The sequence below is a fragment of the Klebsiella sp. BIGb0132 genome (genome assembly GCF_024810075.1).
Lineage (GTDB): Bacteria > Pseudomonadota > Gammaproteobacteria > Enterobacterales > Enterobacteriaceae > Klebsiella > Klebsiella terrigena.
This window is the reverse complement of record NZ_JANUDW010000007.1, coordinates 1-225,386: the sequence shown is the minus strand read 5'-3', so window position 1 is coordinate 225,386 and position 225,386 is coordinate 1. Positions and strand designations below refer to the sequence as shown.

The 225,386-nt window shown below is 57.5% G+C and carries 215 protein-coding genes, 3 tRNA genes, 1 other RNA gene, 3 pseudogenes and 1 riboswitch (1 of these 223 running past the window's edge); of the genes and pseudogenes, 107 read left to right on the top strand and 115 right to left on the bottom strand.

The genetic code is table 11. The features are described from left to right. The 6 genes in view from lptB to M2416_RS19325 are tightly spaced (at most 14 nt apart) and all read right to left on the bottom strand, a layout consistent with a single transcriptional unit that may run on beyond the window. On the bottom strand, window positions 1-699 hold the 5' portion of the coding sequence (lptB, locus tag M2416_RS19350) for an LPS export ABC transporter ATP-binding protein (protein WP_004206203.1). It extends 27 nt beyond the left edge of the window; the window shows 699 of its 726 coding nt (coding positions 1-699); the start codon lies at window positions 697-699; its stop codon lies off the left edge, out of view. A gap of 6 nt (window positions 700-705) precedes the next feature. Beyond that, window positions 706-1,251, bottom strand: coding sequence for a lipopolysaccharide ABC transporter substrate-binding protein LptA (gene lptA / locus M2416_RS19345; RefSeq protein WP_041147419.1), 546 nt, complete (start codon window positions 1,249-1,251; stop codon window positions 706-708). Further along, complete coding sequence (gene lptC / locus M2416_RS19340; RefSeq protein WP_041147418.1) at window positions 1,220-1,795, bottom strand: LPS export ABC transporter periplasmic protein LptC; 576 nt, start codon at window positions 1,793-1,795, stop codon at window positions 1,220-1,222. Before lptC ends, lptA begins: the two co-directional genes overlap by 32 nt. After that, on the bottom strand, window positions 1,792-2,358 hold the full coding sequence (gene kdsC, locus M2416_RS19335) for a 3-deoxy-manno-octulosonate-8-phosphatase KdsC (protein WP_041147417.1): 567 nt from the start codon (window positions 2,356-2,358) through the stop codon (window positions 1,792-1,794). Before kdsC ends, lptC begins: the two co-directional genes overlap by 4 nt. A 14-nt stretch (window positions 2,359-2,372) precedes the next feature. Further along, window positions 2,373-3,377: an arabinose-5-phosphate isomerase KdsD gene (gene kdsD / locus M2416_RS19330; protein WP_161795687.1), complete on the bottom strand. Its 1,005-nt coding sequence runs from the start codon at window positions 3,375-3,377 to the stop codon at window positions 2,373-2,375. Continuing rightward, window positions 3,374-4,351, bottom strand: a complete 978-nt coding sequence (locus tag M2416_RS19325; protein ID WP_259226338.1) for a calcium/sodium antiporter — start codon at window positions 4,349-4,351, stop codon at window positions 3,374-3,376. The genes kdsD and M2416_RS19325 overlap by 4 nt, the downstream gene beginning before the upstream one ends. 209 nt (window positions 4,352-4,560) lie before the next feature. On the opposite strand from M2416_RS19325, the gene mlaF reads away from it, so the two are divergent. The 7 genes from mlaF (at window position 4,561) to murA (ending at window position 9,367) form a co-directional block, all read left to right on the top strand. Next, on the top strand, window positions 4,561-5,373 hold the full coding sequence (gene mlaF / locus M2416_RS19320) for a phospholipid ABC transporter ATP-binding protein MlaF (protein WP_041147415.1): 813 nt from the start codon (window positions 4,561-4,563) through the stop codon (window positions 5,371-5,373). A 7-nt stretch (window positions 5,374-5,380) separates the two neighbouring features. Next, a complete protein-coding gene (gene mlaE, locus M2416_RS19315) occupies window positions 5,381-6,163 on the top strand; it encodes a lipid asymmetry maintenance ABC transporter permease subunit MlaE (RefSeq protein WP_041147414.1) in 783 nt (260 codons plus the stop codon). A gap of 4 nt (window positions 6,164-6,167) precedes the next feature. Continuing rightward, window positions 6,168-6,719, top strand: a complete 552-nt coding sequence (mlaD, locus tag M2416_RS19310) for an outer membrane lipid asymmetry maintenance protein MlaD (RefSeq protein ID WP_076946688.1) — start codon at window positions 6,168-6,170, stop codon at window positions 6,717-6,719. 17 nt (window positions 6,720-6,736) lie between these two features. Beyond that, window positions 6,737-7,372 (top strand): phospholipid-binding protein MlaC, encoded by a 636-nt coding sequence (gene mlaC / locus M2416_RS19305; RefSeq protein ID WP_045856587.1) that lies wholly within the window; start codon window positions 6,737-6,739, stop codon window positions 7,370-7,372. Continuing rightward, window positions 7,372-7,662, top strand: coding sequence for a lipid asymmetry maintenance protein MlaB (gene mlaB / locus M2416_RS19300; protein WP_045856589.1), 291 nt, complete (start codon window positions 7,372-7,374; stop codon window positions 7,660-7,662). Before mlaC ends, mlaB begins: the two co-directional genes overlap by 1 nt. A 136-nt stretch (window positions 7,663-7,798) precedes the next feature. Continuing rightward, the gene (gene ibaG, locus M2416_RS19295; RefSeq protein ID WP_041147411.1) at window positions 7,799-8,053 is read left to right on the top strand and encodes a BolA family iron metabolism protein IbaG; all 255 of its coding nucleotides are present in this window, start codon (window positions 7,799-7,801) and stop codon (window positions 8,051-8,053) included. Between the two features lie 54 nt (window positions 8,054-8,107). Continuing rightward, window positions 8,108-9,367, top strand: a complete 1,260-nt coding sequence (murA, locus tag M2416_RS19290; RefSeq protein WP_041147410.1) for a UDP-N-acetylglucosamine 1-carboxyvinyltransferase — start codon at window positions 8,108-8,110, stop codon at window positions 9,365-9,367. Window positions 9,368-9,425: 58 nt separating this feature from the next. Here the strand turns inward: murA and sfsB are convergent, their stop codons facing one another. Further along, window positions 9,426-9,698, bottom strand: a complete 273-nt coding sequence (gene sfsB / locus M2416_RS19285; RefSeq protein WP_041147409.1) for a DNA-binding transcriptional regulator SfsB — start codon at window positions 9,696-9,698, stop codon at window positions 9,426-9,428. 198 nt (window positions 9,699-9,896) lie between these two features. Next, window positions 9,897-10,868 carry an octaprenyl diphosphate synthase gene (gene ispB, locus M2416_RS19280; protein ID WP_041147408.1) on the bottom strand — a complete coding sequence of 324 codons (972 nt, stop codon included), beginning with the start codon at window positions 10,866-10,868 and terminating at the stop codon, window positions 9,897-9,899. 260 nt (window positions 10,869-11,128) lie between these two features. On the opposite strand from ispB, the gene rplU reads away from it, so the two are divergent. From rplU to cgtA, 4 genes are all read left to right on the top strand, one after another. Then, the gene (gene rplU / locus M2416_RS19275; RefSeq protein WP_041147407.1) at window positions 11,129-11,440 is read left to right on the top strand and encodes a 50S ribosomal protein L21; all 312 of its coding nucleotides are present in this window, start codon (window positions 11,129-11,131) and stop codon (window positions 11,438-11,440) included. A 19-nt stretch (window positions 11,441-11,459) separates the two neighbouring features. Then, entirely contained in the window at window positions 11,460-11,717 is a 258-nt protein-coding gene (rpmA, locus tag M2416_RS19270; RefSeq protein ID WP_041147406.1) for a 50S ribosomal protein L27, read from the top strand. A gap of 95 nt (window positions 11,718-11,812) precedes the next feature. After that, window positions 11,813-12,778, top strand: coding sequence for a DMT family transporter (locus M2416_RS19265; RefSeq protein WP_041147405.1), 966 nt, complete (start codon window positions 11,813-11,815; stop codon window positions 12,776-12,778). 15 nt (window positions 12,779-12,793) lie between these two features. Beyond that, a complete protein-coding gene (gene cgtA, locus M2416_RS19260; RefSeq protein ID WP_041147404.1) occupies window positions 12,794-13,972 on the top strand; it encodes an Obg family GTPase CgtA in 1,179 nt (392 codons plus the stop codon). Between the two features lie 93 nt (window positions 13,973-14,065). Here the strand turns inward: cgtA and dacB are convergent, their stop codons facing one another. Further along, on the bottom strand, window positions 14,066-15,499 hold the full coding sequence (gene dacB, locus M2416_RS19255; RefSeq protein WP_041147403.1) for a serine-type D-Ala-D-Ala carboxypeptidase: 1,434 nt from the start codon (window positions 15,497-15,499) through the stop codon (window positions 14,066-14,068). A 234-nt stretch (window positions 15,500-15,733) separates the two neighbouring features. Here dacB and greA point away from each other — a divergent pair, with 234 nt between their 5' ends. Then, window positions 15,734-16,210 (top strand): transcription elongation factor GreA, encoded by a 477-nt coding sequence (gene greA, locus M2416_RS19250; protein WP_041147402.1) that lies wholly within the window; start codon window positions 15,734-15,736, stop codon window positions 16,208-16,210. A gap of 152 nt (window positions 16,211-16,362) precedes the next feature. Here the strand turns inward: greA and yhbY are convergent, their stop codons facing one another. After that, window positions 16,363-16,656: a ribosome assembly RNA-binding protein YhbY gene (gene yhbY, locus M2416_RS19245; RefSeq protein WP_041147757.1), complete on the bottom strand. Its 294-nt coding sequence runs from the start codon at window positions 16,654-16,656 to the stop codon at window positions 16,363-16,365. A gap of 124 nt (window positions 16,657-16,780) precedes the next feature. Here yhbY and rlmE point away from each other — a divergent pair, with 124 nt between their 5' ends. The 7 genes from rlmE (at window position 16,781) to M2416_RS19210 (ending at window position 22,925) form a co-directional block, all read left to right on the top strand. Further along, window positions 16,781-17,410: a 23S rRNA (uridine(2552)-2'-O)-methyltransferase RlmE gene (rlmE, locus tag M2416_RS19240; RefSeq protein ID WP_041147401.1), complete on the top strand. Its 630-nt coding sequence runs from the start codon at window positions 16,781-16,783 to the stop codon at window positions 17,408-17,410. A 99-nt stretch (window positions 17,411-17,509) separates the two neighbouring features. Further along, the gene (ftsH, locus tag M2416_RS19235; RefSeq protein ID WP_041147400.1) at window positions 17,510-19,441 is read left to right on the top strand and encodes an ATP-dependent zinc metalloprotease FtsH; all 1,932 of its coding nucleotides are present in this window, start codon (window positions 17,510-17,512) and stop codon (window positions 19,439-19,441) included. 98 nt (window positions 19,442-19,539) lie between these two features. Further along, window positions 19,540-20,388, top strand: a complete 849-nt coding sequence (gene folP / locus M2416_RS19230) for a dihydropteroate synthase (protein WP_076946556.1) — start codon at window positions 19,540-19,542, stop codon at window positions 20,386-20,388. Continuing rightward, window positions 20,381-21,718, top strand: a complete 1,338-nt coding sequence (gene glmM, locus M2416_RS19225; protein ID WP_041147398.1) for a phosphoglucosamine mutase — start codon at window positions 20,381-20,383, stop codon at window positions 21,716-21,718. Before folP ends, glmM begins: the two co-directional genes overlap by 8 nt. Window positions 21,719-21,947: 229 nt before the next feature. Continuing rightward, window positions 21,948-22,277 carry a preprotein translocase subunit SecG gene (gene secG, locus M2416_RS19220; RefSeq protein ID WP_041147397.1) on the top strand — a complete coding sequence of 110 codons (330 nt, stop codon included), beginning with the start codon at window positions 21,948-21,950 and terminating at the stop codon, window positions 22,275-22,277. Between the two features lie 14 nt (window positions 22,278-22,291). Then, a tRNA-Leu gene (locus tag M2416_RS19215) sits at window positions 22,292-22,378 on the top strand. Between the two features lie 145 nt (window positions 22,379-22,523). Further along, window positions 22,524-22,925: a hypothetical protein gene (locus M2416_RS19210; RefSeq protein WP_076946557.1), complete on the top strand. Its 402-nt coding sequence runs from the start codon at window positions 22,524-22,526 to the stop codon at window positions 22,923-22,925. Between the two features lie 38 nt (window positions 22,926-22,963). Here the strand turns inward: M2416_RS19210 and M2416_RS19205 are convergent, their stop codons facing one another. From M2416_RS19205 to argG, 3 genes are all read right to left on the bottom strand, one after another. Next, complete coding sequence (locus tag M2416_RS19205) at window positions 22,964-23,515, bottom strand: YfaZ family outer membrane protein (protein ID WP_076946558.1); 552 nt, start codon at window positions 23,513-23,515, stop codon at window positions 22,964-22,966. 451 nt (window positions 23,516-23,966) lie between these two features. Further along, window positions 23,967-24,596 (bottom strand): winged helix-turn-helix transcriptional regulator, encoded by a 630-nt coding sequence (locus M2416_RS19200; protein ID WP_076946559.1) that lies wholly within the window; start codon window positions 24,594-24,596, stop codon window positions 23,967-23,969. A 166-nt stretch (window positions 24,597-24,762) separates the two neighbouring features. Continuing rightward, entirely contained in the window at window positions 24,763-26,106 is a 1,344-nt protein-coding gene (gene argG, locus M2416_RS19195; RefSeq protein WP_076946560.1) for an argininosuccinate synthase, read from the bottom strand. A 451-nt stretch (window positions 26,107-26,557) separates the two neighbouring features. On the opposite strand from argG, the gene M2416_RS19190 reads away from it, so the two are divergent. The 12 genes from M2416_RS19190 to mtr all read left to right on the top strand — a co-directional run bounded on the left by M2416_RS19190 (window position 26,558) and on the right by mtr (window position 40,381). Further along, a tRNA-Met gene (locus M2416_RS19190) sits at window positions 26,558-26,634 on the top strand. Window positions 26,635-26,839: 205 nt separating this feature from the next. Then, window positions 26,840-27,292 carry a ribosome maturation factor RimP gene (gene rimP / locus M2416_RS19185; RefSeq protein ID WP_071844987.1) on the top strand — a complete coding sequence of 151 codons (453 nt, stop codon included), beginning with the start codon at window positions 26,840-26,842 and terminating at the stop codon, window positions 27,290-27,292. Window positions 27,293-27,319: 27 nt separating this feature from the next. Beyond that, complete coding sequence (nusA, locus tag M2416_RS19180) at window positions 27,320-28,807, top strand: transcription termination factor NusA (RefSeq protein WP_041147391.1); 1,488 nt, start codon at window positions 27,320-27,322, stop codon at window positions 28,805-28,807. 24 nt (window positions 28,808-28,831) lie between these two features. Further along, window positions 28,832-31,522, top strand: a complete 2,691-nt coding sequence (gene infB / locus M2416_RS19175) for a translation initiation factor IF-2 (RefSeq protein ID WP_041147390.1) — start codon at window positions 28,832-28,834, stop codon at window positions 31,520-31,522. A 154-nt stretch (window positions 31,523-31,676) separates the two neighbouring features. Then, window positions 31,677-32,078 (top strand): 30S ribosome-binding factor RbfA, encoded by a 402-nt coding sequence (rbfA, locus tag M2416_RS19170; protein WP_041147389.1) that lies wholly within the window; start codon window positions 31,677-31,679, stop codon window positions 32,076-32,078. Then, complete coding sequence (gene truB, locus M2416_RS19165) at window positions 32,078-33,022, top strand: tRNA pseudouridine(55) synthase TruB (RefSeq protein ID WP_076946562.1); 945 nt, start codon at window positions 32,078-32,080, stop codon at window positions 33,020-33,022. Before rbfA ends, truB begins: the two co-directional genes overlap by 1 nt. Before the next feature lie 147 nt (window positions 33,023-33,169). Further along, window positions 33,170-33,439, top strand: coding sequence for a 30S ribosomal protein S15 (rpsO, locus tag M2416_RS19160; protein WP_004868066.1), 270 nt, complete (start codon window positions 33,170-33,172; stop codon window positions 33,437-33,439). 241 nt (window positions 33,440-33,680) lie between these two features. Continuing rightward, window positions 33,681-35,816 carry a polyribonucleotide nucleotidyltransferase gene (gene pnp / locus M2416_RS19155; protein ID WP_076946563.1) on the top strand — a complete coding sequence of 712 codons (2,136 nt, stop codon included), beginning with the start codon at window positions 33,681-33,683 and terminating at the stop codon, window positions 35,814-35,816. 108 nt (window positions 35,817-35,924) lie between these two features. Beyond that, window positions 35,925-36,809, top strand: a complete 885-nt coding sequence (nlpI, locus tag M2416_RS19150; protein ID WP_041147386.1) for a lipoprotein NlpI — start codon at window positions 35,925-35,927, stop codon at window positions 36,807-36,809. 103 nt (window positions 36,810-36,912) lie between these two features. Further along, window positions 36,913-36,993, top strand: coding sequence for a protein YrbN (gene yrbN, locus M2416_RS19145; protein WP_115191791.1), 81 nt, complete (start codon window positions 36,913-36,915; stop codon window positions 36,991-36,993). Then, window positions 36,986-38,995: a DEAD/DEAH family ATP-dependent RNA helicase gene (locus tag M2416_RS19140; RefSeq protein WP_259226336.1), complete on the top strand. Its 2,010-nt coding sequence runs from the start codon at window positions 36,986-36,988 to the stop codon at window positions 38,993-38,995. The genes yrbN and M2416_RS19140 overlap by 8 nt, the downstream gene beginning before the upstream one ends. Before the next feature lie 141 nt (window positions 38,996-39,136). Then, window positions 39,137-40,381, top strand: coding sequence for a tryptophan permease (gene mtr, locus M2416_RS19135; protein ID WP_041147384.1), 1,245 nt, complete (start codon window positions 39,137-39,139; stop codon window positions 40,379-40,381). Window positions 40,382-40,432: 51 nt separating this feature from the next. On the opposite strand, the gene M2416_RS19130 is transcribed toward mtr, so the two are convergent. The 3 genes from M2416_RS19130 to ubiU all read right to left on the bottom strand — a co-directional run bounded on the left by M2416_RS19130 (window position 40,433) and on the right by ubiU (window position 43,466). Then, entirely contained in the window at window positions 40,433-41,440 is a 1,008-nt protein-coding gene (locus M2416_RS19130; protein WP_041147383.1) for a luciferase-like monooxygenase, read from the bottom strand. Between the two features lie 143 nt (window positions 41,441-41,583). Beyond that, window positions 41,584-42,462, bottom strand: a complete 879-nt coding sequence (locus M2416_RS19125; RefSeq protein ID WP_076946565.1) for a U32 family peptidase — start codon at window positions 42,460-42,462, stop codon at window positions 41,584-41,586. Between the two features lie 8 nt (window positions 42,463-42,470). Then, on the bottom strand, window positions 42,471-43,466 hold the full coding sequence (gene ubiU / locus M2416_RS19120; RefSeq protein WP_041147381.1) for a ubiquinone anaerobic biosynthesis protein UbiU: 996 nt from the start codon (window positions 43,464-43,466) through the stop codon (window positions 42,471-42,473). A gap of 221 nt (window positions 43,467-43,687) precedes the next feature. Here ubiU and ubiT point away from each other — a divergent pair, with 221 nt between their 5' ends. Then, window positions 43,688-44,212 (top strand): ubiquinone anaerobic biosynthesis accessory factor UbiT, encoded by a 525-nt coding sequence (gene ubiT, locus M2416_RS19115; protein ID WP_041147380.1) that lies wholly within the window; start codon window positions 43,688-43,690, stop codon window positions 44,210-44,212. Continuing rightward, window positions 44,206-44,709 (top strand): GNAT family N-acetyltransferase, encoded by a 504-nt coding sequence (locus M2416_RS19110; protein ID WP_045856636.1) that lies wholly within the window; start codon window positions 44,206-44,208, stop codon window positions 44,707-44,709. The genes ubiT and M2416_RS19110 overlap by 7 nt, the downstream gene beginning before the upstream one ends. Here the strand turns inward: M2416_RS19110 and M2416_RS19105 are convergent. Further along, complete coding sequence (locus tag M2416_RS19105; protein WP_076946566.1) at window positions 44,696-44,980, bottom strand: GIY-YIG nuclease family protein; 285 nt, start codon at window positions 44,978-44,980, stop codon at window positions 44,696-44,698. The two genes, M2416_RS19110 and M2416_RS19105, sit on opposite strands and share 14 nt — an antisense overlap. Before the next feature lie 55 nt (window positions 44,981-45,035). On the opposite strand from M2416_RS19105, the gene M2416_RS19100 reads away from it, so the two are divergent. From M2416_RS19100 to M2416_RS19090, 3 genes are all read left to right on the top strand, one after another. Further along, on the top strand, window positions 45,036-45,473 hold the full coding sequence (locus tag M2416_RS19100) for a YhbP family protein (RefSeq protein ID WP_259226335.1): 438 nt from the start codon (window positions 45,036-45,038) through the stop codon (window positions 45,471-45,473). A 91-nt stretch (window positions 45,474-45,564) separates the two neighbouring features. After that, window positions 45,565-46,209, top strand: a complete 645-nt coding sequence (locus M2416_RS19095) for an NAD(P)H-binding protein (RefSeq protein WP_259226334.1) — start codon at window positions 45,565-45,567, stop codon at window positions 46,207-46,209. 46 nt (window positions 46,210-46,255) lie between these two features. Continuing rightward, a complete protein-coding gene (locus tag M2416_RS19090; RefSeq protein WP_259226333.1) occupies window positions 46,256-47,299 on the top strand; it encodes a permease in 1,044 nt (347 codons plus the stop codon). A gap of 46 nt (window positions 47,300-47,345) precedes the next feature. Here the strand turns inward: M2416_RS19090 and dolP are convergent, their stop codons facing one another. The 4 genes from dolP to M2416_RS19070 are packed head-to-tail and all read right to left on the bottom strand — an operon-like array spanning window position 47,346 to window position 51,024. Continuing rightward, window positions 47,346-47,921 (bottom strand): division/outer membrane stress-associated lipid-binding lipoprotein, encoded by a 576-nt coding sequence (dolP, locus tag M2416_RS19085; protein ID WP_041147374.1) that lies wholly within the window; start codon window positions 47,919-47,921, stop codon window positions 47,346-47,348. Between the two features lie 9 nt (window positions 47,922-47,930). Continuing rightward, the gene (gene diaA / locus M2416_RS19080; protein WP_041147373.1) at window positions 47,931-48,521 is read right to left on the bottom strand and encodes a DnaA initiator-associating protein DiaA; all 591 of its coding nucleotides are present in this window, start codon (window positions 48,519-48,521) and stop codon (window positions 47,931-47,933) included. A gap of 23 nt (window positions 48,522-48,544) precedes the next feature. Next, window positions 48,545-48,931, bottom strand: a complete 387-nt coding sequence (locus M2416_RS19075) for a YraN family protein (RefSeq protein WP_128877092.1) — start codon at window positions 48,929-48,931, stop codon at window positions 48,545-48,547. Next, the gene (locus M2416_RS19070) at window positions 48,889-51,024 is read right to left on the bottom strand and encodes a penicillin-binding protein activator (RefSeq protein ID WP_259226332.1); all 2,136 of its coding nucleotides are present in this window, start codon (window positions 51,022-51,024) and stop codon (window positions 48,889-48,891) included. Before M2416_RS19070 ends, M2416_RS19075 begins: the two co-directional genes overlap by 43 nt. Window positions 51,025-51,087: 63 nt before the next feature. On the opposite strand from M2416_RS19070, the gene rsmI reads away from it, so the two are divergent. After that, window positions 51,088-51,951: a 16S rRNA (cytidine(1402)-2'-O)-methyltransferase gene (gene rsmI, locus M2416_RS19065; RefSeq protein ID WP_045856650.1), complete on the top strand. Its 864-nt coding sequence runs from the start codon at window positions 51,088-51,090 to the stop codon at window positions 51,949-51,951. Between the two features lie 57 nt (window positions 51,952-52,008). On the opposite strand, the gene M2416_RS19060 is transcribed toward rsmI, so the two are convergent. The 10 genes from M2416_RS19060 to M2416_RS19015 form a co-directional block, all read right to left on the bottom strand. Next, a complete protein-coding gene (locus M2416_RS19060; RefSeq protein ID WP_259226331.1) occupies window positions 52,009-52,782 on the bottom strand; it encodes a DeoR/GlpR family DNA-binding transcription regulator in 774 nt (257 codons plus the stop codon). 110 nt (window positions 52,783-52,892) lie between these two features. Then, window positions 52,893-53,936 carry a galactitol-1-phosphate 5-dehydrogenase gene (gatD, locus tag M2416_RS19055; protein ID WP_259226330.1) on the bottom strand — a complete coding sequence of 348 codons (1,044 nt, stop codon included), beginning with the start codon at window positions 53,934-53,936 and terminating at the stop codon, window positions 52,893-52,895. 45 nt (window positions 53,937-53,981) lie between these two features. Next, window positions 53,982-55,355 (bottom strand): galactitol-specific PTS transporter subunit IIC, encoded by a 1,374-nt coding sequence (locus M2416_RS19050; RefSeq protein WP_132513587.1) that lies wholly within the window; start codon window positions 55,353-55,355, stop codon window positions 53,982-53,984. 5 nt (window positions 55,356-55,360) lie between these two features. Then, window positions 55,361-55,645: a PTS galactitol transporter subunit IIB gene (gene gatB / locus M2416_RS19045; RefSeq protein WP_259226329.1), complete on the bottom strand. Its 285-nt coding sequence runs from the start codon at window positions 55,643-55,645 to the stop codon at window positions 55,361-55,363. Between the two features lie 26 nt (window positions 55,646-55,671). Then, complete coding sequence (gene gatA / locus M2416_RS19040) at window positions 55,672-56,139, bottom strand: PTS galactitol transporter subunit IIA (RefSeq protein WP_259226327.1); 468 nt, start codon at window positions 56,137-56,139, stop codon at window positions 55,672-55,674. Window positions 56,140-56,153: 14 nt separating this feature from the next. Continuing rightward, window positions 56,154-57,425: a tagatose-bisphosphate aldolase subunit GatZ gene (gene gatZ / locus M2416_RS19035; RefSeq protein WP_259226326.1), complete on the bottom strand. Its 1,272-nt coding sequence runs from the start codon at window positions 57,423-57,425 to the stop codon at window positions 56,154-56,156. 176 nt (window positions 57,426-57,601) lie between these two features. Next, a complete protein-coding gene (locus M2416_RS19030; RefSeq protein ID WP_259226325.1) occupies window positions 57,602-58,417 on the bottom strand; it encodes an HPr family phosphocarrier protein in 816 nt (271 codons plus the stop codon). 10 nt (window positions 58,418-58,427) lie between these two features. Further along, window positions 58,428-59,840 carry a PTS fructose transporter subunit IIC gene (locus tag M2416_RS19025; RefSeq protein WP_259226324.1) on the bottom strand — a complete coding sequence of 471 codons (1,413 nt, stop codon included), beginning with the start codon at window positions 59,838-59,840 and terminating at the stop codon, window positions 58,428-58,430. Window positions 59,841-59,850: 10 nt separating this feature from the next. Next, a complete protein-coding gene (gene pfkB, locus M2416_RS19020) occupies window positions 59,851-60,765 on the bottom strand; it encodes a 1-phosphofructokinase (RefSeq protein WP_259226323.1) in 915 nt (304 codons plus the stop codon). A gap of 24 nt (window positions 60,766-60,789) precedes the next feature. Then, window positions 60,790-61,644, bottom strand: a complete 855-nt coding sequence (locus M2416_RS19015) for a tagatose bisphosphate family class II aldolase (RefSeq protein ID WP_259226322.1) — start codon at window positions 61,642-61,644, stop codon at window positions 60,790-60,792. 315 nt (window positions 61,645-61,959) lie between these two features. Between M2416_RS19015 and M2416_RS19010 the strand changes: the two genes are divergently transcribed. Beyond that, a complete protein-coding gene (locus M2416_RS19010) occupies window positions 61,960-62,790 on the top strand; it encodes a DeoR/GlpR family DNA-binding transcription regulator (RefSeq protein ID WP_259226321.1) in 831 nt (276 codons plus the stop codon). A gap of 10 nt (window positions 62,791-62,800) precedes the next feature. Beyond that, window positions 62,801-63,757, top strand: coding sequence for a sugar kinase (locus tag M2416_RS19005; RefSeq protein ID WP_259226320.1), 957 nt, complete (start codon window positions 62,801-62,803; stop codon window positions 63,755-63,757). Window positions 63,758-63,814: 57 nt separating this feature from the next. On the opposite strand, the gene garD is transcribed toward M2416_RS19005, so the two are convergent. Continuing rightward, entirely contained in the window at window positions 63,815-65,386 is a 1,572-nt protein-coding gene (gene garD / locus M2416_RS19000; RefSeq protein WP_259226319.1) for a galactarate dehydratase, read from the bottom strand. A 402-nt stretch (window positions 65,387-65,788) separates the two neighbouring features. On the opposite strand from garD, the gene garP reads away from it, so the two are divergent. The 6 genes from garP to M2416_RS18970 all read left to right on the top strand — a co-directional run bounded on the left by garP (window position 65,789) and on the right by M2416_RS18970 (window position 71,874). After that, window positions 65,789-67,123, top strand: a complete 1,335-nt coding sequence (gene garP / locus M2416_RS18995; RefSeq protein ID WP_076946582.1) for a galactarate/glucarate/glycerate transporter GarP — start codon at window positions 65,789-65,791, stop codon at window positions 67,121-67,123. A 28-nt stretch (window positions 67,124-67,151) separates the two neighbouring features. After that, window positions 67,152-67,922, top strand: coding sequence for a 2-dehydro-3-deoxyglucarate aldolase (gene garL, locus M2416_RS18990; protein ID WP_259226318.1), 771 nt, complete (start codon window positions 67,152-67,154; stop codon window positions 67,920-67,922). Between the two features lie 28 nt (window positions 67,923-67,950). Next, entirely contained in the window at window positions 67,951-68,841 is an 891-nt protein-coding gene (garR, locus tag M2416_RS18985; RefSeq protein ID WP_259226317.1) for a 2-hydroxy-3-oxopropionate reductase, read from the top strand. Window positions 68,842-68,905: 64 nt separating this feature from the next. Continuing rightward, window positions 68,906-70,051, top strand: coding sequence for a glycerate 2-kinase (garK, locus tag M2416_RS18980; RefSeq protein WP_076946583.1), 1,146 nt, complete (start codon window positions 68,906-68,908; stop codon window positions 70,049-70,051). A 32-nt stretch (window positions 70,052-70,083) separates the two neighbouring features. After that, an RNA gene (gene rnpB / locus M2416_RS18975) (RNase P RNA component class A) lies at window positions 70,084-70,462 on the top strand. Window positions 70,463-71,001: 539 nt separating this feature from the next. Further along, window positions 71,002-71,874 carry a mechanosensitive ion channel domain-containing protein gene (locus M2416_RS18970; RefSeq protein WP_076946584.1) on the top strand — a complete coding sequence of 291 codons (873 nt, stop codon included), beginning with the start codon at window positions 71,002-71,004 and terminating at the stop codon, window positions 71,872-71,874. Window positions 71,875-71,936: 62 nt separating this feature from the next. Here M2416_RS18970 and M2416_RS18965 read toward each other — a convergent pair whose 3' ends face one another. Together M2416_RS18965 and M2416_RS18960 are read right to left on the bottom strand one after the other, a co-directional pair. Beyond that, window positions 71,937-72,098 (bottom strand): hypothetical protein, encoded by a 162-nt coding sequence (locus tag M2416_RS18965; protein WP_166793755.1) that lies wholly within the window; start codon window positions 72,096-72,098, stop codon window positions 71,937-71,939. A gap of 24 nt (window positions 72,099-72,122) precedes the next feature. Then, the gene (locus M2416_RS18960) at window positions 72,123-72,824 is read right to left on the bottom strand and encodes a pirin family protein (RefSeq protein WP_041147353.1); all 702 of its coding nucleotides are present in this window, start codon (window positions 72,822-72,824) and stop codon (window positions 72,123-72,125) included. 104 nt (window positions 72,825-72,928) lie between these two features. On the opposite strand from M2416_RS18960, the gene M2416_RS18955 reads away from it, so the two are divergent. Then, the gene (locus M2416_RS18955; RefSeq protein WP_041147352.1) at window positions 72,929-73,825 is read left to right on the top strand and encodes a LysR family transcriptional regulator; all 897 of its coding nucleotides are present in this window, start codon (window positions 72,929-72,931) and stop codon (window positions 73,823-73,825) included. A 41-nt stretch (window positions 73,826-73,866) separates the two neighbouring features. Here M2416_RS18955 and M2416_RS18950 read toward each other — a convergent pair whose 3' ends face one another. From M2416_RS18950 to M2416_RS18900, 11 genes are all read right to left on the bottom strand, one after another. Further along, window positions 73,867-74,232 (bottom strand): DUF805 domain-containing protein, encoded by a 366-nt coding sequence (locus tag M2416_RS18950; protein ID WP_076946585.1) that lies wholly within the window; start codon window positions 74,230-74,232, stop codon window positions 73,867-73,869. A gap of 125 nt (window positions 74,233-74,357) precedes the next feature. Next, complete coding sequence (locus M2416_RS18945) at window positions 74,358-75,344, bottom strand: glutathione S-transferase family protein (RefSeq protein ID WP_041147350.1); 987 nt, start codon at window positions 75,342-75,344, stop codon at window positions 74,358-74,360. Between the two features lie 73 nt (window positions 75,345-75,417). Continuing rightward, window positions 75,418-75,810 carry a DoxX family protein gene (locus tag M2416_RS18940; protein ID WP_004867955.1) on the bottom strand — a complete coding sequence of 131 codons (393 nt, stop codon included), beginning with the start codon at window positions 75,808-75,810 and terminating at the stop codon, window positions 75,418-75,420. Window positions 75,811-76,046: 236 nt separating this feature from the next. After that, window positions 76,047-76,343, bottom strand: a complete 297-nt coding sequence (locus M2416_RS18935; RefSeq protein WP_045856702.1) for a YqjK-like family protein — start codon at window positions 76,341-76,343, stop codon at window positions 76,047-76,049. A gap of 2 nt (window positions 76,344-76,345) precedes the next feature. Next, window positions 76,346-76,738, bottom strand: coding sequence for a phage holin family protein (locus M2416_RS18930; RefSeq protein WP_076946587.1), 393 nt, complete (start codon window positions 76,736-76,738; stop codon window positions 76,346-76,348). 2 nt (window positions 76,739-76,740) lie between these two features. After that, the gene (locus tag M2416_RS18925; RefSeq protein WP_041147347.1) at window positions 76,741-77,046 is read right to left on the bottom strand and encodes an ElaB/YgaM/YqjD family protein; all 306 of its coding nucleotides are present in this window, start codon (window positions 77,044-77,046) and stop codon (window positions 76,741-76,743) included. Between the two features lie 32 nt (window positions 77,047-77,078). Next, the gene (locus tag M2416_RS18920) at window positions 77,079-77,447 is read right to left on the bottom strand and encodes a DUF1090 domain-containing protein (protein WP_041147346.1); all 369 of its coding nucleotides are present in this window, start codon (window positions 77,445-77,447) and stop codon (window positions 77,079-77,081) included. A gap of 149 nt (window positions 77,448-77,596) precedes the next feature. Next, a complete protein-coding gene (gene mzrA / locus M2416_RS18915; protein ID WP_172620402.1) occupies window positions 77,597-77,983 on the bottom strand; it encodes an EnvZ/OmpR regulon moderator MzrA in 387 nt (128 codons plus the stop codon). Then, window positions 77,983-78,645 carry a DedA family general envelope maintenance protein YqjA gene (yqjA, locus tag M2416_RS18910; protein ID WP_041147345.1) on the bottom strand — a complete coding sequence of 221 codons (663 nt, stop codon included), beginning with the start codon at window positions 78,643-78,645 and terminating at the stop codon, window positions 77,983-77,985. Before yqjA ends, mzrA begins: the two co-directional genes overlap by 1 nt. A gap of 465 nt (window positions 78,646-79,110) precedes the next feature. Beyond that, the gene (exuR, locus tag M2416_RS18905; RefSeq protein WP_041147344.1) at window positions 79,111-79,887 is read right to left on the bottom strand and encodes a transcriptional regulator ExuR; all 777 of its coding nucleotides are present in this window, start codon (window positions 79,885-79,887) and stop codon (window positions 79,111-79,113) included. Between the two features lie 130 nt (window positions 79,888-80,017). Then, entirely contained in the window at window positions 80,018-81,319 is a 1,302-nt protein-coding gene (locus M2416_RS18900) for an MFS transporter (RefSeq protein ID WP_041147343.1), read from the bottom strand. 480 nt (window positions 81,320-81,799) lie between these two features. Between M2416_RS18900 and uxaC the strand changes: the two genes are divergently transcribed. Beyond that, window positions 81,800-83,212, top strand: a complete 1,413-nt coding sequence (gene uxaC, locus M2416_RS18895) for a glucuronate isomerase (protein ID WP_259226316.1) — start codon at window positions 81,800-81,802, stop codon at window positions 83,210-83,212. Window positions 83,213-83,230: 18 nt separating this feature from the next. Further along, window positions 83,231-84,718, top strand: a complete 1,488-nt coding sequence (locus M2416_RS18890) for a UxaA family hydrolase (protein WP_259226314.1) — start codon at window positions 83,231-83,233, stop codon at window positions 84,716-84,718. Between the two features lie 156 nt (window positions 84,719-84,874). Here M2416_RS18890 and sstT read toward each other — a convergent pair whose 3' ends face one another. The 4 genes from sstT to M2416_RS18870 all read right to left on the bottom strand — a co-directional run bounded on the left by sstT (window position 84,875) and on the right by M2416_RS18870 (window position 89,186). Next, window positions 84,875-86,122 (bottom strand): serine/threonine transporter SstT, encoded by a 1,248-nt coding sequence (gene sstT, locus M2416_RS18885; protein WP_041147340.1) that lies wholly within the window; start codon window positions 86,120-86,122, stop codon window positions 84,875-84,877. 253 nt (window positions 86,123-86,375) lie between these two features. Continuing rightward, the gene (locus tag M2416_RS18880) at window positions 86,376-87,344 is read right to left on the bottom strand and encodes a TerC family protein (RefSeq protein WP_041147339.1); all 969 of its coding nucleotides are present in this window, start codon (window positions 87,342-87,344) and stop codon (window positions 86,376-86,378) included. Between the two features lie 278 nt (window positions 87,345-87,622). After that, window positions 87,623-88,612, bottom strand: coding sequence for a Gfo/Idh/MocA family protein (locus M2416_RS18875; protein WP_259226313.1), 990 nt, complete (start codon window positions 88,610-88,612; stop codon window positions 87,623-87,625). A 70-nt stretch (window positions 88,613-88,682) separates the two neighbouring features. After that, a complete protein-coding gene (locus M2416_RS18870; RefSeq protein WP_041147337.1) occupies window positions 88,683-89,186 on the bottom strand; it encodes a M48 metallopeptidase family protein in 504 nt (167 codons plus the stop codon). Window positions 89,187-89,271: 85 nt separating this feature from the next. Between M2416_RS18870 and rlmG the strand changes: the two genes are divergently transcribed. Continuing rightward, window positions 89,272-90,408 carry a 23S rRNA (guanine(1835)-N(2))-methyltransferase RlmG gene (gene rlmG / locus M2416_RS18865; protein WP_041147336.1) on the top strand — a complete coding sequence of 379 codons (1,137 nt, stop codon included), beginning with the start codon at window positions 89,272-89,274 and terminating at the stop codon, window positions 90,406-90,408. Window positions 90,409-90,467: 59 nt separating this feature from the next. Here rlmG and M2416_RS18860 read toward each other — a convergent pair whose 3' ends face one another. From M2416_RS18860 to lsrR, 3 genes are all read right to left on the bottom strand, one after another. Then, window positions 90,468-92,489: an NADPH-dependent 2,4-dienoyl-CoA reductase gene (locus M2416_RS18860; RefSeq protein ID WP_259226312.1), complete on the bottom strand. Its 2,022-nt coding sequence runs from the start codon at window positions 92,487-92,489 to the stop codon at window positions 90,468-90,470. Between the two features lie 173 nt (window positions 92,490-92,662). Beyond that, the gene (gene lsrK, locus M2416_RS18855) at window positions 92,663-94,252 is read right to left on the bottom strand and encodes an autoinducer-2 kinase (RefSeq protein ID WP_259226311.1); all 1,590 of its coding nucleotides are present in this window, start codon (window positions 94,250-94,252) and stop codon (window positions 92,663-92,665) included. A 37-nt stretch (window positions 94,253-94,289) separates the two neighbouring features. Beyond that, window positions 94,290-95,261, bottom strand: coding sequence for a transcriptional regulator LsrR (lsrR, locus tag M2416_RS18850; RefSeq protein WP_045856735.1), 972 nt, complete (start codon window positions 95,259-95,261; stop codon window positions 94,290-94,292). 219 nt (window positions 95,262-95,480) lie between these two features. Here lsrR and lsrA point away from each other — a divergent pair, with 219 nt between their 5' ends. From lsrA to lsrG, 6 genes and pseudogenes are all read left to right on the top strand, one after another. After that, the gene (lsrA, locus tag M2416_RS18845; protein WP_259226310.1) at window positions 95,481-96,968 is read left to right on the top strand and encodes an autoinducer 2 ABC transporter ATP-binding protein LsrA; all 1,488 of its coding nucleotides are present in this window, start codon (window positions 95,481-95,483) and stop codon (window positions 96,966-96,968) included. After that, window positions 96,965-97,999 (top strand): autoinducer 2 ABC transporter permease LsrC, encoded by a 1,035-nt coding sequence (gene lsrC / locus M2416_RS18840; protein WP_041147331.1) that lies wholly within the window; start codon window positions 96,965-96,967, stop codon window positions 97,997-97,999. Before lsrA ends, lsrC begins: the two co-directional genes overlap by 4 nt. Then, a pseudogene (lsrD, locus tag M2416_RS18835) lies at window positions 97,999-98,992 on the top strand (autoinducer 2 ABC transporter permease LsrD). The gene lsrC and the pseudogene lsrD overlap by 1 nt, the downstream one beginning before the upstream one ends. A gap of 7 nt (window positions 98,993-98,999) precedes the next feature. Continuing rightward, window positions 99,000-100,013: an autoinducer 2 ABC transporter substrate-binding protein LsrB gene (gene lsrB, locus M2416_RS18830; protein WP_041147329.1), complete on the top strand. Its 1,014-nt coding sequence runs from the start codon at window positions 99,000-99,002 to the stop codon at window positions 100,011-100,013. A gap of 11 nt (window positions 100,014-100,024) precedes the next feature. Next, window positions 100,025-100,912 carry a 3-hydroxy-5-phosphonooxypentane-2,4-dione thiolase gene (lsrF, locus tag M2416_RS18825; protein WP_259226309.1) on the top strand — a complete coding sequence of 296 codons (888 nt, stop codon included), beginning with the start codon at window positions 100,025-100,027 and terminating at the stop codon, window positions 100,910-100,912. Then, complete coding sequence (gene lsrG / locus M2416_RS18820) at window positions 100,909-101,202, top strand: (4S)-4-hydroxy-5-phosphonooxypentane-2,3-dione isomerase (RefSeq protein ID WP_041147327.1); 294 nt, start codon at window positions 100,909-100,911, stop codon at window positions 101,200-101,202. The genes lsrF and lsrG overlap by 4 nt, the downstream gene beginning before the upstream one ends. A 991-nt stretch (window positions 101,203-102,193) precedes the next feature. Here lsrG and ygjG read toward each other — a convergent pair. Together ygjG and M2416_RS18810 are read right to left on the bottom strand one after the other, a co-directional pair. After that, window positions 102,194-103,573, bottom strand: a complete 1,380-nt coding sequence (gene ygjG, locus M2416_RS18815; RefSeq protein ID WP_045856750.1) for a putrescine aminotransferase — start codon at window positions 103,571-103,573, stop codon at window positions 102,194-102,196. 266 nt (window positions 103,574-103,839) lie between these two features. Further along, entirely contained in the window at window positions 103,840-104,379 is a 540-nt protein-coding gene (locus M2416_RS18810; protein ID WP_259226308.1) for a PadR family transcriptional regulator, read from the bottom strand. Window positions 104,380-104,618: 239 nt separating this feature from the next. On the opposite strand from M2416_RS18810, the gene M2416_RS18805 reads away from it, so the two are divergent. After that, window positions 104,619-105,392, top strand: coding sequence for a siderophore-interacting protein (locus M2416_RS18805; RefSeq protein ID WP_374761799.1), 774 nt, complete (start codon window positions 104,619-104,621; stop codon window positions 105,390-105,392). Between the two features lie 164 nt (window positions 105,393-105,556). On the opposite strand, the gene M2416_RS18800 is transcribed toward M2416_RS18805, so the two are convergent. The 4 genes from M2416_RS18800 to dhaK all read right to left on the bottom strand — a co-directional run bounded on the left by M2416_RS18800 (window position 105,557) and on the right by dhaK (window position 110,434). Next, on the bottom strand, window positions 105,557-107,206 hold the full coding sequence (locus M2416_RS18800; protein WP_259226306.1) for a glycerone kinase: 1,650 nt from the start codon (window positions 107,204-107,206) through the stop codon (window positions 105,557-105,559). Between the two features lie 82 nt (window positions 107,207-107,288). After that, a complete protein-coding gene (gene dhaM, locus M2416_RS18795; RefSeq protein WP_259226305.1) occupies window positions 107,289-108,710 on the bottom strand; it encodes a dihydroxyacetone kinase phosphoryl donor subunit DhaM in 1,422 nt (473 codons plus the stop codon). Window positions 108,711-108,720: 10 nt separating this feature from the next. Next, the gene (gene dhaL, locus M2416_RS18790; RefSeq protein ID WP_115191817.1) at window positions 108,721-109,353 is read right to left on the bottom strand and encodes a dihydroxyacetone kinase subunit DhaL; all 633 of its coding nucleotides are present in this window, start codon (window positions 109,351-109,353) and stop codon (window positions 108,721-108,723) included. Window positions 109,354-109,363: 10 nt separating this feature from the next. After that, a complete protein-coding gene (gene dhaK, locus M2416_RS18785) occupies window positions 109,364-110,434 on the bottom strand; it encodes a dihydroxyacetone kinase subunit DhaK (protein WP_076946601.1) in 1,071 nt (356 codons plus the stop codon). A 595-nt stretch (window positions 110,435-111,029) separates the two neighbouring features. Between dhaK and M2416_RS18780 the strand changes: the two genes are divergently transcribed. The 5 genes from M2416_RS18780 (at window position 111,030) to M2416_RS18760 (ending at window position 118,762) form a co-directional block, all read left to right on the top strand. Then, window positions 111,030-112,127 carry a glycerol dehydrogenase gene (locus M2416_RS18780; RefSeq protein WP_115191819.1) on the top strand — a complete coding sequence of 366 codons (1,098 nt, stop codon included), beginning with the start codon at window positions 111,030-111,032 and terminating at the stop codon, window positions 112,125-112,127. A 118-nt stretch (window positions 112,128-112,245) separates the two neighbouring features. After that, window positions 112,246-114,159: a dihydroxyacetone kinase operon transcriptional regulator DhaR gene (dhaR, locus tag M2416_RS18775; RefSeq protein WP_076946603.1), complete on the top strand. Its 1,914-nt coding sequence runs from the start codon at window positions 112,246-112,248 to the stop codon at window positions 114,157-114,159. A gap of 534 nt (window positions 114,160-114,693) precedes the next feature. Beyond that, a complete protein-coding gene (locus M2416_RS18770; RefSeq protein ID WP_167691110.1) occupies window positions 114,694-116,382 on the top strand; it encodes an arylsulfatase in 1,689 nt (562 codons plus the stop codon). 71 nt (window positions 116,383-116,453) lie between these two features. After that, entirely contained in the window at window positions 116,454-117,716 is a 1,263-nt protein-coding gene (locus tag M2416_RS18765) for an anaerobic sulfatase maturase (protein ID WP_076946604.1), read from the top strand. A gap of 50 nt (window positions 117,717-117,766) precedes the next feature. Then, entirely contained in the window at window positions 117,767-118,762 is a 996-nt protein-coding gene (locus tag M2416_RS18760) for an HAD family hydrolase (RefSeq protein WP_041147314.1), read from the top strand. Window positions 118,763-118,812: 50 nt separating this feature from the next. On the opposite strand, the gene M2416_RS18755 is transcribed toward M2416_RS18760, so the two are convergent. From M2416_RS18755 to M2416_RS18720, 8 genes are all read right to left on the bottom strand, one after another. Beyond that, window positions 118,813-119,829 (bottom strand): oxygen tolerance domain protein, encoded by a 1,017-nt coding sequence (locus M2416_RS18755; RefSeq protein WP_259226304.1) that lies wholly within the window; start codon window positions 119,827-119,829, stop codon window positions 118,813-118,815. Beyond that, window positions 119,826-121,349, bottom strand: coding sequence for a vWA domain-containing protein (locus tag M2416_RS18750; RefSeq protein WP_259226303.1), 1,524 nt, complete (start codon window positions 121,347-121,349; stop codon window positions 119,826-119,828). The genes M2416_RS18755 and M2416_RS18750 overlap by 4 nt, the downstream gene beginning before the upstream one ends. After that, window positions 121,346-122,323, bottom strand: coding sequence for a VWA domain-containing protein (locus M2416_RS18745; protein WP_259226302.1), 978 nt, complete (start codon window positions 122,321-122,323; stop codon window positions 121,346-121,348). The genes M2416_RS18750 and M2416_RS18745 overlap by 4 nt, the downstream gene beginning before the upstream one ends. Next, window positions 122,316-122,756: a DUF4381 family protein gene (locus tag M2416_RS18740; RefSeq protein ID WP_259226301.1), complete on the bottom strand. Its 441-nt coding sequence runs from the start codon at window positions 122,754-122,756 to the stop codon at window positions 122,316-122,318. Before M2416_RS18740 ends, M2416_RS18745 begins: the two co-directional genes overlap by 8 nt. After that, a complete protein-coding gene (locus tag M2416_RS18735) occupies window positions 122,757-123,662 on the bottom strand; it encodes a DUF58 domain-containing protein (RefSeq protein WP_076946609.1) in 906 nt (301 codons plus the stop codon). Beyond that, window positions 123,662-124,660 (bottom strand): AAA family ATPase, encoded by a 999-nt coding sequence (locus M2416_RS18730; protein ID WP_115191824.1) that lies wholly within the window; start codon window positions 124,658-124,660, stop codon window positions 123,662-123,664. The genes M2416_RS18735 and M2416_RS18730 overlap by 1 nt, the downstream gene beginning before the upstream one ends. Beyond that, complete coding sequence (locus M2416_RS18725; RefSeq protein WP_115191825.1) at window positions 124,657-125,952, bottom strand: anaerobic sulfatase maturase; 1,296 nt, start codon at window positions 125,950-125,952, stop codon at window positions 124,657-124,659. Before M2416_RS18725 ends, M2416_RS18730 begins: the two co-directional genes overlap by 4 nt. Before the next feature lie 89 nt (window positions 125,953-126,041). Beyond that, window positions 126,042-127,619: an arylsulfatase gene (locus M2416_RS18720; protein ID WP_041147306.1), complete on the bottom strand. Its 1,578-nt coding sequence runs from the start codon at window positions 127,617-127,619 to the stop codon at window positions 126,042-126,044. A 342-nt stretch (window positions 127,620-127,961) separates the two neighbouring features. Between M2416_RS18720 and M2416_RS18715 the strand changes: the two genes are divergently transcribed. Then, the gene (locus tag M2416_RS18715; protein ID WP_259226300.1) at window positions 127,962-128,654 is read left to right on the top strand and encodes a helix-turn-helix domain-containing protein; all 693 of its coding nucleotides are present in this window, start codon (window positions 127,962-127,964) and stop codon (window positions 128,652-128,654) included. Window positions 128,655-128,892: 238 nt separating this feature from the next. Here the strand turns inward: M2416_RS18715 and M2416_RS18710 are convergent. Continuing rightward, window positions 128,893-128,968: transfer RNA gene (locus M2416_RS18710), tRNA-Ile, on the bottom strand. Window positions 128,969-129,092: 124 nt separating this feature from the next. Between M2416_RS18710 and mug the strand changes: the two genes are divergently transcribed. After that, window positions 129,093-129,599 (top strand): G/U mismatch-specific DNA glycosylase, encoded by a 507-nt coding sequence (gene mug / locus M2416_RS18705; RefSeq protein ID WP_041147304.1) that lies wholly within the window; start codon window positions 129,093-129,095, stop codon window positions 129,597-129,599. 75 nt (window positions 129,600-129,674) lie between these two features. Here mug and rpoD read toward each other — a convergent pair whose 3' ends face one another. The 3 genes from rpoD to rpsU form a co-directional block, all read right to left on the bottom strand. Continuing rightward, window positions 129,675-131,519: an RNA polymerase sigma factor RpoD gene (rpoD, locus tag M2416_RS18700; protein WP_041147303.1), complete on the bottom strand. Its 1,845-nt coding sequence runs from the start codon at window positions 131,517-131,519 to the stop codon at window positions 129,675-129,677. A 150-nt stretch (window positions 131,520-131,669) separates the two neighbouring features. Continuing rightward, window positions 131,670-133,415, bottom strand: coding sequence for a DNA primase (gene dnaG / locus M2416_RS18695; RefSeq protein WP_041147302.1), 1,746 nt, complete (start codon window positions 133,413-133,415; stop codon window positions 131,670-131,672). Window positions 133,416-133,643: 228 nt separating this feature from the next. Next, window positions 133,644-133,859, bottom strand: a complete 216-nt coding sequence (gene rpsU, locus M2416_RS18690; RefSeq protein WP_001144069.1) for a 30S ribosomal protein S21 — start codon at window positions 133,857-133,859, stop codon at window positions 133,644-133,646. Between the two features lie 349 nt (window positions 133,860-134,208). On the opposite strand from rpsU, the gene tsaD reads away from it, so the two are divergent. Further along, the gene (tsaD, locus tag M2416_RS18685; protein ID WP_259226299.1) at window positions 134,209-135,222 is read left to right on the top strand and encodes a tRNA (adenosine(37)-N6)-threonylcarbamoyltransferase complex transferase subunit TsaD; all 1,014 of its coding nucleotides are present in this window, start codon (window positions 134,209-134,211) and stop codon (window positions 135,220-135,222) included. 57 nt (window positions 135,223-135,279) lie between these two features. Here the strand turns inward: tsaD and M2416_RS18680 are convergent, their stop codons facing one another. The 8 genes from M2416_RS18680 to M2416_RS18645 all read right to left on the bottom strand — a co-directional run bounded on the left by M2416_RS18680 (window position 135,280) and on the right by M2416_RS18645 (window position 142,006). Beyond that, window positions 135,280-136,887 carry a purine-cytosine permease family protein gene (locus M2416_RS18680; RefSeq protein WP_041147300.1) on the bottom strand — a complete coding sequence of 536 codons (1,608 nt, stop codon included), beginning with the start codon at window positions 136,885-136,887 and terminating at the stop codon, window positions 135,280-135,282. 151 nt (window positions 136,888-137,038) lie between these two features. Further along, window positions 137,039-137,656, bottom strand: a complete 618-nt coding sequence (gene ureG / locus M2416_RS18675; RefSeq protein WP_041147299.1) for an urease accessory protein UreG — start codon at window positions 137,654-137,656, stop codon at window positions 137,039-137,041. A gap of 8 nt (window positions 137,657-137,664) precedes the next feature. Next, window positions 137,665-138,339 (bottom strand): urease accessory protein UreF, encoded by a 675-nt coding sequence (locus tag M2416_RS18670; protein ID WP_076946613.1) that lies wholly within the window; start codon window positions 138,337-138,339, stop codon window positions 137,665-137,667. Continuing rightward, window positions 138,340-138,834, bottom strand: coding sequence for an urease accessory protein UreE (gene ureE, locus M2416_RS18665; RefSeq protein ID WP_041147297.1), 495 nt, complete (start codon window positions 138,832-138,834; stop codon window positions 138,340-138,342). 9 nt (window positions 138,835-138,843) lie between these two features. Continuing rightward, entirely contained in the window at window positions 138,844-140,547 is a 1,704-nt protein-coding gene (ureC, locus tag M2416_RS18660; RefSeq protein ID WP_041147296.1) for an urease subunit alpha, read from the bottom strand. Then, window positions 140,540-140,860, bottom strand: a complete 321-nt coding sequence (locus tag M2416_RS18655; RefSeq protein ID WP_041147295.1) for an urease subunit beta — start codon at window positions 140,858-140,860, stop codon at window positions 140,540-140,542. The genes ureC and M2416_RS18655 overlap by 8 nt, the downstream gene beginning before the upstream one ends. A gap of 9 nt (window positions 140,861-140,869) precedes the next feature. Continuing rightward, window positions 140,870-141,172 carry an urease subunit gamma gene (locus tag M2416_RS18650; RefSeq protein ID WP_041147294.1) on the bottom strand — a complete coding sequence of 101 codons (303 nt, stop codon included), beginning with the start codon at window positions 141,170-141,172 and terminating at the stop codon, window positions 140,870-140,872. A 9-nt stretch (window positions 141,173-141,181) separates the two neighbouring features. After that, entirely contained in the window at window positions 141,182-142,006 is an 825-nt protein-coding gene (locus tag M2416_RS18645; RefSeq protein WP_135183947.1) for an urease accessory protein UreD, read from the bottom strand. Here M2416_RS18645 and M2416_RS18640 point away from each other — a divergent pair. Then, window positions 141,996-142,079: pseudogene (locus M2416_RS18640) on the top strand (short-chain dehydrogenase); the annotation flags it as partial. The gene M2416_RS18645 and the pseudogene M2416_RS18640 sit on opposite strands and share 11 nt — an antisense overlap. A gap of 151 nt (window positions 142,080-142,230) precedes the next feature. On the opposite strand, the gene M2416_RS18635 reads toward M2416_RS18640, so the two are convergent. After that, complete coding sequence (locus M2416_RS18635; RefSeq protein WP_259226298.1) at window positions 142,231-143,700, bottom strand: MFS transporter; 1,470 nt, start codon at window positions 143,698-143,700, stop codon at window positions 142,231-142,233. A gap of 210 nt (window positions 143,701-143,910) precedes the next feature. Then, a complete protein-coding gene (gene plsY, locus M2416_RS18630; protein ID WP_041147754.1) occupies window positions 143,911-144,531 on the bottom strand; it encodes a glycerol-3-phosphate 1-O-acyltransferase PlsY in 621 nt (206 codons plus the stop codon). A gap of 230 nt (window positions 144,532-144,761) precedes the next feature. On the opposite strand from plsY, the gene folB reads away from it, so the two are divergent. Both folB and bacA read left to right on the top strand, forming a co-directional pair. Beyond that, the gene (folB, locus tag M2416_RS18625; protein WP_076946616.1) at window positions 144,762-145,145 is read left to right on the top strand and encodes a bifunctional dihydroneopterin aldolase/7,8-dihydroneopterin epimerase; all 384 of its coding nucleotides are present in this window, start codon (window positions 144,762-144,764) and stop codon (window positions 145,143-145,145) included. A gap of 209 nt (window positions 145,146-145,354) precedes the next feature. After that, window positions 145,355-146,176, top strand: coding sequence for an undecaprenyl-diphosphate phosphatase (gene bacA / locus M2416_RS18620; RefSeq protein ID WP_045856829.1), 822 nt, complete (start codon window positions 145,355-145,357; stop codon window positions 146,174-146,176). Between the two features lie 11 nt (window positions 146,177-146,187). Here the strand turns inward: bacA and M2416_RS18615 are convergent, their stop codons facing one another. Further along, the gene (locus M2416_RS18615) at window positions 146,188-147,429 is read right to left on the bottom strand and encodes a multifunctional CCA addition/repair protein (RefSeq protein WP_259226296.1); all 1,242 of its coding nucleotides are present in this window, start codon (window positions 147,427-147,429) and stop codon (window positions 146,188-146,190) included. Between the two features lie 61 nt (window positions 147,430-147,490). Beyond that, window positions 147,491-148,111: a TIGR04211 family SH3 domain-containing protein gene (locus M2416_RS18610; protein WP_041147288.1), complete on the bottom strand. Its 621-nt coding sequence runs from the start codon at window positions 148,109-148,111 to the stop codon at window positions 147,491-147,493. A gap of 214 nt (window positions 148,112-148,325) precedes the next feature. On the opposite strand from M2416_RS18610, the gene M2416_RS18605 reads away from it, so the two are divergent. The 4 genes from M2416_RS18605 to glgS all read left to right on the top strand — a co-directional run bounded on the left by M2416_RS18605 (window position 148,326) and on the right by glgS (window position 154,448). Next, on the top strand, window positions 148,326-149,624 hold the full coding sequence (locus tag M2416_RS18605; RefSeq protein ID WP_259226295.1) for a CYTH domain-containing protein: 1,299 nt from the start codon (window positions 148,326-148,328) through the stop codon (window positions 149,622-149,624). Window positions 149,625-149,645: 21 nt separating this feature from the next. Beyond that, window positions 149,646-152,483, top strand: coding sequence for a bifunctional [glutamate--ammonia ligase]-adenylyl-L-tyrosine phosphorylase/[glutamate--ammonia-ligase] adenylyltransferase (gene glnE, locus M2416_RS18600; RefSeq protein ID WP_259226356.1), 2,838 nt, complete (start codon window positions 149,646-149,648; stop codon window positions 152,481-152,483). Between the two features lie 58 nt (window positions 152,484-152,541). After that, the gene (gene hldE, locus M2416_RS18595; RefSeq protein WP_076946620.1) at window positions 152,542-153,975 is read left to right on the top strand and encodes a bifunctional D-glycero-beta-D-manno-heptose-7-phosphate kinase/D-glycero-beta-D-manno-heptose 1-phosphate adenylyltransferase HldE; all 1,434 of its coding nucleotides are present in this window, start codon (window positions 152,542-152,544) and stop codon (window positions 153,973-153,975) included. Window positions 153,976-154,238: 263 nt separating this feature from the next. Further along, complete coding sequence (glgS, locus tag M2416_RS18590) at window positions 154,239-154,448, top strand: cell surface composition regulator GlgS (RefSeq protein WP_115191857.1); 210 nt, start codon at window positions 154,239-154,241, stop codon at window positions 154,446-154,448. Between the two features lie 29 nt (window positions 154,449-154,477). Here glgS and ubiK read toward each other — a convergent pair whose 3' ends face one another. Further along, window positions 154,478-154,747 carry a ubiquinone biosynthesis accessory factor UbiK gene (gene ubiK / locus M2416_RS18585; protein WP_041147283.1) on the bottom strand — a complete coding sequence of 90 codons (270 nt, stop codon included), beginning with the start codon at window positions 154,745-154,747 and terminating at the stop codon, window positions 154,478-154,480. 120 nt (window positions 154,748-154,867) lie between these two features. Next, window positions 154,868-155,019: riboswitch (FMN riboswitch) on the top strand. A 107-nt stretch (window positions 155,020-155,126) separates the two neighbouring features. On the opposite strand from ubiK, the gene ribB reads away from it, so the two are divergent. Further along, on the top strand, window positions 155,127-155,780 hold the full coding sequence (ribB, locus tag M2416_RS18580) for a 3,4-dihydroxy-2-butanone-4-phosphate synthase (RefSeq protein ID WP_045856843.1): 654 nt from the start codon (window positions 155,127-155,129) through the stop codon (window positions 155,778-155,780). Between the two features lie 56 nt (window positions 155,781-155,836). Here the strand turns inward: ribB and zupT are convergent, their stop codons facing one another. Beyond that, window positions 155,837-156,607 carry a zinc transporter ZupT gene (gene zupT, locus M2416_RS18575; protein WP_041147281.1) on the bottom strand — a complete coding sequence of 257 codons (771 nt, stop codon included), beginning with the start codon at window positions 156,605-156,607 and terminating at the stop codon, window positions 155,837-155,839. Window positions 156,608-156,800: 193 nt separating this feature from the next. Here zupT and ygiD point away from each other — a divergent pair, with 193 nt between their 5' ends. Continuing rightward, window positions 156,801-157,592 (top strand): 4,5-DOPA-extradiol-dioxygenase, encoded by a 792-nt coding sequence (gene ygiD / locus M2416_RS18570; RefSeq protein WP_259226293.1) that lies wholly within the window; start codon window positions 156,801-156,803, stop codon window positions 157,590-157,592. Window positions 157,593-157,641: 49 nt separating this feature from the next. Here the strand turns inward: ygiD and M2416_RS18565 are convergent, their stop codons facing one another. The 3 genes from M2416_RS18565 to tolC form a co-directional block, all read right to left on the bottom strand. After that, entirely contained in the window at window positions 157,642-158,802 is a 1,161-nt protein-coding gene (locus tag M2416_RS18565) for a glutathionylspermidine synthase family protein (RefSeq protein ID WP_076946623.1), read from the bottom strand. Window positions 158,803-158,807: 5 nt separating this feature from the next. Continuing rightward, the gene (locus M2416_RS18560; RefSeq protein WP_041147278.1) at window positions 158,808-159,479 is read right to left on the bottom strand and encodes a DUF1190 family protein; all 672 of its coding nucleotides are present in this window, start codon (window positions 159,477-159,479) and stop codon (window positions 158,808-158,810) included. A 167-nt stretch (window positions 159,480-159,646) separates the two neighbouring features. Continuing rightward, the gene (gene tolC, locus M2416_RS18555) at window positions 159,647-161,107 is read right to left on the bottom strand and encodes an outer membrane channel protein TolC (RefSeq protein WP_259226292.1); all 1,461 of its coding nucleotides are present in this window, start codon (window positions 161,105-161,107) and stop codon (window positions 159,647-159,649) included. Window positions 161,108-161,302: 195 nt separating this feature from the next. On the opposite strand from tolC, the gene nudF reads away from it, so the two are divergent. From nudF to parE, 5 genes are read left to right on the top strand one after another with little or no spacing between them, the layout of a single operon-like run. Next, a complete protein-coding gene (gene nudF, locus M2416_RS18550; protein ID WP_041147276.1) occupies window positions 161,303-161,935 on the top strand; it encodes an ADP-ribose diphosphatase in 633 nt (210 codons plus the stop codon). Beyond that, the gene (locus M2416_RS18545; RefSeq protein WP_041147275.1) at window positions 161,932-162,354 is read left to right on the top strand and encodes a DUF1249 family protein; all 423 of its coding nucleotides are present in this window, start codon (window positions 161,932-161,934) and stop codon (window positions 162,352-162,354) included. Before nudF ends, M2416_RS18545 begins: the two co-directional genes overlap by 4 nt. 24 nt (window positions 162,355-162,378) lie before the next feature. Further along, a complete protein-coding gene (gene cpdA, locus M2416_RS18540; protein ID WP_123708859.1) occupies window positions 162,379-163,206 on the top strand; it encodes a 3',5'-cyclic-AMP phosphodiesterase in 828 nt (275 codons plus the stop codon). After that, window positions 163,206-163,781 carry an esterase YqiA gene (yqiA, locus tag M2416_RS18535; RefSeq protein WP_045856855.1) on the top strand — a complete coding sequence of 192 codons (576 nt, stop codon included), beginning with the start codon at window positions 163,206-163,208 and terminating at the stop codon, window positions 163,779-163,781. Before cpdA ends, yqiA begins: the two co-directional genes overlap by 1 nt. A gap of 30 nt (window positions 163,782-163,811) precedes the next feature. After that, complete coding sequence (gene parE / locus M2416_RS18530; RefSeq protein WP_041147272.1) at window positions 163,812-165,707, top strand: DNA topoisomerase IV subunit B; 1,896 nt, start codon at window positions 163,812-163,814, stop codon at window positions 165,705-165,707. A gap of 93 nt (window positions 165,708-165,800) precedes the next feature. Here parE and M2416_RS18525 read toward each other — a convergent pair whose 3' ends face one another. From M2416_RS18525 to qseB, 4 genes are all read right to left on the bottom strand, one after another. Continuing rightward, a complete protein-coding gene (locus tag M2416_RS18525) occupies window positions 165,801-166,115 on the bottom strand; it encodes a putative quinol monooxygenase (protein ID WP_041147271.1) in 315 nt (104 codons plus the stop codon). Window positions 166,116-166,150: 35 nt separating this feature from the next. Continuing rightward, entirely contained in the window at window positions 166,151-166,732 is a 582-nt protein-coding gene (locus tag M2416_RS18520) for an NAD(P)H-dependent oxidoreductase (protein WP_041147270.1), read from the bottom strand. Between the two features lie 106 nt (window positions 166,733-166,838). Continuing rightward, window positions 166,839-168,188: a quorum sensing histidine kinase QseC gene (gene qseC, locus M2416_RS18515; protein WP_259226291.1), complete on the bottom strand. Its 1,350-nt coding sequence runs from the start codon at window positions 168,186-168,188 to the stop codon at window positions 166,839-166,841. Further along, window positions 168,185-168,844 carry a quorum sensing response regulator transcription factor QseB gene (qseB, locus tag M2416_RS18510; RefSeq protein WP_259226290.1) on the bottom strand — a complete coding sequence of 220 codons (660 nt, stop codon included), beginning with the start codon at window positions 168,842-168,844 and terminating at the stop codon, window positions 168,185-168,187. Before qseB ends, qseC begins: the two co-directional genes overlap by 4 nt. Before the next feature lie 151 nt (window positions 168,845-168,995). Between qseB and M2416_RS18505 the strand changes: the two genes are divergently transcribed. From M2416_RS18505 to M2416_RS18485, 5 genes and pseudogenes are all read left to right on the top strand, one after another. Then, window positions 168,996-169,403 (top strand): YgiW/YdeI family stress tolerance OB fold protein, encoded by a 408-nt coding sequence (locus tag M2416_RS18505; RefSeq protein WP_041147267.1) that lies wholly within the window; start codon window positions 168,996-168,998, stop codon window positions 169,401-169,403. A gap of 147 nt (window positions 169,404-169,550) precedes the next feature. Next, complete coding sequence (parC, locus tag M2416_RS18500) at window positions 169,551-171,809, top strand: DNA topoisomerase IV subunit A (RefSeq protein ID WP_076946630.1); 2,259 nt, start codon at window positions 169,551-169,553, stop codon at window positions 171,807-171,809. 270 nt (window positions 171,810-172,079) lie between these two features. Further along, the gene (gene plsC, locus M2416_RS18495; protein ID WP_041147265.1) at window positions 172,080-172,817 is read left to right on the top strand and encodes a 1-acylglycerol-3-phosphate O-acyltransferase; all 738 of its coding nucleotides are present in this window, start codon (window positions 172,080-172,082) and stop codon (window positions 172,815-172,817) included. An 83-nt stretch (window positions 172,818-172,900) separates the two neighbouring features. Then, a complete protein-coding gene (gene ftsP / locus M2416_RS18490) occupies window positions 172,901-174,313 on the top strand; it encodes a cell division protein FtsP (protein WP_041147264.1) in 1,413 nt (470 codons plus the stop codon). A 33-nt stretch (window positions 174,314-174,346) separates the two neighbouring features. Further along, window positions 174,347-176,659, top strand: a pseudogene (locus M2416_RS18485) (YgiQ family radical SAM protein). A gap of 81 nt (window positions 176,660-176,740) precedes the next feature. On the opposite strand, the gene dkgA reads toward M2416_RS18485, so the two are convergent. Together dkgA and yqhD are read right to left on the bottom strand one after the other, a co-directional pair. Beyond that, window positions 176,741-177,568 (bottom strand): 2,5-didehydrogluconate reductase DkgA, encoded by an 828-nt coding sequence (dkgA, locus tag M2416_RS18480; RefSeq protein ID WP_041147262.1) that lies wholly within the window; start codon window positions 177,566-177,568, stop codon window positions 176,741-176,743. 145 nt (window positions 177,569-177,713) lie between these two features. Next, window positions 177,714-178,877: an alcohol dehydrogenase gene (gene yqhD, locus M2416_RS18475; RefSeq protein ID WP_159864902.1), complete on the bottom strand. Its 1,164-nt coding sequence runs from the start codon at window positions 178,875-178,877 to the stop codon at window positions 177,714-177,716. Between the two features lie 196 nt (window positions 178,878-179,073). Between yqhD and M2416_RS18470 the strand changes: the two genes are divergently transcribed. Further along, the gene (locus tag M2416_RS18470) at window positions 179,074-179,973 is read left to right on the top strand and encodes an AraC family transcriptional regulator (protein ID WP_041147260.1); all 900 of its coding nucleotides are present in this window, start codon (window positions 179,074-179,076) and stop codon (window positions 179,971-179,973) included. Between the two features lie 52 nt (window positions 179,974-180,025). On the opposite strand, the gene yghB is transcribed toward M2416_RS18470, so the two are convergent. Beyond that, complete coding sequence (gene yghB, locus M2416_RS18465; protein ID WP_041147259.1) at window positions 180,026-180,685, bottom strand: DedA family general envelope maintenance protein YghB; 660 nt, start codon at window positions 180,683-180,685, stop codon at window positions 180,026-180,028. A 130-nt stretch (window positions 180,686-180,815) separates the two neighbouring features. Then, window positions 180,816-182,003 carry a cystathionine beta-lyase gene (gene metC / locus M2416_RS18460; protein WP_259226289.1) on the bottom strand — a complete coding sequence of 396 codons (1,188 nt, stop codon included), beginning with the start codon at window positions 182,001-182,003 and terminating at the stop codon, window positions 180,816-180,818. A gap of 249 nt (window positions 182,004-182,252) precedes the next feature. On the opposite strand from metC, the gene exbB reads away from it, so the two are divergent. From exbB to M2416_RS18435, 5 genes are all read left to right on the top strand, one after another. Next, entirely contained in the window at window positions 182,253-182,984 is a 732-nt protein-coding gene (gene exbB / locus M2416_RS18455; RefSeq protein ID WP_076946634.1) for a tol-pal system-associated acyl-CoA thioesterase, read from the top strand. Window positions 182,985-182,990: 6 nt separating this feature from the next. Then, window positions 182,991-183,416 (top strand): TonB system transport protein ExbD, encoded by a 426-nt coding sequence (gene exbD, locus M2416_RS18450; RefSeq protein WP_041147256.1) that lies wholly within the window; start codon window positions 182,991-182,993, stop codon window positions 183,414-183,416. A gap of 141 nt (window positions 183,417-183,557) precedes the next feature. Next, window positions 183,558-184,052 carry a TIGR00645 family protein gene (locus M2416_RS18445; protein WP_041147753.1) on the top strand — a complete coding sequence of 165 codons (495 nt, stop codon included), beginning with the start codon at window positions 183,558-183,560 and terminating at the stop codon, window positions 184,050-184,052. A gap of 243 nt (window positions 184,053-184,295) precedes the next feature. Next, a complete protein-coding gene (gene yghX / locus M2416_RS18440; RefSeq protein ID WP_259226288.1) occupies window positions 184,296-185,183 on the top strand; it encodes a YghX family hydrolase in 888 nt (295 codons plus the stop codon). A gap of 79 nt (window positions 185,184-185,262) precedes the next feature. After that, window positions 185,263-185,550: a DUF2623 family protein gene (locus tag M2416_RS18435; RefSeq protein ID WP_076946636.1), complete on the top strand. Its 288-nt coding sequence runs from the start codon at window positions 185,263-185,265 to the stop codon at window positions 185,548-185,550. 31 nt (window positions 185,551-185,581) lie between these two features. Here the strand turns inward: M2416_RS18435 and yghU are convergent, their stop codons facing one another. Next, window positions 185,582-186,448: a glutathione-dependent disulfide-bond oxidoreductase gene (yghU, locus tag M2416_RS18430; RefSeq protein ID WP_076946637.1), complete on the bottom strand. Its 867-nt coding sequence runs from the start codon at window positions 186,446-186,448 to the stop codon at window positions 185,582-185,584. A 145-nt stretch (window positions 186,449-186,593) separates the two neighbouring features. Continuing rightward, window positions 186,594-187,154 (bottom strand): DsbA family protein, encoded by a 561-nt coding sequence (locus M2416_RS18425; RefSeq protein ID WP_076946638.1) that lies wholly within the window; start codon window positions 187,152-187,154, stop codon window positions 186,594-186,596. A 221-nt stretch (window positions 187,155-187,375) separates the two neighbouring features. On the opposite strand from M2416_RS18425, the gene gss reads away from it, so the two are divergent. Then, entirely contained in the window at window positions 187,376-189,247 is a 1,872-nt protein-coding gene (gss, locus tag M2416_RS18420) for a bifunctional glutathionylspermidine amidase/synthase (protein ID WP_259226287.1), read from the top strand. Window positions 189,248-189,378: 131 nt separating this feature from the next. Then, complete coding sequence (locus tag M2416_RS18415; RefSeq protein ID WP_259226286.1) at window positions 189,379-190,560, top strand: aminotransferase-like domain-containing protein; 1,182 nt, start codon at window positions 189,379-189,381, stop codon at window positions 190,558-190,560. 294 nt (window positions 190,561-190,854) lie between these two features. Here M2416_RS18415 and M2416_RS18410 read toward each other — a convergent pair whose 3' ends face one another. From M2416_RS18410 to M2416_RS18380, 7 genes are all read right to left on the bottom strand, one after another. Further along, on the bottom strand, window positions 190,855-191,043 hold the full coding sequence (locus M2416_RS18410; RefSeq protein WP_045856893.1) for a hypothetical protein: 189 nt from the start codon (window positions 191,041-191,043) through the stop codon (window positions 190,855-190,857). 208 nt (window positions 191,044-191,251) lie between these two features. Then, complete coding sequence (locus M2416_RS18405) at window positions 191,252-191,587, bottom strand: hypothetical protein (protein ID WP_076946641.1); 336 nt, start codon at window positions 191,585-191,587, stop codon at window positions 191,252-191,254. A 94-nt stretch (window positions 191,588-191,681) separates the two neighbouring features. Continuing rightward, window positions 191,682-192,482 carry a hypothetical protein gene (locus M2416_RS18400; protein ID WP_083708728.1) on the bottom strand — a complete coding sequence of 267 codons (801 nt, stop codon included), beginning with the start codon at window positions 192,480-192,482 and terminating at the stop codon, window positions 191,682-191,684. 122 nt (window positions 192,483-192,604) lie between these two features. Beyond that, a complete protein-coding gene (locus M2416_RS18395; RefSeq protein WP_134527775.1) occupies window positions 192,605-194,137 on the bottom strand; it encodes a DHA2 family efflux MFS transporter permease subunit in 1,533 nt (510 codons plus the stop codon). Between the two features lie 10 nt (window positions 194,138-194,147). Beyond that, entirely contained in the window at window positions 194,148-195,164 is a 1,017-nt protein-coding gene (locus M2416_RS18390) for an HlyD family secretion protein (protein WP_259226285.1), read from the bottom strand. Between the two features lie 366 nt (window positions 195,165-195,530). Further along, window positions 195,531-196,913, bottom strand: coding sequence for an aspartate aminotransferase family protein (locus M2416_RS18385; RefSeq protein WP_041147248.1), 1,383 nt, complete (start codon window positions 196,911-196,913; stop codon window positions 195,531-195,533). A gap of 48 nt (window positions 196,914-196,961) precedes the next feature. Further along, on the bottom strand, window positions 196,962-198,452 hold the full coding sequence (locus M2416_RS18380; protein ID WP_076946644.1) for an aldehyde dehydrogenase: 1,491 nt from the start codon (window positions 198,450-198,452) through the stop codon (window positions 196,962-196,964). A gap of 530 nt (window positions 198,453-198,982) precedes the next feature. Here M2416_RS18380 and M2416_RS18375 point away from each other — a divergent pair. The 5 genes from M2416_RS18375 to argE all read left to right on the top strand — a co-directional run bounded on the left by M2416_RS18375 (window position 198,983) and on the right by argE (window position 203,801). Then, the gene (locus tag M2416_RS18375; RefSeq protein WP_041147246.1) at window positions 198,983-199,912 is read left to right on the top strand and encodes a LysR family transcriptional regulator; all 930 of its coding nucleotides are present in this window, start codon (window positions 198,983-198,985) and stop codon (window positions 199,910-199,912) included. Between the two features lie 344 nt (window positions 199,913-200,256). Then, window positions 200,257-201,522 (top strand): flavin-containing monooxygenase, encoded by a 1,266-nt coding sequence (locus M2416_RS18370; protein ID WP_259226283.1) that lies wholly within the window; start codon window positions 200,257-200,259, stop codon window positions 201,520-201,522. 28 nt (window positions 201,523-201,550) lie between these two features. Continuing rightward, window positions 201,551-201,973, top strand: coding sequence for a RidA family protein (locus M2416_RS18365; protein ID WP_041147244.1), 423 nt, complete (start codon window positions 201,551-201,553; stop codon window positions 201,971-201,973). A gap of 9 nt (window positions 201,974-201,982) precedes the next feature. After that, window positions 201,983-202,657 carry a DUF1028 domain-containing protein gene (locus M2416_RS18360; RefSeq protein WP_076946646.1) on the top strand — a complete coding sequence of 225 codons (675 nt, stop codon included), beginning with the start codon at window positions 201,983-201,985 and terminating at the stop codon, window positions 202,655-202,657. After that, complete coding sequence (argE, locus tag M2416_RS18355; protein ID WP_076946647.1) at window positions 202,650-203,801, top strand: acetylornithine deacetylase; 1,152 nt, start codon at window positions 202,650-202,652, stop codon at window positions 203,799-203,801. The genes M2416_RS18360 and argE overlap by 8 nt, the downstream gene beginning before the upstream one ends. Window positions 203,802-204,055: 254 nt before the next feature. Here argE and M2416_RS18350 read toward each other — a convergent pair whose 3' ends face one another. Next, a complete protein-coding gene (locus M2416_RS18350) occupies window positions 204,056-205,459 on the bottom strand; it encodes a purine-cytosine permease family protein (RefSeq protein ID WP_076946648.1) in 1,404 nt (467 codons plus the stop codon). 737 nt (window positions 205,460-206,196) lie between these two features. Then, complete coding sequence (locus M2416_RS18345; protein WP_259226282.1) at window positions 206,197-206,799, bottom strand: short chain dehydrogenase; 603 nt, start codon at window positions 206,797-206,799, stop codon at window positions 206,197-206,199. Window positions 206,800-206,898: 99 nt separating this feature from the next. On the opposite strand from M2416_RS18345, the gene M2416_RS18340 reads away from it, so the two are divergent. The 3 genes from M2416_RS18340 to M2416_RS18330 all read left to right on the top strand — a co-directional run bounded on the left by M2416_RS18340 (window position 206,899) and on the right by M2416_RS18330 (window position 208,749). After that, window positions 206,899-207,789, top strand: coding sequence for a LysR family transcriptional regulator (locus M2416_RS18340; protein ID WP_076946649.1), 891 nt, complete (start codon window positions 206,899-206,901; stop codon window positions 207,787-207,789). A 67-nt stretch (window positions 207,790-207,856) separates the two neighbouring features. Continuing rightward, window positions 207,857-208,306 (top strand): peptidoglycan-binding protein LysM, encoded by a 450-nt coding sequence (gene lysM, locus M2416_RS18335; protein WP_041147238.1) that lies wholly within the window; start codon window positions 207,857-207,859, stop codon window positions 208,304-208,306. 47 nt (window positions 208,307-208,353) lie between these two features. Beyond that, complete coding sequence (locus M2416_RS18330) at window positions 208,354-208,749, top strand: YidB family protein (protein WP_076946650.1); 396 nt, start codon at window positions 208,354-208,356, stop codon at window positions 208,747-208,749. Between the two features lie 60 nt (window positions 208,750-208,809). Here the strand turns inward: M2416_RS18330 and M2416_RS18325 are convergent, their stop codons facing one another. Together M2416_RS18325 and M2416_RS18320 are read right to left on the bottom strand one after the other, a co-directional pair. After that, a complete protein-coding gene (locus tag M2416_RS18325; protein WP_076946651.1) occupies window positions 208,810-209,955 on the bottom strand; it encodes a trans-sulfuration enzyme family protein in 1,146 nt (381 codons plus the stop codon). Between the two features lie 9 nt (window positions 209,956-209,964). After that, window positions 209,965-211,341: a pyridoxal-phosphate dependent enzyme gene (locus tag M2416_RS18320; protein ID WP_166793791.1), complete on the bottom strand. Its 1,377-nt coding sequence runs from the start codon at window positions 211,339-211,341 to the stop codon at window positions 209,965-209,967. A 489-nt stretch (window positions 211,342-211,830) separates the two neighbouring features. Between M2416_RS18320 and M2416_RS18315 the strand changes: the two genes are divergently transcribed. From M2416_RS18315 to M2416_RS18305, 3 genes are read left to right on the top strand one after another with little or no spacing between them, the layout of a single operon-like run. Further along, a complete protein-coding gene (locus M2416_RS18315) occupies window positions 211,831-212,487 on the top strand; it encodes an amino acid ABC transporter permease (protein WP_052474600.1) in 657 nt (218 codons plus the stop codon). Continuing rightward, a complete protein-coding gene (locus M2416_RS18310) occupies window positions 212,465-213,232 on the top strand; it encodes an amino acid ABC transporter ATP-binding protein (protein WP_259226281.1) in 768 nt (255 codons plus the stop codon). The genes M2416_RS18315 and M2416_RS18310 overlap by 23 nt, the downstream gene beginning before the upstream one ends. A 36-nt stretch (window positions 213,233-213,268) precedes the next feature. Beyond that, the gene (locus M2416_RS18305; protein ID WP_076946653.1) at window positions 213,269-214,042 is read left to right on the top strand and encodes an amino acid ABC transporter substrate-binding protein; all 774 of its coding nucleotides are present in this window, start codon (window positions 213,269-213,271) and stop codon (window positions 214,040-214,042) included. A gap of 15 nt (window positions 214,043-214,057) precedes the next feature. On the opposite strand, the gene M2416_RS18300 is transcribed toward M2416_RS18305, so the two are convergent. From M2416_RS18300 to M2416_RS18275, 6 genes are read right to left on the bottom strand one after another with little or no spacing between them, the layout of a single operon-like run. Further along, entirely contained in the window at window positions 214,058-215,068 is a 1,011-nt protein-coding gene (locus tag M2416_RS18300) for a fimbrial protein (RefSeq protein WP_076946654.1), read from the bottom strand. Then, window positions 215,068-215,586: a fimbrial protein gene (locus tag M2416_RS18295; protein ID WP_259226280.1), complete on the bottom strand. Its 519-nt coding sequence runs from the start codon at window positions 215,584-215,586 to the stop codon at window positions 215,068-215,070. The genes M2416_RS18300 and M2416_RS18295 overlap by 1 nt, the downstream gene beginning before the upstream one ends. Then, the gene (locus M2416_RS18290; RefSeq protein ID WP_259226279.1) at window positions 215,577-218,105 is read right to left on the bottom strand and encodes a fimbria/pilus outer membrane usher protein; all 2,529 of its coding nucleotides are present in this window, start codon (window positions 218,103-218,105) and stop codon (window positions 215,577-215,579) included. The genes M2416_RS18295 and M2416_RS18290 overlap by 10 nt, the downstream gene beginning before the upstream one ends. Before the next feature lie 20 nt (window positions 218,106-218,125). Continuing rightward, on the bottom strand, window positions 218,126-218,806 hold the full coding sequence (locus M2416_RS18285) for a fimbrial biogenesis chaperone (protein WP_259226278.1): 681 nt from the start codon (window positions 218,804-218,806) through the stop codon (window positions 218,126-218,128). A 55-nt stretch (window positions 218,807-218,861) separates the two neighbouring features. Further along, complete coding sequence (locus M2416_RS18280; protein ID WP_041147227.1) at window positions 218,862-219,446, bottom strand: fimbrial protein; 585 nt, start codon at window positions 219,444-219,446, stop codon at window positions 218,862-218,864. A gap of 53 nt (window positions 219,447-219,499) precedes the next feature. Beyond that, window positions 219,500-220,102: a helix-turn-helix domain-containing protein gene (locus M2416_RS18275; protein ID WP_076946692.1), complete on the bottom strand. Its 603-nt coding sequence runs from the start codon at window positions 220,100-220,102 to the stop codon at window positions 219,500-219,502. A 726-nt stretch (window positions 220,103-220,828) separates the two neighbouring features. On the opposite strand from M2416_RS18275, the gene M2416_RS18270 reads away from it, so the two are divergent. From M2416_RS18270 to M2416_RS18260, 3 genes are all read left to right on the top strand, one after another. Continuing rightward, a complete protein-coding gene (locus M2416_RS18270) occupies window positions 220,829-221,626 on the top strand; it encodes a winged helix-turn-helix domain-containing protein (RefSeq protein ID WP_041147226.1) in 798 nt (265 codons plus the stop codon). Window position 221,627: 1 nt separating this feature from the next. Beyond that, window positions 221,628-222,119, top strand: coding sequence for a hypothetical protein (locus M2416_RS18265; protein WP_076946658.1), 492 nt, complete (start codon window positions 221,628-221,630; stop codon window positions 222,117-222,119). A gap of 280 nt (window positions 222,120-222,399) precedes the next feature. Further along, window positions 222,400-222,699: a hypothetical protein gene (locus M2416_RS18260; protein WP_041147224.1), complete on the top strand. Its 300-nt coding sequence runs from the start codon at window positions 222,400-222,402 to the stop codon at window positions 222,697-222,699. 168 nt (window positions 222,700-222,867) lie between these two features. On the opposite strand, the gene M2416_RS18255 is transcribed toward M2416_RS18260, so the two are convergent. Beyond that, window positions 222,868-223,593 carry a response regulator transcription factor gene (locus M2416_RS18255; protein ID WP_259226277.1) on the bottom strand — a complete coding sequence of 242 codons (726 nt, stop codon included), beginning with the start codon at window positions 223,591-223,593 and terminating at the stop codon, window positions 222,868-222,870. A 165-nt stretch (window positions 223,594-223,758) separates the two neighbouring features. On the opposite strand from M2416_RS18255, the gene M2416_RS18250 reads away from it, so the two are divergent. Together M2416_RS18250 and M2416_RS18245 are read left to right on the top strand one after the other, a co-directional pair. Then, entirely contained in the window at window positions 223,759-223,995 is a 237-nt protein-coding gene (locus tag M2416_RS18250; protein ID WP_259226276.1) for a hypothetical protein, read from the top strand. A 155-nt stretch (window positions 223,996-224,150) separates the two neighbouring features. After that, window positions 224,151-224,924, top strand: a complete 774-nt coding sequence (locus M2416_RS18245) for a DUF3750 domain-containing protein (protein ID WP_259226275.1) — start codon at window positions 224,151-224,153, stop codon at window positions 224,922-224,924. Window positions 224,925-225,386: the final 462 nt, after the last annotated feature.

The following is a 225,386-nucleotide window of genomic DNA, read 5'->3' as shown; positions in this document are numbered from 1 at the left end:
CACGCGCTTAACCTGCTCGTCTTCCAGGATTTGCTGTGGGGTGCCGTGAGCAATCAGATGCCCCTGGCTGACGATATAGGCACGTTCGCAGACCGCCAGAGTTTCCCTGACGTTATGGTCGGTGATTAGGACGCCAAGGCCGCTGTCGCGCAGGTGCTCGATGATGCGTTTGATATCGATAACGGAGATGGGGTCAACGCCAGCAAACGGTTCATCCAGAAGGATAAATTTAGGGTTGGCGGCCAGCGCGCGGGCAATTTCAACGCGGCGACGTTCGCCGCCGGAAAGCGCCTGACCGAGGCTATCGCGCAGATGCTCGATATGAAACTCTTCCATCAGCTCTTTCGCGCGATCTTCACGCTGTTCGCTGCTCAGATCGTCACGAATCTGCAGTACCGCCATCAGGTTATCGTAGACGCTCAGGCGACGGAAAATCGAGGCCTCCTGCGGCAGATAGCCAATGCCACGGCGCGCGCGCGCGTGAAGCGGCAGCAGGCTGATATCTTCATCGTCGATGATAATATTGCCGGCGTCGCGCGGCACGATCCCGACCACCATGTAGAAGGTGGTGGTTTTGCCGGCGCCGTTCGGGCCGAGCAGGCCGACAATCTCACCGGAGTTGACGGTCAGACTGACATCTTCCACCACGCGGCGGCCTTTATAAGCTTTGGCGAGATTCTTTGCAGTTAATGTTGCCATAACGAATTACTTACCTTTCTTTGGCTGATCGGTGCCTTTGTCCTGCAGCTGCGAAGGAACCAGAACCGTAGTCACGCGCCCGCCTTTGTTGCTGAACGCCTGCATTTTCTGCTCTTTCACCAGATAGGTGATCTTGTCACCCTGGATATTGCTATCGATCTGTTCCAGATGCGCATTGCCGGTCAGTACGACGAAATCATTTTGCAGCTCATAGCGCATTTTCGACGCGCGGCCTTTCACCGGCTTGCCGTTATCCTGCATCTGGAAGAAGGTTGCCGGATTGCCGTATCCGTCGATCACCTCTTTGCCCCTCTCGCCGCCTGGACGAGTGACCACGACCTTATCGGCATTGATCTTGATGGTGCCCTGGGTCACGACGACATTACCGGTAAAGGTGACAACATTGCCCTGCATATCCAGCGACTGCTGATCGGATTCGATATGAATCGGCTGATCGGTGTCGCCAGTCTTTGCCAGTGCCGGCAGGCTGGCGGCCAGTATGGCGCTGGCGAGCGCAATCTTAAGGCTGAGTTTGTTTGTTCTGAATTTCATAAGAGGTTCTAACCTTTTCAATCAGCTCGGCATTTTTGCTGCGCAGGTTACCGCGCATTCTTAGGCCACTGGAAGTAAATGTTGTCCCGTACAACGTCACCATGTCATCGGAGGTAACATCCTGCGTCACCAGATTTATCCGGGCGTTATCCGTCGTAATTTTGCGCAGTTGAGAGTCGGGGCTTAGCGCGTTCACCTCAACGTGCCCATAAAGATACAGCATACGATCGTTGGTCAGCTTGGCTTTATCCGCTTTGATTGACCAGGTTGGGGCTTTGTTGGTATCAAAGGTGGTCATCACCGGCTGAGTGAACCACGACAACTCTTGCGCAGAAAAATACGCCACGTGCTCGGCGATAAGGCGATAGTTAAGCGCCCCTTCCGGACTGTAAACGACGGTATCGGTATGCTCGCTGGTATAGGTTGGGTCATCAGGATTGACCTCCGGCTGAGCGCTATCGTCCGTACCCGCCAGGTTAAGGCCGATCAGGATCAGCGCGACCAGCGACAGTAAAATGATAACCCAACGTCTGGTTTTACTCATATTGATTGCCCTTTGGCCTCATCCAGCTTGCCCTGCGCCAATAGTAACAAATCGCAGACTTCGCGTACCGCTCCGCGCCCGCCGTTGATGCGGGTAACATAGTCTGCGCGTGGAAGCAGCAGCGGGTGCGCATCCGCCACGGCAACGCTTAAGCCTGTTTCTGCCATTACCGGCCAGTCGATCAGGTCATCGCCAATATAGGCCACTTCGTCCGCACGGACGGCCAGCTTGCTTAGTAAGTCACGGAAGGCCAGCAGCTTATCGGACTGCCCTTGATAGAGATGCGTAATGCCTAACGTCTGACAGCGATCTTCTACTAGTTTAGCGTTTCGCCCGGTAATAATCGCCACTTCAATACCTGAAGTCAGCGCGCAGCGGATCCCGTAGCCATCGCGTACGTTGAACGCCTTCAGCTCTTCGCCGTTGTTGCCCATATAGATAAGACCGTCGGAAAGCACGCCGTCGACGTCGAGGATCAGTAAACGGATCTTCGCCGCGCGTTCGAGAAATTCAGGGCTTACCGGTCCGTAGCAGGTCGCCAGCAGAGCATCAGCATTATTCATTATTTTATCCTTACTTACACTACGCCTGCGCGCAGGAGATCGTGCATATGTACCACACCCAACAGACGGTCGCCATCGGCAACTAATACGCAGGTGATATGACGGGCTTGCATCAGGTTTAGCGCATCGACGGCCAGAATGCCGGGACGGATGCGAATCCCACCCGGCGTCATGACCTCGGCAATGCCGGCATTACGCATATCGACCCCGGAATCGAACACCCGGCGCAGGTCGCCATCGGTGAAAATACCGATGATGTTCATCTCATCGTCGCAGATAGCGGTCATGCCTAAATTTTTGCGCGTGATTTCCAGCAGCGCATCGCGCAGCGTGGCCTGCAGCGTCACGTGCGGGATTTCATCACCCGTGTGCATGATATCATTGACCCGCAGCAGCAGCTTGCGGCCCAGCGCGCCGCCGGGGTGCGACAGCGCGAAATCTTCGGCGGTAAAGCCGCGAGCTTCCAGCAGCGCGACCGCCAGAGCATCGCCCATCACCAGCGCCGCGGTGGTGCTTGACGTCGGGGCAAGGCCAAGCGGACAGGCTTCTTTCAGCACCTTGACGCACAGGTGGATATCCGCCGCGCGCGCCATGCTGCTTTCCGGGCGGCTGGTCATGCAGATCAGCGGCACCCGCTGGCGCTTAAGCACCGGGATCAGCGCGAGCATTTCGTTCGACTCGCCGGAGTTCGACAGGGCGATAATAACGTCCTGCGGCGTGACCATGCCTAAATCGCCGTGGGCCGCCTCGCCGGGATGAACGAAGAACGACGGCGTACCGGTGCTGGCGAAGGTGGCGGCCATTTTGCGCCCGATATGGCCGGACTTACCCATTCCCATGACCACCACTTTGCCCGTGCAGCGGAAAATCGTTTCGCAGGCGCGGGTAAAATCTTCATTAATGTATTGATCGAGCTGAGCCAGACCTTCACGTTCAATTTCCAGGACCTCGCGGCCTGCCCGTTGAAAGTCAAAATCCGTTGGCAAATCTGTTTGCGACATAATGGTATCCCGATTCATTCACCAAAGAGCGGTGCTGCCCAGTACAGCATCGCCAACCAAACCACAAAACCGCCGACCAGCAGCGCCCCGGCAAGTCGGCTCGGCTGCCGTTTGCGGCGCCAGCACAGCAGGGCGAAAATTACGCTGACCAGCATCATGACGGCATAGTCGCGCGTAAACGCTTCGGGGGCGAAAGATCCCGGTGCGATCAGCGCCGGCAGCCCGAGAACCAGGACAATATTCAGGATATTGGCGCCAATGATATTCCCGATGGCGATATCATCTTCCCCTTTACGTGCGCCAGCAATCGCCGTTGCCAGTTCCGGCAGGCTGGTGCCGATGGCGACCACCGTGAGGCCAACGGTCAGCTCGCTGATGGCGAAGTAGTTCGCCAGCACGGTGGCATTATCCACCACCATGCGGGTCGCCATCGGCATAACAATCATCGCCACCCCGAGCCACAGCAGGGCGACGGGGAGCGAACCTTCTCGCGGCAGCTCTGCTATCTGCTCCCGGGTCAGGCTGTCGTTACCCTGGCGCTCGGCGATGCGCGCTATTTTTACCGTGAACAGTAGCCATAGTATGGCTAACGCCAGTAAAAAAAGGCCGTCCATGCGCGAGAGCCGGCCGTCATAGAGGACAAAGCTCGCGAGCAGGCTGACCAGCAACATTAGCGGCAGTTCGCGGCGCAGGATATCAGAATGTACGGTAAAAGGATGAAGTAAGGCGGCGAGGCCAAGAATTAACAGGATATTGGTGATGTTGGATCCGATCGCCGTCCCGATGGCCAGATCGGTCTGCCCGTGCAGGGAGGCGGCCGCAGAGACGATGATCTCGGGCAGGCTGGTGCCGATACTCACCACCGTCATGCCGATGATAAGCGGCGGGATCCCTATCATGCGGCACAGTATTGAAGCGGCGTAGACCAGACGATCGGCGCTGTAGACCACCAGCAGTAAACCAATTATTAACAGAGCCGTCGCTAAGAGCATCTAAAGTCCTTTCTTCAGGTATAATCGTCGCCTCGCTGATCGTCCGTACGCAGCGTAACGAATTCTTAATTTTGACTTTATGTTTGTCAAAAGTAAAACAAATGCCAGCTTTCGCTAACCCAGGCAGGTAAGATTCTGTAAAAATGTTGGGTTTATGGTGGAAGAAAGCACCATGCTTAGCCTGAGGGATGTTTTGTAAGGATGATTTTATGAGCCAAACTCTGGCGAATTTAGTCGAAGTACGCGGGATCAGCTTCTCTCGAGGCGATCGCGCGATCTTTGATGATATCTCGCTGTCGGTGCCGCGCGGTAAGATCACGGCGATCATGGGGCCATCGGGAATCGGTAAAACGACCCTGCTGCGCCTGATCGGCGGCCAGATCCCGCCGGACAGCGGCGAGATCCTGTTTGATGGCGAAAACGTGCCGCAGATGTCGCGTTCGCGCCTGTATACCGTACGTAAGCGCATGAGCATGCTGTTTCAGTCCGGCGCGCTGTTCACCGATATGAACGTCTTTAATAACGTGGCCTATCCGCTGCGTGAGCACACTCAGCTGCCCGAAGCGCTGCTGCATACTACCGTGATGATGAAGCTTGAGGCCGTTGGCCTGCGCGGGGCGGCAATGCTGATGCCTTCTGAGCTATCCGGCGGCATGGCGCGCCGTGCCGCGCTGGCAAGAGCTATCGCGCTCGAACCGGATCTCATCATGTTCGACGAACCGTTCGTCGGCCAGGATCCCATCACCATGGGCGTGCTGGTTAAGCTGATTTCTGAACTCAACAGCACCCTGGGCGTCACCTGTATCGTGGTATCGCACGACGTACCGGAAGTGCTCAGTATTGCGGATTACGCCTATATTGTGGCCGATAAGAAAATCGTCGCCCACGGCAGCGCCCGGTCGCTGCGGGAAAATGCCGACCCTCGGGTTCGCCAGTTTATTGATGGTATCGCCGACGGCCCGGTGCCGTTCCGCTATCCGGCAGGCGACTATCAGCATGATTTATTAGGCATAGGGAGTTAAACGACTGATGCTGCTAAATATGCTGGCATCGCTCGGCCATCGGGGGATTAAAACCACCGCGGCTTTTGGGCGTGCCGGATTAATGCTTTTCAACGCCGTAGTGGGCAAGCCGGAGTTTCGCAAGCACGCGCCGCTGCTGGTGCGCCAGCTGTACAACGTTGGCGTGCTGTCGATGCTGATCATCATCGTGTCGGGGCTGTTCATCGGCATGGTGCTCGGCCTGCAGGGGTATCTGGTGTTAACCACCTACAGCGCAGAAACCAGTCTTGGTATGCTGGTGGCGCTGTCCCTGCTGCGCGAGCTGGGACCGGTGGTTGCCGCGCTGCTGTTTGCCGGGCGTGCCGGTTCGGCGCTGACCGCCGAAATAGGGCTGATGCGTGCGACTGAACAGCTCTCGAGCATGGAGATGATGGCCGTTGATCCGCTGCGTCGCGTAATATCACCGCGCTTCTGGGCCGGCGTCATCTCACTGCCGCTACTGACGGTTATTTTTGTCGCGGTGGGGATCTGGGGCGGTTCGCTGGTTGGCGTTAACTGGAAAGGTATCGACAGCGGCTTCTTCTGGACCGCGATGCAAAATGCCGTCGACTGGCGAATGGATCTGGTTAACTGCCTGATTAAGAGTCTGGTTTTCGCCATTACGGTGACATGGGTAGCGTTATTTAACGGTTATGACGCTATCCCCACTTCCGCAGGGATTAGCCGGGCAACGACGCGCACCGTGGTGCATTCGTCGCTGGCGGTTCTGGGGCTGGATTTTGTGCTGACTGCGCTGATGTTTGGGAATTGAGTTCATGCAAACGAAAAAAAGTGAAATCTGGGTAGGCGTATTTTTACTGGTGGCGCTGCTGGCGGCGCTGTTTGTATGCCTGAAGGCTGCGAACGTGACCTCGCTGCGGACCGAGCCGACGTATCGTCTTTACGCGACGTTTGACAATATCGGTGGCCTGAAGGCGCGGTCGCCGGTGCGCATTGGCGGCGTGGTCGTTGGCCGGGTGGCGGACATTACGCTCGATCCAAAAACCTACCTGCCGCGGGTGGCGCTCGATATCGATGAGAGCTACAACCATATTCCTGACTCCAGCTCGCTGGCCATTCGTACTTCCGGCCTGCTGGGCGAGCAGTACCTGGCTCTGAACATGGGGTTTGAAGACCCGGAGCTGGGAACATCTATCCTTAAAGATGGTGGGACGATTCAGGACACTAAATCTGCCATGGTTCTGGAAGATCTGATTGGTCAGTTCCTTTACAACAGTAAAGGCAGCGACAATAAGAATTCTGGCGATGATCCAACAGCCCAGGAAAGTCATACTGACGCAGCGCAGCCTGCCGCCACGACGCACTAACTCAGGAGAGACCCGATATGTTTAAACGCTTACTGATGATCGCCATGCTGGCGATTGCGCCATTGACCGCAGCGACCGCAGCGGATCAGTCCAATCCGTACAAGCTGATGGATGAAGCCGCGCAGAAAACCTTCGACCGCCTGAAAAACGAGCAGCCGAAGATTCAGGCTAACCCCAACTATCTGCGTGAAATCGTCGACCAGGAGCTGATGCCGTACGTGCAGGTGAAGTACGCCGGCGCGCTGGTGCTGGGCCGCTATTACAAAGATGCAACCCCGGCGCAGCGTGAAGCCTACTTTACCGCCTTCCGCGAATATCTGAAGCAGGCGTATGGCCAGGCGCTGGCGATGTATCACGGTCAGACCTATCAAATCGCGCCGGAACAGCCGCTGGGCGATGCGACTATCGTTCCTATCCGCGTGACGATCCTCGATCCTAACGGTCGTCCGCCGGTGCGCCTGGACTTCCAGTGGCGTAAAAACACCCAGACCGGCAACTGGCAGGCCTACGATATGATTGCTGAAGGGGTGAGCATGATCACCACCAAGCAGAACGAGTGGAGCGATCTGCTGCGTACTAAAGGCGTCGACGGCCTGACCGCGCAGCTGAAATCGATCTCCGCCCAGCCGATTACCCTGGAACAGAAAAAATAATGAGCGGTCAGCTGAGCTGGACCCGCAGCGGCGAGCGCCTGGCACTGCAGGGTGAGCTGGACCAGGATCTGCTGGTCCCGCTCTGGGACGACCGCGCGCAGGCGACTGAAGGCGTATCGACTATCGACCTGAGCGCGGTAACCCGGGTCGATACCGCGGGCCTGGCGCTGCTGGTGCATTTTGTGGCGCTGATTCGTCGCCAGGGCAGGGAGGCACAGCTGATCGGTAAGAGCGATAATTTGCAAACGCTGATCGGTCTTTACAACCTTCCTGCTGATATGATCCCATAATTTTTCAGAGTGTTACCACTGGCGCTATCCGCAAAGCCCCATCAATATTTTCGATGGGGCTTTTTGCTTGTTTAAGACCGCGCCACTTTCCTCTAAGATGTTGGGCTATTTTCACTACCAGATAAAATTTGAACCCATGGAAAATCATGAAATTCAGACCGTGCTGATGAACGCACTCTCCCTCCAGGAAGTCCACGTCTCTGGCGATGGCAGTCACTTTCAGGTTATTGCTGTGGGCGAGCTGTTCGACGGCATGAGCCGCGTGAAGAAGCAGCAGACTATCTACGCCCCGCTGATGGAATATATTGCCGACAACCGCATCCATGCTCTGTCGATCAAGGCGTATACCCCGCAGGAGTGGGCCCGCGATCGCAAGCTAAATGGCTTTTAAGCTGTAGGGATGCTCCCTGCAGCGTATATGAATTCTTAACAGAGAACAGAATCAATGGATAAATTCCGTGTTCAGGGTCCGACTCGTCTCCAGGGCGAAGTCACCATCTCCGGTGCGAAAAACGCAGCCCTGCCGATCCTCTTTGCCGCACTGCTGGCAGACGAGCCGATTGAGATCCAGAATGTACCGAAGCTGAAAGACATCGATACCACGATGAAACTGCTGAGCCAGCTCGGCGCCAAAGTTGAGCGTAACGGTTCGGTATGGATTGATGCGGGCCCGGTTGACGTCTTCTGTGCTCCGTACGATTTAGTCAAAACCATGCGTGCCTCTATCTGGGCGCTGGGGCCGCTGGTGGCGCGTTTTGGCCAGGGCCAGGTTTCACTGCCGGGCGGCTGTGCGATCGGCGCCCGTCCGGTTGACCTGCATATTACCGGCCTGGAGCAGCTGGGTGCCGAGATCAAGCTGGAAGAGGGCTACGTCAAGGCATCGGTCAATGGACGTCTCAAAGGCGCGCATATCGTTATGGATAAGGTCAGCGTTGGCGCGACCGTTACCATCATGAGCGCCGCGACGCTGGCAGAAGGCACCACCGTTATCGAAAACGCCGCGCGTGAGCCGGAAATCGTCGATACGGCCAACTTCCTCGTTGCGCTGGGCGCGAAAATTAAAGGCCAGGGCTCTGACCGCATTACCATTGAAGGCGTAGAGCGTCTGGGCGGCGGCGTCTATCGCGTTCTGCCGGACCGCATCGAAACCGGGACCTTCCTGGTCGCGGCGGCAATCTCCGGCGGTAAAATAGTCTGCCGCAATGCGCAGCCTGATACCCTCGACGCCGTGCTGGCGAAGCTGCGTGACGCGGGTGCCGATATTGAGACCGGTGAAGACTGGATTAGCCTTGATATGCACGGCAATCGTCCTAAAGCCGTCAACGTACGTACCGCACCGCACCCGGGATTCCCGACCGACATGCAGGCGCAGTTTACGCTGCTAAACCTGGTAGCTGAAGGCACCGGCGTGATTACCGAGACCATTTTCGAAAACCGCTTTATGCACATTCCGGAACTGATCCGTATGGGCGCACACGCGGAAATCGAAAGCAATACGGCGATCTGCCACGGCGTGGCCCAGCTGTCCGGTGCCCAGGTAATGGCAACCGACCTGCGCGCATCGGCAAGCCTGGTACTGGCGGGCTGTATTGCGGAAGGCACCACGATTGTCGATCGTATCTATCACATCGACCGCGGATACGAGCGGATTGAAGATAAGCTGCAGGCGCTGGGCGCGAATATCGAACGCGTCAAAGGCGAGTAAAGCTGCTATCGCAGCCCTCTGACGTTGGTCCGGGGGCTGCATCCTGAATTACCTCGACTCACTTCTCACTTTTCTTCTGGCGTATCATCTGCGTCCTGTCGATAAACCGATGGGTAATCGGGTCATGGTAGCGTGACGGCCAAATAGCCCAGGGTGTGGTTTCCAGCGCGTTCGCAATAATCAGCTCGCCTTTGGGCCACGGCCGGGTTAGGGCATTGGCCAGGGTTGAGGAACTCAGACCGTTGCGTCGTGATTCCGCTGCCAGCGACGTGCCCTTTTTGCGTAATCCGGCGATAATATCGGCCGGGTGCCAATCGATGAACTTATCCATAAATTCTCCTGGTGATAAGGTTCCAGATCGCCCCAAGCGGACGACAGAGTCACTATACCCCTGGTTTATTAAAGTTCTAACAAGTTCCAGTAAATCGATTGAATATTCAGAATTCATCAAGGTTCAGGGCTGGGGGTTACGGCGGGGGATTTTTTTGGAACTTTCCCGCGCGATGCGCGGGAAGGGTCGAAAGGGCGATTAGCGATCGCGCTGAACGGCGATGTGCGCCAGGCCGATGAGCGCTTCGCGCCACGGCGAGTCGGGTAAAACCTGAAGCGCGACAATCGCCTTATCGGCCTCTTCTTCCGCGCGCTTTTGGGTCCACTCCAGCGAGCCGCAGGCGGCCATGGCCTCCAGAACGGCTGCCAGCAGGTGACGTCCGTTACCCTGTTCGATTGCGCCGCGGATCATGGCGGACTGCTCCGGAGTGCCGTGGCGCATCGCATGCAGCAGCGGCAGAGTAGGTTTACCCTCGTTCAGGTCATCGCCCACGTTTTTACCCAGACGCTCGCCGTCGGAGCTGTAGTCCAGCAAATCATCGATCAGCTGGAAAGCGGTGCCCAAATAGCGGCCGTAGTCCTGTAATGCCCGCTCCTGTTCCTCGGTGCAGCCAGCCAGAATCCCGGAACATTGTGCGGCGGCCTCGAACAGCCGGGCCGTTTTGCTGTAAATCACCCGCATGTAGTTTTCTTCGGTGATGTCCGGGTCGTTAACGTTCATCAGCTGCAGGACTTCGCCTTCGGCAATCACGTTAACGGCTTTCGACATGACCTCCAGCACCTTCAGCGAGCCGAGGCTGGTCATCATCTGGAAAGAGCGGGTATAGATAAAATCACCAACCAGCACGCTGGCTGCATTGCCGAAGGCCGCATTGGCCGTGGCTTTGCCACGACGCATATCCGACTCGTCAACGACATCATCATGAAGCAGGGTCGCGGTATGAATAAATTCGATCAGCGCGGCAATGGTGACGTGCGCATTCCCCTGATAACCGACGGCACGCGCCGCGAGGACCGCAATCATCGGACGAATACGTTTACCGCCTCCGCTGACGATGTAATAGCCTAACTGATTGATAAGCTGAACATCTGAGTCGAGTTGCTCAAGGATTGTCGCATTGACACCCGCCATATCTTGCGCGGTTAACTCATTGATTTTTTCTAAATTCATCGCAAAAGCCGGGCCACATGTCCTGTTACCGCGAATCCAGGTGGGTTCACAGCAGGATTAAGATAGAATTAAAAGAAGATATGATTGTACTGAAAAAATGGCATAGATAAACGTTAGCGTGAAAGTTGTGTTTTTTTTCTGCGTTGAGCGACGATCGCTCTTGTCAAAGGCTCGCCTTTTGCGTAATATTCGCGCCCTATTGTGAATATTTATAGCGCACTCTAAATCACATTAAGAGGTGCGCGGAAGCGGAGTTTTATATGTACGCGGTTTTCCAAAGTGGTGGTAAACAACACCGAGTAAGCGAAGGTCAGACCATTCGCCTGGAAAAGCTGGACATCGCAACTGGCGAAGCTGTTGAGTTCGCTGAAGTGCTGATGGTCGCAAACGGTGAAGAAATCAAGATCGGCGTTCCTTTCGTTGAGGGCGGCGTAATCAAAGCTGAAGTTGTTGCTCACGGTCGTGGCGAGAAAGTTAAAATCGTTAAGTTTCGTCGTCGTAAACACTACCGTAAGCAGCAGGGCCATCGTCAGTGGTTCACTGATGTGAAAATTACTGGCATCAGCGCCTAAGACCTGAGGAGAGATTTAAATGGCACATAAAAAGGCTGGCGGCTCAACTCGTAACGGTCGCGACTCAGAAGCTAAACGCCTGGGCGTTAAGCGTTTCGGTGGCGAAACCGTTCTGGCGGGTAGCATCATCGTTCGTCAGCGTGGCACCAAATTCCACGCTGGTAGCAACGTAGGTTGCGGTCGTGACCACACTCTGTTTGCTAAAGCAGACGGTAAAGTGAAATTTGAAGTTAAAGGCCCGAACAACCGTAAATATATCAGCATCGTTGCTGAGTAAGGTTTTCGAGGTCCGGTAACGGATTAAAGCCCCGCAACGTGTTGCGGGGCTTTTTACATTAGAAGTCCGGAAAATTTTCCGCAGGTAAAACGGGCATGAAGCAGCAGGCCGGCATAGGTATTGTTTTGGCGCTCACCACCGCAATGTGCTGGGGTGCGCTGCCCATCGCAATGAAGCAGGTTCTGGAAGTGATGGAACCGCCAACGGTGGTGTTCTATCGCTTTTTAATGGCGAGTATTGGCCTCGGGTCGATCCTGGCGATTAAAGGCAAGCTGCCGCCGCTGCATCTTTTCCGCAAGCCTCGCTGGCTAATTTTACTGGCTATCGCAACGGGCGGCCTGTTCGGTAACTTCATTCTGTTCAGCTCGTCCTTGCAATATTTAAGCCCGACGGCCTCGCAGGTGATTGGTCAGCTGTCCCCGGTTGGCATGATGGTCGCCAGCGTCTTTATCCTCAAAGAGAAGATGCGCGGGACCCAGGTTATCGGTGCGATAATGCTGCTCTGCGGGCTGGTGATGTTCTTCAACACCAGCCTGATAGAGATTTTTACCCGCCTGACGGATTACACCTGGGGTGTGATTTTTGGCGTGGCTGCGGCGACGGTGTGGGTAAGCTACGGCGTCGCGCAAAAGGTGTTATTGCGTCGTCTGGCGTCACAGCAAATCCTGTTTTTGCTGTACACTTTATGTACGATTGCACTATTGCCGCTGGCAAAGCCGGGTGTGATATCCCAGCTAAGCGACTGGCAGCTGGCGTGCCTGATCTTTTGTGGTTTGAACACGCTGGTAGGTTATGGCGCACTCGCGGAAGCGATGGCGCGTTGGCAGGCAGCACAGGTGAGCGCATTAATTACGCTAACCCCGCTGTTTACGCTGTTATTTTCAGATTTATTATCAATTGCCTGGCCCGATTTCTTCGTCAAACCGATGTTAAACCTGTTGGGTTATCTCGGTGCGTTTGTCGTGGTTGCGGGCGCGATGTTTTCCGCCATTGGTCATCGTCTTTGGGGACGCTGGCGTAAAAATGAAGCGGTTGTAGTAGTCCCCCGCTCAGGCGAATGATTTACGGAGAGTAAAATGAAGTTTGTTGATGAAGCAACGATCCTGGTCGTAGCAGGTGATGGCGGCAATGGTTGCGTGAGCTTCCGCCGTGAAAAATATATCCCAAGAGGCGGCCCTGACGGCGGCGACGGCGGTGATGGCGGCGACGTTTGGCTGGAAGCGGACGAGAACCTGAACACCCTGATTGACTACCGTTTTGAGAAAGCTTTCCGCGCTGAACGTGGACAGAACGGACAAAGCCGTGACTGTACCGGTAAGCGTGGTAAAGACGTCTCGGTGAAGGTGCCCGTAGGGACCCGTGTTATCGATCAGGGGACCGGCGAGACCATGGGCGATATGACCAAGCACGGTCAGCGTCTGATGGTCGCCAAAGGCGGCTGGCACGGCCTGGGTAACACCCGCTTCAAATCGTCCGTCAACCGTACCCCGCGTCAGAAAACGATGGGTACGCCGGGCGACAAGCGCGACCTGCAGCTTGAACTGATGCTGCTGGCAGACGTTGGGATGCTGGGGATGCCGAACGCCGGTAAATCCACCTTCATTCGCGCCGTTTCTGCAGCGAAGCCGAAAGTTGCCGATTATCCGTTCACCACGCTGGTTCCTAGCCTCGGCGTTGTACGTATGGATAACGAGAAGAGCTTCGTCGTGGCGGATATTCCAGGGCTGATTGAAGGCGCCGCCGAAGGCGCAGGCCTCGGTATTCGCTTCCTCAAGCACCTTGAGCGCTGCCGCGTGCTGCTGCACCTCATCGATATTGAGCCAATCGACGGTTCCGATCCGGTCGAGAATGCGCGCATTATCATCGGTGAGCTGGAAAAATACAGCGAGAATCTGGCGTCGAAACCACGCTGGCTGGTCTTCAACAAGATCGACCTGATGGATAAAGCGGAAGCCGAAGCGAAGGCGAAAACCATTGCCGAAGCGCTGGGCTGGGAAGATAAGTTCTACCTGATTTCTGCGGCAAGCCAGCAGGGCGTGAAAGACCTGTGCTGGGACGTGATGACCTTTATCATCGAAAACCCAATCGTGCATGCGCAGGAAGATAAGCCGGCTGAGAAAGTCGAGTTTATGTGGGATGACTATCACCGCGAGCAGCTTGAAAGCGCTGAGATCGAAGTGGAAGACGACGAAGACTGGGATGACGACTGGGACGAAGACGACGAAGAAGGCGTTGAGTTCATCTACAAGCGTTAATTCTGGTTTGCACCGGTCCCCGCTGTGTAATGCTAAGCGGGGAATATCACCGGGTAGCACGAAAGGGCCGCATCTGATGCGGCCCTTTTGTATTTAGTTGTTCTGGTACAAATCCTTATACAGCCGGCTTTCGAAGCGCACCAGCGGAATTCGACGGTTGCGCTGATCGGCTGGCGGTACCGCATAGCCTGACAGATACTGCACGAAAGCGATTTTCTGCCCGCTGGCGCCGGTGATAAAGCCCGCCAGATTATAGACCCCCTGCAGGGAGCCGGTTTTCGCGGAAACCTTACCATCCACGCCCGCCTGATGCAGACCCGCACGGTACTGCAGCGACCCGTCATGACCGGCGAGCGGCAGCATCGAGATGAAGTTAAGCTCATTATCGTGCTGGGCAATATATTGCAGCACCTGCATCATCGTGGCGGGTGCGATCAGGTTGTGGCGCGACAGGCCGGAACCGTCGGCAATAATCGTATTGCCCAGGTCGACGCCAGCCTGCTGACGCAGGATTTGGCGCACCGCATCGGAACCCGCACGCCAGGTGCCCGGCACGCCGAGGCGCGCGTGACCAATGGTGCGGAATACGGTATCGGCAATCATGTTGTCTGATTTTTTCAGCATGATGCGCAGGAGATCGTGCAGCGGCGCGGACTGAGTGCTCGCCAGCACGGTCCCCGGATCGTTGGCCAGCGTCTGGCGCAGCAGAGTCCCACTGTAGGTGATGCCGGCCTGGGTCAATTCAGACTTCAGGATCACCCCGGCATAGCTGGCGCCGTCCTGAATGGCAAAGGCCAGCGGCAGCGGCTCGCTGCGCTGCGGCAGACAGCCGGTCAGGGTGTAGCGGTTAAGATCGCCCGGCACCACGTCGAGCTCGCAGTACTGAGCCTCCGCAGAGCCGCGGGCCAGCGTGCGGACCTGGCTGAACATGGTGACCGGGTAATACGAGGCGACGCGAATAAATGCCAGGTCTCCGGGCTTCTGCGCGCTGTACAGCGAGATCGAGAAACAGTTGCGATCGACGATCGCCGCCGCCGGCGGGGCGCTAAAGCACTGGGTCATATCGTTCCACGGCCAGCCCGGCGCTTTGTCATGGCTGGCGAAGACCGAGGTATCGATCAGGACGTTCCCCTCGATCCGCTGGACGCCGGCCTTTTTGAGCGTGGCCACCATATTGCGAATATCCTGCCGCCTGAGCGTAGGATCGCCACCAAAACGGGCAATCAGGTCACCTTTCAGCACGCCACCGTCGAGGGTACCTTTGGTTTCCAGGGTGGTGGTGAAACGGAAGTCTGGCCCCAGCTGGAGCAGGGCTGCCAGCGCGGTGATCACCTTCTGAGTACTGGCCGGTAGCGCCATTTGCTGGCTGTGAAAGTCTATCTCCGGCGTAGGGGAGCCGACCTTTTGCGCCATAAAGGCGAGGTTAGCACCCGCAGGAAGCTGGTTGATGTACTCGTCAATGTTCGCCGCCTGAGCGCTAAACGCAATGCCGGCAGTCAATCCGATGATAAATCTGGAAAATCGCATAATCTCGCGCTAACAACCTGAAACCGAGCCGTCATACTACGGTGCAACACCCTGTAAAGTAAACGATGACCCATGGTGAACTTCAGGGTAAAATACGTATCAAATTGAAAATTGCTGCTGACCTGGGGAATGTTTCCCGGGTTGGTTTTCTTTTTGCTCCTGCCCTGCTTTTTGCCAGGCAGGTTGCGGAACGGGATATCCGTTCCATGAAGGAATGATAAAGAGGTATAACAAATGCAAGCTATTCCGATGACCTTACGTGGCGCTGAAAAACTACGCGAAGAGCTGGATTTTCTGAAATCCGTTCGTCGCCCTGAAATCATTGCAGCCATCGCCGACGCCCGTGAACATGGCGATCTCAAAGAGAACGCTGAGTACCATGCGGCCCGCGAACAGCAGGGTTTCTGTGAAGGTCGTATCAAAGATATTGAGGCCAAGCTGTCCAATGCGCAGGTTATCGATATCACCAAAATGCCGAATAACGGCCGCGTGATTTTTGGTTCGACGGTGAACGTTCTTAACGTTGATACCGACGAAGAGCAGATTTATCGCATCGTGGGCGACGACGAAGCGGATTTTAAGCAGAATCTTATCTCCGTGAACTCGCCGATCGCTCGCGGGCTGATCGGTAAAGAGCAGGATGATGTGGTGACAATCCGCACGCCTGGTGGCGAGGTCGAATACGAAATTATCAAGGTTGAGTACCTTTAATTCGTATTTCCCGCTACGCTGTTGATGGATTGTAAAGAAAGGAAAAAGGCCGCATAGCGGCCTTTTATCAACGTCCAGAGCATGGCATTTTGCTCGTCTACCCGCAGAAATCCCTCGTTTTACACAAAGTTGTGTCGAGATTCAGGATATTCTTAGCGTGGCAGCGAGATTTTACGCTCTTTAGATGGGCGGTACAGGACCAGCGTTTTACCGATGACCTGTACGTTACAGGCGCCGGTTTCGCGTACGATAGCTTCCACGATCAGGGTTTTAGTCTCGCGGTCTTCCGAGGCGATTTTCACCTTGATGAGCTCATGGTGCGCTAGCGCTTGTTCGATCTCGGCCAGTACCCCTTCGGTCAAACCATTATTGCCAAGCATAACTACCGGCTTGAGCGGATGTGCCAGACCTTTCAGGTGCTGTTTTTGTTTAGTACTCAGATTCATCGTATTTTTTTGCTTACGTTGGGATTGAAAACGGTTCATTCTACCGCCATCTCCCATATATCGCCAAACTACAGTGTCGATTTTTACGTCGCAAAGTATGATGAACCCGAAATGGGAATGTTAAATGACAGGTAAAAAGCGTTCTGCCAGTTCCAGCCGCTGGCTTCAGGAACACTTTAGCGATAAATATGTTCTCCAGGCACAGAAAAAGGGGTTACGTTCCCGAGCCTGGTTTAAACTTGATGAAATACAGCAAAGTGACAAAATTTTTAAGCCGGGGATGACGGTTGTTGACCTCGGTGCTGCACCCGGAGGCTGGTCGCAATATGCGGTCACGCAGATCGGAAACAGCGGCCGCATCATCGCTTGCGATCTTTTACCGATGGATCCAATCGTTGGTGTGGACTTCCTTCAGGGCGACTTTCGTGATGAATTAGTCCTGAAAGCGTTACTTGAGCGCGTAGGTGACAGTAAAGTACAAGTTGTCATGTCCGATATGGCGCCAAACATGTGCGGAACACCGGCGGTGGACATCCCCCGGGCCATGTATTTGGTGGAACTGGCGCTTGGAATGGCTCGTGATGTATTAGCGCCAGGTGGTAGTTTTGTAGTTAAGGTGTTCCAGGGCGAAGGCTTCGATGAGTATCTAAGAGAAATTCGCTCCCTGTTTACGAAGGTCAAAGTTCGTAAGCCGGACTCTTCCCGTGCTCGTTCGCGTGAAGTGTACATTGTAGCGACCGGGCGAAAACCATAACCGGTAGATTTCAAACGAAAGTTTGAAAGACACTGGATATAGAGTATCCTGACGCTGTTTTTAACACAGTTGTAATAAGAGGTTAATCCCTTGAGTGACATGGCGAAAAACCTAATACTCTGGCTGGTCATTGCCGTCGTGCTGATGTCAGTATTCCAGAGCTTTGGGCCCAGCGAGTCTAATGGCCGTAAGGTGGATTATTCAACCTTCCTGCAAGAGGTCAACCAGGACCAGGTTCGCGAAGCGCGTATCAACGGACGTGAGATCAACGTTACCAAGAAAGATAGTAACCGTTACACGACTTACATTCCGGTTAACGATCCGAAGCTGCTCGATAACCTGTTGACGAAAAACGTCAAAGTGGTTGGCGAACCGCCGGAAGAGCCGAGCCTGCTGGCTTCCATCTTCATTTCCTGGTTCCCGATGCTGTTGCTGATCGGCGTCTGGATCTTCTTTATGCGGCAAATGCAGGGCGGCGGCGGAAAGGGCGCGATGTCCTTCGGCAAAAGCAAAGCCCGTATGCTGACGGAAGACCAGATCAAAACCACTTTTGCTGATGTCGCGGGTTGCGATGAAGCGAAAGATGAAGTGGCCGAACTGGTGGAATATCTGCGTGAGCCGAGCCGTTTCCAGAAGTTGGGCGGTAAAATCCCGAAAGGCGTCCTGATGGTCGGCCCTCCGGGTACCGGTAAAACGCTGCTGGCGAAAGCGATCGCCGGCGAAGCGAAAGTGCCGTTCTTCACAATTTCCGGTTCTGACTTCGTAGAAATGTTCGTGGGTGTCGGCGCATCTCGCGTGCGTGACATGTTCGAACAGGCTAAGAAAGCGGCTCCGTGCATTATCTTCATCGATGAAATCGACGCCGTCGGTCGCCAGCGTGGCGCTGGTCTGGGCGGTGGTCACGATGAGCGTGAGCAGACGCTGAACCAGATGCTGGTTGAGATGGATGGTTTCGAAGGTAACGAAGGTATTATCGTTATCGCCGCAACAAACCGTCCGGACGTTCTGGACCCCGCGCTGCTGCGTCCGGGCCGCTTCGACCGTCAGGTTGTCGTTGGTCTGCCGGATGTTCGCGGTCGTGAGCAGATCCTGAAAGTTCACATGCGTCGCGTTCCGCTGTCGCCTGATATCGACGCGGCAATCATCGCGCGCGGTACCCCGGGCTTCTCCGGTGCTGACCTGGCGAACCTGGTGAACGAAGCCGCTCTGTTTGCTGCCCGTGGCAACAAACGCGTGGTATCGATGGTTGAGTTCGAAAAGGCTAAAGACAAAATCATGATGGGTGCGGAACGTCGCTCCATGGTGATGACGGAAGCGCAGAAAGAGTCGACCGCTTATCACGAAGCAGGGCATGCGATTATCGGTCGCCTGGTGCCGGAACACGATCCGGTGCATAAGGTGACGATTATTCCGCGCGGCCGCGCTCTGGGCGTCACGTTCTTCCTGCCGGAAGGCGATGCAATCAGCGCCAGCCGTCAGAAGCTGGAAAGCCAGATTTCGACCCTCTACGGCGGTCGTCTTGCAGAAGAGATTATCTACGGCGTAGAGCATGTTTCTACCGGCGCGTCGAACGACATTAAAGTCGCGACCAACCTGGCACGTAACATGGTGACTCAGTGGGGCTTCTCCGACAAACTCGGTCCGCTGCTGTATGCGGAAGAAGAGGGCGAAGTATTCCTCGGACGCAGCGTCGCGAAAGCGAAGCATATGTCCGATGAGACCGCACGCATCATTGACCAGGAAGTGAAATCACTGGTTGAGCGTAACTACAACCGCGCCCGTCAGATCCTTAACGACAATCTGGATATTCTGCACTCGATGAAAGATGCGCTCATGAAATATGAGACCATCGATGCACCGCAGATTGATGACCTGATGGCACGTCGTGACGTTCGCCCACCGGCTGGCTGGGAAGACCCAGGCACCAACAATTCTGGCAACAACGGCACCCCGAGTGCGCCGCGTCCGGTCGATGAACCGCGTACGCCAAACCCGGGTAACACGATGTCAGAGCAGTTAGGCGACAAATAAGTTAGCCGCTGTTGATGTGGTTGTGCATATCTAAACCCTGGGGCATCCGCTCTGGGGTTTTTCTTTTTATTTATCTCTCCTGATTCAGGGATCTCGTGATGAAACTTGTAGCCCAGGGCTCAACCCTCGATCTCACCCACCCGCACGTGATGGGTATCCTTAACGTTACGCCGGACTCCTTCTCCGACGGCGGGGCGCACAATTCGCTGGTAGAGGCGGTTAAGCACGCCAATCTGATGATTAATGCCGGGGCGACGATCGTTGACATCGGCGGCGAATCGACGCGTCCTGGTGCGCTGGATGTTAGCGTTGAGGAAGAGCTGGCGCGCGTGATCCCGGTTGTGGAAGCCATTGCTCAGCGTTTTGAAGTGTGGATCTCGGTCGATACGTCAAAGCCTGAAGTGATCCGTGAAGCCGCTCGGGTAGGGGCACATATCATCAACGATATCCGCTCGCTAACGGAGCCCGGCGCGCTGGAAGCGGCGGCAGAGACCGGTCTGCCGGTATGTCTGATGCATATGCAGGGGCAGCCGAAAACCATGCAGGCTGCGCCGAAGTACGAAGACGTCTTCACCGATGTGACGCGCTTTTTCACAGAGCATATTGTGCGCTGCGAACGGGCTGGGATCGCAAAAGATAAATTGTTGCTCGACCCAGGATTCGGTTTCGGTAAAAATCTTTCCCATAATTATGAGCTGCTTGCTCGACTCGGCGAGTTCCACCATTTTGGTCTCCCGCTGTTGGTAGGTATGTCGCGTAAGTCGATGGTCGGTCAGTTGCTGAACGTTGGGCCGGCAGAGCGCCTCAGCGGTAGCCTGGCTTGCGCAGTAATTGCGGCGATGCAGGGCGCGCAGATAGTGCGCGTCCATGACGTCAAAGAAACGGTAGAAGCGCTGCGCGTGGTGGAAGCCACTCTGGCTACAAAGGAAAATAAACGTTATGAGTAACCGTAAATATTTTGGCACCGATGGTATCCGTGGCCGCGTTGGCGATGCGCCAATTACGCCGGAATTTGTGCTTAAGCTGGGCTGGGCTGCAGGAAAAGTTCTCGCGCGTCACGGTTCGCGTAAAATTATCATTGGTAAAGATACCCGTATCTCGGGCTATATGCTGGAGTCGGCCCTCGAAGCGGGCCTGGCGGCAGCCGGTCTCTCCGCCTCATTCACTGGCCCAATGCCTACGCCGGCGGTGGCTTATCTGACCCGCGCTTTCCGCGCAGAGGCCGGTATCGTCATTTCAGCGTCGCATAACCCTTTCTACGACAACGGAATCAAGTTCTTCTCTATTGAGGGAACCAAGCTGCCGGATAACGTCGAAGAGGCGATTGAAGCCGAGATGGAGAAAGAGCTGACCTGCGTCGACTCTGCGGAATTAGGCAAAGCCAGCCGGATTGTCGATGCGGCCGGGCGCTACATCGAGTTCTGCAAAGGCACCTTCCCGAATGAGCTGAGCCTGAACGAGCTGAAAGTGGTTGTTGACTGCGCTCACGGCGCGACCTACCACATCGCGCCTAGCGTCTTCCGCGAGCTCGGCGCACAGGTTATTGCGATGGGCTGTGAGCCCAATGGCCTTAATATCAACGAAGAGGTCGGGGCCACCGACGTGCGTGCCTTACAGGCTCGCGTGCTGGCGGAAAAGGCCGATCTGGGCATTGCCTACGACGGCGATGGTGACCGCGTCATTATGGTCGACCATGAAGGCAATAAAGTTGATGGTGACCAGATCCTCTACATTATTGCCCGCGAAGGCCTGCGTCAGGGCCAGCTGCGCGGCGGTGCCGTGGGCACGCTAATGAGCAATATGGGACTCGAGCTGGCGCTCAAACAGCTGGGTATCCCGTTTGCTCGCGCAAAAGTGGGCGACCGCTATGTGCTGGAGAAGATGCAGGAGAAAGGCTGGCGTATTGGCGCCGAAAACTCCGGTCACGTTATCCTGCTCGATAAGACGACCACCGGAGACGGCATTGTTGCAAGCCTGCAGGTCGTGGCCGCGATGGTACGTAACCATATGAGCCTGCACGATCTGTGCAGCGGCATGAAGATGTTCCCGCAGATTCTGGTCAACGTGCGCTTTACCGATAACAGCAGCAACCCGCTCGAGCATGAGAGCGTAAAAGCGGTTGCCGCCGAGGTTGAGGCCGCATTGGGTAAACGTGGCCGGGTGCTGTTACGTAAATCCGGCACCGAGCCGCTGATTCGCGTGATGGTTGAAGGCGAGCACGAAGAGCAGGTGCACGAATTCGCTCACCGCATTGCTGATGCGGTTAAAAACGCATAGCTTGTGGCGCTAAGTGATTAAAAAGGCGGCGCTTGCCGCTTTTTTAATTGCCAACAAACGGTTTTTTGCTGTTTTTTTCTGCAGTTGATACAATGCGTCGAAATTGCCCTTGCGAAGGTCATTCGCTTTGGTTAGTATTCACACCCGCTTCAGTGGGAAACGTTAATGCGTCCCGCTTTATTGGTCGAAGCAATTGGTATGCGGCGAATCCGCAAGGAACAGGTTGATTATGCAAGAAGCTCTTTTAGTTGTTTTCCTTATTGTGGCGATTGGCCTTGTTGGTCTGATCATGCTGCAGCAAGGTAAAGGCGCTGATATGGGAGCCTCGTTCGGAGCAGGCGCTTCCGGCACGTTGTTCGGTTCCAGCGGTTCTGGTAACTTCATGACCCGCATGACCGGTATCCTGGCTGCGTTGTTCTTCATCATTAGTTTGGTGCTGGGCAATATCAACAGCAACAAGACCAGTAAAGGAAGTGAGTGGGATAATCTGAGCGCGCCGAAATCCGAGCAGACTCAGCCAGCAGCGCCGGCGCAGCCGAGCAGCGACATCCCGCACTGATAAGTAGTATCTGTACCGAGGTGGTGGAATTGGTAGACACGCTACCTTGAGGTGGTAGTGCCCTAACGGGCTTGTGGGTTCGAGTCCCATCCTCGGTACCAATATTCCGAAAAAAAGACGCTGAAAAGCGTCTTTTTTTTTGCCTTAAACCGACGGCTGTTTATTTATAAATAACTCTCCGCTGGCCTTGATCCCATCCAGGTCGCTAAAGTCGCGCTCATCTATTTATCAGAGGTGAGTAACGCAATGAAGCTTTTCAGGCTGTTTATCATTGCCGGCGTTCTGTGCTTGTCCGGATGTAGTACCACGCCATCGGCGGATCCGGTGGAGACTATTAATGCGCTGGCGGTACCGGTAATGCATAGCGACGTTCAGCCCGCAGGACAAAACTCTCAGTCAATTACCCGCCGCTTTCAGGATAACTCGGTGCTGATTGGCAGCCTTAGCCGGTCATTAAAAGACAACTATCTGCAGGATGTGGAGAGAAAGGATATCTTCGATAAGGATAGCGATGCCTATCACGTTTACAGCGCGCTCACCAAACTCGAACAGATGTCGGCGATGAATGAGGTCTACCGCAAAGAAAATAATATTGCCGGACTAGAAGAGATCAATAAGGTACTGAAGGCCGTTCCCCTGGCGGCGTAAGTGAGGGATCGCAGGACGGCAATCCCTGCTGATAACGATCAGAAGCGGAAGTTGAAGCCGGCGTAGGCGCCGTCGGCCAGCGTATTGTCACGATGGCTGTTTTTGCCCGCCATATCCATATAGCGATAACCCGCTTCAATACTCAGCGACTTAATGACGTTTATTCGCATACCCGCGTTAGCTTCAACGTAGTCGTCTACGCCGCTGGACATGGAGTCCGGAGAGTAATAGGCCTCCCCGAAGAGGGTGAAGAAATCGCCGAGCGGTAATTGTGCCCCGCCGCCAAGCGCGATGGCGTAACCCTCATCGCTATCCTGCGGATTGAGGTAGAGCGCTTTGCCCCCCATGGTCAGCAGAAACGGGCCGAGGTCAAAGTTATAGCCCATACCTAACCCTGCGATATCCCCGTCGTTATCGCTATGCGCCCAGCTGCCGTTGAAGGTCATGCCCGGATCGTCTGCGTTAAAGCTGGCGGAAAGATGGGTAAACTCTTCCCCCGCCTCGCCGTGGAGGTTAACCGATGCGCTAGCGGCGCCGCTGGCGCAAAGCGCCGCGACGAGCAGAACTGATTTTGACGTGAACATGCTCATTGTGAGTTCCTTCAGGTAAAAAAATACCCGACACGAGCGTTCGGGCAAATAAGTAGCGTGTTTTGGGTTCTAACCGCCGTTGACCGCAGAGCTGAACGGCAGCCGTTATCACGCCACGCAGAGCGACACGCGCGGCGTGAGCGCTGATGCGGGCAGCGATTTGTGTGAACAACAGGGTTGGGTGCTGACGCGTATGACCTTAGAGATCGCAGAGGCAAATGCAGTCGGCACAGCGCGGGTATTTAATGCGAACGCTGGCGGAAGAGTTGTCTTCATTTCTGGGCCTGTTGTTTGGTTTTTAACGCACATTTTTCAGTGCGATAAATACAGGCGCCCAGAATAAAATTATTTATCGCTTGCCGTTATCATTTGTTTGTTTAAATTTAAATTGCATCCAGCGCCCTGGTAGCTGGCCCCGCAATACATCAGCGATAAGCACCAGCACGGTGGCTTAGAATTTCTCAGGTAGCGTGTTCACGCTTTGCAAATAACCACCGCGGGCGAACTCAATATATCCGCCTTTTTTTAACGCTGACAGCACGTTCAGAATACTGCTGCGCGAAAGATGGGTTCGGTCCTGAATATATTCCAGAATAGATACGCGTAGCCGCGTTTCATCAGGCATAAGAAGCATCTCCATCAGATGATTGCGGATGACCGAGTAGGTTCGCTGCTGCAGGACCAAATCGTCCCGATAAACCAGGTACGAGGTATGGTATGCGAGCAGGCTGGTAACCTCTTCCCACAGGCTGTGCTCCCGGAACAGCTGGATGGCGCGATCGCTATCGATACGTAATACATCGGAGGGGATCTCCGCCCGTAGCCCGTGGCTCCGACTCGGCTGGAGCATCTCCGCGACGCCAAAGAGATGCGGTTCATAGACGGTCACTATCAATAATTTGTCAGATGAACGGATAACTGACAGCTCGCCTTTTTTAAAAAGATAGAGCTGGGTTTTCCCTTTATAGTCACAGGCCAGCCTTTTTCGCGCAATCACATTCATTGGCGTGGCGTAAGGCTCAAGCGTCTCCAGCAGGCGATCGATCTCCCGCTGTGGTCTGACCGGGGGTTTTATATTCATTGGGGCCTCACATCGGAAAGGATAAATCTATGCGGAAGATTATAGACAATAATTATTAGATACCGCGACCGGTAAAATTATGAGCCCCAGATTTTAGGGCGTGCAATTCTGACGAAAGAAAAAAGCCGACGGATTAGCGTCGGCTGAAAGAGTAGATGAAAATAGATTATTTGTCTCTATTTTCCAAATTCTCAACCTGCGGCAGACCGGTGGTTGAAGACGCGGTGAGCAGGCCGGATTGTGCGTAACCGAACAGCTTATCGCGGGTATCGGTGATATCCAGATTACGCATGGTCAGCTGGCCAATACGGTCTTCTGCGGAGAACATTGAGTCGCCTTTCTCCATCGTCAGACGCTCTGCTTTATAGGTCAGGTTGTCGGAGACGGTGTTCAGTATGGAGTAATCATTACCGCGACGCAGCTCCAGCGTCACCTCACCGGTAATCGCGCTCGCCACCCAACGCTGCAGCGCATCACGCAGCATCAGCGCCTGAGAGTCAAACCAGCGTCCCTGATACAGCAGGCGACCCAGCTGACGCCCGTGGGCGTGGTACTGCTCAATGGTATCTTCGTTATGGATGCCGGTCAGCAGACGCTCATAGGCAATGTGCAGCAGCGCCATGCCCGGCGCTTCATAGATGCCGCGACTTTTTGCTTCGATGATACGGTTTTCAATCTGGTCACTCATGCCAAGCCCGTGACGGCCGCCGATGCGGTTTGCTTCCAGCATCAGCTCCACGTCATCGCTGAAGGTTTGGCCGTTGAGCGCGACCGGATGACCCTGCTCAAAGCGAATGGTCACTTCTTCCGCCGGGATCTTAACGCTCTCATCCCAGAACTTAACCCCCATGATCGGGGTGACGATTTTGACGCTGGAGTTCAGGAATTCCAGGTCCTTCGCTTCGTGGGTTGCGCCCAGCATGTTGGAGTCAGTGGAGTAGGCTTTCTCAACGGACATTTTGTAGTCAAAACCGCAGGCAATCATAAACTCGGACATTTCCTGACGTCCGCCGAGCTCATCGATAAAGTCGCTATCCAGCCACGGTTTGTAAATTTTCAGCTCAGCGTTGGTCAGCAGGCCGTAACGATAGAAGCGCTCAATATCGTTGCCTTTATAAGTGCTGCCGTCACCCCAGATGTTAACGCCATCTTCTTTCATCGCGGCAACCAGCATGGTGCCGGTCACGGCACGACCGAGAGGGGTGGTGTTAAAATAGGTCAGGCCGCCGGTGGTGTTGTGGAATGCGCCGCACTGGATAGCGGCAATGCCTTCAGCAACCAGCTGTTTACGGCAATCGATCAGACGAGCGCCCTCGGCACCGTACTCTTTGGCGCGGCGAGGAATAGCATCGTAATCCTCTTCGTCCGGCTGGCCCAGGTTAGCGGTGTAGGCGTAAGGTACCGCGCCTTTTTTACGCATCCACAGCAGGGCGGCGCTGGTATCCAGTCCACCAGAGAAAGCGATACCAATACGTTGACCAATCGGGAGATGCTTAAGAATCGTCGTCATAAAATAAAACCCTGCTAGATAGACTGTTGTGAGTTCGGTTTACCAGGTCCAGAACCTGTCCCATTTGACTATTCCGTTTGCCATTGAGGTTCAGGGTCATGCTTAAAAACCTTTATGTATAACCATACACGCCGGTCTTCTCGCGCTGTCCATGCCAAGGTGGCGTAAAAATCACGTCAAATGGGATATGTCCCTATTGCATGTTTATGCACTAATAGTGAGTTTTCATTTAATCATCTTTTATGGATGACAGGAAGTGATTCATTGCTTTTTTGCTAAAAAAGGGCGAAATGCCAGCATAAACGGTAACCGGACAATGTGAAAAACATGTTGACAAAATATAGGGTTTATCAATACACTTTACCACGATTTTATGTCCCGTCCTCGGTACCAAATCCCAGCAGTATTTGCGTCTTTTACTCAATAAGAGTAAAATATGCCACGTTTCAGGCGCGGGGTGGAGCAGCCTGGTAGCTCGTCGGGCTCATAACCCGAAGGTCGTCGGTTCAAATCCGGCCCCCGCAACCACTTTCCCTTTGAGTACTTTTTCAAATATACTGTGAGGACCTGGTCCTTCGTAGCCGAATTTGAAAGAATTCTCCTGGAAGTGTTCCAGATCGCAGTTGCGATCGCAGGGTTCAGTTATCTAAAACCCCGATTTATCGGGGTTTTTTGTTATCTGACTTCAGAATAACTGGGCTATACGCCCTTTTTTTATGTCTTGGGGGTGGGTTTGTCCACATTAGAGCAAAAATTAACAGAGATGCTCACTGCGCCGGTTGAAGCGCTTGGCTTTGAGCTGGTCGGCATCGAATTCGTTCGTGGTCGCACTTCCACACTGCGCATCTATATTGATAGTGACAATGGCATCAATGTTGATGATTGTGCTGATGTGAGCCACCAGGTCAGTGCTGTCATGGACGTCGAAGATCCGATCACCGTTGCTTATAACCTGGAAGTGTCTTCACCTGGTCTCGATCGCCCGATGTTTACCGCCGAACACTATGCGCGTTTTTCCGGTGAAGAAGTTTCGCTGGTACTGCGTATGGCGGTTCAAAATCGCCGCAAATGGCAGGGCGTTATCAAAGCGGTAGACGGTGAAATGATCACGGTAACCGTCGAAGGCAAAGATGAAGTGTTCGCGCTGAGTAACATCCAGAAGGCGAACCTGGTTCCCCACTTTTAACAGTCTGGATTGAGGTGAAAGGCCCCGATGAACAAAGAAATTTTGGCTGTTGTTGAAGCCGTTTCCAACGAAAAATCGCTGCCGCGCGAAAAGATTTTCGAAGCGCTGGAAAGTGCTCTGGCAACGGCGACAAAGAAAAAATACGAGCAAGAGATCGACGTGCGCGTGAGCATCGATCGTCGTAGCGGTGATTTTGACACCTTCCGTCGCTGGTTGGTCGTTGAAGAAGTTACCCAGCCGACTCGCGAAATTACGCTTGAAGCGGCGCGTTACGAAGACGAAAGCATGAATCCTGGTGACTTTGTCGAAGACCAGATTGAATCCGTCACCTTCGACCGTATCACCACGCAAACCGCAAAACAGGTAATCGTACAGAAAGTACGTGAAGCCGAGCGCGCCATGGTTGTCGATCAGTTCCGCGAGCACGAAGGTGAAATCATCACCGGTGTGGTGAAAAAAGTGAACCGCGATAACATCACTCTGGATCTGGGCAGCAATGCTGAAGCCGTGATCCTGCGTGAAGATATGCTGCCGCGTGAAAACTTCCGTCCAGGCGACCGTATTCGCGGCGTTCTGTACGCGGTACGTCCGGAAGCGCGCGGCGCTCAGCTGTTCGTTACCCGTTCTAAGCCGGAAATGCTGATCGAACTGTTCCGCATTGAGGTGCCGGAAATCGGTGAAGAAGTTCTCGAGATTAAAGCTGCCGCTCGCGATCCGGGTTCTCGTGCGAAAATCGCGGTGAAAACCAACGATAAGCGTATCGATCCGGTTGGCGCCTGTGTCGGCATGCGCGGTGCGCGCGTTCAGGCGGTTTCTACCGAACTGGGCGGCGAGCGTATCGATATCGTCCTGTGGGACGATAACCCGGCGCAGTTCGTGATTAACGCGATGGCTCCGGCTGACGTTGCGTCTATCGTGGTGGATGAAGACAAGCACACCATGGATATCGCCGTTGAAGCGGGCAATCTGGCGCAGGCGATCGGCCGTAACGGTCAGAACGTGCGTCTGGCATCGCAGCTGAGCGGCTGGGAACTCAACGTAATGACCGTTGATGACCTGCAGGCTAAGCACCAGGCAGAAGCCCATGCGGCAATCGATACTTTTACTAAGTATCTTGATATTGATGAAGATTTCGCCACGATGCTGGTTGAAGAAGGTTTCGCCACTCTGGAAGAACTGGCCTATGTGCCGGTGAAAGAACTGCTGGAAATCGACGGTCTGGATGAATCCACCGTTGAAGCACTTCGTGAGCGTGCGAAAAATGCGCTGACCACGTTGGCGCTGGCTCAGGAAGAAAGCCTGGGAGACACCAAACCTGCCGATGATTTACTGAATCTGGAAGGTCTGGAACGTCTGATGGCTTTCAAACTGGCTGCCCGTGGCGTTTGTACGCTGGAAGATCTCGCCGAGCAGGGCATTGATGATCTGGCTGATATCGAAGGCTTGACCGACGAAAAAGCCGGAGAGCTCATCATGGCCGCCCGTAATATTTGTTGGTTCGGCGACGAAGCGTAATAAACTGTAGCAGGAAGGAACAGCATGACAGATGTGACCATTAAAGCGCTGGCCTCAGAGATTCAGACCTCTGTGGATCGCCTGATACAGCAATTTGCTGATGCAGGGATCCGCAAATCGGTCGATGACTCTGTGACCGCGCAAGAGAAGCAAACCTTGTTGACGCACCTGAACCGTGAACACGGCTCGGCGCCCGACAAGCTGACGCTGCAGCGCAAAACGCGCAGCACGTTAAATATTCCAGGTACCGGTGGAAAGAGCAAATCGGTACAAATCGAAGTCCGCAAGAAACGCACCTTTGTGAAACGCGATCCGCAAGAGGCAGAACGCCTTGCCGCGGAAGAGCAGGCGCAGCGTGAAGCGGAAGAGCAGGCCCATCGTGAAGCTGAAGAAACGGCTAAGCGAGAGGCGCAATTAAAAGCTGAACGTGAGGCCGCAGAACAAGCTAAACGTGAAGTCGCTGATAAAGCGAAACGTGAAGCCGCGGAAAAAGACAAAGTGAGCAATCAACAAACCGACGAAATGACAAAAACCGCCCAGGCTGAAAAGAGCCGCCGTGAAAACGAAGCTGCAGAGCTGAAGCGTAAATCGGAAGAAGAAGCACGTCGCAAGCTTGAAGAAGAAGCGCGCCGCGTGGCAGACGATGCACGCCGTATGGCCGCAGAAAACGAAAAGAACTGGACCGAAACCCCAGAAACGCCTGTTGAAGAAACCTCTGACTATCACGTGACCACGTCTCAGCATGCCCGTCAGGCAGAAGACGACAACGACCGTGAAGTTGAAGGCGGTCGTGGCCGTGGCCGTAACGCCAAAGCAGCACGCCCTCAGAAGAAAGGCAACAAGCACGCTGAATCCAAAGCCGATCGTGAAGAAGCCCGTGCGGCAGTACGCGGTGGGAAAGGCGGCAAGCGTAAAGGTTCTTCTCTGCAGCAGGGCTTCCAGAAGCCGGCTCAGGCCGTGAACCGTGACGTTATCATTGGCGAAACCATCACCGTTGGCGATCTGGCTAACAAGATGGCGGTCAAAGGCTCTCAGGTCATCAAAGCGATGATGAAGCTGGGCGCAATGGCGACCATCAACCAGGTCATCGACCAGGAAACCGCACAGCTGGTTGCCGAAGAGATGGGCCACAAGGTTATCCTGCGTCGTGAGAACGAGCTGGAAGAAGCGGTAATGAGCGACCGTGATACCGGCGCTGCGGCAGAAGCCCGTGCACCGGTTGTGACCATCATGGGTCACGTTGACCACGGTAAAACCTCTCTGCTCGACTATATTCGTTCAACGAAAGTGGCGTCCGGCGAAGCGGGTGGTATCACCCAGCACATCGGTGCGTACCACGTTGAAACTGAAAACGGCATGATCACCTTCCTGGACACCCCGGGCCACGCCGCGTTCACCTCAATGCGTGCTCGTGGTGCTCAGGCAACGGATATCGTTGTTCTGGTTGTTGCCGCGGACGATGGCGTGATGCCGCAGACTATCGAAGCTATCCAGCATGCGAAAGCAGCGCAGGTGCCGGTGGTTGTTGCGGTCAACAAAATCGATAAGCCAGAAGCGGATATGGATCGCGTTAAAACCGAACTGTCTCAGTACGGCGTAATGCCGGAAGAGTGGGGCGGCGAGTCTCAGTTCATCCCTGTTTCTGCGAAAGCCGGTACCGGTATCGACGACCTGCTGAACGCCATCCTGCTGCAGGCTGAAGTTCTGGAGCTGAAGGCCGTTCGTAACGGTATGGCAAGCGGTGCGGTTATCGAATCCTTCCTGGATAAAGGTCGTGGTCCGGTTGCTACCGTTCTGGTACGTGAAGGTACTCTGAACAAGGGCGATATCGTTCTGTGTGGCTTCGAATACGGCCGCGTCCGTGCAATGCGTAACGAACTGGGTCAGGAAGTGCTGGAAGCGGGTCCGTCCATTCCGGTTGAGATCCTCGGCCTGTCCGGCGTTCCGGCTGCGGGTGACGAAGTGACCGTTGTTCGTGACGAGAAAAAAGCGCGTGAAGTTGCGCTCTATCGTCAGGGCAAATTCCGCGAAGTCAAACTGGCGCGTCAGCAGAAGTCTAAGCTTGAGAACATGTTCGCTAACATGACCGAAGGCGAAGTTCACGAAGTGAACGTAGTACTGAAAGCGGACGTTCAGGGCTCTGTGGAAGCAATCTCTGACTCTTTACTGAAGCTGTCTACCGACGAAGTCAAAGTGAAGATCATTGGTTCTGGCGTAGGTGGTATCACCGAAACCGACGCGACCCTGGCTGCGGCATCCAACGCTATCCTGGTTGGCTTCAACGTGCGTGCTGATGCCTCTGCTCGTAAAGTGATTGAAGCTGAAAGCCTGGATCTGCGCTACTACTCCGTCATCTATAACCTGATCGACGAAGTTAAAGCAGCAATGAGCGGCATGCTGTCTCCGGAACTGAAACAGCAGATCATTGGTCTGGCTGAAGTGCGTGATGTGTTCAAATCGCCGAAATTTGGCGCCATCGCGGGCTGTATGGTTACCGAAGGTACGATTAAGCGTCACAACCCAATCCGCGTACTGCGTGACAACGTGGTTATCTACGAAGGCGAGCTGGAATCCCTGCGCCGCTTCAAAGATGACGTTAACGAAGTCCGTAACGGCATGGAATGTGGTATCGGCGTTAAGAACTACAACGACGTTCGCGTTGGCGACATGATCGAAGTGTTCGAAATCATCGAGATCCAACGTACCATCGCGTAATCTTCGTCGACTGCTGGGCCGCTGCGCCTGTTGCTGCAGCCCAACATTGACAGAAGATCGCTGAAGGTAAGCCGGGTTAGCGAAGCGCCACCCGGCAATAATTCTAAAAAGGGGCTTATAGCCCCTTTTTTGTCTTTATTCTGGAGAATTTATTATGGCGAAAGAATTTGGTCGCCCGCAGCGTGTAGCTCAGGAGATGCAAAAAGAGATTGCTATCATCCTGCAGCGCGAAATTAAAGATCCGCGCCTGGGCATGATGACTACCGTCTCTGGCGTAGAAATGTCCCGCGATCTGGCCTATGCCAAAGTGTTCGTGACGTTCCTGAACGACAAAGATGAAGCCGCTGTTAAGGCGGGTATTAAAGCGCTGCAGGAAGCATCCGGATTTATCCGCTCTCTGCTGGGTAAAGCGATGCGTCTGCGTATCGTGCCGGAACTGACCTTCTTCTACGACAACTCGCTGGTCGAAGGGATGCGCATGTCTAACCTGGTGACCAGCGTGGTGAAGCATGACGATGAGCGTCGTGTGAATCCGGACGACGTCAAGGAGGACTAATGAGTCGTCCTCGTCGTCGCGGCCGCGATGTGCACGGCGTGCTGTTGCTGGATAAACCCCAGGGGGCTTCCAGCAATGACGTACTGCAAAAAGTAAAACGTATTTATAACGCTAACCGGGCAGGGCACACCGGCGCGCTGGATCCGCTGGCAACCGGCATGCTGCCGATTTGCCTCGGAGAAGCGACCAAGTTTTCCCAGTACCTACTCGACTCTGACAAGCGTTACCGCGTCATTGCCAAACTGGGTCAACGCACTGACACCTCTGATGCCGATGGCCAGGTAGTGGAAGAGCGCCCGCTGGCCTTTAGCGATGCTCAGCTGGCCTCCGCGCTGGAAGATTTTCGTGGTGAGACTCAGCAGGTGCCGTCCATGTATTCGGCGCTGAAGTACCAGGGTAAAAAGCTGTATGAATATGCCCGTCAGGGGATTGACGTCCCGCGCGAAGCCCGGCCGATTACCGTCTACGAGCTGCTGTTTATTCGCCATGAAGGCGATGAGCTCGAGCTGGAAATCCACTGTTCAAAAGGGACCTATATTCGGACGATTATCGACGATTTAGGCGAAAAGCTTGGCTGCGGCGCGCACGTGATTTTCCTGCGCCGCCTGGCCGTCAGCAAGTATCCTGTTGAACGTATGGTGACGCTCGAACAGCTGCAGGCGCTGGTTGAACAGGCGCAAGAGCAGGATATTCCTGCCGCGCAGCTGCTCGATCCGCTGCTAATGCCGATGGACAGCCCGGCCTCGGATTATCCGCTGGTTAATATTCCCGAAACGTCGGCGGTATATTTTAAAAACGGTAATCCAGTCCGCACTTCTGGTGCGCCGAAGCAGGGTCTGGTTCGCGTAACGGAAGGTGAAGACGAGAAGTTTCTCGGCATGGGCGAGATTGATGACGAAGGCCGCGTGGCGCCGCGTCGTCTGGTCGTTGAATACCCTGTCTGAGGGCTGTTCTTGCGATAAAAGCTGGCTGCGAGTAGAATATCGCCGCCTGACGTCCGCAAAAATGTTTTAACATTTTCGGGCGTCGCATCAGGGGTTGCTGAATTAGAGATCGGCACCCTTTCTTTCTTTTAATTTTTGGAGTTCAAAATGTCTCTAAGCGTTGAAGCTAAAGCAAAAATCGTTTCTGAGTTTGGTCGTGGCGAAAACGACAGCGGTTCTACCGAAGTTCAGGTTGCACTGCTGACTGCCCAGATTAACCATCTGCAGGGTCACTTCTCCGAGCATAAAAAAGATCACCACAGCCGTCGTGGTCTGCTGCGCATGGTTTCCCAGCGTCGTAAACTGCTCGACTACCTGAAACGTAAAGATGTTGCACGTTACTCTTCGCTGATCGAGCGTCTGGGTCTGCGTCGCTAGTTCTGCGAGTTTCAGAAAAAGGGGCCTCAGGGCCCCTTTTTTCGACCAGGCGGCAGCAATTAGCTAAAAACTCATGTATTGTTGCTATTAATGATCTTCGTGCAGAGGTTCGCGCGGCTAATGAGAGGCTTCATCCGCAGGGGCGGGTAAAGGTTGTCATTAGTCGCGAGGATGCAGGAGATCGGGTCATCTGACGCTATATCCTCGATATAGCGTCACTTTTTGATAAAAGGATAGAATTTTGCTAAATCCGATCGTTCGTAAATTCCAGTACGGCCAACACACCGTTACCCTGGAAACCGGCATGATGGCCCGCCAGGCCACTGCTGCTGTCATGGTAAGCATGGATGACACCGCGGTATTCGTTACCGTTGTTGGCCAGAAGAAAGCGAAGCCAGGCCAGGACTTCTTCCCGCTGACCGTAAACTATCAAGAACGTACCTATGCAGCAGGTAAAATCCCGGGTGGTTTCTTCCGTCGTGAAGGCCGTCCAAGCGAAGGCGAAACCCTGATTGCGCGTCTGATTGACCGCCCGGTTCGTCCGCTGTTCCCGGAAGGTTTTGTTAACGAAGTTCAGGTTATTGCTACCGTTGTTTCCGTTAACCCACAGGTTAACCCGGACATCGTTGCCATGATCGGTGCTTCCGCTGCGCTGTCCCTGTCCGGTATTCCGTTTAACGGTCCTATCGGCTCCGCGCGCGTTGGCTACATCAACGACCAGTACGTACTGAACCCGACTCAGGATGAGCTGAAAGAGAGTAAGCTGGACCTGGTTGTTGCCGGTACCGAAGCTGCGGTCCTGATGGTTGAATCTGAAGCAGAACTGCTGAGCGAAGACCAGATGCTGGGCGCGGTGGTGTTCGGCCACGAGCAGCAGCAGATTGTTATTCAGACCATCAACGATCTGGTGAAAGAAGCGGGTAAACCGCGCTGGGAATGGCAGCCGGAAGTCGTAGACGCCGCGCTGAATGCCCGCGTTGCAGCCCTGGCTGAAACTCGCCTGAGCGATGCTTACCGCATCACTGATAAACAAGAGCGCTATGCTCAGATTGGCGTGATCAAAGCTGAAACTATCGCCACGCTGACCGCTGAAGATGAAACCCTGGACGCTAACGAGCTGGGTGAAATCCTGCACGCTATCGAGAAAAATGCCGTTCGTAGCCGCGTACTGGCAGGCGAGCCGCGCATCGATGGCCGTGAAAAAGATATGATTCGTGGTCTGGATGTTCGTACCGGCGTACTGCCGCGTACCCACGGTTCCGCACTGTTCACCCGTGGCGAAACTCAGGCGCTGGTTACCGCGACCCTGGGCACCGCGCGTGACGCACAGAACATCGATGAGCTGATGGGCGACCGTACCGACTCCTTCCTGTTCCACTACAACTTCCCTCCGTACTCCGTAGGCGAGACCGGAATGGTAGGTTCACCGAAGCGTCGTGAAATTGGTCACGGTCGTCTGGCTAAGCGCGGCGTACTGGCCGTGATGCCGACCACCGAAGAGTTCCCGTACACCGTTCGCGTGGTTTCTGAAATCACCGAATCTAACGGCTCTTCTTCCATGGCTTCCGTTTGCGGTGCATCTCTGGCACTGATGGACGCCGGCGTGCCGATTAAAGCCTCCGTTGCGGGTATCGCGATGGGTCTGGTGAAAGAAGGCGACAACTATGTCGTTCTGTCCGATATTCTGGGCGACGAAGATCACCTGGGCGATATGGACTTCAAAGTTGCGGGTTCCCGCGACGGTATCTCTGCTCTGCAGATGGATATCAAAATTGAAGGTATCACCAAAGAGATCATGCAGGTTGCGCTGAACCAGGCTAAAGGTGCGCGTCTGCACATCCTGGGCGTAATGGAGCAGGCGATTAACGCGCCGCGCGGCGACATCTCCGAATTCGCACCGCGTATCCACACCATCAAGATCAGCCCGGACAAGATCAAAGACGTTATCGGTAAGGGCGGCTCTGTCATCCGTGCGCTGACTGAAGAGACCGGCACCACCATCGAAATCGAAGATGACGGTACCGTGAAAATCGCAGCGACCGACGGTGACAAAGCGCTGCACGCGATTCGTCGTATCGAAGAGATTACCGCTGAGATCGAAGTTGGCCGTATCTACAATGGTAAAGTGACCCGTATCGTTGACTTTGGCGCATTCGTTGCCATCGGCGGCGGTAAAGAAGGTCTGGTGCATATTTCTCAGATCGCCGACAAGCGCGTAGAGAAAGTCACCGATTACCTGCAGATGGGTCAGGAAGTGCCGGTTAAGGTTCTGGAAGTTGACCGTCAGGGCCGCGTCCGTCTGAGCATCAAAGAAGCAACTGAGCAGACTCAGCCTGTAAGCGCACCGGAAGCTCCGGTCGCAGAGCAGGGCGAGTAAGGTTGCCGTTTGCCCTCCGCGTTTGCGGAGGGCGTATTACGGGCAGGACGCCTTGTTTGCAGCCGGGGAACTGGACGTTCATCCAATCGTTGTCTTCGGGAGTGGGAAATGAAGCCTTTTTTGCGCTGGTGTTTCGTGGCGACAGCTCTCACGCTGGCAGGATGCAGCAACTCTGCCTGGCGTAAGGACGCAGTCCTCGCGGTGCCATTGCAACCGACTTTGCAGCAAGAAGTGATTCTGGCGCGCATGGAACAAATTCTTGCCAGTCGGGCTTTAACCGATGATGAACGCGCACAGCTTTTATATGAGCGCGGAGTGTTGTATGATAGTCTCGGTCTGAGGGCACTAGCGCGAAACGATTTTTCACAAGCGCTGGCAATCCGACCTGATATGCCCGAAGTATTCAACTACTTAGGCATATATTTAACGCAGGCAGGCAATTTTGATGCTGCCTATGAAGCGTTTGATTCTGTACTTGAGCTTGATCCAACTTATAACTACGCGCACTTAAATCGCGGCATCGCCCTGTATTACGGGGGTCGTGCTAAGTTAGCGCAAGATGATCTGCTGGCGTTTTATCAAGACGATCCCAATGATCCTTTCCGTAGCCTGTGGCTTTATCTCGCTGAGCGCAAACTCGACGAGAAGCAGGCGCTTGAAGCACTGAAACAGCGCTTCGACAAATCGGATAAAGAGCAATGGGGATGGAACATTGTCGAGTTCTACCTTAACGATATTAGCGAAAAAACGCTGATGGATCGTTTGAAGGCAGACGCAACGGATAACACCTCGCTCGCTGAGCATCTCAGTGAAACCAACTTCTATTTAGGTAAGTACTACCTAAGTCTGGGGGACAAGGACAGCGCTACGGCACTGTTCAAACTGGCGGTCGCAAACAACGTTCACAACTACGTTGAGCACCGATACGCATTGTTGGAATTATCGCTCTTGGGCCAGGAGCAAGATGACCTGGCAGAATCGGACCAGCAATAGCTGACGAACAAACATCAGCCCAAATTTTTATTGCCATCACCTTCGCGGGTGAGGGCGTTGTTGTTCGTTAATACACCTACTTTGAGCCGGTTCACACTTTTCAATGAAAATTACTGTAAATTTTCACGTTGAGTTATGTAGACTGGCCGCCATTAATTTTGAGGCACACGTACTACATGGCTGAATTCGAAACCACTTTTGCAGATCTGGGCCTGAAGGCTCCTATCCTTGAAGCCCTTAACGATCTGGGTTACGAAAAACCATCTCCGATCCAGGCTGAATGCATTCCGCATCTGCTGGGCGGCCGCGACGTTCTGGGTATGGCCCAGACGGGTAGCGGTAAAACTGCAGCGTTCTCTTTACCGCTGCTGAACAATCTTGATCCTGAGCTCAAAGCACCGCAAATCCTGGTGCTGGCGCCGACCCGCGAACTGGCGGTACAGGTTGCTGAAGCGATGACGGACTTCTCTAAACATATGCGCGGCGTAAACGTGGTAGCCCTTTACGGCGGCCAGCGTTATGACGTGCAGCTGCGTGCTCTGCGCCAGGGACCACAAATTGTTGTCGGTACCCCGGGTCGTCTGCTTGACCACCTGAAGCGCGGTACTCTGGATCTCTCTAAGCTGAGCGGTCTGGTGCTGGATGAAGCTGACGAAATGCTGCGCATGGGCTTCATCGAAGACGTAGAAACTATCATGGCTCAGATCCCGGAAGGTCATCAGACCGCTCTGTTCTCTGCCACTATGCCGGAAGCGATCCGTCGTATTACCCGCCGCTTTATGAAAGAGCCGCAGGAAGTACGCATCCAGTCCAGCGTTACTACTCGCCCGGACATCAGCCAGAGCTACTGGACTGCTTACGGCATGCGTAAAAACGAAGCGCTGGTGCGTTTCCTGGAAGCGGAAGATTTTGATGCGGCGATTATCTTCGTTCGTACCAAAAACGCGACCCTGGAAGTGGCCGAAGCGCTGGAGCGTAGCGGCTATAACAGCGCCGCGCTGAACGGTGACATGAACCAGTCCCTGCGTGAGCAGACTCTGGAGCGTCTGAAAGATGGTCGTCTGGACATCCTGATTGCGACCGACGTTGCGGCCCGTGGCCTTGACGTTGAACGTATCAGCCTGGTTGTTAACTACGACATCCCGATGGACTCCGAATCTTACGTTCACCGTATCGGCCGTACCGGTCGTGCAGGTCGTGCAGGCCGTGCGCTGCTGTTCGTTGAGAACCGCGAACGCCGTCTGCTGCGTAACATCGAACGCACCATGAAGCTGACCATTCCGGAAGTAGAGCTGCCGAACGCAGAGCTGCTGGGCAAACGCCGTCTGGAAAAATTCGCCGCTAAAGTTCAGCAGCAGCTGGAAAGCAGCGATCTGGATCAGTACCGTGCGCTGCTGACGAACATCAAGCCGTCCGCTGAAGGCGAAGAGCTGGATATCGAAACTCTTGCCGCAGCACTGCTGAAAATGGCTCAGGGCGAACGTCCTCTGATCCTGCCTCCGGATGCGCCGATGCGTGCTAAACGCGAATTCCGCGATCGCGACGATCGTTTCGAACGTCGTAATGACCGTAACGATCGCAATGACCGTGGCCCGCGTGGCGACCGTCCTGAGCGTAGCGGTGAAGATCGTCCTAAACGCGAGCGTCGTGACGTTGGCGATATGGAACTGTATCGCATTGAAGTGGGCCGCGACGATGGTGTTGAAGTTCGTCACATTGTTGGCGCTATCGCTAACGAAGGCGACATCAGCAGCCGTTACATCGGTAACATCAAGCTGTTCGGTACCCACTCAACGATCGAGCTGCCGAAAGGCATGCCGGGCGAAGTGCTGCAGCACTTTACTCGTACCCGTATCCTGAACAAGCCGATGAACATGCAGCTGATGGGCGATGCCCAGCCGCGCCCTGAGCGTAGCGGTGGCGAGCGTCGTGGCGGCGGTGAACGTCGTGAAGGCGGCCGTGCTTTCGGTGGCGAACGTCGTGAAGGCGGTCGTAGTTTCGGCGGTGAACGTCGCGAAGGCGGTCGTGGTGATGGTCGTCGTTTCAGCGGCGAACGTCGTGAAGGCCAGGCACCGCGTCGTGAAGGTCATGCTCCGCGCCGTGATGATTCAGCGCCGCGTCGCGAAGATTCAGCCCCGCGTCGGGATGACTCTTCAAGCCGTCGTCGTTTCGGTGGCGATGCGTAATTAGCATCCGCTAGCGTAAAGAAAATGATACAGCCCCGATCTTAACGATTGGGGCTTTTTTTATTTCAATTGTACTCGTGTACTGGTACAGTGCTGCGCGCTAACGATGAGCAAAGTATTATTGACTGGAGATTAGGCTAAATGGCGACACTAACCACTACGGCATCGCGCCCGTCCTTAATTGGCGGCGTGGTGATTATCGGCGGAACCATTATTGGCGCGGGCATGTTCTCGCTGCCGGTGGTCATGTCCGGCGCGTGGTTCTTCTGGTCGCTGGCGGCTCTGGTTTTCACCTGGTTCTGCATGCTGCATTCCGGGCTGATGATTCTGGAAGCCAACCTGAATTACCGCATTGGCTCCAGCTTCGATACCATCACCAAAGATCTGCTCGGCAGAGGCTGGAATCTGATTAACGGCGTGTCGATTGCCTTCGTGCTCTATATCCTCACCTACGCCTACATCTCGGCCAGCGGCTCCATATTGCACCATACCTTTTCCGAGATGTCGCTCAACGTTCCGGCGCGGGCGGCAGGATTGGGCTTTGCCCTGCTGGTGGCGTTTGTCGTCTGGCTGAGCACCAGGGCGGTAAGCCGCATGACGGCGATTGTGCTGGGAGCGAAGGTCATTACGTTTTTCCTGACCTTCGGCAGCCTGCTGGGACACGTACAGCCGACGACGTTGTTCAACGTGGCCGAGCAAAACGCATCCTATATGCCGTACCTGCTGATGACGCTGCCGTTTTGCCTGGCATCCTTCGGCTATCACGGCAACGTCCCCAGCCTGATGAAGTACTACGGCAAAGATCCGCGCACCATTACGCGCTGCCTGGTTTACGGCACGCTGCTGGCGCTGGGGCTGTACGTTATCTGGCTGCTGGTGACGATGGGCAATATCCCGCGCGCGGAGTTTGTCGGCATCGCGCAGAAGGGCGGTAACATCGATGTACTGGTGCAGGCGCTGAGCGGCGTGCTGAACAGCCGCAGCCTGGATCTGCTGCTGGTGGTGTTCTCAAACTTTGCGGTAGCCAGCTCGTTCCTCGGCGTCACGCTGGGGCTGTTTGACTATCTGGCGGACCTGTTCGGTTTCGATGACTCCGCGCTGGGGCGCTTTAAGACCGCGCTCCTGACCTTCGTACCGCCGGTTATCGGTGGCCTGCTGTGGCCGAACGGCTTCCTGTATGCCATCGGCTATGCGGGACTGGCGGCAACCATCTGGGCGGCAATCGTCCCGGCTCTGCTGGCGCGCGCATCGCGTAAGCGCTTCGGTAGCCCACAATTCCGCGTTTGGGGCGGAAAGCCGATGATTGCGCTGATTCTGCTGTTCGGCGTCGGCAACGTTATCGTCCACTTCTTATCGAGCTTTAACGTTCTGCCGGTTTATCAATAGCGACTTCGCTTCCCGGCCGGCATTACGCGCGGTCGGGAAGCGGGGTGGACGTTAACCCAACAGCTCCTCTTTCACCTGCATCGCCAGCTCAAACGAGTGCAGGCGCGCCTGATGATCGAAAATCTGGCCATTAACCATCAGCTCGTCGGCCTGGGTTTCGCGCAATATCGACTCCAGACCGTGACGTACCTTCGCCTTATCCCCGACCAGAGACATGCTCAACGCCTGCTGTACGCCGTATTGCTCGGAGGCAGACCACAGCTGATGCATATTCTCCACCGGCGGCGGCAGCTGGCCGGTTTCACCCCGGCGTAGCTTAGCGAAAGCCTGCTGCATTGAGGTAAACAGGAACTCCGCATCGCGGTTACTGTCGGCGGCAACAATATTGATGCACACCATCGCATAGGGTTTCTCCAGCCGCGCCGAGGGTTTGAAATGCGTGCGGTACAGGTGCAGGGCCTGGAACAGCATGTCTGGCGCAAAGTGCGAAGCGAAGGCAAACGGCAGGCCGAGCTGCGCCGCCAGCTGGGCGCTGTAGAGGCTGGATCCAAGCAGCCATACCGGGATCTGCTCGCCGTAGCCGGGCACCGGGCGCACGTGCGGATTCGGGTCACGGGCATCGAACCAGTCAACCAGCTCCGCAACATCGCGCGGGAAGTTATCGACGTCACCGCTCATGTGGCGGCGCAGCGCGCGCATGGTGGGCTGATCGCTGCCCGGGGCGCGGCCAAGACCGAGATCGATGCGGCCAGGATAGAGGGTATTCAGCGTGCCAAACTGCTCGGCAATCACCAGCGGCGAGTGGTTGGGCAGCATCACGCCGCCGGAACCGAGGTGCAGAGTGCGGGTGTTGGCCGCCAGATAGCCGATAAGCACCGACGTCGCGGCGCTGGCAATACCGACCATATTATGGTGCTCCGCCAGCCAGTAGCGGTGATAGCCGCGTTTTTCAGCCAGCTGCGCCAGGTCTAACGAATGGGAGAAGGCTTCTTTCGCCGAAGAACCTTGCGGGATCGGTGCCAGATCGAGCACCGAGAACGGAATAGATTTGTCAGTCATAAAGGCTCACTTTGCTACAGCATAGTCATCAGATTGAAGGTCTTCTTCCAGCCTGGCGCATCCGGGGCGCGCCGGCCAGAAAAGCTGCGGCTTCAATAGTGCATTAAAAAGTGACGATAGCTATTAACAAAGTGAGCGGTTTATCAGCTCTGTAGCTCCAGCCCGGCCAGCCGTTTCCAGTAGCCATTGCACTCGCTGCTGGCGGTGAGCGGCAGCGGCGAGGCGCCGTTTTCGTTTGCCCGGAAGGCATCGAGCGTGGCAAAGACCTTGTCATCCAGCGGCGACAGGCGAACCATATCGACCAGGCCGCGCATCGACGCCAGCTCGTTGCCGAGGTTATAGACGTATCCGCTCATGGTCTGAATACCGTTGAGCACAAAGACCTGCTGGTTTTCCTGCGACAGCACGTCGCGGCCGTTGGGGTACTTGATGCAGCAGGTTTCGCACTCATCCTTCGGTTTGTCTTCAGAGCGGGCGGTAAAGCAGCGCGCGGAGTAGGCCAGCGGCAGGTGGCCATAGCTCAGCACTTCAACCTCGAACCGCTCGCGGATCCCCAGCTCTTCACACTGCGTCAGCAGGTTCATCAGCCAGTCGCGGGAAAGCTCGACCGGCATGCACCAGCGCACCATTCCCTGCTTGAGCAGCAGGCGCAGGGTTACGGCGTTATAGCAGTTGAGCGCATGGCCGGCGACGAACGGCAGCCCGCGTTCAGCGCACATATTGACGACCCCCAGATCGCTGGCCTCAATCAAAAACTCGCCGTTGTCGACGTAGCGTTTCAGCTCTCCCAGCTCAGAGGAGGCCTGAACCAGGGCGAGGGTCGAGAGGACCACCTGCTTGCCGCTGCTCGCCAGCATTCTTGCCATATCGATCCAGTCGCCGACTTTGGTCGCGCGGCGCTTGCTGCATACCGCTTCACCGAGATAAATCGTCTCGGCGCTACAGCCTGCCGCCTGCTGGTAAAAATCTTCCAGCGTCTCTTTTGGCCAGTAGTACAGCACCGGCCCTAATGAATATTTCATCACGTTTCTCACTGCCATTTACGGTGATAGGCGCCAAGGGTGGTTTGCGTTCCCTCGGACATTGCGCCGAGAGTCTCCATCCATGCGGATTGTGGGACAAAATCCTGCGGGGAGGCTTTACAGCGATCGATAGCCTGACGCCAGACCTTCGCCACCTGGGTAACGTAGGCCGGGCTACGCTGGCGGCCCTCAATTTTCACCGAGGCAATATTCGCCGCCATCAGCTCCGGCAGCAGCTCAAGGGTATTCAGGCTGGTGGGCTCTTCCAGCGCGTGATAGCGCTCGCCGTCGACCAGGTAGCGGCCTTTGCACAGGGTGGGGTAGCCGGCGTTCTCGCCGTCCTGATAGCGGTCAATCAGGACTTCATTAAGCCGCGACTCCAGGCCCTGTGGAGTCTGCTGCCAGCGAACGAAGCGCGCGGGCGAACAGGCACCGACGGTATTGGGTGATTCACCGGTCAGGTACGAGGAGAGATAGCAGCGGCCCTCCGCCATAATGCACAGGCTACCGAAGGCGAAGACCTCCAGCGGAACCGGGGTAGCGCGCGCCAGCTGTTTGACCTGGTGGATGGAGAGCACGCGCGGCAGCACCACGCGGGCGACGTCGAAATTGCGGTGGTAGAAGCGCACCGCCTCTTCGTTGGTCGCAGACGCCTGAACCGACACGTGACGTTCAATATGCGGATAGCGCTCGGCGGCATATTCCAGCATGGCGATATCGGCGAGGATCAGGGCATCGGCCCCCAGCTGGGCGGCCATATCCACCGCGCGCTGCCAGCGGGCGTAGCCGTCCGGGTGGGCGAAGGTGTTGATCGCAATATGCAGCTTGCGGCGATGCTGATGAACGAAGCTGACGGCTTCCTGCAGCTTCTTTTCGGTGAAATTAAGACCGGCAAAGTGGCGGGCGTTGGTGTCATCTTTCAGCCCGATATACACGGCATCGGCACCGTTTTCGATGGCCGCCTTAAGCGCCGGGAGGTTACCGGCTGGGCAGAGCAGCTCCATAATTTTTCCTGAAAAACGCGGCCTGTCGGCGACGCTGAATGGTTAACGAGCAGGGATTTTAGTTAACCTTCTGGTGACAATTTTTGATTTGAGGCAGTTAAAAGCGGATTGGTGGCGCCAATAATAGGTACCCGTCATGGTGATTTTGTTGATTTACGCCGCTATGTTGTTTATTTGATATGGCACAATAGCGGAACTGTCGCTTTCATGGAGTTAAGCTTGTGTTGGATAAATTGCGTTCCCGGCTGGTCCACTTTGGCCCGTCTTTGATGAGCGTGCCGGTTAAGCTGGCGCCTTTTGCCCTCAAGCGCCAGGTGCTGGAGCAGGTGCTCAGCTGGCAGTTTCGTCAGGCGCTGGCGGATGGAGAACTGGATTTTCTCGAAGGCCGCTGGTTAAGTATTAATGTGCGCGATATTGGCCTGCTGTGGTATACCTCAGTGAGCGAGGGTCGGCTGGTGGTTAGCCCGACGGCAGAAGCGGACGTCAGCTTTAGCGCTGATGCCAGCGATCTGCTGATGATTGCGGCGCGTAAGCAGGATCCGGATACGCTATTCTTCCAGCGTCGGCTGGTTATCGAAGGCGATACCGAGCTGGGGCTGTACGTCAAAAACCTGATGGATGCCATTGAGCTGGAGCAGATGCCGAAAGCGCTGCGCATAATGCTGCTGCAACTGGCGGATTTTGTTGAAGCTGGCCTAAGCAGCCCGCGGAAACCTGAACAGACATCGGTAGGTGAGGCATGCTGATTCGAGTTGAAATTGGAATTGATGCACCGGGAATCGACGCGTTGCTGCGCCGAACCTTCGGCGGCGATGCCGAAGCGCAGCTGGTGCACGATTTACGGGAAGATGGCCTGATCACGCTAGGCGTGGTGGCAACGGACGATGAAGGTCAGGTGGTTGGCTATGTTGCCTTCAGTCCGGTCTCCGTTGAAGGCGAAGAGCTGCAGTGGGTTGGCATGGCGCCGCTGGCGGTAGATGAAAGCTACCGCGGTCAGGGGATTGGCCGCCAGCTGGTCTATGAGGGGCTGGATTCGCTGAATGAATTTAGCTATGCCGCGGTTGTTACCCTCGGCGAGCCGGCGCTGTACGGCCGCCTGGGCTTTGAACCGGCCGCGCGTTTCGATCTGCGCTGCCGGTGGCCTGACACCTCTGAGGCGTTTCAGGTACGCCCTCTGGCCGATGACGCGCTGCAAGGGGTCCACGGACTGGTCGAGTACAGCGACCACTTCAATCGCTTCTAAGGCTCTCCAGCAGGGCTTCAAACGTACCATCTCCGGCAACGAGGCGCTCCTTCTGGCGCTTCGTTAGCTGCTTGATGCGATACTCCAGTCTCAGCGCTAGTGAGTGTTCACCAACTTCCTGGCTAAAGGCCAGCTGCAGCGCGCCTTTCCCACGTAAAGCTTTCGCCCCTTTGCCCTCCTGATGCTGACAAAAGCGGCGAGAGACGTCGGTGGTAATCCCGGTATAGAGGCGATTATCGGCGGTACGAATCAGATAGAGAAACCAGCGCACGGTCCAAAGGTCGGTATGTTAAGGTGGGTGCACCATAGCATACTGGAGAAAAAAGATGGATATGCTTGCCGCGATCGGCCGCTGGCTGGGCAAACAGCACGTCGTCACCTGGTGCGTCGCCAGCGAGGGTGAGCTCTGGTGTGCCAACGCTTTCTATATTTATGATCCTGAAAACGTGGCATTTTATCTTCTTAGCGACGAGAAAACTCGCCACGGTCAAATGACCGGCGAGCGCGCTAAGGTTGCCGGGACGGTAAACGGTCAGCCGAAAACCGTGGCGCTGATCCGCGGCGTTCAGTTTAAAGGCGAGATTCGCCGGCTTCACGGAGACGAGGAGGCAGAGATGCGTCAATGCTACGTGAGGCGCTTCCCGGTTGCCCGCGCGCTGCCGGCAGCGGTGTGGGAAATTCGCCCCGACGAGCTCAAGTTTACCGACAATACTCTCGGCTTCGGCAAGAAGCTGTACTGGCAGCGCGAGGCTGCGAGAGAGTAATTCCCCCGGCAGACGTGCAATTCCTCCCTTTTCTTGCATACTTTTTCTCAAGCTATCCGTCGCCCGTCGCGGCGGAACCTCAGGAGAGATCATGAGCCAGGTGCTGATAACAGGCGCGACCGGTTTAGTTGGTGGGCACTTACTTCGAATGTTGGTGCGTGAGCCGAGCATTTCGGCGATAGCCGCGCCCACTCGCCGCCCGCTGGCGGATACCCAGGGCGTATTCAATCCCCATGACCCTCAGCTGAGCGATGCGCTGGCGCAGGTCGTTGATCCGCTAGACATCGTCTTTTGCTGCCTCGGCACCACGCGACGCGAGGCGGGGAGCAAAGCGGCCTTTATTCATGCTGACTACACGCTGGTGGTGGATACGGCGCTGACCGGACTACGGCTGGGGGCGAAACATATGCTGGTCATCAGCGCCATGGGAGCCGACCCGCATTCGCTGTTTTTCTACAACCGCGTCAAAGGGGAAATGGAGCAGGCGCTGCGCGCTCAGGCGTGGCGCAATCTGACGATCCTGCGCCCCTCTATGCTGCTGGGCGAGCGGGACAACAAGCGCGCCAATGAAGCGCTGCTGGCGCCGCTGTTCCGCCTGCTGCCGGGGAACTGGAAGTCAATCGACGCCCGCGACGTCGCACAGGCGATGCTCAGCGAAGCGCTCGCGCCCCCTCAGGAAGGCGTCACCGTTCTGCCATCGGCAAAACTGCGTGAAATCGCCGCCAGCGAGGCGTAATATTCAGCGCTTCGCTGTATAACCACATTTCTTGCTGGGGAATGCTATGACTGGTCAGTCTTCATCTCAGGCGGCATCATCTTTTCAATGGTGGAAGCCCGCGCTCTTTTTTCTCGTCGTCATCGTTGGCCTGTGGTTCGTTAAATGGCAGCCCTATTACGGTAAGGCCTTCACCGCCGCGGAAACGCACAGCATTGGAAAATCTATTCTCGCCCAGGCCGATAGCAACCCGCTAAAAGCCGCGTGGGATTACGCGCTGGTCTACTTCCTGGCGGTCTGGAAAGCGGCGGTGCTGGGCGTGCTGCTGGGCTCGCTGATTCAGGTGCTGATCCCGCGCAACTGGCTGCTGCGCACGCTGGGGCAATCGCGTTTTCGCGGTACGCTGCTGGGGGCGATTTTCGCTCTGCCCGGCATGATGTGTACCTGCTGCGCCGCGCCGGTGGCGGCGGGCATGCGTAAGCAGCAGGTGTCGATGGGCGGCGCGCTGGCGTTCTGGATGGGTAACCCGCTGCTGAATCCGGCGACGCTGGTGTTCATGGGATTTGTGCTGGGCTGGCAGTTTGCCTTGATTCGCCTGGTGGCCGGTCTCGCGACCGTGCTGGTGGTGGCGACGCTGGTACAAAAATGGGTGAAAGAGGCCGCGACTCAGCCGGCGGCAGTGCCCGACGTTGCCCCGCAAATTGCCGAAGGCGGTTTCTTCAGCCGCTGGCTGCGGGCGCTGTGGACGCTGTTCTGGAACACGATCCCGGTCTATATTCTGGCGGTGCTGGCGCTGGGCGCCGCGCGCGTCTGGCTGTTCCCGCACGCCGACGGCGCGATCGGTAACACCCTGTTCTGGGTGCTGGCGATGGCGATAGCCGGCTGCCTGTTCGTTATCCCGACGGCGGCGGAGATCCCTATCGTTCAGACCATGATGCTGGCGGGAATGGGCGTTGCGCCGGCGCTGGCGCTGCTGATCACCCTGCCTGCGGTCAGCGTACCGTCGCTGATTATGCTGCATAAGGCGTTTCCGGCGAAGGCCCTTTGGCTGACCGGCGGGCTGGTGGCGCTGTGCGGCGCGATTGTTGGCGGGCTGGCGTTACTGGGATGATTTTCCGGGCGACAACGCTGAGGGGTTGTCGCCCGGGATGCGGTGCTTACTTGAGGTAGGTAAACGCGGTGGTGACGCGAGAAACGCCGCTGACCCGGCTGGCGATATCCGCCGCCGCGCGACCTTCGCGATCGGTTACCAGCCCCATCAGGAACACTTCCCCGTTCTCGGTGGTCACCTTCACGTTCGATGATTTCACCTGGTCAGTGCCCAGCAGCTGGGAGCGCACCTTGGTGGTAATCCAGGTATCCGAAGAGGCGGTGCCGAGGCCGATCGGCTGACCCTGACGCACTTCGTTAAAGACTTCCGTGGTTCCTTCGACGCCCATCGCAATTTGCTTCGCGCGCGCGGAGAGATCGGCCACCGGAGATTGACCGGTCAGCAGGACTTTGCCCTGGTAGGCGGTGACGTTAATGCGGGCCTGCTTCTTAATTTGTTCATCTTTCGACAACGCGCTGTTGACGCGTAGCTCAAGCGTACTGTCATCGACCTGTGTGCCGACCGTACGCGGGTCCGTTGCGGCCTTGGTGCCGACTGCTGCCGTTCCGACAACTGCTGCGGCAACGCATCCCTGAAGCAGTAGCGCAGAAAGAAGGATGGCGAGGGGCGAGAGAGCCTTCATGTGTTCTCCTTATTCGTCCTGGTGTGGAAAAAGCGTGTTATCAATCAAATCGCACAGACAGTTGACGGTAAGCATATGCATTTCCTGAATACGCGCGCTGCGATGCGAGGGAATGCGAATTTCGACGTCCTGCTGACCCAGCAGGCCAGCCAGCTCGCCGCCGTCATAGCCGGTTAACGCAACGATGGTCATATCGCGAGTGACGGCCGCTTCGACGGCTTTCACGATATCCCGACTATTGCCGCGGGTGGAGATCGCCAGCAGTACATCACCAGCGTGCCCAAGCGCGCGCACCTGCTTGGCGTAAACCTCGTCATGCAGGCGATCGTTGGCTATTGCCGTTAAGACCACATTATCGGTATTTAGTGCAATGGCAGGTAAACCAGGGCGCTCCGTTTCGAAACGATTGATCATGCTGGCAGCAAAATGCTGTGCATTGGCGGCAGAGGTGCCATTGCCACAACAGAGGATTTTGTTGCCGTTGAGGAGTGACTGCACGAGGGTCATCGCCGCACGGGAGATGGCGTCCGGGAGTGCTTCCGCTGCTGCAATTTGGGTTTGAATGCTTTCAGTGAAGCAGGCTTTAATTCTATCGAGCACGGGATCCCTTAAATTCGTTTACGCTATTCGCCAAAGGCGTTTTTCAGCCATTGGATGTCGTTTCCGGTGAAGGCTACCACATCGAAACGGCAATCCACAGTATCAAAGCTCCCATTATGTCGGGAGAGCCACAGACGCGCGGCATGGAGGAGTCGTTGTTGCTTTTTCAGCGTGACGCTGGAGGCGGCATCGCCGTAGCCTGCGCTACGACGATAGCGCACTTCGACAAAGACGGTAACCGCCCCGTCGCGCATTATCAGGTCAATCTCGCCGCCCCGCTCGCGGGCGTTGGCGGCGATAAAACGCAGTCCCTGGCTTTCCAGCCAACGGCGGGCCTGGGCTTCCCAGGCGTCGCCGGTTCGTTTGGCTAGTTGGCTGAGACGATCTGTCCGCGCTGGTACTTGAGCCATGACAGTTTCCTGTTGATCACGCAATCCTGCGTGGCCGTCAGATCGCCGGTGTTACCGTTCAGCTCAAAGCCCGGCACCTGACGTATTTGCGAGAAATGGTTGGCCAGTGACCAGGCGTCGGCGCCCATCGCGTACAGGCGGGCCAGCGAGTAGTCGTTACGCACGGCGGAAAGCGCCTGCTGCATCAGCGCCGGGTTGCTGCCGGCCAGCATTGGGATTTCGCTGTACTGCAGGCCGTCCATTTCCAGGCGGAAGTCCGGGCCAGCGGTGCCCTGAGCGCTGCGAGAGCTGGCGTACAGCGTGACGTTGCTTTGGCTGCCGTTGCGCAGGGCGATCATCGGTTTGATGTAGCCAATTTGTTCCGGCGTCGCGAGGATCCAGGCGGCATCGACGCTGCCTCCGCTGCTGACCGGCACGTCGCTCGGGCTACCCAGCGCGCTATCCTGAGCGGAAGGCAGGGTGGACACCGGGCTACCGGTCAATGAGATACCGCCGTTGACGCTGGACTTCAGCTCGGAGGTTGAGCCAATACGCTGCTGTAAAACCGTGCCGCCGCCGATCTTAAGCCACTCGTTGGCAAAGGCGCTGACCACGCGATCGCCCAGCGCTCCGCGCGGAACCAGCAGCAGCGGAGTCTGCTTGCCCTGATCGTGAATATGGTGGGCCGCATCGCGCGCTTCGTCCTCCGGGGAGAGGGCGAAATAGCAGATATTGGCGCGGTTCTCGACTTTTTCCGGCTGGTTCAGCGCGAGGACGTTCAGGGAGGTGTTGCTTTTAATGACCTCTTCGACGTTGTTTTTAAGCAACGGCCCGACGACGATGGTCGCGCCGTCCTGCTGCACCTGGGCCAGTAGCTGGCTCATCGGCTGGCTGGTGGTGTCGTAGATTTTCAGTTCGGCGGCAGGGTTGTCCGGGGTTGAGGCAACCGTCTGGGCCTGCGGCGCCGTCACCGGCTGCTGAGTGGCGTCGGCAGGCGCATCGCTGGTGGCGGCTGGCGTTACCGCTGGCGTCGCGCTCTGTGCGGCCGCCGGAGCGGCGGTTGGTGCAGTGACCGGCTCTGTTGCCGGCGGCGTCGCCTGGTCCGCTGCCGGCGTCTGTACCGGCGCCTGCGCGGCGTTTGCCGCGGTGAGATCGCTGATTTCCGCCTGCGACGGGCTGACTACCTCGCCCCCGGCGGCGTTTGCCGCCTGTGCGACCTGCGCAGGCACCGCGCTTCCGGCAACCGCCGGGGCGCCGTTTTTCGCCGCCTCAAATCCCTGCTGTATCGTGCGGCCAAATACCGCTGCCTGGCCGTTTAACGGCAGCAGCAGGGCAATTTTATTGGTTGATGCCGGCTTATAATTTTGCATGTTCACCAGCGCCGTCGGCAGCATCTTCGCGCCCGGGTTCTGCGGATAGCGGGTCTGCCAGTCTTTCACTCCGGCTTTGAGCAGGGTCGGATCGTTACGATTATCAAACCACATGCGCTGCAGATCCAGCCAGCCCTGCAGGACGTTCTCGTCGGCATTGATAACCAGCGCGTTGGCCTGGTCCTGGGTCATTGAGGTCAGCGCTTTCCAGGTCTCGTCGATATTCTTCTGCTGCTGTTTCGGCTGGCTTAGCAGCGGCTGCTGGGCGATAAGGGCGCGCAGCAGGGTAATTGACGGGCGTCCCTGGCTGGCATCGATTTGTGCCTGCCAGTAGCGAGGCTGCTGGTTGGTCTCAAAGCTTGCCGGATCGAGCTTGCTGAGCAGCGCCTGAGCGCCCGGGAAATCGTTCTGGGCCAGCTTAACTTCTACCGCCAGCAGCGACTGCTCGCGGGCCTGCGTTTTGTTGAGGTTAGCCGGCAGCTGGTTGAACAGATCGATGGCCTGCTGCTTTTTGCCCTCTTGCAGCAGTGCACGAATGGCGAGTAATTGCCAGTTGGTCTTGCTATCATTCGCGCTTTGCTGCATTTGCTGTAGGTAGTAACTGGAGTTTGCCTGTGCCGTACCCTGTAAAAACGCCGTGCTTTGATCCGGGGTATGGGTGCCGCAGCCAGCGAAGATCAGAGCAGCCAGCAGTATGGGCAGACAACGCGCGGGTTTAGAACGAAGAAATGTTGACGGTACCATATGTATCCAGTGATATTTTTTTGGCTCAATGCTCAATATTAATTCGGCAATACGGACGAGACAATGAAACAACACGAATCAGCAGATAATTCTCAGGGGCAGCTCTATATCGTGCCCACGCCGATAGGTAATCTGTCTGATATCACGCAGCGTGCGCTGGAGGTGTTGCAAGCCGTTGATTTGATTGCTGCAGAAGATACCCGCCATACCGGTTTACTGCTCCAGCATTTTGGGATTAACGCCCGGTTATTTGCCCTTCACGACCATAATGAGCAGCAAAAAGCTGAAACACTTCTGGCAAAGCTGAAGGACGGGCAAAACATCGCCCTGGTATCTGATGCGGGGACCCCGCTTATCAACGATCCCGGCTATCACCTGGTGCGCACCTGCCGCGAGGCCAATATCCGCGTCGTGCCGCTGCCGGGGCCGTGCGCGGCGATTGCCGCTCTGAGCGCGGCGGGCCTGCCATCGGACCGCTTCTGCTATGAAGGCTTTCTGCCGGCAAAATCGAAGGGACGCCGCGATACGCTGAGGGCGCTGGAAGAAGAGCCGCGGACGATTATTTTTTATGAGTCCACTCACCGCCTGCTGGAAAGCCTGGAAGATATCTGCACGGTGCTGGGAGAGTCCCGCTACGTGGTGCTGGCGCGCGAGCTGACTAAAACCTGGGAATCGATCCACGGCGCACCAATCGGTGAGCTGGTGGCGTGGGTGAAGGAAGATGAGAACCGCCGTAAGGGCGAAATGGTGCTGATCGTCGAAGGGTTCAAGGCTCAGGAAGAGGCCCTACCTGCGGACGCGCTGCGGACGCTAGCCCTGCTGCAGGCGGAGCTGCCGCTGAAAAAAGCCGCCGCGCTGGCCGCTGAAATTCACGGCGTGAAGAAAAACGCGCTGTATAAGCACGCGCTGGAGCAGCAGGGCGAGTAGTTTGAACGGCTGATTAACCCGGGTTAAGGTGCTTCACTTGCCACCCGGGTTTTTATTTTAAACCACCATCAGTTCGACTTTCTTACCGTGCAGCGTGATTCTGTCTTTGTCATCCAGCCCATCATCCGTAATCACGCAGTCGATTTTCTCTATCGGCAGAACCTGATTGAATCCACGACGATTAAATTTGCTCGCATCCAGTACAGCAACAACCTTATGCGCGGCGGCGGCCATCACGCCGCTAATCGAGTAGCCTTCGTTAAAGGTGGTGATGCCGTTAGTGGTGTCGATACCGTCCGCGCCAACGAACATAAGATCGGCACTGATGCCCTGAAGAGAACGTTCGGCGATGGTACCGTGCATGGAGTGCGTTTTGTGGCGCACGGTGCCGCCGCAAACCACGAGGGTAATATCTTTGTTTTCCGATAGGGTAAATGCCGCGGGCAAACTGTTGGTAATCACCGTGATATTGGTCATGCGTACCAGCGCTTCGGCAATCAGCAGGGTGGTGCTGCCGCTATCGAGGATTACCGTCATCCCTTCGCTAATCATTGCTGCGGCTGCCTGTGCGATGCGTTTTTTAGGATCGCTGGCGAGCTGATAGCGGTCTTCGAGGACAACTTCCTGATTATCACCCTCAGTCAGATTGCTGCCGGGCCTCGCGGCACCGCCGTGAAAGCGGGTGAGCAAGCCTTTTTCTTCGAGCAGGCGTAGGTCAGCCCGGATGGTAACTTCGGAGATGCCAAAGAGATTCGAAAGGTCTAATACCAATACGCTACCTTGCATATTAACCATTTCGACGATTTTGTTCCTTCGTTCAAATGAGTTCATATTAATTTGCCTGATAATTAACTGATCTTAGTGTAATCGAAGGGTAATGAAAGTTGAACGATAATTTTCGAAAGGTTATGTGAGCCAGCTCTGATTGCTGGCTCGGGTCGTTAAGCGAGTTTGAGCAGAATTTTTCCCTGCATCGGAGCGCCGTTGAGCGCCTGGACCTCGCGGGCAAAGCTCTCAGCATCGCCGCGGTGGGCTATGAGCGGTTCGAGCTGAATGCGTTTCTCCGTCAGAAGACGAGCCGCCGTTTGCCACTCTTCACCCGGCCATGGGCCAGAATAGTTCATCCAGCTACCCACGATAGTGAGCTCTTTACGCAAGATCTGGCCAAACGTGCCGAAGGGCAGCGTTAAATCGTGATGCAGGGTACCCACCAGCGCCAGCTGCGCGCGCGGTCCGGCAACGTCAATGCCAAGGGCTACGGTTTGCGGCGTACCCGCTGTCTCCAGTACCAGCTGATCGAACTGTATCTCCTCCAGCGCGGTCTGGATCTCTTTGCCGCTCATCTCTCTGCTGTTAAAGATGCGCGTTGCGCCGAGCGTTTTTGCCAGTTCCAGCTTCTGCGGATTGATATCGATAGCGGTAATGCTTTTAGCACCCAGTTCACGAGCGCACTGTAGCGCCAGCAGGCCGATGGTGCCTGCTCCGATAATAATAACGTTTTTCCCCTCGCAGCCTTGCGCCAAATGAAACGCGTGCAGGCCGACGGTAATGGGTTCGATAAAGGCTCCATCGTCAATCGGCATCCGATCGGGAAGACGGAACAGATTGGCGCGTTTAACCACCACATATTCCGCGTTTCCACCTTCGCTGCGCGAACCGACGAACTGGTACTGCTTGCACAAAGAGAAATATTCGCGCTGGCACTGCGGGCAGTTAAAGCAGGGGAGCAGAGGTACGCAGGCCACGGCGTCGCCCGGCTGTAGATCGACGACCGCAGAACCGTAGGATTCTACATAGCCGCTGAACTCGTGGCCCAAAGTGATGGGGTAATAGTGTGCGCCTTTAGCGAAGATGCGCGGGATATCAGAGCCGCACAATCCGGAGCTGACGACTTTCACCAGGACATCGTTTTCCGTCTGCAGAGTGGGGATTGGCCGTTCTTCAACGTGCACTGTCCCCTCAGCATGGATTACCACTGATTGCATAAAATTCTCCAGAAATGTTTGGGGGAGCGAGTGCTCCCCCTGAGATTAAGAAACGGTTGGGCTCTGTTGTACTGCGGCCGCTTTCTCGGCGGCAGCGAAGTTACGTGCCCGCCGCCAGGTCAGTAACACGCCGGCCAGATAAACGACGCCGATGACCGCAAAACCGACCACGTTTTGCCAGGTAAATAGCTGGATGAGTAGCCAGGTAATCGGCGAGCCGCCCTGGTCCATAGAGGCCACCAGGCCACCTGATTTTAATGCACCAGCGTTGGCTGCCAGCTGGGTATGCAGGCCGATGGTTTGCGTCGCTATCCATAGCGTGATCCCCATCAGGATGATCCCGGAAATCAACGTGCGGAACAGGTTACCCTGATGCACCGCAACCGCCATCGCGACGAAGAAACCGATGGTGGCCAGGTCGCCAAAGGGCAGAACCTGGTTGCCTGGCACCACTACCGCGATAAGAATACTCAGCGGAATGAATATCAGGCTGGCGGAGACCACCGAAGTGTGTCCAAGCAGCAGCGCCGGGTCGAGGCCAATCAGGAAGTCCTGGCCGCCGAATTTCGCCTGCAGGCGTTTACGCGCCTGTTTGGCTATTGGGTTCAGGCCGTCCATGATGGGTTTGATAACGCGCGGCATAAGCAGCATTACGGCACCGGTTTTCACCGCCAGCTGTAGAATGCCTTTCAGGTCATAGCCCGCCAAAGCGCCAATCACCAGACCCATCACGAAGCCGACGGTAACCGGCTCGCCGAATGGGCCAAAGCGTTTCTGGATATCGTCTGCGCTGAAGTGAATGCGGTTCAGGCCAGGAATTTTTTCGATGATCGTATCAACCAGTACCGCTATGGGCCCTAAATAAGCCGAGCTACCGTGCGGAATAGCGATACCGTCAAGGCCGAAGAAATCACGAGTATCTTTGGCAAACCAGTCCCCCAGCTTGTAGACGAAGGCCGCATGTACCACCACGCCGATAATACCAATCCAGTACGATCCGGTAGCGATATGCAGCATGGCGCCGGTAAAGGTCATGTGCCAGATATTCCAGATATCAACGTTCACGACGCGGGTCATTCGCGTGACCAGCATGATGATATTGACCGCGATAGCGATGGGAATCGCGACCAGGGCGATTTGCGAGGCCCAGGTCATCGGTGATGACCCCGGCCAGCCAATATCAATCACGTGCAGGTTAATCTGAAAATGTTCGGCCATCGCTTTCGCGGCCGGTCCGATGGAGTCGAGCATCAGGCCGATGACCAGACCGATGCCGACGAAACCAATCCCAATATGCAGGCCTGATTTAAAACAATCCCCGAGCTTCATCCCCAGCAGTTTGGAGAAGATAATAATCACGATCGGCAGCATCACCGTCGGACCAAGATCGAGGATATAGCGCATGATTTCGCTAAACATGAACGTTACTCCGCCAGGATGTTCAGGATTTTTTGCTGCAGCTCTTCAATGCCTACGCCCGATATGAAAGGCATGCCGTGAACCACGGGAATATCACCAAAGGTTCTGTCGACCCGGGCGGTGGTGCAGATGAGGTGCGCACCGTCCATATAGGTTTCGATTTCGTTAACCCGGCACTGCACCAGGTCCAGTTCAATGCTGTGCTCTGCGCACAGATCTTTAATCTCTTCTGCGGCCATGGTTGAGGTGGCGACTGCGCCGCCACAGGCAACGATTACTTTACGTTTCATAGGGTACCCCTTTTATTATCAGTCTTTTATAAAGTCGGAATGCCGGATTCTGACTCAAGGATAGAATGCCGAAACAGGTCGGGCAGCTGCTCTTCTGAGGCGGCCAGCAATGCTTCAAGCGTGGTCGGGTTTTGTAGCTCACTAAATAACCGGCGCAGCAGTTTTAGCTGTGCAGTCGGATTTTCAACAATCAGCGCGATGATGAGCGAAACGTCAATTTCACCATCTTCATCCGCGCGCTGAAAAGGAACCGGCTGATCAGGCCGGATCAGATAGATAGCTGGAGACTTCGCATGTACCGCTTCGCAATGAGGAATTGCGACCGCATGCTGCTCCAGGGCAATGCCGGTTGGGAAAGTCGCTTCTCGTTCGAGTAGCGCCAGCGGATAGCTGTCATGCACGACGCCACGCGCCAGCATCTCTTCGCCAATGTGCTCCAGGGCCTGCTGGCTGGAGCTAAAATGAATGCCGGTACGAACAAACAGTTGGCTCATAAATCCTCTTTACTTCAGGCGATTTCGGGTGAACAGCCGTAACGGTAAGCACGCAGCACGTCCTGAATCTTGTCGAGAATGAGGTCATGCGGCACGGCGGCGAGTTCGTTTAACGACAGTCGTTCAAACTGCACCGGCATATATTGGCTGATAAGGCCCAGCGGCAGCTTGGTTTCAGTCAGGTTTGCAATTAACTTTTCGACGCTCTGGCGAATACGCGGGTGTGGCCAGTAGTAGCGAATGCGGTCGGAAAGGCTGAAGTGGATATCCACCATCGCCTGGCTCCATGTCGGGCGGTAGTACTTCTTCCAGTAGCCAGGTTCGTTAAGCATCACTTCGTCGATCACTTCCATCACGCGGCTGCGTGACTCCGGGGCGACCAGCTCATTCTCCATCTGTGCGAGGGCAAAAATAGCCTCGCGCAGAGCGAAGGTCAGCGCCGGGCCCACTTTTAAGATGGCATAGTGGTCGCGAACCAGGGCACGGTAAGCCTGACGGGACTGGTAGTCCGTAGAGTGGGCTTCATAAACCATTGGCGTGCCTTCAATCCACGCGGAGAGCGCTTTAGCGGCTTCCGGCTGATAATGGATGATTTGCGTATGGTCGAACTCAACGCCAGGCTGCACCACAATAGCAATAACCCGTCCCAGCGCGGCGTCCAGCCCCAGTTTTCGGAACGCGGCTTCGTGGGTTTCCAGCGTGGCGGCAGCATCCTGCTCGCGGGTTACGTGAACGCTGCCGATGGTGCTGGCTTCACCGCCTGGAACAGGAACTTCGGTACCAATAACGTAAGTCAGATGGCATTTTTGTTCATCAGTTGCGGTCTCTTCTGCGGCCTGACACAGGCGTGCCGCTCGCTCAGCGACTACGGAGGGGTTCAGCGGTACCGGATCGTCGGCGCAGGACATTGATGCATCGAGATGGATCTTACTGAAACCTGCGGCAACGTAGGCCTTAATCAGATCGACCGATTTCTCCATTGCCGCGGCGGCAGGCTCGTCTTGCCAGCAGTTTGGGCCCAGATGATCGCCGCCAAGAATAATGCGCTCCGGTGGGAAACCGACGGCCCCGGCGATTTTATTGACGAAATCGCGGAAGTCAGCCGGCTGCATACCGGTATAGCCGCCGAACTGGTTAACCTGGTTGGATGTGGCTTCGATAAGTACCTTAGCGTCGGTATGCAAATCGAAACGTAACGCAGCTTCAATCACCAGCGGATGTGCAGAACAGACTGAACAGATACCGATGTGTTCGCCAGCTTTGTGGCGAGAGATTATACCTTTCATTTTAATCCTCCGTTTTCTTTCGAATATATTCGTTATGTTTTGTTTTGGTCGCAAACGTCTTTGTTTTGAATTGTGATCCATATCGAAAAAAAAGGTGATAAAACGTAATGTTGTGAAAGTCACAGATAAAAAAACGCTCTGACGATAGCGGCAGAGCGTTTTTAATTTATTGAAATTTAACTAAATATTCGAGAGATCCAGCTTCGTTTTGGCTTTTCTGTTGAATGAACGGTCTGCTGTGGCTGAGCAGCGATTTCCCCTAATCCGGCATTAAACGCTATACCGATAGCATCCAGCGCCTGATGAGCATCTTCTCCGCTCGCCATAAAGTGCAGACGATGACCTTGTTTGGCGCCGAGAGAAACTACCCGCATCAGGTTTTTGGCATCGACAATCGCAGAGCGTGTGTCGAGATTCTCTACCCTAATTTGCGACTGCCACTGTTTCACCGCCTTCACCAGCACCGCGCTTGGCCTGGCGTGCAGGCCGTGGGGATTGCGCAGGGTGAAGGTTGCCTCTTCATCAAACACCGGCGGCGGCTCGGCTTCCTCACCTTCGGCTGGCGTAATCTCTCCAGCGAGTATTGCCAGCACCGCCTGGGGACTTTCGGCCCGGGATAGCGCCAGCGGAACGCGTTCGTCGCTCAGGGCGTGGGTGAGCTGGCGCAGAATATCGAGATGCTCGTTGTCCTGCGCGGCGATACCGACAATCAGGTACGCCGTTTGCTCCTCCTCCCAATCCACCCCCTGCGGGCAGGCCAGCACTTTCACGCCGGTTTTGAGTACCGCATCGCGACTCTGCGGAGTACCGTGAGGAATCGCGATACCGTTGCCGAGATAGGTACTAATTTGCCCTTCTCGGTCGCGCATACCGTTCAGATAAGCCGGTTCTGTGTGCCCGGCCTCGGTTAATGTAGCGACGATGCGCTGTAGCGCTTCATCTTTCGTTTTGACCTTGTGGTCGAAATGGATATCTGCGGCAGTGAGTTGCATAAAAGGCTCCTTATTTAACGGCGCCGGCAAGCGCCGTCGCTTCCTGGATTCGTTTTTGCCACAGCCTCCAGCACCCCAGCATTAGCGCTCCGCAGGCAGAACCCGTGAGAATACACAGCACCCACATCAAGGGTTTACTTACCAGCGGTAGGATCAGGAAACCGCCGTGCGGTGCCGGAACCTGAATATGCAGGCTATAGCTTAGAACCGCTGAGATGGACGAGGCGATCATCATCATGGGGATAACACGCAGCGGATCTTTGGCGGCGAAGGGAATGGCACCTTCGGTAATATGGGTACAGCCAAGGATATAGTTCACCATGCCAGCGGCACGTTCATCTTCACTGAAGCCTTTCGGGAAGAAGGTCGTTGCCAGGGCGATGACCAGCGGCGGCGTGATGCAGGCGGCCGAAACGCCGGCCATAAAGAAGTAGTTTCCCTGGCCCAGCAGCAGCGTCCCGGTGACGTAGGCTGCTTTGTTGACCGGTCCGCCGAAGTCGAAGGAGCACATCGCGCCAACGACAATTCCAAGCAGAATAGGGTTCGCTTCCTGTAACGAGCTCAGCCAGCTCATCATCGCGTTATTGATTGCCGCTACCGGTTGCCCCAGCAGTACCATCATGACGCCAATAACCAGTACGCCAACGAGCGGCATAATGAAGATGGACTTCAGCCCTTCATACTGACGCGGCAGACCGCTGAGCATGTTACGGATGAGCAGCATAAAGTAGCCAGCGGCGAAGCCCGCAATGATCCCACCGAGAAAGCCCGCGCCGGTAGCGTTGGCCAACAGGCCGCCAACAAAACCTGCCACCATGCCGGGGCGGCCGGAAATCGACCAGGCAATATAGGCGGTGAAAATCGGCACCATAATGGAGAAGGCCTGTTGGCCCACTTTCATTAGCGTGGCGGCAATAACGTTATATTGCGGCGAATTTGGATCGGCGGAGTAGATGCCCCACAGGAAGGATATTGCAATCAAAATCCCTCCGGCGACGACGAACGGCAGCATGTTAGAGACGCCGCTCATCAGATGCTTATAGACCTGGCGACCGAAGGACTCTTGCTCATATTTCTCAGTCGACGGCTGTGCCGCAGAAATACCCTGCCGACGAGTCGCCTGGCCGTTGATGACCTGGTTAATTAAATCGGCTGGATGGTGAATTGCCTCTTTAACCGGAACTTCAATCACCGGTAAGCCATTAAAACGCTCAGCATTAACATCTTTATCGGCGGCGATAATAACGCCATATATCTCTTTTAAATCTTCTGGAGTAATGGCATTTTCGACGCCAGAAGCTCCATTGGTTTCTACTTTGATTTCGACATTTAATTTTTTTGCTGCGGTCTTTAAGGCTTCTTCAGCCATAAAAGTATGAGCAATACCTGTAGGGCAGCCGGTAACTGCAATAATTTTTTTCATAATCGGACCTTTATAATTGGAGGACCTGAATCTGCTGTAATAATTCTTGTGTGCGTTGTAGTTTTCCTAATCCAGCCGAAGCTGCGACGTCGGCGCCGGTCGCACTGGCTAATGCCAGCGCGTGTGCAACATCTTCTTCATTTAGCCATTTACTGAGGAACGCGCCCAGCGCGGCGTCGCCGGCGCAGGCGGAACTTACCAGCTCAACTTTTGGCGCCGAGCAGAACCACACGTCTTCTCCGTTAGAAAAGTAGAGTCCTTCAGCCCCCATTGTCAGCAGTACATTACGGGCGCCTAGCTGATGCAGCGTACGCATAGCCTCCTGCACCTGCTGACGATCGCTAACGTCGAGACCAAAGATTTCCTTCAGTTCGTCATCATTGGGCTTGATCAGCAATGGTCGTAGCTCAAGCAGCTGGCGCAGCACCGGATGACTGATATCAAGAATGACTTCACAGCCTTTACGCTGACACAGCTCGATAATTTCGCTATAAAATCGGCTTTCAATTCCCGGCGGAAGGCTGCCGCTGATGACTAAATAATCACCGGCAGTGACATACTCCAGGTGATGAATAATTTGCTGCTTACACTCATCATCGATTTTTGCTCCGGGATTAAGTAGCTTATATTCATCAGTGCCATCATTAATGAAAATATTAATTCGGGTCGGCTCTGATACCCATGCTGGAGTCACCTTTATTTTCTGTTGACGTAACTCTTCAACAATATAGCGACCAGTAAAGCCGCCGAAAATTCCCATAACGTGAGTGGGCTGCTGATAGTGACTTAATATCAGAGAGACATTGACCCCTTTGCCATTTGGGCAATATTCCGTGCGCCGGGTCCGGTTAACTGCGGAAGGCTGCAGCGGGTCGCAAAAGATATTCATATCGATCGCAGTATTAAGCGTCAGGGTATGGATCACAACATTACTCCTTCGATCCGAAAATTACAGTTGCCCTTCACAGCCGCAATCCTGAATGACTTTGCGTACTACGTCTTTCATTGCTGCCTTGGCGGGTTGCATATAGTGACGCGGATCGTTGGCTCCCGGATTTTCCGTAAAATACTGTTTCAGTGCGTCAGAAAAGGCGATTTTCAGCTCAGTGGCGACGTTGACTTTACAGACGCCCAGCGAAATTGCCCGGCGAATATCGCCATCCGGCAGACCCGATGCGCCATGCAGTACCAGGGGAACGTCAACGCAGTCGCGAATTGCGGCGAGACGATCAAAGTCGAGCTTCGGTTCGGCAGCGTACAGGCCGTGCGCCGTGCCGATAGCCACCGCCAGCGAGTCGATTCCCGTACGGGCAACAAATTCCCGCGCTTGTTCAGGATTGGTATAAAGCGCATCTTTCGCATCGACGACCAGATCGTCTTCCACACCGCCAAGACGACCGAGTTCGGCTTCGACGCTGGCATCATAGCGATGGCTCAGTTCGACCACGCTCTTCACTAACGCCACATTTTCCTCAAAAGGAAAGTGTGAACCATCGATCATTACGGAACGAATACCGGCCTGAACCTTATGAGTAATATCAGCAATATCTTCATGATGATCGAGGTGTACCGCCAGCGGCAGATCCCAGATTTTTGCCAGATCGCGAGCAATCGCCACTACGTTACCCGTACCGGCATAGCTATAAGTTCCCGGAGTACCTGCGAGGATCAGCGGAGAACGCAGTTCTGCAGCCGTTTCCACCACAACCTGCATCGTTTCGAGGTTATGAATATTAAAGGCAGGAACGGCGTAGCCGAGGCGCTGAGCTTTTAACAGCATATTTTTACTGGAGATAATGTACATTCTGACTCCTAACTTTCAATTGGTAAGTTAATGTTTAAATTTAACCTTCATTTTGAAAGTAATGTAGCGATCGCCCCCTCTGTATGCTGTGATCTATCGCACATAACCATGATTTTATTTTAATAACGAAAGTAATTGTCTGTTATTTTGTTTCTTTTTTAAAGGTTGTTTGTGCGCAGGGGTAATCGCTAATCAATTGAATTTATTGTTTTTAGTGGTTTAATTTCTCGTTGTCGGCCGGATGAGGTTTGACAACGTAACGAGGAAATTTAAAAATGAAAGTTATTCCGGGAGACAATAAGAAGGCGCAATACCGTGGCAAAACCGTCAACCAGCCTGCTGAAAAGGCGTTTAGATATCGCGGAGATCGTACGCAAAAACGGAGAGATTAAAGTCGACGATTTGGCTGAGATGCTTGCCGTTTCCGGGGTGACGATTCGCAATGATCTGAATTATCTCGAGCAGCAGGGCTATCTTAAGCGCTCTTTTGGCGGTGCGATTTATACCGCCCAGCCGGGAGCCCCGGTGGCGTTGGTTCGGGAATCGTCGGTCTCGACAGACAAAGCGCTGGAAACCGAAATGGCTCGCCAGGTTGCGGCGCAGATAGAGAATAGCGAAACGTTATTCCTGGGACAGGGCTCGATATTACGCAAAGTCATTCCCTTTCTTGCTGATTACGATGAGCTCTGCCTGTTGCTTAACGATCTGGCTCATGTCCCGCTGGCGCAGGAATTCCTGAACGGTGAAACCGTGCTGCTCGGTGGGGTGCTGGGGAGTAACGGAAAAATCGTTGAAGGTGATTTGGCGCTCAGCGCGCTGGGCCATTATCGTCCTTCGCGCGCGCTGATCGCCGTTGACCATATCGCTGAAGATGGCACCCTAAGCGTCAGGCAAGAGGCCAGCGCTCGGCTGCTCAAGGAAGCCGTTACCCAAAGCGAGCGGGTGATTGTCGTGGTAGCTAATCGCCCGGTTTATGGCGACAAGCGATACGAGATTGGTGATTTGCAGCAGATTAGCTGCGTGGTAACGCCGCAGGTCGTGGCTGCGGAATATCATGCGCGTCTACTCTGCGCAGGGCTAATTAACAGCTATACCAATAATGAGTGCCTGACATGGCTCAACCCAACTTTGCAAAAGGCAAAGTAAAGGAGCGATGATGAACGTGACCATTTGCACCATCGGCGAACTACTGGTGGAGTTTCTGGCGAAAGAAGAGAATCAGGGTTTTTCTCGCCCGGGAGAGTTTTGGGGGCCGTATCCCAGCGGCGCGCCGGCAATTTTTGCCGATCAGGTGGCAAAGCTGGGTTTTAGCTCGGTACTTTTCAGCTGCGTCGGCAATGATGCGTTTGGTGAAATGAATATCGCGCGACTGGAAGCCGATGGCGTCAACGTTAACGGCATTGCCACGCTACAAAAGGCGACCACCGGGAGTGCTTTTGTAAGCTATCGCAGCCAGGCACAGCGCGATTTTATTTTTAATATGCCGAACAGCGCCTGCGGTCTGCTAACCGCTGACCATATTGATGACGCTCTGCTTAACCAGTGCAACCATTTCCATATTATGGGCTCCTCGCTGTTTTCGTTTCGTATGATCGACGCGATGCGTAAAGCGATTGAGAATATCAAAGCACGCAACGGCACGGTGTCGTTTGATCCGAATATCCGCAAAGAGATGCTGAATATCCCTGAAATGTCGCAGGCTTTTGAATATATTCTCGATTACACCGATATCTTCCTGCCAAGCGACGGTGAACTGAACTATTTTGGCCTGAATTCGGGACGTGATGAGCAGGTTCTGGTAGATAAGCTGCTAAAGCGTGGCGTTAAGCATGTAGTCATTAAGCGTGGGCCGCGAGGAGCCAGCTACTTTAGCTCTCAGGAAACGCATCATGTTGCCGGCTTTAATGTACCGGTCGTGGATCCTACGGGGGCTGGCGACTGTTTTGGCGCGACTTTTGTGAGCTTGTTCCTGTCCGGCACGTTGCCACAAGAAGCGTTGAGGTGGGCAAATGCCAGCGGTTCCCTGGCGATTGCCCAGCGTGGACCCATGGAAGGGACAACAACGCAGGCGCAGATTAAGGCGTTCCTTGACCAGCAAAAACAGAACGTATAGTTAGCTGTGATTTGTCCCGCTCGCACAGCGCGAACGGGACAAATCACCTTTAGCGGATCAGGTTACCGGCGCTGGGTTAAACACCGCCAGCTGGTTATGCAGCCCCCACTGGTCTGAGAAGGTTTTCTTCCGGCCGCTGGCGACGTCAAGAATAAACTCAAACAGCTTCAGGCCCACGTCTTCGATACTCTCTTCGCCGGTGGCGATAGTCCCGGCGTTAATATCCATTAGATCGTACCAGCGGTTCGCCAGCTCGGTGCGGGTTGCCATTTTAATGACCGGCACCGCGACGAGGCCGTACGGCGTACCGCGGCCGGTGGTGAACACCTGAACCGTAATGCCAGATGCGACCTGCTGGGTACCGCAAACAAAATCGCTGGCCGGCGTGGCGGCAAATATCAGCCCGCGCTTCGTCGGGCGCTGGCCCGGCGATAGCACCTCGACAATCGCACTTTTCCCCGATTTAGCGATAGAGCCCAGCGCCTTTTCCACCACGTTGGCGAGGCCGCCTTTTTTATTCCCCGGGGAGGGGTTGGCGCTGCGATCGGTTTGGCCGAGATCGAGATAGTTATCGTACCAGGCCATCTCTTCGAGCAGGCGTTTACCGACCTCCTCGTTCACCGCGCGTGGCGTGAGCAGATGAATGGCGTCACGGACTTCGGTGACCTCTGAGAACATCACCGTCGCGCCGCAGCGTACCAGCAGGTCGGAGGCATAGCCGACCGCCGGGTTGGCGGTGACGCCGGAAAACGCGTCGCTGCCGCCGCACTGCATGCCGACCACCAGCTCGGACGCCGGGCAGGTTTCGCGCTGGCGCTGGTTGAGCTTCGCCAGGTGACGCTCTGCAACCTGCAGAATATCGTCGACCATGGATTGAAAACCCACGTGATGCTCATCCTGCAGCCGCACGATGCTGGCGCTATCCACGGCAACGGGCTGAACATCTTCCGTCCCCTGCAGCAGACGCTCTGGCTGCAGCTTTTCACAGCCCAGGCCAACAACCATCACCTCGCCGCCAAAATTCGGATTCAACGAGATATTGTGGATAGTGCGGATAGGCACCACGGCCGCCGGCGCGTTGATGGCGACGCCGCAGCCGTACAGGTGATTGAGACCCACCACGCCATCGACGTTCGGATACTTCGGCAGCAGATCGCGTTCGATGATTTTGACCACGTAATCGACAACCCCGGCCACGCAGTGCACGCTGGTGGTGATGCCAAGCAGGTTCTTGCTCCCGACGCTGCCGTCGGCATTGCGATAGCCTTCAAAGGTATAGCCTTCAAGCGCGGGCAGCGCCTGCGGGACTTTGGTCGCCAGCGGCAGGGTATTCAGCGGCGGTGCGCTGGGCAGCTCTACCGTGGACTCGTCAATCCAGCTGCCGCGCACGATATCGCGAACGGCGTAACCGATGACTTCGCCATAGCGAATGATTTCGCCGTGAACCGGAATATCCACCAGCGCCACCTTATGGCCCTGAGGAATATGTTCAATCAGCTCCAGCCCGTCCGGGAAACGACTTCCTGCTTTCAGGCCATTATCATTGACAATAATTGCCACATTATCGGTGTCGTGTACTTTAATATAAAACGCGCTGGGCGATTGTTGTCTAATTTCGATGTCGGCCATTGTCCAGTATTCTCCAGCCAGGTGGGGATAATAAAATAGTTAGCTCTATATAAAATCTAATTGAGGATGTTCTCAGTATTGTGGAGTTAGAATGTCAGGAGTTAGCGATCAAAAATGTGATGGCGATCACTCATTATCGCGATAGCCGCGCCAGCAGCGGCATCAAAGCGTAAATATGTGCATTAGCGCCCATTATTATATGCATATGTTTAAAGTAATGTTTATATAATCCTCGTTAATTGTGCGTTTGCACAATGCGCGGCGGATACCTGCTGTTTATACTGAATGACGATTTCATTACGCCAGATTTGCTATTTGATGTTTGTTTTTATTTAAAGGGCATCTTTAGTGTAACGCTTAAATAATAAGAAAATAACTTCTCGAGTACCTGAGGTAAATAAAATGATGCTTGATACGGTTGAAGAAACAAAAAAAGGCTTGCCCACCCGATATTTAATTTTGCTGATAATATTTATCGTCACTGCCGTTAACTATGCCGACCGCGCAACGCTCTCCATTGCCGGAACCGCAGTAGCAGAAGAGCTTCAGCTCAGCGCGGTGTCGATGGGATACATTTTCTCCGCCTTTGGCTGGGCCTATTTGCTGATGCAAATCCCCGGCGGCTGGCTGCTCGATAAGTTTGGCTCGAAGAAAGTCTACACCTACAGCCTGTTCTTCTGGTCGCTGTTTACCTTCCTGCAGGGCTTTGTTGACGTCTTTCCAATCGCCTGGGCCGGGATTTCGATGTTTATTATGCGGTTTATGCTGGGCTTTTCTGAAGCGCCGTCATTTCCGGCTAACGCCCGCATCGTTGCGGCCTGGTTCCCGACCAAAGAGCGCGGTACCGCCTCCGCTATCTTTAACTCTGCGCAATATTTTTCCCTGGCGCTGTTCTCGCCTCTGCTCGGCTGGTTAACCTTCGCCTGGGGCTGGGAGCACGTGTTTACCGTGATGGGGGTCATTGGTTTTGTCCTCACCGGCCTGTGGGTAAAGCTGATTCATAACCCGACCGACCATCCGCGGATGTCAAAGGAGGAGCTGAAGTTCATCTCTGACAACGGCGCGGTGGTGGATATGGACCATAAAAAGCCCGGCGGCAATACCGCCAGCGGGCCGAAACTCCACTATATCAAGCAGCTGTTAACCAACCGCATGATGCTGGGCGTATTCTTCGGCCAATATTTTATCAATACCATCACCTGGTTCTTCCTCACCTGGTTCCCGATTTACCTGGTGCAGGAAAAGGGGATGTCGATTCTGAAAGTGGGGCTGGTGGCCTCCATCCCGGCGCTGTGCGGTTTTGCCGGCGGCGTGCTGGGCGGCGTGTTCTCCGACTATCTGATTAAACGCGGCTTTTCTATCACGCTGGCCCGTAAGCTGCCTATCGTTCTCGGCATGCTGCTGGCTTCAACCATTATTCTGTGTAACTACACCGATAACACCGCGCTGGTGGTGACCCTGATGGCGCTGGCGTTCTTCGGCAAAGGCTTTGGCGCCCTCGGCTGGCCGGTTATTTCTGATACTGCACCGAAAGAGATTGTTGGTCTGTGCGGCGGGGTCTTCAACGTATTCGGTAACGTGGCGTCCATCGTTACTCCGCTGGTCATTGGTTATCTGGTCAGCGAGCTGCATTCATTTAACGCAGCGCTGGTGTTTGTCGGTTGTTCAGCTCTGATGGCGATGGTTTGCTACCTCTTCATTGTTGGCGACATCAAACGTATGGAACTGCAAAAATAATTCACGGTTAAGTGACAAGGTATAAGCGATGAATAACGATATTTTCCCGAACAAATTCAAGGCAGCGCTGGCTGCGCATCAGGTGCAGATTGGCTGCTGGTCCGCGCTGGCAAGCCCGATTAGCACCGAAGTATTAGGCCTTGCGGGCTTTGACTGGCTGGTGCTGGACGGCGAGCATGCGCCAAACGACATTACGACCTTTATCCCACAGCTGATGGCCCTGAAGGGCAGCTCCAGCGCCGCGGTTGTGCGGGTCCCGACCAACGAGCCGGTAATTATTAAGCGCCTGCTGGATATCGGTTTTTACAACTTCCTGATCCCGTTTGTCGAAAGCAAAGAAGAGGCGGTGAACGCGGTGGCCTCCACCCGCTATCCGCCGGAAGGCATCCGTGGGGTCTCCGTTTCTCACCGTGCCAACATGTTTGGCACCGTGCCGGACTACTTCGCGCAATCCAACAAAAACATCACCATCCTCGTACAGATTGAGAGCCAGCAGGGCGTAGATAACGTCGATGCCATCGCGGCAACCGAAGGCGTTGACGGCATTTTTGTCGGCCCAAGCGACCTGGCCGCGGCGTTAGGCCATCTCGGCAACGCCTCTCACCCTGACGTTCAGCGCGCGATTCAGCAGATTTTTGCGAGTGCGAAAAAACACGGTAAGCCGAGCGGCATTCTGGCGCCGGTAGAGGCCGATGCGCGTCGCTATCTGGAATGGGGCGCCACCTTTGTTGCCGTCGGCAGCGATTTGGGCGCATTCCGCTCCGCCACGCAGAAGCTTGCGGATTCTTTTAAAAAATAACCCTCGGGATCAAAAGAGAGAGAACGTTATGACGATGAAAGTTGGTTTTATTGGCCTGGGCATCATGGGCAAGCCTATGAGCAAAAACTTGCTGAAAGCCGGTTACTCGCTGGTGGTTTCCGATCGTAATCCTGAAGCGGTTGCTGAAGTGATAGCTGCCGGGGCAGAAACGGCGGCTACGGCGAAGTCGATTGCCGAGCAGTGCGATGTGATTATCACGATGCTGCCAAACTCCCCGCATGTGAAAGAGGTGGCGCTGGGTGAAAACGGCATCATTGAAGGCGCGAAGCCGGGCACCGTACTGATTGATATGAGCTCCATCGCGCCGCTGGCCAGCCGCGAAATCAGCGAAGCGCTGAAGGCGAAGGGCGTGGATATGCTCGATGCGCCGGTAAGCGGCGGCGAGCCGAAGGCCGTCGACGGCACGCTGTCGGTGATGGTCGGCGGCGATAAGGCTATCTTCGATAAATACTACGATCTGATGAAGACGATGGCCGGTTCGGTCGTGCACACCGGCGAAGTGGGGGCTGGCAACGTGACTAAGCTCGCCAACCAGGTGATCGTCGCGCTGAATATTGCCGCGATGTCTGAAGCGCTGACCCTCGCCACCAAAGCGGGCGTCAATCCGGATCTGGTGTATCAGGCTATCCGCGGCGGCCTGGCGGGGAGCACCGTGCTGGATGCGAAAGCGCCGATGGTGATGGATCGTAACTTCAAGCCAGGTTTCCGCATCGACCTGCATATTAAGGACCTGGCCAATGCGCTGGATACCTCCCACGGCGTGGGCGCTCAGCTGCCGCTGACGGCGGCGGTGATGGAAATGATGCAGGCGCTGCGTGCCGATGGTCTGGGTACCGCCGACCACAGCGCGCTGGCATGCTATTACGAAAAACTGGCGAAAGTGGAAGTCACTCGCTAACAAGAAGGGCGTGAAACGCGCCCTGTAATTCTTGCCTTGCGCGGCACTGTCAGGCTACATAACTATGAAAATCGTAATCGCCCCAGACTCTTATAAAGAAAGCCTTTCTGCCATTGAGGTAGCTCAGGCAATAGAAAAAGGATTTCGGGAAATTTTCCCCGATGCGGAGTATGTTTCCGTCCCGGTTGCCGATGGTGGTGAAGGCACCGTTGAGGCCATGATTGCCGCCACGCAGGGTTCTGAATATACCGCTCTGGTTACCGGGCCGTTAGGTGAAAAGGTGAACGCCAGCTGGGGAATGTCCGGCGACGGTAAAACGGCGTTTATCGAGATGGCGGCCGCCAGCGGGCTGGGCCTGGTTCCGCCGGCGCTGCGCAACCCGCTGCTGACGACATCGCGCGGGACCGGCGAGCTGATTCTCCAGGCGCTGGATCATGGGGCGAAAAATATCATCATCGGCATCGGCGGCAGTGCCACTAACGATGGCGGCGCCGGGATGGTGCAGGCGCTAGGAGCCAGCCTCCGCGATGCTAACGGCAGCGAGATTGGCAACGGCGGCGGGAGCCTCGCCAGCCTGAATGCCATCGATCTCCGCGGTCTGGACGCCCGGCTGCAGGAATGTACCATCCGCGTAGCCTGCGACGTGACCAATCCGCTGATTGGCGATGTGGGCGCCTCGCGTATTTTTGGTCCGCAGAAGGGGGCGAGCGAAGCGATGATCCTCGAGCTGGATCGCAATCTTGAACACTATGCCGATGTGATAAAAAACGATTTGCGCGTGGACGTGAAGCAGGTGGCGGGAGCCGGCGCTGCCGGTGGTATGGGGGCCGCGCTGATGGCGTTCCTCAATGCCGAATTGCGCAGCGGGATTGAGATTGTCACCCAGGCGCTGAATCTGGAAGAGCATATCCTCGACTGCTCGCTGGTGGTGACCGGCGAAGGGCGGCTTGATAGCCAGAGCATCCACGGCAAGGTGCCGGTCGGCGTGGCGAGCGTGGCGAAGAAATACCATAAGCCGGTGATTGGCATTGCCGGCAGCCTGACCCGCGACGTTGGCGTGGTGCATCAGTTTGGCATCGACGCGGTATTCAGCGTGCTGACCAATATTACGACGCTGGAAGAGGCCTTTCGCGGGGCATCGGACAATATTTATCGCGCGTCGCGCAACATCGCCGCGACATTGCGGGCCGGGATGGCGATGGAGGGATGACAACCGACGGCAAACCCTCTATACTTCGCGCCGAAGCTGACCAGACAGTCGCCGCTTCGTCGTCGTCCTCCTTCGGGGGGAGACGGGCGGAGGGGAGGAAAGTCCGGGCTCCATAGGGCAGGGTGCCAGGTAACGCCTGGGGGGGAAACCCACGACCAGTGCAACAGAGAGCAAACCGCCGATGGCCCGCGCAAGCGGGATCAGGTAAGGGTGAAAGGGTGCGGTAAGAGCGCACCGCGCGGCTGGTAACAGTTCGCGGCACGGTAAACTCCACCCGGAGCAAGGCCAAATAGGGGTTCATAAGGTACGGCCCGTACTGAACCCGGGTAGGCTGCTTGAGCCAGTGAGCGATTGCTGGCCTAGATGAATGACTGTCCACGACAGAACCCGGCTTATCGGTCAGCTTCAACTCTTCAGAAAACCCCGCCTCGGCGGGGTTTTTGCTTTCTGCGCAAAGGATTAGGCAGAAAGAAAAGAATGGGGCAGAAAGGGCGAATGACTGTCCACGACGCTCTTCATGGAAAGAACGCGGCTTAGCGGCCAGCTTCGACTCTTCAGAAAACCCCGCCTCGGCGGGTTTTTTGCTTTCTGCGCAAAGGATGGGGCAGAAAGAGCGAATGACTGTCCACGACGCTCTTCATGAAAAGAATGCGGTTTAGCGGCCAGCTTCAACTCATTCGACACGCCATGACCTGCAGCTTTAATTTGGCACCGCGCCGGCATGATATTATTCTTCACCGCGGGCCGCCGGGATATATAATGGATGGCGCGGGTTGTATAAAATTAAACATTTTTATTGCTGTTTCTGATGGCGCGCTCGGGGATACTGTCTGGCTTAGTATTGGCGTGTTTTATCCATTTTCTCTACTGTCCCTGACAGGTGCTTTGCACTATTAAGTACTAATGGATGGCATATTAATTATTCTTAGCCTGAGTCCGGAGTGCTTATTATGAAAGGCTTTGTTTTATTCCCACAGGTTAAAAGCGCAATTGCATGGCTGGAAGGCCATGGCGATACGATTATGCAGTTTGGCTGGAATATTGCGGCCGCAGTTATTTTACTCTTTGTGGGTAAACTGGTTTCTAAATTATTATCAAAGACCATCGAAAGGATCCTGTTGCGCAGAAACGTCGACGCGACGGTGGTTCATTTCTTCGCGGCGATCGTTCGCTATATTACGATGGCGTTTGCCATCGTGGCGGCGCTGGGAAGAGTCGGTATCGAAACCTCGTCGATTATTGCCGTTATTGGCGCAGCAGGCCTGGCAATTGGCCTTGCGCTGCAGGGATCGCTGTCGAACTTTGCCGCCGGCGTGCTGCTGGTCACGCTACGCCCCTTCCGCGCGGGTAATTTTGTCCAGGTTGGCGCGGTGTCCGGGGTCGTGCAAACGGTTCACGTTTTCTCGACGACGCTGCTCACCGTTGATAATAAAGAAGTGGTGATCCCCAACGGCAAAATCATCGCCGACAGCATCGTGAACTACTCCCGTCATCCGTATCGTCGTATCGATCTGCTGCTGGGCGTGGCATATCAAAGCCGCATTGCGGAGGTTAAAAACGTTATTCAGAACGTTGTTGATAAAGAGTCACGTATTGATAAATCCCGCGGCACGACGGTGCGCCTTATTGAGCTCGGGCCGTCAACGCTTAACTTCACCGTCCGCGTGTGGGTGAAAAACGTTGAATACTGGGATACCTATTTTGATCTGCTGGAGACCATTAAAGAGTCGCTGGATGAGCATAATATTGTGCTGCCGGGCCCGCGGATGGATATTCAACTGGTGAATTCATCCCAGCAGGCGCTTATTCAGCGCGCGTCATAACTTCACGCGCAGATAACAACCGCGGAAGCAGAGTCGGCCCCGGCAGGAGCCGATTTTTGGCATCAGGCGGCGTTTTCTTCATCCTGAAGTCGTATCTCCGCATCGGCGACGATAGCCTCCAGCTCGCTGAGCATCTCTTCATAGCCAAAGCCGACGACGTGGGTTGTTTCCGGCAAGGTCGGCTGAATCGGCGATGCGGTCTTCTTCGGTTTCTTCTTACTCACTGATAAGCTCCATGACTCCCGTTTTTACACCGGTAAATCTATCAGTAAAGCGCGCAAAGGCGTATCGGCAACGAGGGTAATGTTAGCTTCATCACGAATAAAGGCGCCATCGCCGCAGGTCAGCGCCTGCTTTTCCTCTTCATGCGCTACGGCGTGCACGGTCCCGTGAATAGACTGCAGATAGGCGCGCGGTCCGTGAAGCTGCACGTTAATCCTCTCGCCTTTCGCCAGATCGAGATGATGGATCCAGACCTGCTGGCGTAGCTGTAAACTATCCTGCGCACCGTCCGGTGAAGCCAGCAGCTGCTGCGGACCCTCGGTGATACTCATCTTCTGTACCAGCGGATTTTCGCGCTCCGGGCAGGCATCCAGCCACAGCTGCATCCGCGTGAGCGAACAATCTTTACTCAGATTATGCTCGCTATAGCTGACGCCCGGCTGGGTCGAAATCAGCAGCGCTTCGCCGGCTTTGGCCTGCACGTGGTTGCCGTCGCTATCGCGGTACTCCGCTTCCCCTTCCAGGATCAGGTTCAGGATATCGACCTTCGGGTAGGTGCGCGGCTGGAACGATGCGCCCGGTGCCAGAACTTCCTGGTTGAGCACGCGCAGAGAGGCGTAGCCTAACAGTTTCGGGTCGAAGTAGTGTCCAAAGGAAAAGGTGTAGCGGGCCTGCAGCCAGCCGAAATCTGCTTGTCCGCATTGTTTGGCTGTTCGGGTAGTAATCATTGTCTTGACCTCTCTTTACACTAAAACAATGGTAAAGGTATGGACGCTGTATTGTTAGCCAGATATTCTGCCCGGTATATTCAAATTTCCTGAATGAGAGTGCTATGGCCAGAGAGAGAGCATTAACGCTGGAAGCGTTGCGCGTAATGGATGCGATCGACCGGCGCGGGAGCTTTGCCGCCGCGGCTGACGAGCTTGGACGCGTCCCTTCTGCACTCAGCTACACGATGCAAAAACTGGAAGAGGAGCTGGACGTGGTGCTGTTTGACCGCTCCGGTCATCGAACAAAATTCACCAACGTGGGCCGCATGCTGCTGGAGCGCGGACGAGTCCTGCTGGAGGCGGCGGATAAGCTCACCACCGATGCCGAAGCGCTGTCCCGCGGTTGGGAAACGCATCTGACCATCGTCACCGAAGCGCTGGTGCCGACCACCGATTTCTTCCCGCTGATTGAAAAGCTGGCGACCAAATCGAACACCCAGCTCTCGGTCATTACCGAAGTGCTCGCCGGCGCATGGGAGCGCCTGGAGCAGGGCCGGGCGGATATCGTCGTTGCGCCGGATATGCATTTTCGCTCTTCGTCGGAAATTAACTCGCGTAAGCTCTATTCGGTGCTGAACGTCTATGTTGCCGCGCCGAATCACCCTATTCATCAGGAGCCGGAGCCGCTTTCCGAAGTCACGCGGGTGAAGTATCGCGGCGTGGCGGTAGCGGATACCGCGCGTGAGCGTCCGGTGCTGACGGTGCAGCTGCTCGACAAGCAGCCGCGTTTAACGGTCAGCACCATTGAAGATAAGCGCCAGGCGCTGCTGGCAGGGCTGGGAGTGGCGACCATGCCCTATCCGCTGGTGGAGCAGGATATTGCCGAAGGGCGCTTACGGGTTGTCAGCCCGGAATATACCAATGAGATTGACATTATTATGGCCTGGCGCCGCGATAGTATGGGCGAGGCCAAATCCTGGTGCCTGCGGGAAATTCCCAGACTGTTTACCGGGAAGTAAATCAGCGCTGCGCACCGCGCGAAGGCGGTGCGCATAATGAGCTATGAAAGGGGTTTTGGGTCGGGTCCGAAGCGGTTAATTCCGGGCGTTCCGCTTTGGCAATTGAAGACCAGAATCGCCAGCCAGCCGATGACCGGGATCAGCAGCAGCAGTAGCCACCACGCCGAACGGTCCGTGTCGTGCAAACGCCGAAACTGCACCGCCCACCATGGCAAAAAGATCAGCACGCCGTAAATCGTCGTCAGGATGCCTTCACCCCCTGCTCGCTGCCAGCCCAGCATTTTATCGATAATGCTGAGCACGCCGGTGAGGATGATATTGACCAGAATAAACATCCAGTACTCTTTACGACGGGCGCGACCGCCAAAGCCAATATAGTTTCTTATTACCTGTAGATACCAGTCCATGTCTATGCCTCGATTAGCCGTCAATCACTTGTTTTTAAAGCGATCGTAATAAGAATAGACGGGAATGAAAGGCGGGTAAATATCGCGGCTGTGAAATTTCAGGCGCCGCTGGGGCGCCCGATATATCAGCGGAAAAGAAGGTCACGGCCGTGCGGCTCGTGCAGATCCTGCTGCGGACCGACGGAGATAATTCCGGTCGGGTTGATGGTTTTATGGCTGCGGTAGTAGTGGTTGCGAATATGACCAAAATCGACGGTCTCGGCAATGCCCGGCATCTGATAGATATCGCGCAGGAAGCCGTACAAATTTGGGTAATCGCTGATGCGCCGCTGGTCGCACTTAAAGTGGGTGACATACACCGGGTCGAAGCGCACGAGGGTGGTCCACAGACGAATATCGGCTTCGGTTAGCTGGCTGCCCGTCAGGTAACGGTGCTGGCCGAGGATCTGCTCCAGGCGTTCCAGCGAAGCAAATACGCCATCAACGGCTTCATCATAAGCCTGCTGGCTGGTGGCGAACCCGGCTTTATAAACGCCGTTATTCACGCTGTCGTAAATCCAGCCGTTCAGCTCATCGATGTTCTCGCGCAATGCAGGCGGGTAGTAATCGCCGGCGGTTGCCCCCAGCCCGTCGAAGGCGGTATTGAACATACGAATAATTTCAGCTGACTCGTTGCTGACGATAGTTTGCAGCTTCTTATCCCACAGGACCGGCACCGTCACTCTCCCGGTATATTGCGGGTCGGCATGCAGATAGAGCTGATAGAGAAACTGGTGCTGATACAGCGTATCGCCGGTGGCGTCCGGGAAGCTGCTATCGAACGTCCAGCCGTTCTCGAACATCAGGGGATTGACGACCGAGACGGAGATAAACGGCTCCAGGCCTTTTAGCTTGCGCAGAATCAGGGTGCGATGCGCCCAGGGGCAGGCGAGGGAGACGTACAGATGATAGCGATCTTTTTCGGCAGCGAAGCCGCCATCGCCGCTCGGCCCGGGTGCGCCATCGGCGGTCAGCCAGTTACGGAAGGCCGAAACGGAACGCTTGAATCGTCCTCCGGTGGATTTGGTGTCATACCAGGTATCGTGCCAGACGCCGTCGACTAATTGTCCCATCGTTTCCTCCTTCAGACTGTAGATAGCAAAAGCGAGGAGATATCTCCTCGCTTTTTGATTCAGTATAGTGTGCTTACCACTTTTTATTCAGCACGCGGTCGATGCTGAATGCGCCTGGACCGGTGATAGCCAGCAGCAGGAAGCCGCCTGCGATGGTCAGGTTTTTCATGAACATCAGCGAGTTCACGCCTTCAGCAAAGTTGCTGTGGAACAGGAACGCGGTCAGCAGGGTAAAACCGGCGGTGAACAGCGCGGTCGTACGGGTCAGGAAGCCGAACAGGATGGCCAGGCCGCCGCCGAACTCAAGCAGAATGGTTAACGGCAGTAATGCACCCGGGACGCCCATAGCTTCCATGTATTGCTGAGTGCCTGCATATCCGGTGATTTTTCCCCAGCCTGCGGTGATAAACAGGATTGGCATCAGGATACGTGCTACCAGTACACCAACATCTTCTAATTTTTTCATTTCTTACTCCAGAAAACCCAAAGGGCGGCGGTTTTGTTTTTTGGTGCAATCCTGCGTAGTTACGCAGGGTTGCGGTCGATGGAGTGAATATTAGCGAGACGTTGCGGGAATTGTTAGCAAGGAAAACTGTAGATCTTCATCAAGAATTCTGAGTAATTACCCGGGAGACAGGCAAATAAAAGGACCGGTTAAGGTCCTGAGAACAAAGCAGGTGGGGGAACTCAGCGCGGTGTGCCTTAGCGCGATGATTGCTGGCGCAGCAGGCCTTTAACCATGCGCCAGGTACTCCAGGCGCCGACGCCGCGCCGGGTCCAGCGCATAAGAAAGCGAGGGTGGCGAACGGACCAGATGGCCATTACGCCGCTGCCGACCAGCGCCCACGAGCGCAGGTTTTGCAGCGTTAACCAGCCCCGGTCGAGCGGGGCGGTGGCTGCCAGCCAGTCGCGGCGGCCGGCGGTTAAATCCAGCCGCTGCTGCTGGATCTGGCGCAGCAGAAGCGTCTTGCGCCGCTCACGTTCCTGTTGACTGCTCACGGTTAATCATCCTCCAGCAGCGCTCTGTCGTTAGCCAGCTCCGTGCGGGTATGGCGCAGGAACGTCGAACGCCGGGCCTTGCGTAGCGTCCAGATACCGCCGATCAGCGAAGCGAGCAGCAGCACGGCGGTGGTGGCGATCATGACGTTCAGGCGATACTGCGGATCGACGGCCCAGATAATGAGCACCAGCAGGCTCATCAAGCCGAACGCGGCGAACAGCAGGGTCAGCCCCAGCATCAGGAACAGCTGGAAGAGGTTAGCCTTCTCTTCTTCCAGCTCCACGACCACCAGACGCAGACGCGTTTCCACCATTTCAACCAGCAGCGATACGATGCGCTGGCCGATGCCGAAAACGCTCTGACCCGGTCCTTGCGTGCGTTGAGAGTCCGCCATAATTAGCGACGCGTCAGCAGGACACCCAGCACCAGCCCAACGGCTGCGCCAATACCTACGCCGGTCCACGGATTTTCGCGAACGTACTCATCGGCGCGCGCGGCGCTTTCACGGGTCTGCCTGACGATGGCATCGCCGGTTTCACCCAGGCGTACGCGGCTCTCTTTCAGCGCGCTTTCTGCTTTGCTACGCAGCTTGCCTATCTCTTCCTTCGATTTATCCGTGGAGGAGTTCAGCACTTCTTCCAGGGTATCAGCCAGAGTCTTCAGTTCTGCACGCAGGTCGTCTGCAACGTTATCTTTAGGCATCTTTCTCTCCTGTAGAGTGGTCCATATACATACTAATACTCACGTGACTCAAGCGCTTTCAGCTCTTGCTGCGCTTCATCAAGTTTATGCTGGCGCTTGCTGATTTTCTCAGCATCGCCTTTCTGTTCGGCTTCGCGCAGATCGCGCTGACGTTCGCTAATCTCTTCCCGCTGCTTAGCGATTTTTTGCTGGTGATCGGCTTTGAGCTTACTGTCGCTACAGTGGGCCTGAACTTCACGCAGCGCCTTATTGAGGCCATCAATACGGTTCTGATTATGATGTTTCTCGGCATAGCTAATCTCCCGCTGGATATCCTGCTCTTTTTCCTGACAGGGGGAGATGGCAAAGGCGCTGGAGCTAAGCGAAGTTAAAACCAGGATCAAAGCGATGCGGTGTTTCATGGATGCTACCTTCCATTGTGTGAGGGCATATCCGTAGGATAGACCCGATCCAGTTGATTAACGTCAGCCCGGTGGCTCCCGCAGTCTTAAGCATAGTAAGGAAAACAGGAAATCACCAAACTGCGTGAAAATATTCAGAATTTTGGAAATTATCCAAACCTGTGTGGCGTATCGCGCAGGCGGGAGAGCCATGCTGTCGGCGTGTTATCTTCCTCCAGCAAAGCAATAATATAGCCGTGCGGCAGGGCGCGTCCCAGCACTTCTTTCGCCGCTATTCCCTGGGCGCTGGAATCAAATTTGATCAGCAGGCCATCTTTTTGCGGCGTGATGCTTTTAAAACGAATACCGTTGGCATCAAGATGGTGCCAGACGGAAAAGCCGTCCGGCATGCCAACATCCTGACTTGCGGGGTGGATAGCGAGGGTGGCTTCCTGTTGTTGCGCCGCCAGCCATAGCCAGAACAGGGCGCACAGCAAAAGTGAACCGCCCAGCATCCAGCCCAACTTACGCAGAGAAGGGCGTTTATTAACCATCATCAGCCCCGACTTCTGTGTTTTTTCTTCCACATCACCACGAGCGATCCGATTAAGCCAAATACCAGCAGCACCACCGGCAGCAGCATCAGGCAGGACATGAGCTGATCTTCATATTTCAGGAATACCGGCGTTTTGCCCAGCAGGTAGCCCAGGGAGGTCAGAATCAGTACCCACAGCAGGCCGCTCATCCAGTTAAAGAACTGGAAGCGCGCATTGTTCAGCCCCGAGATGCCGGCAATAGTCGGCAGCAGGGTACGAACGAAAGCGATAAAGCGGCCAATCAGCAGCGCGGAAAGCCCGTGCTTATGGAACAGATGGTGCGCGCGCTGATGATAGTGGGACGGCAGATGCGAAAGCCAGTTCTGCACAATCCGCGTGTTGCCCAGCCAGCGGCCCTGAATATAGCTCAGCCAGCAGCCGAGGCTGGCGGCCGTTGTGAGCAGCAGCAGCGTTTCGGGGAAGCCCATTGCGCCTTTAGCAATCAGGACGCCAACCAAAACCAGCAGGCTATCGCCCGGTAAAAAAGCGGCCGGAAGCAGGCCGTTTTCGAGGAATAAAATCATAAATAAGACGAAATACAGCATGCCAATCATGGAGGGATTGGCGAGAGTTTCGTAATCCTGGCTCCATAGAGCATTTAACAATTGGGTTAATAGTTCCATTCACGATTCCTGGTACATCGGTTAACGGTACGTCTGAACGCAGTGTAAATATAGCGACATAGGTTGTTATTGGATTATGGTCGCTGCTGATGCGGTCTGAACGGATCCCTGTCTGGCATCATCTTCTTCAGGTCGTTCCAGGCTACTTTTGCGCGGAAAAACCAGCCGCTATTGCTATCCACGCTACCGGGTATCTCTTCCTTTGCTCTCTGCACGTACCCTGAAGGGATAGGCGTGCATCAGATAAAGATAAGCAAATGCGAGCTGCAGAACGACGAAATGCATCTAATTGTAACAAAACCGCTGACTTTACGGCAGATAAATTGCAGTTTGTTGCTTGTTGATTTTGCTGATTGCGGCGGCGAGTGGCGAGTGTCTTTACACAGGCTGACACTATAGATGTTTGCTTACCTGGTCAGGATGGCGGGCGGACGCTGGTCGTCGGCCCGGAATGAGGATAATCGCTTATTTTACGCCGTTGGCGGCGGTATCGAGGTGAACAACCGGATTTTCCGCAAACAGGTAGCGATCGGCGTTGAATTCAAAATCATCGCTGGTTTCGTTGAACAGCATCAGCTTGGTGTTTTCCAGGTGCTGCCACATCGCCAGCTTCGCGGCGTGCGGATCTTTACGAATCAGCGCTTTAAGGATCTGATCGTGATCGTCGCACCAGCTATCGACGGTGCGCATGTCGATATGGTCGTGCAGTTTTTTCCAGTAGGGGTTGTGCACGCGCTGGGTCCACATTTTTTCGACAATCGCCGCGAGGGCGGAGTTCTGGGTCGCCAGCGCAACCTGAACGTGAAACTGGAGGTCCCACTCGGAATCGCGGAAGCACTTCTCTTTGCGCGCGTTCTCCTGGATCTCCATAAGCTTCATGATGTCCTGCTTGGTCACCTGGGTGGCGGCAAACTCGGCGATATTGCTCTCAATCAGCTGCCGGGCCTGCAGCAGCTCAAACGGACCGTAGTTGGCGAACTCCAGGGTCTCGTCGATCGGCTGCTGGTGCTTCGGATGATTGGAGATAACGTGAATGCCCGAGCCTTTGCGCACTTCCACATAGCCTTCGACTTCCAGCATGATAATGGCTTCGCGAACCACGGTACGGCTAACGCTTTTCTCGTCGGCAATAAACCGCTCTGCGGGCAGCTTATCGCCCACCAGGTAGACACCTTGTTCAATACGTGCCTTCAACTCTGCGGCCAGCTGCTGATACAAACGACGTGGTTCTGTGATTTCCATATTCGCTCCCGGAAGATGGCGACAATATTGGATTTGTTATACCACTTTTACGCGCATCCCACCACTGCCAGGCATGAAAAAGCCGCCTTTATCGAGGCGGCTTTAGCGGGTCAATCTTGCGGTGCAGTCGCTAGCTTTGCGTCACCGGTTTACTGGTGCTGAGCGGGGTGGGATCGTCGTCCGCCGATTTGTTCTTCAGTACGGTCCAGATGACGATGGCACCCAGCAGATCGAAGACCGCCAGCACGGCAAACAGCGGGCTAAAGCCGATGGTGTCCGCCAGCGCGCCGACCACCAGCGCAAACATGGTGCTCGCCATCCAGGCCGCCATACCGGTCAGGCCGTTAGCGGTCGCCACTTCATTACGACCGAATACGTCGGAAGAGAGCGTAATCAGCGCCCCGGACAGCGCCTGGTGAGCAAAACCGCCGACGCACAGCAGGGCGATAGCCACGAACGGGCTGGTGAACAGGCCAATCATACCCGGGCCAATCATCAGGACGGCGCCCATGGTGACGACCATTTTACGCGAGACGATCAGGTTGACGCCAAACCAGCGCTGGAACAGCGGCGGCAGGTAGCCACCTACGATGCAGCCGAGGTCAGCGAACAGCATCGGCATCCATGCGAACATGGCGATCTCTTTCAGGTTAAAGCCATACACTTTAAACATGAAAAGCGGGATCCACGCGTTGAAGGTCCCCCAGGCCGGCTCCGCAAGGAAGCGCGGCAGGGCGATACCCCAGAACTGACGGTTGCGCAGGATCTGCCATGGCGACATCTTCTTACCGTTGTTGGTCTGATGCTGAGACTCCTGGCCACCGATGATGTAGTCGCGCTCTTCGCTGGTTAATTTTTTCTGGTCACGCGGGTGCTTATAGAACACCAGCCACGCCATTGCCCATGCGAAGCTCAGGACGCCGGAGATGATGAACGCCATCTGCCAGCTGTGCATCACAATCGCCCAGACCACCAGCGGCGGCGCGATCATCGCGCCGATCGAGGAGCCAACGTTGAAGTAGCCAACGGCAATGGAGCGCTCTTTGGCCGGGAACCATTCCGAGCTGGCCTTCAGGCCCGCTGGGATCATGGCGGCTTCAGCGGCACCCACGGCGCCACGCGCCAGGGCTAATCCGCCCCAGCTGCCTGCCAGTGCCGTTGAACCACAGAAAATAGCCCAGGCGATAGCGAAGAAGGCGTAGCCGATTTTGGTACCGAGAACATCCAGCACGTAGCCCGCAACAGGCTGCATAACGGTATAAGCAGCCGAGTAGGCCGCGATGATATAGGAATACTGTTGGGTGGAGATGTGTAACTCTTCCATCAGAGTTGGCGCAGCCGCAGCCACAGTGTTACGCGTCAGGTACCCCAGCACGGTGCCCAATGTCACCAGTGCGATCATATACCAACGTAACCCTTTAATTTTACGCATGTAAAACCTCATCGTTTGTTTTATATCCGCAGCGAGTGCGGCCATCTTCAGCCCCGTAACGGCGATGAAGAGGGAGAACGGAGGGCTCAGGGTGGGAAACCCGTATGGCCCGAACCTTGCCATCAATCGTTATGTTTAATCCGGCATCCATACCGTTCAATCCGATGCCTGTCGTCATCGGTAATATATTCCGTCGGTTCATATGTTTCGACGAAAGCAAGATAACTTGTCATACAACTTCAAAGGTTGAGTGCCGTCACAAAAGTGGGAAAGTTTATGGGGGTATTATCCTCTGCGAGCAAAGCCAGTACTGGCGCGGCCTGGCGAAGCTTTTACTCCTTTGGCGGTAATTTTTTTGTCAGCGTTTATTGATCTAACTCACGAAAAAGATTTCGGCCTCTGGAAATTGGTGTGATAACTTTGTCAGCATGATAGTCAATCATCTGAAGGGCTCCGCAAAGGGGCGAAGAGGAAAAGAAAATGACACCGTTTATGACTGAAGATTTTCTGCTTGATACCGAATTTTCCCGCCGTCTGTACCATGACTACGCCAAAGAACAGCCGATTTTCGACTATCACTGCCATCTGCCTCCGCAGCAGATCGCCGAAAATTATCGTTTTAAAAATCTGTATGACATCTGGCTGAAAGGCGATCATTACAAATGGCGCGCAATGCGCACAAACGGCGTTGCTGAACGCCTGTGTACCGGCGATGCGTCGGATCGCGAGAAGTTTGCCGCCTGGGCCGCCACCGTGCCGCATACCATTGGCAACCCGTTATACCACTGGACGCATCTTGAGCTGCGTCGTCCTTTTGGTATTACAGGTAAGGTGCTGTCTCCAGCTACCGCCGATGAGATCTGGGATCGGTGCAACGCGCTGCTGGCGGAGGAGCGTTTTTCTGCCCGCGGCATCATGCAGCAGATGAACGTGAAAATGGTCGGGACCACCGACGATCCGGTTGATTCGCTGGAACACCACGCGGCGGTGGCAAAAGACGCGAGCTTCACCACCAAAGTCCTGCCGAGCTGGCGTCCGGATAAGGCGTTTAATATCGAACAGGCGACCTTCAGCGACTATATGGCGACGCTGGGCGAAGTATCCGATACCGATATTCGCCGCTTTGCCGACCTGCAGTCCGCGTTAACGAAGCGTCTCGATCACTTCGCGGCCCACGGCTGCAAAGTCTCCGACCACGCGCTGGATGTGGTGCTGTTTGCCGAAGCCAGCGAGGCCGAGCTGGATAGCATCCTCGCCCGCCGCCTGACCGGCACCGTCCTGAGCGAGCGCGAGATCGCGCAGTTCAAAACCGCCGTGCTGGTGTTCCTCGGCGCAGAGTACGCCCGCCGCGGCTGGGTCCAGCAGTACCACATCGGCGCGCTGCGTAACAATAACCAGCGCCAGTTCAAGCTGTTAGGGCCGGACGTTGGCTTCGACTCCATCAACGATCGGCCGATGGCGGAAGAGCTGTCGAAGCTGCTGAGCAAGCAGAACGAAGAGAACCTGCTGCCGAAAACCATCCTCTACTGCCTGAACCCGCGCGATAACGAAGTGCTGGGCACCATGATCGGTAACTTCCAGGGCGAGGGGATGCCGGGCAAAATGCAGTTCGGTTCCGGCTGGTGGTTCAACGATCAGAAAGACGGCATGGAGCGTCAAATGACCCAGCTGGCTCAGCTTGGCCTGCTGAGCCGCTTCGTCGGCATGCTGACCGACAGCCGCAGCTTCCTCTCCTACACGCGCCATGAATATTTCCGCCGCATCCTGTGCCAGATGATCGGCCGCTGGGTGGAAGCAGGAGAAGCGCCGGCGGATATTCAGCTGCTGGGCGAGATGGTGCAAAACATCTGCTTTAACAATGCGCGTGATTACTTCGCCATTGAACTGAACTAAGACCAGAGGTCGGTTGATATGCAATACATTAAAATCCATTCGCAGGACAACGTCGCGGTGGCGTTGGCTGATATGGCGGCAGGCACGACGGTCACTATCGACGATGCGGTCGTCACGCTAGGCCAGGATATCGTCCGCGGGCACAAGTTCGCGCTATGCGGCATTGCGAAGGGAAAAAACGTCATTAAGTATGGTTTGCCCATCGGTCATGCGCTGGCGGATATCGCGCCAGGGGAGCATATTCACGCCCACAATACGCGGACCAACCTGAGCGACCTTGACGAGTATAGCTATCAACCGGATCTCGCCGAGCCGTCGGCGCAGCCCGCCGATCGCGAGGTGCAGATTTATCGCCGGGCTAACGGCGATGTCGGGGTGCGCAACGAGCTGTGGATCCTGCCGACCGTTGGCTGCGTCAACGGCATTGCGCGTCAGATTCAGAATCGCTTCCTGAAAGAGACCCATGACGCGGAAGGCACCGACGGGGTTTTCCTCTTCAGCCACACTTACGGCTGCTCGCAGCTGGGGGATGACCATATTAACACCCGCACCATGCTGCAAAATATGGTGCGTCATCCCAACGCCGGCGCGGTGCTGGTGATCGGCCTCGGCTGTGAAAATAACCAGGTCGACGCCTTCCGGGAGACGCTGGGCGACTTCGACCCGCAGCGCGTGCGCTTTATGGTCTGCCAGGCCCAGGAAGATGAAGTGGAGGCGGGGATCGAACATCTCCACCAGCTTTATCAGGCGATGCGCGAGGACAAGCGCGAACCGGGCAAGCTCAGCGAGCTGAAGTTTGGCCTCGAATGTGGCGGCTCGGACGGGCTGTCGGGGATCACCGCCAACCCGATGCTGGGGCGTTTTTCTGACTACCTGATTGCGAACGGCGGCACAACCGTACTGACGGAGGTGCCGGAAATGTTCGGCGCCGAGCGGCTGCTGATGAGCCACTGCCGCGATGAAGCGACCTTCGACAAGCTGGTCACCATGGTGAACGACTTTAAGCAGTACTTCATTGCGCACAACCAGCCGATTTACGAGAACCCATCGCCGGGCAATAAAGCGGGCGGCATCACCACTCTCGAAGATAAGTCGCTGGGCTGCACGCAGAAAGCGGGCTCCAGCCAGGTGGTGGACGTCCTGCGCTACGGCGAGCGCCTGAAGGTGCACGGCCTGAACCTGCTGAGCGCGCCGGGCAACGACGCGGTGGCGACCAGCGCGCTGGCCGGCGCCGGCTGCCACATGGTGCTATTCAGCACCGGGCGCGGCACGCCTTACGGCGGCTTCGTGCCGACGGTAAAAATCGCCACCAACAGCGAGCTGGCGGCGAAAAAGAAACACTGGATTGATTTCGATGCCGGCCAGCTGATTCACGGTAAAGCCATGCCGCAGCTGCTGGAGGAGTTTGTCGACACAATCGCCGAGATTGCCAGCGGCAGGCAGACCTGCAACGAACGCAACGACTTCCGCGAGCTGGCGATCTTTAAAAGCGGCGTCACTCTCTAATGACGCGTCACTCTTTACGCCGCCGCGGCGTTGGCTCCGTTTAGCGACCGCGAAGGGCTAAACTGCGGAGTTAAAGAGTGGGCAAGGCAATGCAAAAACGGCGTATCAGATGATGATACGCCGTTGTGTTTTACAGGCCCTTACCGGGGCCGCGGATTAGCTGCGCAGAGCGTTTTTCGCCAGCTGCTCGTCTTCGGCAATACAGACCGCGGCGGTAAACAGCACGTCGGTGGAGGAGTTCAGCGCGGTTTCACAGGAGTCCTGCAGGACGCCGATGATAAAGCCGACGGCCACGACCTGCATGGCAACGTCGTTCGGGATACCGAACATGTTGCAGGCTAATGGGATCAGCAGCAGCGAGCCGCCCGCCACGCCGGACGCGCCGCAGGCGCACAGGGAAGCCACGACGCTGAGCAGCAGAGCCGTAGGTAAATCGACCGGGATGCCCAGGGTGTAAACCGCCGCCAGCGTCAGCACCGTAATGGTGATGGCGGCTCCGGCCATATTGATGGTGGCGCCTAGCGGGATAGAAACCGAATAGGTGTCACGATCCAGGTTCAGCTTCTCGCTCAAGGCCATATTGACCGGAATATTCGCCGCGGAGCTGCGGGTAAAGAAGGCGTACACGCCGCTTTCACGCAGGCACATCAATACCAGCGGATAGGGATTGCGGCGAAGCTTCCAGAATACCAGCAGCGGGTTAATCACCAGCGCGACCAGCAGCATACAGCCTACCAGCACCAGCAGCAGCTGGGCGTAGCCCCACAGCGTATCAAACCCGGTCGTCGCCAGGGTCGAGGAGACCAGGCCGAAGATACCCAGCGGTGCGAAACGAATCACCACCTTCACGATGAAGGTCACCGCGTTGGAGACGTCGTTAACCAGATTCTTCGTAGTTTCGTTACCGTGGCGCAGCGCAAATCCCAGACCCACGGCCCATACCAGAATCCCGATATAGTTGGCGTTGAGCAGGGCATCAATGGGGTTTGCCACCATGCTCATCAGCAGCCCGCGCAGCACTTCTACGATCCCGGAGGGCGGCGTAATGCTGTCGGCGGCGGTGGTCAGATGCAGCGTGGAAGGGAAGATAAAGCTGAACAGCACCGCGGTCAGCGCGGCGCTGAAGGTGCCCAGCAGATAAAGGAATAAAATCGGGCGAATATTGGTCTTTTGCCCCTGCTGGTGGTTGGCGATTGAGGCCATAACCAGCATCAGAACCAGCACCGGGGCGACGGCTTTCAGCGCCCCGACGAACAGCGTTCCCAGCAGGCCAACGGCGATTGCGGCAGGTTTTGACACCAGCGCCAGCAGCACGCCGAGAACCAGACCCAGTAAAATTTGTTTCACCAGGCTACCCTGGGACAGGCGCTTCAGCAGGCCTGATGGGGGAGTGTGAGTCGTCATGATTTATTCCTTCCAGTGATGTGGCTTTCCGCTCCGGGGCGTATTATTTGTTACGTTTATGTCCGGATGTAAGTAAATGTTTGCCTGGTTGAGTATACGGAAACAGCGCCAGGGAGGAAGCGTAAAATGCTGCTTATTGCGGCGGGATCTGATTTTTTAACTGTATTTTAACGATTTTGTGACATTGGTAAAATAATGCGCGGTGAAGGCGAAGGGCCGGGGGAAAGGGGACTCCACCCGGCCCATCTGCGGCTTACTGCAGCCGCTTTTTCTTATCGTGCTGCTGGTTGACCCAGGCGTTGATCAGCAGCGTCAGCGCCAGAATTCCGCCTACCGTACCGAGCGAAATGCCGATCGGGATATGGTAGAAATCGACGATCAGCATCTTGATACCGATAAAGACCAGAATGATCGACAGGCCGTATTTCAGCATCGAGAAGCGTTCCGCCACGCCTGCCAGCAGGAAGTACATCGCGCGCAGGCCGAGGATCGCGAACAGGTTCGAGGTCAGGACGATAAACGGATCGGTGGTGACGGCGAAAATAGCCGGAATGCTATCGACGGCGAAAATGACGTCGCTTATCTCCACGAGGATCAGCACCAGCAGCAGCGGCGTGGCGAACAGCACGCCGTTTTGCCGGGTAAAGAAGTGCTCACCCTCAATTTTATCGGTCATCCGCAGGTGGCTGCGGATCCAGCGAACCAGCGGCTTATCGCCGATGCCGGAATCATCCTCTTTCGCCAGCGCCATCTTCACGCCGGTAAACAGCAGGAATGCGCCGAAGATATAGAGCAGCCACTCAAACTGGGAGATAAGCCAGCTGCCGGCGAAAATCATCACCGTACGCAGCACGATCGCCCCAAGAACCCCGTATACCAGCACCCGACGCTGTAGCGCAGGCGGTACGGCGAAGTAGCTAAACAGCATCAGCCAGACAAAGACGTTATCAACGGCCAGCGCTTTCTCGATCAGGTAGCCGGTGAGGAAGGCCAGCGCCTGCGGATCGGCGACCGCGCGTCCTTCGGTTTGTACCAGATACCACCAGAAAGCGGCGTTAAAGAGGAGGGAGAGCGTGACCCACAAAATTGACCAGCCCGCGGCCTGCTTCATGGTCATGCTATGCGCACCGCGACGTCCCTGAAGCAGCAGGTCGATAGCCAGCATGATCGCCACGACAACAGCGAATCCGCCCCATAACAACGGTGTGCCGACACTATTCATTACGATATTCCTTACATAAAAACAAAACGGCTGACGTCGGAAGACGGCAGCCGCTGCGTGTTTATGCATAGACCTCGCCTTCCGGCAAGGTCTCACTTACAACGGTAAAAGAACTCGCCCACAGGACGCGGCCTTTTACCGTTGCCCGGCGACCGGATGCGCTTTAACACGCATCGTAATGACGATCCACCGGCAAGGAAGTTACTCCCCTTTGCGCGTAACAAAGTATTACAAGTCATAAATGGCGTCAATGGTCGCTGACGGCACCTTACACTCTTTTACGCCGCAGGCTGGCTGTCGGCCGGGAAAACGACTCCGGTCTGACGGCGAATCTCGCTCAGCAGCTTCGCCGTAATGCGGCTAACCTCCAGGCCCGGGTGAGTCACCTGATTGGCTTCAACCAGCCGGGCAAACTCTTCCGCTTCATACAGCATAGTATTGATATGCTGCGGCTGCGTCAGGTCCTGGGCTTTCCCGCCGCGCGGAATGAAGCACACCTTCTGGCATTCGGAGATTTTCTCGATAACCAGCGCGCCGGCTTCCCCCTGGATTTCACTCGGCAGCGTCGAGTCGCTCACTTTCGAATGGTGCAGGGTGACGTCGAAATCAGGATAGCTCAGCACCACCGTGCCCTGGGCATCGACGCCGCTCTCCAGCAGGCTGGCGCTGGCGTGGACGGCGCGCGGCTCGCCCCACAGCGCGACCGCCGAGGCCAGGCAGTAAAAGCCGATATCCATGATCGAGCCGTTAGAGAAGGCCGGATTGAAGGTGTTGGGGTTCTCGCCGTCGAGGTAGCGCTGATAGCGTGAAGAGTACTGGCAGTAGTTGATAAAGGCTTTATGCAGGCGGCCAATTTTGCTCAGCGACTGCTGCAGCAGCTGGAAGTTGGGCAGGCTGGCGGTTTTAAAGGCTTCGAACAGCACCACCTGGTTTTCCTTCGCGGCGGCGATAGCGGCTTCGGCTTCGCGGATATTGGAGGCCAGCGGCTTTTCGCAAATCACGTGCTTTTTATGCGTCAAAAACAGATGCGTTTGCGGGAAGTGCAGGGAGTTCGGGCTGGCGATATACACCGCGTCAACGGCATCGCTCTGCGCCAGATCGTCCAGCGAGGTGAACAGGTGTTCAACCGGATAATCCTTAGCGAAAGCCTGCGCTTGTTCAAGGCTGCGGGAGTAGATGGCGGTGAGCTTATACTTGCCGGTTTCATGGGCGGCATCGACAAACTGGCGGGTTATCCAGTTTGTGCCAACAACTGCGAAACGAATCATAAAGGTTGACGAACTCCGTGAAAGGGAACCTTTTGCCACTCTAGCATGCCATCATGACAAAACCAGTGCGCTACTGCGCAGAACGATTTAGCGAAAGGTGCGTTAGCCACAGGCGGGTATCGAACTCCAGCTGGTGGTACTGCGGCTCCATATAGCAGCAGAGCTGATAGAAGGCTTTGTTGTGGTCCTTTTCTTTCAGATGCGCCAGCTCATGAACCACAATCATCCGCAGAAAGGCTTCCGGCGCGTCGCGGAACACAGTCGCGACCCGAATTTCGGCCTTCGCCTTCAGCTTGCCGCCCTGCACGCGCGAAATGGCGGTATGCAGGCCGAGCGCGTTGTTCAGCACGTGGATCTTGCTGTCATACATCACTTTATTCACCGGCGCCGCGCCGCGCAAAAAGCGGGTTTTCAGATCCTGGGTATATTGATACAACGCCTTATCGCTGTTGACGTCGTGGCTCTGTGGATAGCGTTTTTCCAGCACCGCGCCAAGGCGCTGCTCGGCAATTAATGTGCGCACCTGAGAGAGTAAACTCTCCGGATAGCCCTGCAGGTAAGTTAGTTGACTCATCAAAGCCCCAAATAAAAAATAAAAAGGGTATACTCACGCACCCTTTTCAGGGATAACGCCAAAATTTTACCACTCAGGAGGGCCGATGAGCCACTTAGACAACGGTTTCCGTTCACTGACACTGAAACGTTTCCCGGAAACGGACGACGTTAACCCGCTGCTGGCGTGGGAAGCGGCGGATGAATACCTGCTGCAGCAGTTGGACGATACGGAGATTAACGGCCCGGTCCTGATTCTGAACGACACCTTTGGCGCCTTGAGCTGCGCGCTGGCCGAACATACGCCTTACAGCATCGGCGACTCGTACCTCACCGAGCTCGCCACTCGTGAGAACCTGCGCCATAACGATATTGCTGAATCCAGCGTCAAGTTTCTCGACAGCACCGCCGAATACCCGCAGGCGCCGGGCGTGGTGCTGATAAAAGTGCCGAAAACGATGGCGCTGCTGGAGCAGCAGCTGCGCGCGCTGCGCCTGGTGGTGACGCCGCAAACCCGAATTATCGCGGGAGCCAAGGCGCGGGATATTCATACCTCCACGCTGGAGCTGTTTGAAAAGGTGCTGGGCCCGACCACCACGACCCTGGCCTGGAAGAAAGCGCGCCTGATCAACTGCACCTTCAGCGCACCGGCGCTGGCCGATGCCCCGGAAACCCTCAGCTGGAAGCTGGACGGCACCGACTGGACTATCCACAACCATGCGAACGTCTTCTCCCGCACCGGGCTGGATATTGGCGCACGCTTCTTTATCGAGCATCTTCCTTCCAACCTCGAAGGTGAGATTGTCGATCTCGGCTGCGGCAACGGCGTGGTTGGCCTGACGCTGCTGGAGAAAAACCCGCTGACCAGCGTGGTGTTTGTTGATGAATCGCCGATGGCCGTGGCCTCCAGCCGCCTGAACGTTGAAACCAACATGCCGGAAGCGCTGGACCGCTGCGAATTTATGATTAACAACGCGCTGTCGGGCGTGGAGCCTTTCCGCTTTAACGCCGTGCTGTGCAACCCGCCGTTCCATCAGAAGCATGCGCTGACGGATAATATCGCCTGGGAGATGTTCCACCATGCGCGCCGCTGCCTGAAGGTCAACGGCGAGCTGTACATCGTGGCGAACCGTCACCTGGACTATTTCCATAAGCTGAAGAAAATCTTCGGCAACTGCACCACCGTCGCCACCAACAATAAATTCGTGGTATTGAAAGCGGTGAAGGCGCGCAGGCTGCGCTGATTCACTGACCTGCCGGCGGCGGTTGCCCACAAAGGCGCTGCGCCGCCGGGCGATTGGCGCTAAATCTCCAGCGCCAATCGGGTTCCCTGGGCAATCGCGCGGCGGGCATCGAGCTCCGTCGCCACGTCGCAGCCGCCTATCAGATGCACCGTTTTCCCCGCCGCCCGCAGCGGATCCGCCAGCTCGCGCTTCGGCTCCTGGCCGGCGCAGATAATCACCCGATCGACGCTGAACAGCTGGGTTTCGCCGTCGATCGTCACGTGCAGCCCCTCATCGTCGATCTTCTGATAGCTTACCGACGGGATCATTTTCACGCCGCGAGCCAGCAGGGTGGCGCGGTGGATCCAGCCGGTGGTTTTGCCTAAGCCGTCGCCGGGCTTACCGGCTTTACGCTGAAGCATGACGATCCTGCGCGGGCTTTTCGGCAGCCGGGCGCCTTCCGCCCGCAATCCGCCCGCGCTCTGCAGGCTGGTATCAATTCCCCACTCCTCGCAGAACCCGGCAATATCCTGGCTGGTGGCGGGCCCCGGCTGGCTGAGGTACATCGCGGTATCAAAGCCGATGCCGCCGCAGCCGATAATCGCCACGCTGTCGCCCACCGGCGCCTTATCGCGCAGCACGTCGAGATAGCTCAGCACCTTCGGATGCATAATGCCGTCGATATCCGGCATCCGCGGCGCGATACCGGTGGCGAGGATCGTCTCATCAAACGCCATCAGCCGATCGGCGTCGATCGGCGTATTAAGCTGCAGATCGACGCCGGTCAGTTCCAGCATCCGCCGGTAGTAGCGCAGGGTTTCATAGAACTCCTCTTTGCCGGGGATCTGTTTGGCGATATTAAACTGGCCGCCGATCTCTTTTTGCGCGTCGAATAGCGTCACGCGGTGCCCGCGCGAGGCGGCGTTGACGGCAAAGGCCAGTCCTGCGGGGCCGGCGCCGACTACCGCCAGCCGTTTCGGCGCGGCGGCAGGGGTGACCGGCATCAGGGTTTCGTGGCAGGCGCGAGGGTTAACCAGGCAGGAGGTCACTTTACCGACGAAGATCCGATCGAGGCAGGCCTGGTTGCAGCCGATGCAGGTATTGATTTCATCCGCCCGGCCGCTTTGCGCCTTCGTCAGGAATTCACCGTCGGCGAGGAAAGGGCGGGCCATCGACACCATATCGGCGTCGCCGCGGGCGAGGATCGCCTCCGCCACCTGCGGATCGTTAATTCGGTTGGTGGTGATGAGCGGAATCGACACCGCGCCTTTCAGCTTGCGGGTCACCCAGCTAAAGGCGCCGCGCGGCACCGGCGTGGCGATGGTCGGAATGCGCGCCTCGTGCCAGCCGATGCCGGTGTTGATAATCGTCGCGCCCGCCGCCTCAATGGCTTTTGCCAGCATAATCACTTCCGGCAGGGTGCTGCCGTCGTGCACCAGATCGAGCATCGACAGGCGATAAATAATAATAAAGTCGGCGCCCGCGCGCTGGCGCACGGCCCGTACGACCTCGACGGCAAAGCGCATGCGCTGAGCGTAGTCGCCGCCCCAGTCGTCGTCGCGGTGGTTGGTGCGCGCGGCGAGGAATTCGTTGATCAGGTAGCCTTCCGAGCCCATTACTTCGACGCCGTCGTAGCCCGCTTCCCTCGCCAGCTGGGCGCAGAGGGCAAAATCGTCGATCAGCTGCAGAATCTCATCGTGGCTCAGGGCGTGCGGGGTAAAGCGGTTAATCGGGGCCTGCAGCGGCGAAGGGGCGACCAGCTGCGGCTGGTAGCTGTAGCGGCCGGTATGCAGGATCTGCAGGGCAATTTTGCCGCCTTCGCGGTGCACCGCGTCGGTAATGTGCCGGTGATGCGCAAGGTGGCTGGCGTCGTTAAGCACCGCGCCGCCGGCCATCGTAACGCCGGAGGCGGCAGGCGCCACGCCGCCGGTCACAATCAGCGCAACCCCGTGACGCGCGCGCTCGGCGTAAAAGGCCGCCAGCCGCTCCGCGCCGTCGGCGTGTTCCTCCAGCCCGGTATGCATGGAGCCCATCAGCACGCGGTTTTTAAGCTGGGTAAAGCCCAGGTCGAGCGGAGCGAATAACGACGGATAGTGGCTCATAATGGCTTCCAGGGTCGAATATGTAACATTATTGTTATGTGGTCGGATGAGTTACTAATTTAGCCGTCGCCGGCGAAAAGGGAAAAGGGGAGTGCGGCGATTGTGATGGGATTCAAAGAATGATGCGTGGCCGGGCGCCATCGGCTCTCTGCGATGGCGCGGCGGCCGGTGGGCTAGACCCGGTGGCGGCGCGCAGCCGGCTCAAGCCCCGGCGCCTGCCACATGGAGGTGGTCAGCCCGCTGTCCACCAGCCCGAGCTGGTCGGCGTAGACCGACTGCCATTTGCTCATCATCTCCTGATAGAGCTCGCGATGCGCCGGGTCAGGCGTAAACTCCCGATGCCAGCCCACCAGCTTTTCACCCGTTGCTGCCATATCGGCGTACAGCCCGGCGCCGGTGCCGGCGGCGATGGCGCAGCCGAGGGCGGTGGCCTCGCGCACCACCGGGACGCGCACCGGCAGGCCGGTGACGTCGCTGAGGATCTGGCTCCACAGCGCGCCCTTCGACCCGCCGCCGGCGAAGACCAGGCTATCGAAGGTGACCCCCGAGAAGCGGGAGATCTGCGCGAGATTACAGGCCGAGACAATCGCCGCATTCTCTTCCAGCGCGCGGAACAGGGTCGCCTTATTGCACTTTTCCGGGTCGATGGAGAGGTTAATAAACGACGGCGCGGCGTGGTACCACTGCTTAAAATGCATCGCATCGGAGAAGATCGGCATCACCCCGTGGGAGCCGGCGGGCACCCGGCTGGCCATCTCCTCCAGCAGAGAGTAGGCGTCCACGCCGAGGCGCTCGGCCACCAGCTTCTCTTCGGCGCAGAAGGCGTCGCGGAACCAGCGCATGGTGAGGCCGGTAAAGAAGCTAATCGACTCCGCCTGGGCCATGCCGGGAATGACGTGGGGATTGACGCGAATATTCATCTCCGGGTCGGTGCGCGGCTGCGGCAGGTTGACCACCTGCTGCCAGAAGGTGCCCCCCAGCACGGCGGTCTGCCCCGCGCGCACCACCCCGAGGCCGAGGCAGCCCAGCTGCACGTCGCCGCCGCCCATCACCACCGGCGTGCCCGCCCGCAGCCCGCACTGCTGCGCCGCGGCGTCGGTGACCGCCCCCAGCAGCGTGCCGGTCTCTTTCACCGGCGAGAGCATATCGGCGCGCAGCCCGGCCATATCCAGCAGCGCCGGACGCCAGTCGCGGCTGAACAGATCGAGCATCCCGGTGGTGCCGGCGTTGGACGGGTCGACGGCCAGTTCGCCGGAGAGTTTTGCCGCCAGCCAGTCGCTGATCATGGTGACGGTGGCCGCCTGGCGATAGATATCCGGGCGATGGTGGGCCAGCCACAGCAGGCGCGGCATGGCGCTGAGCGCCAGGGTTTGGCCGGAGACCTCATACACTTCGGACTCAAAGCGGAAATCGTGGATCTCTTTGAGCTCCGCCACCTCGCGGCTGGCGCGCGCGTCGACGTTGGCGCAGGCCCAGATGGCCTCGCCGTTGCGGTCATATAAAACGATCCCTTCGCGCATCGAGCAGCAGGCGACGGACTGAATATCCGCCGCGCTGAGGTGAGCGGCGGCGAGCGCCTGGCGGATGCACTGGCAGGCCAGCTGCCAGTTGGTGATCAGGTCGAACTCCATCGAGCCGGGGACATTTTCCACGCTCAGGTGCTTCCATTCGGCCTGGCCGACCGCCACCTGGCGCCCCGCAAGATCGAAAACCACCGCCCGAATGCTGCCGGTCCCGGCATCTAACGCTAACAGGTAACTCATGACATGCGCCTCGCTGGTGTTGCGCGGCGCAGGGCCGTCAGGAGGCCAGCGTGAGCACCGCGCGTGCTGTTGTCTCTTCCGTTACCAGGCCATTAATCCGCTTGCCGATCAGAGCCGCGTAAATCGCCTGCGCTTTTTCCGTTCCTCCGGCAACGCCGACGATGGTTGGCAGCTGCGCCAGCTCGTCGAGGGTCACGCCAAGCAGTTCCCGGTGAATTTCCAGTCCCTCAACCCGCCTGCCGTCGGCCTGCAGGAAATAACCCAAAATGTCGCCTATCGCTCCTTTGCGGGCGTACATCAGCTGTTCGCCTTCGCTGATATAGCCGGAGCGCAGGATAGTGGCGTCGCGGCGCTGGTCGATAGCCCCGATGCCCACTACCGCCGCATCCGCCGCGGTGGCGGCGAGGATCACGTCGCGCACGCTCGACTCCCGACGGAGGATCTCGGCGACGTCGGCGGAGGAGACCCGCAGCGGCGCCGGGATAATGCTGACGCTACAGGCGGCGTCCAGCTGGCCGATCCCGGTCATGTAAGGGCCCACGCCGCCGGAAAGGGTCACCAGCCGCACTTGCTGAGAGCTGATAAAGCCGCTCAGATGCTGCAGGCAGCTCATGGTCGCCTCGCCGAAACCGACCGCCAGCAGCTGCCCCGGCGCCAGGACGCCCATCAGCGACTGCGCCGCGCCGATCCCCAGGCGGGTGTTCATCGGCGGGGTGTTCAGCGCCGGAAGCACGCGCGCAATCTTCAGATCGAAACGCCGCTGCAGCTCGGTCTCCAGCGCCAGGCACCCTTCGTAGCGGGAGTTGATCTGCACGCGGATCACCCCGGACTGGCGGCCTTTCTCCAGCAGCCGGGAGATCTTCAGCCGCGGCAGCCCCAGACGTTCACCAATGTCGTTTTGCGTCAGGCCGTCGTGGTAGTAGCACCAGGCCACCCGCGCCACCAGCTCTTCCTCGGCTAACGCCAGCCCGGCGTAGCGGCTCTCTTCCGTAATGCGTTTTTCGCTCATAAAGTGAACTCTTATAAAAATTTAGATCATATGTTCGCTATTGCACGGTCGGAAAATGTGAGCCGGCCGGCAAAACCGATCTTTGGCTGTTCGCTGGTTTTATTCAAACGATCGAAAGCATAAAACTGTGATCCTCGCACGGTTGTAAATATAGTTCAGGGTCTACGCTTTTGAACATTATTAAATTAAAAAATCATTTGTTCAAATTGAGGCGTGATAATGAAGCCACTGCTTGAAGCCCGCCAAATCTGCAAACAGTTCTCCGGCATTAGCGTGCTGAAGGCGATTGATTTCACGTTATTTTCCGGCCAGGTGCACGCCCTGATGGGCGGTAACGGCGCCGGGAAATCGACGCTGATGAAGATTGTCGCCGGCGTAGAAACCCCCGACAGCGGCGAGCTGGCCCTCGGCGGGAACACCTTTACGCGCCTGACCCCCGCGCTGGCCCATCAGCAGGGCGTCTATCTGGTGCCGCAGGAGCCGATGCTGTTCCCTAACCTGACGGTGCGGGAAAACATTCTGTTTCGCCTGCCGAAGCGCGCCGATAGCGCCGCGCAGCTGCAGGAAAAGCTGCAGCAGCTCAGCTGCCAGCTGAATCTCGACGCGGCGGCCAGCACCCTCGAGGTAGCGGATCAGCAAATGGTCGAGATCCTGCGCGGCCTGATGCGCAAAGCGCAGATCCTGATCCTCGATGAGCCCACCGCCTCCTTAACGCCGGGCGAAACGGCGCGTCTGTTTTGCCAGATCCGCGCGCTGCAGGATCTCGGCGTCGGCATCGTCTTTATCTCCCACAAGCTGCCGGAGATCCGCCAGATCGCCAGCCACGTCTCGGTCATGCGCGACGGCGCGGTGGTGCTGAGCGGGCACACCGCCGACTACAGCGACAATCAGCTGGTGAGCGCCATGACGCCCGCCGACCGGGAACACGCCCTCAGCGATACGCAGAAGCTGTGGCTGGCGCTGCCGGGCAACCGACGCACCCAGCCGCAGGACTTCCCGGTGCTGCGGGTGGAGGATCTCACCGGCGAGGGCTTTATCGATCTAAGCCTTGAGATCTACGCCGGGGAGATCGTCGGCCTCGCCGGTCTGGTGGGATCCGGGCGCACCGAATTTGCCGAAACCCTTTATGGCCTGCGGCCGCCGCGCGCGGGGCGGGTCTGGCTGGAGAACCGCGACATCAGCGTCGCCAGCACCCGCGCCCGGCTGGCCAGCGGGCTGGTCTATCTGCCGGAAGATCGCCAGGTCTCAGGACTGTTTCTCGATGCGCCGGTGCGCTGGAACACGGTGATGTTTAACCAGCCGTCGCTGTGGCAGCAGGATAAACGCGAGGCTGCGGTGGTGGAGCGCTATCACCGGGCGCTGGGGATCAAATTTGCCGATAGCGACCAGCCGGTGCGCACCCTCTCCGGTGGTAACCAGCAGAAGGTGCTGCTGGCGCGCTGCCTTGAAGCCAATCCGCTGCTGCTGATCGTCGACGAGCCGACGCGCGGCGTGGACGTCTCCGCCCGCGCCGATATCTACCAGTTGCTGAAAAGCGTCGCCGCGCAGAACGTGGCGGTGCTGATGATCTCCAGCGATCTGGATGAGTTTGTTGGCCTGGCCGACCGGGTGCTGGTGATGCATCAGGGCCGACAGAGCGGCGAGCTGGCGCGCCGGGCGGTGACCGTTGAACGCATGATGACGCTGGCATTTGGAGGCGCGGCATGAAAACGTTATTGAAAAATCGCGAACTGAGCGCTTTTCTCGCCATCGTGGTGCTGTTTGCCGGGCTGGTGGCGCTCAACCCGGCCTACTTCAGCCTGCAGACCCTGGGCATGATCTTCGCCAGCTCGCAGATCCTCTGCCTGCTGGCGCTGGGGGCGACGCTGGTGATGCTGACCCGCAATATCGACGTTTCCGTCGGCTCCACCGTTGGCCTGTGCGCCATTGCGGTGGGCGTGGCGCTCAACGGCGGCTACGGCCTGACGGCGGCCATTGCGTTTGCGCTGGCGATTGGCGCCCTGGCGGGGGCCTTTAACGGCCTGCTGGTGGTGGGTCTGCGCATTCCGGCGATTGTCGCCACCCTTGGCACCCTCGGGCTGTATCGCGGGGTGATGCTGCTGTGGACCGGCGGTAAATGGATTGAAGGCCTGCCGGATAGCCTCAAGTCGCTCTCGGAGCCGGCGTTTATCGGCATCTCGCCGCTGGGCTGGCTGGTGCTGGTTCTGCTGCTGGCCGGCGCCTGGATGCTGTCGCGCACCGCTGCCGGCCGCGATTTCTACGCCGTCGGCGACAACCTGACCGCCGCGCGCCAGCTGGGCGTCGCGGTGAACCGCACGCGGATGCTCGCCTTTACCCTTAACGGCATGCTGGCCGCCTGCGCCGGCGTCGTTTTTGCCGCCCAGATTGGCTTTGTGCCCAACCAGACCGGCAGCGGGCTGGAGATGAAAGCCATCGCCGCCTGCGTGCTCGGCGGTATTTCCCTGCTCGGCGGCACCGGGACGCTCATCGGCGCGTTCCTCGGCGCCTTCTTCCTTACTCAGATTGATACCGTGCTGGTGCTGCTCAGGCTCCCGGCGTGGTGGAACGACTTTATTGCCGGCCTGGTGCTGCTCGGCGTGCTGGTGCTCGACGGGCGGCTGCGCCAGGCGCTGAGCCGCCACCAGCGAGCGCTGAAATATGCCCGCTTTCAGCCCGGTAATAAGGGGGGAAAAGGCGTGGCCCCGTTCACAAAGCGTAAAAACAAAGAGGTGGCGTGATGAAGCTCAGCTGGGAAAGCGCGCTGCTGGCGCTGCTGGTGGTGGAAATTCTGCTGTTTGGGGCCATTAACCCGCGGATGCTGGATATCAATATGCTGCTGTTCAGCACCAGCGATTTTATCTGTATCGGCATCGTGGCCCTGCCGCTGACGCTGGTGATCGTTAGCGGCGGCATCGATATTTCGCTTGGCTCGACCATCGGCCTGTGCGCCATCGCGCTGGGGGTGATGATGCAGGCGGGCTGGCCGATGGGGCTGGCCATCCCGCTAACCCTGCTGCTTGGCCTGCTGTGCGGGCTGATTAACGCGGCGCTGATCCACTACACCGGCATCAGCCCGCTGGTGATCACCCTCGGCACCCTCTACCTCTACGGCGGCGGGGCGCTGCTGCTCTCCGGCATGGCGGGCGCGACCGGCTATGAAGGGATTGGCGGCTTCCCCGACGCCTTCACCGCCTTCGCCAACCTGACCCTGTTCGGCCTGCCGCTGCCGCTGGTGCTGTTTATCGTCATCACCTTCTTCTTCTGGCTGCTGGCCCATCGCGGGCGCTTTGGCCGCCTCCTGTTTCTGCTCGGGCAAAACCCGCGCGCCGCGCGCTATGCCGCGCTGTCGGTGAACGGCATGCCGTACGTGCTGTATGGCCTGGTGGGCGTGGCCTCGGCCATCGCCGCGCTGGTGATGGTCTCCTATTTTGGCTCGGCGCGATCGGATCTCGGCCGCGATCTGCTGATGCCGGCGCTGACCGCCGCGGTGCTTGGCGGGGCGAATATCTACGGCGGTTCAGGTTCCATTATCGGCACGGCGCTGGCGGCGCTGCTGGTGGGATATTTACAACAAGGTTTACAGATGGTCGGCATCCCCAACCAGGTGTCGAGCGCGCTGTCAGGGGCGCTGTTGGTTGTGGTGGTGATGGGGCGCTCGCTGAGCCTGCACCGTGAATGGGTGCGAATGACCTGGCGACGCCTTTCTCGCGCATAAAACAATCGGAGCATAAACATACGATGAAAACCAAACGAATCCTGCAAACGAGCGCCCTGGCGCTGGCGCTGAGCGTGGCGACCGCCCAGGCCGCAGACCGCATTGCCTTTATTCCTAAACTCGTCGGCGTGGGCTTCTTTACCAGCGGCGGCAACGGCGCCAAAGAGGCGGGCAAGGCGCTGGGGGTTGACGTCACCTACGACGGCCCGACCGAACCGAGCGTCTCCGGCCAGGTGCAGCTGATCAACAACTTCGTCAACCAGGGCTACAACGCGATTATCGTCTCCGCGGTATCGCCGGACGGCCTGTGCCCGGCGCTCAAACGCGCGATGCAGCGCGGCGTGAAGGTGCTGACCTGGGACTCCGATACCAAACCCGAATGCCGCAGTATCTATATCAACCAGGGCACCCCGCAGCAGCTCGGCGGACTGCTGGTGGATATGACCTCGAAGCAGGTAACCAAACCGGCCGCTAAGGTGGCGTTCTTCTACTCCAGCCCGACGGTGACCGATCAGAACCAGTGGGTCAAAGAGGCCAAAGCGAAGATCGCCAAAGAGCACCCGCAGTGGGAAGTGGTGACCACCCAGTTCGGCTATAACGACGCCACCAAATCGCTGCAAACCGCCGAGGGCATACTAAAAGCCTACCCGGATCTCGACGCCATTATCGCCCCGGACGCCAACGCGCTCCCGGCGGCGGCGCAGGCGGCGGAGAACCTTAAGCGTCAGGGGGTGGCGATTGTCGGCTTTAGCACTCCGAACGTTATGCGCCCGTACGTTGAGCGCGGCACGGTGAAAGCCTTCGGCCTGTGGGATGTGGTCCAGCAGGGAAAAATTGCGGTTAACGTCGCCGATCGTCTGCTGAAAAAAGGCGATCTTAACGTCGGTGACAGCGTGGAGGTAAAAGATATCGGAACGCTGAAGGTCGAGCCAAACAGCGTCCAGGGCTATCAGTATGAGGCGAAAGGTAACGGCATCGTGCTGCTGCCGGAGCGCGTGGTGTTCACCAAAGAGAACATCAACAACTACGACTTCTGACGGGGGATGAAATGGCAGATTTAGACGATATCAAAGAGGGGAAAGATTTTGGCCTGGACCGACCGCAGCAGAACGTGCTCTACGGGCTGAAGGGCTGCGGATCGCTGGAGTGGGGGATGCAGTCCCGGCTGGCGCGCATCTTTAACCCGCAGAGCAACCGCACGGTGATGCTGGCCTTCGACCACGGCTATTTTCAGGGGCCGACCACCGGGCTTGAGCGGATCGATCTCTCCATCGCCCCGCTGTTTGCTGAGACCGACGTGCTGATGTGCACCCGCGGAATCCTAAGAAGCACGGTACCGGCGGCCACCAACAAGCCGGTGGTGCTGCGCGCCTCCGGCGGCAACTCGATCCTCAGTGAGCTTTCCAACGAGTGCGTGGCGGTAACGATGGAAGACGCGCTGCGCCTCAACGTCTGCGCGGTCGCGGCGCAGGTCTATATCGGCAGCGAATACGAGCATCAGTCGATCGGCAATATTATTAAGCTGGTGGATGCCGGGAACCGTTACGGCATGCCGGTGCTGGCGGTTACCGGGGTCGGTAAAGAGATGACCCGCGACGCGCGCTATTTCTCGCTGGCCAGCCGCATCGCCGCCGAGATGGGGGCGCAGTTCGTCAAAACCTATTTTGTTGAAGAGGGCTTTGAAAAAGTGACCGCCAGCTGCCCGGTGCCGATAGTGATCGCCGGCGGCAAAAAGCTGCCGGAGCAGGAGGCGCTGGAGATGTGCTGGCGGGCGATTGACCAGGGCGCGTCCGGCGTCGATATGGGGCGCAATATTTTCCAGTCCAGCGCGCCGCGCGCGATGCTGAAGGCGGTGAAGAAAGTGGTGCATGAGAATATGAGCGCCCGCGAGGCGTATCAGTTCTGGCTGGAGGAGAAGCAGGGGGAGCTGAAATGAACGTGACGCTGGTAGAAATTAATATCAAACCGGAGCGGGTTAACGAGTTTCTCGACGTCTTTCGCGCGAACCATGAAGGGGCCCTGCAGGAGCCGGGCAACCTGCGCTTCGACGTCCTGCAGGACCCGGAGGTGAAGACGCGGTTTTTTATCTATGAGGCCTATAAAGATGAGGACGCGGTGCTGGCGCATAAAAAAACGCCGCACTACCTGGCCTGCGTCGAGAAGCTGGATGAGATGATGTCGCAGCCGCGGCAGAAGCGCAGCTTTGTGGGCCTGCTGCCGGAATAGCATCGGAAACTGGCCTGCGGAAACATCCGGCGAACGGATTACCGCAGGCCACGTCCCGGCTGGAGGGGCGTGCTTAGAACTTTCTTTTGTGCCGTGTGCACTGTTTATCTCAATGGCGAGCCGGACCGTGAGTGAATTTATTTTGCGATATATTCAACGCATTAATATATTCTACAATGACCTGGGTGTATAAAATATGAATTAGCATTCAGCGACTGATATTTACGGGGTTGATAAAAAATATTTTGTTTTTTATTTGAGTTGTTTATTTTATCAGCGTATGTTTGGCATTAACTGTACTGATGGCAGAGATGCTTTATAAAGGCCATCAGTTATTTAAATGATAATACTATAAAGAGTAAGTGTCATGTTTAAGACTCTCCTGTCACTTATTTTTAATGAAGGACTTCTTCTGGTTTGCCTTATCGGGTTTGGTTTTTTTTACCTTGAGTTCTTCCCAGCGTATTGGCTGGCGTTAACCGCCGTTTCCATGATAGCGCTAATTATTATATTGCCAAATTTTACGGGACGATTTGATAAGTACGATAAATAACTCATACAAAAAATCCTTATGTTAAATTCAGCCTGTTTAAAGACTGCGATCAATTTTATGATTGCCTGAAGAGCCCCTGCTATGTTTAATAGTCTGCTGTCAATACTCTTTACGGAAATACTTTTTGTGGCCTGGTTCTTTGCAAGCGGAATCCTTTTTATGTATTTAGTCCCTGACTATTGGTTTGTATTGACGGTAGTTTCTGTCGTCTTATTAATCATTGTCCATCCAATTTTATTCGGACGATTTGATAAGTACGATAAATAGCTTCTGCGAATAGAATTGTTGATGTCAAACCCAGACTGCTTATGGTTAACGGATGAAAATAGTTTACCCATAGCGTCAACATTTCGGCTGACGGCAACACTGGAAAGCTGACCGGCAGGCGTAAAAAAGCCCGGTGAATATCGCTTCCACCGGGCTTTTTGTTGGCTATCGTCAGGCTTCTTCCACCGACACCCGCAGCTCGGCCAGCGCGTTCCGCGCCGCCTTCAGCACCAGCTCACACTGCTCAAGGGTCAGCGTCAGCGGCGGTTCGATGCGGATCGTCCTCGCGTTGTTCAGGGTGCCGGCCACCAGCACCCGCTGGCGGAACATCAGGCTGGCAAAGTCATAGCCGATTTCGTTATCCACGAACTCAATGGCCATCAGCATCCCTTTACCACGGACTTCGTTCACCAGCTCCGGATACTCGCGAGCCAGCAGGCGGAAGCCGTCCAGCAGCAGGTCGCCTTTCTGCTCGGCCTGCGCCGGCAGATTCTCCGTCAGCAGAACGTTGATCGTCGCCAGCGCCGCGGCGCAGGCCAGCGGGTTACCGCCGAAGGTGGTAGTGTGCAGGAACGGATTGTCGAACAGCACCGAGAACACCTCTTCGGTAGCAACCGTCGCGCCAATCGGCATCACGCCGCCGCCGAGCGCCTTGGCAAGGCACAGAATATCCGGATGAACGTTTTCATGCTCGCAGGCAAACATTTTGCCGGTGCGGCCCATGCCGGTCTGCACTTCGTCGAAGATCAGCAGCGCGCCAAACTCGTCGCACAGCTTACGAACCGCGGGGAGATAGCCCGGCGGCGGCAGAATCACTCCGCCTTCGCCCTGAATTGGCTCAAGGATCACCGCCGCGACGTCATCGCCGGTTTTCTTACACTCGCTGAGCAGCGTGCGCATGGCGTTGATGTCGCCAAACGGCACGTGACGGAATCCCGGCAGCAGCGGCATAAACGGCTTACGGAACGTCGATTTGGCGGTAGCGGAGAGCGCGCCCAGCGATTTGCCGTGGAAAGCGCCGCTGGTGGCCACAAAGGTAAATTTGCCGCGCGGGGACTGGTAGGCTTTAGCGAGCTTCAGCGCCGCTTCGACCGACTCGGTGCCGCTATTGGAAAAGAAGCTGTACTTCAGCTTGCCCGGCGTCAGGGCCGCCAGCGTTTTGGCCAGCATGGCCCGCAGCGGATCGAGCAGTTCCTGACTATGAAGAGGTTGCTTAGCGAGCTGGTGCTCTACGGCGGAAACAACGACTGGATTACGGTGCCCTACATTAAAAATTCCAAAGCCACCCAGGCAATCAATAAACTCCTGTCCCTGAGTGTCGACAAGCGTATTCAAACTTCCCGCCTGCCACTCTACGGCTCCGTAATCCCCGCCAGCGGTAACAGATTTTCGATACGCTAAAAACCCCGGATTCACGTGCTCTTTAAAGTACTCTCTGACCTCCTGGTTAAGTGCTTTCATCTCCTCATGATCGAGCGTTTGCTTCTCAATGAGATTCAGTGCGTGTGCGCTGCAGGCCAGAGCCGATGCGCTGGAAGGTAACCTGTTCAAAGTGGGCTCCTGGGATGGGCGTATCACATGATACTGAGTTAAGTATTGCAGGGATTACGCCACTTCGGTGCAGCAGCTGAAAATCGGGATAAACGCAGCGTGAAAGCGCAATTGCGCAATATTTAATCTTATGGCGATATTATTGGCATGCTTTACTCCTGAGCGCACGCAGCATGCGCTCTGCGGGCTTAGCGCCGCGTGCTTCGCCGCGGTGCGCTTTGCCCAACGCTGGGGCAGAAAAGGGCCGGCTGGCGGGCGGCGGCGGCCTAATCGAGCTGGGAGATCTCCATAGCCGCGCGGTCGATGACGGCAATAATCTGCTTTAGCTGCGCTTCGCTGATGGCCTGCTGATTCACTTTTAAATCCAGCACGGCTTTAAAATTTTCCAGCGCCCGCTTCATCTGCGGATTTTTACGCAGCTCGCAGCCGACCATCCGCGCCTGAAGACGCTCCCGAATGTCGGCCAGGGACTGCTGGTTTTCCGCGTGCAGGCGGCGACCCTCTTCGCTAATCGAGATTTTTTTACGCCCGTTTTCCTCTGCAACGCCGATCAGCCCCTGATCCTGCAGCAGGTCGAGGGTGGGGTAGATAACGCCGGGGCTCGGGCTGTAGTTGCCCTGGGTCAGGCCCTCTATCTCTTTGATCAGCTCGTAGCCGTGGCTGGCGCTGCGGCTGAGGATATCGAGGATCACCAGCCGCAGCTCGCCGTGGCCGAAGAAGCGCTGGCGCCGCCCGCCGCCTCTGCGCCCGCCGCGTTCAGCGTGGGGCTCGCGCGAGTCGTGGTCCTCATCATGATGATTTCGCATCGTTATCTCCTGTTTATTTTGATATATCTAATTTATATCTAAATGTCTTGCTGTGGCAATGATAATTATTTTATATTTTTTAATTTATTGATAGTTAATGTATTTATTCTATTTTTTGGATTTTTATGTCTTTTAGTCTGACTATATCAAAAAAACTCTTGCATTCTTTTTTAATGGCAATCATTATCATTTGCAGCAAGTTTAGATATATCTATTTAATTTCACGAAGGCCGCCGATGATGACAACAATGAAAAAAACGCAGTACCCGCAGCGCGTACAAAACGAACTCCGTTTCCGCGAGCTCACCGTGCTGCGCGTGGAGCGCGTGAGCGCTGGCTTCCAGCGCATCGTACTGGGGGGCGACGCGCTGGATGGTTTCGTTTCGCAGGGTTTTGATGACCACACCAAGCTCTTTTTCCCGCAGGAGGGCGCGACCTTTACGCCGCCGCAGGTGACGGATGAAGGCATTCACTGGGGCGAGGGCGTGCGCCCGGCGAGCCGCGACTATACGCCGCTGTACGATGCCAAACGCCACGAGCTGGCCTATGATTTCTTTATTCATGACGGCGGTATCGCCAGCCGCTGGGCGCTGGCGGCAGGCGTCGGCGATAAGCTGGTCATTGGCGGGCCGCGCGGTTCGCTGGTGGTGCCGGAAGATTATGCCTGGCAGCTGTACGTGGGCGATGAGTCCGGCATGCCTGCGTTGCTTCGTCGCCTGCGGGCATTAAGCCAGCTGCCGGTTGTGCCGCAGGTAACGGCGATCGTTACCATCGGCGATGCGGCTTATAAAGACTATCTGGCGGAGTTTGACGGCTTCAATATTGAGTGGGTGGTGGGCCATAACCCCGCCGCGGTGGCCGAGCGTCTGGCGCAGGTGCGCGTCCCGGCGGAGGATTACTTTATCTGGGTGACCGGCGAAGGCGCGGTGGTGAAATCGCTGCTTGAGCGCTTTAAAGGGGATGAGATTGACCCGCAGCTGGTGCGCTCCCAGGCCTACTGGCACAGTAAGTAGTCAATGTAGCGAAGTCCCGGGCTGCGGCGATTGCTCTGCCCGGGCTACCTGAGCAAAACTCTCTGCATTCTCTGCATTCTCTGCATTCTCTGCATTCTCTGCATTCTCTGCATTCTCTGCATTCCCGCAGGCACCGCGACGCCTGCGGGAATATCTGACTACCTCTATTTCTCCGCCAGCGCCTTAAACACCATCGCCACCGCGTGAGCGCCCGGGTCCATATTGCCCAGCAGGCTGTCGCTGTTGAGATACGACGCGCGCCCGGCGTTGGCTTTGCTGGCGTGGAGGGTGCTTTCCGCACCGGCCTCGGCCGCAGCAAACGCCGCCTGCAGATTGTCAGGCGCGGCCAGTAGCGAGGCCAGCGCCGGCTGCAGTGCGTCAATCATGGTGCGATCGCCTTCGTCCGCCCCGCCGTAAAACTTCATCTGCGCAAGGCCGGCGTTGAGCGCTTCGGCGACGCCGGCGCCCTGTTCCAGCTTCTGCCCGGCGGCGGTAAAGAAAATAGACATCAGTACGCCGCTGGAGCCGCCCATCACCACGGTCAGGCGTTCGCCGATCAGCGCAAACAGGGTGGCGAGGTTGGCGAGCGGCAGCTGCTGGCGACGCAGCAGCTCGGCCACGTCGCGCGCGCCCGCGGCGAAGGTCGACCCGGTGTCGCCGTCGCCGACTTTGGCATCCAGCGCGTTGAGGTGGGCCTCAAGGTCGGACAGCGTTGCGGTCACCGTTCCGACGTAGCCCGCCACGACGCTATGGTCTGAAGGCTGGAACTCCACGCGACTGCTGCGCAGCGAGCAGGGCATGACCCCGACGGCGCGCGGCTGTACCGGTTTCTGCCAGCTGGCGGTTTCCACCTCGGAGAGCAGCGCTTTCTCAATGCTCTCTTCCAGCACGATCGCGGTGATCGAGAAGCCTTTCATATCCAGGGCGGTGACCAGAGACGCCGGGCCAATCAGCCAGTCAATACGCTGATGGAGCGGAGTGTTCGCCAGCTCGCGGGTGAGGATCGCCATTTCCGCGACCGATACGCCGCCGAGATTATTGAGCATCACCGCCAGGCGGCCGGTTTCCGGCAGGGCCGCGGTCAGCTTCTCCACCATCAGCTGCATAATCTGCGCGCTGTTCTGGGTGGCGATAACCGAAGCGCCGGGCTCGCCGTGAATGCCCATCCCCAGCTCCGCCTGTTCGGGATGGTGGCGCGGGGCCGTCTCGGCATCCTGCGGCAGGTGGCAGCTGGAGAGCGCGAGGCCGAGGCTGCGGGTGTTGTTCGCCGCGTACTGCGCTTCACGCAGCACGGTCGCCAGGTTGTAGCCGCGCTCGGCGAAGTAGCCCGCCACTTTATGCACCAGGATGGTCCCGGCAATGCCGCGCGGATGCTTGTTATCCGGCAGCGAAATATCATCGCCGACGATCAGCATCTCGACGCTATAGCCCAGGCGACGCGCTTTCTCCGCCGCAAGGCCAAAGTTCAGGCGATCGCCGGTGTAGTTCTTAACGATCAGCAGGCAGCCCGCTTCGCCGGTGACGGCCTGGATCGCCGTCAGTACCGCATCGACGCTCGGTGAGGCAAAAATATCGCCGCAGACGGCGGCGGTGAGCATGCCTTTACCAATAAAGCCCACGTGGGCCGGCTCGTGGCCGGAGCCGCCGCCGGAGATCACCGCGACGTTGCTCTTATTCAGATCGCTGCGCACGACCACGCGGATCGCCGGATCGCTCTCCAGCCGCGCCAGGTTATTCCACGGGCTGGCGATAATCGCCCCTTCAATAACGTCGCTGACGAGGCTGGTGCGCTGATTAAAAAAGAATTGAGACATAACGGTTCCTGGAGGTTGAGCGAAAACAAAATCCCCGGAGGCAGCGCCTCCGGCGTGAGGTCAATGGGGCCGACAGCGCGGGCTACCCGCGGATAATGCGCCTTTCGGCGACATCAAGGGTGATGGCATCGCCGCTGCGCAGCGTTTTCAGCGTCTCACCCTGCTGGCACAGACAGGCGATCCCGGCCTGGCGCGCGATGATCGCGCCGTGGGAAACATCGCTGCCTTCCTGCAGACAGATCCCTTTTACCTGGCGGGGATCGAGCTGCACCACGGTAGAGGGGAAGATATCATCGGCGATAACGATCACCGGTTCATTCACCGCCAGCGGCACCTCGCTGCGGCCCTGAAGATGGCGCAGCGTGCGGTGGAGCAGATCTTCGATATCAATATAGCGCGCCTGCAGATAGGTATCGCTCAGCTGGCGATACTGCTGGCTGAGATCGACCAGCACCTGGTACCACGCCCACTCGGCGCAGCACTGCTCCTTGCTCAGGATGGCGCAGGCGGCGTCATAGAGATCCGGGTCGTCGAGCAGGGTATGGTGGCCGGAGAAAATGGCCGCGATATCGGCGGAGTAGCGCTCCTCCGCCAGGCGGGTCAGGGCGTTGAGATCCGCCAGCGTCTGCTCAATGGCCTGCTTCAGGCGCCGCTGCTCTTTGGCGCTATTGGCGCTGTTTCGCCGCCGCGGCTCGGCATGCGGCAGGGGATAGAGCAGCGCCTTCCCCTGGACGCGCGCGGTGGAGGGAACGGCCGCCGCCGGGGCCGCGCCCGGCTGCTCGCCAAAGTTCTCCGCCGCCAGCGCCTGGAATGCGGCCAGCGCCGCCTCGGCATCCGGCCCGCGGGCCAGCAGCCGAAGCCTGTCGTCGCGGCGCACCTGCAGCAGCGCGATTTTATTGATGCTGTCCGGCGCCACGCACTTGCCGCCTTTCTCCAGCAGCAGATCGGCGTTGAAGCCGGCCAGCGCTGCCACCAGGCGCGAGGCCGGGCGAACGTGCAGGCCGTTGTGGTTGCTAATCACCACCGAAACCGACCGCGCGTCGTCATCTCCGGCAAAGGGGATCGCCTCAGGGGCGGCCTGGGCGGGCGACGGTAACCCCAGCTGAACGCGCTTAGCCTCCAGCGCGTTCATGGCGTCCTCGATAACCTTGTCGATCGTTGATCCGGTTGCCGCGCTGACCGTTGCCGCCAGCGTACCTTCGACCAGCGGGGCCGCGCAGAGGCGAACCTTCGCGGCGATAGCCGGATCGAGAAGATCCAGCGCCGTCTCGGCGCTCAGCAGGGCGCTGCCGATATCCATCATCACCAGCACGTGATCGGCGTCGGCCACGGATTCAATGGCCTCCATCACCTTAATGGGATCGGTGCCTATCGGGCTCTCGGGATCGTCAATCCCGGCGGCGATCGCCAGCCGGCAGCCGTCGCCGATTAACATCTGCCGGGCCAGCTCTCCGACGCCTTCGCCCAGCCGGGCGCTATGAGACACAATCACCAGGTTTACCATCGCTTTTTCCTTACTCTTTGGCTGCGGCAGCCAGCTCCTGAATCATAAACATCACCGAGGTTGCGCCCGGATCCTGATGCCCGATACTGCGCTCGCCGAGGTAGCTGGCGCGGCCTTTGCGGGCCTGCATGGTGATGGTGGAGCGGGTGGCGATCTCCGCCTGCTTGCAGGCGGCGTCCAGCGCGGCCTGCATCGGCAGATGCTGCTCGCTGGAATGGCGCAATGATTCAACGACCGGTAGCCAGACGTCGCACATCGTTTTATCCCCCGGCTCCGCCTTGCCGCGGTTGACCACGCCGTCCGCGCCTTCGCGCATCATCTGGTACAGCTCGTCGAGGCTGAGGCTCTGGTGCGCCTGGGTTACCTGCGCCGCGCGGATAAAGAAGGTGCCGAACAGCGGGCCGCTGGCGCCGCCGACGTTGGAAAGCAGCGTCATCCCGGTATTTTTAAGGATAAAACCGATGTCCTTATCGGCAATAGAAGGTAGCTTTTCCACCACCTTGCTGAAGCCGCGATGCATGTTCAGGCCGTGGTCAGCGTCGCCGATCTCTTTATCCAGCCCGGTAAGAAAATCCCGCTCTTTGGTAAAGATCTCGCCGCAGCGATAGAGCCAGTTAACGATCTGCGTTCTGTTCAGTGACATGTTGTGCTCCTTAATGGCCCCAGTTCAGCGCCGGGGTATGGACGGGGGCATCCCACAGGGCCAGCGTCTCGTCGTCGGCCTTCAGCAGGGTGATGGAAAAGCCCACCATATCCAGAGATGTGCAGTAGCTGCCGATAAGGCTGCGGGCGATAGCGATCCCGCTCTCCTCGCAGCGTTCGGCGAGGCGGTTGTAGACGCCGTACAGCTCCGACAGCGGCGTGGCGCCGAGGTTGTTGACCAGCGCGATGACGCGGTCGCCGCTCTGTAGCGCTTTTTTCCCCTGCTGGACGTCCTGCCAGCTGCCTTTGGCCGGATCCCACTGGCGCAGGGTGCGGCTGTAGGTGCCGTTCTCCAGCAGGGTGGCGAACATTTCGTCCACGGTCTGGTCGAGCGAGCTGAAGGCGCGGCGGTCAATCCCCGGCTCGCCGTGGATGCCGACGCCGAACTCCATTTCATTATCCTGGAGCTCAAAAGAGGGCTGTCCGGCGGCCGGCACGGTGCAGGCCGCGAGGGCGACGCCGATGGAGTGGCCGAGGTTGTTGAGCCTGCGGCCCAGCTCGGCGCAGGCTTCCAGCGAATCGCCGCGTTCGGCGGCGGCACCCACCAGCTTTTCAATCAGCACGGTGTTGGCCACGCCCCGACGGCCGGCGGTATAGAGGCTGTCCTTCACCGCCACGTCATCGTCGATGACCACGGTGGTGACCTTGACGCCGCTCTCATGCAGCAGCTCGGCGGCGGTTTCGAAATTCAAAATATCGCCGGTGTAGTTTTTGATAATCAGCAGCACGCCTTCGCCGCCGTCGATATTCATCGCGCACTCGAACATTTTATCCGGCGTCGGCGAGGTGAAGATCTCCCCGGGACAGGCGCCGGAGAGCATGCCCTGGCCAATGTAGCCGCAGTGCATTGGCTCATGTCCGCTGCCGCCGCCGGAGAGCAGCGCCACCTTGCCGGCAACCGGCGCATCGGCGCGGGTGACGTACACCGGGTCCTGATGCAGCGTTAATTGGGGATGGGCCTTCGCCAGGCCCGCCAGCTGTTCGCTCAGGACATCTTCGACACGGTTAATCAGTTTTTTCATCTTTATGCTCCGTCGCAGTGGTTCGATGCCGCCTCTCTGCTGGCGGAGGCGGTCATCGTGTAGGGGTTCGCCAGCCGATAGGCGCTGTCCGGCGATGTAGTGATTCTGGCTGAGTTAGCGAAAAATAAAATCTGCCCGAAGAGGGTTTCATTCCGGAACGTGATTGCTGATAAATGTTCCGTAATGAAACGTTTATTGCGAAGAAAAAAGCAAAATGCGACCCAGAGCGGTTTTTTTCATACCGCCGCGAGGCGGATAAGCGGCGATGGCGAAGCGGGTTTTTAGTTTTTTTTCGCCGCCAGGGGCCGATTTCCCGGTGCGCTATGCTGCCTGCTGCGCAAATTTTCTCTGAACGGGCGGATCGGGATCGCAATCCCGGCGTTTCACCGCGATTAATGTTTCAATGTGAAACGCAAAAATATTTTTGCTGTTCCATATCAGAACAAAAAGGCGAAATATTTTTTTGTTCTCCGCTCGCCCTACAGTGATTGCATCGCTCCGGCAGCGCTCCCGTTCCCCTCATTACCAGAAGGCAGAACGCAGCGGCGCCAGAGCTCATCATGTAAAAACATGCACTTATTTGAGGATGAAAGGAATGCTAAAAGTTATTCAATCTCCAGCCAAATATCTCCAGGGACCTGATGCATCCACGCTGTTCGGCGAGTACGCCAAAAATCTCGCGGACAGCTTTTTCGTGATTGCCGACGACTTCGTCATGAAGCTGGCGGGAGATAAGGTGCTGAACGGCCTGCACAGCCACAACATCAGCTGCCACGCCGCGCGCTTTAACGGTGAATGCAGCCATGCGGAAATTAACCGCCTGAGCGCGATTCTGCAGCAGCACGGCTGCCGCGGCGTGGTGGGGATTGGCGGCGGCAAGACGCTTGATACGGCGAAAGCCATCGGCTTTTACCAGAAGCTGCCGGTGGTGGTTATCCCCACCATCGCCTCTACCGATGCGCCAACCAGCGCGCTGTCGGTTATCTACAGCGAAGCGGGCGAGTTTGAAGAGTATCTGATCTATCCGAAAAACCCGGATATGGTGGTAATGGATACGGCGATTATCGCCAAAGCGCCGGTGCGCCTGCTGGTAGCCGGGATGGGCGACGCGCTCTCGACCTGGTTTGAAGCGAAGGCCTGTTTTGACGCCAGAGCAACCAGCATGGCGGGCGGCCAGTCCACGGCGGCGGCCTTAAGCCTGGCACGCCTGTGCTATGATACGCTGCTGGCCGAGGGCGAAAAGGCGCGCCTCGCCGCCCAGGCGGGGGTCGTGACCGATGCCCTGGAGCGCATCGTGGAGGCCAATACCTACCTCAGCGGTATCGGCTTTGAAAGCAGCGGCCTTGCCGGGGCTCATGCTATCCATAACGGCTTTACCATTCTGGAAGAGTGCCACCATCTGTACCACGGCGAAAAAGTGGCGTTTGGTACCCTGACCCAGCTGGTGCTGCAAAACAGCCCGCTGGAAGAGATCGAAACGGTGCTGAACTTCTGCCAGAAGGTGGGCCTGCCGGTGACCCTTGCGCAAATGGGCGTCAAGGAGGGCATTGAAGGGAAAATTGAAGCCGTGGCGCAGGCAACCTGCGCGCCGGGCGAAACCATCCACAATATGCCGTTCCCGGTGACCGCCAGCAGCGTCTACGCCGCGATCCTCACCGCCGACCTGCTGGGGCAGCAGTGGCTGGCGCGGTGATAGCATGGCGGTAAGTCTCTTCTCTGGAGAGTAAAGAGGCCTTTTCTCCCCTTCGGCAGCGTCTGCCGGAGGGGTTGTCGTTTTTAATACGGTCGTTTTTAACACAGCGGAAACGGATATGACTGCGCAGACTCAGAGCTTTTCTTCGGTGATAACCCAGTCATGGCATCGCTGCAGCAAGTTTATGCAGCGTGAGACCTGGCAGGCGCCGCACCAGGCGCAGGGGCTGACGTTTGAATCGATCTGTCGGCGCAAAACCGCGCTGCTGACGATTGGTCAGGCGGCGCTCGAGGACGCCTGGGAGTTTATGGATAGCCGTCCCTGCGGGCTGTTTATCCTCGATGAGTCCGCCTGTATTCTCAGCCGCTGCGGCGATCCGCAGACCCTTGACCAGCTTGCCGGGTTGGGCTTTCGCGACGGCAGCTACTGCGCGGAAAGCATTATCGGCAGCTGTGCGCTCTCCCTGGCCTCGATGCTCGGGCAGCCGGTGAAAACCGCCGGCGACAGCCACTTCAAGCAGGCGCTGCGCCCGTGGTCGTTCAGCTCGACGCCGGTATTTGATAACCACGGCCGGCTGTTTGGCTCGATCTCGCTGTGCTGCCTCACGGAGCAGCAGGCAACGTCGGACCTCTCGCTGACCCTCGCCATCGCCCGCGAGGTGGGCAACTCCCTGCTCACCGACAGCCTGCTGGCGGAGTCCAACCGCCATCTGAATCAGATGTACGGCCTGCTGGAAAGCATGGATGACGGGGTGATGGCGTGGAACGAGCAGGGGGTACTGCAGTTTCTCAACGCGCGGGCCGCGACGCTGCTGCATCTCGACGTGCAGGCCAGCCAGGGGCGCAATATCAATGAGCTGGTGACGCTGCCGGCGCTGCTGCGTCGGGCGATTAAGCACGCGCGCGGGCTGAATCATGCGGAGGTGACCTTCGAAAGCCAGCACCAGTTTGTCGATGCGGTGATCACGCTGAAGCCGATTGTCGAAGAGCAGGGCAACAGCTTTATTCTGCTGCTGCACCCGGTGGAGCAGATGCGCCAGCTGATGACCAGCCAGTTGGGCAAGGTGAGCCACACCTTCGAGCAGATGTCGGCGGACGATCCGGAGACCCGGCGCCTGATTCATTTTGGTCGCCAGGCGGCTAGGGGCGCCTTTCCGGTGCTGCTGTGCGGGGAGGAGGGCGTCGGCAAGGAGCTGCTTGGCCAGGCGATTCATAATGAAAGCGAGCGGGCGGGCGGGCCCTATATTGCGGTGAACTGCCAGCTGTACGCCGACGGCGCGCTCGGGCAGGACTTTATGGGCAGCGCGCCGACCGACGACGAAAACGGCCGCCTGAGCCGGCTGGAGCTGGCCAACGGCGGCACCCTGTTTCTGGAAAAAATCGAGTACCTGGCGCCGGAGCTGCAGTCGGCGCTGCTGCAGGTCATTAAGCAGGGCGTACTAACCCGCCTCGACGCCCGCCGCCTGATCCCGGTGGACGTCAAGGTGATCGCCACCACCACCGTCGACCTCGCCAACCTGGTGGAGCAGAACCGCTTTAGCCGCCAGCTGTACTACGCGCTGCACTCGTTTGAGATCGTTATTCCCCCGCTGCGAGCGCGGCGCAACAGCATCACCTCGCTGGTGCATAACCGCCTGCGGAGCCTGGAAAAGCGCTTCTCGTCGCGCCTGAAGGTGGACGACGACGCCCTGGCGCAGCTGGTGAACTACTCGTGGCCCGGGAATGATTTTGAACTGAACAGCATTATTGAAAACGTCGCGATCAGCAGCGATAACGGGCACGTGCGCCTGAGCAACCTGCCGGAGTACCTGTTCACCGAGCGTACCGGCAGCGATACCTCCTCCTCGCTGCTCCCCGCCAGCCTGACGTTTAGCGCCATTGAAAAAGAGGCGATTATCCACGCCGCGAGGGTAACCAGCGGCCGCATCCAGGAGATGTCACAGCTGCTGAATATCGGGCGCACCACGCTGTGGCGAAAAATGAAGCAATATGATATCGACGCCGGCCAGTTTAAGCGTAAACATCTGGAATAAGCGGAAATAGCGGAAGACGACTCTATTTTATTTTTCTTTTTCCGCAATTCGGCGGCGGCGTTACGGCGCCGCGTTAATGTACCGGTGTAATACTTATGTATTACTTTCCGGTTGTATTCTGCGTCGAATAGATTAAATCCGGCTGTAAAAACAAACGCTAAATTTTATGCACCTCTCAGCTTTCCTCAGTCCGTTAAGGGACTGTGCTATGGTTCTTTTAAAAACATCATCTTAGACTGTTCTCACCGTATGGCCCTGCATGACTCGGAATTACCGAAGTGATTAAAACGGCTGCGTTTAGCGCCGGCCTTACCGCTCTGTTTGTTGTGTGAAAATGGCAAAAATAAAGCCCGCGATACTGGATTTTTATAGGCTTATAAACTTCACTTAAACGGCATCTTCTTCGTTACGGTAATAAGCTTTATTCATCTATCTCATTTTTGATGCAAAGATTTAAATTATTCTCTCGAATTCACCCGGTATTATTCAAATATTGAGATAAATCAGACCCATTCTGAGTCATGAGGTTTAGCAATGAAACGAAAGTACAAGGGCATTGGCGTGCTGGCCTTCGCCGCGGGTTCTTTTTTACCGGGCGCCACCGCCCAGGCCGCTGACCAGAATGCGGCAGTGTCAAATGAAGGGACGGCCAGGAAGCCGAATATCATTTTGATTGTTTCTGATGACACCGGTTATGGCGACCTTGGGGTTTACGGCGGAGGGGAAGGGCGCGGTATGCCAACGCCAAACCTCGATCGTATGGCCGATGAGGGGATGACTTTCTTTGATTTCTACGGCCAGCCGAGCAGCACGCCGGGCCGGGCCGCGATGCAAACCGGACGTATCCCCAACCGCAGCGGTATGACCACCGTGGCCTTCCAGGGCCAGGGCGGCGGCCTGCCGAAAGAGGAGTGGACGCTGGCCTCCGTGCTTAAAACCGGGGGATACAAAACGTTCTTTACCGGTAAGTGGCACCTCGGCGAGGCGGATTATGCGCTGCCAAACGCCCAGGGCTATGACGAAATGAAGTATGCCGGCCTGTATCACCTGAATGCCTATACCTACGCCGACCCAACCTGGTTCCCGGATATGGATCCAAAACTTCGCGAGATGTTTGTTCGCGTGACCCGCGGTGCCCTGTCGGGTAATGCCGGTGAGGCGGCGAAGGAAGAGTTCAAAATCAACGGTCAGTACGTGAATACGCCGGTGGTTGACGGCAAAGAGGGCGTGGTGGGCATCCCGTTCTTTGACCGCTACGTTGAAAAGGCCTCCCTCGATTATCTCGACGCCAACGCTAAATCCTCTGAACCGTTCTTTATGAGCATCAACTTCATGAAGAACCACCAGCCGAATATGCCTGACCCGGACTTTATCGGTAAGTCCATGTCGAAGAGCAAATATGCCGACTCGATGGTGGAAATGGATGCGCGCGTTGGCCATATCATGGATAAGCTGCGCCAGCTTGGCCTCGATAAAAACACCCTGGTAGTCTGGACCACCGACAACGGTGCCTGGCAGGACGTCTATCCGGACGCCGGCTATACCCCGTTCCGCGGCACCAAGGGCACCGACCGTGAAGGCGGTAGCCGGGTTCCTGCCATCGCCTGGTGGCCGGGCAAAATTAAAGAGCACAGCCGCAACCATGATATCGTGGGCGGCCTGGACCTGATGGCAACCTTCGCTTCGGTGGCCGGCATTCAGCTACCGACGAAAGACCGCGCCGGCCAGCCTATCATCTTCGATAGCTATGATATCTCTCCGGTGCTGTTCGGGACCGGTAAAGATCCGCGCACCTCGTGGTTCTACTTTACCGAAAATGAGCTCACCCCAGGCGCCGCCCGCGTTGGCAACTACAAGGCGGTATTTAACCTGCGCGGAGATAACGGCGCGAAGACCGGCGGCCTGGCCGTCGATTCTAACCTCGGCTGGAAGGGGCCTGAATCCTACGTCGCGACCGTCCCGCAGATTTTTGACCTCTGGCAGGATCCGCAGGAGCGCTACGATATCTTCATGAACAACTACACCGAGCGGACCTGGACGCTGGTGACCTTCAACGAGGCGATTAACGGGTTGATGAAGACCTATATTCAGTATCCGCCGCGTAAGCCGCAGAGTGAAGCCTACAGCGGCCCCATCACCCTGTCGCAATACCAGCGTTTTAGCAGCGTTCGTGAACAATTACAGAAAGAAGGTTTCCAGCTGGCGATGCCAAACGGGAACTAAACTCTCTCCAGCCCGGTGCGACTCTGCCGGGCTTTTTATTTTTGTGAGCCCCATTACGCAGGTCCTGGTTGATGAAAAAAAGTACCACGATCCCCCTGACGCCGCTGCAGAACCACGGGCGATACCTGCCCGCCTACAAACGCCGCTATCACATGATGGCCAAACCCAGCGGTTCAACCTGCAACCTCGACTGTAACTACTGCTTTTATCTGCATAAAGAGCAGCTTTTGCAGCAGCAGCACGACAAAGGAATGAGCGATGAGGTGCTGGAAAACTTTATTCGCCAGTATATTCAGAGCCAGGACGGCGAAGAGATCATTTTCTCCTGGCAGGGCGGCGAGCCGACCCTGATGGGGCTGGAATTTTTTGAAAAAGTGGTGGCCTTGCAAAAGAAGTATCAGCCGAAGCACCAGCGTATTGAAAACGATCTACAGACCAACGGCGTGCTGATAAACGACAGGTGGGCCGCTTTCCTTAAGGCGCACCGCTTTCTTGTCGGCGTCTCGATTGACGGGCCTCGCGAGATCCATGACCGCTTTCGCGTCACGCGCAGCGGTAAGCCCACCTTCGATAAGGTCATGGCGGGGATCGATGCCCTGAAGCGGCATCAGGTGCCCTTTAACGCGCTGGCGGTCGTCAATCGGGTCAACGCCCGCTTTCCCCGCGAGGTGTACCGCTTTCTGACCCGCGAGCTGGGGGCGACCTATATTCAGTTCACTCCGTGCGTCGAGGCGAGCGATTTTAAAACCACCGCCCCTCAGTTCTGGCGGGAAGAGACCATCCCGCTCACCGGCTCCCGCCGCGCCAGGCCGGGAGATCTCGACTCTATCGTCACCGACTGGTCGGTTGACCCCGACGACTGGGGGCATTTCCTGACCGAAGCCTTCGATGAGTGGGTGACCTACGATTTGGGTCGGGTGCAGGTCAACTTGTTTGAAACCGCCGTGGTGCAAACCATGGGGCTGCCCTCCCAGCTGTGCATCACCGCGCCATTTTGCGGCAAGGCACTGGCCATTGAGAAAAATGGCGACGTCTATTCCTGCGATCACTACGTTTACCCTGAATATAAATTAGGCAACATTCGCGGCCACAAGCTGACGGATATGGTGTTCTCTGAACGACAGAAAGTATTTGGTATGGGCAAGAAAGAGACGCTGCCCGCCTACTGTAAAAGCTGCCCGCATCTGAACCTATGCTGGGGAGAGTGTCCGAAAAATCGCATCGTGCGCGCGCCGGACGGTGAAGAGGGGCTGAACTATCTGTGCCCTGGCTTCCGGCATTTTTACTCTACGGTGAAGCCCACTCTGGAGAAAATTGCCGCGATGCTGAAGTAGCCACGCGGCTATCGCTTCGGTTTGCTGCGCGTAAATGACAAAGGAACAAAATGAAAAAAACAATCTTAATCAGCCTGCTGCTGGCGAGCTTTGGTAGCGCCGCAAGTACCGACATGCTCTCGGCGTGGAAAGACACGTCGGCGAAGCGGGCAATTGAACAGTGGGTGCAAAACTCGACGCGCGAAGGGAGCCCGGACTTTATTCCGCTGAATAAACGCTACGTGGTGTTCGATAACGATGGCACCCTCTGGCCGGAAGCGCCGCTGACCTTCCAGCTCCAGTTCGCGGTGGACGAAGTCAAACGCCTGGAGCCGCAGCATCCGGAGTGGAAAAACGATCCGCTCGTCGCCGCGGTCATGAAGAATGATCTGAAGACGCTGGCGGCATCCGGCGAAAAGGGGCTGCTGCAGCTTCTTGCCCTAACCCACAGCGGGATGACGACGGAGGAGTTTAGCCAGCGCGTCAGCGACTGGTTCGATCATCATCAGGATAAGCGTAGCGGATGCCGCTACGATCAGCTCGGCTATCAGCCGATGCGTCAGCTGCTGGATTATCTGCGCGCCAACGGCTTTAAGACCTGGATAGTTTCCGGCGGCGGCATCGATTTTATGCGCGTGGTCTCGGAAAAAATGTACGCGATCCCGCCGGAGCAGGTGATTGGCTCCTTCGCATTAAGCGAATTTAGCCTCACGGATAATGGCACCCAGCTGCGCAAGACGATGAAAGGGGCCTTCAATGATGATGCCGCGGCGAAGCCGGTCGCTATTCATCTATTCATGGGCCAGCGCCCGGTTGCCGCCTTCGGCAATAGCGACGGCGATCTGGCGATGCTGCAGTACACCGCGGCGAATCCGCACTACAAAACCTTTGAGCTGCTGGTCCACCATACCGATGCGGCGCGGGAATACGCCTACGACAGCCATCCGCCCGCCAGCGGAAAGCTGGTGGAAGGGCTAAAGCAGGCGACGCAAAAAGGCTGGACGGTTGTTGATATGAAGCAGGACTGGAACACCGTGTTTGACCCGGCGCTGTGTAAAGCGCAATAGCCGAACAGGGGCAAAAAGCAGGGGCGCCGATGCGCCCCTTGTTGTCTCGATTAGCGCGGCTTTCTCCCGCTCGGCGTCAGCGGCGGTAGAGGCTGCGGTTGCCAGAAGTTTTGCCACCGCCCGTACAGCCGGCGAAGGCTCCGCTCAAGCCCACTGCGGGTAAACCACATGCCGCCAATGAAAAGTACGGCCAGCGATCCCCACAGCAGATCCCACCATCTTTCCCCTGCCGTCGTGCCGCGCAGCGACGCTTCGGCGCCGGCCGCACGAGCCGGTGCGACCCTGAGTGTTTCTCCGGCGAGCTCGGCGACCTGCCACTGCTGGCTCGCGGTGTTCCACCAGCGCAGCTTAACCGGCGGCAGCACGAGGGTTCCGCTCTGGGTGGGAAGATAGCGCAGCCGCTCCACCCGACGCGTACCGGTAACGTCGCCGCGATCGCCCCGCAGCGGCGTGTTAATTGGCGTGAGGCGCTGGGTTTCTCTGCCCGCAATCGCGTAGAGCAGCGGCGGTATCTGCGCGGGCAGGGCATCCAGGGCATCGACGGTAACAATACGATCGACGACATCCCCGACGCGCAGCGCCGACGCCTTACCGGCGTGGTACTGGCGAATATCCTGCGTCATCGTCAGCCGACTGGCGGGTAAAAAATGGTCTGCCTGGGTGATGCCCGCCGGCCATTTTACGCGCCTTTCCAGCGCCGGAAGGTGCACGGTTACCGGCCCCTGGCTGGCGGACGCCACGGTGACATCAACCGCCGGCAGGCGCAGCGTTCCCTGCTCCCAGGCCGCGGCCTGGCGTTCGAGACGGATCCCGCTCCAGGTAATACCGTTCTTTTTACGCGTGACCAGCTGAGAAGGGAGCGGGGTGCTCAGCAGCTCGCCGTTTTTCACCGCGAAATCCGGCCATTCCGGCGGAGGGTTAAACCAGCTGTCGGTCCAGTAGGTCACCGCCACGCGCACCGGCTGGCCGGGTACCAGCAGCGCCGGGGCGTCGAGCTCGCGGGTGATATCCATCGCCGCATGGGCCGGGAGCGTGGCGATCAGTAGCCACAGAAGCGCTTTTTTCATGGGGCCTTCTCCTCTGCGCCGTTGCGATACAGGCTCTGTAAAAGCCCCGTCGGCGAGACGTCCAGAGCCTCGAACCACTGGTTGACCTGCGGAGTGCTGCCGGCGACGGCGCCCATCTGTTTCTGATCGACCCCCTGATGCTTCTGCAGATCGTGGACGATCTTATCCGGACCATCGTCCATCGCATCGCCCTGCGCCTGCTGGCGTTCACGTTCCTGCTGGCGAATGCGCATCACAATTTGTGCGACTTGCTCGCGATTTTGCAGGGCCAGCGTCCAGTCCGGACGCAGGCTAAGGGCGCGATCGTAGCTGTCGAGCGCCTGCTGCCACTGCTTTTGCTGAGCCTGGCTATTGCCGGTCCATAGCAGGGCTTCCGCCGTTTGCGGGGCCTCGCGAAATGAGCGCGCGGCGAGGGTGAAGCGGCCGGCCCGATACCAGGCGATACCCTGCCACATCGGGTCGTGAAAATGTGCCGCCGCTTCGGCGTAATCGCCCTGTGCAAAAGCGTGCTGCCCCTGGACGTCCGGCGGTATCCACGGGTCCAGCCAGGCCGCTTCCCCGTGCGGCGACCAGAGCAGGGTCGGCAGCAGAAGGGTGATGTAGATGAGCTGGCGTCGCCAGAACAGCAGCAGGATCAGCATCGGGATGACCAACAGGTAGCCGCTATTCTGCCAGCGCAAATCCTGACGGGCGTTATTTTGCTGCGTCACCGATTGCTGGATATGGCTGAGGATCGCCTGCATATCGTCGTTATCGTCGGTGACCAGGGTGACGGGAATGCCGCCGTCGCGTACCTGGCTAAACCGTTCGACGTTGAGCCGGGTATCCACGCCGCGGCTGGCATAACGCTCAGGCAGCGCGCCGCCCGCCGCGGTGCCGGGTACCCAAATTTGCAGCGGCAGGCGCTGGCCTTTCAGCCAGACAGCGTCCGCCGGCGACAGGGTATCGGCCACGAGGATCAGGCTGCGCGGTGCGTCCCGCCCGGCGGGAAGGTTCTTCAGCGCCAGCGCCACCGCCTGCGGCAGCGATGAGCCCTCGCCTTGCGGCAGGAGCGACGGCGTTTGCGCGTTGAGGAAAAGGCTATAAAACTGCGGGTCCTGGGTAAGCGGCGTGGTCAGAAATGCCTGCGAGCTGTAGACCACGAGGCCAAAATGCGCGCCGGGCAGGCGCTGCATCAGGGCGGCGATTTTGCTTTGCATCCGCTGGTGGCGAGAAGGCGCCAGATCCCCGGCGTACATGGCCGGATCCTGTTGCAGGATAACCATCACATTGCTTTGCGGCGTCAGCGCCGCCGGCAGCTCGCGTTGCCAGGTGGGGCCCGCGAGCGCGATAACGCCAAGGGCGAGCAGCCAGGGCAGCAGGTTGGCGAGGCGCCTGCGGCGATGGATAATTAACGAGCGAAAGGGTTTATCCAGCAGCCTATGCCAGGCGGAGCGTCCGCTATGCGGGAGCCACGCCAGCGCCGCGCAGAGCAGCAGGGCCGTTAAGCGCCAGGGGTAGATAAAGTGAACGTTGCTCATGCCAATTTCTCCCGGACATAGCGGCCCACAGCGAGCGTCAATAGCAGCAATAGCGCCGTGGAAAGCGGCCACGGATAGAGCGCTTTGTGCCACGACCAGCCGAGGCTTTTTACCTGCACCGGAGTGATGGCATCGATTTTTTGCCACACCTCGTCCAGCGCGCTGCCGGAGCGCGCGGCGGTCCAGGCGTGGCCGCCGGTGGTTTTGGCGATGCGCTGCAGTAGGGCCAGGTCGACCTTGTCGTTGTCGCGGCTGTTAGGATCGCCGAAGGCGATGGTATGCACCTGTACGTGGTGCTCTGCGGCGAGCTTCGCCGCCAGCATAGGGGGAAGCTGCGAGGCGGTGTCGTTGCCGTCGGTCAGAAGAATCGCCAGCTTATCGGCCCGGCTATCGGGGCCTGCATCCAGCACTTTTACCGCCACGCCAAGGGCATCGCCAATGGCGGTCTGTTGGCCAATCATTCCCGGCGCCAGCTGATTAATCCGCGTTTGCAGCGCCTGTTTATCCTCGCTGATGGGGGCAAACGGCCACGCCTTAGTGGCAAAAATAACCATGCCAATACGGTCCGAACGGCGGCTAGCGACGAACTTGCGCAGGGAGTCCTGTACCGCCTGCTGGCGCGTGATGCCGCCTTCGACGTCGGTTTTGCCCATTGAGCCAGAGACGTCGATGATGAGCACGATGTCGCGCATTGGCCTGGTGATGTACTGCGGCGGCGTCAGGTATTCCGGGCGCGCCAGCGCGCAGATAAGCAGCGACCAGATTAACCAGAACAGGAGCGCTCCGCGCCTGCTGCCGCGCTCGGGACGGGCATCGAGCTTAAGCGCATCGATAAGCGAGGGTAGAAAGGGGACCCGCACCTGCTCCGGCACCGTTTTACCCGGCTGCGGCAGATAACGGGTGACCAGAGGCAGGAGGAGCAGAAGCCCGGCCCAGGGCCAGGCAAAATCAATCCGCGTGAGCCATTCAGACATTCGGTAGCTCCTTTAGCCAGCGGGCAAGCTGGCGGCGAAGGCGCGCCGACTGTTCATCGCTCAGCGCGTTATCGGCCCGGCAGTAGCGGGCAATCATTTGCCGACGCAGGTCATCGTCGATGGCTATTGGCGCCAGGACTGCTTTCGGTGCCAGGGCCCGGCTCATCTCCTGACGAGGCCGGTGAACCAGTTGGACCCGCTTAATCAGCTGTAGCCAGCTATCGACGGTCTGCGGCTGGGCTAGCGCGCCCAGGGCTTCTCGCCGCCAGCGGTTGCGGCGCCAGCGGGCGTAGCGGGTGATACACAGCGCGATGGCGAGCAGCAGCAGGCCGCAGATCAGCAGATCCCAGCCGAGAGGGAGTGGGAACCATGACGCCGCCGGAGGGAGCACGGGGTCCCGCAGGGCAGGAACCACATAGCCTTTCTCAAACATTTAAATACCCTTTTGTAACTGGCGCAGCAGATCCTGAGCAACCGTCAGGTGATTCACCTTGATACCCAATCGGCTCAGGTCACGCTGCTGTTGCGCCAGCCTGACGGTAATCTGCTGTCGTATTTCGTGGCTGAGCGCGGGTGAAAGGGAGACGTTGGCCTCGCGTCCGGCGTAGCGGGCAGCCAGGGATCCGCTACGCGGCAGGCGCAGATGGAGATCGTCAAAAATAATAAAGGCGCTGATTTCACAGCGGCGACGAAGGTGGGCCAGCAGGGCCTGCGCGCGGGCGTCGAGATCGTGAAAGTCGCTCACAATCGCCACCCATGCGCCATGCGGAACGGCGTGGGCGGCGCGCTGCAGGATGTGCGCCAGCGATAGCGAGCCGTCAGGCTCCGCGGGATACTGTGCGGGCAGCAGCCGGTTGTAGCGCTGCAGATCGTCAAGGATGGCGGGCAGACCGCTGCGCGGGGAGCGGCATTTTTGCAGCGCCAGCGTCGTATCGTTAAAGATGAGGCTTCCTACCCGATCGCCGTCGTGATGACAGCGCCAGGCCAGCAGCGCGGCGGCTTTCGCGGCGGCGACCGATTTAGTTTGCCCGCGCGTCGCAAAATACATATCCAGGCGCTGATCGACCAGCAAAAAGACCGGGCGCTCGCGCTCTTCGTTATAGAGCCGTATCCACGGCGAACGCAGGCGCGCCGTGGCCTGCCAGTCAATCATGCGCACATCGTCGCCGGGCTGATAGCGGCGCAGGCTGTCGAAGTTAAGGCCGCGTCCCCGCTGGCGAGAAACGCGTTCGCCTGACAGCGCGCCCGGCGGGATCTGCCCGGGCGGGTTGGCTATCAACCGCGCCAGCGGGGCGAGGTCGAGTAGCGCCTGGCGATCGATGCTCAGCTCGGCGGCCATCAAACCACCACGGCGTTAAGCAGCATGGCGACAACATCGTCGGCGCTGCAGCCGTCGGCATTGGCCTGATAGCTGAGCATCAGGCGATGGCGCATCACCGGCGGGGCAATATACTGCACATCGTCGGGGAGCACGGCGTCGCGGCCTTCAAGCCAGGCCTGCGCGCGGGCGCAGCGCTCCAGGGCCAGGGTGCCGCGCGGGCTAAGGCCAAAGGTGAGATAGCTCGCCAGCTGCTCGCTTACGCTTTGCGGCGCGCGGGAAGCGTTGACCAGATCGACAATATAGGTTTCGATGATCGATGAGACGTGGATATCCGCAATCTCCCGCCAGCAGGAGGCAATCTCCTGTTGCGAAAGCATCAGCGCTTCCGGCTGGGGCGGCGTTTTTTCAGGCGTCAGGCCGCGATATTTCTCCTGCTGCTCCGCGCGCACGAGCTGCATGACGCGCTGTTCGTGCTCTTTAGACGGATAGCCGACCTGCACTTTCATCAGGAAGCGGTCAAGCTGAGCTTCCGGTAGCGGCCAGGTTCCCTCCTGATCGACGGGGTTTTGCGTGGCCAGCACCATAAAGACGCCGGGCAGCGGCCAGCTTTTACCGGCGACGGTGACGTGCCGCTCTTCCATTGCTTCCAGCAGCGCGGACTGCACGCGGGCAGAGGCGCGGTTAATTTCATCTGCCAGGATGATGTTGCCAAAAACGGGCCCCGGGCGGAAACGGAACTGATCCTCTTCACGAGTCGCGTTTTGCTGATAGATCTCGCTGCCGGTGATGTCGGAGGGCAGCAGGTCCGGCGTAAACTGAATGCGGCGGAATTCGCCGCTAATGTGGCCCGCCAGTTCGCGCACGGCGCGCGTTTTCGCGAGGCCCGGCAGGCCTTCGAGAAGAATGTGGCCGTCGCAGAGCAGGGCGATGATCAGCATGCGTACCAGCGTCTCCTGGCCGAGAACCTGAGCGTTCATGCGCTGCTCCAGCTGGAGGATGTTATCGCGGATATTCATCGTGCTACTCCGTTAAAATCACGCGTCGCCAGGGTGACGATGCCCGCCAGAATGGGTTCGGCGTAGTTGAAGAAGGCTTTAATACCCGGGCAGAGATAGTTCAGGCCGAGCTCGCCGTCCGCCGCGCGAACCAGGCGATTTTTCGGGCATTCGCCGTGACACAGCTTCAGGTACGGGCACTCTTTACACTGTTTTGGCAAGGTAGCGCATTTACCCATACCGAACGCCTGCTGGCGCTCGGAAAAAGCCATGCGGGCCAGAGTGTTATCGGCGATATTGCCCATCTGATACTGGGGGTAGACGTAGTGGTCGCAGGAAAAAACGTCGCCGTTTTTTTCGATGGCGAGTCCTTTCCCGCAGAATTCAGAGGTGGTGCAGATTTGCGCCGGCATGCCCATCATCTGGGCGACGGCGGTTTCGAATAAATTGACCTGTACGCGCCCGAGGTCGTTGTTAACCCACTCTTCGAAGGTCGCGGTCAGGAAGCTTCCCCACTCCTCAGGGTCAACCGACCAGTCGGTGACGATGGCGTCGAGATCTCCCGGGCGAGCCCGGCGGCTGCCGACGACGGGAATGGTATCGTCGTGCCAGAAGTGGGGGGCGGTACGGGTGAAGTCCACCGGTTCAACGCAGGGGTTATACTGCACGTAGGTCGCGCCCAGCTCGCGAGTGACAAAGCGATACACCTCTAGCGGAAAGCGGGCGTTGGTGCGGTTTACGGTGACCAGAGCGTTAAAGGGGACGCCGTGGCGTTTCAGGGCATCGGCTCCGGCCATCACCTTGTCGAAGGTGGGCTTGCCGCTGCGGGTCAGGCGGTAGCGGTCGTGGAGCTCGCGGGGGCCGTCAATCGACAGTCCCACCAGGAAGCGGTGCTCTTTGAGAAATTCAGCCCACCTGTCGTTGAGCAAAATCCCGTTGGTTTGCAGGTCATTTTCAATTTTCTGGCCGGGCTTTTGATACATTTTTTGGAATTTCACCACTTTGTGGAAAAACTCCAGCCCCATCAGCGTGGGTTCGCCACCCTGCCAGGAGAAGACTATCTGTTCGCCATCCTGACCGTCGATATACTGGCGAATAAAATTCTCCAGTACCTCATCGCTCATGTTGCAGTGGGCCTCCTGCTGCAGCAGTTCTTCTTTGTGCAGGTAGAAGCAGTAGGTGCAGTCGAGGTTGCATGCTGAGCCGGTAGGTTTGGCCATCACGTGAAAGCGGCGTTGATATTGTGGTCCGTTACCCGCGTACTTTTCTGCCGAGGGTAGCGCTTTAACGGGCACAGTAGTGCTGTGTTTCATCAATAACTCCTGGATCGATAGGTCGAGGGTAAAGCGGAGAGGGGAAGCGGCAACGGGGGCGGCGAACCGCCCCTGAAGTAGAGGTGCCGTTATTTGTTGGCGTTAGCGCCCTGCTCGAGCATCGCGCCGACATCGGAAACGGTGAATGAGCCTGGTTTCTGACGCGGGGGGAACTCTTTGAAGGTTGCCAGCATATCTTTCGCTGACTTCTGCGCGCCGCCCAGCAGGAACAGACGGTCGTAGAACCAGCTGTCGTAACCCATACCGTCAGTACCTTTTTCTAACGGATCGGCTTCAAGATCGAAGATCAGCGGCGTGCGCAGCTTGGTGAACGGATAGCGCCACAGATCAAGACCGGTATGTTCCTGAATCATAAAGTGGATTTTCCAGCGTCCCTGGCGCATAGCCAGCAGATCGCCGTCATCGCTCCAGTAGAAGAACTCGTTACGCTGGTCCTTCGCTTTACCCTGCAGGAAGTCGAGCTGGTTGTAGCCGTCCAGGTGAACTTTGTAGGTGATCGACGGCGTCTTATAGCCTTTCAGCAGCTCCTGCTTGATACCGGCGTCGCCCGCGGCGGCAGCCAGCGTCGGGAACCAGTCGTAGCTGGCGAACATATCGTTAATAACGGTGCCCGGCTTGATGTGGTTCGGCCATTTGATCATTGCCGGTACGCGGAAGCCGCCTTCCCAGCCGGTGTTTTTCTCGCCGCGGAACGGCGTTTCGCCGCCGTCTGGCCAGGTTGCGGTCATCGGGCCGTTATCGGTGGTGTAGATAACGATCGTATTATCTTCGATGCCCAGATCTTTGATTTTCTTAAGCACTTCACCAACGGTCTTATCGTGCTCAACCATACCGTCGGCATAGGTTCCGAGGCCGGTTGCACCAATGCTGGCGTCTTTGAGGTGCGTTTTGTTGTGCATACGGGTGGTGTTATACCAGGTGAAGAACGGCTTCCCGGCTTTTACCTGGCGTTCCATAAAGTCGTTATTCGCCGCCAGGGTTTCATCATCCACGGTACCCATGCGCTTCACGGTTAACGGACCGGTATCTTCAATTTTGCCGTCAGCGCTGCTCTTGATGACGCCGCGTGGGCCAAACTGCTTGCGGAATGCCGGATCTTTCGGATAGTCCGGGTTTTCCGGCTCTTCTTCAGCGTTCAGGTGGTACAGGTTGCCGAGGAACTCGTCGAAGCCGTGCGCGGTCGGCAGGAACTCATCGCGGTCGCCGAGATGGTTTTTACCAAACTGACCGGTGGCATAGCCAAGCTGCTTGAGGATATTGGCGATAGTCGGGTCTTCTTTCTGCAGACCCTGCGGAGCGCCCGGCATACCGACTTTACTCATCCCGGTACGGAACGGCATCTGGCCGGTAATGAAAGCCGAACGACCGGCCGTCGAGCTTTGCTCGGCGTAATAGGAGGTAAACTTCGCCCCCTGCGCGGCGATGCTATCGATGTTCGGCGTTTTATAGCCCATCATGCCCTGGTTATAGGTACTCAGGTTCCAGTAACCGATATCATCACCGAAAATAACGACGATGTTCGGCTTAGATGCATTTTGCTTTGTGGGGGCGGCATTCGTCGCGGCATGTGCCACGGTGGCGGCGCCTGAGACTAACGTCAGCATACTGGCTAACATTGTTCTCTTGAACGGAATATGTTTAAACATTATCGAGTTCCTTTTATTTTACTTTGCGCAGGGTTACACGGCGTAAAATAGGTTGTTGGTGAAGTGCTTTGTTTATTTTTAAAATATCAAGGTGAGATTTATTTAAAAATAAATCAGCTGCTTCAGCGATCGTGAAAACCAGGTGTTCATGTTTTCGTCGGTTTTCGCATTCTACGAAGATAGATGGTGGTATACGAGAGGGGAGTCTCTTAAGGGACTCAAAATTTTAGGCGGTCACTATTTCGCGGCGCAACAATATGAACAAAAGATGCTATAGTTAATTGACGAATTTAATCTTAGATGCGTATTTTTAACTGTTTTTAAAAGGAATTGTGAGGTGATATGAAAACTGCCTATTCCGGGTTCATTGATAACTATAATGATACGGTGGTCAACGATATCGAAATTATCCAACCGTTAATTTCTGCCCGGCAGCCGAGAATCATCAGAGATAACGGCGTTTTCAAAGTGAATCAAGGTGAAATCGTTATTGTGGTTGACGGCATTGTCTCCGTGGAGATTGAGTACAACGTTGGCTTTGGCGCCGAAGACAGGGGCGGGCAGGGGCGTAAAAAAAAGGAGATGCTGCAGATCGGAAAAGGACTGCGGGGGATGATCTTTGGAATTATTGAAAATTACGGTCCAGCAATCGCCCTAAAATATACTGCCAAAAAAAATGTTAAGATCGTGATCTGCGATAAGGAGCTGTTCGAGCGTTATTTTATTCAGCGCGACCGCTTTGCCTATCTGATGGAGATCATGGCATTTCAGCTGGCATTAATTATCGATGCCCATCATGAAAAAAATCTTCCCTCGCGATATGACACGATAAAGTCGATGATTTATCGCTATAAAAAGCAAAAGGATGAAGGGGTTTTACATGATAAAAGCCTGGCGAGCTTTATCCTTAAACGTACTAAAATGTCCCGTAGCCATCTTTTTAGAGTGCTGGCTGAATTAAAAACCGGGGGGTATATAAAAATCGAGAATGGCGTACTGGTCGAGATTGTTAACGAGCTTCCCGATAAATATTAGGGTGCGCTGCTTAATAAGCATGAGGCTATTCGGCCGGCGCCAAAGTTTAAATATGGCCGGCGGCTGGACTTGATGCGGCGGTGCGGAGATGTTAGCCGGGGCAACAATGGGGATGGCGCATGGCATCAAAGGCAGCGGTGTGGCTCCGCGGGTATCGTACGAGCTCTCTGCCGGCCTGATGTGGGCGCGTTCTGAAAAGAGTAAGGGCCGACGATTGCTCGCCAGCCCTTGCTGTGTTTGGTGGCCCCTGCTGGACTTGAACCAGCGACCAAGCGATTATGAGTCGCCTGCTCTAACCACTGAGCTAAGGGGCCGTGGCGAGGGATTATAAAGTAACTGGCAGATGCAATCCAGCCTAAAACGCGCGGCTGCTGTTTTTATAAACAACGCATTTTCAATCCTTTATAATTAGCTTTTAGCTATTGAGCAGGGGACAAGATGATTAACGATATTCTGGCACCGAACCTGCGGGTGGTCTTCTGCGGGATCAATCCGGGAAAATCCTCCGCCCATACCGGCTTTCACTTCGCGCATGCGGGAAACCGCTTCTGGAAGGTGATTCACCAGGCCGGCTTTACCGACCGGCTGCTGAAGCCGGAAGAGGAGCTCCAGCTGCTCGACACCCGATGCGGGATCACCATGCTGGTGGAGCGTCCGACGGTGCAGGCCAGCGAAGTGGCGCTGCAGGAGCTGCGCAGCGGCGGGCGAGAGCTGGTGCGCAAAATAGAGGAGTATCAGCCGCGGGCGCTGGCGGTTCTCGGCAAGCAGGCCTTCGAGAAGGCGTTTCAGGCGCGCAGCGTGAAGTGGGGCAGGCAGCAGGCGACCATCGGGGCGACCGAGCTGTGGGTGCTGCCGAATCCCAGCGGACTGAACCGGGCGACGCTCGATAAGCTGGTGGAGGCGTATCGCGAGCTTGACGATGCGCTGGCGACGCGCGGGCTATAGCCTTCGCGCCTGGGGGGAAACGCCGGGCAAAAAAAAGCTCCCCGTGGGGAGCTTTTTGCATTTATTGCCTGACGATTAATCGTCGAGGAAGCTACGCAGAACCTCAGAGCGGCTCGGGTGGCGCAGCTTGCGCAGCGCTTTCGCTTCGATCTGACGAATACGTTCGCGGGTGACGTCGAACTGTTTACCCACTTCTTCCAGCGTGTGGTCGGTATTCATGTCGATACCGAAACGCATACGCAGGACCTTCGCTTCACGGGCGGTCAGGCCGGCCAGAACGTCGTGAGTGGCAGCGCGCAGGCTTTCCGTGGTGGCGGAATCCAGCGGCAGCTCGAGGGTGGTATCCTCGATGAAATCACCCAGATGCGAATCTTCATCGTCGCCGATCGGCGTTTCCATGGAGATCGGCTCTTTGGCGATTTTCAGCACCTTACGAATTTTATCTTCCGGCATCAGCATGCGCTCGGCCAGCTCTTCCGGCGTCGGCTCGCGGCCCATTTCCTGCAGCATCTGGCGAGAGATACGGTTGAGCTTGTTGATCGTCTCAATCATATGCACCGGAATACGGATGGTGCGCGCCTGATCCGCGATGGAGCGGGTGATCGCCTGACGGATCCACCAGGTTGCATAGGTGGAGAACTTGTAGCCGCGACGGTATTCGAACTTATCTACCGCCTTCATCAGGCCGATGTTACCTTCCTGAATCAGGTCGAGGAACTGCAGGCCGCGGTTGGTGTATTTCTTGGCGATAGAAATAACCAGACGCAAGTTTGCTTCAACCATCTCTTTCTTCGCACGGCGGGCTTTCGCTTCACCGATGGACATACGACGGTTGATATCCTTAACCTGCTCGATGGTCAGGCCGGTTTCTTCTTCAATCTGCTGCAGCTTCATCAGGCCGCGCTGAACGTCTTCTTTGACGTCGTGCAGCTTTTCAGACCACGGTTTGTTCATGGCCACGGCCGCGTTGAACCAGGTTTCGCTGGTTTCGTTGCCGGTGAACAGAGTGATGAAGTTTTTCTTCGGCATTTTGCACTGTTCGACGCACAGCTTCATGATGATGCGTTCCTGAGTACGCACTCGGTCCATCATGCTACGCATGCTGCCGACCAGGTAATCGAACTGTTTCGGTACCAGGCGGAACTGTTTAAAGACTTCAGACAGCTTGAGAATTTCTTCCTGTGCTGCAGCGTGGCTACGGCCTTTTGCTTTGATGGTGTCGCGGGTCAGTTCGTACTGCGTACGCAGCTCACCGAATTTCTCGCGCGCCAGCTCAGGGTCGATGCTGTTGTCGTCATCGCTGCTGTCGTCGTCTTCTTCTTCTTCATCTTCTTCGTCGTCATCCATCTCTTCCTGAGACAGTTCGGAGCCGACGTGCGTGGCGGTTGGCGCCATGTCTTCTTCGGCGTTCGGATCGACGAATCCGGTGATCAGGTCTGACAGACGCGCTTCTTCAGCTTCAACGCGATCGTACTGTTCCAGCAGGTAGGTAATGGCTTCCGGATATTCGGCAACGGAGCACTGGACCTGATTGATCCCGTCTTCGATGCGCTTAGCGATGTCAATTTCGCCTTCGCGGGTCAGCAGTTCCACGGTACCCATTTCGCGCATGTACATGCGCACCGGGTCGGTCGTGCGTCCGATCTCTGATTCAACACTGGACAGAACCTGTGCAGCAGCTTCTTCTGCATCTTCGTCGGTGTTGTTGCTGTTTTCAGCCAGCAGCAGATCGTCGGCATCCGGTGCTTCTTCCATCACCTGAATGCCCATATCATTGATCATTTGGATGATGTCTTCGATCTGATCGGAGTCGACGATATCTTCCGGCAGATGGTCATTGACCTCGGCATAGGTCAGATAGCCTTGCTCCTTACCACGTTGGACAAGAAGCTTCAGCTGTGACTGCGGGTTTTGCTCCATAAGACGGTATCCACACTTAATTCGTTTGATTGGTGTTGGCAGACAAACTGCCAGCATTTAAAGCGAGGGCGTACTTATATTATTGCCGCTGCGCCTCAGCGCGGCTGTCGGGGGCTTCCCGAACGATATTCGGCACTTAAGCCGTGCAATTCATTTTTTTGCCAGCTCCTGGCTGATAGTCCAGAGCTCCCGGCGTTCCTCACTGCTTAAGCCGTGCGTGCGATCGCGAGCTATCAACTCTTCCTGTCGCAGTTCAAGCAGTGAATCAAACATATGGTTGAGCGAGTCGGTGAAGGTTTTTTCCGCGATATCTTTATCTGCTATATCGTCCCACATCGACAGTTTTTCAAGGGTGGCGGCCTCATTTGTGCCGCGATACTGCTCTAAAAGTTGTCCGGTGGTCAGACCTGGCTGAGACAGACAGGTGTTAACCAGTTCGCTGAATAAGCCCAGTCCCGGCATTCTACGCTGATCCAGGCCCGCTAAAGGCGGTACCAGCGGTGCCAGATCCGGATTTTGCACCAGCAGTCCTATCAGTATACGCATGGTCGTGCGTTTTAGCTGTGGAGCAGGGCGCGGTGCGCCATTTTCTGTCAGCTTTGGCATTAAACGTTCAAGCTGGGCGTCATCTAAAATCCCCAGCTTGTTGCCCAACTCCTGGCGCAGATAGATGCGCAGCGTCTCGCCCGGAACTTGCGTTATCAGCGGCAGCGCCAGCGTGCTGAGCTGCGCGCGCCCGTCCGGGGTGCTCAAATCAACCTGCGGCAGCAGGCTGTTAAACAAAAACGTGGAGAGCGGCTGAGCCTGCTCCATCCGCGCTTCAAACGCGGCCTTACCCTCTTTACGCACCAGCGTATCCGGGTCTTCACCGTCGGGTAGAAACATAAAGCGCAGCTGGCGGCCGTCGGTCATATACGGCAGCGCGGTCTCCAGCGCTCGCCAGGCTGCCTCGCGGCCCGCCCGGTCGCCGTCGTAACAGCAGATGACCTGATTGGTCGCCCGGAACAGCAGCTGAATATGGTCGGCTGTCGTCGAGGTGCCAAGGGACGCGACGGCATAGTTAATGTCGTACTGCGCCAGCGCTACGACGTCCATATAGCCTTCGACAACTAACAGGCGCGGCGGTTCGGCGTTGTTCTGCTGCGCTTCATACAGGCCGTACAGCTGACGACCTTTATGGAAAATATCGGTTTCCGGGGAGTTAAGGTACTTCGGCAGGGCATCACCCAGCACGCGACCACCAAAACCAATTACCCGGCCTCGCTTATCGCGGATCGGGAACATCACCCGTTCGCGGAAGCGGTCGTAACTGCGTCCCTTATCGTTAGTCACCAGCATGCCGGCGTCGATAAGCGACTGGCGGTTTTCTTGATTGCCGCCAAAACGTTTTAAAACGTTATCCCAACCGGGTGGCGCGTAGCCAATCGCAAAGCGCGCAATGACCTCGCTGCTTAAACCACGCTTGTCCAGATACTGGCGCGCAGGGTCGGCGGCGGGTTGCTGCAAAGACTGCTGATAAAACGCATTCAGACCATCCATCAGCTGATAGAGACTTTGCCGTTGATGGCGCTCTATCTGACTGGGTCCGTTGCCCGCTTCGTACGGCACTTCAAGGTTGTGCATGGCGGCCAGCTCTTCGACCGTCTCCACGAACTCGAGCTTGTCGTAGTTCATCAGGAAGTCGACGGCGTTGCCGTGCGCACCGCAGCCGAAGCAGTGGTAAAACTGTTTTTCACCGTTGACGGTAAAAGAGGGGGTTTTTTCGTTATGAAATGGACAGCACGCGTGGTAGTTCTTGCCCTGCTTTTTGAGCTTTACCCGCGCGTCGATAAGATCGACGATGTCGGTTCGCGCCAGCAGGTCATTGATAAATACGCGTGGGATTCGTCCAGCCATAGGCCCCGTAATTATACACCTTATCCAACAAGCTGCTTCAGCGCCGATGCGCCCCTGCCGCCGACGTCAGTCAGCTCCCGGGATTCGCTCTTATGCTGCTTTGATGCATCCTGAAGGGGTGAGTGTATATGCTAATGCATAAACGAAAATAAGCCGCGCATTCCTTCCGGAAGCACGGCCTTACAACTTACAACTCAGCCTGAATTGAGGGCTTTAGCCCTCAACAGATTAGTACAGACGAGTGCGGCGTGCGTTTTCGCGAGCCAGTTTCTTCGCGTGACGTTTCACTGCAGAAGCTTTAGCGCGCTTACGTTCGGTAGTCGGTTTTTCATAGAACTCACGACGACGAACTTCCGCCAGAACACCTGCTTTTTCACAGGAACGCTTGAAGCGACGCAGAGCTACGTCGAACGGCTCGTTTTCACGTACTTTAATTACCGGCATGTGCCTCTCACCTTTGATTAATTCGGTTTGCTGCTGGCATCAGCGCCAGCTTATTTCAAAATGGTGCGGAATTTTACTGCAACTACTGCTGCTTTGTAAAGCACCTGCGCCCTTTTTGAAAGGACTTTTATAAGGGTGAGGAGTATACACGAGGGTTCTTGCTGGGGCGAACAAAGTTTTATGTCCGCCGCGCCGGCGAGCATCCTGCGCCAGGCTTTTACCGCCCGCCCTGGCCGCGTATCCCTTGTGGGCTCCGGCCCCCGTCGCGCTGCTGCCTGCAATTCTTAGGGTATACATCAACCCGCATTGGTCCTAAACTGCGCGGTATTAGAGCGAGGTAAAACAAGACATGCGTGTACTGGGTATTGAAACATCCTGCGATGAAACCGGCATCGCCATTTACGACGATAAGCAAGGCCTGCTGGCCAACCAATTGTATAGTCAGGTGAAACTTCACGCTGACTACGGCGGCGTGGTGCCTGAGCTGGCTTCGCGCGATCACGTGCGTAAAACGGTACCGCTGATCCAGGCGGCGCTGAAAGAGGCCGGACTGACGGCGAAAGATATCGATGCGGTTGCCTACACCGCCGGGCCGGGGCTGGTCGGCGCGCTGCTGGTTGGCGCCACGGTGGGCCGTTCGCTGGCGTTCGCCTGGAACGTCCCGGCGATCCCGGTACACCATATGGAAGGGCATCTGCTGGCGCCGATGCTGGAAGATAATCCGCCGGACTATCCTTTTGTGGCGCTGCTGGTTTCCGGCGGCCATACCCAGCTGATTAGCGTGACCGGCATTGGCCAGTATGAGCTGCTGGGCGAATCGATAGACGATGCGGCAGGGGAAGCGTTTGATAAGACCGCCAAGCTGCTGGGTCTCGATTATCCCGGCGGCCCGATGCTCTCTAAAATGGCCGCCCAGGGCAGCGAAGGCCGTTTTGTCTTCCCGCGGCCGATGACCGATCGCCCGGGGCTGGATTTTAGCTTCTCTGGCCTGAAGACCTTTGCCGCCAACACCATTCGTAATAATGAGAATGACGACCAGACCCGGGCGGACATTGCGCGGGCGTTTGAAGATGCGGTGGTGGATACGCTGATGATTAAGTGCCGTCGGGCGCTGGATCAGACCGGCTTTAAGCGGCTGGTGATGGCGGGCGGCGTGAGCGCCAACCGCACGCTGCGCGCGAAGCTGGCCGAGATGATGCAAAAGCGCGGCGGGGAAGTGTTTTACGCCCGCCCCGAGTTCTGTACCGACAACGGCGCGATGATCGCCTATGCCGGAATGGTGCGCCTGCGGACCGGCGCGAAGCCCGACCTCGGCGTCACCGTGCGCCCGCGCTGGCCGCTCGCCGAGCTGCCGACGGCCTGATCCTGCTCACAGGCCGACCTCGCGTCGGCCTGACTTTTTGCACTCTACTGTTCTTCGCTATTCCATACTCTTACACAGCGAGCAAATGGCCCCCTGATGTTTTGCCGAGTGCATCACGTCCGGACGCTCGTACTCTTCCCGGCAGGTCACGCAGCGATACACGGTGGTGGAGGCGTTCCCCTGCGCGTCATAGCGCGGTTCGGCAATGCCATCATCGTGCTGTTTGATGTAGTAGCGCCCGCGTGTCAGAATGCCCATCAGCGGCGTCATCACCAGCGCTATAACCAGCGCAATCAGCGGCGAGAACGGGGCGAGGGTGGCGCCGAGCAGGCCGAAGAACGCGCAGATAGAGAGCCCGGCGGCGAGAGCAAAGGAAACCACCCCCACCGGGTTAACGTTATAGATCATTCCCCGACGATACTCCGGCTGGGCCGGTGCCAGCTTCAGCAGGCCTTTATTGACGGTAATATCGGTCGCCACCACCACGACCCAGGCAATGGCGAAGTTGGAGTAAAAGCCGAGGATCCACGACAGGGCGCTGAACATATCGCCCTCCATCAGCGCCAGCGCAATGGCGAGGTTGACGACAACAAAGACGATCCGCCCCGGATAGCTGCGGGTGGTGCGCGTCCAGGCGCTGGTCCAGGCCAGCGAGCCGGAGTAGGCGTTGGTGACGTTAATTTTAATCTGCGAGATAACCACCAGCACCACGGCCAGGGTCAGCGCCAGCCAGCCGGGCACCATGTTATCAAAGACGCTGACGAACTGCTGAACCGGCTCGGTGTTATGTACCGCCGGGAAGCGGGTCAGCAGGTAGAAGCCGAGGAAGGCGCCAATAATCTGCTTGATCGCCCCCAGCACCACCCAGCCCGGACCGGCGGAAAAGACCGCCAGCCACCAGCTCCTGCTGTTCTCCGCCGTTTTCGGCGGCATAAAGCGCAGATAGTCAATCTGCTCGCCGATCTGCATGATCAGCGACAGGCACACCCCGGCGCCCAGCATGATGGCGGTTAAATCCACGCGCGAGGCGTCGTTCTTGCCGGCAAAGTTCATAAAGCCATCCACCAGCTGCGGGTCTTTGGCGATAAGCCAGGCCACCGGCACGACCATCAGCACCAGCCACAGCGGCGTGGTCCAGACCTGCAGACGGGTCAGGGCCTTCATGCCGTAAACGACCAGCGGCAGCACCATCAGGGTGGCGATGAGGTAGCCCATCCACAGCGGGATCCCGAGGCCAACCAGCAGCCCCTGCGCCATAATCGAGCCCTCAAGGGCGAAGAAGATAAAGGTAAATCCGGCAAAAATGATGCTGGTAATGACCGAACCAAAATAGCCGAATCCGGCGCTGCGGGTGATTAAATCGAGGTCGATGTTATAGCGGGCGGCGGTGATCGCCAGCGGAATACCGGTCAGGAAAATCACCAGCGCGGCCAGCAGAATCGAGTAAATGGCGTTGGTGGTGCCCCACGCCATGCCGATGCTGGCGCCGATAGAAAAGTCGGCCAGGTAGGCGATGCCGCCCAGCGCGGTGACGGCGACGACGCCTGGCCCCCAGCGGCGAAAGCTCAGTGGAGCGTAGCGCAGGGTGTAATCTTCTAATGTTTCACGGGAGCCGGCGGTGCCGGTTTGCGCAGGTAGCTCAGTTTTTATATCCAGTGACGACATAGTCATTCCTTAATGGTCAGGTATGACTGTAATTAGCAAACCTTATGCCACTTCGTAGAGCAGGCGCCGCAGGGGCCGCGGGGGAAGGGAGGATAAAAAGAGGGCGTCGAATGCACCATCCGGGCGCGGGCGCGTCCGGATGGTGCACGGCCTAGCGGCGCAGCATGCCTTTGTCTTCGAGGAAGTCAATGATGCTCTGCAGGCCGTCGCCGCTTTTCAGGTTAGTAAAGGCCCACGGACGCTCGCCGCGCATCCGCATGGTGTCGCGCTCCATCACTTCCAACGAGGCGCCCACATACGGTGCAAGGTCGGTTTTGTTGATCACCAGGAAGTCCGATTTGGTGATCCCCGGGCCGCCTTTACGCGGGATTTTCTCCCCTTCCGCCACATCGATAACGTAGATGGTCAGATCCGCCAGCTCAGGGCTAAAGGTTGCGCTAAGGTTATCGCCGCCGCTTTCGACGAAGATAAGCTCGAGGTTACCGAACTTTTCGCTCAGCGCTTCCACCGCCGCCAGGTTCATCGACGCGTCTTCGCGGATGGCGGTGTGCGGGCAGCCGCCGGTTTCGACGCCGACGATCCGTTCCGGCTCCAGCGCGCCGGCTTCGGTGAGGATGCGCTGATCTTCTTTGGTGTAGATATCGTTGGTGACGACGGCCAGCTGATACGTATTACGCATGGCTTTACACAGCGCTTCCAGCAGCGCGGTTTTCCCGGAACCGACCGGGCCGCCGACGCCCACGCGCAGCGGATGTTTGTAGTTGTTCATGCTTTCTCCTAAGAACGGAATAGTCGGGAATACTGCGTTTCATGTCGGGCGGAGGCGATGGCGGTCAGCGGCGTGGAGGAGCCGATCGCCTCGTCAGGGGCGGCAAGCGCGCTGGCCATATCCGCTGCATAGCGATCGCACAGGCGGATGATCAGCTGCTGCGCCGCCTGTTGCCCAAAGGGCACCAGCTTAACGCCGGCCATCACCGCGCCCTCAATCCAGCTGTAGCCGAGGCTTAGCGCCATGTCGGGGAGGCTAATTTGCCAGCGCACGCCAAGCCAGGCCATGCCGGCCAGCTGGCTTTGCTGGCACAGCGTCCGCCACTCTTTGGGACACTCCGGCTGCCAGTCGGCAAGCAGTCGGGTGAACGCCGCCCCGCGATTACGCTCCTCTTCGCGCAGCTCGCGGGTTTCTCTGCAGGCGAGCAGGTACGCCGCCCAGCGCTGAGCCTCGGCCAGGTTGTTATCTTCGCAGGCGCGATAGAGGCGGGCGAACAGCGGCAGGTCGACGGTAAAAAAGCTCTGCTCCATCTGCTGCAGCTGCCAGCGCTCGAAGGCCGGAGTATCGGCCACCCAGCCCGCTTCTACCGCCCACTCCAACCCCTGCGACCAGCTATAGCCGCCGACCGGCAGGTTGCTGCTGGCCAGCTGCATCAGCCGCAGGCGTTTTTCCGGCGACGGCATTTAGTGACCGTGCCCGTGATGGTGGTCGTGGCCGCTATCGTGATGATGACCGTGGGCGTGCCCGTGGCTCTCGCTGGCGTAGGCGCCGGCTTCCGGTTCGAACGGCAGGTGGGCGAAGCTCACCTGCAGGCCGAACTGGCGCAGCATATCGTCCAGCACGTGGTCGTGGTGGTAGCGCAGCTCGCCGGGCATAATCTGCAGCGGAACGTGGCGGTTGCCGAGGTGATAGCAGGCTTTCGCCAGCGTAAACGGATCCTCGCAGCGCACGACGGAGACGCCCTCATCGGCGGCAACGACCGCGACGAACTCGCTGCCCTCTTCATTGCTCAGCACGTCACCGCCCCGCAGCAGCAGGCCGCGCGGCAGCAGCAGGCCCGCTTCGCGCCCGTCGTTAAGGGTGACTTTGATTCGGCTTTTTACCCGCACATCAATCGGCAGCGTGACGCTGGCCGTTGCCTGCACCGGCGCATCCACGCGTTGGGTCAGATACAGCATCCGGACTCCTTAAAACAGAAAGTAACGTTGCGCCATCGGCAGCACTTCTGCCGGTTCGCTGGTGATTAGCTCCCCGTCAATACGCACCTCATAGGTTTGCGCATCAACGGTAATATTGGGCTGCAGGCCGTTATGGATCATGTCGGCCTTCTGCAGCGTTCGGCAGCCCTTCACCGTGGCCGTGGCGCTGTGCAGATTGAGGCGCTGCGCCACGCCGCTCTCTACCGCCGCCTGCGACAGGAAGGTCAGTCGGCAGTGATGGCGGGCGCTGCCCAGCGCCCCGAACATCGGCCGATAGTGCACCGGCTGCGGGGTGGGAATCGAAGCGTTAATATCGCCCATTGGCGCGATGGCAATCATCCCGCCCTTCACCACGCACGCCGGCTTCACGCCGAAGAACGCCGGGGACCACAGCACCAGGTCCGCCATCTTGCCGGCCTCAATCGAGCCGACCTCGTGGGCGATACCGTGGGTCAGCGCCGGGTTTATGGTGTATTTCGCGATATAGCGCTTAACGCGAAAGTTGTCGTTGTCGCCGCGCTCTTCCGCCAGCGGACCGCGCTGGACCTTCATGCGGTGGGCGACCTGCCAGGTGCGCAGCACCACCTCGCCGACGCGGCCCATGGCCTGCGAATCGGAAGAGGTCAGCGAGAAGGCGCCGATATCGTGCAGGACGTCCTCGGCGGCGATGGTTTCGCGGCGAATGCGCGATTCGGCAAACGCCACGTCCTCCGCGATGTCCGGGTCGAGGTGATGGCAAACCATCAGCATATCGAGATGCTCATCGATGGTATTGACGGTGTAGGGCAGCGTCGGGTTAGTCGAAGAGGGCAGAATATTGGGGTGCGCGCAGGCGGTAATAATATCCGGCGCGTGGCCGCCGCCGGCGCCTTCGGTATGGAAGGTGTGGATGGTACGACCGCCAATCGCCGCCAGGGTATCTTCGACAAAGCCGGACTCGTTGAGGGTATCGCTGTGCAGCGCGACCTGAACGTCCATCTCATCGGCGACGGTCAGCGCGCAGTTGATAGCCGCGGGCGTCGCGCCCCAGTCTTCGTGGATTTTCAGGCCAATCACGCCAGCCGCCACCTGCTCGCGCAGCGCGTCAGGGTTGGAGCCGTTGCCTTTACCCAGCAGGCCGATGTTGACCGGCAGGCTATCCGCCGCCTGCAGCATCCGCGAGATATACCACGGCCCGGGCGTGCAGGTGGTGGCGTGGGTGCCCGCCGCCGGCCCGGTGCCGCCGCCGACCATGGTGGTGACGCCGGAGACCAGCGCCTCTTCCGCCTGCTGCGGGCAGATCCAGTGGATATGCGTATCGACGCCGCCGGCGGTGACTATCTTACCTTCGGCGGCAATGATTTCCGTCGCCGCGCCGATAGGGATGGTGACGTCAGGCTGGATATCCGGGTTGCCCGCTTTGCCAACGGCGAAGATGCGCCCCTCTTTGACGCCGATATCCGCTTTCACTATCCCCCAGTGATCGACGATCAGCGCGTTGGTCAGCACCAGATCGACGCACTCCGCTGAGAGCATTTGCCCCTGGCCCATGCCGTCGCGAATCACCTTTCCGCCGCCGAACTTCACCTCTTCGCCGTAGGTGGTGAGATCGTCCTCGACCTCTATCCACAGCTCGGTATCCGCGAGGCGAACCTTATCGCCGGTGGTGGGGCCAAACATATCGGCATAGGCCTGGCGTGAAATATTACTCATCGGTTGCCTCCAGTTTTCCCATCACCGCCCCGCGAAAGCCGTACACCGCGCGGGAGCCGGCAACGGCAACCAGCTCCACTTCACGCTTTTGCCCGGGTTCAAAACGGACCGCGGTACCGGCGGCGATATTCAGGCGATAGCCCGTCGCCTGCTCGCGGTCGAACTTCAGCGCCGGATTCACTTCGGCGAAGTGATAGTGCGATCCCACCTGAATAGGCCGGTCGCCGTGGTTTTCAACGATTATGCTGCGGGTCATGCGGCCAACGTTAAGGGCTATCTGGCCGGGCTTCACTTGGTACTCACCTGGGATCATCGCGAAACCTCAGATTATCGGATTGTGGACGGTGACCAGCTTCGAGCCGTCCGGGAAGGTGGCTTCGACCTGGATATCGGGGATCATTTCGGGCACGCCCTCCATCACCTGACTGCGGCTCAGGACGTGGCGGCCCTCTTCCATCAGCGCCGCCACGCTATTGCCGTCGCGGGCGCCCTCCATAATAAAGGCGCTAATTAACGCCACCGCTTCCGGGTAGTTCAGCTTCAGCCCGCGGGCCAGGCGGCGCTCCGCCACCAGCGCGGCGGTAAACAGCAGCAGCTTATCTTTCTCTCTGGGGGTCAGTTCCATAGCGTTCTCTTAGGTCAGCCAGATTCGGGGAGGAACCGGGAGTTTCCCGGTCAGATGCGGGCGCATAAACTGCCAGATATCGCGCATCGCCCGCTGGCACAGCAAATTATCATCACTTAAAAATCGGACCGTCAGCAGGCCGTCGGTCAGGCTGGCGCCGGCGTAGGTAGCAAGCGCGGTGAGCCGTTCGCGCACGCCGTCGAGCAGGGTCTCGTTGGCCGGATAGAACAGCAGCGTTCCTATCCACGGCCGCTGGGCAATGCAGGCCAGCTGGCCGTCGGCGAGACGCAGGCGTTCTACCAGCAGCGGCGTCTCATCAACCCACACCTCCAGCCGATTCGCGAGGGTGCCGTGGCTAAAGGTTTCGCCCATCACCGGGCGGCCGAGGCACAGCAGATCCCAGGCTAAAAGCGTGCTGGTGGCGCGAAGATGGAAGGTGGTCTGCAGATTAGCCCGCGCGCCGGGGAAAAAAATGGCGTCCTGCGGCAGCCATTCAAGAATAGCGTGCGGCGCGACGGTGAAGCGCTGGTGCAGATGCGCCTGCGCGCCGCTGCTGCGGTAAAACTTGCTGGCGCCGGGCATGGTCATCAGCGCGTGGCTGCCGTCGTCGAGGGCGGCGGTAATCGTCAGCTCGTCGCCGCCAACGATGCCGCCCGGCGGATGCAATAAATAGAGGTGGCAGGTTTCTTCTTCGGGATAAAAAGGGCGCTGGACGGTTAACGGGCCAACGTGACGGGAAGAGGTCAGGACCGTTTTATCGCCGATAGATTGAAAGCGGAGATCCAGCGTAGCCTGCCAGCCTTTTTTTGTCTGTGGTAACACGGTGCTGTGCAATGTTGCGCCCCTGCAAACTCAAGAAAAAACAGCAGCGATGAGTATTGATCGGCCGCAAAGCATCCCGATCATATGAAAAGCTTATGCTTATTATCCCCATAAACCGCCGCCGGCTGCGGATAGGGTCCATCCCTGGACCTTCCCCCGCAGGCGGGATCGCTACATGTTGAACGGTTGAGGGGCGGTGGGTAAAAGGCGCTCAGCGCGAGCGCCCGGAGGTAACGCTATTTATCCTGATAATCCTCGGCGTCGATATCGTAGCCCGACGGTTCCCAGCGGATGGCCAGCAGCGACAGCAGGCCAATGAGCGGCGCCGCGGCGATAACCCAAAAGACGCGCGTATCCAGCGCCGCGACCAGCAGCGGGAAGAGGAACAGCGACAGCGTTGAGCTGCTGCGCATCAGGGTTTGGTTGAGGCCGACGCCAACGCCGCGCAGCGACGTTGGGTAGCTCAGCGAGGCAAAGGTCATGGTATGCGCGCCGGGGCCAAAGCCCTGGCCGAAGAGGAACAGCGCCAGCATGGCGACCGCGGCGATCCCTTCGGCGGCCCCTTCCGGGCGGCCAATCAGCGCCAGCCCCAGCAGTGCCGCCAGCTGGCAGCCGTATCCCGCCAGCGACATTTTCCACGCCCCAAGGCGCGGCACCAGCCGTACCGCCAGCAGCCCGCCGACGAAGGCGAAGAGCAGGTTCAGCGCCAGCGAGATCAGGATTGTGGTTAGCATCGACTGCACGAAGAAGCTGGAGATAATCACCGGCAGGCCGAAGGCGACGGCGTTATAGGCGAATGACGAGACCACCGAGAGCAGCGTCGCCAGGGTCGTACGCCGCAGGTAAACTCCCTGGAACAGGCGTAAATAGTTGCTCCACTGCGCTTTTTTCACCATCGGCGCCGGTTTATCCAGCGCGTCCTGCGCCACGTGGGCGTTGATGTTGTACGCCTGGCGCAGAATCGAGGCCGCTTCACGCAGGTTGCCCTGATTGGCGGCCCAAACCGGCGACTCGCTCATATAGCGGCTGCGAATGGCGATAATCACCAGCGCGGGGATTGCGCCGAAGCCGAGGATCAGCCGCCACAGCCAGTCGCTATGGCTTTCCGGCAGCGCGGCGTAGAAAAACAGCACCAGCAGGTACGAAACGCTGATGGCGGCGTACCAGGTCGGGCACCACATGGCGACGCTGGCGGCTTTGTTGCCCGGCCCTTTGAGTTTAGAAAATTCGCTCAGGAAGGCCATCGCCACCGGCAGGTCGATGCCCACCCCGAGCCCCATAACAAACCGGGCGCCGGTGAGGACGTATTCGTTGGGCGCCAGCGCGCAGGCGATTGCGGCAACCACGAAGAACAGCATATCCGCCATAAAGACGCGGTAGCGGCCGATTTTATCCGTCAGATAGCCGCCCAGCAGCGCGCCGACGATGGCGCCGAAGGTGATGGCCGAGGCCACCATGCCGGTGCCGGCGGGCGTCAGGTTGAATTCACGGGTAATGTCCTTCAGGCCAAAGGCCAGGGAGCCGAGATCGTAGGCATCGAGAAAAATGCCGCCCAGCGCGATGCCCATGACGATGCGCGCGTTGTTGCGCCCGCTGCTGCCCTCGTTAATCAGGCGCGAAACGTCCGCCGCGCCGCGTATCCATTTAACTTCCCCGTCGGGTGACCCTGCCGCTGCAATCGGCGCCGAATTGATTACGTCTGTCATATTATTGTTCTGTTGTGTCTTATCAGGAGATTCAGAGTAAACATCGCCGGGCGGGCGAATAAATCATTTTTGGTTATAAGACATAACTAAGTGATTGTTGCAAAAGGTTTATCTTTGAAGCGGTAGCGCGGTGGAATGATTGGCTGTCAGGGCGGGAAATCAAAAGATATTGTCGGGGAAAATCGTGCCCGGCGGCGCCGGGCGCGGCGGTTATTTCTGCTGCGGTTTTTTCCTGTTCTTCTTCAGCCGGGCCCAGATTTTGGTCTCCTGGCGACGCCACAGGCGCTGGATGTTGTCGTGATGGCGCAGGAGGATCAGGCAGGAGAGCATCGATACCGGAAAGGTGTACTGCGGCTTGAACCACCAGACGTAGAACGGCGCAATAAGCGCGCTGACGATGGCGCCGAGCGAAGAGTAGCCGCTGAGCAGAATGGTCAGGAGCCAGGTTCCGGCCATGACGCCGGTGAGATCCCAGCCGATGGGGGCAATGGCGCCGAAGGCGGTCGCAACGCCCTTGCCGCCGCGAAAATTAAAGAACACCGGCCAGATATGACCAATGCAGGCGGCGATCGCCACCAGGCCCAGCCAGAAAGGAGTCAGACCGAGTGCCCACGCGCCCCAGACCGGCAGCATGCCTTTGAGCACGTCGAAAATAAGCACCGTTACGGCCGCTCCCTTGCCGCCAATTCGCAGGACGTTGGTCGCCCCGGGGTTGCCCGAGCCGCTATCGCGAGGGTCGGGCAGGCCGGCGAGGCGGCAAACCAGAATGGCGCTGGAAATTGAGCCGCAGAGGTAGGCAAGGATAACGAGTCCAGGCGCGATTGCACTCATCAGCTGTTCCATTTTGAAAGTGTCGTTTTATCCCCGTCATCCTTGGCGCGGCCGGTGCGTTGGCTCTCCTCGCGCGTCCGGATACATAGTGACGCTATGCTCCCGGAAGCTCGCTGCGCCGCCGCCTTCCTGCAACGCAAATTATTTAGGGGATGTCTTGGCATCTGTGGATAATACGCATAATTCGCCGGAAGTGGTATCCGGTTTAGCCAAAAAGCAGGCAGGTCGTGATGGATATTGTATTTATAGAGCAACTTTCGGTAATCACCACTATCGGTGTTTATGACTGGGAACAAACCATTGAACAGAAGCTGGTGTTCGATATCGAAATGGCGTGGGATAACCGCAAGGCGGCGTCCAGCGATGATGTGAGCGATTGCCTTAGCTATGCCGATATTAGCGAACTGGTTATCAACCACGTTGAAGGGGGCCGCTTTGCGCTGGTGGAGCGCGTCGCCGAAGAGATTGCCGATCTGCTGCTGGCAAAATTTTCCTCGCCGTGGGTGCGGATTAAAGTCAGCAAGCCGGGAGCGGTTGCCCGCGCGGCCAACGTCGGCGTCATCATTGAGCGTGGCCTTAATCTGAAACAAAACTTTTCAGGTCATATTGATTAAACAATTTGGGCTTATACAGGTCTTAGTGCCGGTCATCAGGTTATTTTATTTGCCATCTTCTCCTTGAACGGGGCTCGAATTCCTCGCGTACTCCGTGTACGCTCCGGAATTGACGCGCCGTCCGAGGCCTAGCTGGCTGCCCCAATGACGCCTGATGGCATGGCTCGTAGTGCCTGGTTTTTTCATTTTACTTTTAAAGGGTTTATTGGATGAGCGATATACACTCGCTGCTGGTGGCGGCAATATTGGGTGTGGTTGAGGGTTTGACAGAGTTTTTACCTGTTTCCAGTACTGGTCATATGATTATTGTTGGTCATCTGCTGGGGTTTGAAGGTGATACTGCAAATACATTTGAGGTGGTCATTCAGTTAGGTTCTATTCTTGCCGTTGTCGTGATGTTCTGGCGTCGTTTGTTTGGCCTGATCGGTATTCATTTCGGTAAACCACCTGCGCATGAAGGGCAGGGCAGTGGTCGCTTATCGCTTATCCATATTCTGCTGGGGATGATCCCGGCGGTGGTGCTGGGCCTGATATTCCACGACACCATTAAGTCGCTGTTCAATCCGATAAACGTGATGTACGCGCTGATTGTCGGCGGCGTGCTGCTGATTGCCGCTGAGGTGCTGAAGCCGAAGGAGCCGCGCGCGGTAGGCGTTGACGATATGACCTATCGTCAGGCGTTCGTGATTGGCTGCTTCCAGTGCCTGGCGCTGTGGCCGGGCTTTTCTCGCTCCGGCGCGACCATTTCCGGCGGTATGCTAATGGGCGTGAGCCGCTATGCGGCCTCTGAGTTCTCGTTCCTGCTGGCAGTACCGATGATGATGGGCGCCACCGTGCTGGACGTTTATAAAAGCATCGGCTTCCTGAACGCCAGCGATATTCCGATGTTTGCCGTCGGCTTTATTATGGCGTTTATCGTGGCGCTGATTGCGATTAAAACCTTCCTGCAGCTGATTAAACGTATTTCGTTTATCCCGTTCGCAATCTACCGCTTTATCGTGGCGGCAGTTGTTTACGTGGTCTTCTTCTAAGACCCTGGCCCTCAGTCTTTTGGCTGAGGGCAGCGTTCTTCCTTCCACTGCGCGATCGCCACAATACGCCGACGCGTCAGCTCCTCGCGAATCTCCGGCCCTTTAAACCCTTGTGCTACCACCTCTTTCGTCGATACCGACTGAGCGACATGCCACGCTTCAAGCAGCAGGCGCCCCTGCGGATAGTCGCAGGCCTCGAAGCCGGTTCGGCCGCGGACGTCGGCTTCGCTGGTGAGGGCAATTTTCTCCACCCGCTGCGGCTTGCGCCAGGCGTCGATGCTGTCGAACAGCTTGACCAGGGTTTTGGGCTGCAGAATCGGCAGGGTATGAATCAGATCGTGAAATTCGGCGACCAGCTTCGCCAGGTCGCGGATCTCATTCGGGACGCGCAGGCGGGCGCAAAGCTGCTCGACCAGCTTGACGCCGGCCAGCCCGTGGCCGTGATGACGTGGCCAGAGCTCTTTCGGCGTCAGCCCCTTGCCCAGATCGTGACACAGGGTCGCGAAACGCACGTCGATTTCCGGCGACAGCATGGCCGCCATGCTCAGGGTCATCAGGGTATGCAGGCCGGTGTCGATTTCCGGATGCCATTTGGCCGGCGCGGGTACGCCGTACAGCGCCTCGATTTCCGGGAACAGCACGCCGAGCGCGCGGCAGTCGCGCAGGGTCTGGAAAAAGACCTGCGGATTGCGGGTGCCCAGCGCGCTCTCGGTCTCTTTCCATACCCGCTCCGGGGTCAGGTGCGCCAGCTCGCCGGCGTCGGCCATCGCGCGCATCAGTGCCATGGTGTCGTCCGCAATGCGAAAGCCGAGATGGGCGTAGCGGGCGGCAAAGCGCGCTACGCGCAAAACGCGCAGCGGATCTTCGCTAAAGGCCGGGGAAACGTGGCGCAGCAGGCGCTGGCGCAGATCGGACTGGCCGCCGTAGGGGTCGATAATCTGGCCGTCTGAGTCCTGGGCCAGGGCGTTAACCGTCAGGTCGCGACGGAGCAAATCCTGTTCGAGGGTGACGTCGGGCGCGGCGTAGCAGGTGAAGCCGGTGTAGCCGGCGCCTGACTTACGCTCGGTTCGCGCCAGGGCGTACTCCTCCCGGCTTTGCGGGTGCAGGAACACGGGAAAATCGCGGCCTACCTGCTGGTAGCCCGCGTCAAGCAGCTCTGAGGGCGCGGCACCCACCACCACCCAATCTCTGTCTTTGACCGGTAGTCCGAGTAATGCATCCCGGACGGCACCGCCGACCAAATAAATCTTCACGCCTGCTTCTCCCGTATCCACTTTGCGCTGGATGATACGTAAGTCTGGCAGAGAAGACGAATTAGTTCATCCACCGATCTTTACGCTTGCGGCTCGGGATCAGGTGCGGCAGCACCAGACCAAGCAGCAGGCCGACGCCCAGCACGCCGCCGCCGTACATAAACCACTGCATAATGATGGTGCGCTGCTTATCATCAAGCTGCAGATTGGCGGCATTGACCTTTTTCTGCGCGACGACCAGCTCATTTTTCAGCTTCTGGTTCTCATCTTTCAGGGCGTTAATGGCGTTATCGCTCCCGGCGACCTTTTTCTGCATGTCTGCAGTGCGCTGGTTCCAGGTGGTGTCGATGTTATTAAGCTTATCGGTCAGGGTCTTAACCTGATTTTCGAGATCCGGTACGCGGGTGCGCAGGCTGGGCTCGTTGCTCAGCTCTTTCAGCGGGATCCAGGCGGTACGGCCGTTGCCGTCGCGGATCTGGGCGTAGTTGGTGCTGTCGTTGGTCTGCAGCAGAGAGACCTGCTCCCCGGCATTAATGGTTCCCTGGAGGCGATAATTATCGCCAGGACCGGTGCGGACCCAGGTGTTCAGTTCATCAGAAACATAGCGTTTTTCTTCTGCATGAACCGCCGTAGCGGCGCTAAGCGCCAGCAAAGTTATCGTAATCAGGCGTAATTTAGGCATCAGGTCATCGTTTGGTCATAAAAAGTTGAACGATAGTAGTGGCATCACCATAGCGACGCAAAGTTTTCCGCCACAATCGGAAACATCCAGGAGGTGGCCCGGCAAATTGCGCATTGCATGGCGATTCGCCGCAAAATATTATCTACTGACAAGAAATATCGGCGTTAGTTCGCCGTATTTTCCCTGCAGAGCACAGAAGCGGAAGAATTCAGTTATGGCGCAAGAAATCGAATTAAAATTTATCGTCTCCGACAGCGGTGTGGAAACACTGCGTCAGCACCTTAATATGCTCAATGCGCAGCATACGCCCGCAGGACAGCTGCTCAATATTTACTATGAAACGGCGGATAACTGGCTGCGCCGTCACGATATGGGGCTGCGTATTCGCGGCGATCGCGGTCGTTACGAAATGACCCTGAAAATTGCCGGATGGGTGGTGGGTGGGCTGCATCAGCGCCCGGAGTACAACATCCCGCTGGAGAAACCGGAGCTGGCCCTGAGCCTGCTGCCGGCGGAAGTCTGGCCGCAGGGCGAGCTGCCTGCCGAGCTGGAGAACAGCGTACAGCCGCTCTTCAGCACTGATTTTGAACGTGAAAAATGGGTGGTCAGCGAAGGCGATAGCCAGATTGAGATCGCCCTCGATCGCGGCGAGGTAAAGGCCGGTGAGCATCAGGAAGCGATTTGTGAACTGGAGCTGGAGCTGTTGTCCGGCAATACCGCCGATCTCCTGACCCTCGCCCGAGGTCTGCTGGATACCGGCGCGCTGCGTCAGGGAAGCCTGAGCAAGGCGGCGCGAGGCTATCATCTGGCCCAGGGCAACGGCGAACGGCCGCCGATCGCGCTGGATATCCTGCCGGCCATCGCGAAGGCCAGCGTCGAGCAGGGAATGGAGGCGGCGCTGGAAAATGCCCTGGCCCACTGGCTCTATCATGATGAAGTCTTGAGCCGCGGCAACCCGGCGGCAAAAGGCGAAATTCTGCGCGCGATTGCCCGCCTGCGCCATACGCTGGCGCTGTTTGGCGGCATCGTGCCGCGTAAAGCCAGCGCGGCGCTGCGCGAGCAGCTGAGCGCAGCGGAAGCGGCGCTGTCAGAGGCCGAAAATGCGCAGGCGGCGCTGTTCAGCATCGCCGCAGTAAGCGCGAAGCTGATGCTGACGGAATGGCTGGTAAGCCGCGGCTGGCGCGAGTTCCTCAACGAGAATGGGCAGAAGAAAATTGCCGGTTCTTTTAAACGCTTTGCCGATATTCAGCTTTCGCGGGCGGCGGCAGAATTAAAAAATGCCTTCCTGCAGTCGCTGGGCGACGAATATGAAGGTCAGCTCCCGCGGCTGGCGCGCGAAATCGACACTGTTCAGCTGTTAGCCGGCGCTTACGCCGAGGCCGCATCGCCGTGGCTGGAAAACTGGAAAGAGCTTCGCCGGGCCGTTGAGCATCGAGACAGCAGCGTCATTGAATATTTCCGTCGCCAGGCGCTGGCCGCGGAACCGTTCTGGCTGCATAGTGGAAAACGATAATTTCAGGCCAGGGAGACCCCTATAATGCCGCTTTCTTCGCAGTTACAGCAGCACTGGCAGACGGTTGTAGACCGACTACCAGCGGATTTTCCATTATCCACGTTAAGTCCGCAGGCGCAGTCGGTTATGGCGTTCAGCGATTTCGTCGAACAGAGCCTGATCGCCCAGCCGCAGTGGCTGGCTGAGCTGGAGAGCTCGCCGCCGGAAGCGGATGAGTGGCGTCACTATGCCGACTGGCTGCAGGCGGCGCTGGCGGAGGTGAATGACGAAGCGGCGCTGATGCGCGAGCTGCGCCTGTTCCGCCGCCGGATTATGGTGCGCATCGCCTGGGCGCAGGCGCTGTCGCTGGTCAGCGAAGAGAGTAGTTTGCAGCAGCTTAGCGCGCTGGCGGAGACGCTGATTGTCGCCGCCAGGGACTGGCTATACGCCGCCTGCTGCCGGGAGTGGGGAACGCCCTGCAGCGCCGAGGGTAAGCCGCAGCCGCTGCTGATCCTCGGGATGGGTAAACTCGGCGGAGGAGAGCTTAACTTCTCTTCCGATATCGACCTGATTTTTGCCTGGCCCGAGCACGGCGCAACCCGCGGCGGGCGCCGCGAGCTGGATAACGCCCAGTTCTTTACCCGCCTCGGCCAGCGTTTAATTAAGGCCCTCGATCAGGCCACCCAGGACGGCTTTGTCTACCGCGTGGATATGCGCCTGCGCCCGTTTGGCGACAGTGGCCCGCTGGTGCTGAGCTTCGCCGCGCTGGAGGATTACTACCAGGAGCAGGGGCGAGACTGGGAGCGCTATGCGATGGTTAAGGCGCGGATTATGGGCGATAACGAAGGCATCTATGCCAGCGAGCTGCGCGCCATGCTGCGGCCGTTCGTCTTCCGCCGCTACATTGACTTCAGCGTGATCCAGTCGCTGCGTAATATGAAAGGGATGATTGCCCGCGAGGTTCGCCGCCGCGGGCTGAAGGACAATATCAAGCTCGGCGCCGGCGGGATCCGCGAAATTGAATTTATCGTCCAGGTCTTTCAGCTGATCCGTGGCGGCCGCGAGCCTGCGCTGCAGCTGCGGGCGCTGCTGCCAACCCTGGCGGCTATCGAGGAGCTGCATCTGCTGCCGGAAGGCGATGCTTCCCGGCTGCGCGAGGCCTACCTGTTTTTACGTCGTCTCGAAAACCTGCTGCAAAGCATCAACGATGAGCAGACGCAAACCCTGCCACAGGATGAGCTTAACCGCGCTCGCCTGGCGTGGGGAATGCACGTTGCCGACTGGGCGACGCTCAGCGCGCAGCTGGAAGAGAAAATGGCCAGCGTCAGGCGGGTATTCAATGATCTGATTGGCGATGACGAGGCGCAGTCGCCGGATGAACAGCTTGCCGAGTACTGGCGCGAGCTGTGGCAGGACGCGCTGGAGGAGGATGACACCAGCCCGGCGCTGGCGCACCTCGATGATACCGACCGGCGCAGCGTGCTGGCGCTGATCGCCGATTTCCGCAAAGAGCTCGACAGGCGCACCATTGGCCCGCGCGGGCGGCAGGTGCTGGATCAGCTGATGCCGCATCTGCTCAGCGAAGTGTGCGCGCGCGCGGACGCGCCGGTGCCGCTGGCGCGCATTACGCCGCTGCTGACCGGCATTGTGACCCGCACGACCTATCTTGAGCTACTCAGCGAGTACCCCGGCGCGCTCAAGCACCTGATCTCCCTGTGTGCCGCCTCGCCGATGGTCGCCAGCCAGCTGGCGCGCCACCCGCTGCTGCTGGACGAGCTGCTGGACCCGAATACGCTCTATCAGCCGACGGCGACCGACGCCTATCGCGATGAGCTGCGCCAGTATTTACTGCGCGTACCGGAAGAGGACGAAGAGCAGCAGCTGGAGGCGCTGCGTCAGTTTAAGCAGGCGCAGCTGCTGCACATTGCCGCCGCGGATATCGCCGGCACGCTGCCGGTGATGAGAGTGAGCGATCACTTAACCTGGCTGGCCGAGGCGATGATCGATGCGGTGGTCCAGCAGGCGTGGATGCAGATGGTGGCGCGCTATGGCCAGCCGACGCACCTGCGCGATCGTCAGGGGCGCGGCTTTGCCGTCGTCGGCTACGGCAAGCTGGGCGGCTGGGAGCTGGGCTACAGCTCCGATTTGGATCTGGTATTCCTCCACGACTGCCCGCCGGAGGCCATGACCGACGGCGAACGCGAGATTGACGGCCGCCAGTTCTATCTGCGGTTGGCGCAGCGCATTATGCATCTCTTCAGCACCCGCACCTCTTCAGGGATCCTCTATGAAGTGGATGCCCGTCTGCGTCCGTCGGGCGCTGCGGGCATGCTGGTCACCACCACCGATTCCTTCGCCGACTATCAGCAAAATGAAGCCTGGACCTGGGAACATCAGGCGCTGGTCCGCGCGCGGGTGGTCTACGGCGATCCCGAGCTGCAGACCCGGTTTGATGAGATCCGTCGCGCTATCCTCACCCGCCAGCGCGAGGGGGCGACTTTGCAGACCGAGGTGCGGGAAATGCGTGAAAAAATGCGCGCCCATCTTGGCAATAAGCAGCGCGATCGCTTTGATATCAAAGCCGATGCCGGCGGGATCACCGATATTGAATTTATCACCCAGTATCTGGTCTTACGCTATGCCCACGACAAGCCGAAGCTGACGCGCTGGTCCGATAACGTGCGCATTCTGGAGCTGCTGGCGCAGAATGACATTATGGACGAAGAAGAGGCCCGGGCGCTGACCCACGCTTACACCACGCTGCGCGATGCGCTGCACCATCTGGCGCTGCAGGAGCAGCCGGGCAACGTCGCGCCGGAGGCCTTTGCTCATGAACGTGAGCAGGTTAGCGCCAGCTGGCAGAAGTGGTTGATAGCTTAACTAAAAAACCGGGTGTGCTATTATCGCGCGCAAAGTTTGCATCTCGCAGGAGTGAGTAATGAAAGTAACGCTGCCGGAGTTTGAACGAGCAGGAGTGTTGGTGGTTGGCGATGTGATGCTGGACCGCTACTGGTATGGTCCCACCAGCCGTATTTCCCCTGAAGCCCCGGTGCCGGTGGTGAAAGTGGAAAATATCGAAGAGCGTCCCGGCGGCGCGGCAAACGTCGCGATGAACATCGCGTCGCTCGGTGCAACCTCGCGGCTGGTGGGCCTGACCGGGATTGACGATGCCGCCCGCGCGCTGAGTAAAGCGCTGGCCGACGTCAACGTGAAGTGCGACTTCGTTTCGGTGCCGACCCACCCGACCATCACCAAGCTGCGCGTGCTGTCGCGCAACCAGCAGCTGATCCGCCTCGATTTTGAAGAGGGCTTTTCTGGCGTCGATCCGCAGCCGATGCACGAGCGCATTCAGCAGGCGCTGGGCTCTATCGGGGCGCTGGTTCTGTCTGACTATGCGAAAGGCGCGCTGGCCAGCGTGCAGACGATGATTAAGCTGGCGCGGGATGCGGGCGTACCGGTGCTGATCGATCCGAAAGGCACCGAATTCGAGCGCTATCGCGGCGCCACCCTGCTGACCCCGAATCTCTCTGAGTTTGAAGCGGTGGCGGGGAAATGTAAGGACGAAGCGGAAATCGTTGAGCGCGGCCTGAAGATTATTGCTGATTTTGAACTCTCTGCGCTGCTGGTGACCCGCTCCGAGCAGGGCATGACGCTGCTGCAGCCGGGCAAACCGCCGCTGCATATGCCAACCCAGGCGCAGGAAGTGTATGACGTCACCGGCGCCGGCGATACGGTGATTGGCGTACTGGCGGCGACCCTCGCCTCAGGCAATACGCTGGAAGAGGCGTGCTATTTCGCCAACGCGGCGGCCGGCGTGGTCGTCGGCAAGCTGGGGACCTCAACCGTTTCGCCGATTGAGCTGGAAAACGCGGTGCGCGGGCGCGCTGAGACCGGTTTTGGCGTGATGAATGAAGAAGAGCTCAAGCAGGCGGTGGCCGCGGCGCGCAAGCGCGGTGAGAAAGTGGTGATGACCAACGGCGTGTTTGACATCCTGCATGCGGGCCACGTTTCGTATCTGGCAAACGCGCGCAAGCTGGGCGATCGCCTGATTGTGGCGGTTAATAGCGATGCGTCGACAAAACGTCTGAAAGGGGAGTCCCGTCCGGTGAACCCGCTGGAGCAGCGGATGATTGTCCTGGGCGCGCTGGAGGCCGTTGACTGGGTGGTCTCTTTCGAAGAGGACACCCCGCAGCGCCTGATCGCCGGGATCCTGCCGGATCTGCTGGTGAAGGGCGGGGACTATAAGCCGGAGCAGATCGCCGGGAGCGAAGAGGTCTGGGCAAACGGCGGCGAAGTGCTGGTGCTCAATTTTGAAGATGGCTGTTCGACCACCAACATTATCAAAAAGATCCAGAAAGATAGCGGGAAGTAATATTTGCCCACCGAGCGGCGGCTCGACCATCGTCCCGGTAAGCATCGTGCGGCCGGAAAGGTAGCGAGAAAGCCGTACTTAAAGAGGCCTGCGATCGTCCAATCGCGGGCCTTTTTTATTTAATTGATGGCGGAAATGATTCAGCGCAATAATTGTTCTTGTTTTGCGCATTTTTCGCGCAAAAAAAGTTAACGTAAGGATAAATACTGAAGTCAGTAAAGCATATGACCACTCAGAACACCCACAGCTGAAGGAGTATGCGGATGAACCATAACGAACTGTATTCAATGAAGAATTTTGACTTTCTGGCGCTGAGCTTTGCCAGGATGCACGCGCAGGGCCACGTCGTCGATCTCGAGGCCATTGTCGGCAATATGGATGAGGATCATCGTGAATGGTTTTGCCAGCGCTATGCGCTCTACTGTCGTCAGGTTAGCCAGCCAGAGACGCCGGCGACAGAGCTGGAACACTGATACAACAACGGGCCTGATGGCCCGTTTTTTTACTGCTTCTCTTCGACGCTCGGCGCGGCCGTTCGGCTTTCCAGATCGCTAATGCGCTGTTCGAGTAACGCCAGCTTTTCGCGCGTGCGCAGCAGCACCTGAGTCTGCACGTCAAATTCTTCACGGCTGACCAGATCGAGGCGGGTCAGCTGCGACTGGAGCACCTGACGGATCTTTTTCTCGACGTCTTCCCCAAGGTCACGAAGGCCTTTCGGCATCGATTCATGGACCTGGCGGGCGATTTGTTCAATTTTTTTCGGGTCAATCATGGTGGTTTCCTGCTCTGGTCGATTTACCGTCCATTGTAGTGCGATCGGCGCCGCCTATAAACCAGAAATGTTTGAAGCTTATGCATTGCCGAGGATAATCAATAGCGTTATAGTTACTTTGCTTATTCTCAGGGCGGGGCGAAATTCCCCACCGGCGGTAAATCAACCCTAGCGTTGAAAGCCCGCGAGCGCTTTTTGCGAAAGCAAAAAGGTCAGCAGATCCGGTGTAATTCCGGGGCCGACGGTTAGAGTCCGGATGGGAGAGAGTAACGGCTCAGTCGGATTGCGATCCGCTTGCGTTGACTTTTTTGCCGCTTAACCGGCACTCCTAAGACTGCCCTGATTCTGGTAACCATAATTTTAATGAGGTTTTTTTACCATGAATCAGACGCTCCTTTCCTCTTTTGGTACCGCTTTTGAACGTGTAGAACACGCGTTAAATGCACTGCGCGAAGGCCGCGGTGTGATGGTACTTGACGATGAAGACCGTGAAAATGAAGGCGATATGATTTTCGCCGCCGAAACCATGACCGTTGAGCAGATGGCGCTAACCATTCGCCACGGCAGCGGTATTGTTTGCCTGTGCCTGACCGATGAACGCCGTAAGCAGCTCGACCTGCCGATGATGGTGGAAAATAACACCAGCGCCTACGGTACCGGCTTCACCGTGACCATCGAAGCCGCAGAAGGCGTCACGACCGGCGTATCCGCGGCCGACCGCGTCACCACCGTGCGCGCCGCGATTGCCGATGGCGCAAAACCTTCTGACCTGAATCGCCCTGGCCACGTATTCCCGCTGCGCGCCCAGGCGGGCGGCGTGCTGACCCGCGGCGGCCACACCGAAGCCACTATCGATCTGGTGACTCTCGCAGGCTTCAAGCCGGCGGGGGTTCTGTGTGAGCTGACTAACGACGATGGCTCGATGGCCCGCGCGCCGCAGTGCATCGAATTTGCTCAGCAGCACAATATGGCCGTGGTCACTATTGAAGATCTGGTGGCGTATCGCCGCGAGCACGAGCGTAAAGCCAGCTAAGCCGGCTTCGCTGTACTCTAAAGCCCACTTAACCGTGGGCTTTGTTGTTTTTGGCGCTAGCCAATGCCCATCGCCTGCAGGGCCACGAGGCTAAATCCCATCACCGACATACCGCACAGCACGCCATAGCTTGGGTTGCTTTGCGGATCGATCTCTTTTGCCAGCGGCATGAGCTCATCCACCGACAGCGCCACCATAATCCCGGCGACGGCGGCCATAATGGCGCCCATCACCACCGGCGACACCAGACTGCCGAGGATCAGCCAGGCCAGCAGGCCGCCGAGGATCTCGGCCATTCCGGAGAGTCCGGCCCAGAAAACCGCCTTGCGGCGCGAACCCGTTGCGGCATACACCGGGCCGGCAACCGCCAGCCCTTCCGGAATGTTATGCAGGGCGACCGCCAGCGCGACGCCCATACCCAGCTCCAGGTTATTGCTGGCCGTCACAAAGGTGGCGATGCCCTCCGGGAAGTTATGCAGGCTGATACCGAGGGTTAGCAGAATGGCGGCGCGGCGCAGATTGCGCGGGCGCGGGACGCCGGGCGACATCAGATCCTGCGGATGAGCGTGCGGCAGCATACGGTCCAGCGCAAAGTAGCCCAGCAGGCCGATAACAAACATGCCGTAACCGAGCAGCGCCGACATCCCCTCGGCGTTCAGCGCGGCGGGCAGCATCTCCATCAGCGAAATAAGCAGCATGATCCCGGCGGCGAAACCGAGAGAAAAACCCAGCAGACGGTTGGACGGTTTCTGGCCCAGTACGCCGAAAATCGCGCCGATAAAGGTGGCGCTACCGGCCAGCAGGGTCAATATGAGAGGGGATGACATCACTCAGCTCCTTTGATAATGATTATCATTCATAATATCCATCTTACCCGATGGCAGCGAGAGGGAAATGACGCCTTTACCGCGGCTTACATTCAAATTTTCTGATGATGATCATCATGCTTATCTGAGTTTATCCTGATGCAAAAACGCGTAATGTGAAGGCATTAAATCTCCTCTACTCAAGGATATCATCATGTCCCTTACCCGAATGCCAGCGTTGTTTTTAGGCCACGGCAGCCCGATGAACGTGCTGGAAGATAACATCTATACCCGCGCCTGGCGGCATCTGGGCGAAACGCTACCGCGTCCGCGGGCGATTGTGGTGGTCTCCGCCCACTGGTTTACGCGCGGTACCGGCGTCACGGCGATGGAAGCACCAAAAACGATCCACGATTTTGGCGGCTTCCCGCAGGCGCTGTACGATACGCACTATCCGGCTCCGGGCTCTCCTGAGCTGGCGCAGCGCCTGGTTGAGCTGCTGGCACCCGTGCCGGTGACGCTGGATAAAGAAGCCTGGGGCTTCGACCACGGCTCGTGGGGCGTGCTTATCAAAATGTATCCGGATGCCGATATTCCGATGGTGCAGCTGAGCATCGACAGCAGCAAGCCGGCGGCCTGGCACCTCGAGATGGGGCGCAGGCTGGCGGCGCTGCGCGATGAAGGCATTATGCTGATTGCGAGCGGTAACGTGGTGCATAACCTGCGCACGGCGCGCTGGCATGGCGAAAGCACGCCGTATCCCTGGGCGGAATCGTTTAACGAGTATGTGAAAACGAACCTGGGCTGGAAAGGGCCGACGGAGGAACACCCGCTGGTGAACTATCTGGCGCACGAGGGCGGATCGCTCTCAAACCCGACGGCGGAACACTTCCTGCCGCTGCTGTACGTGCTGGGTGCCTGGGACGGTGAAGAGCCGATTTCCGTGCCGGTAGAAGGAATGGAAATGGGTTCGCTAAGCATGCTGTCAGTGCTGGTCGGCGCGTAGCGGGAAAGTGCAGATGCCCCGGCAGGCGTAATGCCGCCGGGGCAGGAGACTACTCGACAAAAATATGCGGATAGAAGCGTGAAAGATCCTGGGTGATCAGCGCCCGGTCTTCGCGAACGCCGATCCCGGCTGGCTTATCGTTGATCAGCCAGCTGCCGATCAGCGTATAGCTATCGCCAAACTTCGGCAGCGGATAGAACTCCTGCACGATGGTACCTTCTTCACCGTACGGGCCTTCGACCGCTTCCACCACCTTGCCGTTTTCAACGATCGACACGTTTGCGCCTTCGCGGGAGAAAATCGGCTTGATGACGTACTTCTCCATTTCGGGATGCGCGTCTTCGCTGAACCAGGATGCCAGCAGGTTAGGGTGATTCGGGAACATCTTCCACAGCAGCGGCAGCAGCGCTTTGTTGGAGATAATGCTCTTCCATGCCGGCTCAAGCCAGCGTACGCCGGCGTCTTCCAGCTTGGTGGAGAAGACCTCGCGCAGCATATACTCCCACGGATAAAGCTTGAACAGATTGCCGATGACCTGATCCTGAACGTCGGTAAACTGGCCCTTTTCGCCGAGGCCGATATCTTCGATATAGAGGAATTCGGTGGCGACGCCGGCTTCGGCCGCGCAGTCCTGCAGATACTGTACGGTACCGCGATCCTCTTCGGTATCGCGGCAGCACGCCATATGCAGCAGCTGGAAGCCAAACTGTTCCCGGAGCTCGGTAAAGCGCTCAATCAGCTTTTCCTGCAGGCTGTTGAACTGGTCGCTGCCTGCCGGCAGCAGGCCGGCATTGAGCTGATCTTCCAGCCAAATCCACTGAAAGAACGCCGCCTCATACAGCGAGGTTGGCGTATCGGCGTTGTTCTCCAGCAGCTTGGGCTCGCCAACGCCGTCCCACGCCAGGTCGAGGCGCGAATAGAGCGACGGCTGGTTGGTTTTCCACGACTGACGCACGAAGCCCCAGGTGTGTTTGGGGATGCGGAATTTAGCCATCAGCTCATCGCTGCCGATCACGGTTTCTACCGCCTGCAGGCACATCTGATGCAGCTCGGCGGTAACGTCTTCCAGTTTCTCAACCTGCGCCAGGGTCAGCTTATAATAGGCCTCTTCGCTCCAGTACGGCTCGCCGTACATGGTATGAAAGCTAAAGCCATATTCGCTCGCTTTTTCGCGCCAGTCCGGGCGCTCCGTGATGCTGATTCTTTCCATGAGTTTTAGCCGCCCATTGAGCGTTTGGATGAGGTGGTCCCTGCGGCGCTACGCTGCATGGTGGACTGTTTCGCCACCGACTCGCCGAAGCCGCCGCGGGTAACGGTGCTGGTGGTCGCAGGTTTTGGCGCCATCGCCGTCTTAGGTACGTTCATAGAACGACCCGGCTGCGCTGCGCCGTAGCTCTTGCCACCGGCATCGGTGTACTGACCATAGGCCGGGCTGGCCGGGTTTTTCGAGCTGAACAGCGGCTGCTGTGCGCCCATGCCGCCGCCCATCATGCGGCCCATCATGTAGCCGGCCATCAGCGGCATCCAGAAGCTGCCGCTGCTTTGTGCCTGAGCCTGGTTTTCCGGCGCTACGCCTGCCTGAGCCGGCGTTTGCTGGCACTGGCCTTCACCGAACTCCGCCACGCAATCTTCACGGGTGGCGTATTTTGGCGCGGTACGTTCAGCTTCTTTGGTCGCGTTATTAAAGGCGGTGGTGCACTCTGCGCCTTTGCCAGGGTTGGCCGCAGAGCAGTCATCGGCATTTTGATACAGAGAAACCGTCTCGTCGGTTTTTTCGCAGCCGGCGAGCATAAAGACGGCCGTCACGGCGAGCGCGACCGGCGTCAGATGGCGAGCGCTCCAGCTTTTGCGGAACGAGGCATGATTAATATTTTTTGTCCGTTTCATGTTTGTCTTCCTGGACCCAGTGGTATGGCGGTTTGTTAACGCTCAGGATAGAGGATGAGTGGTGGAAAATGAAGCGACCAGGGGCGGAAAGGAGCGGAAAGGAGGAGATCTTTACGTTGCCTTACGTTTAGCGCTCCGCTTAGCGGAGCGCTATGATGCAACGAAGGTTATTGGCGGAAAGGATTCGCGCCGCTGGTTTTCGTGGTGTGAACGGCTGCCGGTTTAGCCGCTGGCGCCGCGCTGCTGGCGTAGCCGTCTGCGCTGGCGTCCTGCTGCGGGGTTTCCGGCGCAACGCTATCCGGTGAGGTCGCGACAGGTTTGCCCAGTGTATTGTTCAACGCAACCAGATCCTGCTCGTTCAGCGTACCGAGTGCGGACTTGATGTTCAGCTGGTTAATCAGATAGTTATAACGCGCGCTTGAGAGCTGCTGCTTGGCGTTGTACAGCGTAGTTGTCGCATCCAGCACGTCAACGATGGTACGTGTACCAACGGAATAGCCGGCTTCCATCGCATCAAGGGAGCTCTGGGCAGAGACCACGGCCTGTTTGTAGGCATTGATGCTGCTGATAGAGGCGTTGATGTTATTAAAGGATGAGCGAACGGTCTGCACCACGGTGCGGTGCGAGCTTTCCAGCTGCTCGCTGGCGCCGACGAAGTTGTACTGCGCCTGTTTCACCTGCGAGTTAACCATCCCGCCCTGATACAGCGGCAGCGAGAAGCTCAGGCCGATTTTGTTCTGGCCGGCATCGTTGTCTGGCGTCGAATTATTGGAACCGCTATATCTGGAGTTGGATACGCCGGTAGAGGCGTTTAAATCCAGCGTCGGCATGTGGCCATCCTGCGCCTGGCGAATCTGTTCACGCGCCAGGTCCTGGTTCAGGCGAGCCTGCAGCAGAGAGAGGTTGCGGTTTTCCGCTTCCTTCAGCAGCGCGTTCACCGTTTCCGGCTTGTTGGTTTTGAAGCCGTCAACGTTCAGTGACGACAGCTGCGGGTAGTAGTTGCCGGTCACCTGACGCAGCGATTCAACCGCGTTGTCGAGGTCGTTACGCGCGGTGACTTCGTTGGCCAGCACGGAGTCGTACTGGGAACGGGCGTTTTGCACGTCGGTAATGGCAACCAGGCCCACGTTAAAACGCTGGGTGGTCTGATCCAACTGACGATAGATCGCCTGTTTCTGCGCTTCGGTATAGGAGAGCGTATCGATGGCGCTCAGCACGTTAAAGTAGGCCGTGGCGGTGTTCAGAATCAGCGTCTGCTGATCGGTCTGATAGGTGACGTCCTGAATACCGGCCTGTTTTTCCTGCAGCGTCAGGGCGCGCCATTTTGACATATCGAACAGCGTTTGCGTGAGCTGCAGCGCTCCGCTGGTGACGTTGGAGTCCTGGCCATTGGCATCGCGATAGCCGTTAGTATAAGTATAATCTGCACCCAGACCGAGCTGAGGCAGTAACGGGCTACGTGCTTCGTTGATCTTTTCGAATGCAGCATCACGATCGGCTGCTGATTTACGCAGGTCAGGGTTGCTGACGCGCGCCTGCTGATAAACCTGCATCAGGTTTTCTGCCTGGCTTATGGCGCTGAAGCCAGTCAGGCCCAGGCCGATAAGGATGGGGAAAAATTTCTTCATTTGCATTCCTTGTTGTGAAGCATAAAGCGCTGCCCAAAAGCTAAATATATCTGCTGATTGTATAGAGTCTGTCGCCGTAAAAAGTTGGCGTTACGTGCCATCCGGCGGTAATTTGCACCAATCTAACATACGGACTGTAAAACGGTAGCCAAACGGCTTATAAATCCCTACTTTCGAATTCGCAGGACACCGACAATGAGCAAACCCAACAAGCAGGGAATTACCTTCGCTAAAAACGATGTAGAAATTATTGCACGCGAAACGCTTTATCGTGGTTTTTTTTCGCTGGATTTATACCGCTTTCGCCACCGTCTGTTCAACGGCGGGATGAGCGGCGAAGTGACGCGCGAAATTTTTGAGCGCGGGCATGCCGCCGTCTTGCTACCCTTTGACCCGATACGGGATGAAGTTGTGCTGGTCGAGCAGATTCGCATTGCCGCCTATGATACCAGCGAGAGCCCGTGGCTGCTCGAAATGGTTGCCGGCATGATTGAAGAAGGCGAAACGCCCGAGGAGGTCGCCCGCCGTGAAGCTGTGGAAGAGGCGGGCCTTGAAGTCGGCAGGACAAAACCCGTTCTGAGCTATCTGGCCAGCCCCGGCGGCACCAGCGAGAGGCTGTCGATTCTGGTGGGGGAAGTCGATGCGACGACGGCAAAAGGCATCCACGGCCTGGCGGATGAAAATGAGGATATTCGGGTTCATGTGGTCAGCAGGGAGCAGGCCTATCAGTGGGTAGAAGAAGGGAAAATCGACAACGCAGCTTCTGTCATCGCGCTGCAATGGCTGCAGCTGCACTATCACAATTTACGTAATGAGTGGTCAAAATGAAGCGTTATACGCCTGACTTCCCTGAAATGATGCGCCTGTGTGAAACCAATTTTGCCCAGTTGCGCCGCCTGCTGCCTCGAACCGACGCAGTGGGCGATATGGCGGGCTACCAGGTGGGCAGTGCGCAGTACCGGCTAACTATCGTTGAGTCGACCCGCTACACTACACTGGTGTCGATTGAGCAAACGGCGCCGGCGGTGAGCTACTGGAGCTTACCGTCCATGACGGTACGCCTGTATCATGACGCGATGGTGGCCGAAGTGTGTTCGAGTCAGCAGATTTTTCGCTTCAAAGCGCGGTATGATTATCCTAATAAAAAGTTGCATCAACGCGACGAAAAGCATCAAATTAACCAGTTCTTAGCCGACTGGCTGAGATACTGTTTAGCACATGGAGCGATGGCGATTCCGGTTTGTTAGCGTCGTGAAACCTAAGGACACCATTTGGAAAGCCTGTTAAACCTTCCTTTGGCTGGTGAGGCCAGAGTCAGGATATTACAAATTACTGATACTCACCTGTTTGCTGAAAAACATGAAACGCTGTTAGGCATCAATACCTGGGAAAGCTATCAGGCCGTGCTGGAAGCCATCCACGCCTCGCAGCGCCAGTGCGATCTGATTGTCGCGACAGGCGATCTGGCACAGGACCACTCGGCCGCGGCCTATCAGCACTTCGCTGAGGGTATCGCGAGTTTTGCTGCGCCCTGCGTCTGGCTGCCGGGCAATCATGACTTTCAGCCGGCAATGTACAGCACGCTGCAGGAATCAGGCATTTCCCCCGCCAAGCGCGTTCTGCTCGGCGATCGCTGGCAAATACTGCTGCTGGACAGCCAGGTATTCGGCGTTCCCCACGGTGAATTAAGCGATTTTCAGCTGGAGTGGCTTGAGCACAAGCTCGCGGCAGAACCGGAACGCTATACGCTGCTGCTGCTGCATCATCATCCTCTCGCCTCGGGCTGCAGCTGGCTGGATCAGCATAGCCTGCGCAACGCCGCGGCGCTCGATCGCGCGCTGGCCGCCTTTCCTCGCGTCAGGCATCTGCTGTGCGGTCATATTCATCAGGAGCTGGATCTCAACTGGGGCGGGCGACGCATGATGGCCACGCCGTCAACCTGCGTGCAGTTTAAGCCGCACTGCGACAACTTCACGCTGGATACCGTTTCTCCCGGCTGGCGCTGGCTGGATCTGCATCCCGACGGCACACTGACGACCGAAGTTTGCCGCCTTAGCGGCGTGAAATTTCACCCGGATATTGCTTCAGAAGGATACTGATGGCTACGCTCCTCTATCTGCACGGATTTAACAGCTCGCCGCGCTCGGCTAAAGCGACGGCGCTGAAGGCGTGGCTGGCGCAAAATTATCCTGAAATTAACATGGTGGTACCGGAGCTGCCGGTCTACCCCGCTGAAGCGGCGGAGCTGCTGGAAGCGATCGTTCTCGAGCACGGCGGGGAACCGCTGGGCGTTGTCGGCTCTTCGCTGGGAGGCTACTACGCAACCTGGCTATCGCAGTGTTTTATGCTGCCGACTGTGGTTGTAAACCCGGCCGTACGCCCGTTTGAGCTGCTGAACAATTTCCTCGGCCTCAATGAGAATCCGTACACGGGGCAGCAATATGTGCTAGAGTCTCGCCATATTTACGATCTCAAAGTCATGCAAATCGACCCGCTGGAATCGCCTGATTTACTCTGGCTGTTACAGCAAACGGGCGATGAAGTGCTGGATTATCGCCAGGCCGTTGGCTACTACGCCTCATGTCGGCAGACGGTAGAGGAGGGCGGCAATCATGCATTTGTCGGCTTTGAAGATCATTTCACTCAGATTATCGATTTTCTGGGCCTGCGCTAAGCATTCCTGGACTACCTACGAATACACACCATGACGCAATCTTCATACAACGCTGATGCCATTGAGGTACTCACCGGGCTAGAGCCGGTTCGCCGCCGCCCGGGAATGTACACCGACACGACACGTCCTAACCATCTTGGTCAGGAAGTTATTGATAACAGTGTGGATGAAGCACTGGGCGGCCACGCCAAACGCGTGGAAGTCATTCTTCATGCCGATCAATCGCTGGAAGTTATCGACGACGGACGAGGAATGCCGGTTGATATCCATCCTGAAGAAGGGGTTCCGGCGGTTGAGCTGATCATGTGTCGGCTGCACGCCGGCGGCAAGTTTTCCGGCAAGAACTACCAGTTCTCCGGCGGCCTGCACGGGGTGGGTATTTCGGTGGTCAACGCCCTGTCGAAGCGCGTTGAGGTTAACGTACGCCGCGACGGCCAGGTCTACAGCATTGCGTTTGAGAACGGCGATAAGGTTGAAGAACTGCACGTCACCGGCACCTGCGGCAAGCGTAATACCGGTACCAGCGTCCACTTCTGGCCGGATGAAAGCTTCTTCGACAGCCCGCGCTTCTCCGTATCGCGCCTGACCCATTTGCTCAAAGCCAAAGCCGTACTGTGCCCCGGCGTGGAGATCGTCTTCCGTGACCTGGTGAACAACAGCGAGCAGCGCTGGTGCTATGAAGATGGCCTGACGGACTATCTGCGCGAAGCGGTGAACGGCCTGCCGCTGCTGCCGGAACAGCCGTTTGTCGGCAACTTCTCCGGTGAAACCGAAGCGGTCGACTGGGCGCTGCTGTGGCTGCCGGAAGGCGGCGAGCTGTTAACCGAAAGCTACGTCAACCTGATCCCGACCATGCAGGGCGGGACGCACGTTAACGGCCTGCGTCAGGGCCTGCTGGAGGCGATGCGCGAGTTCTGCGAATATCGCAATATTCTGCCGCGCGGCGTCAAGCTCTCGGCGGAGGATATCTGGGATCGCTGCGCCTACGTGCTGTCGGTAAAAATGCAGGATCCGCAGTTCGCCGGCCAGACTAAAGAGCGCCTCTCCTCGCGCCAGTGCGCGGCCTTCGTCTCCGGCGTGGTAAAAGACGCCTTTAGCCTGTGGCTGAACCAGAACGTTCAGGCCGCGGAGCTGCTGGCCGAAATGGCGATTTCCAGCGCCCAGCGCCGGATGCGCGCGGCCAAGAAAGTGGTGCGTAAAAAGCTGACCAGCGGCCCTGCGCTGCCGGGCAAGCTGGCGGACTGTACCGCCCAGGATCTCAACCGTACCGAGCTGTTCCTCGTGGAAGGGGACTCGGCGGGCGGTTCTGCCAAGCAGGCGCGCGATCGTGAGTATCAGGCGATCATGCCGCTGAAGGGCAAGATCCTCAATACCTGGGAGGTCTCCTCCGATGAAGTGCTGGCCTCGCAGGAGGTGCACGATATTTCGGTGGCGATCGGTATCGATCCGGATAGCGATGATTTGAGCCAGCTGCGCTACGGCAAGATCTGTATCCTTGCGGATGCGGACTCCGACGGCCTGCACATCGCCACGCTGCTCTGCGCGCTGTTCGTTAAGCACTTCCGCACGCTGGTCAAGCACGGACACGTCCACGTGGCGCTGCCGCCGCTGTACCGCATCGACCTCGGCAAAGAGGTTTACTACGCGCTGACGGAAGAAGAGAAAGCCGGGGTGCTTGAGCAGCTCAAGCGCAAGAAGGGTAAGCCGAACGTTCAGCGCTTTAAAGGGCTGGGCGAAATGAACCCGATGCAGCTGCGTGAAACAACGCTTGACCCCAATACCCGCCGCCTGGTTCAGCTGATTATCAGCGATGAGGACGAACAGCAGACCAACGCGATGATGGATATGCTGTTAGCCAAGAAGCGCTCGGAAGATCGCCGAAACTGGCTGCAGGAAAAAGGCGATATGGCGGATATTGAAGCCTGATCCGGCCGGCAGCGGTAATCATACAAAAAAGGGAGCCAGTGGCTCCCTTTTTGCTGGCCGGCATAGCGCAGGCCAGCGGGTCTACTTATTGACTTAAACGCCCGGCTGCAGGATGCGAATGCTGGTTTCCAGCACGTCGCCCTTCACCGCTTCGCCGTACGCTTTCATATGCGGGGTTTGCAGGTGCGCTTCGAGATGCGCCACGCTTTCCCACTGCTCAACCATGACGATAGAGTCAGGCGAGGTGGTCTGAAAACTAACGCCAGCGGCGTGGTCAACCAGCGGCGCATAGCCGTGGCAGCCCTCTTCCTGCAAAACCGCAGGAATAATTTTTGCGAACTGATCGAGCACCGCCTGGCGATGGTGCTGGCCAGGGCGGGTGCGAATTTCTGCAATCACTGTCAACATGATGTACTCAACTCCTTCTGTATGTAGATCTTTAGTTAACCAAAAATCTGCGCCAGATGCTTGCGATATTCTGCTATGTAATGCGGAACATCAGGCATTTTAATCACGTCGTTGGCGATAAACGTCGGCAGGGCGGTCATGCCGAGGAACTGATTGGCTTTGTGGAACGGCAGGTAAACGCCATCAACGCCGACGCCGTGGAAGAACTGCTCTTCATCGGTAAAGGCGTCCATCGGGGCGTTCCAGGTCAGGGAGAGCATGTAGCGCTTGCCCTGAATTAACCCGCCTGAGCCATATTTTTTGCTGGCATCGGAGCGGGTGCGACCGTCGCTGGCGTACAGCGAGCCGTGGCCTTCGGTGAAGACATCATCGATATACTTTTTCACGGTCCAGGGCGCGCCCATCCACCAGCCCGGCATTTGCCAGATGATGACGTCGGCCCAGAGGAAATTTTGTACTTCTGCTTTAACGTCGTATTCGCTTTCGGCGCGGACGATTTTAACATCATGCCCGGCGTCGCGCAGATACCCATCCGCGACCTCGGTCAGGGTGTCGTTCAGCTGGCCGTTAGAGTGAGCGAATTTTTTCGCTCCGTTGATAATCAGAATGTTGCTCATTTTTTACCCCTGGCGTTTCAATTTTGTCGACTATTTTACCCCGCAGGGCGGGGCGGTAAAATGAGCAAAATGTGCAAAGTCTTTTGCTTTTTTCGCAATAATCACGCTACCAGCCGACCCGCGCTTCAAAGCCGCCGTCGGGAGCATTACCGAAGGTGACGGTCATGCCGTGCAGGGCGGCAATACGCCGGACGATAGACAGCCCCAGCCCGCTGCCCGGCGCATCCTGGCCGGGAGGGCGATAAAAGCGCTCGCCGAGACGCGCCAGCGCTTCGGCGCTGATACCCGGGCCGTTATCGCAAACGCGAAATCCGCGGGCGTCGAGGGTAATATCCACCCGGCTTCCGCGCGGGCTGTAGCGCACGGCGTTATCCAGCAGGTTACGCACCAGCAGGCCAAGCAGCAGCGGCTGACCCACGCGCGTCACCCGCGCGGCATGCGGATGCAGGCGCAGCTCGATGCCCGCCTGCTGCGCCGGATGGTACATCTCCATCACCGCCGACTGCAGCAGCTCGTCGATGGCGACGCTATCCACGTCCTCGAGCGCGGCCAGGGAGTCGAGGCGCGACAGCGTCAGGAGCTGATCGACCAGCCGGGTTGCGCGATCGATCCCGACGTGCAGCTGCGCCAGCGCCTTTTCACGCCCCTGAGGGTCGTCCATCGACAGCTGGGCGACCTCGGTTTGCACCTTCAGCGCCGCCAGCGGGCTGCGCAGCTCGTGGGCGGCGTCGGAGGTAAAGCGGCGCTCGCGGATCATGGTGTCGTGAGTTCGGGCAAACAGCTGATTGAGCGCATCGACCAGCGGGCGGACTTCGCTGGGGATACTATCGACGTTAAGCGATTCTGCCGAGTCCGGCGCGCGCAGGCGCAGGGTGCGGGCGAGCCGCTTCAGCGGCGCCAGCTCCCGGCTGAGCAGGACGATCAGCAGCAGGAACATCAGCGGCAGCGCCACCAGCCAGGGGGTGAGCTGGGAGGTGACGATATCCAGCGCCATCTCCCGGCGATAGTCCCACTCCTGGCCGACGACAATGCGGTAGCGGCCGTCGGCGGTGGTGAGCTGCAGGAAGCGCCACTCATCATCATCGTTACGCAGGTAGCCGTCGCTGAAGCCTTCCCGCAGCCTATCCCACGGAATATCCTCGCCGTTTTCACCATCGTGCAGCACCCTGTTGCCGTCGGTGGTGAAGATGGCGAAGGCCAGCGCGTCGTCGTCAAGGTGGCCATGCCTGACCTTCTTTTTCACCCGTACCTGCGGGGGAGCGGTATGCAGCTCAGCGAAATTCATCGCGCTCAGACGGCGGGCAAACAGCAGCTGCTGGGTATCAAATAGTTTATCCAGCTTGTGGGCGGTCTGCTGCCAGGCAATAAACGAGGCTATTCCCCATGCCAGGCTGGTGAGCAGGAAGAAAAGTAGCGTCAGGCGAACGCGCAGGCTTAGCCGACCCAGCCGCTTCATGCGTCCCCCAGGGTGTAGCCAATGCCGTGAACGGTGCGAATAAACTCGCTCCCGAGCTTGCGGCGCAGATGGTGCACGTGAACCTCCACGGCGTTGCTTGAGACATCGTCATCCCAGCTATAGAGCTTTTCTTCAATGAGCTTGCGCGGCAGCACGCGCCCGGCGTTGCGCATCAGCAGCTCGAGCAGGGCGAACTCTTTGGGCTTCAGCACCAGCGGCTCCCCGGCGAGGGTGACCGTCAGGCGTCCGGGGTCGAGGGTGACGTTTCCGTGGCGCAGCTCGCTGCTGCTCTGGCCGTGGGCACGACGGATCAGCGCCTCGAGGCGGGCGGCAACCTCAATAAGGGCGAAAGGCTTACACAGATAGTCATCGGCGCCGAGCCGAAGCCCTTCGACCCGCTGGCTGAGCGCATCGCGCGCGGTGAGGATCAACACCGGCTCGTGGTGACCTTTATCGCGCCATTCGCGCAGGATATCGAGACCGTCGATGCCGGGCAGCGTCAAATCAAGGATGACCGCGTCATAGGGAGCGGCGTAGAGCGCGGCTTTTCCCTCTTCACCGCGCGTGAACCAGTCGATGCTGAAGCCCATTTTGCTCAGCCCGGCCTTGATGCCGTCGCCGATGAGTTTGTCGTCTTCCACCACTAAAATACGCATTGGCCTGCTCCTGTGGCTCGCGGATGTATGCGCAGTAAAACGCGTTGCGGCGCGTTCTGTACAGCAATAAAATTTCTTTTTTCCGCTTAAGAAGTTGTTAAGTTCTGCCAGGCTTAATAGTGACGATATCAACATAAAGGGAGAACACATCATGAAGAAAATCGCCGCAATTACCGCAATCGTTGCTTTAGTTTCTATGCCGGTGCTGGCCGCCGAGCAGGGTGGTTTTTCCGGCCCTGGCGCCGCGCAAACCAGCCAGACAACCGCGCAAAAAGGCGGCTTTGTGGGCCCGAACGGCAGCGTGACGACGGTGGAGAATGCCAAATCCCTGCGTGACGACACCTGGGTGACCCTGCGCGGTAAAATCGTTGAGCGCATTTCCGACGATCTTTACAAATTCCAGGATGCCTCCGGAACGGTGAATGTCGATATTGACCACAAGCGCTGGAATGGCGTCACCGTGACCCCGAAGGATACGGTTGAAATTCAGGGTGAGGTCGATAAGGACTGGAACTCGGTGGAAATCGACGTGAAGCAGATAAGCAAAGTCGCCCCGTAAAGCCTCTGAGCGGGGCGCCGCTGCCGCTCCGCGTAGCAGAATCCTCAACCGGTCTAACGCCCTGTGACTCAGGGCGTTAGATAGGGTATTATCGCGGGTAGTTTTGCCGTCCGAACGGTCGGTACCCAGATTGAGGATTCACGATTAATGAGCGATATGGCAGAGCGCCTTGCGCTGCATGAATTTACGGAAAACGCCTACCTGAATTATTCCATGTACGTCATCATGGACAGGGCGTTGCCGTTCATTGGCGATGGCCTGAAACCGGTCCAGCGGCGCATCGTTTATGCGATGTCTGAACTGGGTCTGAACGCCACCGCTAAATTCAAAAAATCCGCGCGCACCGTCGGCGACGTGCTGGGTAAATATCACCCGCACGGCGATAGCGCCTGCTATGAGGCGATGGTGCTGATGGCGCAGCCGTTCTCTTACCGCTACCCGCTGGTGGACGGTCAGGGCAACTGGGGCGCCCCGGACGATCCCAAATCCTTCGCCGCGATGCGTTATACCGAATCCCGCCTGTCAAAGTATGCGGAGCTGCTGCTGGGCGAGCTGGGTCAGGGAACCGTTGACTGGGTACCTAACTTTGACGGTACGATGCAGGAGCCGAAAATGCTGCCTGCGCGTTTGCCGAATATTCTGCTCAACGGCACCACCGGTATCGCCGTGGGGATGGCCACCGATATTCCGCCGCACAACCTGCGCGAAGTGGCCAAAGCGGCCATCACCCTGATTGAAAAGCCGCAGACCTCGCTCGACGAACTGCTGGATATCGTTCACGGGCCGGACTACCCCACCGAAGCTGAAATCATCACCCCGCGCGCCGAGATCCGCAAAATCTATCAGAACGGTCGCGGCTCGGTTCGCATGCGTGCGGTGTGGAAAAAAGAGGACGGCGCGGTGGTGATTAGCGCCCTGCCGCATCAGGTTTCCGGCGCCCGCGTGCTGGAGCAAATCGCCGCCCAGATGCGCAATAAAAAGCTGCCGATGGTTGACGATCTGCGCGACGAGTCGGATCACGAAAACCCGACCCGCCTGGTTATCGTCCCGCGCTCTAATCGCGTGGATATGGATCAGGTCATGAACCATCTGTTCGCGACCACCGATCTCGAAAAAAGCTACCGCATCAACCTGAATATGATTGGCCTGGACAACCGTCCGGCGGTCAAAAACCTGCTGGAGATCCTGACGGAGTGGCTCACTTTCCGTCGCGATACCGTCCGTCGCCGCCTGAACTATCGTCTTGAGAAGGTGCTCAAGCGCCTGCACATCCTCGAAGGTTTACTGGTTGCGTTCCTCAACATCGATGAAGTTATCGAAATCATCCGCCACGAAGATGAGCCCAAGCCGGCCCTGATGTCGCGCTTTGGCATCAGCGAAACGCAGGCGGAAGCAATCCTCGAACTGAAGCTGCGCCATCTCGCCAAACTGGAAGAGATGAAAATTCGCGGCGAGCAGGGCGAGCTGGAAAAAGAGCGCGATAGTCTGCAGGCTATTCTGGCCTCCGAGCGCAAGATGAATAACCTGCTGAAGAAAGAGCTGCAGGCTGACGCCGACGCGTTTGGCGACGACCGCCGTTCGCCGCTGCGCGAGCGTGAAGAAGCGAAGGCGATGAGCGAGCACGATATGCTGCCGTCCGAACCGGTGACCATCGTGCTGTCGCAAATGGGCTGGGTGCGCAGCGCCAAAGGCCACGACATTGACGCTCAGGGGCTAAGCTACAAGGCGGGAGACAGCTGGAAGGCGTCGTCGAAGGGCAAGAGCAACCAGCCGGTGGTATTTATCGATACAACCGGGCGCAGCTACGCCATCGATCCGATTACCCTGCCGTCGGCCCGCGGCCAGGGCGAGCCGATTACCGGCAAGCTCACGCTGCCGCCGGGCGCCAGCGTCGAACATATGCTGATGGAAGGTGACGACCAGAAGCTGCTGATGGCCTCTGACGCCGGCTACGGCTTTGTCTGTACCTTCAACGACCTCGTCGCGCGCAACCGCGCGGGTAAAGCGCTGATCTCGCTGCCGGAAAATGCGCGGGTGATGCCGCCGCTGGTGATTGAAAACGAGTCCGACATGCTGCTGGCCATCACCTCTGCCGGACGCATGCTGATGTTCCCGGTCAGCGATCTGCCGCAGCTGTCGAAAGGCAAAGGCAATAAAATCATCAATATTCCGTCTGCGGATGCCGCTTCCGGTCAGGATGGCCTGGCGCACCTGTTCGTGCTGCCGCCGCAGAGTACGCTGACGATCCACGTCGGTAAACGGAAGATCAAGCTGCGCCCGGAAGAGCTGCAAAAAGTCACCGGCGAGCGCGGTCGCCGCGGTTCGCTGATGCGCGGGCTGCAGAAAATCGATCGCGTGGACGTTGATTCGCCTCATCGCGCCTCGGCGGGCGATAGCGAAGAGTAATACGGGCACCCGCCTCCACAGGGAGGCGGGTGTTAACATTTGCCGCCAAATCGTTGTTTATTCGGCCGTTGCGATTAACAATAGACGCAAAATCATTCAAGATATGCCGGGGTAGTCAGTCGCTCCCGGCGTCTTCAACGGGCGAATAACGAATCTGTATCCTGATTAATACCAGCGGCGGTCCGCAAGGGCCGGACAGGGCAGCCTGCGCGCAAGCAGCCTGCGGTATAACGGGTATTATTCTCGGCGGTTTGGGTTTTAGAGGTAGCTATGCTATTTATTTTTCGACTAATTATCGTTGTTATTTACTGTATCTTTGTGTGCATATTTGGCTGTATTTACTGCTTGTTCAGCCCGCGTAACCCGAAACACGTGGCGACCTTTGGTCATCTTTTTGGTCGACTCTCTCCGGTATTCGGCCTGAAGGTGGAAACGCGCAAGCCCGCCGGAGCGGAAAGCTACGGCAACGCGATATACATCGCTAATCACCAGAACAACTATGATATGGTGACGGCAGCAAACATCGTGCAGCCGCCTACCGTCACCGTGGGTAAAAAGAGCCTGCTGTGGGTGCCGTTCTTTGGCTTGCTGTACTGGCTGACGGGAAACCTGCTGATCGACCGTAATAACCGGACCAAGGCGCACGGAACCATCGCCCAGGTGGTGGATACGTTTAAAAAACGCAAAATATCTTTTTGGATGTTCCCGGAAGGTACGCGCAGCCGCGGCCGCGGCCTGCTGCCGTTTAAAACCGGCGCTTTTCACGCGGCTATCGCCGCTGGCGTGCCGATTATTCCGGTATGCGTTTCCAATACATCGAATAAAATTAAGCTCAATCGCCTGAATAACGGCCTGGTGATTGTTGAAATGCTGCCGCCGGTTGATACCAGCGGGTTTGGTAAAGACGGCGTGCGCGCGCTGGCGAAACACTGCCGCGAGCTGATGGCCGCGAAGATTGAAGAGCTGGATCGCGAAGTGGCTGAACGTGAAGCCGCGGGTAAGCAATAAACAGGAAACGCCGCGGTAACGCGAGCCGGTGCTAGCGGGAAATGAATTCCCTTTCTGATTTGTCAGTATTTCATGGAGTTAATATGTCACTCAGTCGGCGTCAGTTTATTAAGGTTTCAGGCGTAGCGCTGTGCGCGGGCGCCGCGCCGCTGAACGCACATGCCGCCGGCCAACAGCCAGCACTGCCGGTTCCTCCGCTGCTCGAGTCCCGCCGCGGCCAGCCGCTGTTTTTAACCCTGCAGCGCGCGCACTGGTCATTTACGCCGGGCACCCGCGCGTCGGTGTGGGGCGTGAACGGCCGCTATCTTGGGCCGACCATTCGCGTCTGGAACGGCGATGACGTTAAGCTGATTTACAGCAACCGGCTGACTGAAAACGTCGCCATGACCATCCGCGGTCTGCAGGTTCCCGGCCCGCTGATTGGCGGCGCGGCGCGCATGATGTCGCCGAACGCCGACTGGGCGCCGGTGTTGCCTATCCGCCAGAGCGCCTCCACCCTGTGGTACCAGGCGAATACGCCAAACCATATGGCCCAGCAGGTCTACAACGGCCTGGCGGGGATGTGGCTGGTGGAGGACGAGATCAGCAAAAATCTTCCCATTCCTAACCACTACGGCGTGGATGATTTTCCGGTCATCATCCAGGACAAGCGGCTGGATAACTTCGGCACGCCTGAATACAGCGAGCCGGGCAGCGGCGGCTTCGTCGGCGATACGCTGCTGGTGAATGGCGTACAGGGCCCGTACGTGGAGGTTTCGCGCGGCTGGGTGCGTCTGCGCCTGCTGAACGCCTCTAACTCCCGCCGCTACCAGCTGCAGATGAGCGACGGTCGACTGCTGCACGTTATCTCCGGCGATCAGGGATTTCTGCCGGCGCCGGTCTCGCTGAAGCAGCTCTCTCTGGCTCCCGGCGAACGGCGTGAGATCCTGGTGGATATGACCAACGGTGATGAGGTGTCGATTACCTGCGGCGAGGCGGCGAGCATCGTCGATCGCATTCGCGGTTTCTTCGAGCCCTCAAGCATCCTGATTTCGACGCTGCTTTTAACCCTGCGCCCAACGGGCCTGCTGCCGCTGGTTACCGACAGCCTGCCGGTGCGCCTGCTGCCGACGGAAATTTTAACCGGGACGCCGATCCGCAGCCGCGATATCTCGCTTGGCGACGATCCGGGAATTAACGGCCAGCTATGGGATCCGCAGCGCATTGATATTACCGCCCAGCAGGGCACCTGGGAGCGCTGGACGGTACGTGCCGACCGGCCGCAGTCGTTCCACATCGAAGGGGTGATGTTCCAGGTGCGCAACGTCAACGGCTCGACGCCGTTCCCGGAGGACCGCGGCTGGAAAGATACCGTCTGGATCGACGGACAGGTGGAGCTGCTGGTGTACTACACGCAGCCGTCGTGGTCGCATTTCCCGTTCCAGTTCCTTAGCCAGACCCTGGAGCTCGCCGACCGCGGCTCGATTGGCCAGATCCTGGTTAACCCGGCGCCGTAACGCCCGCAACCCTAACCGGACAACGGTTAGGGTATGAGAAAATCCTCCTTCATTTCCTGCGTCAATCCGGCTTATAATCGCCGCCCTTTGGTTATTTTTTTATCATTTTTTTTCCCGGAAGCAATATGAGCGCAATATCCCTGATCCAACCGGATCGTGACCTATTTTCCTGGCCGCAGTACTGGGCCGCCTGTTTTGGCCCCGCGCCGTTTTTACCCATGTCACGCGAAGAGATGGATCAACTTGGCTGGGATAGCTGCGACATCATCCTGGTAACCGGCGATGCGTACGTCGATCACCCAAGCTTCGGCATGGCTATCTGCGGCCGCATGCTGGAGGCGCAGGGGTTCCGCGTCGGAATTATTTCCCAACCGGACTGGAACAATAAAGATGACTTTATGCGCCTCGGTAAACCGAACCTGTTCTTCGGCGTCACCGCCGGCAACATGGACTCGATGATCAACCGCTACACCGCCGACCGCAAGCTGCGCCATGACGACGCCTATACCGCAGGCAACGTTGCCGGCAAGCGTCCGGATCGCGCCACCCTGGTCTATACCCAGCGCTGCAAAGAGGCGTGGAAAGACGTCCCGGTTATTCTCGGCGGCATTGAGGCCAGCCTGCGTCGTACCGCGCACTATGACTACTGGTCCGATACCGTGCGCCGTTCGGTGCTGGTTGATTCCAAGGCCGATATGCTGATGTTCGGCAACGGCGAGCGTCCGCTGGTAGAAGTGGCGCACCGTCTGGCCGCCGGCGAGCCGATCGCCCAGATCCGCGACGTGCGCAATACCGCCATCATGGTGAAAGAAGCGCTGCCGGGCTGGAGCGGCGTCGACTCTACCCGCCTTGATACGCCGGGTAAAATTGATCCGATCCCGCATCCGTACGGCGAAGATCTGCCGTGCGCGGATAACAAAACCGTTGAGCCGGCAAAGCAGGAGGTGAAACAGGTCACCGTTCAGCCGCCGCGCCCGAAGCCGTGGGAAAAAACCTACGTTCTGCTGCCGTCCTTTGAGAAGGTCAAAGGGGATAAGGTGCTGTACGCCCACGCGTCGCGCATTCTCCACCATGAAACCAACCCGGGCTGCGCGCGCGCGCTGATGCAAAAGCACGGCGAACGCTATATTTGGGTTAACCCGCCGGCTATTCCGCTGTCGACGGAGGAGATGGACAGCGTGTTTGCGCTGCCGTACAAGCGCGTTCCGCACCCGGCGTACGGCGATAGCCGCATCCCGGCATATGAGATGATCCGCTTCTCTATCAACATTATGCGCGGCTGCTTTGGCGGCTGTTCCTTCTGTTCGATAACCGAGCATGAAGGGCGCATTATTCAGAGCCGTTCCGAAGACTCGATCATTAACGAAATCGAAGCGATTCGCGACACGGTCCCGGGCTTCACCGGGGTCATCTCCGACCTCGGCGGCCCGACGGCCAATATGTATATGCTGCGCTGCAAGTCGCCGCGTGCGGAGCAGACCTGCCGTCGCCTGTCGTGCGTTTATCCGGATATCTGCCCGCATATGGATACCAACCACGAGCCGACGATTAATCTCTACCGCCGCGCCCGCGATCTGAAAGGTATCAAGAAAATCCTCATTGCCTCCGGCGTGCGCTACGACATTGCCGTGGAGGATCCGCGCTACATTAAAGAGCTGGCGACCCACCACGTGGGCGGCTACCTGAAGATTGCCCCTGAGCATACCGAGGAAGGCCCGCTGTCGAAGATGATGAAGCCGGGTATGGGCAGCTACGATCGCTTCAAAGAGCTGTTTGATAGCTACTCAAAACAGGCGGGTAAAGAGCAATATCTGATCCCGTACTTTATCTCCGCGCATCCGGGCACCCGCGATGAAGATATGGTGAACCTGGCGCTGTGGCTGAAGAAAAACCGTTTCCGTCTGGATCAGGTGCAGAACTTCTATCCGTCGCCGCTGGCGAACTCAACCACCATGTATTACACCGGCAAGAACCCGCTGGGCAAGATTGGCTATAAAAGCGAAGACGTGGTGGTACCGAAAGGGGATAAGCAGCGCCGCCTGCATAAAGCGCTGCTGCGCTACCACGATCCGGCAAACTGGGCCCTGATCCGCCAGGCGCTGGAGGCGATGGGTAAAAAGCACCTGATCGGCTCACGCCGCGACTGCCTGGTGCCGGCGCCAACGCTGGACGAGATGCGTGAAGCGCGTCGCCAGAATCGCCATACCCGCCCGGCCTTGACCAAGCATACGCCGGTTGAGCATCAGCGGCAGACGCCGGCCAGCGGAGCGAAAAAACGCGTTCGCTCTGCGTCCCGCTAAAATGAAGTGCCCCGGCAGCGCAAGGCTGGCCGGGGAGATGGAATAAGGGATGAGGTCGCCCGGAGCGGGCGGCCGCTGCGCCACCGTCCGGGATAACCGAAAACCGCTCTGCGGTCAGGAAGAAAGGTTAGCCGCCAAACTGGTCAGGATCTGGCCCGAGGCGCTTGTTGATATCGAGTTTCGCCATTGCTCCCAGTTCGTCTTTATCAAGACGGAAGTCCCAGACGTTAAAGTTCTCCACGATACGCGAAGGGGTCACCGATTTAGGGATCACCACCAGGCCGTTATCGAGATGCCAGCGGATGACAATCTGCGCCGGCGTTTTGCCGTACTTATCGGCCAGCTCGCGGACGATTTTCTGATCGAATACGCCTTCGCCCCCCTGAGCCAGCGGGCTCCAGGATTCGGTCTGGATTTTATGCGTCGCGTTCCAGGCGTGCAGCTGACGCTGCTGGAGCAGGGGATGGAGCTCTACCTGATTAATCACCGGCACGACGCCGGTTTCATCAAGCAGCCGCTGCAGGTGGTGGACCTGGAAATTACAGACGCCGATGCTTTTGGCCAGCCCCTGTTTTTGGAGCTCAATCATACCCTTCCAGGCTTCAACAAAATGGTCGATCGCCGGAACCGGCCAGTGCATTAAATACAGATCGACGTAGTCGAGCTGCAGCTTGCTCAGGCTCTCCTGCAGGGCTTCATGCGGACGTTTTTGATCGTCGTTCCAGAGCTTGGTGGTGATAAACAGCTCATCGCGAGGGACGCCAGCCTGGCTCAGCGCGCTGCCGACGCCGGCTTCGTTTTGGTACGCGGCGGCGGTGTCAAAAGAGCGATAACCGACTTCCAGCGCCTTGTGAATGGCGGAGACGACCTCCTCGTTGCCTGCTTTCCACACGCCGAGACCCAGCTGTGGCATCAGGTTGCCGTCGTGCAGTTTTATCACGGTTGGATGTGTCATGCCTTCCTCCTGTTAATGAAACTTAGCGGGGTACATTTCGCTAAGGGGTAGCATTAAGTCTGGACGAAATAGCTAAAAACGGTAGTTAAACTCCTCTCCTTCGCATTCGATGACGCGAAGGAGAGGGCGTATCAGCAGGGGAAAATCAGCGTGCAGCCTCGTAAATACGGCGGCTGACGTCGAGAGTGATATCCTGGTTTTCACCGAGCTGAGTCATGCCGTGCTCTTCCAGTTTAGCCAACAGCGCCGGGATAGAGCTACCGTCAAGACCGTAGCCGCTCAGGCGAGTCGGCACGCCGAGCTGCTCGAAGAAATTGCGCGTTGCGGCGATGGCCGCGTCGATGCGCTCATCTTCAGAACCTTCGCTAATATTCCACACGCGGGCGGCGTACTGCAGCAGCTTAGCGCGTTTGGTGTCGCGTTTTTCATTCCACAGCACCGGCAGAACGATGGCCAGGGTCTGGGCATGGTCAAGGCCGTGCATGGCGGTCAGCTCATGTCCCAGCATATGTGTTGCCCAGTCCTGCGGCACGCCGGCGCCGATCAGGCCGTTTAACGCCTGGGTCGCCGCCCACATAATGTTGGCGCGAACGTCGTAGTTTTCTGGCTCTTGCAGCGCTTTCGGGCCATCTTCAATCAGGGTCAGCAGAATGCCTTCGGCAAAGCGGTCCTGGATCTTGCCATCAACCGGGTAGGTTACGTACTGCTCCACGGTATGGACAAATGCGTCAACCACGCCGTTAGCAACCTGACGCGGCGGCAGGGTGTAGGTGTAAACCGGATCGAGGATCGCAAACACCGGCTGCACGTGGGAGGACATAAAGGCGCGCTTGTCGCCGGTGGTTTTACGCGACACGACGGCGCCTTTATTGGACTCGGAGCCGGTCGCCGGCAGCGTCAGCACGGAGCCCATTGGGATGGCGCTTTTGACGTTTTGACCGTAGGTTTCAAGGATTTCCCACGGATCGACGCTTTCATCATAGTGCGCGGCTGCGGCGATAAACTTCGTCCCGTCGAGCACCGAACCGCCGCCGACGGCCAGCAGGAAGGTGATCTGCTGTTCACGGGCAATTTTGACCGCGTTCATCAGCGTTTCGTAGGATGGGTTCGGTTCAATACCGCCGAATTCCAGCACTTCAAAATCGCTCAGCGCGCTCAGGGCCTGATCCAGGACGCCGGTTTTTTTCACGCTGCCGCCGCCGTAGGTGACCAGAATGCGGGCTCCTGCCGGGATTTGATCGCGCAGGTTTTCGATGGCGCCTTTACCAAACAGGATACGGGTTGGGGTATACAGATCGAAATTATTCATTGCTCATGACCTCAATAAGAGAAAACTGCCGGCGGAGAAGATATCCCGGCCAGATGACGAACATTGTGGTCCTGTCATCCGTTCCCCTCAATGCACATTCCTGCCGATGTCTTGCCCATTTCTCCGTGGGGCTGGAGAAAAGGCAGCGGAGTGCGCACAATAGAGACGTGGAAAAACGACTGGAGAGTCACCGTAAATGAAGCGTGCCCAGATATGTCAGCTGCTAACGGAAAAGGTTAACAAGCTGAAAGATAACGAAGAAAACCTCAGCGAGCTGCTGCCTGATATTCGGTTATTGTACGGCACGCAGCCGGGGACGCGCACGCCGGTGATGTACCAGCCCGGCATCGTTTTTCTCTTTTCCGGTCATAAAATTGGTTACATTAATGAACGGACTTTTCGTTACGACACCAACGAATATCTGCTGCTGACGGTACCCCTGCCGTTTGAGTGTGAGACCTTCGCGACGCCGGAGGTTCCGCTGGCGGGGCTGCGTCTGAACGTTGATATTCTGCAGCTGCAGGAGCTGCTGATGGATATTGGCGAGGATGAGCGCTTCCAGCCGGCGGTGGCGTCGAGCGGGATTAACTCGGCGGCGCTCTCTGAGGAGATTTTGTGCGCCGCTGAACGGCTGCTGGACGTGATGGAGCGGCCGCTGGATGCGCGCATCCTGGGCAAGCAGATTATTCGCGAGATGCTCTACTACGTGCTGACCGGGCCGTGCGGCGGGGCGCTGCTGGCGCTGGTCAGCCGGCAAACGCACTTCAGCCTGATTAGCCGCGTTCTCAAGCGCATTGAAAGCCAGTACACCGAGAACCTGAGCGTCGATCAGCTGGCGGCGGAGGCCAACATGAGCGTCTCGGCGTTTCATCACAATTTTAAATCGGTCACCAGCACCTCGCCGCTGCAGTATCTGAAAAGCTATCGCCTGCATAAGGCGCGGATGCTGATGATCCACGACGGGATGAAGGCCAGCGCGGCGGCGATGCGCGTGGGCTACGAAAGTGCGTCGCAGTTCAGCCGGGAGTTTAAGCGCTATTTTGGCATGACGCCGGGCGAAGACGCGGCGCGGATCAGAACGATTCAGGGGATCTAACGGGAAATGCACGCTTCGGGAAGGCGCGCTGGCGCCCTCCCGGGAAGGTCAATCAGGCGCTGCAGAACTTTTTCTTAATGACCACCACCAGCGTACCGAGCAGCCCGGCAACCAGCAGAGCGATAGGCAGGATCATCAGGCAGGTCATCACCTGATCTTCGTGGCGCTTGACGAAAGGGATCATGCTGAGCGCATATCCGAGCCCGGTGACCACGCCGACCCACAGCAGCGCGCTGAGCCAGTTGAAGAACTGGAAGCGGCGGTTGGAGAGCCCGGAAATACCGGCCATTGTTGGCAGCAGGGTGCGAACGAAGGCCAGGAAGCGCCCGGCCAGCAGGGCCAGCAGCCCGTGCTTATCGAACATGCAGGTCGCGCGCTGATGATATTTCTGCGGCAGATGGGCAAGCCAGCCCTTAACGGTCTCGGTATTGCCGAGCCAGCGCCCCTGAATATAGCTCAGCCAGCAGCCGAGGCTGGCCGCCGCGGTCAGAATGGCGAGGGTGGGCACAAAGTCCATGACGCCTTTCGCAATCAGCGCGCCGGCGAGCAGCAGCAGGCTGTCCCCGGGTAAAAACGAGGCCGGCAGCAGACCGTTCTCGAGAAACAGGGTCGCGAACATGACCAGATATACAACGCCCACAACGTGAGGGTTCGCCAATGCGGCAAAATCATGTTGCCAGAGCGCGGCGACAATCTCTTGAATAACAACCATGGACTTTCCTAAGTGGTACCGTATTTTTGACTAGTGTACTCCTGAAGAGCCCCGAACACCTTGATCCCGGGCGCAACAAAAGCGGCCGCCTCTAACAGAACGTCCGCAATTATTGCCACTGGCCGTCACTTTACACGATACGCGCGAAGCCCGCCGCTAAATCCGCCAGCAGATCGTCAACATTTTCTAAACCGATATGGACGCGAATCAGCGTGCCGCTGAAATCGACTTCCGCCTCGGGGCGGATGGCGGCGATGTGCTCCGGCTGGTTAGCCAGGATCAGTGATTCGAAACCGCCCCAGGAGTAGGCCATGCTGAACAGGCTGAAGTTGTCCAGATAAGTGGACAGCTCGGCGTCGTTCAGCCGCTTATTGAGAATAAACGAGAACAGGCCGCTGCTGCCGGTAAAGTCGCGCTTCCAGAACTCATGCCCTTTGCTGCCCGGCAGCGCAGGATGGTTGACCCGCGCCACCTGCGGATGCTGCGACAGCCATTCGGCGATGCGCAGGCTGCTCTCGTGGTGCTGACGCAGGCGCACGCCGAGGGTGCGCAGGCCGCGGCTGGTCATATAGGCGGTATCCGCGTCGAGCATCTGCCCCATCAGATAGGCGTTCTCACGCAGCTGGTCCCAGCAGCGCGCGTTGGCAACCGCGGTGCCGACCATCGCATCGGAGTGGCCAATCAGGTATTTGGTCCCGGCCTGAATCGAGATATCGACGCCAAAATCCAGCGCCCTGAACAGCACGCCGGCCGCCCAGGTGTTGTCGATCATGATGATTGCCTCCGGGGCAACGCTGCGCACGGCCGCGACGATCGCCGGAACGTCGTGGACCTCCATAGTGATTGAACCCGGAGACTCGAGAAACACCACGCGGGTATTCGGCTGGACCAGACGGGCGATATCGGCGCCAATCAGCGGATCGAACCAGCCGGTGCTCACGCCGAGCCTGGCAAGCACCTTGGTACTGAAGTCCTGGCTCGGCTCATAGGCGGTGTTGGTCATCAGAACGTGGTCGCCCTGCTCAACAAACGCCAGAATCGTATTGGCCACCGCCGCCGCACCGCAGGGGAACAGGGCGCAGCCGGCGCCGCCTTCCAGCTCGCACATGGCTTCCTGCAGCGAGAAGTGGGTCAGCGTGCCGCGGCGGCCGTAAAACAGCTCGCCCTTCGCCCGGTTGCGGGTGGCATGTTTCTTATCTTCGACGGTGTCGAACACCAGCGACGAAGCGCGCTGTATCACGCTGTTTACCGATCCTAGGGTATATTTTTTACTGCGTCCGGCGTGGACCAGAGCGGTATCAAGATGTTTGTCAGCCATGTTTTTTGCCTGTTTTTATACGTCTGGACGTCTAAACTAGCATGAATACCCGGAGCTGTACCGGCTAACGACGGATACAGGCAAAAATTTTACCAAATCCCCCGGCGGCCGCTTTTTTACTGCGTAAGCGCAAGGAAAATAAACGTGATTTGCTGCACAGTGTAAATACTAATGAGAACCACTATCAATTCGATGCCGTTTTGATATTATTATGCTCAGATTTTGTGATTTACGTCCTGGAGACTCAGAGTGGGTAATAATTTGATGCAGGCGGATCTTTCCGTTTGGGGTATGTATCATCATGCCGATATTGTCGTTAAGGTCGTGATGATCGGCCTGATTCTGGCGTCGATAGTCACATGGGCTATCTTCTTCGGCAAGGGTGCGGAAATCCTCTCCAGCAAGCGCCGCCTCAAGCGCGAACAGCAGCTTCTCGGCGAAGCGCGCTCCCTCGACCAGGCCAGCGATATCGCCAACGCTTTCCATCCTAAAAGCCTGAGCACGCAGCTTATCAACGAAGCGCAGAACGAGCTCGAGCTGTCGGCTGGCGTCGAAGATAACGAAGGCATTAAAGAGCGTACCGGTTTCCGCCTTGAGCGCCGCGTGGCGTTTGTAGGTCGTTATATGGGCCGCGGAAACGGCTACCTGGCGACCATCGGCGCCATCTCCCCGTTCGTCGGCCTGTTTGGTACCGTCTGGGGAATCATGAACAGCTTTATCGGCATCGCCCAGACTCAGACCACCAACCTCGCGGTTGTCGCACCGGGCATCGCGGAAGCGCTGCTGGCAACGGCAATCGGCCTGTTTGCCGCTATCCCGGCGGTGGTTATCTATAACATCTTCGCCCGTATGATCGGCAGCTACAAAGCCACTCTCGGCGACGTCGCCGCCCAGGTATTGCTGCTGCAAAGCCGCGATCTGGACCTCAGCGCCAGCGGCTCTTCGCCGGTACGTACCGCGCAGAAATTACGAGTAGGTTGATGCTTTATGGCGATGCATTTTAACGAAAACCTCGATGATAACGGCGAAATGCACGATATTAACGTGACGCCGTTTATCGACGTCATGCTCGTGCTGCTGATTATCTTTATGGTGGCCGCTCCGCTGGCGACGGTTGATGTGAAGGTCAACCTGCCCGCCTCCTCCAGCCAGCCGCAGCCGCGTCCGGAAAAGCCGATCTATCTGTCGGTGAAGGCGGATAAAACGATGTTCCTCGGCAACGATCCGGTGACCGAAGAGAGCATGATTAACGCGCTGAATACCCTGACTGAAGGTAAGAAAGACACCACCGTCTTCTTCCGCGCCGATAAAACCGTGGACTACGAGACGATGATGAAAGTCATGGATACCCTGCACCAGGCGGGCTATCTGAAGATTGGTCTGGTGGGCGAAGAGACTGTTAAAGCGCAGTAGCCCTCACCAACATCTCCCCAGGAGGCTGGCCTTGTGCCGGCCTTTTTTATCTCTGTCGATCCGCGGCGCTGAGCGGATGTTGCAATCACGCTGGCGGGTTGCGATATAATGCCGATCGTTTTTTTTAACTTACAGGGTCTTATGGAACGCTTTCTGGAAAATGCCATGTACGCCTCACGCTGGCTGCTGGCACCGGTTTATTTTGGTCTCTCTCTGGGACTGGTGGCGCTGTCGATCAAATTTTTTCAGGAGATCCTCCACATCCTGCCGCATATCTTCAGCGTAGGGGAGTCGGACCTGATCCTGACCCTGCTGTCGCTGGTGGATATGACGCTGGTCGGCGGCCTGCTGGTGATGGTGATGTTCTCGGGCTATGAAAACTTTGTCTCTCAGCTGGATATCAACGAGGGCAAAGAGAAGCTCAGTTGGCTGGGAAAAATGGACGCCACTTCGCTGAAAAACAAAGTTGCGGCCTCCATCGTTGCGATCTCCTCGATCCACCTGCTGCGGGTGTTTATGGATGCCAAAAACGTCCCGGACAATAAGCTGATGTGGTACGTCATTATTCACCTGACCTTCGTGCTGTCGGCTTTTGTGATGGGCTATCTCGATCGCCTGACCAAAGTTAAGCACTAGTTCCTGCCTGCCCGGCAGCGTTTAGCTACCGGGCGAGCGGTTTGCCTCTCTAACAAAGTCTGCCACATATTCAGCTGACCATCCGCCGCGTGCTGGTCGCTCTGCGTCAGCTCTCCCAGCGCCCTTTGCGTCAGGCCACGATCCCGCTTCTTTTCATAGAACGTTCCCGACCCTCGCGAGATTTCTGGCGTCCCGGCGAGCTTATGCTTTGCTTAAAGGGCCTTCACCTACGGAGAACACGCGATGACGAGACTGACCGCCAAAGATTTCCCGCAGCAGCTGCTCGAGTACTACGACTACTATGCCCACGGTAAAATCAGCAAACGTGAGTTTCTCCAGCTGGCGGGGAAATATGCCGTCGGCGGAATGACCGCGCTGGCGCTGTTTAACCTGCTGAAACCCAACTATGCCCTGGCGGAGCAGGTGGTGTTTACCGACCCGGATATCCGCCCGGAGTATATTCACTATCCCTCTCCCGACGGCCATGGCGAAGTGCGCGCATACCTGGTGACGCCGACGAAGCTAGCCGACAAAGCCGCGGCGGTGGTGGTGGTGCATGAGAACCGCGGCCTTAATCCCTATATTGAAGACGTTGCCCGGCGGGTAGCGAAGGCGGGCTATATCGCCCTGGCGCCGGACGGCCTGAGCTCCGTCGGCGGCTATCCCGGCAATGATGATGAAGGGAGAGTGCTGCAGCAGAAAGTCGATCCCGTGAAGCTGATGAACGACTTTTTTGCCGCAGTGGCGTTTATGGCGAAGCATCCGCAGGCGACGGGAAAAGTCGGCATTACCGGCTTTTGCTACGGCGGAGGCGTCAGCAACGCCGCCGCAGTGGCTACCCCGGAGCTGGCCTGCGCGGTGCCGTTCTACGGCCGGCAGCCGCCGCTCAACGAAGTCGCCAGGATTCAGGCGCCGCTGCTGCTGCACTACGCCGGCCTCGATAGCAGCATCAATCAGGGCTGGCCGGCCTATGAAGAGGCGCTGAAAGCGCAGCATAAGGTCTATGAGGCCTATATTTATCAGGGGGTTAATCACGGGTTTCATAACGACTCCACGCCGCGCTATGACCGGGAAGCGGCGGAGCTGGCGTGGCAGAGAACCCTGGCCTGGTTTGAGAAGTATTTACGCTAGCGCGATCGGTTGAAATAGCGCTACCCTTTGCTTAAAAAATCGCTATATAATTTTGTATATAACGATTGAGGGGGAAGCGATGGATAACCATTTTGGTAAAGGTTTAATGGCCGGACTGCAGGCGGCTCAGGCCGACAGCGCCAGCGGCGCCGCAAATTTTTGTACCGACTATAAGCGCGGGTTTGTGCTCGGCTATTCTCAGCGGATGTTTGAAAAAACCGGTGACCGCCAGCTTAGCGCGTGGGAGGCCGGGATCCTGACCCGTCGCTATGGCCTCGACCGCTACATGATTATGGATTTCTTTAAAGAAGGGAGTTCCTGCACCGCGATGCGCTACTTTATGGCGGGATACCGCCTCGAGCGCTAATAGCCGAAGGCCGAAGCCTCCGGCTGGGGGCTTATGCCTGGCGCTTGTCTTCGGTTTGGCTATCGAAGTCGCTGGCGCTATGGCGCTCGTGGAGCTGCTCGTTTAGCGGGCCGTTGGTGCGGTTAACGATCCGTCCGCGCTGAACCGCCGGACGGCTGCCGACCTCCTGCGCCCAGCGCAGAACGTTTTTATAGCTGCTGGCGTCAAGGAATTCGGCGGCGTTGTAGACGCCACCGAGCACCACGTTGCCGTACCACGGCCAGATAGCCATATCGGCGATGGTGTACTCTTCTCCGGCGACGTAGCGGTTATCGGCGAGCCGCTTATCCAGCACGTCGAGCTGACGCTTGGCTTCCATGGTGAAGCGGTCGATGGCGTACTCGATTTTCACCGGCGCGTAGTTGAAGAAGTGGCCAAAGCCGCCGCCGAGGAACGGCGCGGCGCCCTGCAGCCAGAACAGCCAGTTCAGCGTCTCGGTGCGCCCGGCCGGATCTTTTGGCAGGAAGAAACCGAACTTCTCCGCGAGATAAAGCAGAATGCTGCCGGACTCAAACACGCGCGTTGGCGGGGTGGTTGAGCGATCGCTCAGCGCCGGGATTTTTGAGTTCGGGTTCACCGCAACAAAGCCGCTTGAGAACTGATCGCCTTCGCCGATCCGAATCAGCCAGGCGTCATACTCCGCATCGCTCACGCCCAGCGCCAGAAGCTCTTCCAGCAGGATCGTCACCTTCTGGCCGTTAGGCGTTCCCAGGGAGTAAAGCTGAAGGGGATGCGAGCCGACCGGCAGCGCTTGCTCATGCGTTGCGCCGGAGACAGGACGGTTGATGTTGGCGAACGCGCCGCCGTTGTTCTGCTTCCATTCCCACACTTTCGGGGGTTGGTAGTTATTCTCTGACATGCTGGTCTGCCTTTGTAGTGAGGTGTTCAGGGAGTGTAGCAGGTGGCGTATTAAGGATTTAACAGTGTGAGGCTTATTCACCCGCTGGCGATATTCCCGGACGGCTTCCCCGGCCGCGTTACGCTCACCGGGGCGGCGCCCTAACTCAGGCCATTATCCGCGCGGCCCAGACGCTGATATCGTCGCCGCTGCCGAGATCCGCCTGCACCAGCCCGTTGACCATAAAGGTCGGCGACACGTGGATGCCGTTCTGGCGCGCATATTTGCTGTGCCATTTGATCTCCGCCTGCAGCTCCGGGCGGGCGAACGCTGCGGAAAGCAGAACGTGGCTGTAGCGCTCGATACGCTCAACGATTTGCTGCGGAGTGGCGTTCATATTTGGCCCGCTGCAGTGATCGGTAAATTCGAACTCTTCGCGATGGTCGGCCACGGCTTGTAGCACCTTATGCGCCTGCTCTCTGCCGTGCGGCAGGGTGGAGGCCGCCAGAATACAGCGCACGATGACCCCCGAGAACATGTGCCACGGCTGGGACTGCAGGCGAATTTTAATGGTCACGTTATCCGCGCCGACCTCGTCGAGCAGGTCGTCGAGCTTATTGAATGCGCGTACCGAATAGGGGCAGGTTGGCTCCAGGAAAACCTCGAAGGTGCGCGGACCATGTCCCCAGACCAGCGGTTGCGCTTGCAGATGCGGTTGTGTGCTCATAATCAACTCCTGACGTTAATTCGCTATTTGTTGTTATATCTCAGATAAACGATATCACTTTTGCCCTGCGGCGCAGGGTTATTTTCCGTAAGGGCACAATTAGCGAATCGAATGAGTGGTATCATTATTCCACCTCTGTCTGGTAAGTGCCTGCGGCAGGATAAGAAGAGGGAGTTTTGTTCCGCCAACTGCCCGGGCTGCATTAATTTGAGGTCAGGCTAATGAGCAAAGGATCGACAAGCAGTGATGCCCCTTTTGGTACATTGTTAGGCTACGCGCCGGGCGGCGTGGCAATTTATTCATCGAACTACAGCAGCTTAAATCCGCAAGACTATCCGGATGACGCCACGTTCCGCAGCTATATCAATAACGAGTATATGGGGCACAAATGGCAGTGCGTCGAGTTTGCGCGCCGCTTCCTGTTTCTCACCTACGGTTTCGTCTTCACCGACGTCGGCATGGCGTATGAAATCTTCTCCCTGCGCTTTCTGCGCGAAGTGGTTAACGACAATATTCTGCCGCTGCAGGCCTTTGCCAACGGCTCGCGCCGTCCGCCGATGGCCGGCTCCCTGCTGATCTGGCAGAAGGGCGGCGAGTTCAAGCATACCGGCCACGTGGCGGTGATTACGCAGCTGGTAGGCAATAAGGTCAGGATCGCCGAGCAAAACGTTATCCACACGCCGCTGCCGCAGGGCCAGCAGTGGACGCGCGAATTAACCCTCGAGGTGCATAACGGCATCTACACCCTCAAAGATACCTTCGCCGATACCGAGATCCTTGGCTGGATGATCCAGACCGCTGATACCGAGCACAGCCTGGCGCAGCCGGTGCTGCCGGGCGAAGCGATGGCCATTCGCGGCGCCCGCCTGCCGAACAACGGGCAGTTTCGCGGCAAGTGGCTGAACGAGAAAGATACGCTGCAGAAAGCCTACGTTGACGCCAACGGCCACTTTATTAACGCCGACCCTTACCAGTATTTCACCATTACCGAAAGCGCCGAGCAGGAGCTGATCAAAGCAACCAACGAGCTGCATTTGATGTACCTGCACGCCACCGATAAGGTGATGAAAGACGACGGCCTGCTGGCGCTGTTCGATATCCCCAAAATTCTCTGGCCGCGTCTGCGCCTCTCATGGCAGCGACGTCGCCACCATATGATCACCGGCCGCATGGATTTCTGCATGGACGAGCGCGGGCTGAAGGTCTATGAATACAACGCCGACTCCGCCTCCTGCCATACCGAAGGCGGGCTGATCCTCGAGCAGTGGCTGAAGCAGGGCTACTACGGCAGCGGTCATAATCCGGCGGAAGATCTGCTGGATGAGCTGGCGGGCGCGTGGAAGCACAGCCGGGCGCGGCCTTTTGTGCACATCATGCAGGATAAGGATCTGGAGGAGAACTACCACGCGCTGTTTATCCAGCGTTCGCTCACCCAGGCCGGCTTCGAGAGCAAAATCCTCTTTGGCCTTGATGAGCTGCGCTGGGATGCCGCCGGGCAGCTGATCGACGGCGACGGGCGGCTGGTTAACTGCGTCTGGAAAACCTGGGCATGGGAAACCGCCATCGAGCAGGTGCGCGAGGTTAGCGCCGACGAGTACGCCGCCGTGCCGATCCGCACCGGCCATCCGCAAAACGAGGTGCGGCTGATTGACGTCCTGCTGCGCCCCGAGGTGCTGGTATTCGAACCGCTGTGGACGGTGATCCCCGGCAACAAGGCGATTCTGCCGGTGCTGTGGTCGCTGTTCCCGAACCATCGCTATCTTCTGGACACCGATTTTGTCGTCAACGACGATCTGGCGAAAACCGGCTACGCGATTAAGCCCATCTCCGGGCGCTGCGGCAACAATATCGATCTGATAAGTCCCGACGACGAGGTGCTGGATAAGACCAGCGGGCAGTTTGTCGATCGCAAAAATATTTACCAGCAGCTGTGGTGCCTGCCGAAAGTGGATGGTAAATACATTCAGGTGTGCACCTTTACCGTTGGCGGCAACTACGGCGGCACCTGCCTGCGCGGCGATGATTCGCTGGTGGTCAAAAAAGAGAGCGATATTGAACCGCTAATTGTGCTGAAAGACAGCGATAGACGATAGTTCCGCCGGCGCCGAATCGCAGGGGCCGCAAAATCCCCGGTAGGCGTAGCGCTGCCGGGGATTTTGGGTAAAAATTGCTACTAAATAGTTAACAAACCACAACAACAAGACAGACAAAAAAGGAAAATAATATGCACGATCGGCGACTCGCCGCCCGCGCGGGTGAACTCAAGCCCTCCGCCGTCCGCGAACTTCTCAAGCACAGTAAACTCCCCGGCGTTATCTCACTGGGTGGTGGGATCCCGGCTCCGGAGCTGTTTGATACCGAAGGCCTGAATCTGGCGGTGCAGCAGGCGATGGGCGGGCGTTTCAACGATGCGTTCCAGTACGGATTGACCGAAGGCTATCCGCCGCTGCGTCAGGCCGTCAGCGAACTGTGTCAGGCGCGCGGCGTTGCCTGTCCGGCAAGCCATGTCTATATCACCTCCGGTTCGCAGCAGTCTTTGGATATCGTCGCGCGTACGCTGCTCGATCCGGGCGATGCGATCGTCGTCGAGCGCCCGACCTATCTGGCCGCGCTGCAGGTGTTCCAGCTGGCTCAGGCGAATATCCTCAGCGTCGATACCGATGATGACGGCATGCTGGTGGAACAGCTGGCGGATCTGCTGGCGACGACTAAGGTCAAGGCCGTGTACCTGGTGCCCACCTTCGGCAACCCGGGCGGTAAAACCCTCAGCGCCGATCGCCGCCGTCGGGTGGTTGAGCTGGCGAAGCAGCATGATTTCGTGATTATCGAAGACGATCCCTACGGTGAAATCAGCTTTACCGACGAAGTCCGCCGTCCGCTGTATCAGTACGCGCAGGAGCTCGGCTGTGAAGACCAGGTGGTCTACACCTCGACGTTCTCCAAGATCCTCGCCCCGGGCATGCGCATCGGCTGGATTGTGATGCCGGACTGGCTGGCGCAGCAGACGGTGATCGTCAAGCAGGCGGCGGATCTCCACACCAACATGTTGTCGCAGGTGATCACCGCGGAATACCTGGCGATGAACCGCCTGGAGAACCAGATAGCCCTGATCCGCGAAGATTATCGCAAGAAGTGCGTCGCCCTGGCTGATGCCCTGGAGAGCCAGCTTGGCGAGCATCTGGAGTTCAGCCGGCCCAAAGGCGGTATGTTCCTGTGGGCTCGCTTCCGCTATCCGTTCGATACCATGCAATGGATGAAAAAGACCCTCGAAAACGGCGTGGTCTACGTGCCGGGCGAAGCGTTCTATAACGACAATCCGGATACCCGCACGCTGCGCCTCTCCTACTCAACGGTGTCGGAAGCGGGTCTGCTGACCGCCGTCGAACGCCTGGCAAAGTCGCTGTAATTACCGCGCTTTCACTCCGCGTCGCGAGACGGCGCGGAGCCTTCACGCTTTCCCGCACAGCGGCGAGTGAGCAGATTGGCTGAAGTGGCGTAACGGGTGCTGCAGGAACAGCCCGTAGCGCTTCACGATGAGCGCACACGGGCATGTAGAATAAAAGAGGGGGGAGCTGCGCGCCGGAGGTTAATCCTGCTCGCTGATGCGATCGTCAAGCCAGATCAGCATTAATGAAGAGAGAAAAGCAACTGCTGCTGTGCCAATAAATAGCAACATAAGAAATACCTCAGAGGTTTTTAATTATTTTTCTAATTTTACCGGTGAGTGGGTGTTTTTGTCGGAGATGGTGATTTTGGTGGCGTGCTGGGATGTCGCGAGGGTGAAAAAATCATCGGCATCAATATCAAAGTTAAGAACTATTTCCTTATATTTCCCGCAGTTAATTAATTCTTTGGCTTCTTTCATACTACCGGCTGTAATAGTAGGCATCGTTTTATCTCGTTTGAAAAACTGACAAGCAAAATAAAAGCTTGTGCGTATCAGATCAACTACTTTTTTATGACCGCGAGCAATATATGGTTTCTTTATAATTTAAAGAAGAAACCACTGGCGAAACGGGAATAGAAGGCAGGTCGCCAGCAACCACGACCTGCCCTGCGGGCTAAAAGACGTACGCCATAGTCAGCTTGCGGCTGGCTTAATCCTGCTTCTTCTCGCCCATCAGCTGATAGCAGCGCTGCCGGTCTTCGCGGCTCGCGCGTTGCTCATCCGGGCTAAGCTGCTGCCACGTTTGCCGCATTTTTTCACCCAGAGCCGGAATGTAGCGGATCTTGTGCAGGGCATAATCCGAATTACCGCCTTCGACAACACTTTCCATATCGCGAAGGAATGCGCGGCTGTCGTGATGATCGATGAGGCAGAAAACCGAGCGATAGTAGGCTTCGTCTTCTTCAGAGTAGCGTGGCGTAAACCACCAGACGACCAGGGCTGCCAGCGCCAGGAGTGGAACAATAAAGCGTAGTTTCTTCAGCATGGGTGACTTGAGAGGGAGTACTGGAGGCGTAGTGTACCCGCTAAAGAAGCGGGATGTCATCCCGAAGGCGCCTTCCGCCTCCGGCTGATGGATATCAGAGCTGGTATTGCCAGGCCAGCAGGATGCGCTTATCGGCCTCATCAAGGTAGGTGTTGTTATCCTGGACGTACGTCAGTACCTTCACCGCGTTATGCTCGGTGAGGTTATAGCCGAGGCCGAGACCGCCGAAGTAGCCTTTATAGTTGTCGCCCGCGTCGCTTTTCGAACCATAAGAGCCGCCCAGGAAGCCGATCATCCGCAGATTCTGCGTCAGCGGTTTGAGGACAAAGGCGCCGAGATAGCCGCTGCTGCCGGAGATATTGGTTGATTCAAAACCATTTTCCGGCGACGGCATGCCGCTAAAATCGGACTGCGAGCAGGCCTTATGCTTATCGGCATTGCAGGCCATGCGATCGCCGGTGTTGTAGCTATAGCCCGCCATCGGGAATATCTGGAAGCCAGCGGGCTCAATACCAAAGAAGCTCAGCGGCACGAAGGTGCCGATGGAGTAGTTGGTCTGCGACGCGTCGCCGGGGTACTCATTTTTGCCGAAATTGAAGTTAAAGATCCCAATCGGAAACAGCCACGAGCCGCCAACGCGCCATTCGGAAGCATCGCTGTTGATCCGCACGTTGATTTTCCGGGCCTGGTCTAAGGCCAGCGAACCGGAGAAGGCGAGGTTGCTGTCATCCATTGCATAGTTATCGGACCAGGCGATGCCGACCCTGGTAGTGACCCGGGTTGGGTCATCAGCCGATTTTTCGGCATTGGTTTTGACTTGTCCCGTTTGCGCCAGCAGCGCGCCGGGAAGCAGGCCGATGCAGAGCGTCAAAAGGGGCAGGAGGGGTATGCGCATTCAGGGTATCCAGGGTAACGATTGTCATGTGAAAATAAAAATAACGCGCCACTGTACAGGCCGCCGCTCCTCGCCAGGAGGCGCTTTTTATTTATTTTTGTATTTCATCTGCGCCGCGATTTTTATTTGGCGGGATGCTTCACGGGTTTTGAAAATAGCAGCACCAGCGGCACTAAAATAAAGCACAGGAACATCATCAGGCGGAAGTCCTGATAATAGGCCAGCACCATCGCCTGGCGCGTGACCTCGCCGTTAATGGCCACGAGTCCGGGCAGGTGATGAATATTGTAAGCGCCCGCTTGCATATCGTGCTGCAGAGCCTTATTGAACGGATTAATAAAGCCGGAAAATAGCATGTGGTTACGCTGGGACTGCTGCGCCAGATAGGTCGTCACCACCGAAATACCGATGCTGCTGCCGATATTGCGAATCAGCGAATAGAGCGCGGTGCCCTCGGTGCGATACTGCGGCTGCAGCGTGGAGAAGGTCAGCGTCGAAAGCGGCACGAAGGTTAATCCCATCCCCACGCCCTGCACCACGCCGGAGCTGACGATATCCCACGGGCTCATCCACATGGCGTAGCGCGTCATCATCCACAGCGAAGCCGCCATAATGACGATCCCCACGGTAATGACGTGGCGCATATCGACTTTGCCCGCCATTCGCCCGACCAGCATCATGCTGAACATGGTGCCAAAACCGCGCGGCGTCATCAGCAGGCCGACGTCAATGACCGGATATCCCATCAGCCCCTGCAGCAGCGGCGGCATCAGCGCCATGGTCGCCAGCAGGATCGTCCCGACCACAAAACTGAACAGCAGGCCGACGACAAAGTTCTTATCGCGGAAAATCGCCGGGTCGATAAAGGGTTTTTTAATCGTAAAAATATGCACCACAAACAGATACAGCGTCAGCGCCGCCAGCACCGCTTCAGTGATTATCTCGCCGCTGGCAAACCACGCCTTTGACTCGCCGCGATCGAGGAAGAGCTGCAGGCTGCCGATGGCAACGCTGAGGAAAAAGAATCCCAGCAGATCGAACCGGCGGGTGCTATCGATCGGCGTTTCGGTGACGAAGGTGCTAATGCCCAGCCACGCGAGGACGCCGAAGGGAATATTGATATAGAACACCCAGCGCCAGCTGTAGTATTCGGTCAGCCAGCCGCCGAGGGCCGGGCCGAGGATCGGGCCAACCATAACCCCCATCCCCCACATTGCCATCGCGGAGCCCTGTTTCTCCGGCGGCCAGCTGTCTAACATGACCGATTGCGAGAGCGGTACCAGGCTGGCGCCAAAAATCCCCTGCAGCAGGCGAAAGAGCACAATCTGATTCAGCGACTGGGCAGCGCCGCACAGCATCGAGGCGACGGTGAAGCCGATGACCGAAATAACGAACAGACGTTTGCGGCCGATGCGGGCGGAGATAAAACCGGTCAGCGGCATGGCGATGGCCGCGGCGACGATATAGGAGGTGAGCACCCACGAGGTTTGATCCTGAGTGGCTCCCATCGCGCCCTGCATATGCGGCAGGGCAACGTTGGCAATCGTGGTATCCAGCGCCTGCATGATGGTCGCCAGCATCACCGAGAAGGTGATGAGCAGGCGGCGATCGACGGCGCTACTTTTACGTGGTGGGGCGAGGGTGGTATCAGACATAGTCACCTCGTTACGACGCACGGCCGGCATCAGACCGGGTGTCAATTTTAATGGTGGCGCTCAGGCCCGCCCGCAGCTGCGGCTGCCGGGCATCGGTCTGCAGATGAATACGTACCGGAATACGCTGGGTCACCTTCACCCAGTTACCGGTGGCATTTTCGGCGGGAATTACCGCATACTCCGCGCCGGTGGCCGGGCTGATGCTGCTGACCTTGCCGTGCCAGGTCACGCCCGGAGCATAATCAACGCTGATCTCCGCCTGCTGGTTATTGCGAATATGGGTCAGATCTTTCTCGGTAAAATTGGCCTCGATATAGAGGTTGGCATCGGAGACTAAAAGCATCGCCGTGGTACCGTCCTGCACGTATTCCCCGGTTTGTAATACCCGGGTTATGGTGCCGGAGGCGGGAGCGTATTCATTTACGTGGCGCAGATTATTTTTGGCCGTATTGAGCTCAGCCAGCGCTTTCTTATAACGCGGGTGCTGCTGTAGCGGCATATTAATATCCCCGCCAAAGCTGTCGGCCACTTCCTGGAGCTGCTTCTTCAACATGTTGACCTCAAGGGCCATAAGCAGCGTTTTCTGATGCGCACCGTCCAGATCGGAGGCCGAGACGTAGCCTGGCCCGTTCAGACGATGCAGACGCGCCTCTTCACGGCGAGCGTACTCGTGCTGGCTTTGGGAAACCTGAATATTGGCCTGCTTGCTTTGATACTGCGACTTAATGGTTTTCAAATCGATGATCGTACTATTGAGATCCGATTCCGCTTCGGCAACGGCGAGCTGATAGGGCCTGGCATCGACGCTGAACAGAAGGTTGCCTTTATTCACGTGCTGGTTTTCTTTCACCAGCACCTTTACCACCCGACCCGCGACTTCGGCGCTGATATCGGTTTTATCGGCCTTCACGTAGGCATTATCCGTTTCAACGTAGTGACCGTTGGCAAAATAGCACCAGCCGCCCGCCGCCAGCCCCAGAGCGGGTACGACGAGCAGCAGCATTAAACGCAGCTTTTTAATATTCATATTGCGGGTCTCTTTATTATGGCGATATCGATAGCCGGGTCCGGTCGTCGCGCTTTGGGCGCCGGGCGGGGATGCGATATTTCATGGCACAGCATAAATAGCGGTACGTACCGCTATATCTTGCAGAGAAGATCGATCGGCAATGAGTGAATGTCGCCAGAGGTGGTTGATGGAGTGAAATAATAGTTAGCAAGCTTATTATAAACTAAGCAGCACGTGCTATTTGCAGTTTAAAAATAAACCGCAGACGGGGCGTTGGTTTGTGCGGAAATTAGCGGGAGCGCGTTTTTGCGGGTTAATCGCTTTATTTATCGAGAGAAGGGCAGGCCCCCGGCGCCTGTGGCGGCGCGGGGGGAAGGGGATGATTTACAGCAGGCCGGCTTCCTTCGCCGTACGGTCGATAGCGCGTTTGGTCTTCTCGACCAGCTCGTCCAGCTCGCTACGTCCGGCGATCAGCGCCGGCGCCATGATCATCCGCCCCAGGGTCGAGCGAATAATGACTCCCTCTTCAAAACCGATGGTTCGGCAGCGCCAGGCCAGCTCGTTCTCGTTGGCGAAGCGGCGGCGGGTGCTTTTATCTTCCGCGAACTGCAGGGCCGCGACGAGGCCGGTACCCTGAACTTCGCCGATCAGCGGGTGATTGTCGAATACCTCCCGCAGCGTTTTCTGCAGATACGGGCCGGTGTTGTCGCGCACGTTGGTGACGTGGTTTTCGTCACGCAGCGCTTTGAGGTTGGCGATCGCCACCGCGGCGGCAACGGGGTGGCCGGAGTAGGTCAGACCGTGGGCGAAGACGCCGCCTTTCTCAACCAGCACTTCCGCCATGCGCTTGCTCAGCACCAGGCCGCCCATCGGCACGTACCCGGAGGTCAGCCCTTTGGCGATGGACAGCGTATCCGGCTCGAAGCCGAAGTACTGATGCGCGAACCACTCGCCGGTGCGGCCAAAGCCGCCAATGACCTCATCGGCGCACAGCAGGACGTCGTACTTCCGGCAAATGCGCTGGATCTCAGGCCAGTAGCTTTCCGGCGGGAAAATCATCCCGCCCGCGCCCTGGAACGGCTCGGCGATAAAACCGGCCACGTTTTCCGCGCCCAGCTCGAGTATTTTCTCCTCGAGCTGGCCGGCGCAGCGCAGGCCAAACTCGTGCGGCGTCAGGCTGCCGCCGTGCATGTACCAGTAGGGCTCGTCGATATGGGCCACGTCGGGGATCATGCCGCCCATGGTGTGCATCGCCTTCATCCCGCCCAGCGCGGTGGCGGCGAGGGTTGAGCCGTGATAGCCGTTCCAGCGGCCAATCATCACCTTCTTCTGCGGCTTGTCGAGGATCTGCCAGTAGCGGCGAACGGTGCGGATCAGCACTTCGTTCGATTCAGAACCCGAGTTGGTGTAAATCGCGTGGCTGTAGTGCGGCGGCAGCAGGCTGAACAGCAGCTCGGAGAGCTCGATCACCGTCGGGTGAGTAGTGTGGAAGAACATATTGTAATACGGCAGCTTAGCGAACTGCGCCGCCGCCGCATCCGCCAGATCCTGGCGGCTGTAGCCGAGCTGGGTGCACCACAGGCCGGACATGCCGTCGAGGTACTTGTTGCCGTCGTTATCCCAAAGGTACAGACCCTCCCCGCGGACCATCACGCGAGGCCCCTCGGCGTTCAGCGCCTTCTGGTCGAGAAAGGCGTGGATATGGTGCGCGGCATCGGCGCTCTGGTAGTCCGGGGTGCTGCGCTGCGGGTTATTCGGGGTAGTCATCTTCTCTCTCCTGTAAGCGGAATCTAAAAATGCGAAAGCTGCCGGGTGCTAGCGAAACTGGAACCAGGTCGTTTTGAGGCTGGTGAATTTGTCAAAGGCGTGCAGCGACAGGTCGCGGCCAAAGCCAGACTGCTTATTGCCGCCAAACGGCACGCTAACGTCCAGCGCATCGACGGTATTCACCGAAACTGTCCCGGCGTTAAGCATTCCGGCAACGCGATGGGCGCGATGGAGATCGTCGGTCCACACCGAGGCGGCAAGGGCGTACATGTGCTGATTGGCCAGAGTGACGGCCTGCTGCTCGTCGTCAAAAGGCATAACGGCAAGCACCGGGCCGAAAATCTCCTCCTGCCACAGGGAGGAGGCGGTATCCGCGGCTTCAATCAGCGTCGGTTCCACGTAGTTGGCGACGCCGTCGATCTCAATCTCGCGACCGCCGATGAGGACGCGGGCACCGGCGCGCTCGGCGGCGCGGATGGCGCTCATCACCTTTTGCGCATGCGCCGCGCTGACCATGGCGCCCATTTTGGCTGCAGGCTCGAAGGGGTGAGAGGGCGCCCACGCCTGCATTTTCTCCTGCAGCTTAGCGATAAATTCGGCGTAAATCGTCCGCTCGACCAGCAGGCGAGAGTTAGCCGAGCAGACCTCGCCCTGGTTGAAGCAGATGCCGAAAGCCGCTTTTTCGGCGGCCAAATCGAGATCCTTGCAGTCGGCGAAGATGATATTAGCGCTTTTGCCGCCGCACTCCAGCCAGACCTGCTTGAGGTTGGACTGTGCGGAGTAGGCCATAAAGGCTTTGCCGACGGCGGTAGAGCCGGTGAAGGTGATGGTATCGACGTCGTTATGCAGACCTAAGGCGCTGCCGGCTTCGGTCCCCAGGCCGGTGACGACGTTCAGCACGCCCGCCGGGAGGCCCGCCTCAAGCGCCAGCTCCGCCAGACGCAGCGCCGAAAACGGCGAGTTCTCCGAAGGCTTAAGGATCACGCTATTGCCGGCCGCCAGCGCCGGGCCGAGCTTCCACGAGGCGAGGTCGAGCGGGAAGTTCCACGGCACGATGGCCGCCACGACGCCAATCGCTTCGCGGGTGATGGTGGCGAGAGAGCCTTTCCTGGCGGGGGCCACCTCGTCGTAAATCTTATCCACGCTTTCGGCGTACCACGAGAAAACGTGCGCCGCGCCGGGAACGTCGACGATTAGCGCATCGTTGACCGGTTTGCCCATGCTGACGCTCTCCAGCAGCGCCAGCTCTTCACGATGTTCGAGGATCAGCCCCGAAAGCCGCAGCAGAACGGCCTTGCGCTCCTGCGCGGGGAGCCCTGACCAGATGCCTGAGTCAAAGGCCTTGCGGGAGGACCGGACGGCGACAGCAATATCTTCTGCCTGAAGCGCCGTGACCTCGGCGAGCAGCGCGTTGGAGGCGGGATTGATAACCGGGAAAACGCGGCGGCTTTGGGCGACGTAGGGCTGGCCATCGACGATGGCATGGCTGATAAAGCGCTGCTCCTGCAGCCTGCTGTGCCAAAAGTTTCTGTCGGTCATAAGCCTCTCCGTTATCGTGTTGCGTAATTGTTATTTATTTGTTGCCGTTAATTCATGATGCCGGAGGGGGGAGAAGTGAGAAAGGACTAAAAATCTAGGTAACCTCTATAAAAAACTTTGTTAGCCTGGTCGGGGGCCGCCGGCGCGCGGATCCTGCCGATGACGCTTTGTGTGATGTGGCTCAAAGGAATTCGCCATCCGAGATTTTAATGATCTGTAATTAAATGGATTTTATTTTCTCTGTGGGATTTTAGCGCCGGATGGTGATGGCGTTTCTGACAAGCTTTAATGTTGTCAGATGGATTGGTAAGGAACTAAAAAAATATAACCGGACTTTTTTAGCCGCCGCCATCAAGCTGCTGCCCCGTGACGGCGTCGCCGTTTTCTTTACGCCTTCATGTTAATTTTCTGTAAAAATCTGACCGATGTCGGATTGTTGATCTTTACTTGTCGGCGGGGTTGCGCCCGAGGGGGAGCATCGTTTAATCCTATTCAGCTTATCTCTTTGCCTACAAAAAATAAGGTATCGCATGCCCCATTTCACCCTGAAACAGCTCAAATACTTTGTTGCCGTTGTCGAAGCGGAGAGCATTGCCGAAGCCTCCCGACAGCTCCATATCGCGCAGCCCTCTATCTCCATCGCGGTGAAAACCCTGGAAGATATGTTTGAGCAGCAGTTTTTTATTCGCCACCATGCGCAGGGGGTTTCCATGACCTCCAGCGGGCAGCGCTTCTATGAGAAAGCGAAGGAGTTGCTCCGGCTCTCGTACCAGTTCGAGCAAAACTCGAGGGCGGATAATGAGCTGGTGTCGGGGATTGTTTCTATCGGCTGTTTCGAGACCGCGGCGCCGCTCTACCTGCCGTCGCTGATCGCCGGGTTTAAGACTATTTATCCGGATATCACCATTAAAATTTATGATGGCGAGCAGCATGAAATAGCCCACGGCCTGCACCGCGGTCGCTTTGACCTGGCGTTTATGTACGATCTCGAGCTGGACGTCTCGATTCAGACCGAGAGCCTGAACGCGCCGCAAAAGCCCTACGCGCTGCTGCCGGCAAATCATCCGCTGGCGCAGCGGGCGTCGGTCAAGCTGTCGGAGCTGAGCCACCTGCCGATGGTGCTGCTGGACGTTGTCCCCAGCCGTAACTATTTCATCAGTATTTTCAAAGATAAAGGCTATAACCCTCAGGTGGCCTACAGCTCGCCGTCGATTGAGATGGTGCGCTGCATGGTCGGCCAGGGGCTGGGCTTTTCGGTTCTGGTGACCCGCCCGGTTTCTGATATCACCTACGACGGGCAGCAGGTGCGCTGCGTCGAGATTCAGGATGAGATGGCCAACTCGACGCTGGTGATGGCCCATCTGCGCAGCAGCGAGCCCACCAACCCCGCCAAACTGTTTATGGAATATTGCCGCAACGCGGTGCTCAGCCCGCCGGAGCAGGCGGCACGGGTAGCCTGACCGGGGTTTTATTCCGCTCAGCGGCCCGCGCCCGCGCGGGTCTTTTTATATTTGGCGGCATATTTTCTGAATATAAAAAAACGATACTCTGCATATATTTTTTATATCCTCTCGGGCTGCCTCCCGCCGCGTTGCTAAATAAGCGCTAAGCACAAAATTATCCGGCGAATATTTTCCGCTAAAACCCGCTTTACCTTGTAGATTCAAGGTGCTGCACTCTGCATCACTATTTTATTCTCAGGTTCTAAATTTATAATAATTTACCTGTTTGTTACTGTTTATTAACCTCGGTCCTGCGCAGTGGTTTATTCCTGGCGATTGAACTCCATTCGAAGGACACATTTATGACCGTAGAAAAAGCACAAATTGATACGCTGATTGTTGGCGGGGGTCAGGCCGGTATTGCCATGAGTGAGCATCTGACCCAGCTGGGGATCTCGCATCTGGTTATCGAGAAAAACCGTATTGCTGAGGCCTGGCGTACCGGGCGCTGGGATTCGCTGGTGGCGAACGGCCCGGCGTGGCACGACCGCTTCCCGGGAATGGAGTTTAAAGGCGGCCAGCCGGATAGCTTTATTCCCAAGGACGATGTGGCGCAGTACTTTGAAGATTACGTCAGGAAATTCTCCCTGCCGGTGCGTACCGGCGTGGAGGTAAAAAGCGCGGTTCGCAACAGCGGACGTCCCGGATTTACCGTTGAAACCACGGATGGGGTGATCGAAGCGCAGCGCATCGTTGCCGCGACCGGGCCGTTCCAGAAGCCGGTTATTCCGCCGATTGCGCCGAAAGAGGGCGACATTCATCAGATCCATTCCGCCAAATACTACAACCCTGAGCAGCTGCCCGCCGGCGCGGTGCTGGTGGTTGGCGCCGGCTCCTCCGGCGTGCAGATTGCCGATGAGCTCCAGCGCGCGGGTCGCCAGGTCTATCTCTCCGTTGGCGCCCACGACCGGCCGCCGCGCGCCTACCGCAACCGGGATTTCTGCTGGTGGCTGGGGGTGCTGGGCCTGTGGGATGCTCCCGCCAGCGAGCCGGGGAAAGAGCACGTCACCATCGCGGTGAGCGGCGCCCACGGCGGGCGGACGGTGGATTTTCGCGAGCTGGCGCAGCGCGGCATCACCCTGGTCGGGCTGACGAAGGCGTTTGAATCCGGCGTCGCGACCTTCCAGCCGGATCTGTGCGACAACATCCGCCGCGGCGATGAAAACTACCTCTCGCTGCTGGACGCCGCTGACGCCTACGTTGCGGCCAACGGCCTCGATTTGCCGCCGGAGCCCGCGGCGCGTGAATTCTTAGCCGACCCGGCGTGCATGACGTCGCCGATCCTCTCTCTGGACCTGGCGCAGGCCGGCGTGACGAGCATCATCTGGGCGACCGGCTACGCCGTGGACTATGGCTGGCTCAACGTTAACGCCTTTAACGCGCAGAATCGCCCTCAGCACCAGCGCGGCGTCTCCAGCGAGCCGGGGGTCTATTTCCTCGGCCTGCCGTGGCTGTCACGCCGGGGTTCGACCTTTATCTGGGGCGTTTGGCACGACGCGAAGCACATCGCCGACCATATCGCGACCCAGCGGAAATACAGCCAGTACCGGGATGCCGGTCAGCGCTGAACTGTAGCTCTTAATCAGGATAACAATGATGCCGACACATACCCGTATTCGCATGTTTAACACCAAAGAGACCTATCCCAATCAGACCCTGGACAACGATTTATGCCAGGCCGTACGCGCCGGTAATACCGTCTACGTCCGCGGCCAGGTGGGCACGGATTTTGAAGGCAATCTGGTGGGGCTGGGCGACCCGCAGGCTCAGGCCGAGCAGGCGATGAAAAACGTCAAGCAGCTGCTGGAAGAGGCCGGAAGCGACCTTTCGCATATTGTGAAAACCACCACCTATATTATCGACCCGCGCTATCGCGAGCCGGTCTATCAGGAAGTGGGCAAGTGGCTGAAGGGCGTGTTTCCCATCTCCACCGGGCTGGTTATCTCAGGCCTGGCGCAGCCGCAGTGGCTGATGGAAATTGACGTGATCGCCGTGATCCCCGATGGCTATGTGAAATAAGGAGCCGCCATGACGTTTTCTATCGCGGCATTCTGCCCGGAAACCGGGCAGTTTGGCATCGCCATAAGCTCCTCCAGCATTGCCGTCGGCGCCCGCTGCCCGTGGCTGCAGGCGGGAGTCGGCGCGGTCTCCAGCCAGAATATTACCCTGCCTGCCCTCGGCCAGCTGACGCTCTCGCAGCTGGAGCAGGGGCTGGCGCCGGAAAAGGCGCTGCGTAAGGCGCTGGCGGAGGATGATTTCAGCCGCTATCGGCAGATTATCGCCATCAACGCCAGCGGGGAAACGGCCTCGTTTAGCGGCGATAAAACCCTCGGCATCTATCACGTTGCCGAAGGGGTAAACTGTATCGCCGGCGGCAATATGCTCGCCAGCACCGCGGTGGTTGAGGCGATGGTTGCCGAATTCCAGCAGGCCGAAGGGGAGATGGCGATGCGCCTGCTGGCCGCTCTCCAGGCGGGGCTGGCCCTCGGCGGCGAGGCCGGGCCGGTGCACTCTGCGGCGGTAAAAGTCGTGGATGATTACTCCTGGCCGCTGGTTGACCTGCGGGTTGACTGGCACGAACAGGATCCGATTGGCGAGCTTACCGCGCTGTGGCTGGCGTATGAGCCGCAGATGCAGGCCTATATTACGCGCGCGCTCGACCCGCGGGAGGCCCCCAGTTACGGAGTACCGGGTGATGAATAGTGACCTGAAACGGATCCTTGCGACGCTGCTGGCATTCGACACCACCAGCCGCGAATCTAATCTGCAGCTGATTAACTATATCGATGAGTATCTCCGCGGTTTTGGCATTGCCACGCGGCTTTTCTTTGATGAGGAAGGCAAAAAAGCCAACCTCTACGCCCGCTTTGGCCCGCAGGGGCCGGGGGGCGTGATGCTCTCGGGCCACACCGACGTAGTCCCGGTTGACGGGCAGCGCTGGACGGTGCCCCCGTTTGAACTCACCCTGCGCGACGACCTCTGCTACGGCCGCGGCAGCACCGATATGAAAGGCTTTATCGCCTGCGTGCTGGCCGCCGTTCCCGACTTTCTCTCCCAACCTTTACGCATGCCGCTGCATCTGGCCTTTTCCTACGATGAGGAGGTCGGCTGCCTTGGCGTACGCAGCCTGGTGGACCATCTTAAAGCCTCCAGGGACAAGCCGGCGCTGTGCATCATCGGCGAGCCTACGGAGATGCGTCCGGTCTACGGCCATAAGGGCAAGCTGGCCATGCGCTGTACGGTGCAGGGCAAGGCCTGCCACTCGGCCTACGCGCCCCACGGCGTCAACGCCATCGAGTATGCGGCAAAGCTGATTACCCGTTTAGGTACGCTCGGTGAAACGCTGGCACAGACCCGGGATAGCCGCTTTGACCCGCCTTACAGCACGCTGCAGGTTGGGGTGATTCACGGCGGGGCGGCGCTCAATATCGTGCCGGAAAGCTGCCAGTTTGATTTTGAAATTCGCCATCTGCCGGAGGTCTCGCTCGAGCCGACCCTCGCCGAGCTGCACGGCTACGCTGCAGGCGAGCTGCTGACGTCGATGCGGGCGGTGGCGCCGCAGGCGGATATTACCTTTAGCCCGCTCAGCCGCTATCCTGGCCTGCTCAGCGACCCGCAGTCGGAGTTTGCCGGCTGGCTGGCGCAGTGGGCGCAAAGCGAGGCGTTTTCCACCGTGGCCTTTGGTACCGAGGGTGGCCTGTTCGATGAAGCCGGCGTAGCCACGCTGATCTGCGGGCCAGGTAGTATGGATCAAGGGCATAAGGCGGATGAGTTTATTGCCCTCGCTCAGCTGGAGAAGTGCCTGACGATGCTGGGTAATCTGCGCCGCTGGATGGCGCTGGCTTAACCTTTTACGCGCCGGCATTAAGGCGCGTTTTTTTTATCTCTCCCCCCGACCTGCTCCTTTGCCACCTTCTTCCTGTTCCTGCGCTGCACCGCGCCCTGCTTCGTCGCCGTCCAGAGATAAAAAAAACTCCGGATAGTTTATCCGGAGTCAGCAATGCGTACTGATATTCCCGTCATCCCTCAAGCCGCATGGCCGGCGCCTTCACCTGGCGCCTGCCTGCAGCTCGACTTATTTAGGGGAAAGAAAGCGAAGCGCTAAACTTTCTCTTTCACCAGGGCGATACTCTTCACCGCCTTGGCTTTAGAGAGGGTGTAATAGACCGGTGAGACCACCAGCAGACCAACAATCCATGATAAATCAGCCCCGCCAAATGCGGTTGCAATCGGGCCGGTATAAATCGCCGTCGACATAAACGGCACCTCAACTAATATCCCCAACAAATAGCAGAAGATGGCGGTAGCATTAAAGTAGCCATATATTCCGCCGTCGCGCTTAAAGAAGGAGTCGACATCATATTCGCCGTGCGCAACCAGGTAATAATCCACCAGGTTAATTGCCGTCCACGGCACCAGGACATACAGCAGGACGGTAATAAAGTTGGTATAGATTAACAGGAAGTTTTCCTGACCATAGATCGCCAGCGCTATTTCAAGGAGCATGGTGAGGATAGCGGTAATTATCCTTGCGCGGGCCATCGGCGACCAGCCGTCAATAAAGGTCTGGCCCAGGGTCAGCGTACAGAGGACGCCGCAGTACAGCATCATCGAGTTTGTGGCGGCAATCCCCAGCGCCAGCACCACGATAACCACCGCGCCGAAGCCGCCGGTGAGGTCAATAATGCCCTGAATAATATCATCATTGCCAATGCTGGTTGCCACCAGCACCCCGAGAACCATCGGCAGATAAGAGCCTAATATGCAGCCAAAGTAGCTGGCGTAAAAGACGCTTTTATCGTTGGTGCTGTAAGGCATATAGCGTGAGTAGTCAGAGACATAGGGCGCGTAGGCCAGCTGCCACAGTGCGGCAATCGAGACCGCGCCGAGGAACCCAACCTTGTTGAAACCGCCGCGATCGAGAAAATCGACCGGCAGCCCGTGGACAAAGACGATCCACACAAAGGTTGCGGCCAGCACAATCCCGGATATCCACGACATAATTCTGGCGTAGGAGTGGATGATCTTATAGCCAAAAATAGTGGCAAACAGACTCAGGGCGCCGACGATAATAATCCCTACGTCGGAGTTCATCGGCTTATAGATGGCGTGCATGGACTGCCCGCCTAATACCAGACTGGAGGCGGTAAAGCCGATATACATTAATACGACAATGGACACCACCAGCACCGAACCATAGGAGCCAAACTGGCCCTTGGTTTGCACCATTTGCGGCACGCCGAGCTTTGGACCCTGTGCAGAATGTAGGGCCATGAACAGCCCGCCGACCAGACTACCGATAAACAGCGCAACGACAGACCAGAAAAAAGAGAGATGAAAAATAGTGACCGACATCGCTCCGGTGATAACGGTTAATAGCATGATGTTAGAACCAAACCAGATGGTAAACAGATCGCCCGGTTTGCCGTGTCGCATATTAAGAGGGATAGGTCTGATGGTATTGCTTTCGAGATTTTCAACGTTGACAGGTTGATGTTTAGTCATGGTGCTCTCTCATCACTGTGGGTCTATACCGTGAATAATTCAGGCAACAGCAGGCCGCTAGCTGAGCGAACGCAGCCAACAGCGAAGTCGCCTGAAGCATCATGGGTATAAATCAGCGTTAGATTGATATTCCAATGAGGAGTACAGCTAATCTACTCATCATAACATTTCGTTTACTATTCTCACAATCTCGTATCATTTTGGAAATTATTAAAAATGTCGAACGTCGATATAAAAAAAGTGCTTTACCCGGGACCCTGGGCCTGATTGTGGTTAACGGTTGGCCATCTCCCGCTTGTTTTTAGACGTTTATGCTGCGGCCCTGCTTTTTTTATATTTAACAATCTGGGCGGCTAATTTAAGCCAGATAATTCTGCGAGCAGGCGGATGCGGCGTGGAATGATTGAGGGTCTGCAATAAAAGCAAAGGCGTATTTATTGTAGGGAATATAAAAGCAGCTTTAATTCGCCAAATAATGACGATAGCTCCGAAAGATATTTGATCTAATCTGAGATAAATCATGGGATTGACCGTCGCTGCTGGCCGCGGTCGTCTGCGGTGCGTAAATTAAATATGCGAGGTTGTTCACAATAAAATTCATTTATTAAGAGTGTGCGATGGATCAATATTTAAAACACGTGGCGCTGGCGCTGAGCAGATGAATGGCGAAGAAATAGCCTTTGCAGAGATAAATAATAACCCGCCAGCGTGGCGGGTTATTAGCGACGGACGAATTATCAGTAGCCGACGGTGTATATCCGACCGCTCTGGACGCCCTCCACGCTGCGGCGGTACGCCTGGGCCACCGTGGCGGCCGGGACGCTGATAAAGCCCGGGAAGAACCCGTCATAGGCGGCGGCTGATTCGGTCAGCACCGTGGGGCTGATCAGGTTGATGCGGATCCCGCGCGGCAGCTCGCAGGCAGCGGCGCGGACGAAGCCCTCGAGGCCGGCGTTAACCGTCGTGGCGTTAACGCCCTGGGCAATCGGCTCATGCGCCACGATGCCGCTGATAAGGGTGATGGAGCCGCCGTCGTTCAAATAGTGCTGGCCGGTGAGCGCCAGGCGGATTTGCCCCAGCAGCTTGTCCTGAAGGCCCTGGTTGAAATTGTCGTCGGTCATGGTGGCCAGCGGGCCAAAGAACAGGCTTCCGCTCGCCGAGACAATCGCATCAACCCGGCCAATTTTTTCAAACAGCGCCTGGACGCTTTGCTGAGAGGTGATATCAACCTGATGGTCGCCCTGAGACCGACCGACGTGAATGACTTCATGCTGACGACTGAGCTCTGCGGTGACCGCGCGGCCCACGGTACCGCTGGCACCAATAACGACGATTTTCATGGCTGACTCCTGATAAGTTGTGAGCCTCTATTCTTTAATGAAATGGATATCGGATAAACTGGCAAAAAGTTAGATGATTACTAACCAGAGGTTCGCAATATGGATAAGCTGCGCGGAATGGAAACGTTCATCGCCGTGGTGGAGCACGGCAGTTTTACCGAGGCGGCATCGCACCTGGAGATGTCGGCGGTGATGGTGGGCAAATATATCGCCCTCATCGAACGCCGGCTGGCGACGCGCCTGCTTGAGCGCAACACCCGCCGCCAGAGCCTCACCGACGCCGGGCGAGTCTACTATGAAGAGGCGAAACGCGTTCTGGAGCAGGTCTCAATCGCCGAAAGCTCGGTGGAGCGACTGCGGCTGGCGCCCGCAGGGACGCTGCGCATCAGCGCGCCGACCTCATTTGGCGCCTGCGTTATGGCGCCGCTGACCGCCACCTTCTTACAGCAGTGGCCGGACGTGCGCGTGGAGCTCGACCTGACCAACCGGCTGGTCGATCTGGTGGATGAAGGGTTCGATCTGGCTGTCCGCATTGGCGATATTCACCAAACCGACCTGGTGGCGAAATATCTCTGCGCCTACCGGATGGTGATTTGCGCCGCCCCTGCTTATCTTAGCCGCCACGGCATGCCGCTCACGCCGGCCGACCTTGCCGGCCATCTCTGCCTCTCCCATACGGTGTGGACCGCGCGCAACGAGTGGAAGCTGCCGGGCGTCACGCAAGAGGTGCGCTGGCGGCGCGATGCTGTCCTCCGCTGCAACGACGGCTACGGCCTGAGGATGGCGGCCATCGCCGGAGCCGGCCTGCTGCTGCAGCCGGAAGTGCTGCTGGGGGAGGATCTTGCCAGCGGAAAACTGGTCCGCGTGCTTGAGACCTATACCCCCGAACCGCGCCCGGTGCATCTGCTCTGGCGTCAGGATCTTCGCCCGTTGCCGAAGCTGACCCGGTTTGTCGAGCACGCGCTGACCGAGGTCGGGCGCCATTTATGAACTATTATTATCTGGTCTGGTCTGATGAACGTTCTTCATAGATCACTTCTGCTAAAAGGAGATTGGTATGAGTTTATTGAGTTTTGTGAAAGAAGCGGGCGAGAAAATCTGGGATGCCGTTTCGGGCGGGGACAAAGAGAGCCAGGCCGATAAGCTGAAAAAGCATATCGATGGGCTTAATCTCCCCGGCGCGGATAAGGTCAGCATCACCGTGGCCGAAGACGGCACCGCGACGGTCACCGGCGACGTCGGCTCGCAGGAAGATAAGGAAAAAATTATGGTGGCGGTGGGTAACGTCACCGGCATTGCCCAGGTCAGCGACAACGTGAGCGTCACGCAGAGCGGCGCCGAGAGCCGCTACTACACCGTGAAATCCGGCGACACGCTGAGTGCTATTTCTAAAACCGTGTACGGATCGGCGAATGACTATCAGCGGATCTTTGAAGCCAACAAGCCGATGTTAAAGCATCCCGACAAGATCTATCCGGGACAGGTGCTGATTATCCCGAATAAGTAAGGCGGGAAAATCGGCGTTATGCACGCTCTATTGTTACGGAGTCGGTAATGGGACTACTTGATCAAATTGGCGGTATGCTCGGCGGCCAGGCCGGTAAAGCCGAGCAGCTGCAGGCCATCATGGCCTGGATCCAGCAGCAGGGGGGCGTTCAGGGGATCCTCGAAAAATTCCGCAGCGGCGGCCTGGGTGAGATCGTTGAATCCTGGATCGGCCAGCAGGGCAATATTCCGGTCTCCAGTGACCAGGTCACCTCGGTGTTCGGATCGTCCGCGCTGCAGGATCTCGGGGCCAGGCTCGGGATCGACCCGCAGACCGCCTCGGCGCTTATCACCGAGTATCTGCCGAAAATTGTCGATGGCTTATCTCCGCAGGGCGAAGCGCCTGCGCAGCAGGATCTGCTGTCTGAAGGCATGAACCTGCTTAAGGGCAAGCTGTTTAGCTAAGCGCGATGGCGTGCGGCCGGCGTGCCAAAAGTCAAACCCGCCGACAGGCGGGTTTTTTGTTTATGCCCGCAGCGCCTGCTGCCAGTCGGCAATCAGATCCTGCGCGTCCTCAATGCCAACGGAGAGGCGAATGAGCTGGGGCGTAATGCCGTTTGCCAGCCGCTGCTCGAGCGGAATGGAAGCGTGGGTCATGCTAAACGGCTGGCTGACCAGGCTCTCCACGCCGCCGAGGCTCTCCGCCAGCGTAAACAGGCGCAGCCTGCCGATAACCTGCTCTGCGTAGCCATCGTCGCCTTTCACCACCAGCGAAATCATCCCGCCGGGCAGCGCCATCTGCCTGCGTGCCAGCTGATGATGCGGGTGCGACGCCAGCCACGGGAACCACACCTTTTCCACCTGCGGCTGCTGCTCCAGCCACTCGGCGAGCGCCAGCGCGTTGCTGCTGTGGCGTTCCATGCGCAGCGCGAGGGTGCGAATGCCGCGCAGCGTCAAAAAGCTGCTGAAGGGGTCGAGCACGCCGCCTACCGCGTTTTGCAGATACCCCAGCCGCTCCGCCAGTTCGCGGTTGTCGCCGACTACCGCGAGGCCCGCCACCACGTCGGAATGGCCGTTGAGATATTTTGTCGCCGAGTGCACGACGATATCAAAGCCCAGCTCGAGGGGACGATGAATGGCCGGCGAGGCGAAGGTGTTATCGGTGACGCTGATGAGATTGTGCCGCCGGGCGATCGCCGCGATGGCGCTGAGGTCCGCCAGCTTGAGCAGCGGATTCGTCGGCGTTTCAACCCAAATCATCCGCGTATCCGGCCTGATGGCCGCCTCAATCGCCGCCAGGTCGTCTGGTTTGACCCAGCTGACCTGCAGGCCGGCGCTGCGGCGGCGGACGTTTTCGATCAGCCGCCAGGTGCCGCCGTACACGTCGTCGACGGCCACCAGGTGGCTGTCTTTATCCAGCAGCTCAAGCACCGTGGAAATCGCCGCCAGCCCGGAAGCAAAGGCGTAGCCGCGGGAGCCGCTCTCCAGTTCGGCAATCGCCGTTTCCAGCGCGTGGCGGGTAGGGTTACCGCTGCGCGAATATTCATAGCCGGTATGCTGCCCGGGGGCCGGCTGTGCGAAGGTGGAGGTGGCATAAATGGGCGGCATCACGGCGCCGTGCGCATCGTTAAAGGTGCCGCCGTGTACGCTTAATGTATTTAAATTTTTCATGGACGATCCTTAGTGTTCGAGTCGGTTACGCCAGGTGGTCAGCACGTCGCTGCGGGTGATCAGGCCGAGAAAACGATCGTTATCGGCGATGACGGCTACCAGGCCGCGATCGAAAATGGCTTTTAGCGCGCTTTCCGGCGCGCGTTTATCGAGGGTTTCGACGTTGCGGGTCATGGCCTCTCTGACCGGCAGCGCAAAGCGCTGGCTGTCGCCCTCGACGTGGCTAATCAAATCCCACTCATCGACGATGCCAACGACGCGGCCGTTTTCCAGCACCGGCAGCTGGGAGATGTCATACAGGCGCATGCGCGCCAGGATGGCGGCCAGCGTGTCGTCCGGCGCGGCGGTGACGGTGGCGTCTTCGTCATGACGCAGGGCGATAAAATCGGTTAAATCGCCGCGTGAGGGGCGGGTCAGCAGCCCCTGCTGGCGCATCCAGTCGTCGTTGAACATTTTCGACAGGTACTTGTTGCCGCTGTCGCAGGCGAAAGTCACCACGCGTTTGGCGGTCGTCTGCGCCTGACAGTAGCGCAGGGCGGCGTGCAGCAGCGTGCCCGTTGAAGAGCCGGCAAGAATACCCTCGGTCTGCAGCAGCGTCCGCGCGGTGGCAAACGCCTCCCCGTCGGTGACGCGATAGGCGGTATGAACGCCGTCGAGATGGGCCAGAGGCGGGACAAAATCTTCGCCAATCCCCTCGACCAGCCACGATCCCGCCTCGCCGGAGCGGCCGGTTTCTACCCGATCGGCGAGGATCGATCCCGCCGGATCGGCAAGAATAAACTCCGTTTTCGGCGAGTGTTCGGCAAACCACGCCTGCAGCCCGCCGAGGGTTCCGCCGGAGCCGACGCCAACGACGATAGCGTCGATATCGCCGTCGAGCTGGGCGAAGATTTCTGGCGCGGTGGTGCTGATATGCGCCAGCGGATTGGCCTCGTTATTAAACTGATCGATATAGAATGCTCCCGGCGTCTCCTCCGCCAGGCGACGGGCGTAATCCTGATAGTAGGCCGGGTGGCCTTTATTCACGTCGGAGCGGGTGAGCAGCACCGTTGCCCCCAGCGCCCGCAGATGAAATATCTTCTCGCGGCTCATTTTGTCGGGGACGACGAGGATCAGGCGGTAGTTCTTTTGCGCCGCAATGAGCGCCAGGCCGAGCCCGGTATTGCCGGCGGTGGCTTCAATAATCGTGCCGCCGGGCTGCAGCTTGCCGAGGCGCTCGGCCTCGTTAATCATCGACAGCGCGACGCGATCCTTAATAGAACCGCCGGGGTTTTGGTTTTCCAGCTTGAGGAACAGGCTACAGGGGCCGGTTTCCAGCTTGTGCAGCTGGAGCAGGGGCGTGTGGCCGATAAGATCGCTAACAGAATGAAAGAGTGACATGACTATTTACCCATTCGTATCGAGATGACGAATGGTAGGTCTGTGAATTTGGCAAATTAAAGAATATTTAACCGCTCATAAGAGCAAAATGGAATATAAGATGCTATTTAGCCATCCGGAGGGAAAGGTTGTTAGCCGCCTGGGTGTATTGATATCTGAAAAAGAGAGTTTTTGGCGTAATTTTCAGCAATTAATACCTTTTTACGCCGACGCAAATGCGTTTTTCAGCAAAGAATGGTTAAAAAAAACATAGCCGAAAATATCAGGATGGCGTGCGCGATATACTCTGCCGATGCATAGCTGTTGGCCGAAAACAAATAACAAAGCCGGCTATTCAATGCCGTTTTTGATAGATACGTCTGGGCTCGGGCGCATGATAACCTTTTATTCAATTAGAGTGATTTGCAATTACGTCCGGGCTTATTAATGAGGCGCTGGAAGAAAAGGTGAGATGTGCCTGAATTTATATCACTAGCGATAAGTTCATTCTGGCCGATGCTGTATGCCGGGCTGGTTTTTACTATCCCCATTACGTTAATTTCGTTTGCCCTCGGCCTCGGGCTGGGGTTTATCGTGGCGCTTATCAGGCTGTACGGGCCGCGACCGCTGCGGTTGCTGGTGCGTTTCTACGTCTGGGTTATCCGCGGCACGCCGCTGCTGGTGCAGCTGTTTCTGATTTTTTACGCGCTGCCGGGAGTCGGCATTACCCTCGACGCTTTTCCCGCGGCGGTGATCGGCTTTACGCTGAACGTCGGGGCCTTCACTTCCGAGGTTATCCGGGCAACGCTGCTTTCCGTGGCTAAGGGGCAGTGGGAGGCCGCGCACTCGATCGGCATGAACTGGTGGCAGTCGCTGCGCCATATTATTTTGCCGCAGGCCGCGCGGGTGGCCGTGCCGCCGTTATCGAATACTTTTATTTCGCTGGTGAAAGATACCTCGCTGGCGTCGGTTATTACCGTACCGGAGCTATTTTTAGCGGCCCAGAGAATTGCCGCCGTGACCTATCAACCCTTAATACTCTATACCGAAGCCGCCCTTATCTATTTATTAATCAGCTCGGTGCTGTCGTATCTGCAATCGAGGCTCGAGGCCCGGTTAGAAAAAAACACCTCAGGCAAGGAGCATAATAATGATAACCCTGTCCGGGCTTGAGAAAAGTTTTGCCGGGCAACAGGTCCTGCAGGATATTTCTTTAAATATTACCGAAGGGAGCGTTACCGCGCTTATTGGGCCATCGGGAAGCGGCAAAAGCACGCTATTACGCTGTATTAACCTGCTTGAGCTGCCCCAGGCCGGGAAATTAACCATTGGTCAGGAGAATATTACCTTCTCGGCGGATGCCGCGCCGAAAAGAAAGGATATCCGCCGTATGTGCCAGCAGACCGGAATGGTTTTCCAGAGTTTTCAGCTGTTCCCCCACCTGTCGGTACTCGAAAACATTATGACGGGGCTGATTGTGGTGCAGAAATGGCCCGTTGAACGGGCGAGGGCCCGCGCCGAGGCGCTGCTGGCGAAGGTGGGGCTGCTGCATAAGCGTCATGCCTGGCCGGCGATGCTGTCCGGCGGCCAGCAGCAGCGGGTGGCGATTGCCCGGGCGCTGGCGCCTTCACCCAAGGTTCTGCTCTGCGATGAGCCAACTTCGGCGCTGGATCCCGAGCTGTCGCTGGAGGTGATTGCGGTTTTGCGTCAGCTGGCACAGGAGGGGACCACCATGCTGATGGCCACGCACGATCTGCGCCTGGCCGCCAGTATCGCCAGCCAGGTGGTGTTTCTTGAGTCCGGGCAGATTATTGAGTGCGGCAGCTCGCGGGATATTTTTACCCGCGCGAGAAAGACGCGGACCCAGCTTTTTATTTCCACCTTAACCGAAACGTTTCCCGATTCCTGGGAAATTTAAAACAACAACACGGCATAGCAGATTAAGGAGTTAATGATGAAAGTATTGATGACGGCACTACTGGCTACTGCTATTCAGCTGGGCGTGGCGCATGCGGCGGCCGCGCAGGACGACCTCGCAAAGATTAAAACGGCCGGCGTGTTTAAGGTCGGCACCGAAGGAACCTTCCCCCCGTTTACCTACCACAATAGCGCGGGGAAGCTGGTGGGTTTTGACGTTGATATCGCGCGTGAAATTGCCAAACGGATTGGCGTAAAGGCCGAGTTCGTTGAAGGTAAGTGGGATGGCCTGGTGGCCGGCCTGGACGCTAAGCGCTACGACGCGGTGATAAACCAGGTGTCCATCACGCCCGAGAGGGAGGCGAAGTATGACTTCTCCGATCCCTACATTTCCCCGAAAGCCGTGCTGATCGTCAATGATAAAAACACCGATATTCATACCTTTGCCGATTTAAAAGGCAAGAAATCGGCGCATACCCTGACCAGTAACTATGCGCAGATTGCCCGTGAAAATGGCGCGGAGGTGGTGGGCACCGACGGCTTTGACCAGTCCATTGCGCTGGTGTCGCAGGGACGGGCGGATGCGACCATCAACAGCAACCTCTCATTCCTCGATTTCAAAAAGCATAAACCCGACGCCCCGGTAAAAATTGTCGCCGAACGGGCCGATACCGAACAGGAGGCGGTATTGATCCGCAAGGGGAATCCGGATCTGCGTCAGGCGATCAATACGGCGCTGGCGGGCATTAAATCCGACGGTACCTGGCAGCAGATCTCCAACGAGTATTTCGCCGCCGACGTGTCGAAATAAGAGGACGCGGCGGCGTTACTGATAGGAAAAGGTAATGCTCGCGAGGGCGTTGGCGCTGCCCGGCACCAGCTCACCGGTGCGGACGTACTGCGCCTGGAACGGCAGCGACAGGATTTGGGTCGCCGTGGTGGTCTGGATAAAGAACTGGTTTGCGGTGCCCGCTGCGGAGCTGTCCGGCCCCATCATCAGCGGGCCGCTGCCGTTATAAAAGAACTGTACGCCGATGCCGGAGGCGGTGGAGTCGCTGGTCAGGGTTACCACGGAGGAGTCGTTCGTTGGCGTGGTCTGATCGGTCATTACCGCATACAGCGCTACCTGCTCGTCGCAGGTCAGGCTGACGTTAAACGAGCCCGACGGGGAGGTGCTGCCGACGGTGGGCAGCGTACGCATATCCGGCGCGCCGAGATCGATGCTGGCGCTTTTGGTGCTCACCGTACAGCCGCTGGCCGTCACCGTGACGGTCGTCGGGTTGATGATCACCTGTGCCGTTTTGGTCTCATTATTATAGGCGGTCAGGATCGCGGCGCTGATGGCAGGGAGGTGGTATACGCCCGACTTCAGCGCGTTATCCGTTTTAACGTACGTCAATTTTGCCGACCAGCCTAAATCAAAAGCCATGCCGTTGGTGCCATCGGCGGGGTAGCTTTGGGTCACGCCGGTTTGCAGCGGCACGTAGGTTGTGCCGTTAAAATCCTTCAGGCCGAGGATATAGCCGATGCCGGGGATGCCGGTTTCAAAAACGCTATAGTTTACGCCATCAACGTTGACGGATACTCCTGCCGACACGGCGCTGCTGCCGGGTTCGAGGGTTCCTTTGGTGCAGACGAATATGTATCCGCACCAGAACACCTGCTGCACGCTGGCCGTGGCGCTCCACGCTGAGCCGATAATATTTCCCGGCATAACGGAGTCCGCGGGGCCGGTGTAGTCCATCGCCTGGGGTGAGAGCGTAATGTCGGATATCCAGTCGAGGGCCAAAACCTTCGCGCTGACGCACAGCCAGCAGGCAAGCAGTAAGAAACGCATTATTGATACTCCGTAGTCCAGGTGGCAATGGCGGAAACGTCTCCGGCGCTGACGGCGGCGCCGTTGGCCGCCAGCCGGGCATAAAATGTCATCTGCACGCGTTCATCTCCCGAGGTGCCGTAGGCCGTCGTTTGGGCCTCCAGCGGAATCAGCTCCCCGTCTTTATCGAGGATTTGCACCGCCACGCCGCTCGCTCCGCCGTCGTCCGTCTTAATCAGCTGCGGGTTGCGTTCATCCGGCGTGCCGCTAAAGCGGATCTTCACGCCGACAAAGGTCGGGCCGCACTCTTCCAGCGTTAGGGTGAAGGCCCGTTTGATATTGCTGACCGCCCCCGGCGCGCGAAACTGCTTTATGCCGATGGCGCCCAGCGGGACGGTTTGCTCTACTGAATCGGCGGCAACCACGCAGGTATTGCCGATCAGGTTGCCGGTAACGGAGACCAGCACGTCATAGCCGAGGGCCGGGGTGACGAGGGCCGTAAGCAGGGCGATGCCGGATAGGCGGACGGCTACTGACATTGTGCCTCCTGTGAATAAAGGCCCGTGCGGGCGCTGTAATCCTGCGGGTTGAGGCGATATTTAATGACGCACTTTTTGTCGCTGCCCTGTCCCCAGACGGCGCTGAGCGTGCCTTCCGCCGGCAGGCCGGCGAGATAAAGGCTGCCACCGTCCCCCACGATGCCGCTGGCCTGCTCATCGGCGAGCGTGACGACGGTGCCAAACGGCAGCGCCTCGTTGCGGTAGCCGATGGTGAACAGGGCCTTCGCGCCGCGGCGGGTGACGATGGTTGCGCGCACCAGCGCGCCATCGGTCGGCGTTTTACTGACGATAGCGTTCTCCAGCTCAACGTCGTTTCCGGCGGTAGTGACGTCCAGCGCGACCTGGTTGACGCGATACGGCGTGGCGTACGGAATGACGGCATAGCCGCGGCTATCGGTTTTGATGCCTTTGTGATTAAGCACCGCCACGCTACCGGCCCCCGGCGCTTTGACCAGGATATTGGTGTTCCCCAGCGGCTGGCTGAGGGTCAGGCCATCTTCATGCAGCACCGCGCCGCCGCTCATGCCGTAGCTGAGGTTGCGGGAGTCGCTGGAGTAGCTGTAGCCGAGGCTGTAATCGCCCCGCTGGCCCGCATACTGCAGCGCGGCATCGCCGCCGTAGCGCTGCTGCGCGCCGTAGCGCTGATTGACGCTATAGAACAGGCTCTCCTGTCCGGGGACGTAGCCGCTGACGCCCGCGCTGCCGGTGGCGCCCGTTGAGTCCGCACGGGTGGTGGTAAAACGCGCCCGGGTAGCCTGCTGCGGGTTGCCGAACGGCACGGAAAGCGACATCGCCACGATGTTATCTTTATGGCTATCGTACAGGCTGGTGCTGCGCTGAACGCTCACGCCGACGGAGACGTTGCGGACCATCGCGTTCCACGCAAACTGCATGCTCTGCGTTCTGTTAGCGGTGCGCCAGTAGGTTTGCCGATCCCACGACAGCGAAAGCGAGCCAAATCTGCCCATTGGCTGCGACAGCAGCAGCTGATTTTTGGCCTTGCGCGACATATGCAGGTTATACAGGTTTTCATAGCTGGTGGTGACGGCGCCGTCTGCCCCGGTGACCTGCTTTGCCGTGCCGCCCGTCATCCCCTTATAGGCGGTATCGCTGAGGGTATAGAACCCCTGCGTCGAGTAGCGCAGGGAGTAGAAGTTAAAGCGCGTGCCGATATCGTTCAGCCGCTTGCTGTATCGCAGGCGCACGGAGTCTCCGGAGTGGGGCCGATCGTCGGCCAGCACGCTGCGCGCGTGGGTCACATCGACGGAGTAGGCGCCAAAGCGCCCGAGATTTTGTCCTACGCCCAGCGCGAGCCCGCTGTAGCGCTCTGCAAGCTGCGCGCCGCCATAAAAGGTGAGGCCGTATTCCCAGCCGAAAAACAGCTCTCCCTGGGCAAACGTCGGGGTGTTCTGGCTGCCGACGGCGCGAAGCTTCCCGGCGCCGAGGGCGTATTTTATCTGCCCGCTGCGCACCAGGTTCGGCACGCTGGCAAACGGCACGGTATATTGCGTTTTGCTGCCGTCGCTCTCCTCAATCGTCACCTGCAAATCGCCGCCGGAGGAGGTGGGGTAGAGATCTTTCAGCATGAACTCCCCGGCGGGGACGCTGGTTTGATAAATGGTGTTGCCGTTCTGCTGGACGGTAACGGTCGCGCTGCTGCGGGCGATACCGCGAACCTCCGGCGCATAGCCGTTCAGGCTGGCAGGCAGCATATTATCATCGGTTTTCAGCGCGAGGCCGCGCAGGCCAACGGAGTCAAAAACCTGAGCGGAGGTGTAGGTTTCCCCGGCGTACGCCTGCGCTCCCAGGGCGGGGATATCCCGCTGCAGCCAGGTCTGGACGTGGCTAAGCGTATTCGCATCTTTGGTCCAGGTCGTGTAATCGCGCAGGCGCCAGGCGCCCAGGTTCACGCCGCTGTTCAGGCTAACGAATAGCTGCCGGGCTCGGGTGCGCTTGTCGCCCCGGTACTCATTGTTGGCGCCGTTAACGACATAGTTCAGCCACGCGGCAGGGATCCCGGCCTCCCAGCTCTCAGGGCTGACGTAGCCACGCGGAAGATTCCGCATATAGCTCTGCGGCAGGCTGAGATTGAGCGTCAGCGTCTTCTGGTCGAAGTCAAAGCTGGCGCCGGGGAACGCGTGATTCAAAAAATAGCATTGCCGGGTCAGCGGCAGCAGCTCTTCCGCGGCGAGGCGGCTATCAATGCCGAGGGCGGCAATTTGCTGCGGCGTGACGCAGGGCTGGGCGTCCTCCTGGGCCGCATTTTTATCAACGCTGAATTCGACGTTTCCGGTGAAGGCGTAATTTTTATTGATATAAACGTTAATGTTGTATTCGCCCGGCGGTAAGGCGCTCCCGGCATTGACCCATGAGAGGTCGGCAATATTTCCACTTTCGCCGTTGAGGAACGCAGGGTTAAATTGCAAATCGTTCTCTGCGGCAGAGACATACCGAACGGCATGGCAGATCATCAGGGCACAGACGATTCTTGCTTTCACGCGATCGCACCTTTCTTATTTTATTTCCGGTTCAACGACAGGCTGACGGCAGGGGTCCATGCGCCGTAATCATTGATGGTCTGATAGCTAAAAGTGCCTGCCTGACTGAACGATCCGCCCAGGGTGACGCTTGCTTTTGGCGGGACCATCGTCGGCTGCACCGGCTTGCCATCGACTTTTAAATTGATGGTGGTGAGGTAATAGGGCGTTGGGTTATTGAGCGTAATTTTGCCCGCACGGTAGTCGGCGGTTATTTTTTTCCAGCCCTCGCTGGCGCCGCTTTGCAGCCCCTCCGGGCGATAAAAAACTTTAATGCGGTTGGCCGAGGCAAACTGCAGCGAATTGCTGGCGGCGCTTTTGGACTGCTGCGGAATAGCTTTGACCGTAATCCAGTACAGCGTTTCCCGGTCCTGCGGCAGGGATTTACCGCTAAACATAATTTTCACTACGCTTTCGGTGGCCGGTTTTAAAACATACAGCGGCGGCGTAATGACGAAATCGTTGGAGCGCCGATCGTTCTCATCCTCGACCCATGACTGAATGAGGAATGAGGCGTCGGGATGCGTATTTCTGACCTGCAGCATCGACTGGTTGGCGCTGCCGAGGTAGACCATTCGCGTTGCGCCCAGCCCCACGCCGCCGGCGCAGGCTACGGATGACCACAGCGAGCCGAGCAGACAAATCCATGTAAATGAGCGCATAGCGTCTCTCTCCTGAAGGTTGGGCCTGGCCCGGCAACGCGGCCGGGCCAGAGGATTACGAATAGGTGACGGTGTAGGTGGCGACAGCGCTGGCATCGCCAGCCGTGGCGTTGCCCTGCGGGGAGTAGTATTTGGCGCTGAAGTTCAGGGTGTTCGAGCCGCTGCGCAGCTCGACGGGTGCGGCGGACTCGCCCAGTCTTACGACGTTGCCCTGTTCGTCATACAGGCGAATTGCGACGTTTTGCGCCGAGGCGCTGCTGCCGTTTGAGCCAACGGCCAGGCCATCGGCATCGGTGCTATCCGGGGTGCCGGTGAAGGTGACGGCAACCGTTGTCGCCGGGATCGGATCTTCTTCGGTGCCGGCGGAGGTATCGGCGATTTCGCAATCTTCAAGGGTGATGGTGAAGGCTTTTGCCGTGTTGGCTTCGCTGCCTGCCGCAGCCAGCGTGGCGGTACGAACTTCACCCAGGTCGACGTCAATATTGCTGCTGTTGGCGCTGATGGCGCAGGCCGAGGTTACGACGCTACCGCTGAAGTTTACGGTGCCGCCGCTGGCGGTGGCGGCCAGAGAGGAGCCCGCAGGCAGCAGCGCCGCAATGCCCAGCGCCAGCAGAGTTTTGTTGTTTAAGTAAGCTTTCATTTTTCTGATTCCATAGTTTTATTATGACGAGATTGACCCTGAAGGCAGCAGTTCTAGCTGGTTAAAAACACCAGTAAATCTGTTTTATTCCTGAGCCCGAGTTTTCTTATTGCTGAGCTTTTTAACGCGCTGACACGGCGGTATGAAAGCTTCTCTATTTCTGCGATATAACGTATATCCAGTCCATTTCTCAGTTTCTTCAATACCCTCCATTCCCCTGGTGTTAGCGAAAGTGCCATTGATTTCTTTTTCGGCTGAGCGCGGTTTTCCGCTATTTTAAATAAACAGTTGCGCCAGCGATAAAGTGGGTCCTGTAGTGAAATATAGACATCAATATCGCCGTGGACCCACAGTGATGAATTCACCGCTGCGGAATACATGTATATAAGCACCTGCGGGTAGCTGGCTTTAATCGTTTTTATATACGCCAGACAATCCATGCCAGTATGGTGTTTCTCTATCCCGGAGATAAAAATAACGTCAATTTGGGTCATTGCTAAAAGATCGTCAAGGTGCTGGTAATCATTTATCGATGTTGTGATTTGAATATCAGCATACATTCCTTGCAATAAGGCGGTGATGCCGCCGCGTGCGAAACGATCTCCGCCGATTAACGCAACATTCAAATGTTGCTGTAGTTCAAGCTTATTCGCCATGTTATTCCCTCGATTTATAATAGTAAGGAGGTCAGCCTGTATGCGTATGACAGGTATCAACCTGTATTCCTGTATTTTCGAAGCAATTAAGCCTTTCACTTTGTAGAACTACTATACCTCGGGAGATGAGAAGGTAATCTCAATTAATCTTAAGTTATATTAATTGCAGAACGCGCGGCCGTCCGGTGAGGCCGTTCGCCAATCGATATTGGCTTAACTGCGGACGAACTGTCCTCAATTCCCGGAGACGGCCGGTTTTTTGTACTGCTTATTATCGCTTTTTTTTAAGGCTTCAGGCGCGTATTGAGCCATGTGATATCTTCTTTTTTTCTTTTCACATCAGCCTGTTGTTGGCATTTTTCTACGCCAGGCAAGGCGCAGGAGCGAACGGTCAGGGCGTGAGGAGAGGCCTGCAGGCAGGTATTTGTTCGCCGGTTGAGTGAAGATAAGAAGGACTTAAGAAAAGATAAGATAAGGACGTTCGCGCCCGTCGGGCGGCGGCTGAGAAAAGGATGAATAGCGGGTTAGCGTTTATTGTACTTCAGTTAACCTGCAGAGAAATGACAGGAAAATAAGATGTTTCGCCAGCGGTTGTGATATACAGCACCAAATTTATCGGCCATATTACCCCCTCAGAAAGGAGATGGATCCCTCTCTTCTCATCCATATGGTGATAAGACTTGGGCACTTCCGACATGCTTTCACCGGAGATTTTTCGCCGATTGTATGCACAAGCATTATATTATCAATGAAATAGTTGAGTTTCATCCCGTGGACGGCACGCTGCGCGATCTCAGCAATCCGGATCGTGTGGTGGTACTCAATTCACCGGCGGGGCGCTGCTTATTATTATTAATAGAGCGGGCCGGCACTATTGTGACTCAGCAGGAGTGTATGGATATCGTCTGGCAAAGGCGAGGGATGCTGGTTTCGCCTAATACCTATTACCAGAATATTTCGGTTTTACGCAAAGGGTTGAGAAAAATAGGCTTCCAGAACGATCCGATCGTTACAATTCCGCGTATTGGATTAACGCTGGCCAGCGAAACGACGATAACGATTAAAGAGGTTCCGCGGCAAGCGTCAGAGGACCATGAATATGATACTGCGCGTTCGGATGAAGCGAGCGTTTCGCAGGCTGAACCTACCGCGCAGCCTACAATAGCGGTTTATTCACCACGGCGTATGCGCTGGTGGACGAAAGCGTTATTGGTGGTTTTGTTATTCAGCGGTGCAGGCGTGATTAATCACAGCTTTTCCCGGAGCAATCTTTTTATTGATGATTATTACTTTGCGAGCACGGTGGGAGCGTGCCGGGTTTATTTGGCAAATAGCATCCAGGCGCAGGATGAGCGGGCGATGGCGTTGGCCTACGTTGGGCAATTTAAAGATGGCTGCGTCAACTATCCGTGGGTGTATATCGGCAGATACGCCCGGCTGCCTCGCGCCTCCGTCATTCGGTGCGATCGGTCAATGAAGGAGCCAAACCGCTGCATTTCTGACTATTTTATTGAGGATCGCTAGCATGGCCCATCATCGTCAGGTGCTTTACCTGTCCTGCTTTTGCCTGCTGCTCGGCAGCGTGCTGGCGGGGTATTTTTTGTGGCGCCGCTATTATGTTGCGCCGTTTTCCTGTCGGGTGAGTTTTGTCCAGCATCATCAGGATACGACCCTCGTTCTGTGGATGAACTACATCCTGGACGGGAAGAGCGGTACGCTCAGCATCAACGGCCACGTGCAGGGGGAGCCTGGCAGAATCATTAACCGCAAAATATCGTTTATGGTGACGCGAAGGGGCAGCGCTTACTATCTGATATCAGAGCACAATATTAAATTTCCGGACGATAGCGTGCCGGATAGCTGGCTGGAAAAATATGAGCCCCTGTTTTTCGTCTATCCGGCAAAAAACATCTATATGCGCATTCATGAACTGCAGAACGGTAGCTATCTCTTTATTTTGGGCACGCTGCCGACCTATGTGTGCAGTAGCGCCGCGAGCCCGGCCGCGCAGCGGTAAGCAGCCAACCACAGGCCGGCCCTCTGTTTAGCGCGCCAGCGCGTCCGCCCACGAACTCTTCGTGGAACACGCGCTGTTATCCAAATTGCCGCGTTATCGCCGGTCCGATAGCGGCGCCGTTTGGAACTAACGTCTGAAAAAGAGATGCTCAGCAGAGGGGACGAAAGGCAGTACGGCGAAATCATCCGACCTCAGCGGCCGTTGAAATAAAAGATGAGCTATATTGTTGGCACGCTCTTTACGCCACCGATACGTGCCCCCTTATATCGGAGATATCGTTATGAAACTCTTACAACTCATCGCCCTGGCTCCTCTATTACTGCTGCCGGCGGGCGCATTCGCCTCCTCAGAGGCGGCGTGGAAAGAATTTGATAAGGCCATCCAGCGCGCCTGCCTGGCGCAGAGCGACCTGCCGCATAAAAAGGTGGCCGGGCAGCGGATCGATTTTAGTGATGACGTCGGCTACTCGGCGCTTATTATTTCCGGTAAAAGAGTCGATAAAGGCAAGGTGCAAACGGTGAAATCTCTCTGTCTGTATAACCGGCAAAAACAAACTGCCGCTCTTGCGGATATGCCATGAATTGATGCTCCCTCCTGAGGGACATCCTCTCCGGCGGCATTCAGGTCGACGCTCTGCCGGTTTCGATCTCTGCGGCCGGCGAACGCCAGTTCGCCCTCCGGGGCAAGATCTTTGTCGGCTGAGAATCGGCGGTCGTCGGGAGAAGTGATATTTTTTATCGCTGGATTCTTACGCTGCGCTTTCGACCGCAGGACAAAATTTATACCCTCTTCCCCAGACGGTTAGCAGGCGCTCCGGCTCCGCCGGATTACGTTCTATCTTGATCCGCAGGCGGTTAATGTGCGTATTGACCGTATGCTCGTAGCCTTCATGCTGATAGCCCCAGACCTGATTGAGCAGGCTCATGCGCGAGAAGACTTTGCCGGGGTTTTTAGCGAAAAAATAGAGCAGATCGAATTCGCGCGGCGTAAGTTCCATCGGTTTGCGGTCCAGATGCACTTCACGCGCGATCGGATCGATGACCAGGCCGGCAAAGCGCAGCACCCCGGCATCCATTCTTATGGCGGAGATCATCGCTTCCTGACGGCGAAACAGGGCCTTGATACGGGCGACCAGCTCCAGCATCGAAAACGGTTTTGCCAGATAGTCATCGGCTCCCAGCTCCAGGCCAAGCACGCGGTGTATTTCGCTGGCGCGGGCGCTGATAATAATGACTGGCGTGTAGCGGGCCATATTACGCGCCCGACGGCAGATCTCCAGGCCATCGATACCGGGGAGCATCAGGTCGAGGATCAGCACATCCCAGCCGCCGTTTTCCAGCAGGGCGACGCCCTTATTGCCGTCGCCAGCATGGGTAACGTCATAGCCCTCATCACGCAGGTGAAGAGCGAGAAGGTCGGCAATATCGGCATCATCTTCGACGATCAGGACTTTTTTTGCGCTTACGCCTGCCATATTTAACTCCCGTTTACTCGTCTACTCCTGCAGCTTACACAACTCCCTCTGCTGGGATTGAACTATCACATTTTATTTAAACTTACGTGAGGCTTTGGGGAACAGATGGGGCGGATAGTCGGTGATGGTATCACGGGTATATCGACAATAACTGAGGAAAACAGGATGAAAAAATTAGCTATTCTCGCACTGTCAGCCGTCTGGTCTATGGGTTCCGTGGCGGTGAGCTATGCGGCAGATTCAACGAGCGAAACGTCATCGACCACCATGATGAAAGCCGACCCTCATTCCGGCTCGATGATGAAGGCGGATAAACATCCAGGCACCATGATGAAGAAGGAGAAAAAGCACGGAGATGCGATGGCAATGAAAAAAAAGGATGAAGTAAAAAAATCCATGTAGCCAGCAGCGCCGGGGCGGCGTTGTGGTGAAAAGCTCCCCGGCAGCGTTTTTTTGCGGAAACGTCGCTCTGCAGCGCAGCCCAATTGCCTTGATGCGCAGCGCAATCAGTACAATAATCGCGCATATGGATGTTTCCTCCTCGAATACAGGCTGCCATGATCGTAAAAATCGTTTGTCTGAGTCTTCTTTGCATCATCCTGCTCTCCCTTGGTGCCAGCCTGGCCCAGGCGATGCATCAGCGGGAGCAGCGACCGCAGGAAGGCTGGTGGTCCGCTCGTCGTGACTCTGCGGGGCTGGCGCCCGATCCGCAGCAAAACGCCAGGCTGGCCATTGTGCAGGTCTACGCTGCGCCGACCTGGGGATGGAAAGGCGTGGTGGCGGTACATCCATGGATCATCTATAAACGCGCCGGGGAGACGGAATATAGCCGTTATGAAGTGATTAGCTGGGGAGGAGGGGAAAAGGTGCGTCGCAATCGCAACCCACCGGATGGCTACTGGTTCGGTGCGAAGCCCCGTTTGCTGGTGGAACACCGGGGGCAAGAGGCCGAAGCCATGATTCCGCAGATTGTCGCGGCCATTGCCTCTTATCCCTGGCCGAATACCTACCACGCCTGGCCGGGGCCCAACAGCAACACCTTTATTGCCCATATTGGGCGCGAGGTGCCTGCACTCAAGCTGGATATGCCCGCCAACGCGGTGGGGAAAGATTTTCGCTCGCTGCTGGATCCTATCGGCCTGCCGCCATCCGGACGCGGGATACAGGTGTCGGTGCTGGGGATTGCTGGTGTTACGCTGGGGGCTGAAGAGGGATTTGAACTCAACCTGCTGGGGCTGAACGTGGGGCTGGATTTCACGCCGTTACGTATACGTCTGCCGTTTATTGGCGGCCTTGGCGATGACAATTTGCGCAATGATTCTGCTAAATAACGCTAATCTCCGCCATTGTTTATTTCACCTCTTGCCGGCAAGAAAGAGCAGTATTGGCATTTTTATTGTTATGTCATGACGTAAACATAATCGAACGTAGTTCGATGGAGAGTCCGGCTGCAGAAATGCAAAAACCCAGCCATAGGCTGGGTTCTCTAATTAGTGGTGCCCGGACTCGGACTAACGCCGGAGGCGTTGAACGGCGCGCCTGTCGCGCCGGCCCCGAAGGGGTGAGCCGCTGGCGGCGAATAATCGAACGCAGTTCGATGGAGAGTCCGGCGGCAGAAAAGCAAAAACCCAGCCATAGGCTGGGTTCTCTAATTAGTGGTGCCCGGACTCGGACTAACGCCGGAGGCGTTGAACGGCACGCCTGTCGCGCCGGCCCCGAAGGGGTGAGCCGCTGGCGGCGAATAATCGAACGCAGTTCGATGGAGAGTCCGGCGGCAGAAAAGCAAAAACCCA

What these genes read in the sequence shown, in the direction of transcription:
- lptA (WP_041147419.1), bottom strand. Translation starts at nt 1,251, where the DNA reads ATGAAATTCAGAACAAACAAACTCAGCCTTAAGATTGCGCTCGCCAGC.
- lptC (WP_041147418.1), bottom strand. Translation starts at nt 1,795, where the DNA reads ATGAGTAAAACCAGACGTTGGGTTATCATTTTACTGTCGCTGGTCGCG.
- kdsC (WP_041147417.1), bottom strand. Translation starts at nt 2,358, where the DNA reads ATGAATAATGCTGATGCTCTGCTGGCGACCTGCTACGGACCGGTAAGC.
- kdsD (WP_161795687.1), bottom strand. Translation starts at nt 3,377, where the DNA reads ATGAATCGGGATACCATTATGTCGCAAACAGATTTGCCAACGGATTTT.
- M2416_RS19325 (WP_259226338.1), bottom strand. Translation starts at nt 4,351, where the DNA reads ATGCTCTTAGCGACGGCTCTGTTAATAATTGGTTTACTGCTGGTGGTC.
- mlaF (WP_041147415.1), top strand. Translation starts at nt 4,561, where the DNA reads ATGAGCCAAACTCTGGCGAATTTAGTCGAAGTACGCGGGATCAGCTTC.
- mlaE (WP_041147414.1), top strand. Translation starts at nt 5,381, where the DNA reads ATGCTGCTAAATATGCTGGCATCGCTCGGCCATCGGGGGATTAAAACC.
- mlaD (WP_076946688.1), top strand. Translation starts at nt 6,168, where the DNA reads ATGCAAACGAAAAAAAGTGAAATCTGGGTAGGCGTATTTTTACTGGTG.
- mlaC (WP_045856587.1), top strand. Translation starts at nt 6,737, where the DNA reads ATGTTTAAACGCTTACTGATGATCGCCATGCTGGCGATTGCGCCATTG.
- mlaB (WP_045856589.1), top strand. Translation starts at nt 7,372, where the DNA reads ATGAGCGGTCAGCTGAGCTGGACCCGCAGCGGCGAGCGCCTGGCACTG.
- ibaG (WP_041147411.1), top strand. Translation starts at nt 7,799, where the DNA reads ATGGAAAATCATGAAATTCAGACCGTGCTGATGAACGCACTCTCCCTC.
- murA (WP_041147410.1), top strand. Translation starts at nt 8,108, where the DNA reads ATGGATAAATTCCGTGTTCAGGGTCCGACTCGTCTCCAGGGCGAAGTC.
- sfsB (WP_041147409.1), bottom strand. Translation starts at nt 9,698, where the DNA reads ATGGATAAGTTCATCGATTGGCACCCGGCCGATATTATCGCCGGATTA.
- ispB (WP_041147408.1), bottom strand. Translation starts at nt 10,868, where the DNA reads ATGAATTTAGAAAAAATCAATGAGTTAACCGCGCAAGATATGGCGGGT.
- rplU (WP_041147407.1), top strand. Translation starts at nt 11,129, where the DNA reads ATGTACGCGGTTTTCCAAAGTGGTGGTAAACAACACCGAGTAAGCGAA.
- rpmA (WP_041147406.1), top strand. Translation starts at nt 11,460, where the DNA reads ATGGCACATAAAAAGGCTGGCGGCTCAACTCGTAACGGTCGCGACTCA.
- M2416_RS19265 (WP_041147405.1), top strand. Translation starts at nt 11,813, where the DNA reads ATGAAGCAGCAGGCCGGCATAGGTATTGTTTTGGCGCTCACCACCGCA.
- cgtA (WP_041147404.1), top strand. Translation starts at nt 12,794, where the DNA reads ATGAAGTTTGTTGATGAAGCAACGATCCTGGTCGTAGCAGGTGATGGC.
- dacB (WP_041147403.1), bottom strand. Translation starts at nt 15,499, where the DNA reads ATGCGATTTTCCAGATTTATCATCGGATTGACTGCCGGCATTGCGTTT.
- greA (WP_041147402.1), top strand. Translation starts at nt 15,734, where the DNA reads ATGCAAGCTATTCCGATGACCTTACGTGGCGCTGAAAAACTACGCGAA.
- yhbY (WP_041147757.1), bottom strand. Translation starts at nt 16,656, where the DNA reads ATGAATCTGAGTACTAAACAAAAACAGCACCTGAAAGGTCTGGCACAT.
- rlmE (WP_041147401.1), top strand. Translation starts at nt 16,781, where the DNA reads ATGACAGGTAAAAAGCGTTCTGCCAGTTCCAGCCGCTGGCTTCAGGAA.
- ftsH (WP_041147400.1), top strand. Translation starts at nt 17,510, where the DNA reads ATGGCGAAAAACCTAATACTCTGGCTGGTCATTGCCGTCGTGCTGATG.
- folP (WP_076946556.1), top strand. Translation starts at nt 19,540, where the DNA reads ATGAAACTTGTAGCCCAGGGCTCAACCCTCGATCTCACCCACCCGCAC.
- glmM (WP_041147398.1), top strand. Translation starts at nt 20,381, where the DNA reads ATGAGTAACCGTAAATATTTTGGCACCGATGGTATCCGTGGCCGCGTT.
- secG (WP_041147397.1), top strand. Translation starts at nt 21,948, where the DNA reads ATGCAAGAAGCTCTTTTAGTTGTTTTCCTTATTGTGGCGATTGGCCTT.
- M2416_RS19210 (WP_076946557.1), top strand. Translation starts at nt 22,524, where the DNA reads ATGAAGCTTTTCAGGCTGTTTATCATTGCCGGCGTTCTGTGCTTGTCC.
- M2416_RS19205 (WP_076946558.1), bottom strand. Translation starts at nt 23,515, where the DNA reads ATGAGCATGTTCACGTCAAAATCAGTTCTGCTCGTCGCGGCGCTTTGC.
- M2416_RS19200 (WP_076946559.1), bottom strand. Translation starts at nt 24,596, where the DNA reads ATGAATATAAAACCCCCGGTCAGACCACAGCGGGAGATCGATCGCCTG.
- argG (WP_076946560.1), bottom strand. Translation starts at nt 26,106, where the DNA reads ATGACGACGATTCTTAAGCATCTCCCGATTGGTCAACGTATTGGTATC.
- nusA (WP_041147391.1), top strand. Translation starts at nt 27,320, where the DNA reads ATGAACAAAGAAATTTTGGCTGTTGTTGAAGCCGTTTCCAACGAAAAA.
- infB (WP_041147390.1), top strand. Translation starts at nt 28,832, where the DNA reads ATGACAGATGTGACCATTAAAGCGCTGGCCTCAGAGATTCAGACCTCT.
- rbfA (WP_041147389.1), top strand. Translation starts at nt 31,677, where the DNA reads ATGGCGAAAGAATTTGGTCGCCCGCAGCGTGTAGCTCAGGAGATGCAA.
- truB (WP_076946562.1), top strand. Translation starts at nt 32,078, where the DNA reads ATGAGTCGTCCTCGTCGTCGCGGCCGCGATGTGCACGGCGTGCTGTTG.
- rpsO (WP_004868066.1), top strand. Translation starts at nt 33,170, where the DNA reads ATGTCTCTAAGCGTTGAAGCTAAAGCAAAAATCGTTTCTGAGTTTGGT.
- nlpI (WP_041147386.1), top strand. Translation starts at nt 35,925, where the DNA reads ATGAAGCCTTTTTTGCGCTGGTGTTTCGTGGCGACAGCTCTCACGCTG.
- yrbN (WP_115191791.1), top strand. Translation starts at nt 36,913, where the DNA reads ATGAAAATTACTGTAAATTTTCACGTTGAGTTATGTAGACTGGCCGCC.
- M2416_RS19140 (WP_259226336.1), top strand. Translation starts at nt 36,986, where the DNA reads ATGGCTGAATTCGAAACCACTTTTGCAGATCTGGGCCTGAAGGCTCCT.
- mtr (WP_041147384.1), top strand. Translation starts at nt 39,137, where the DNA reads ATGGCGACACTAACCACTACGGCATCGCGCCCGTCCTTAATTGGCGGC.
- M2416_RS19130 (WP_041147383.1), bottom strand. Translation starts at nt 41,440, where the DNA reads ATGACTGACAAATCTATTCCGTTCTCGGTGCTCGATCTGGCACCGATC.
- M2416_RS19125 (WP_076946565.1), bottom strand. Translation starts at nt 42,462, where the DNA reads ATGAAATATTCATTAGGGCCGGTGCTGTACTACTGGCCAAAAGAGACG.
- ubiU (WP_041147381.1), bottom strand. Translation starts at nt 43,466, where the DNA reads ATGGAGCTGCTCTGCCCAGCCGGTAACCTCCCGGCGCTTAAGGCGGCC.
- M2416_RS19110 (WP_045856636.1), top strand. Translation starts at nt 44,206, where the DNA reads ATGCTGATTCGAGTTGAAATTGGAATTGATGCACCGGGAATCGACGCG.
- M2416_RS19100 (WP_259226335.1), top strand. Translation starts at nt 45,036, where the DNA reads ATGGATATGCTTGCCGCGATCGGCCGCTGGCTGGGCAAACAGCACGTC.
- M2416_RS19095 (WP_259226334.1), top strand. Translation starts at nt 45,565, where the DNA reads ATGAGCCAGGTGCTGATAACAGGCGCGACCGGTTTAGTTGGTGGGCAC.
- M2416_RS19090 (WP_259226333.1), top strand. Translation starts at nt 46,256, where the DNA reads ATGACTGGTCAGTCTTCATCTCAGGCGGCATCATCTTTTCAATGGTGG.
- dolP (WP_041147374.1), bottom strand. Translation starts at nt 47,921, where the DNA reads ATGAAGGCTCTCTCGCCCCTCGCCATCCTTCTTTCTGCGCTACTGCTT.
- M2416_RS19075 (WP_128877092.1), bottom strand. Translation starts at nt 48,931, where the DNA reads ATGGCTCAAGTACCAGCGCGGACAGATCGTCTCAGCCAACTAGCCAAA.
- M2416_RS19070 (WP_259226332.1), bottom strand. Translation starts at nt 51,024, where the DNA reads ATGGTACCGTCAACATTTCTTCGTTCTAAACCCGCGCGTTGTCTGCCC.
- rsmI (WP_045856650.1), top strand. Translation starts at nt 51,088, where the DNA reads ATGAAACAACACGAATCAGCAGATAATTCTCAGGGGCAGCTCTATATC.
- M2416_RS19060 (WP_259226331.1), bottom strand. Translation starts at nt 52,782, where the DNA reads ATGAACTCATTTGAACGAAGGAACAAAATCGTCGAAATGGTTAATATG.
- gatD (WP_259226330.1), bottom strand. Translation starts at nt 53,936, where the DNA reads ATGCAATCAGTGGTAATCCATGCTGAGGGGACAGTGCACGTTGAAGAA.
- M2416_RS19050 (WP_132513587.1), bottom strand. Translation starts at nt 55,355, where the DNA reads ATGTTTAGCGAAATCATGCGCTATATCCTCGATCTTGGTCCGACGGTG.
- gatB (WP_259226329.1), bottom strand. Translation starts at nt 55,645, where the DNA reads ATGAAACGTAAAGTAATCGTTGCCTGTGGCGGCGCAGTCGCCACCTCA.
- gatA (WP_259226327.1), bottom strand. Translation starts at nt 56,139, where the DNA reads ATGAGCCAACTGTTTGTTCGTACCGGCATTCATTTTAGCTCCAGCCAG.
- gatZ (WP_259226326.1), bottom strand. Translation starts at nt 57,425, where the DNA reads ATGAAAGGTATAATCTCTCGCCACAAAGCTGGCGAACACATCGGTATC.
- M2416_RS19030 (WP_259226325.1), bottom strand. Translation starts at nt 58,417, where the DNA reads ATGCAACTCACTGCCGCAGATATCCATTTCGACCACAAGGTCAAAACG.
- M2416_RS19025 (WP_259226324.1), bottom strand. Translation starts at nt 59,840, where the DNA reads ATGAAAAAAATTATTGCAGTTACCGGCTGCCCTACAGGTATTGCTCAT.
- M2416_RS19015 (WP_259226322.1), bottom strand. Translation starts at nt 61,644, where the DNA reads ATGTACATTATCTCCAGTAAAAATATGCTGTTAAAAGCTCAGCGCCTC.
- M2416_RS19005 (WP_259226320.1), top strand. Translation starts at nt 62,801, where the DNA reads ATGAACGTGACCATTTGCACCATCGGCGAACTACTGGTGGAGTTTCTG.
- garD (WP_259226319.1), bottom strand. Translation starts at nt 65,386, where the DNA reads ATGGCCGACATCGAAATTAGACAACAATCGCCCAGCGCGTTTTATATT.
- garP (WP_076946582.1), top strand. Translation starts at nt 65,789, where the DNA reads ATGATGCTTGATACGGTTGAAGAAACAAAAAAAGGCTTGCCCACCCGA.
- garL (WP_259226318.1), top strand. Translation starts at nt 67,152, where the DNA reads ATGAATAACGATATTTTCCCGAACAAATTCAAGGCAGCGCTGGCTGCG.
- garR (WP_259226317.1), top strand. Translation starts at nt 67,951, where the DNA reads ATGACGATGAAAGTTGGTTTTATTGGCCTGGGCATCATGGGCAAGCCT.
- garK (WP_076946583.1), top strand. Translation starts at nt 68,906, where the DNA reads ATGAAAATCGTAATCGCCCCAGACTCTTATAAAGAAAGCCTTTCTGCC.
- M2416_RS18970 (WP_076946584.1), top strand. Translation starts at nt 71,002, where the DNA reads ATGAAAGGCTTTGTTTTATTCCCACAGGTTAAAAGCGCAATTGCATGG.
- M2416_RS18960 (WP_041147353.1), bottom strand. Translation starts at nt 72,824, where the DNA reads ATGATTACTACCCGAACAGCCAAACAATGCGGACAAGCAGATTTCGGC.
- M2416_RS18955 (WP_041147352.1), top strand. Translation starts at nt 72,929, where the DNA reads ATGGCCAGAGAGAGAGCATTAACGCTGGAAGCGTTGCGCGTAATGGAT.
- M2416_RS18950 (WP_076946585.1), bottom strand. Translation starts at nt 74,232, where the DNA reads ATGGACTGGTATCTACAGGTAATAAGAAACTATATTGGCTTTGGCGGT.
- M2416_RS18945 (WP_041147350.1), bottom strand. Translation starts at nt 75,344, where the DNA reads ATGGGACAATTAGTCGACGGCGTCTGGCACGATACCTGGTATGACACC.
- M2416_RS18940 (WP_004867955.1), bottom strand. Translation starts at nt 75,810, where the DNA reads ATGAAAAAATTAGAAGATGTTGGTGTACTGGTAGCACGTATCCTGATG.
- M2416_RS18930 (WP_076946587.1), bottom strand. Translation starts at nt 76,738, where the DNA reads ATGGCGGACTCTCAACGCACGCAAGGACCGGGTCAGAGCGTTTTCGGC.
- M2416_RS18925 (WP_041147347.1), bottom strand. Translation starts at nt 77,046, where the DNA reads ATGCCTAAAGATAACGTTGCAGACGACCTGCGTGCAGAACTGAAGACT.
- M2416_RS18920 (WP_041147346.1), bottom strand. Translation starts at nt 77,447, where the DNA reads ATGAAACACCGCATCGCTTTGATCCTGGTTTTAACTTCGCTTAGCTCC.
- mzrA (WP_172620402.1), bottom strand. Translation starts at nt 77,983, where the DNA reads ATGATGGTTAATAAACGCCCTTCTCTGCGTAAGTTGGGCTGGATGCTG.
- yqjA (WP_041147345.1), bottom strand. Translation starts at nt 78,645, where the DNA reads ATGGAACTATTAACCCAATTGTTAAATGCTCTATGGAGCCAGGATTAC.
- exuR (WP_041147344.1), bottom strand. Translation starts at nt 79,887, where the DNA reads ATGGAAATCACAGAACCACGTCGTTTGTATCAGCAGCTGGCCGCAGAG.
- M2416_RS18900 (WP_041147343.1), bottom strand. Translation starts at nt 81,319, where the DNA reads ATGCGTAAAATTAAAGGGTTACGTTGGTATATGATCGCACTGGTGACA.
- uxaC (WP_259226316.1), top strand. Translation starts at nt 81,800, where the DNA reads ATGACACCGTTTATGACTGAAGATTTTCTGCTTGATACCGAATTTTCC.
- M2416_RS18890 (WP_259226314.1), top strand. Translation starts at nt 83,231, where the DNA reads ATGCAATACATTAAAATCCATTCGCAGGACAACGTCGCGGTGGCGTTG.
- sstT (WP_041147340.1), bottom strand. Translation starts at nt 86,122, where the DNA reads ATGACGACTCACACTCCCCCATCAGGCCTGCTGAAGCGCCTGTCCCAG.
- M2416_RS18880 (WP_041147339.1), bottom strand. Translation starts at nt 87,344, where the DNA reads ATGAATAGTGTCGGCACACCGTTGTTATGGGGCGGATTCGCTGTTGTC.
- M2416_RS18875 (WP_259226313.1), bottom strand. Translation starts at nt 88,612, where the DNA reads ATGATTCGTTTCGCAGTTGTTGGCACAAACTGGATAACCCGCCAGTTT.
- M2416_RS18870 (WP_041147337.1), bottom strand. Translation starts at nt 89,186, where the DNA reads ATGAGTCAACTAACTTACCTGCAGGGCTATCCGGAGAGTTTACTCTCT.
- rlmG (WP_041147336.1), top strand. Translation starts at nt 89,272, where the DNA reads ATGAGCCACTTAGACAACGGTTTCCGTTCACTGACACTGAAACGTTTC.
- M2416_RS18860 (WP_259226312.1), bottom strand. Translation starts at nt 92,489, where the DNA reads ATGAGCCACTATCCGTCGTTATTCGCTCCGCTCGACCTGGGCTTTACC.
- lsrK (WP_259226311.1), bottom strand. Translation starts at nt 94,252, where the DNA reads ATGAGTTACCTGTTAGCGTTAGATGCCGGGACCGGCAGCATTCGGGCG.
- lsrR (WP_045856735.1), bottom strand. Translation starts at nt 95,261, where the DNA reads ATGAGCGAAAAACGCATTACGGAAGAGAGCCGCTACGCCGGGCTGGCG.
- lsrA (WP_259226310.1), top strand. Translation starts at nt 95,481, where the DNA reads ATGAAGCCACTGCTTGAAGCCCGCCAAATCTGCAAACAGTTCTCCGGC.
- lsrC (WP_041147331.1), top strand. Translation starts at nt 96,965, where the DNA reads ATGAAAACGTTATTGAAAAATCGCGAACTGAGCGCTTTTCTCGCCATC.
- lsrB (WP_041147329.1), top strand. Translation starts at nt 99,000, where the DNA reads ATGAAAACCAAACGAATCCTGCAAACGAGCGCCCTGGCGCTGGCGCTG.
- lsrF (WP_259226309.1), top strand. Translation starts at nt 100,025, where the DNA reads ATGGCAGATTTAGACGATATCAAAGAGGGGAAAGATTTTGGCCTGGAC.
- lsrG (WP_041147327.1), top strand. Translation starts at nt 100,909, where the DNA reads ATGAACGTGACGCTGGTAGAAATTAATATCAAACCGGAGCGGGTTAAC.
- M2416_RS18810 (WP_259226308.1), bottom strand. Translation starts at nt 104,379, where the DNA reads ATGCGAAATCATCATGATGAGGACCACGACTCGCGCGAGCCCCACGCT.
- M2416_RS18805 (WP_374761799.1), top strand. Translation starts at nt 104,619, where the DNA reads ATGACAACAATGAAAAAAACGCAGTACCCGCAGCGCGTACAAAACGAA.
- M2416_RS18800 (WP_259226306.1), bottom strand. Translation starts at nt 107,206, where the DNA reads ATGTCTCAATTCTTTTTTAATCAGCGCACCAGCCTCGTCAGCGACGTT.
- dhaM (WP_259226305.1), bottom strand. Translation starts at nt 108,710, where the DNA reads ATGGTAAACCTGGTGATTGTGTCTCATAGCGCCCGGCTGGGCGAAGGC.
- dhaL (WP_115191817.1), bottom strand. Translation starts at nt 109,353, where the DNA reads ATGTCACTGAACAGAACGCAGATCGTTAACTGGCTCTATCGCTGCGGC.
- dhaK (WP_076946601.1), bottom strand. Translation starts at nt 110,434, where the DNA reads ATGAAAAAACTGATTAACCGTGTCGAAGATGTCCTGAGCGAACAGCTG.
- M2416_RS18780 (WP_115191819.1), top strand. Translation starts at nt 111,030, where the DNA reads ATGCTAAAAGTTATTCAATCTCCAGCCAAATATCTCCAGGGACCTGAT.
- dhaR (WP_076946603.1), top strand. Translation starts at nt 112,246, where the DNA reads ATGACTGCGCAGACTCAGAGCTTTTCTTCGGTGATAACCCAGTCATGG.
- M2416_RS18770 (WP_167691110.1), top strand. Translation starts at nt 114,694, where the DNA reads ATGAAACGAAAGTACAAGGGCATTGGCGTGCTGGCCTTCGCCGCGGGT.
- M2416_RS18765 (WP_076946604.1), top strand. Translation starts at nt 116,454, where the DNA reads ATGAAAAAAAGTACCACGATCCCCCTGACGCCGCTGCAGAACCACGGG.
- M2416_RS18760 (WP_041147314.1), top strand. Translation starts at nt 117,767, where the DNA reads ATGAAAAAAACAATCTTAATCAGCCTGCTGCTGGCGAGCTTTGGTAGC.
- M2416_RS18755 (WP_259226304.1), bottom strand. Translation starts at nt 119,829, where the DNA reads ATGAAAAAAGCGCTTCTGTGGCTACTGATCGCCACGCTCCCGGCCCAT.
- M2416_RS18750 (WP_259226303.1), bottom strand. Translation starts at nt 121,349, where the DNA reads ATGAGCAACGTTCACTTTATCTACCCCTGGCGCTTAACGGCCCTGCTG.
- M2416_RS18745 (WP_259226302.1), bottom strand. Translation starts at nt 122,323, where the DNA reads ATGTCTGAATGGCTCACGCGGATTGATTTTGCCTGGCCCTGGGCCGGG.
- M2416_RS18740 (WP_259226301.1), bottom strand. Translation starts at nt 122,756, where the DNA reads ATGTTTGAGAAAGGCTATGTGGTTCCTGCCCTGCGGGACCCCGTGCTC.
- M2416_RS18735 (WP_076946609.1), bottom strand. Translation starts at nt 123,662, where the DNA reads ATGGCCGCCGAGCTGAGCATCGATCGCCAGGCGCTACTCGACCTCGCC.
- M2416_RS18730 (WP_115191824.1), bottom strand. Translation starts at nt 124,660, where the DNA reads ATGAATATCCGCGATAACATCCTCCAGCTGGAGCAGCGCATGAACGCT.
- M2416_RS18725 (WP_115191825.1), bottom strand. Translation starts at nt 125,952, where the DNA reads ATGAAACACAGCACTACTGTGCCCGTTAAAGCGCTACCCTCGGCAGAA.
- M2416_RS18720 (WP_041147306.1), bottom strand. Translation starts at nt 127,619, where the DNA reads ATGTTTAAACATATTCCGTTCAAGAGAACAATGTTAGCCAGTATGCTG.
- M2416_RS18715 (WP_259226300.1), top strand. Translation starts at nt 127,962, where the DNA reads ATGAAAACTGCCTATTCCGGGTTCATTGATAACTATAATGATACGGTG.
- mug (WP_041147304.1), top strand. Translation starts at nt 129,093, where the DNA reads ATGATTAACGATATTCTGGCACCGAACCTGCGGGTGGTCTTCTGCGGG.
- rpoD (WP_041147303.1), bottom strand. Translation starts at nt 131,519, where the DNA reads ATGGAGCAAAACCCGCAGTCACAGCTGAAGCTTCTTGTCCAACGTGGT.
- dnaG (WP_041147302.1), bottom strand. Translation starts at nt 133,415, where the DNA reads ATGGCTGGACGAATCCCACGCGTATTTATCAATGACCTGCTGGCGCGA.
- rpsU (WP_001144069.1), bottom strand. Translation starts at nt 133,859, where the DNA reads ATGCCGGTAATTAAAGTACGTGAAAACGAGCCGTTCGACGTAGCTCTG.
- tsaD (WP_259226299.1), top strand. Translation starts at nt 134,209, where the DNA reads ATGCGTGTACTGGGTATTGAAACATCCTGCGATGAAACCGGCATCGCC.
- M2416_RS18680 (WP_041147300.1), bottom strand. Translation starts at nt 136,887, where the DNA reads ATGTCGTCACTGGATATAAAAACTGAGCTACCTGCGCAAACCGGCACC.
- ureG (WP_041147299.1), bottom strand. Translation starts at nt 137,656, where the DNA reads ATGAACAACTACAAACATCCGCTGCGCGTGGGCGTCGGCGGCCCGGTC.
- M2416_RS18670 (WP_076946613.1), bottom strand. Translation starts at nt 138,339, where the DNA reads ATGCCGTCGCCGGAAAAACGCCTGCGGCTGATGCAGCTGGCCAGCAGC.
- ureE (WP_041147297.1), bottom strand. Translation starts at nt 138,834, where the DNA reads ATGCTGTATCTGACCCAACGCGTGGATGCGCCGGTGCAGGCAACGGCC.
- ureC (WP_041147296.1), bottom strand. Translation starts at nt 140,547, where the DNA reads ATGAGTAATATTTCACGCCAGGCCTATGCCGATATGTTTGGCCCCACC.
- M2416_RS18655 (WP_041147295.1), bottom strand. Translation starts at nt 140,860, where the DNA reads ATGATCCCAGGTGAGTACCAAGTGAAGCCCGGCCAGATAGCCCTTAAC.
- M2416_RS18650 (WP_041147294.1), bottom strand. Translation starts at nt 141,172, where the DNA reads ATGGAACTGACCCCCAGAGAGAAAGATAAGCTGCTGCTGTTTACCGCC.
- M2416_RS18635 (WP_259226298.1), bottom strand. Translation starts at nt 143,700, where the DNA reads ATGACAGACGTAATCAATTCGGCGCCGATTGCAGCGGCAGGGTCACCC.
- plsY (WP_041147754.1), bottom strand. Translation starts at nt 144,531, where the DNA reads ATGAGTGCAATCGCGCCTGGACTCGTTATCCTTGCCTACCTCTGCGGC.
- folB (WP_076946616.1), top strand. Translation starts at nt 144,762, where the DNA reads ATGGATATTGTATTTATAGAGCAACTTTCGGTAATCACCACTATCGGT.
- bacA (WP_045856829.1), top strand. Translation starts at nt 145,355, where the DNA reads ATGAGCGATATACACTCGCTGCTGGTGGCGGCAATATTGGGTGTGGTT.
- M2416_RS18610 (WP_041147288.1), bottom strand. Translation starts at nt 148,111, where the DNA reads ATGCCTAAATTACGCCTGATTACGATAACTTTGCTGGCGCTTAGCGCC.
- M2416_RS18605 (WP_259226295.1), top strand. Translation starts at nt 148,326, where the DNA reads ATGGCGCAAGAAATCGAATTAAAATTTATCGTCTCCGACAGCGGTGTG.
- hldE (WP_076946620.1), top strand. Translation starts at nt 152,542, where the DNA reads ATGAAAGTAACGCTGCCGGAGTTTGAACGAGCAGGAGTGTTGGTGGTT.
- glgS (WP_115191857.1), top strand. Translation starts at nt 154,239, where the DNA reads ATGAACCATAACGAACTGTATTCAATGAAGAATTTTGACTTTCTGGCG.
- ubiK (WP_041147283.1), bottom strand. Translation starts at nt 154,747, where the DNA reads ATGATTGACCCGAAAAAAATTGAACAAATCGCCCGCCAGGTCCATGAA.
- ribB (WP_045856843.1), top strand. Translation starts at nt 155,127, where the DNA reads ATGAATCAGACGCTCCTTTCCTCTTTTGGTACCGCTTTTGAACGTGTA.
- zupT (WP_041147281.1), bottom strand. Translation starts at nt 156,607, where the DNA reads ATGTCATCCCCTCTCATATTGACCCTGCTGGCCGGTAGCGCCACCTTT.
- ygiD (WP_259226293.1), top strand. Translation starts at nt 156,801, where the DNA reads ATGTCCCTTACCCGAATGCCAGCGTTGTTTTTAGGCCACGGCAGCCCG.
- M2416_RS18565 (WP_076946623.1), bottom strand. Translation starts at nt 158,802, where the DNA reads ATGGAAAGAATCAGCATCACGGAGCGCCCGGACTGGCGCGAAAAAGCG.
- M2416_RS18560 (WP_041147278.1), bottom strand. Translation starts at nt 159,479, where the DNA reads ATGAAACGGACAAAAAATATTAATCATGCCTCGTTCCGCAAAAGCTGG.
- tolC (WP_259226292.1), bottom strand. Translation starts at nt 161,107, where the DNA reads ATGAAGAAATTTTTCCCCATCCTTATCGGCCTGGGCCTGACTGGCTTC.
- nudF (WP_041147276.1), top strand. Translation starts at nt 161,303, where the DNA reads ATGAGCAAACCCAACAAGCAGGGAATTACCTTCGCTAAAAACGATGTA.
- M2416_RS18545 (WP_041147275.1), top strand. Translation starts at nt 161,932, where the DNA reads ATGAAGCGTTATACGCCTGACTTCCCTGAAATGATGCGCCTGTGTGAA.
- yqiA (WP_045856855.1), top strand. Translation starts at nt 163,206, where the DNA reads ATGGCTACGCTCCTCTATCTGCACGGATTTAACAGCTCGCCGCGCTCG.
- parE (WP_041147272.1), top strand. Translation starts at nt 163,812, where the DNA reads ATGACGCAATCTTCATACAACGCTGATGCCATTGAGGTACTCACCGGG.
- M2416_RS18525 (WP_041147271.1), bottom strand. Translation starts at nt 166,115, where the DNA reads ATGTTGACAGTGATTGCAGAAATTCGCACCCGCCCTGGCCAGCACCAT.
- M2416_RS18520 (WP_041147270.1), bottom strand. Translation starts at nt 166,732, where the DNA reads ATGAGCAACATTCTGATTATCAACGGAGCGAAAAAATTCGCTCACTCT.
- qseC (WP_259226291.1), bottom strand. Translation starts at nt 168,188, where the DNA reads ATGAAGCGGCTGGGTCGGCTAAGCCTGCGCGTTCGCCTGACGCTACTT.
- qseB (WP_259226290.1), bottom strand. Translation starts at nt 168,844, where the DNA reads ATGCGTATTTTAGTGGTGGAAGACGACAAACTCATCGGCGACGGCATC.
- M2416_RS18505 (WP_041147267.1), top strand. Translation starts at nt 168,996, where the DNA reads ATGAAGAAAATCGCCGCAATTACCGCAATCGTTGCTTTAGTTTCTATG.
- parC (WP_076946630.1), top strand. Translation starts at nt 169,551, where the DNA reads ATGAGCGATATGGCAGAGCGCCTTGCGCTGCATGAATTTACGGAAAAC.
- plsC (WP_041147265.1), top strand. Translation starts at nt 172,080, where the DNA reads ATGCTATTTATTTTTCGACTAATTATCGTTGTTATTTACTGTATCTTT.
- ftsP (WP_041147264.1), top strand. Translation starts at nt 172,901, where the DNA reads ATGTCACTCAGTCGGCGTCAGTTTATTAAGGTTTCAGGCGTAGCGCTG.
- dkgA (WP_041147262.1), bottom strand. Translation starts at nt 177,568, where the DNA reads ATGACACATCCAACCGTGATAAAACTGCACGACGGCAACCTGATGCCA.
- yqhD (WP_159864902.1), bottom strand. Translation starts at nt 178,877, where the DNA reads ATGAATAATTTCGATCTGTATACCCCAACCCGTATCCTGTTTGGTAAA.
- M2416_RS18470 (WP_041147260.1), top strand. Translation starts at nt 179,074, where the DNA reads ATGAAGCGTGCCCAGATATGTCAGCTGCTAACGGAAAAGGTTAACAAG.
- yghB (WP_041147259.1), bottom strand. Translation starts at nt 180,685, where the DNA reads ATGGTTGTTATTCAAGAGATTGTCGCCGCGCTCTGGCAACATGATTTT.
- metC (WP_259226289.1), bottom strand. Translation starts at nt 182,003, where the DNA reads ATGGCTGACAAACATCTTGATACCGCTCTGGTCCACGCCGGACGCAGT.
- exbD (WP_041147256.1), top strand. Translation starts at nt 182,991, where the DNA reads ATGGCGATGCATTTTAACGAAAACCTCGATGATAACGGCGAAATGCAC.
- M2416_RS18445 (WP_041147753.1), top strand. Translation starts at nt 183,558, where the DNA reads ATGGAACGCTTTCTGGAAAATGCCATGTACGCCTCACGCTGGCTGCTG.
- yghX (WP_259226288.1), top strand. Translation starts at nt 184,296, where the DNA reads ATGACGAGACTGACCGCCAAAGATTTCCCGCAGCAGCTGCTCGAGTAC.
- M2416_RS18435 (WP_076946636.1), top strand. Translation starts at nt 185,263, where the DNA reads ATGGATAACCATTTTGGTAAAGGTTTAATGGCCGGACTGCAGGCGGCT.
- yghU (WP_076946637.1), bottom strand. Translation starts at nt 186,448, where the DNA reads ATGTCAGAGAATAACTACCAACCCCCGAAAGTGTGGGAATGGAAGCAG.
- M2416_RS18425 (WP_076946638.1), bottom strand. Translation starts at nt 187,154, where the DNA reads ATGAGCACACAACCGCATCTGCAAGCGCAACCGCTGGTCTGGGGACAT.
- gss (WP_259226287.1), top strand. Translation starts at nt 187,376, where the DNA reads ATGAGCAAAGGATCGACAAGCAGTGATGCCCCTTTTGGTACATTGTTA.
- M2416_RS18415 (WP_259226286.1), top strand. Translation starts at nt 189,379, where the DNA reads ATGCACGATCGGCGACTCGCCGCCCGCGCGGGTGAACTCAAGCCCTCC.
- M2416_RS18410 (WP_045856893.1), bottom strand. Translation starts at nt 191,043, where the DNA reads ATGCCTACTATTACAGCCGGTAGTATGAAAGAAGCCAAAGAATTAATT.
- M2416_RS18405 (WP_076946641.1), bottom strand. Translation starts at nt 191,587, where the DNA reads ATGCTGAAGAAACTACGCTTTATTGTTCCACTCCTGGCGCTGGCAGCC.
- M2416_RS18400 (WP_083708728.1), bottom strand. Translation starts at nt 192,482, where the DNA reads ATGCGCATACCCCTCCTGCCCCTTTTGACGCTCTGCATCGGCCTGCTT.
- M2416_RS18395 (WP_134527775.1), bottom strand. Translation starts at nt 194,137, where the DNA reads ATGTCTGATACCACCCTCGCCCCACCACGTAAAAGTAGCGCCGTCGAT.
- M2416_RS18390 (WP_259226285.1), bottom strand. Translation starts at nt 195,164, where the DNA reads ATGAATATTAAAAAGCTGCGTTTAATGCTGCTGCTCGTCGTACCCGCT.
- M2416_RS18385 (WP_041147248.1), bottom strand. Translation starts at nt 196,913, where the DNA reads ATGACTACCCCGAATAACCCGCAGCGCAGCACCCCGGACTACCAGAGC.
- M2416_RS18380 (WP_076946644.1), bottom strand. Translation starts at nt 198,452, where the DNA reads ATGACCGACAGAAACTTTTGGCACAGCAGGCTGCAGGAGCAGCGCTTT.
- M2416_RS18375 (WP_041147246.1), top strand. Translation starts at nt 198,983, where the DNA reads ATGCCCCATTTCACCCTGAAACAGCTCAAATACTTTGTTGCCGTTGTC.
- M2416_RS18370 (WP_259226283.1), top strand. Translation starts at nt 200,257, where the DNA reads ATGACCGTAGAAAAAGCACAAATTGATACGCTGATTGTTGGCGGGGGT.
- M2416_RS18365 (WP_041147244.1), top strand. Translation starts at nt 201,551, where the DNA reads ATGCCGACACATACCCGTATTCGCATGTTTAACACCAAAGAGACCTAT.
- M2416_RS18360 (WP_076946646.1), top strand. Translation starts at nt 201,983, where the DNA reads ATGACGTTTTCTATCGCGGCATTCTGCCCGGAAACCGGGCAGTTTGGC.
- argE (WP_076946647.1), top strand. Translation starts at nt 202,650, where the DNA reads ATGAATAGTGACCTGAAACGGATCCTTGCGACGCTGCTGGCATTCGAC.
- M2416_RS18350 (WP_076946648.1), bottom strand. Translation starts at nt 205,459, where the DNA reads ATGACTAAACATCAACCTGTCAACGTTGAAAATCTCGAAAGCAATACC.
- M2416_RS18345 (WP_259226282.1), bottom strand. Translation starts at nt 206,799, where the DNA reads ATGAAAATCGTCGTTATTGGTGCCAGCGGTACCGTGGGCCGCGCGGTC.
- M2416_RS18340 (WP_076946649.1), top strand. Translation starts at nt 206,899, where the DNA reads ATGGATAAGCTGCGCGGAATGGAAACGTTCATCGCCGTGGTGGAGCAC.
- lysM (WP_041147238.1), top strand. Translation starts at nt 207,857, where the DNA reads ATGAGTTTATTGAGTTTTGTGAAAGAAGCGGGCGAGAAAATCTGGGAT.
- M2416_RS18330 (WP_076946650.1), top strand. Translation starts at nt 208,354, where the DNA reads ATGGGACTACTTGATCAAATTGGCGGTATGCTCGGCGGCCAGGCCGGT.
- M2416_RS18325 (WP_076946651.1), bottom strand. Translation starts at nt 209,955, where the DNA reads ATGAAAAATTTAAATACATTAAGCGTACACGGCGGCACCTTTAACGAT.
- M2416_RS18315 (WP_052474600.1), top strand. Translation starts at nt 211,831, where the DNA reads ATGCTGTATGCCGGGCTGGTTTTTACTATCCCCATTACGTTAATTTCG.
- M2416_RS18310 (WP_259226281.1), top strand. Translation starts at nt 212,465, where the DNA reads ATGATAACCCTGTCCGGGCTTGAGAAAAGTTTTGCCGGGCAACAGGTC.
- M2416_RS18305 (WP_076946653.1), top strand. Translation starts at nt 213,269, where the DNA reads ATGAAAGTATTGATGACGGCACTACTGGCTACTGCTATTCAGCTGGGC.
- M2416_RS18300 (WP_076946654.1), bottom strand. Translation starts at nt 215,068, where the DNA reads ATGCGTTTCTTACTGCTTGCCTGCTGGCTGTGCGTCAGCGCGAAGGTT.
- M2416_RS18295 (WP_259226280.1), bottom strand. Translation starts at nt 215,586, where the DNA reads ATGTCAGTAGCCGTCCGCCTATCCGGCATCGCCCTGCTTACGGCCCTC.
- M2416_RS18285 (WP_259226278.1), bottom strand. Translation starts at nt 218,806, where the DNA reads ATGCGCTCATTTACATGGATTTGTCTGCTCGGCTCGCTGTGGTCATCC.
- M2416_RS18280 (WP_041147227.1), bottom strand. Translation starts at nt 219,446, where the DNA reads ATGAAAGCTTACTTAAACAACAAAACTCTGCTGGCGCTGGGCATTGCG.
- M2416_RS18275 (WP_076946692.1), bottom strand. Translation starts at nt 220,102, where the DNA reads ATGGCGAATAAGCTTGAACTACAGCAACATTTGAATGTTGCGTTAATC.
- M2416_RS18270 (WP_041147226.1), top strand. Translation starts at nt 220,829, where the DNA reads ATGCACAAGCATTATATTATCAATGAAATAGTTGAGTTTCATCCCGTG.
- M2416_RS18265 (WP_076946658.1), top strand. Translation starts at nt 221,628, where the DNA reads ATGGCCCATCATCGTCAGGTGCTTTACCTGTCCTGCTTTTGCCTGCTG.
- M2416_RS18260 (WP_041147224.1), top strand. Translation starts at nt 222,400, where the DNA reads ATGAAACTCTTACAACTCATCGCCCTGGCTCCTCTATTACTGCTGCCG.
- M2416_RS18255 (WP_259226277.1), bottom strand. Translation starts at nt 223,593, where the DNA reads ATGGCAGGCGTAAGCGCAAAAAAAGTCCTGATCGTCGAAGATGATGCC.
- M2416_RS18250 (WP_259226276.1), top strand. Translation starts at nt 223,759, where the DNA reads ATGAAAAAATTAGCTATTCTCGCACTGTCAGCCGTCTGGTCTATGGGT.
- M2416_RS18245 (WP_259226275.1), top strand. Translation starts at nt 224,151, where the DNA reads ATGATCGTAAAAATCGTTTGTCTGAGTCTTCTTTGCATCATCCTGCTC.